The organism is Streptomyces sp. NPDC030245 (genome assembly GCF_055572995.1).
The window spans coordinates 221,985-447,815 of record NZ_JBVICF010000002.1; the positions used below are offsets into that span (position 1 = coordinate 221,985).

A 225,831-nucleotide genomic window follows, 5' to 3' on the forward strand; every position below is an offset into this window, starting at 1 on the left:
AAGGCCCCGTGTGGGCGGAGCACGGCCCACGGGCCAACGACACCATGGCCGACTCCGACGACGTCCTGCTGCTGCGCCCCTTGTCGGACGACGACGGTCCGACCGCCTCCGCCTCCGCCGCTGTCTCCGCCTCTGCCTCTGCCTCTGCTTCCGAGCGGGCTCCTTTCGGCGCTCCGGCCCCCGAGCGCTTCGTCTGCGCCACCGTGTGGTCCTTCGCGCCCGACCGGCCCGACGGCAACGCGCTGATACGGGACGGGCTCCTTCCCGTGCTGCGCGCGACGGGACCCGCGCCCTTCGCCGCCCTCACCACCGAGACGGCCCACAACACCTTCGCCCGGCTGCCCGTCCGCACCGGGGAGAACGTCGCCGCGGTCTTCACGTCGTACCCCGACGAGAGCGCGTACCGGCAGCACCTCGCCGACGTGCTCGCTCACCCGCTCGCCCGGGGCGAGATCCTGCCGGCCATCGAGCGTGAGCAGACGGCGGCCCCGAGGACCCTGCGGCTCGCGCCTACGGGCCGCTCGCTGTTCTGAGGCGGTCGGCCGTGGTCAGGCGGCGCCTTTGCCGCGGCGGCGGCCGGTGCCGGAGAGCGCGTCGACCAGCTCTTCCCGGCTCATTCTGGAGCGTCCCTCGATGCCCTGGTCCGTGGCCCGCCGGTACAGCTCGCTCTTGCTGAGCCGCTGGAGCTCGGTCTCTTCCCTCGGCTCGGCCTTCTTCCGCGACCCCGTCTTCCGCGCCTTGGACGGGCTCTTCGTCGCGTCCTTGCCCTTGTTCTTGCCCTTGCCCTTGGCGCCCCGGGCCCGGTCGAGGCTGCCCTGCAACACCTCCATCAGGTCGACGACGTTGGTGGCCTGCGGTGCCTCCTCCGCGGCCTCGATCTCCTGCCCCTCCGCCTTCGCGCGCACCAGCTCCCGCACCTTCTCCTGATACGTGTCGTGGTACTTGGCCGGCTCCCACGGCGCGTCCAGGGCGTCGATCAACTGGACCGCCATGTCCCGCTCCTTGCCCTTGCCCACCTGGCCGGAGGGCAGTTCGGGCAGCTCCTGGCCCGGGTCGCGCACCTCGTCCGCCCAGTGCAGGGTCTGGAGCACCAGCGCCTTGTCGTCGGCGCGCAGCGCGGTCAGGTACTGCTTGCCGCGCATCACGAACGTCGCGATCCCGGCCTTGCCCACCTCCGCCAGCGCCTCCCGCAGCAGCCCGTACACCTTGGCGTGGTCCTTGCCGCGCGGGGCGACGTAGTACGTACGGTCGAAGTAGACCGGCTCGATCTCGTCCAGGTCGACGAAGTCGCTGATGTCGATGGTGCGGGAGCGGCCCGGCGCGATCTCGTCCAGTTCGTCGGGCTCGACGACGACGTACTCGCCCTCGGCCGCCTCGTAACCCTTCACGATGTCCTCGGACCGGACTTCCTTTCCGGTCCGTTCGTTGACCCGCCGGTTGCGGATCCGGTCGGCGGTGCCGCGTTGCAGCTGGTGGAAGTGGACCGTGTGGTTCTCGACCGCGGTGTACAGGCCGACCGGCACGCTGACCAGCCCGAAGGTGATCACACCGGTCCAGATCGCGCGTGCCATGAGCGCCTGCTCCCCTCATGTGTCCGTGCTGCCCACGCTGACACCCCTGCGCGGGGAGCGCTCGCTGGGACAGGGCGAGTGGGCGAGCAGGCACGTGCGTGCGTGTGTGAGCGAGTGGGTCGCTTCTCTGCGCGCGAGGGCGCTTCCTAGCCGCGAGGGCCGCTCCTACGTGCGAGGGCGGCTCCTACGTGCGAGGGCCGCCGAGCAGGCGTTCCGCTTCCTGGGCGGCGTCCCGCGCCGCCTGTTCGGCCCCGGCGACGGCGTCGGCCGTCTCGCGGCTCCGTTCCTCGGCTTCCCGCTTCGCCCGGTCGGCCCGCTGGAGCTCCTCGCGGGCCCGACGCAGCTGTTCCTCGGCGGCGGTCACCTGCTGACGTGCCTCGTCGTGCCGGTCGCGGGCCTGCCGCAGTGCCGCGTCGGCGTCCTGCCGTTCGGCGTGCCGCTCGCGCAGCCGCTCGTCTGCCGCTTCGGCGGCCTCGCGGGCCTGGCGCGCGAGCCTTTCCTGCTTCTGGCGGCGCCGCTCGGCGAGTTCGTCCTCCGCCCCGGCACGCGGTTTCCCTGCCTTCGCGCCCGCGCCCGCGCGTGAGGGCTGCGAGGTGCCCTTGGACCGGGCGGCTGACTTCGGCCGCGCGCCTGCGGTGTCCGCGGTGCCGGAGGGCGGGAACTCCGCGGGCGGGGTGAGGGCGCTCTCCAGGCGTCCGGCCGCCCACTGGTCCGCCGCGTCCTGATCGGCGAGAACGGCGTGCAAGGTGGAGGCGACGTCCTGCTGCGCCGCGTCGGACAGCCGGTGCCCGGCATCCCCGGCGAGCGTGGCAGCCTGCCGGGACAGGCTCGCGACGACACTGCCGCGCTGTTTGGACAGCTCCTTGATCTCGGCGGCGTCCAGGGTCCGGTACGCCTCACGCAGCTCCTGTCCGAGCGCCAGGAAGCGTCGGCTCTCCTCCGGTTGTGAGCGCAGCAGCAGGTTCGCCGCCCATGCCGCGAGGGTGGGGCGGCGGGCGGCACGGATCCGTCGGGCGTCTTCCGCGCGCCCTTCCGTCCTGGCCCGCGCGGCCAACTCCTCGCGGCGGGAGACGAAGCGGGGCGGCGCGGTGGTGTAGAGCTCGTCGAGAACACTCTCCACGTCGCGCTCTTCGCCGTCCCTCGCACCCTTGCGCCGCATCCCCTTCAGCGTCCCCCGAGCCACGCCCGCGTGCACCTCGGGTCGCGCCTCAAGGGGCCAGGTCCGGACGGAGTCGGTGCCATACCGGGTGGCGCAGGAGCCCGGCCCTGGTACGGGTGGCGTAGCGGATCTCGGCGACCAGCCGGGGCAGGACCCATCTGGCGCCGGGGACCGCGGGCACCGGCGTGAACGGGCAGTCGTCGATGGCGGCGACGTCCAGGAGGCGGGCGAGCTCGACGCGTTCCCGCTCGCTCCACCCCGTGCCCACGCTCCCCCGGTAGACCAGGGCCCCGTCCTCGTACTCCCCGACCAGGACCGCGCCCGGCAGACCGCCGAGCCGCCCCTGCCCCGGCAGCCAGCCGCCGACGACCGCGTCCACGGTGCGCACGTTCCTGATCTTGAGCCAGGCCGGTGAGCGTCTGCCGGGTTCGTACACCGAGTCGAGCCGTTTCAGCACGATGCCCTCCAGGCCCTGCGCGTGGGCGAGTTCGAGGGCCTCACGGCTGTGGCCGGTGACGGCCGTGGGGACGGACCGGCCCGGCCCCGGCTCGACCAGCTGCGTCAGCGTGGCGCGGCGGTGGGTGTAGGGCATGCGGGTGAGGTTCTGGCCGTCCAGGAAGAGCACGTCGAACAGGACCAGGTGCGCGGGGGCCTGCGCGGCGAGGCGGGCGGCCTTCGCCGGGGAGCCGGCCAGGCCCATCCGGGGCTGGAGACGCGCGAAGCTCGACCGGCCCGCCTCGTCGAAGACGACGATCTCCCCGTCAAGCACCGCCGGCACGTCGCCCAGCGCGTCGGCCAGGGTGTGGAGTTCGGGATAGGCGGCGGTGATGTCCTCGCCGGAGCGCGAGCGGATCAGCACGGTGCGGTCGCCGGGCAGGTAGACGACCGCGCGCTGCCCGTCGTACTTCGTCTCCGTACTCCACAGGTGCTCGTTCTGCGGGGGCGGCAGCGAGCCCGGGGTGGCGAGCATGGGGGCGATGCGCGGCAGGGCAGTCATGCTTGTCAGCCCTCGCCCCATCCGCGGGCGTTCATGCACGCCGCCGGCCCATCTCGCCCGGTCGGCCCCGCCCCGCCGCCCCGGCACCGGCACGCCGCAGGGCGGCACCGGGCGCACAACCGGTGCGCGCAGTGCGCGACGGCAAAGCGACGATGAGCGCGACCGCACTTCCGGCCCATCCTCTCGATGGGTTTTGCGGCCGTCCACCCATCGCGTGCTCATACACCGGGAAGCACCAGGTGTACGCCGATGCAGGGAAGGAGGTGACGACGCGATGCGCAAGGTCTCGATGCGGGCCCGGGCGGTGGTGCGCGCCGACCGGCAGTTCCACGGCAGCGAACCGCACTGGCAGTGGCGCTGGCGCTGGGTGGCGAAGGCGACCGGCGACGACACCCGACGGTAGATCAGGACCTGACGGCAGATCCAGGGGCCGGCGCTCCCCCCACGGGCTCCGGCCCCGTTTCCCTCATCCGTCCGCACTGCCTCCGGGAGTCCTCTTGCGGCTGCGTCGTTCACGCTGTCTGACCTGCTACTGGCACGCAGGAATGTTTGTGGTGCACCCCTACCCTCACGGCACACCGACCACGCTGCACCCGGCGGTGTCCGAGATCCTGTCCGCCTTCGAAGAGTGGACGACGCCCCAGGAGGCCGCCAAGGCCCTGGACCACCTCACGCCCGACACAGTCGCCGACGCCGTCGCAGCCCTGACCGGGGCCGGGGTGCTGCTGGCCGAGGACGATCCCCGGGCCACGCGCGACGACGAGATCGCCCGGCACTGGGGCACCTGGTCGCCCGAGGCGGCGTTCTTCCACTACACCACCCAGGACGTCTACGACGACGCCGGGCCGACGGAGCGGACCGAAGGAGAAGAGCCGGAGGAGCGGGAGGCGTCCGCTGCCGTGGGGGTGTTCACCGGGTATCCCGACGCGCCCCGCATCCTCCTGCCCCGTACCCCGGCGGATCTGTCCGATCCGTACGATCAGGTGCTCTACGCCCGGCGCACGGTGCGGGACTTCACCGACGTGCCCGTTCCGCTGGAGACGCTGGCCGCGTTGCTGGCCGCGTCGTTCGGCCCGGTGCACTTCATCGACTGCGGGCTCGGCGCCCTGTATCTGCGCACCAGCCCGCAGGGCGGCGCGCGCCAGGAGCTCGACGCCTACCTCGGGGTGCGCAACGTCGCCGGCGTGACGCCCGGCTGGTACCACTACAACAGTTTGCAGCACTCCCTGGAGCTACTCACCGAAGGCCTCTCCCGCGACGAAGCGGCCCACCTGTGCGCGGACCAGGACTGGGCAGGCGCGGCCTCTTTCCTCGTGGTCCTCGCCGCCAGGCTGGAGCGGATGAGCGTCAAGTACCCGACGCCGCGCTGCTACCGCGTATCCCTGCTCAACGCCGGCCACCTCGGGCAGACGTTCGCGCTGACCGCCACCGCTCTGGGCCTGGGCCCCGCCCAGACCGGCGCCTTCCGCGACTCCGCGCTCGCCGAGCGCTGCACCCTGGACAACACCGGCCACACCCCGCTGTACGTCCTCGCCGCGGGGCCTCCGCACCCGGAACCCACGGAGGCACCGCCGACCGCCACCCTGGGGACTTTCGGCGCCACTCGTCTCGTCACGCCCGGTGGTCGGCGGCCGCCTGGGCGAGAGCCCACAGTTCGAGGTAGGCCCGCTGGATGAAGGTGCCGGTGCATGCGGGGCTCGTGTTGGTCAGGGCGGTGAGTGCCACGTTCGCCTGCGGGCTGAAGCCCGCGAACGTGGTGAAGCCGCGGGTGCCTCCGGAGTGGTGGTAGAGGTCGCGGCCGGGGCGCGGCCTGATGTTCCAGATCAGGGCGATGCGTCTGCCGGAGCGCGGCAGGGCGAGCCGGGGGCGGGTGACGTCGGCGAGTGCGGTGCGCAGCGTGCGCGGGAGGGTGGCGGGCGGCGCGGCGGGGTCGAGGAGCGCGTCGAGGGTCGTGAGGAGGTCGCGGGCGCTCGACCGGCCGGCGCCCGCCGCGGGCAGGGCGGGGATCAGCCAGGCGGGGCGGGTTCTGCCGTGCCAGTAGCCGGTGGCCTGCGGCTGGTCCGTGGCGCAGCTGGTGCGGGTCAGGCCGAGCGGTGCCAGGACGCGGTCGGCGAGCAGTGCGGCGAAGTCCGCGTCGGCGGGGCCGTGGGCGGCGCGGGTGAGCAGTTCCCCGAGGAGGCCGACGCCGAAGTTGGAGTAGCGCACGCGGGTGCCGGGGGCGGCGCGCGGGCGGGTGCGGGTCAGGGCGTGGCGCAGGGCGGCGGGGGAGAAATCGGCGTACGGGTTGCTGAACCAGGCGGGTGCCCCGCTCCGCAGGAAGCCGGGCGGCAGCCGGGGCAGGCCCGAGGTGTGGGTGGCCAGGTGGAGGAGGGTGATGCGGGTGCCCTGGAGGTGCGGGGCGGCGGTGCGGGGCAGAAAGCGGGCGATCGGATCCTCGTACGCGACCTCGCCGCGCGCCACCATCTCGGCCAGGAGGAGCGCGGTGAACGTCTTGGTGAGGGAGCCGATCTCGAAGCGCGTGTCGGCGTCCACGGGTACGCCGCCGTGGAACGCGGTGTCACCGGTGGCGAGCAGCGCGCGTTCGGGCCCGCGCCGCACGGCGAGGACGACCGCGCTCGCACCGGGGGCGGCGCGGCGCAGCCCGGCACGTATGCGCGCGGCCCAGGCGGGCACCTCAGCGCTCGCCGCTACGTCTGCGGGGCCGCCACCCTTGTCGTCCCCGCGCGTATCCCCACCGCGCCGAATCCCGTCGCGCCTCACCCCGTCCCCCCGCCCAGCGTCCGCGACACCGTCAGCGTTCCCGCGATCGCCGCGGCCACCGCGGTGTGCTGGTGGTCGGCGAAGCGTTGTTCGGGGTCGTCGGTGACCGGGGAGCCGTCGCGGGGCATCAGGCCGTCGGTGTGCTGGACGCCGGCGAGCCGCTCCCAGTCCGCGGGGTCGCAGTACGGCTCCTCGAGGCAGCAGCCGACGATCATGAGCTCGGCGACCAGGTCCCACTCCTCGATCTCGGCCCAGATGTCGATCCACACGGGCAGCCACGTGGTCACGTACGCGGCGAGGTCGTCGGGCAGGCCGGCGGGTGTGGCGCCCCAGTCGGTGAGGTGGAAGACCGTGTGCGTGACGCAGTAGCCGGTCATCCAGTCGATGAGCCAGGGCTCCGGTGTCGCGCCCAGCCAGGTGGCCCGGGTCAGCGCGTCCCAGTCGTACGCGGGCGCCCCTCGGTCGAGGCCCACGACACGGGCCGCGTTGGCCACGGCGAGCCTGCGGTTGGGCATGAGCTCGGCGCCGCGCACGGCACGCAGTGCGCTGGTGTGGCGGAGCAGCCGCTCCAGCGCCTCGTGGCGGACACCGCAGCGGGCGAACGGCAGGTACGTCTCCAGGGGGTCTGTCATGAGCGTGTACCGCAGCAGCCGTTCGTACAACATGTCGCCCTCGCCGAGCTGCCGCCAGCAGAAGTCCAGGAGCTCGCGGGCGAGTCGCTGCTCAGTGCCGCCCGCGACCGACTCGCGCAGCACGAGCGAGGCGACGAGCGCGCTCTCGCCCAGCGGTTTGTACACGCTGTCGGGGTCGCAGAGGTCGGCGGTGGTGTCGGCGGGCAGCGCGCCGCGCTCGCGGTGCGCGTGGAGCCAGGTCAGGGCCTGGGCGCTCACTTCGTGGGCCGTCCTCGTCACGTGCGCGGTCATGTGGTCTCCGGTCCGAGCAGCCGCCGGGCGATCGCGACGTCAAGGGCGAGCCGCGGGCCGCCGCCGTGCAGGCGCAGGTGGTCGACGAGGGGTGCGGGGTCGAGGGGCAGGGGCACGCCCTCGGAGGCCAGCAGGGCGAGCCAGCGTGCGATGCGCGCCGCCGTCGGGTAGTCGCGGCGCAGCATCGCGCGGGTGGCGCCGCGGGCGAGGGCCCGCGGGGCGGCGCGGGCCGCGGCGTGCACGGGCCCGTCGAGCTGCGGGAGCGCGAGCGGGGAGAGCTGGCCCATGCGGAGGGACCAGCGCTGCCAGTCCGTACCGACGGTGGCGGCAGCACCCTCGGGGTCGCTCGCGCGGGCGTGCGGGCCCGCGTCATGACCCGTGGGAGTGGCGGCGTCACGGAGCGGTGCCGCCAGCTCGGGCGCCTCCGCGGGGCGCGGCGCGCGGACCCCCTCCGCCGCGGGACCGGCGAATCGTTCCAGCAGGGCCGCCGTCGCCCAGTCGCGCCACGCGACGAGCCATGGTTCGGCGGCGCCCGAGGGCGGCGGGGCGGGCGGGATCAGCGAGGGCGGGAAGACCGCGAAGGACTGGGCGACGGCCGCCGCGTCCTCGGGGTGGAACACCGCGTCGGTGAGCAGGTACGGAGCGAATCCGTCGGCGCCGACGACGCGGAGGGCGGCGAGTGCCGCCTTGGGGTCTTCCGAGCGTTCGACATGTTCGGCGAACATCGCGGTGCCCCCGACGCCATGGAAAGCGTCGAGGGCGCGAAGAGCCAGGTCAGCCGCTGACGCGGCGTATGCGGTCTGCGACTGATCGGGACTCACTTACCCTTCGGCTCCTTCGGCTCCTTCGGCGAGATGAGCGCCAGAAGCAGGAGAGCTCCAGCTGCTTCCGGTGCGTACGTCGGCGCGTCGCTCAGAATCGTCTCCGGCTCCACCATGACCGTTTCGAGCGCCGTGGTGTCCGTTGAAGGAACAAGAAGTGGTACGTGTTGAGCAAGCATTAGAGCCTCCTCATAGTTGCGTCGTCACTATCTCCAGTGACGCCCACCCTCGGACAAGTCTAAGGGCAATAACCCGTAATGTCTGTTTAGTTCGAAATATTCGACAGTGATCCGTCAGCTCGTCCGTCCGCTTCTCCGCCGACCCCCAACAGGGCGAGAAAAGCGGCCGCCGCGGGCGACGGCGCGTACCGGCTCCAGACCAAGCGCTCCACTCGTACGGGCCCGTTGGTGACCGGCACGCTCCGCAGGCCGTGCAGTTCGACGGAGAACAGCGCCGGCAGCAGGGCGACACCCAGTCCGTGGCGGACCATCCGGGCCATGAGCTCCACGCCGGACACCTCGAAGGCGACCTCGCGTCGCAACCCCGCGGCCGCGAAGGCCTCGTCCGACTGGGCGCGCGCCGCGCTGCCTTCGGCGAAGTCGACGAACACCTCCTCGACGAGGCGGCGCAGATCCACCTCCTTCTCCGCGGCCAGCGGGTGATCCGGGGCGACCACGGCGACGTGCCGCCCGTGGGCGAGTTCGTGGTCCCGGACGCCGTGGGGGCGAAATCCCGGCTGTACGCCGAGAAATGCGGCGTCCAGCGTGCCTTCACGCACCTGCTCCACCAGCCGTTCGCTGGAGCCCGCCCGCAGCGTGATCCGCACCTCCGGATAGCGCAGGCGGTAGTCGCGCAGCACCGCAGGCAGGTCGACGGCCGCGACAGTGGGGATCGATCCGATGGTCAGCCTCCCCCGTATCTCCCCGGTGGCCGCCGCCACTTCGGCGCGGGCGCGCTCCGCCGCCTCCAATGCCTGCCGGGCGGCGGGCAGGAACGCCTCCCCGGCAGCGGTCAACCGCACCCGGCGGCTGGTGCGGTCGAACAGCCGCGCACCCAACTCCTTCTCCAGCTTGGCCACTTGGTGACTGAGTGCGGACTGGACGACATGGCACCGCTCGGCCGCGCGGGTGAAGCTCGCCGTCTCCGCCACGGCGAGCACGTAACGCATCTGCTGGAGATCCATCGATCCATCGTGAAACACGATGGATCGGATGACAAACATGCGTTGGACCGATGGATCGCCGCTCGGCGATGCTGAAGTCACCAACGGGCCACGACAGTCACCGGCCGGCCCACACCTCGCACCCCGGTGCCGACCACCCCGGTGGCCGAGCACCCCGGCGCCCCGACCTCACGGAGACCCTCATGCGCGTCATCGCCTTCGACCACCTCGTCCTCAACGTCGCCGACATCGAGCGCTCGCTCGCCTTCTACACGGGCCCGTTGGGCCTTGAGCCGGTGCGGGTGGAGGAGTGGCGTGCCGGCCAGGTGCCCTTCCCCTCCGTGCGGGTCAGCCCCACCACCATCATCGACCTCGTCGTGGGGCCCGACGGGGAGCCGAAGGGATCGAACGTCGACCACATCTGCCTCGTGGTGGAGCCGCTCGACTGGCAACAGGTCATCGACTCCGGCGTCTTCACCGTCGTCGACGGTCCCGGCAAGCGCTTCGGCGCCCGGGGCACCGCCATCTCCCTCTACGTCCAGGACCCGGACGGCAACACCGTGGAGCTGCGCTGGTACCCGGAGGAGGACTGACCGGGGGCGATCAGCCCGCGTGGGAGAGCGCGAAGGAGACCAGGAAGCCGCTCACGGTGATCAGCCCGATGGCCAGATGCGTGTCCTCGAACGCCTCGGGAATCATCGTGTCGGCGACCATGGCGAGGATCGCCCCGGCGGCCACCGCCGTCACCGCCGCGACGACGGAGGTCGAGAAGCCGCCGACCACGGCGTAACCCAGCACCGCGGAGACGGCGCACGCCGCGGCGATCGCTCCCCAGACACCCATGACGTACATGCGGCCGCGGCCGGCGCGTTTCATGCCGACCGCGCTCGACAGCCCTTCGGGGACGTTGCTGAGGAAGACCGCCGCCACGGTCACCAGGCTGACCGCGCCGCCGTCGAGCAGGCTCACCCCGATCACCGCGGACTCCGGCACTCCGTCCAGCAGGGCGCCGAACGCCAGAGCCGAGCCCGACCCGGCCTGCTGCGCCTCCGAGGGCTGTGACTGGGAACTGCGGTGGCCCGAGCGTTTGCGGTGCCGGGCGCCGCGCCGCGCCAGCCACGCGTTCCCCGCGGTGTAGGCCGCGGCGCCGCCCAGTGTGCCGATGACCGCGGGGGCGAGCCCCGCCTGCTCGTACGCCTCCCCGACCAGTTCGAAGGAGACAGCCGAGATCAGCACCCCCGCTCCGAAGGCCATGACCGTCGCGACGAGCTTCTGCGGCACCCGCAGCCCGTACCCCACGCCCGCCCCGATCAACAGCGCGGAGCCCGCCACGAGTCCCCACAGTCCAGCTTGTACGACGTCTGTCATGCGAACCCGTGTACCCGACACATAGGCCGCCACGCGCGTGCTCCGACGCCACACGCCCCCCATTCACCCGTGATGGTGAGATTCGCCCGCGGTGGTGCATCCATGGGGCGATCTCGTACGGAATGCTGTGCACAGCACGGTGAACATCGAGGTGACCGGCGAGGGGGCCCATGCTCGACACGCAGATCGCCATCGTCGGGGCCGGCGCGGCCGGGCTCTCGCTGGCGTACCACCTGGCAGGCGGCGGCGCCGGCGGCCGGACGCCCTCGGTGGTGCTGGTCGACGCCCCGGCGGGCCCCTTGCGGCCCGCCGAGCGCACCTGGTGCTTCTGGGAGGAGCCGGGCGGCGCGTTCGACTCCGCCCTGTCGGCCTCCTGGGACACCCTGCGGGTCAGGGCCCCGGACGGCGCCGCCGTCGCCGCTTCGCCCGCCCCGCTGCGCTACAAGATGCTGCGCTCCACGTCCTTCGAGTCCCTCGTCGCCGACCGCCTGGCCACCGCACCGGACGTGGTCCGGCTCGAAGGGGTGGTCGACGGCATCCGCGAACTCGACCGCGGCGCCGAGCTCCACCTGCGCCCCCCGGCCGGCCGGCCCCGCACGCTGCGGGCCCGCTGGGTGTTCGACTCCCGTCCCCTGCGCGTCCTGCCGCCGGGACGCACCACGTTGCTGCAACACTTCCGCGGCTGGTTCATCACGGCCGACCGCCCGGTCTTCGACCCGCGGGTCGCGGACCTCATGGACTTCCGCACCCCGCAGCCCGCACACGGGCTCTCCTTCGTCTACGCCCTGCCCATGAACGCCCGTCAGGCCCTGATCGAGTACACCGAGTTCTCCCGCCACGTCCTGGACGACCAGGCCTACGACACCGCCCTGCACCGCTACCTGGCACACGAACTGGCCCTGGAGCGTTACGAGATCACGCGGGTGGAGCACGGCGTCATCCCCATGACCGACGCGCGCTTCCCGCGCCGCACCGGCCCGTCCGTCTTCCGCATCGGCACCGCGGGCGGAGCCACGCGGCCCTCGACCGGCTACACCTTCGCCGCCGTCCAGCGGCAGACCCGCGCCATCGCCGCCGCCTGCCACCAGGGCCGGACCCCCCGGCCGCCCGCCGCCCACTCCCCCTGGTCACGGGCGATGGACGCCGTCCTGCTCCGGGCCCTGCACACCGGACGCGTCAGCGGGGCGGAGTTCTTCACCGGCCTGTTCCGCCAGGTGCCCATGGAACGGCTGCTCCGCTTCCTCGACGGACGCACCAGCACCCGCGAAGACCTCTCCATCGGACTGTGCACCCCCGTGCGCCCCATGCTGCGCACAGCCATCGAACTGCCTCTGCTGCCCAAGACCCGCACCACTTACGCCCGCTCCCCCGGCACGACGGGCCGCCCGGCCGACCGGAAAGAGAACTGAGATGACCGTGCTGCGCGACGACAGCCTGTCCGCCGCGTTCGACCACGCCGCCCGCACCTACGACCGGCTGGTCGCCGTCAACCCCGGCTACCACGCCCACCTGCGCCGCTCGGCCCGCCGCCTGCGGCTGCCCCGGGGCGGCGCCGGACTGCGACTGCTCGACCTCGGCTGCGGCACCGGCGCCTCCACCGCCGCCCTGCGCCATGTCGCCCCACTGGCCGAGATCGTCGCGGTCGACGCCTCACCGGGCATGCTGGCCCGCGCCGCGGCGAAGGCGTGGCCACCCACCGTCACCTTCGTGCACGCCCCCGCCGAACAGCTCGAACAGGCGGGCGTGCACGGGCCGTTCGACGCGGTCTTCGCCGCCTATCTGTTCCGCAACCTCGCCGACCCCGACGCCGTCCTCACGGCGGTCCGCGCCCTCATGGCACCGCACGGACGGCTGGCCGTGCACGACTACACCCTCAGCGGCCGCCCGGTCGACCGCCTGGTGTGGCGCGCCGTCTGCAAGGCGGTGGTGCAGCCCGCCGGCACCCTGACCGGCGACGGGCCCCTCTACCGGCACCTCTTCCACAGCGTGACCGGCTTCGACACGGCGGACGAGTTCGCCGCCCGTACGCGCCGGGCCGGCTTCTCCTCAGTCCGTGTCCTGCCGATGCCCGGCTGGCAGACCGGCATCGTGCACACCGTGCTGGCCTCCGCCGGTGAAACCCGCGAGGCCGTCCGGTGAAGCGGCGCACCACGTCACCGGGCGGGGCGGCCCGCCGCGGCCGCGACCGCCGTGCCCAGGTCTGGCAGGCGCCCGCCGGTCTGTCCCGCCCGGCGCAGGGACCGCCGCCCACCGCGGCCGTCGTGGGCGGCGGCCTCGCCGGTCTCGCCGCCGCCACGGCCCTGTCCGAACGAGGCGTCCAGGTCACCCTGTTCGAACGCGACGACCAACTGGGCGGCCGCCTGGCGGGCTGGCCGGTCGAGCTCGCCGACGGCTCCACGGCGACCATGACCCGCGGCTTCCACGCGTTCTTCCGCCAGTACTACAACCTGCGCGGCCTGCTGCGCCGCGTCGACCCCGGCCTCGACACGCTGACCCGGCTGCCCGACTACCCGCTGTGGCACAGCGCGGGACACCGGGACAGCTTCGCCAAGGTGCCGCGCACCCCGCCCTGGAGCGCCCTCGGCTTCGCCGCGCTGAGCCCCACCTTCGGCGGGCGCGACCTGGCCCGCATGAACCCGCGCGCCGCCCTGCCGCTGATGGACGTGCGCGTACCCGACGTCTACCGGCGGCTCGACCGGCTCAGCGCGCAGGAGCTGCTGGAGTGCATCCGCTTTCCCGAAGCGGCCCACCATCTGGCGTTCGAGGTGTTCTCCCGCAGCTTCTTCGCCGACCCGCGCCGGCTCTCGGCCGCCGAGCTCGCCCTGATGTTCCACATCTACTTCCTCGGCTCCAGCGAGGGCCTGCTGTTCGACGTGCCGCAGGAACCCTTCCCCGCGGCCCTGTGGGAGCCGCTGGCCGCCTACCTCACCGGCCACGGCACGGACATCCGCACCGGACACGCGGTGGAGCACGTGCGGCCCGCCCCCGACGGCGGCTTCCGCGTCACCACCCGGAGCGGCGAGACGCGGCACGACAGCGTGGTGCTCGCCCTGGACACGGCCGGTTTGCGGCACGTGGTCGCCCACTCCCCCGAGCTCGCCGACCGCGCCTGGCGGGAACGGATCATGCGGCTGCGGACCGCGCCGGCCTTCCTCGTCTCCCGCCTCTGGCTGGACCGGCCCGTCGCCCCCGACCGCCCGGGGTTCCTGGGAACCAGCGGATACGGCTCCCTGGACAACGTGAGCGTGCTGGAACGGTGGGACGGCGAAGCCCTGCGCCGGGTCGCGCGCACCGGCGGCTCGGTGGTGGAGCTGCACGCCTACGCCGTCCCGCCCGGCACCGACCGCATCGCGGAACAGAACCGGCTCCTGACCCAGCTCCACCGCGTCTACCCCGAGACACGCGACGCCAGGATCATCGACGAGCGCCACGAATGGCGCGCCGACTGCCCTCTGTTCGCGGTGGGCACCTACCAGGACCGGCCCACCGTCCGCACCACGGACCCGGCCCTGACCGTCGCGGGCGACCTGGTGCGCACCGATCTCCCGGTCGCGCTGATGGAGCGGGCCGTGACCTCGGGCTTCCTGGCCGCGAACGCGCTGCTCCAGCGCTGGGGCCTGCGCGGCCAGACCCTGTGGTCGGTCCCGACCCGCGGCAGGGTGGGCGCCCTGCGGGCCCTGAACCGGCTGGTCGGAACCTGAGCCGGACGTGCCCGCGCGCGGCCGTCGGCGGCGCGGGTCGCCTCAGCCGGGGAAGCGGCCCGTGCTGCGCAGCGCCCAGCGCCGCTCCGCGTAGGCGATGTCGTCGCGCCACAGGCGCGCGGCCGCCGCCCGCATCAGCGGTCGCAGCGCGGGTGCGGTGGCCCTGGCGACGAGGAAGCCCGGTCGGTCGGAGGTGGCGATCACCGCTTCGACGACGGCGGTCCGGGGCTGCCCGGCACCCGCCGCGGTCAGCGGGGTCGCGTGCGTCTCCACGACCGAGCCCGCGCCTTCGCCGTGGGTGATGTGCATGACGACGGTACGGGGCTCCGGCGCGGTGAAGACGGCCCGCACCGGTACGACCGCGCGCCCGCCCACTTTGAAGGACACGTCGACGGTGAACGCGTCGTGCTCGGCACCGTCATCGCCGTCACCTTCACCGCTCGCGGGGACCACGCTCAGATCGACGAAGGAATACGGGTGGAACCAGGCGCCGTGCCACGGGTCGAGGCGGTTGGCGACCACGTCCTCGGGTTCGCAGCGCCCACTCGTGGTGACCACGGTCGCCACACTCCGCGCGGGGTCCGGGCGCACGGGGAGCACGGGCCGGTCCAGGGCGGGTTCCCCGCCGACGTCGTCGAGCCGGACCCAGGTCAGGACACCGTCGTCGTACGTCGGGTACGGCTCCCAGGCCCCGAACGGCCCGCCGTCCAGGGCGAGTCCGTGCCAGTGGCAGATCAGCGTCCCGCAGCGCACCGGGCTGTCCTTGAGCGGGGCGCCCAGGTGCGGGCACGCGCCGGGGCCCGCCCGCAGCGCTCCGTCGGCGCCGCGCCACACCACGATCTCCAGGCCCGCGACGGTGCGGCCCAGGGGCCGGTCGTCCCCGATGTCCCGGGTGGCGCCGAACACGAACCAGTTTCCGGACGGCCGGCTCTGAGCGCGTTTCGACGCCGCGGCGATCACGGCGGGCCTCGCCTCGCGCCAGGTCGGGCGCTGGTCTTCCCAGGCCACGGGCCGACGGCGCAGCCGCAGCGGGAGGCGTCCGGTGCCACGTGGGCGTGAACCACCGGTCATACCGGCTCCTTCGGGGACGGTCGGCGACGCACGCCGTGGGTGAGGTGCGGTGGTGTGTGCAGAAACCTTTCGGGCACCGGCGGCGGCCCGTCGCCGGTCAGGCGGTGGCGCAGCCGGGCCGCGGCGAGCCGGCACAGGCCGTCGCAGGCGACGGCGGCGCGGCGCCTGCGAGGGACGACCGCCCTGCGGTGCAGGACCGCGTACCCGTCGTCGGCGACGGCGTCGAGGATGGCGCCGTACAGCACGAAAGCGGTGCGGATGCAGGGGCGTGAGACCGGATCGAGCATGGCGAGGCCGGGTGCCGCCAGGCGGTAGGTGTCGCGCGTGAGGGCGGCGGCGGCCATCAGCGCGGCGGTGATCCTGGTGTCCCGTCGGCCGGTGGCGCGGCTCCAGTGCAGCAGCGCGCGGTCGACGTCGTGCGCGGCGAGCAGTTCGCCGGGGAGGTAGACGCGGCCGCGGTCGAGGTCCTCGCCCACGTCCCTGAGGAAGTTGGTCAGCTGGAAGGCCGTGCCGAGTGCGGCGGCGTGCGGGGCGGCTTCCTCGCGGGGGACGACGGTTCCCAGGACCGGCAGCATTTGCAGGCCGATGACGGCGGCCGAGCCGTGCATGTACCGCTCCAGGTCCTCGTACGTGGGGTACTCACACACGTCGAGGTCCTGCCGCATGGACGCCATGAAGTCGGTGAAGTACTGGGGGTCGATGTCGTAGCGCCGGGCCGTGTCGGCCAGGGCCGCGGCGACGGGTTCGCTGCTCGTCCCCGTGCGCAGCGCGTGGTCCAGGTGGTTCTGGAGGCGTCGCAGTGCCGTGGCCCGCTCGGCCGTCGAGGCCGTGTCCGCCAGGTCGTCGACGATGTCGTCGGCCCAGCGTGCGAAGCCGTACAGGGCGTGGACGGCGGGCCGTCGTTCGATCGGCAGCAGCCGTGTGGCCAGGAAGTACGTCTTTCCGTGGCGGGCGTTCAGGCGGCGGCACCGGTCGTAGGCGGAGCGCAGCCGGGGGTCGGTGACGGCCGCGGCGTCCAGCTCACGGGTGTTCATCCGGCTCCTCCCCCGGCGACGACGCGGCCGGGTGGGGCGAGGTCCGGGGAGCGGCGGGGGCCCGCGATGCGTGCGGCGGCCAGCTTTCCGGAGAGGAGGACGGTCGGGACGCCGACTCCGGGGGTGGTGCCGCACCCCGCGAGGACCGCGTTCTCCGTGCCCCGCACCAGGTTCCGGGGCCGGAAGGGGCCGGTCTGCGCGAAGGTGTGGGCGGCGGAGAACGGGGTGCCCGCGGCGTGGCCCTGCGCCGTCCAGTCGGCGGGAGTCACCAGGCACTCCTCCTCGACGGCCGCGGCGATCCCGGTCAGCCCGCGCCGTTCCAGTGCGGCGAGAAGGCTGTCCCGGTAGCGGGGGGCCAGCTCCCGCCAGTCCTGGGCGCCGGGACCGATGTCGGTGTTGGGGCACGGGGCGAGCACGTAGTGCAGCTGGCGGCCGGGGGGCGCGAGGCCGGGGTCGGTGGCGGTGGGGCGGGTGATGAGCAGGGACGGGTCGGTCATCAGGCGGCCGGTGCGGGTCAGTTCGTGGAAGGTGCGCTGCCAGGCGGCCCCGAAGGAGATCGTGTGGTGGGCCAGGCCGGGCCAGGTGCGGGCGCTGCCGAAGTGCAGGACCACGGCGGACGGCGAGTGCCGCAGCGGTGCCGGGCGGTACGGGGTGCGGCCGAGGAGTTCGTAGGTGAGGGGCAGGTCGGGCGTCAGGACCACGGCGTCGCAGGGGATGCGCTCCTGGTCGGTGACGACGGCGGTGATCCGTTGGCCGGTCCGCTCCAGGCATTGGACGTCCTGCCCGTAGCGGATGTCGGCGCCCGCTTCGGTGGCGGTGTCGGCCATGGCCTGCGGCAGGGCGTGCATGCCGCCGCGCGGGAAGTAGACGCCGGCGACGGTGTCCATGTAGGCGATGACCGCGTACGCGGCCAGGGCGCGGGCCGGGGGCACGCCCGCGTACAGCGCCTGGAAGGAGAAGACGCGCTGGAGCCGCTCGTCGGAGATGAAGGAGGCGATGCGGGCGTCCAGGCGTCCGAAGCCGCCGAGGGCGGCGAGCCGCGCCAGGTCGGGGGTCAGGAGCTCCAGGGGCGAATCGAAGTTGGTGTCGATGAAGCGGCGCATCTGGAGCCGGTAGAGGCGCTCCAGCCAGGCCCGGAGCCGCCGGTATCCCAGGGCCTGCCGGGCGCCGGCGAAGCGTTCGATCTCCGCTTCCATCTCTTCGGGCCGGGTGTGGACGTCCAGTGAGCTGCCGTCGGCGAACCTGGCGCGGTAGGCCGGGTGCAGGGCGATGAGGTCCAGGCGGTCGCGCATGTTCCTGCCCACCGCGGCGAAGGCGTCCTCGACGATGTCGGGCATGGTCAGGACGGTGGGGCCGGTGTCGATCCGGTAGCCCGCCCGCCGCAGCAGTCCGGCCCTGCCGCCCGGGTGCCCGGCGCGTTCGACCACCGTCACCGCGCGTCCGGACCCCAGCAGGTGCAGGGCCGTGGACAGGCCGGCGAGTCCGGCGCCCACGACCACGACGTGGTCGGTCGGCCCTGGAACGGTCTTCATAGGCTCCCGCCTTCGGTACGGGGTTCGTCTGGGGCGGTCGGCGGGCCCGGCTCTCCGGCCGTGGTACCGGTCACGCGGTGGGGAGATCGTCCCGCAACCGGAGGGCGATTCCGGCACAACGACCCGCCGGGCGGGGTGTTCTGCCCCCTGCGCATTGCACGTCCTCTCAGCCATTTGATCGATACGGGACACAGAACACTTCGGCGCGGGAGCGCTGCCCGGATGCACGCGGATTTCCGAATGCGCGAGGAATCCGGAGGCGCGTGCTTCGGCGGCCCGGGGGTACCCGGAACTTTCACCCTCTCCCTCGGGATTCCGGCGCGGCGGGAAAGGCTGTCGAAAGGGGAACGCGATTTCGGCTCCGCACGAAAGTACGCAGTTGCGTACCGAGACGGTGCTGCTGGACAAGCAGTGCGTCGTCCTCCTCGCCGGCGAGCTCGACCTGAGCACCATCGGCACGCTCCATGAAGCGGTCCGCGCCTGCCTGGACACCGGTCCCACCCGCGTACTCATAGACCTGCAAGAGGTGCTCTTCTGCGACTGCGTGGGCCTCCGCGCCCTGCTCCAGGCCAAGGACGAGATCGTGCGTGCCGGTGTCGGCTTCGGCATACACGGCCCGCTGCGGCCCGTGGTGGCCCGCCTCATCGAGCGCACCCACACCGCCGACCGGCTCGGCCTGGCTCCCGCCTCCCCCGAGGAACCGGTGTGAGCGCGCAAGAACCGGTGTGAGCGCGCACCGCCCCGGGACAAGCCTGTTCCCTCCGGTGGTCCCGGAGGTAGCTTGGTAGTCAGGTCCCCCGAGGGAGGCTGATCCGATGCCGTGGCTCGCATGGCTGGTCGCCGCCGCCGCGCTGGGCGCCGCGGAGTTCTTCACCCTGACCCTGGCCTTCGGACTGCTGGCGGGTGCCGCGCTGGTCGCCGCCGTGGTCTCCGGTGTGGGCATCGGTCTCGCGGGCCAGCTCGTGGCCTTCGCCGCGGCGGCAGCGGGGGGCCTCCTCGTCGTCCGCCCGGTCGCGCTGCGTCACATGGCGCAGGCGCCCCTCACGCACGAGGGCAGCGACGCCCTGATCGGCAAGCGGGCCGAGGTCATGCGGGAGGTGACCGCGTCCCACGGTCTGATCAAACTCTGCGGCGAGGAATGGTCCGCACGAGCCCTCGACGAAAGCCATGTGATCCCGGCGGGAGCACTGGTGGATGTCATGGAGATCGAAGGCGCCACAGCCATCGTCTATCCCCGCGAGCTCCTTCCGTGAACGGCTGCGACTCGCGAGCTCCTTCCGTGAACAGCTGAAACTACGGCAATGGAGGAAGTGTGGAACCCGTTGTCATTCCGATTCTCGTGGCGGCGATCGTCGTCGTCTTCCTCGTGGCTTCCTCTGTGCGCATCGTCCCGCAGGCCCGCCGCTACAACATCGAGCGGTTCGGCAGATATCGCAGGACGCTTCAGCCGGGCCTGAATCTCGTCGTGCCGGTGGCGGACCGCGTCAACACGAAACTCGACGTGCGGGAGCAGGTGTATTCGTCGCAGCCCAAACCGGTGATCACCGAGGACAACCTCGTGGTGAACATCGACACCGTGCTCTATTACCAGATCACCGACCCGCGGGCGGCGGCGTACGAAGTCGCGGACTATCTACAGGCCATCGACCAGCTCACCGTGACCACGCTGCGCAACGTCATCGGCAGCATGGACCTGGAGGAGACGCTCACCTCGCGCGAGGAGATCAACACCCGGCTGCGCACCGTCCTCGACGACGCCACCGGCAAGTGGGGCATCCGCGTCAACCGCGTCGAGATCAAGGCCATTGATCCGCCGAACACCATCAAGGAAGCGATGGAGAAGCAGATGCGGGCCGAGCGCGACAAGCGCGCGGCCATCCTGCACGCCGAAGGGGAGCGGCAGGCCAAGATCCTCACCGCGGAGGGCACGAAGCAGAAGGACATCCTGGAGGCCCAGGGCACGCAGCAGGCCATGATCCTGCGGGCGGACGGCGAGGCCAAGGCGGTGGAGCGCGTCTTCCAGGCCGTCCACCGCAACAACGCCGACCCGAAGGTCCTCGCGTACAAGTACCTGGAGACGCTCCCCCACCTGGCGAACAGCGACAACAACACCTTCTGGGTGATCCCCGGCGAGCTGACGGAGGCCGTCCGCACCGTCACCACGGCCTTCGGCGATCACTCGTCGACGGGGCTGCCCGAGACCACGCGCCCCGCCGAGGCGGCCGCGGCCGGTGCCGACGGGACGCCCGCCGAAGGGAGCGCGGAGCTGGCCGCGGGCTCGCCGCTCTCGCTCGACGCCGCCGCGGCCGCCGACGAGGTGGCGAAGCAGGCCGCCGCGGCGGTGAACGACGCCAAGGCCGAGGCCGAGGCCGCGCGGTCGCCGCAGACGCCGGGCCGGGGACAGAAGGGGTAGCGGGCATCGGGTAGCGGGCATGGGGTAGCGGTTGCGGGTAGCGGTTTCGGATAGCAGTACGACCATTTCGCGCCGTTCTACGGCCCCAACAGGCTCTATTCGTACGGGAGTTCCCAGCCTGCGCACTTTCCAGAAGCGGCTTGGGCGGGCCGGCGCGTCGATGTGTGGCACCGCCGCCACGTCGCGTGACACGTACGGTCACCTCCAACCCCCGACCCACCACCGGAACCCCACATTCCGCCACAAGGCCCCACGCTTTCTTCACTGCTCCGCACTGGACTCCAGCCCCTCGCCTCGCATACCGGCAGGACATAGGCATATGCCAGAAGCACCACCGCATCGTGTGTTGCCAAATCCCTTACGGCCCACTCCCCGCTGTGCGAAAGTCGTTAGCGGTCCACCACCCGTCAAGTTGGTCGCACCGCACCTTCACCGGAGCACCTCATGCCGCCCCATGTCTTTGCGGACCACGCAGCCGCCCAGCCGCCCGAGCGCGGCATGGTCGACGCGCTGATCTCGCGGACACGCCGGCTCCGCGGCGACGTGGACGCCGTGCGGCGCGACGCCGTGGCCGACCACGGGGACCCGGCGGGACGCTGGCAGCGAGCCCTGTGCGACCTGGCGGTCCACCACCTCGACGACCTCGACGACCATCTGGCACAGCTGCGGGACGGCCCGCCGCGGGCGGGCGGGGAGCCCGCGGCACCGGCCGCTCCGACACCCACGGCGTCACACCGCGGCTCCCTCCTGAGCCGGGTGGGCAGCGCCGAGTGGAACCTCCTCACCGACGAGGCCAGTTGGTCCGGCGAGCTCTACGACATCCTCGGCCGCGACCCGGCCGCTCCCCCGCTCTCCCTCGACGAGTTCCCGTCGCTGGTGCACCCCGACGACCAGCCCCTGCTGACCGCGATGGTCACGGACTGCCTCGTCGACGGAAAGCCCATCGACGGCGAATTCCGCGTCCTGCGCCCCGACGGACGCTGGCGCCAGGTGCACATGATGGGCGAGCCCGTGCTCGCCACCGACGGCTCCACCGCCTCCATGTGGGCGGTCCTGCGGGACGTCAGCGAGCTGCGCCGCAGCCAGCGCGTGGTCCGCGAAAGCCGCGACTCACTGCAACGCCACCGCGACATCGCCCAGACCGAGCACCGCCTCGCACTCGAACTTCAGGAGGCGGTCCTCCCACCGTGGCGCGGCTCCCTGCGCCTGCCGCACGGCGGCCCCACCCGTCTCGACCTCGCCGGCCGGTACCTCCCCTCCTCGACCAGCGCGCTCATCGGCGGCGACTGGTACGACGCGATGGAGCTGCCCGAGGGCCACGCGCTGCTCAGCGTCGGCGACCTCACCGGGCACGGTGTCACCGTCACCTCCGGCATGGCGATGCTGCTCGGCGCACTGCGCGGCATGGCCGTCACCGGCGCACCGCCGGACCAGATCATGGGCTGGCTGAACCAGCTGCTGGACGCCACGGTCCAGCCCGCCCTGGGCAGCGCCGTCTACTGCCGCTACGACCCCGCCACACATCTGCTCACATGGGCGCAGGCGGGCCACCCCGCTCCGCTGCTGTTCCGCGACGGGACGGGACGCACGCTGACGCCACCGCACGGCGTGCTCCTCGGCACCACCTCCGGCGCGAAGTACGAACAGGCCGAAGAGCAACTGCTCCCCGGAGACCTGCTGTTGCTGCACACCGACGGCCTGGTGCCACGGCGCGACAGGGACACGGCGACAGGCCTGCTGCTCTCCCTCGCGTCCCGCTTGGCCGGGGCGCGTACGGCGGAGGACTGCGTGCGGACCGTCGTCGAGGAGTTCGGCGAGGAACCACGTGAGGACGACGCCTGCCTGCTGGCCGCGCGGATCTGACTGCCCGCTCCGAGCTACGCCCTGGCCGTCCTCCTGCCCCCCTTCGGCAGCGCCAGCTTGATCTCCTCGCGCAGGTCCTGGATCTTCGGATAACCGGCGTACTGCGCGGTCAGCCGGTACATCTCACGCAGCCGGTCCCAGGTGCGGTGCGAGGAGTTCGCCCGCATCGACACCAGCGCCAACCGGGCGTATCGGTCGGCCTGTTCCGGGTCGTCGGCGATGAAGCAGGCCGAGGCGAGCGAGATGTAGTCGAAGATCTGCGACCGGTCGCGGTTCTTGGCCCGCAGCTCGATCGCCTCCTTGGCGTGCCGCTGCGCGGCGCCCGCCGCGGACGCCTCGTGGTCCGCGAGGGTGCGGTAGGCCAGGGCCTGCATGCCGTGCAGATCCGCCTCGTCGAACATCTGCATCCAGCTCGGCGGCGGCACGTCCCCCTTGTCCGAGACGAAGAGGTCCTCGGCGAGGCCGAGGGTGCGCCGCATCGCCTGGCCGCGGCCCATCGACGCGTGCGCCCACGCCTCGATGGTGTACAGCATCGCCCGGGTGCGGGGCAGGGCCTCCTCGCCCGCACCCGACTTGGCGAGCTTCATCAGGTCCAGGGCGTCGTCCGGCTTGCCGAGGTGCACCATCTGGCGTGCGGCCCGGGACAACGCCTCGCCCGCGCGCGGGCGGTCGCCGCCCTCGCGGGCGGCGTGCGCCGCGATGACGAAGTACTTCTGCGCCGTGGGTTCGAGGCCGACGTCGTGCGACATCCAGCCGGCGAGCACGGCGAGGTTGGCGGCGACGCCCCACAGGCGCCGCTGGAGGTGGTCGGGGTGACGGTAGGCGAGCATGCCGCCCACTTCGTTGAGCTGACCCACCACGGCCTTGCGCTGCAACCCGCCGCCGCGGGCCGCGTCCCAGGCGCGGAACACTTCGACCGAGCGTTCCAGTTCCTCGATCTCCTGGGATCCGATGGGGGCGGCCTCGTAGCGGTCGAACCCGGCGGGGTCGGCGTGCAGAGGATCGTCTGTACGGGGGGCGTCGGCCTTGAGGGCCGGGTCGGTGTGCAGCCAGTCGTGCATGGCGCTGCTGAGTGCGGAGCCTGCGGCAAGCGCAGCGCCCGCGCCCACCAAGCCGCGTCGGTTGAGCATGAGGTCCATTCCCGTGAATTCGGTGAGGACCGCGGCCGTCCGCTCGGGCGCCCACGGCACGCCGTCGGGGTGCTCCACACTCCCGTCGCCACGCCGCTTCCCTGCGCGCCCGTGCCGGACCAGACCTAGATCCTCAGTGGTCACGACACGGCCGAGACGCTCGGTGAACAGAACAGCCAGCACCCGTGGCACCGGATCGCGCGGGATCTCCCCCATGTCGATCCACCGCCGCACCCGCGAGGTGTCGGTCGCCAGCTGCGGGTGGCCCATGGCCGCCGCCTGCCGGTTCACCAGTCTCGCGAGCTCCCCCTTCGACCAGCCGGCCAGGCCGAACAGGTCGGAGAGGCGGGTGTTGGGTTGTCCGTTCACGTCAAGCCCCCAGGTTCTCGGCTGAGTTGACAGTAACCGTCTGTCAGTTGCTGAGCGACTATTCGCCAGGGTTCGCCAGGGTGCGCCACATGGTGTGCCAGGGGACGCCGGGTGTCAGGTAGGAGTGCGCCACCCCGACCCGGTCGCCGCCAGGCATTCCCCAGGGTGCACCCGAAGCGATCGGGCCGGGAGGCGCACGCAACTCACAGGCACACGAAGGGATCTGTATCGCCCATGTACGCAGCATCGTCCTCCGTGTCCGCCCCGCCCCGGCCGCTCCGCCCGCGCCCCCCGGTCCACCGGAGCGGCCGCGAGGCGCCCCCGTCACCGGGGAGCGGCCCCTATCTGGAGCCGGTGCGCCCCGGCGCACTGCCGGGCGTCGGCCGCACGCCCCGCGTGCCGGGGCCCGGCACGCAACCGCTCAGCGGGAGACTCGACTTGTCCGGCCCCCAGGGGGCACAACTGCGCACCGCGATCGCCTCGGTGCACCGCATCTGCCCCGAGTTCAATCCGGTGCAGGTGCTGCGCAGAAGCGGCCGCACCGTGCTGCTCGTCGGCACGGCGGGGCGCAGTACCGCCGTCGCCAAGTGCCTGCTCGACCAGTCACCCGGCTGGGCCGAGCGGATCAGGCACGAAATAGCGGTCTACCGCTCGTTCGTCCGGCACCGCCCGCCGGTCCGAGCGCCGCGGCTCATCGCTGCCGACCCCGACGACTGCACGCTGGTGATCGAGCGGATGCCGGGACGGGTGGCGGCACTGCACCGGCATCCGGCCGAGGCCCCGCCGCGTGCGGACATCCGGGCGGCGCTCGGCTCCGTCTGCCGCCTCAATCAGTGGCGGCCGCCGGCGGAGATGTTCGGCAAGCCGATGGACTACCCCAGGCGGATCTCCCGCTTCCACGAGCTGGGGCTGCTGACCGACCGTGACATGGGTGACTTGCAGAAGCTGCTGCACGGCATCGCGCACTCGGTCGGGCACCAGGGCGGCGGACACCAGGCCATGTGGCAGTTCTGCCACGGCGACGCCCTCCTTTCCAACATCCTGCTCTCCCCCGCCGGCCCCGTCCTGGTCGACTGGGAGCACGCCGGCTGGTATCTGCCGGGGTACGACCTGGCGACACTGTGGACGGTTCTCGGTGACGCCCCCGTGGCGCGGCGCGAGATCAGCCAGCTGGCGCAGGCCGCGGGCCCCGCGGCGCGCGACGCGTTCCTGGTGAATCTGATGCTGGTCCTGACCCGCGAGATCCGTACGTACGAATCGGCCGTGCAGCGTTCGATGCACGACTCGACCCCGGTGGCCCCGGGCCCGGCCCATCCCGGTGCCGCGCCGACCGGCGAGGAACAGCGGCTGCTGCTGAGGCGGCTGCACGACGACTGCCAGCTGGCCCGCCGGGCCGTGCGCGCGGCGGTCGGTACCCGCTGACGGGGGGCGAGGGCCCGCGGTGCGCTGTGGACAGGGACGCACCGCGGGCCTTCGTATGCCTCTGACGGCTGCCGCGGGACCATGTCGTCGCGAGGGACCGTGCCGCGAGGGCGGCGCCCGGCCGCGCCGAGTCTCGTTCCGGAACGGGGGGCGGCAGTATCGGCCAGAGTGCCGAGTCGTGCTGACGGCCGGGGTCTTCCGCCCCTAGCGTCAGGGTATGTCCGCAACCGACGCAGAGCAGATCGACCGGGCCAATACCTCCGGTCGCACGCCCGCCGTGTTCGTGCACGGCCTGTGGATGCTGGCGAGCAGCTGGGACCACTGGCTCCCGCACTTCGAGGCGGCCGGGTTCGCTCCGGTCGCCCTGACCTGGCCGGGGGAACCGGCGACGACGACCGAGGCCAGGCAGCACCCCGAGGCCGTGGCGGGCACGACGGTCGGGCAGGTCGCCGACCATCTCGCCGGGCGCATCAGCACGTTGGAGCGCAAACCCGTGGTGATCGGCCACTCGGTCGGCGGGCTGCTGACGCAGATCCTCGCGGGCCGCGGTCTGTCGGCCGCCTCGGTGGCGATCGACCCGGCACCGTTCCGCGGCGTCCTCGCGATGCCGCTGTCGACGGTGCGTTCGCTGCTCCCCATGATCGCCAACCCGGCCAACCGGAAGCGCGCCAAGCCGCTGACCTTCCAGCAGTTCCGCTACGCCTACGCCAACGCCGTCAGCGAGGAGGAGGCCCGGTCCATCTACGAGCGGTACGCCGTGCCCGCGCCATGCGCCCCGCCCATGCAGGCGGCGCTCGCCAACCTCAATCCGCGCACGGAGGTCAAGGCCAACTGCCGCGATCCGCGGCGGGGTCCGCTCCTGATCATCTCGGGCGGCCGGGACAACGCCATTCCCTGGGCGCTCGCCAACAGCGCGTACAAACGGCAGAAGCGCAGCCCGTGCGTGACGGAGATCATCGAGCTGCACGGCCGGGACCACGCGCTGACGCTCGACAGCAGGTGGCAGGAGGTCGCCGATGTCGCGCTGTCCTTCGTACGCCGCTTCGTGTGACGGTGCCGTGCCGGGCGCCGCCGAACCGGGCAAAAGGTGTGTTCCAGATCACCCTGCATGGGGCACGTATCTGGAACAACAGGAGATGGTCCGCCGTTCATATAAGTGTGGCTGCGGAGGGGACAGTGTCCCCGGGCCTCACCTATAGCCCATGGGGAAGATCGTTCGGCTGAAGCCCCATGGAGCCTTTCGCCGAGAGGCGACCGCCCTCCGCTCGCCACGCTTTACGGCCCCGGCTGGTCTCCCCCGTCCAGTCGGGGCTCTTTCATGCCGTCGCCGGTGGTGCCGTCGATCTGCTCGCGGAGGATGTCCGCGTGGCCGGCGTGCCGGCCGGTCTCCTCGATCATGTGCACCAGGACCCGTCGCATCGAGGGCGCCGGGCCCCGGCGCGGGGGCCGCGGGGCGAGGAAGGCCAGGTCCGGGCAGGCCTCGATGACCTGGTTGGCCTGCTCGACGGCCCGCCGGTAGTCGGCGAGCACGCCGGCGACGGTGTCGTCCGGGGACGGCCGCATCGTCGCGCGCCAGTCGCCGGGTTCCTCGCCGAGGAAGTAGAACCGTTCGACGAACCCCAGGTGCTTGAGCAGCCCGAGGAGGCTGGTGCCCGAGGGCACTCCGCCCGTTCGGACCTGCGGCTCGGGCGCGCCCGCGACCTTGTCGGCGATCGAGGCGCGCAGCTGGTCGAGGAAGCTTCGCAGCATGGCTTTCTCGGCGGCGTCGGCCCCGAGGAGTCCGGTGTCCTTCATCGCGACACTCCGTTCCCTGTGAGTCCGCGCCGGACGAGCAGGACGTTGTCGATGACGGTGGCCGTCTCGCCGGTCGGTCCTGTGGCCCGGCGTTGAGGCATGTCGGCACGCAGGACGGACCAGTGCGCGGGGTCGAGGTCGAGTTCCGCAGCGGTCTCGGTGGGTGTGGGGTAGTGGGTGTCCGGGTCCTGGTTCCACGACCAGGGAGCGGTGGAGCCGTGGTCCACGATCAGCAGGAGACCACCGGGCCGCAGGGCCTGTGCCGCGGTACGCAGGACTCGGCCGCGGGGCAGGGCGAACGGTGTCTGGAAGTACTGCGCGGAGACCAGATCGAACCGGCCGCCGGGGAAGCTGTCGGCCAGGTCGTGCTGCTCGGTGGTGACCCGGTCCGCGACGCCGAGTTCCCGGGCGTGCTCCCGCACCCGTTCGACGACGGTCGTGGAGATGTCCACGGCGGTGACGTGCCAGCCCTGTCGGGCGAGCCAGAGGGTGTCGCCACCGGCACCGCAGCCCAGGTCCAGGGCCGCACCCGGGCGCAGCGGCGCGACGGTCTCGGCGAGCAGCGGGTTGACGCGCCCGCCCCAGGTGCGCCGGGCGCGGTAGTGCTGCTCCCAGAAGTGTTCGGCGTCCCTACCCCGAGTGGAATCCATGCGAGTCGCTCCTTCGTCGGCTGAAGCCGGTGATGTATCGACAGCGTCGGCGCCACCGTTGCGCCCCTGCAAGGAAAGTTGCGGATCCGCACTGCCGGGGCATCATCGGCCCATGGACAGCACGCGTAACAGCACAGGCAACAGCACGGACGGCAAAGAAGACCGCACCGGAGACGTGCTGGCCGGAGTCGGGCCGCGGTTGCGCGCCCTGCGCCGGGCGCGCGGCACCACCTTGGCGGCGCTGGCGACGGAGACCGGCCTCACGGCGAGCACCCTGTCCCGCCTTGAGAACGGCAAGCTCCGCCCCACGCTGGAACAACTCCTGCCGCTGGCCCGGGCGCACGACGTCCCGCTCGACGACCTCGTCGCGGCGCCGCCCACCGGGGACCCGCGCGTCCACCTGCGCCCCGTACGGCGATCCGGTCTCGTGCTGGTGCCGCTGACCAGGCGCCCCGGTGGCATCCAGGCGTACAAGGTGATCCATCCGCCCGCCGGCCGGGCACCCACGATGAAGCTTCAGACCCACGAGGGATACGAGTGGTTCTACGTCCTCGACGGACAGGTCAGATTCGTCCTCGGTGAACGGGAGTTCCGGCTCGGAGTCGGTGAGGCCGCGGAGTTCGACACCCGTGTCCCCCACTGGATCGGCAGCGCCGACAGCCGCCCCGCCGAGCTGCTCGCCCTCTTCGGGGCGCAGGGGGAACGCGCGCACCTGGCTCCGTCGTCCGGCCACTGACTGGGGCTTCGTTGTCAGTGGCGGCTGGGAGGCTGGTCCGTATGGACAGCGACGACGAGCAGCTGCTGCGCGGCCGGGTGTACGGCCAGGACCACGACCACCCGGGCCCACGACCGGGGCAAAGCTATGCCGAGTTGGTCGGCGGCCCACTGGACGGGCTGCTGCTCGACATCACCGGCTGGACGCAGGAGGAGATCGACGCCGGTGCCGCTCTCCAGACGGAGCTGGGGCGGTTCGGCGCCGACGGCCGGGCGACGTACCGCCCGCGTCCCGGCGCCCCGCGCCGCTTCGACTGGTCCGGCGACATCCGGTGACGGGGCGTCCGGCTCCCAGCCCTCCGCTCGGCGCCCGGCCCGGAAATTGCACAGGAGATCCGGAAACCGCGCTGCTAGCATGATGCGCATGGCACGAGGTATCTGGTCGCAGAAGGTCCGCTCCGCCCGCTGACGGCGGCGCCTTCTCCCTTTCTGAACGAGCGCTCGCCGTCCCGGTTCCCGCCGGGCGGCCGCTTTCCGCTGCCCGGCTCCACTGCGAGCTGCGGAGCACCCCGTGAACCACTTCCCTTCCCTTGAAGCCGAGGGCGACAGCGCCCACGTACGCGCGGAAGGTATCAGCCTCACCCTTGGAACCCGGCATGTCCTGAACGACGTCTCGGTCACCGTCTCCGCCCGGTCGCGGATCGCCGTGGTCGGCGAGAACGGCCGGGGCAAGACGACGCTGCTGCACGTCCTCGCCGGGCTGATCACCCCCGACGAGGGCACCGTGCACCGGGCCGGCACGATCGGCCTGGCCCGACAGGAGCTGTCCGCCCGGGACGGCGAGACCGTCGGCACCCTCACGTCCGAGGCCCTGGCCGCCTCGCTCGCGGCCCTCGCCGCGCTGGACGGGGCGACCCTCGCCATGGCCGAGGGCGACCCCACGGCCGACGACCGCTACACAGCCGCGCTCGACGCCGCCACCCGGCTCGACGCGTGGGACGCCGAACGCCGCGTCGACGTCGCCCTGGAAGCCCTCGGCGCCTGCACGGACCGTCAACGCCCGCTGTCCACGCTGTCGGTGGGGCAGCGCTGTCGGGTCCGGCTGGCGTGCCTGCTCGGCGCGCGGCACGACATCCTGCTGCTCGACGAGCCGACCAACCACCTCGACGCCGACGGCCTCGACTTCCTGACCCGCAGGCTCCGCGAGCACGACGGCGGCCTCGCCCTCGTCAGCCATGACCGGGCGCTGCTCCGCGACATCGCGGACCGGTTCCTCGACCTCGATCCCACCCGCGACGGCAGGACGCGCCTGTACGCCGGCGGCTACGCCGCGTGGCAGGACGCGCGGCGTCGCGAGCGTGCGCGCTGGGAGCAGGACCACGAGGAGCAGCAGGAAGAGCACCGGCGGCTGCGGGACGCGGCAGCGAAGGCCCGCGACCGGCTCTCCACCGGCTGGCGGCCGGACAAGGGCACCGGCAAGCACCAGCGCCAATCCCGTGCGCCGGGCGTCGTTCAGGCGCTGAAGCGGCAGCAGGACGCTCTGGAGGCGCATCGGATCGACGTGCCGGAGCCGCCGCCGGTGCTGCGGTGGCCCGACCCGGATGTCCGGCCCGGCGCGCCGCAGCTGCGGGCGCACGGCGTCACGGTGGACGGGCGGCTCGCCGGTCCGGTCGACCTCACTCTCGACGGCGGCGACCGGCTGCTGGTCACCGGGCCGAACGGTGCGGGGAAGTCCACGCTGCTCGCCGTGCTCGCCGGTGTGCTCGCGCCGACGGAGGGATACGTGCGTACGGCGGCGGGGGCGCGGGTCGTGCGGGTCGGGCAGGAGACCGCCGAGCAGCAGCCCGGCCTCACCGCCCGCGAGGTGCACGCCCGCCATGTGGGGCGGTTGGTGGCCCGCGGAGTGCTCCGCGACGCCGATGCCGTCCCGCTCGGCTCGGTCGGGCTGCTGGACCGCGACGCGCTGCGTACGCCGGTCGGGCGGATGTCGGAGGGTCAGCGGCGGCGCCTCGACCTGGCGTTGGCGCTGGCCGGGCGGCCCGGCCTGATCCTGCTCGACGAGCCGACCAACCATCTGTCGTCCGCCCTGGTCGACGAGTTGACCGACGCGATCCGTGCCACGAGCGCCGCGGTGGTGGTTGCGACGCACGACCGGCAGCTGCTGCGGGACCTGGCGGACTGGCCGCGTCTGGAGATCGGGGTGCGCGTCGGCGCTCGCGCACGCTGACGACCGGTCCGGCCCGGTCGGCGCACCCATCCGTCGGCCGGGTCGCGGTGTGGCGGTGTCAGGTGTCGAAGCGGTGGCGGGAGGTCTCGATCTGGCCCAGGTACCGGTGCGTCCAGGCGCACATGCCGTCGACGGTCTCCCGCAGCTGCCGGCCGGGCTCGGTGAGGGTGTACTCGACCTTCGGCGGGACGGTGGGGTGCACGGTCCGCTCGACCAGGCCGTTGCGCTCCATCATGCGCAGGTTCTGGGTGAGCATCTTGTGGCTGATGCCCTCGACCCGGCTCCGCACCTCGGTGAAGCGCAGGGTCCGCTCCCCCAGCGCCTCGATGATCAGGAGCGCCCACTTGTTGGCGATGTCAGAGAAGATCTCCCGCGCCAGTGAGTCCGCGCGCCGCAGGTCCGCGGCGTCGGGCGAGCCGTCGTACTGCTTGGTCACCATCAGGTTCCCCAGTCACTAAAAAGTGCGTTCTTCCACGTCAGGACTGACTCTCCTACGGTTTCCGAGTAACCACAAGAGACCAAGAACGCCTTGGTCGAGGAGGCGGACCATCACATGCCCATCACTCTGGTGAACCCCGAAGGACTTCCCGAGATCGACGTCTACCGGCAGGTGTCGATCGCTTCGGGGTCGAAGCTGGTCTTCGTCGCGGGACAGGTTTCCTGGGACGCGGACGGGGCCACGGTCGGCGAGGGCGATCTCGCCGCTCAGGTCGAACAGTGCTACCTCAACGTCGGCACCGCCCTGGCCGCAGTGGGCGGTTCCTTCGACGACGTGGCGAAGCTGAACGTCCACGTCGTCGACTGGACGCCCGACAAGATGCCGCTGCTCCTGGACGGGATCGCGCGGGCCGCCGCGAAACTGGGCGTCACGCCGGTGCCGCCCGCCACCCTGTTGGGCGTGGCGGCACTGGACGTACCCGCTCATCTCGTCGAGGTCGAGGCCACCGCGGTCCTCGACTGAGTCCGGCCGCCGCCGATCGGCCCACTCCCATTGGTCCACGCCAGTGACGCGCCGCAGGCGGTGGGGCCGCCCCCGGCGAAAACCCGCCACCGACCCGCCGTAACCGGCGCTGACATGCGGAATCCCTCCTCCTGGGCATGATTGACGGATCGTCGGTGAGCCGGTACCACTGACGCACGCCCGGCCCCGCACGCCCCGTCACGCTTCTTCGGCCCAGGAGGCTGCATTGCGAGGATCCGACACCGCCCGTACCTCGTCCGCCCGCAGACGCGCCGTCAGATCGGCGGGCGCCCTCGCGGCGGCCGGCCTGCTGCTGCCGCTGCTCGGCGCGGCCCCGTCGTCCGGCGCTCCCCAGCAGGCCCCCGCGCTGCGGCTCCAGGGGGCCTTCGCGTCCGCCGCCGCCGAGTACCGCGTGCCCCAGAGCGTGCTGCTCGGCGTCGCGTACCTCCAGTCGCGCTGGGACGCACACGGTGGCGCGGCCAGCGTCACTGGGGGCTACGGCCCCATGCACCTCACCGACGCTCGCACCGCCCTGGCCTCGGCCCCGCACCACAGCGAGGGCGACGAGGACCCGCGCGGCGACACCTCACGCCCCGCCCCGCCGCCGCGCGCCCAGTTGCCGGAGGAGGGCGAACTCCCGGCCCGGCTGCGCACGTTGCCCCGCGCGGCCGAGCTGACCGGCCGGTCCGCCGACGAACTGCGCACCGACCCCGCGGCGAACGTCGAGGGCGGCGCGGCCCTGCTCGCGGCGGCCCAGCGCAAGCTCGGCAAGCCGCTGAGCGACAACCCCGCCGACTGGTACGGCGCCGTCGCCCGCTTCTCCGGCGCGGACGACGAGGCCACCGCGGCCACGTACGCCAACGACGTGTTCGCGGTGATCCGGGACGGCGAGCGGCGCACCACCGACGCGGGCCAGCGCATCGCGCTGGCGCCCCGGCCGGGTCTGAGACCGGACTCCGCGCAGCTGAAGCGCATGGGTCTGCGCAAGGCGCCCACCGGTCAGACGGAGTGCCCGAGGACGGTGGCGTGCGAGTGGATTCCCGCGCCGTACGAGGAGTTCAAGGATCCCAACGGCAACCCGGACTACGGCAACCACGACAAGTCGAACCGGCCGAAGAGCCAGAGCATCGACTCGATCATCGTCCACGACACCGAAGGCAGGTGGGAGGGCGTCCTGAAGATGGTGCAGGACCCGACCTATGTGTCGTGGCAGTACACCCTGCGCTCCACCGACGGCCACATCGCCCAGCACGTGAAGGCCAAGGACGTCGCCTGGCACGCGGGCAACTGGTACGTGAACGCCAAGTCGATCGGCCTGGAGCACGAGGGCTTCCTCACCGCGCCCGACACCTGGTACACGGAGGCCATGTACCGCACGTCGGCCCGCCTGGTGAAGTACCTCGCGAAGAAGTACGACATCCCGCTGGACCGGCAGCACATCCTCGGTCACGACAACGTCCAGGGCACCGTGGCCTCCACCATCCCCGGCATGCACACGGACCCGGGGCCGTACTGGGACTGGCAGCACTACTTCACGCTGCTCGGCAAGCCGTTCCGGTCCACGGCGGGCCCGGGTGGCGGAGTGGTCACGGTGGCGCCGGAGTACGCGAAGAACCGGCCCGAGTACACGGGCTGCGTCAAGCCCGGCGAGAAGTGCGTGCCGCACGGCTCGGCGGCCGTGCGCGTGCACACCGAGCCCCGTGACGACGCGCCGCTGATCAAGGACATCGGCAAGCGGCCCGGCGGCCAGGACTCCACGATCGACGTGAACGACGTCGGCGCGCGGCTCTCCACCGGCCAGCAGTACGCGGTCGCCGAGCGCCGGGGCGATTGGACGGCCGTCTGGTACCTCGGCCAGAAGGCCTGGTTCAAGAACCCGGCGAAGCAGCCCACCGCGGTCGACGCGAAGGGCCTCGTGGTGACGCCGAAGGCCGGCGCGACCGAGGTCCCGGTGTACGGGCGCGCGTATCCGGAGAAGGAGGCCTACCCGGCGGGCGTTCCGGTGCAGGCGGTCTCCCCGCTGCCGTACAAGATCCTCGCGGGCCAGAAGTACGTGGTCGGCGACAAGGTGCCGGGCGAGTACTTCTACGCCCCGACGTTCGACACGGCGCGGCACACGGTGGTGCGCGGCAAGGACATGTACTACGTGATCCAGTACGGGCACCGGATCGGCTATGTGCGCGCGGCTGATGTGCGGGTGGAGCGGTCCGGTTCATGACGCGGACGCGGTAGTGGCGGCCGGGTCCGGGCCCGCGTGGAGGCGGGTCCGGGCCCGACGTACGATCTGGAGCGATCTCGAACCGCGCGGCGGGGAACTCCGGAGGTGCACAGTGGGGAATCAGGTGCGTTCACGCGTCTCGGCGTACGCCGTCGCCGCCACGCGGGAGGAACTGCTCCTCACGCGGCTCTCCGACGCCTCACCGGTGTTCGAGCCCGGGCTGTGGCATCTGCCGGGCGGCGGGATCGATCCGGGTGAGCAGCCCGAGGAGACGCTCGCCCGGGAGCTGCACGAGGAGACCGGCCTCGAAGTCGTCGGCGCGCGCCTCGTCGACGCACGCACCTACTCGGCCCGCCGGCTCGGGGTGAGCTGGCATCTGGTGGGGCTCTTCTACGTCGTCGAGCTGGCGCCGGGGCCCGCCAGGATCGTCAAGGCGGACGACTCCACGTCGGACGTGGCGTGGAAACCCCTGTCCGGCCTGGACGAGTCGACGCTGTCCCCTGCTGCGATCGACGGGCTCGGGATGATCGCCGTCCGGGCCTGACGGGACGTCACCGGCCAGTGGGGCGACGCGCGTGCCCCGGCTCAGCCGAAGACGTGACGCTGCCCCGCCCGCATCTTCACGGTCTTGGTGCCGCCGTCGAACAGGTCGCTGCGCACGGCGAGTTCACGGGTGCGGGTGGCGCTCAGGGCGATGCGGGCGGCCCGGCCCGACGCCCAGTCGATGTCGACGGTCGCGCCGCCGCGGGCGCGCAGGCCCCGTACGAACCCCGCGGACCAGGCCGCGGGCAGCGCGGGCAGGATCTCGATGGCGTCGTGCTGACTCTGGAGAAGCATCTCGACGATGCCCGACGTCGCGCCGAAGTTGCCGTCGATCTGGAACGGCGGGTGGGTGTAGGGCGTCCAGGGTCTTCTTCAGCTCGGCGTGGAAGGCCGGCGCGTCGCCGAGCACGCGGGCGGCTTCCAGGGTGTTGGTGAGCAGGTCGTGGACGATCTGCTGGGCCATCGCGCCGCCCGCGGTGAAGTCGCCGTGTTCGGGCGAGTAGCTGGGCGTGACGACGAGCGTGCCGTCGCGCGGGTCGGTGCGCAGGTTGTCGAGCCAGAACTCGGCGGCCTCCTTCATCTCACCGGGTACGCGGTGGTCCGCAGGTACTCCGTGGAGCCGCCGAAGCGGTAGTGCTCGTACAGCTGGGCGGTGAGCCAGGCGGCGGCCTCCGGGAACCAGAACGCGGTCGGCCAGGTCCTCCGCGTGCTCCCCAGAGTCATGACCGGTCACGTTGAAAGTCCGATGACTGGGCCGGCAAGAGGACCGATGAGGGCACGACAAAACTGCCCCGTTCCCTGACCGGAACGGGGCAGCGCGTGGACGGAAGTACGGGTGTGACAGGTGCCGCTGCGCGGCGGCGGGCCGTCAGCCCTGCTGGAAGAGCTCCGCGGGCAGCGGCTTCAGGAGCGCGTACAGGTCGTCGGTGATCGGCCGGTCCCAGGCGGCGATGGTCACCAGGACGTTGTCACTGCGGTCGAACTGCACGCAGGAGATCCGGCTCTCGGAGAGCTTGAGACGGCGCACGATGAGGAGGTTGTCGCCCTGCATCACCGGCACGTCCTCGGCGGAGACGACCGTGACGTCCTCGTCGTTCTCCAGCGCCAGGAGCAGCTGGGCCACCTCGAAGGGGATCTCGCCCTCGGCGGTCTCGCGCGCCGGCGAGCCCTCGGGGAGGTTGCCGATGATCATCGCGGGGCCGCGGCCGCCGAACAGGTCGTAGCGCAGGAAGACGCCCTGGCAGCTGCCGTCGGGGGCGGGCAGCAGGCCCGCGCCGAGATTGCCGGGCCAGTCACCGGGGTCCATGGCCAGGACATCGAAGTCCGGGCCCGCGGGGGTGGCGGAGCTGCGGCGGCGGAGGAAGGACATGCGCCTATGGTACGTGGCCTGCGGGGCGTACCGGCGCGGGGGCGGGCCCGCCTCGCGGGGGCGGCGGACGGCGCGACCAGCCACGCAGCACTCCGGGCCCCGGAAGCCGCGGCCCCTAACCGGAGGCACCCCATCACCCTGCGGCCCAGCGCCGCCCCGGAATCACCCCGCGCCCCGACGCCGCCCCGGAATCACCCTGCGGCCGGCGCCACCCCGGCGACCACCTCGGCCCCACCCCGGCGCACCCCCGGACACAATGGCTTCCCATGACCGACGACGAATCCGTACTGAACTACTGGCGCGGCGGCCTCGACGCCATACCGGACGAGGTGTGGCACCATCCCGGCCCGGAAAGCCTGCTCCTGCCCGACAACGCGCTCACGAGCCTGCCCGCCCGCATCGGCACGCTCGCCTCTCTGCACACCCTCGACCTCGGCCACAACAGGCTGCGCGCGGTCCCCGACGAGCTCGGCGACCTCACGGCCCTCAGCCGCTTCCTCTATCTCCACGACAACGCACTCACCGAGTTGCCCGCGACCCTCGGCCGCCTCACCCGGCTCGCGTATCTCAACGTCGGCGAGAACCGCCTGACCGCCCTCCCCGACACACTCGGCGGCCTCGCCGGACTCGTCGAACTGCGCGCCCAGCACAACGAGTTGTCCCGCCTGCCCGAGTCGATCGGCTCGCTCGGCGCCCTACGGGAGCTGTGGCTCCGCGGCAACCGCCTGACCGGGCTGCCGGCCGGCGTCGGCCGCCTCACCGAGCTGCGGGAACTGGAGTTGCGCGAGAACGCTTTCACCGAGGTCCCGGGCGCACTCCGCGGCCTGCCCCTGCTGCGCCGCGTCGACCTGCGCGCCAACCGGCTCACGGAGCTCCCCGACTGGATCGCCGAGCTGCCCGCACTGGAGAAACTGGACCTGCGCTGGAACGACGTACGCGTCGGCGGCCGGCTGCTGCGCGCCCTGGAGGCCCGGGGCTGCGTGGTGCTGCGCTGACCCGGGCCGCCGGTCCCCGTGCGTTACGTCAGGTCGAACTCGCCCGCCCGGGCGCCGTGGACGAAGGCGCCCCACTCCGCCGGGGTGAAGATCAGGGAAGGGCTCTCCGGGCGGCCGCTGTTGCGCATGGCGACGAAGCCCTCGACGAAGGCGATCTCCACGTCCCCACGCCCCTCGCTGCTCGATCGCCAGTCCGCCGTGCTGAGGTCGAGCTCCGGCTTGTCCCAGCCCGCGAGCGGATGCTGCTGAGTGGTGCTGTCGGCCACGTCCGTGCTCCTCCCGAATGCGTCGGTCGGGCGCCAGCCTAGCTTTCGCCCCCGGGCGCCGGACAGGCCGCGGGGGCAGGACCTCGATCCGTCCGGCGTCCGGCGGTCCGTCGTCAGGTGGTGGGCGGTTCGGCGCCGACGAGCCACATGGCGAAGAACTGCGAGCCGCCGCCGTAGGCGTGCCCAAGTGCCCTGCGCGCGCCGTCGACTTGGTGCTCGCCCGCCTGGCCGCGCACCTGAAGTGCCGCCTCGGCGAAGCGGATCATGCCGGACGCCCCGATGGGATTGGTCGACAGGACACCGCCGGACATGTTCACCGGGAGGTCGCCGTCCAGTTCCGTGACACCGGACTCGGTGAGCTTCCACCCCTCACCCTCCGCCGCGAAGCCCAGGTTCTCCAGCCACATCGGTTCGTACCAGGAGAACGGCACGTACATCTCGACGGCGTCGATCTCCCGGCGCGGCTCCGCGATGCCGGCCTGCCGGTAGACGTCGGCCGCGCAGTCCTTGCCGGCCTGCGGGGAGACGAAGTCCTTGCCCGCGAAGAGGGTCGGCTCGCTGCGCATGGCGCCACCGTGCACCCAGGCGGGCGGCCGGGGCGCGCGGGCCGCGCCCGCACGGTCGGTGAGGATCATCGCGCAGGCGCCGTCGGAGGACGGGCAGGTCTCCGAGTAGCGGATCGGGTCCCAGAGCATCGGCGACGCCTGCACCTTCTCCAGGGTGATGTCGTGCTCGTGGAGGTGCGCGTAAGGGTTCTTCAGGGCGTTGCGGCGGTCCTTGTACGCGACGAGGGAGCCGACCGTGTCGGGGGCGCCGGTACGCCGCATGTACGCGCGCACGTGCGGGGCGAAGAAACCGCCCGCGCCGGCGAGCAGCGGCTGCTGGAACGGGACGGGCAGCGACAGGCCCCACATCGCGTTGGATTCCGACTGTTTTTCGAAGGCAAGGGTGAGGACCGTGCCGTGGACGCGGCCCGCGACGAGGTTCGCGGCGACGAGCGCCGTGGAGCCGCCGACGGAGCCCGCGGTGTGGACGCGGAGCATGGGCTTGCCGACGGCGCCGAGCGCGTCCGCCAGGTACAGCTCCGGCATCATCACGCCCTCGAAGAAGTCGGGCGCCTTGCCGATGACGACGGCGTCGATGTCGGCCCACGTCAACTCGGCGTCGGCGAGCGCCCGTTGGGCGGCCTCCCGGACCAGGCCCGCGATCGACACGTCACGCCGCGCCGCCACGTGCCTGGTCTGGCCGACGCCGACGACCGCCACGGGTTCCTTGGACACGCGCGCCTCAGCCACGGGTCTCTCCTTCCAGGACGGCGACCAGGTTCTGTTGCAGACAGGGTCCGGACGTGGCGTGGGCGACGGCCCGGTCCGACGCGCCCCGGTGGATGCGGGCGGCGGCCTCACCGAGGCGGATGAGTCCGGCGGCCATCATGGGGTTGGCGGCGAGGGCGCCGCCGGAGGGGTTGACGGCGACGTCGTCGGTCAGCCGCAGAGCCTTGCGCAGGACGACCTCCTGCGAGGTGAAGGGGGCGTGCAGTTCGGCCGTGTCGACGGGACGTTCGAAGACTCCGGCCCGCTCGGCGGCCAGGCGCGTCGACGGTGAGTCGGTGAGGTCGCGCACGCCCAGACCGTGCGCCTCGATGCGGTGGTCGATGCCGCGGATCCACGCCGGCCGCCCGCACAGCTCCCGGGCCCGCTCTCCCGCGGCGAGGATCACGGCGGCCGCCCCGTCGCCGATGGGCGGGCAGTCCCCGGTGCGCAGGGGACGTACGAGATAGTCGCCCTGCCCGACCGAACCTGCCAGCTGCGCATGGGAGTTGGTGGCGGCGTCCGTGCGGCTGCGGTGTGCGATCCCGGCGAGAGCGGGCTCGTCGGTCTCCCCCGCGTCGATCAGCGCCTGTGCCTGGAGCGCGGCGAGCGCCACGGAGTCGGGCCAGAGCGGGGCCACGTAGTACGGGTCGAGCTGCCGGGTCAGCACGTCGCGCACGGAGCCGGGCGACGACTTGCCGTACGAGTAGACGAGCGCGGTGTCGGCCTCGCCGGTCTGTAGTTTCACCCACGCCTCGTAGAGGGCCCAGGCGCCGTCCATCTCGACGTGCGACTCGGAGATGGGCGGCCAGGCGCCCACCCCGTCGAGCGCCATGGTGAAGGAGAAGGCGCGGCCCGCGAGGTAGTCCGACGAGCCGGAGCAGGTGAACCCGATGTCGCTGGTCCTCATGCCGGTGGCGGCGAGGACCTCGTGCAGCACCGGCATGAGCATCTCGACCTCGGAGAGCTCGTCGGTGGTGCGCAGGTGGTCGCTCTGGCCGAACGCGACGATGGCGACGTCACGGGCGGGCCGCCGCACGGATGGCTTGCGGGGCGCCATCTACACCAGCTCCTTGTACGTGTCGTAGTCGGCGTCGGGTTCGCCGGTGGGCCGGTAGTGGTCGGGGAAGCGGCCGCCCTCGGTCCACACCGGTTCGACGCGCAGGCCCATGCGGACCTGGTCGTAGGGGATGCCCGCGATGCGTGCGTGCAGGGCGAGGTCCGCGCCGTCGAGGGCGATGTGCGCGTAGACGTAAGGGACTTCGATGTCGAGGTTCTTCGCCTTGATGTTGACGATGCAGTACGTCGTGACGGTGCCGCGCGGTCCGACCTCCACCCGTTCGGCCGTGGCGACGCCGCAGGTGGGGCAGGCGCCGCGGGGCGGGACGTACACCTTGCGGCAGGACGGGCAGCGCTCGCCGACGGTCTTCCGTGCGGAGAGCGCGTTGATGTACGCGGTCTGGGCGCGGCCCGGCGAGTAGGTGTAGTCGAGCCGTGCGGGTGCGACGATCCCGGTGACGGGGTCGGTGAACTCCCCGCTGTGGTGAGATGGTTGGGCAGGCCCGCGATCACCGCCCCCTTCGTACGGCTCGAAGCAGGCGATGTCCGTGATGGCGCCGACGCGTTCGGCGGCCCAGCGGATCCGGACGCGCATGCCGGTGCACACGGAGTCCGGGCCGGGGGCGTCGAGGGCGTGGAGCAGGGCGGTGTCGGCGCCGTCGAGCTCCACCAGGACCCAGGCGAAGGGGGTGTCGAGGGGTTGGCCGCGGCGCGGTTCGTGGTTCCAGGCCCAGGTGGTGACGGTGCCGGTCGGGGCGACCTCCACGAGCTCGCGCAGCTCTTCGGCGGTCACGGGGTCGTACTCGACGGGCGGCACGAGCGTGCGGCCGTCACCGGTCCTGACCCCGAGCACGGTGCGCTCGCGCAATCCGGTGAGGAAGGCGCTCTGCACGGGCCCGAGGGACCGGGTGAAGGGGAACTCGACGACGAGAGGTGCGCGAAGGACCTCGGGGGACGGGGCGGGTGTCATGGACGGACTCCCTCTACTAGGGGGAACGGGGTGGATTAAGGGGCGCCCCGGGAGGGGCGCGGGGGACTGCGCGGCCCGCCCCCACCGGCCCGCAGCCGACAAGAGAGCTACGCCCGCCGAAAGACAGGAGCCCGTTTCTCCGCGAAGGCCCTGGAACCCTCCTTCGCGTCGGCCGTGTCGAACACGGGCCACCCCCTCTTCAGCTCGGCCGCCAGGCCGTCCGCCTCCGTCAGCTCGGCCGCCTCGTACACGGACGCCTTGACCGCCTCCACGGCCAGCGGTCCGCACGCGTTGATCTGTTCGGCGATGACGAGGGCCTTGTCCAGCGCGGTGCCGTCCGGCACGACGTGTCCGATCAGGCCGATCGAGGCGGCCTCGGCCGCCGGGTAGGGGCGCCCGGTGAGCAGCATCTCCAGGGCGTGCGTACGGGGGATCTGCCGCGGCAGCCGCACGGTGGACCCTCCGATGGGAAAGAGTCCCCGCCGGACCTCGAAGAGCCCGAAGGTCGCCGACTCGCCCGCCACGCGGATGTCGGTGCCCTGCAAGATCTCCGTGCCGCCCGCCACGCAGTAGCCCTCCACCGCGGCGATCACGGGCTTGCGGGGGCGGTGGTGGCGCAGCATCGCCTTCCAGTGCAGATCGGGGTCGGCCTTGAGCCGGTCCCGGAACCGCTCGCCCGCCATGCCCTGGCCCGCGAGGGCCTTGAGGTCCATGCCCGCGCAGAACGAGCCGCCCGCGCCGGTGAGCACGATGGAGCGGACGTCGTCGTCCTCGTCGGCCTCGACCCATCCGTCGTACAGGCCGACGAGCATCGCGAGCGAGAGCGCGTTCTTCGCCTCGGGCCTGTTCAGCGTGAGTATCAGTGTGGCGCCTTCGCGCCGCACGGAGAGGTGTTCCGTCCCACCCATTGCCGTGCTCCCTCCATCGACGGCCACCGAGCGGCCGGCCTGTCGCCTCCGGACCTGGAACAGGTTGCAGTAGCCGGGGAGCCAGTTCAATACTTTTCTGACACCCAGTCAGTTTCTTTGCGCGGAGGCCCTTCCCAGTTGTGAGTGCCTCTGCTCTGATGACCGCCAAGCGGGACGTCAGTGAGGACGCCGGGGTCAGGAGGAGTGCGGTGGAGTACAACCTTGCCGACCTGTTCGAGTCGGTCGTCGACGTGGTCCCCGACCGCGAGGCGCTCGTCTACATCGACCACCCCGGCACCGGCGCGGAGCGCCGGCTCACCTATGCCGCGCTCGACGCGGCCGCCAACCGCATCGCCCACCACCTCGTCGACAGCGGCCTCGAACCGGGCGAGCACCTGGGCCTGCACCTGTACAACGGCGTCGAGTACCTCCAGACGGTCCTCGCCTGCCTCAAGGCGCGACTCGTACCCGTCAACGTCAACTACCGTTACGTCGAGGAGGAGTTGGTCTACCTCTACCGCGACGCGGACCTCGCGGCGCTCGTCTTCGACGCCGAGTTCACGGACCGGGTCGCGGCGGCGCTGCCGCGCACGGAGAGGCTGCGGCATCTGATACGGGTGGGGGCGCCGCCCGCGGACGCTCCCCCGCTCAACGTGGTGGCCTTCACCGACGCGGAGGCGGCGGGCTCGCCGGAGCGCGGGTTCGGGCCCCGCTCGGCCGACGACCTGTTCATCATCTACACGGGCGGCACGACCGGTATGCCCAAGGGCGTCATGTGGCGCCAGGAAGACCTGTTCTTCGCGGGCCTCTTCGGGGGCGAGCCGGCCGGTGAGCCGGTGAAGCGGCCCGAGGAGCTGGCCGAGCGCGTCGCGGCGGGCGGCCCGGGCCTCACGTTCTTCCCCGCTCCCCCGCTGATGCACGGCACCTCGACGCTGACGTCGTTCATCGCGTTCAACTACGGGCAGCGGGTCGCCCTGCACCGCAAGTACGTGCCCGAAGAAGTGCTGCGCACCATCGAGAAGGAGCGGGTGTCCAGCGTGTCGCTGGTCGGTGACGCGATGCTCAGGCCGCTCATCGACGCCCTGCGCGGCCCGCTCAAGGGCACCGACCTGTCCTCGCTGTTCAGCGTCTCCTCGTCCGGCGCGATCATGTCGGAGACGGTGCGCGCCCAGTTCCAGGAGCTCGTGCCGAACGTACTGCTCCTCAACAACTTCGGGTCGTCCGAGTCCGGCTCCAACGGCAAGGCCACGGACGACTCGGGCCCGGAGAAGGGCTTCCGCCTGGAGGTCAACGACCGTACGCGGGTGGTGGACCCGGCGACGCACGAACCGGTCCCGGTGGGCGAGATCGGCCGGATCGCCCAGCGCGGACACGTGCCGCTCGGCTACTACAACGACCCGGCGAAAACCGCCGAGACGTTCTTCCAGAAGGACGGCGAACGCTGGGTGCTGCTCGGCGACATGGCGACGGTCGACGAGGACGGCATCGTCACCGTGCTGGGCCGCGGCTCGCAGTGCATCAACACGGGCGGCGAGAAAGTGTACCCGGAGGAGGTCGAGCAGGCCCTCAAGTCACACCCCGACGTGTACGACGCGCTGGTCGCCGGGGTCCCCGACGAGCGGTGGGGCAGCCGGGTGGCCGCGGTCGTCCAACCCCGCGCCGAAGCCGCCCCCTTGACCCTGGAGGCCGTGCAGGCCCACTGCCGCACGCTGCTCGCCGGATACAAGATCCCCCGCTCCGTGGTCCTCACGGACCACATCCAGCGCTCACCCAGCGGCAAGGCGGACTACCGCTGGGCCAAGGCGGTCGCGGCGGAGGGCCAGGGATAGGGCTGTCGTGGGCGCTGTGTCGGCCGGTCGACGGCGGCTTTGGGTCACTGGTTCACCTGAACGTGCGCCGGTAGGTCTGCGGGCTGACGCCGACGGTGCGTTTGAAGCGCTCGCGGAAGGTGGTGGGCGAGCCGAAACCGACCTGGCTGCCGATGCGCTCCACTGAGTGCTCGGTGGTCTCCAGCAGGTGCTGTGCCTGGCGGATGCGGGCCCGGTGGAGCCACTGGAGCGGGGTGGTGCCCGTCTGGTCGCGGAAGCGCCGTATCAGGGTCCGGGTGCTGGTCCCGGCCCGCTCGGCGATGTCGGCGAGGGTGAGGTCGCGGGCCAGGTTCTCCCGCAGCCAGGTGAGCAGCGTCTCCAGCTCGGAGCCCTGCGGTGTGGGCGCGTGGTCGTGGACGATGAACTGCGCCTGGCCGCCCTCCCGTTCGAGAGGCATGACGGACAGGCGGGCGGCGTCGGCGGCGACGGCCGAGCCGTAGTCGCGGCGGATCATGTGCAGACACAGGTCCATGCCCGCCGCGGCGCCGGCCGAGGTGAGCAACTGGCCGTTGTCGACGTAGAGGACGTCCGGGTCGACGTCGATGTCCGGGTGGGTGGCGGCCAGCAGCCCGGCCGCGCGCCAGTGGGTCGTGGCGCGCAGCCCGTCGAGGAGCCCGGTGGCGGCCAGGGGGAAGGCGCCGACGCAGAGGGAGGCGATCCGGGTGCCGTCGGCAGCGGCCGACCGCAGCGCGTCGCGCACGGCGGGAGGCGGCGCGGCAGCGGGATCGGTGACGCCCGGCACGATGACCGTGTCCGCGTCCCGAAGGCCCTCAAGGCCCCAGGGGGCACGCAGGGTGAAGGCTCCGGCGTCGACCTCGTCGCGTTCGGCGCACACCCGGACCTGGTAGCCGGGCCGCCCGTCGGGCAGGCGCGTCCGGGAGAAGACCTCGATCGGGGTGGACAGGTCGAACGGGATCACCTGGTCCAGCGCGAGAACGGCAACCGTATGCATGGCGCGAACCTACCGCCCCACCAGCGCGAGGGACCCGGACCACCCTCCCCCAAGCTCCGCATCACCACAGCTCACACCCTTCGAGAGGGTGTTGGCACTATCCCGTCGAAAGCTGTCGACAGTGCCACTGGGCGAGCGTCCGGGAAGCCGGTTGACTTCGGGTCATGAACCTCGTGTCACCCGTGATCGTCGGCATCGTCTACTGCCTGCTGATGTCCCTGATCCAAGAACCGCACCGACGCCGCTTCAACGCGGTCATGGTGGGCGGAGCCGGCGCCGCCTACCTGAGCGGGGGCGGCTTCGGCCCGTGGGAGCTGCCGTTCGTCGCACTCACGGCCTACGTCGCCTACCGCGGCCTGGACTCCTGGACCTTCATCGGCGTCGGCTGGCTGCTCCACACCGCCTGGGACATGGCCCACCACCTCAAGGGCAATCCGATCCTGCCCTTCTACCACGACGCATCCCTGGCATGTGCCATCTGCGATCCGGTCATCGCCCTGTGGTGCTTCGCCGGAGGACCTTCCCCCCGCGTGGCCCTACGCCGTTCCCGTCTCGTCCGGAGCTGATGTGTACTCGACCTGCTGCCGGCCGCAGCCCTCCGCGAGTTCACGGAGCGCGGCGGCCTCGGCCCTGTCGACGCTCAGCGACCACCGCAGCTTCGTCGCCGTCCAGTCGGCCGCGTAGGTGCAGTAGGCGTCCGCGAGCGGCGGCAGCCACTCGGCCGGATCCCTGTCCGCCTTCGCACGGTGGCTCCTCGCCGTGACCGCGACCAAGGAAGCGTCGGCGGCGAGGTCGTTGGCGTAGTCCTCACGCCGTTCCGGACTCCACCGGGAGGCGCCCGAGTCCCAGGCCTCCGCCACCGGCACCGTGTGATCGATGTCCACGGCCCGCGGCTCGTCGACCGTCTTCCCGTCGTAGTACGAGTACCAGGTGCCCGCGGTGACCCGGCAGTCGCCCTCGATCACCGCTTTGGTGCGCGACTCCGCGATGAGGACCTCCGCACGGGTGGTGCAGTTGTCGTGGTCGTCGTCCACCCAGCGCTTGAACGCGCCGCGGACGTATCCGTCCCGGGACTCCGCGGCCACCGGCAGTCGGCCGATCGCGTCGGCCAGACTCAGGGGGCGCGGCTGCGGAAGGGCCGGTGCGGCGTGGGTGGTGGTGGCTGCCATGGGCAGCAGCGCGAAGACGGCGGCCGCGAGGGCGCGCGCGGGCATGTTCATCACGAAGGCAGTGATACCGGGCCCGGCCGCCGCCCGGCCGCTGCGCCGGCCTTGTCTCACCCGTCAGGAGGGAACAGTCGTACCGCAGAGCCGACCCGGCGCCTCCTGGAGAGCCGCCGCTTGCTCCTCGTGGTGTCCCCCACCGGTGCCGGCCGCGCCGGTCCGGTGAGGGCTACTGGTTCCGTCAGGTGCGGTACGCGAAGTAACGCGCGTCGGGGTAGGACGCGACGACACTCGCGAGAGACCTGCGGTACGTGTCGGTGGAGTGGTACGTCAGGTACGGCATGCCCCGCCTGTCGCGGTAGGTGACCATCATGGTGTGGTCCTTGGAGCCGTTCCTGTCGAAGTCCACCTGAAGGACGTCGCCGACGTCCATCTGGTAAGCGCTCGCCAGGTTCGGGGCCCGCCGGTTGGACAGCGTGAACCACGCCCATTCGTTCACGCCGACCCACGAGGTGCTCTGGCTCGCGCTCTCGTACCACCAGTTCCGGTAGTCGTAGGCGGAGCCCGGGACGGCCTTCCAGCCGCCCGCCTTCAGCGCCTGGCTGACGAAGTTGGTGCAGTCGCCGCCGGATCCGTTGAACTTCCGGTACGCCGGGTTGTAGCTGCGCCAGTACTTCTCCGCGTACCGCGCCATGGCGGCGTAGTCGTAGGCACCGGCCGTCTTGCCCGAGGGCATCGGCGTGGTGGGGTACTTGGTGGAGGCCGGCGTGCCGTCCGGGTACTGGTTCCCGTCGTCCTCGACGGTGTTCACGCGCGCCACCGACGGCTCGTCGACCGCGACGGGGCCGTTGTCCCGCGAGGTGATCGCGGTCAGCTTCCAGCCGCCGTCCTTCGTGCCGGCGAGCTTCAGCTCCTGCCGCGTGGTGGACACCGTGGTGTCCGGTTCGTCCCCGCGCAGCTTCTTGTAGGTGAGCGTCGACGACGAGGTGACCTGGACGGTCGCCATGGTGCCGGTGATCGTGGCCCGGTCCACGACAACGCGCGTGTCCGCCTTCGTGTAGGCCTCGCCGAGCTTCGCAAGGCGGGACTTGCGGGTGCGCAGCGACCGCAGCGCGGCGTCCTCGTCCTTCTTCAGCCGACCGGACATGCGCGCCGCCGACGCGCCGGAGCCGGAGCCGCCGCGCGCCGCGTGCTTCTCCACCAGTGCCTCGGTACGCCGGGAGAGGACGTCGTCGGCGATGCGGGCGAAGACGGCGACCGTCTCGCGGTCGGCCTTGTGGGGCCGGCCGTCGGCGGCGTCCGCGTGCGCGGGAGCCGCGAGCAGGGAGCCGCACGCCACGGCCGCGGTCACACCTGCCACGGCGGCGTATCTATATCTCTTGGATATCACTGTGTTTCCTTTTTTCTCCTGATCACCCCGACTGGGGCACGGAATCTTCGCACAACTACGCGCCTTTGCTGTGCCGTTGCTCCCGCTAAGCCCACAGGGCTCCCGGACCGGGGCCCCGACGGCCGTTCCCGGCGTACCTCTAAGGTGTGCGGCAAGCGCAGCAGAGGAGGCATACGGGGTGGGTGAGCGCAGGATGGCCGCAGGTCAGGGGTCCGGGGGGCGGCGGGCGGCGCAGGGGGGCCACCGTGCGGCGACGGGCCGGCGCAGGAAGGCCGGAGAGCGGCACAAGCGGGCCGGGGAGCGGCGCAGGGCGCGGTCGGAGGGTGGCATACCCGGCGCCCTCGCCCTGGCGCGCAGGCAACTGCGGCGGCTGCGTCCCGCGTACCCCCGGCCGGGGCGCAGCGGTTGGCGGCGGTGGGTGCCTTCGTGGCGTCAGTGGCTGGGCGCCTTCTTGTACCTGTTCGTCGGCTTGACCGGTTTCGTCGCGATCGCGTACGCCGCAACGGACATACCGGACGACCTCAACTCCTTCGCTACGCAGCAGGACAATGTGTACTACTGGTCCGACGGCACGGTCATGGCCCGCACCGGCTGGGTCATCCGGCAGGAGATACCGCTGGACAAGGTGCCGCCGAAGGTCCGAGGGGCCGTCCTGGCGGCCGAGAACGCGAGCTTCTACTCGGATTCCGGCGTCTCGCCGAGCGGTGTCCTGCGCGCCGCGACCGCCGCGGTCACCGGCGGGGAGACCCAGGGCGGGTCGACCATCACCCAGCAGTACGTGAAGAACGTCTACCTCAGCCAGGACCGCACCCTGTCCCGGAAGTTCACCGAGGCCCTGCTCGCCGTGAAGCTGGACAACCACACGAGCAAGGACAAGATCTTCCAGGACTACCTGAACACCAGCTGGTTCGGGCGCGGCACGTACGGCATCCAGCGCGCGTCGCACGCGTACTACGGCAAGGACGTCTCGCGGCTCAACGCGAGCGAAGGCGCCTTCCTGGCCTCTCTCCTCAAGGGCGCCGGACTGTACGACCCGGCCCTCGGCAAGGAGAACCGCGAGCGGGCCGTCGGGCGGTGGAACTGGATCCTGGACCGCATGGTCAAGACCGGCCATCTCACGCAGGCCGAGCGCGCCACGTACAAGAAGTTCCCGGAGCCCACGAAGCCGGGGTCGGGCGGCACCATCCCCGGCGCGCAGACCGGCTATCTGGTGGAGCTGGCCAAGCGGCACGCGATGAAGGCCGGGCACATCAGCACCGCTGACTACGACCTCGGCGGCTACCAGATCCGCACGACCTTCGACAAGAAGCGCACGAAGGCCCTGACCGCCGCCGTACGGAAGGCCGAGAAGGGCTTCGACGCCAAGCGGCGGCCCCGCACCGACAAGTACGCGAAGATCGGCGTCGCGAGCGTGGGCAAGGACGGCCGGCTGCTCGCCGTGTACGGCGGCCGCGACTTCCTCAAGCAGGGCTTCAACCAGTCGAACGCGACGACCATCCCGGCCGGTACGGCGTTCACCCCCTTCGTCTACGCCGCCGCGCTGGAGGACGGCGTGCAGCGCACCCGCGAGGGGGGCCGCACCCCCGTCTCCCCGGCCAGCGTCTACGACGGCGACGACCGGATCGCCGTACGGACGCCGGAGGGGCCGTACTGGGACCGCAGCGGCAAGGTGGTGAAGGGGCGCAACGAAGGCGGCAAGGACTGGGGCGAGGTGACCTTGCAGCGGGCCGTCGCCGACTCCGTCAACACGCCCATGCTCCAACTCGGCCTCGACGTCGGCCTGGACCGGGTGGAGAAGTACGCCCTGCGGGCGGGGCTGCTCGAATCGAGCCTCGGGGAGCGGATCCCCACGTTCGCGCTCGGGGAGAACTCGACGCCCAGCGCCATCCGGATGGCCGGCGCGTACCGGACCTTCGCCGCCGACGGCATGCACACCGACCCGTACTCGGTGCGCTCGATCACCCGGGCCGGGGACGCGGTGCCGATCGACAAGCCGAAGGCCTCCCGGGCGGTGTCGCAGAAGACCGCCCGGACGGTCACGGACGCCCTGCGGGCCACCATGACCGACGGATCGGCCGAGGCGGCGGGCGGGGCGCACGCCGGCGCCGTGGGCAAGACCGGGACGACGGCCTCGAACACGGCGGGCTGGTTCGTGGGCGGCACCCGGGACGAGACCACGGCCGTGGTCGTCTACCGCATGTCGCTGAAGGATCTGGTGCCACTGCCGCTCAAGGGGCTGGGCGGCGACGCCCCCGGAAGGCTCGGCAGCGAGCGGGCGGTGGGCCTGTGGGCGGACTACATCAAGGCGGTGGAATAGGGGGCGGGGCTACCCGGCAGCCGGGGCGGCCGCACACCCAAGGTGGGCGGCCCGCCACCCCCTACTTGACGATCGACTTCCAGTCCGGCGCCTGCGCGGGGTCGAGGAGCCGCATCCGGGCGAGCACCTTCGGGTCCTGGACGTCGAGCCAGTCCGCCAACTCCCGGAAGGAGACACAGCGGACGCCCTTGCGCGGGCACACGTCCCGCATGACGTCCTCGACGGCGTTCATGTAGATGCCGCCGTTCCAGTCCTCGAAGTGGTTGCCGATGAACATCGGCGCCCTGCTGCCGTTGTAGACGCGGTTGAAGCCGTTCATGTACGACTTCCGCACCTGCGCCTCCCACGCCGGGAACTTCGCCGGGTCGCCCTGGGTGCTGTCGCCGGACTGGTGGTAGAGGAAGTTGAAGTCCATGGAGAGGACTTGCACCTCTTTGCCCTCCATGGGCAGGAGTTGCAGGGGAAAGTTCCATATGCCGTCGATCTTGGACGGCCATATCTGGAAGTCCCCCGATGAGCTCGCGTCGTAACGCCAGCCGAACGGCTTGATCGCGGTCAGGAGGTTCTTCTGCCCCTCCAGGCAGGGCGCGCGGCCACCGACCACTTCCCGGTCCGGGTCGAAGGGCAGGGGCTGCTCCTGGGTGAAGCCGGTGTTGGTCTTCCACTTCTTGATGAACGAATACGTCTGCTCGATCTCGCTCTTCCACTCCGCCGGGCTCCAGTCCCCGCCGCCCTTGGGACCGCAGAAGTGCCCGTTGAAGTGCGACCCGATCTCGTTGCCGTCCTTCCAGGCGCCGCGCAGCTGCTCCAGCGTGGTCTGGATGTGCGGGACGGTCGGGTACGAGATGGCGGCGGAGCCCGGGTTGTGCTGCGGCGGGCGGTAGAGCGACTTCTTGCTCTCCGGCAGGAGGTAGATGCCGGTGAGGAAGAAGGTCATGTGGGCCTTGCTCTCCCGCGCGGCCTTGCGGAAGTGGGAGAAGCGGCGGTCGTCGCCCTCCAGTGCGCCGTCCCAGGAGAAGACCACGAACTGCGGCGGCTTCTCACCGGGCTTCAGCTTCTTGGGCTTGAGCTGTCCGCGCTGCGGCCCGGTGTACGAGGTGGAGCCGTCGCCCAGCACCCGGACCTTGCCGTCCCACTTCTCCTCGCCCTTCTTCGCGCGCTTCGCCGAGCGCGCCTTCTCCGCCGCGCTGCCCGACGAGGTCGACGCGGTGTGCCCGGCGGCGTCGCTGCCGCCCCCCGAGGAGTTCGCGAGGGCGAGCACGGCCGTGGTGGCCACCCCGCCCAGGCCGAGCACGGCCGCGACCACGGCCGTGCGCTTGCGCTTCCGGGCCTTCTCCCGTGCCTTACGGGCAGCGCGGGACTCGGCAGCCCGGGCGGGTCCAGTGCCGTCGGGTTCGATCACTGCGGTCCTACCCCGTGTTCATCGCAGCAGGGCCGCGCGTGAATTGTTTGTATGAATATAGGACCGACGGGGTGGGGTTCAGTACCCCGGGTTGCACACAACACACTGCGGCCTCGCGGCAATCGACTGCCTCGGGGCGCGTGCGGGGAGCTCGACTGGCTCTGCCAGGGCCGGGTGGGAGGGGTGGCCGGTCACTCCGGCCGGTCTTCGCGGCCGCCGAAGTCCGGGGAGGAGAAGTCGGGGGTCACGTACGTCGGGCGGGGTGGCTGAGGGGCGTCGGGGCCGGGGCCGAAGTGGGGGCGGGAGTAGCCGAGTCGGGGAACTCGGGAGTCGGTGCCGCGTCCGGCCGGTGGAGTGGCGTCCAGGTCCGCGAGCGCCTCTGCCAGGAAGGGCCGCAGACCGCGTTCCATTACGGCTCGCCGCCAGGCCGCTCTGGCCCGTTCCACTTCCTCCTGCAACTCGCTGGGCACGTCCGGCGGGGGCGTCCTCGCATCGTTGCGCAGCGCGGTCACCGTCAACCCGATCGCGGCGACGACAAGGCCGGCCGCCGTCAGAGCACCGAAGAACCACGCCCCCGTGATCACGGCCGGAGTGATTGCCGACCCGGCGCCCAACGCCTTGAGGAGGAGACCGACGGCCAGAAAGACCAGGGCGGCCGCCCCGGAGAGAACGGTGCCGAGCACGAGGAAGGTGGCGAACACACCCGCTCCGGCCTCTCGCCGAGGGGGCAGCCCCGAATACGCGGAGAGCGGGTCGTGGCCACGCTCGCCTGCCGGCGGAGTCTTCGCCGCGCCCGGCCTCCGCGCTGCTCCGACGGCTCCCGTCGCCCTCGGCCCCTCCGGGCGCACGCGCATGCCGAGCAGCGCCGCCAGTAGACGGCGGCCGTAGGACATCCCCGCCCACCGGGCCAGGGGGACTTCGCCGGTGGTGCGGCGGCTTCCTGGTCCTCCGGCCCCGAGGACGGCCGCGCGCAACCGCCGTGCCGGGCCTGCGGGGGCGGTGGCTTCGGGACCGGCCTGGGCGGCAGGCGTGGATGTGGAAGCCGGGGACGAGTACGCGGTGGACGGGTCGTGGAGCCGGTTTCGGACCTTCACGTAGTGGTCGTACTCGGCTGCCGCGGCCGCCGTGATGAGGGCGGTGGCGTTCAGTGCCATGGTGCGCAGCTGCTCACTGCTCAGCCGGTCGCCGACCAGGGCCATTTCCGGGCGCTCCGGCGCGGTGCGCAGCGCCTCGTCGAGGAGCCGCTCGTACTCGGCTCGATCCTCGACCAGGAGGTATGGAGCGCTGTTCACAGCCCCTCCTCCCCGGTCGCCGGCCTCTGCTGCCATCGTGGCGCGCCGCGTCCGTCAAAGCCAGGTTCGGGCGGCCTGACTGAAGGCGGGGGTACAGGTGGGGCTACGGGCGGGGGCGCGGGCGCAGGGTTGGGAGGGGTCGGCGCCGCGGAGGCTGCGGCGGCGTTCGGGACTGCGGTGTTCGCGGCGGCGGTACCCGGGGTTGCAGCATTGGGGACTGCGGCATCGGGGACTGCGACGCCCGGAGCCGCCGCTGCTGGCGTCGCCGCCGCCGGCGCCGCCGGTACCGGACCTGAGCCGCCCGCCGTGCCCGCGGCCGCGGCTGCCGCAGGCCCACCCGCCTCCGCGACCTCACCCGGGGCCGCGTCCGCCGACGCGGGCGCGGCCGCCGGCCGCTCGCCCGTCACCGCTTCGTTCACCGTCTGGATGCGCCCGAGTTGGGTGAGCAGCATGGGCGCCGACATGCCGACGACAAGGGCGGCGTACTCACCGTTGATCTGGTCCGTCGTGCCGAACAGCACGGCGGCCCCCGCGCCCATCACGCTGTGCACGACCGCCGCGGCGGCGTCGACAGCGGGGTCGAAGTACACCTGGAAGCGCGGGGCCTGGCCCTGCGCGGCCCCCGCCGCGACCCATTGCCGGTGGGTGCGCCGGTCGGCCTGCCAGGTCACGAAGCGGGTGTACACGTCCAGGACCCCCCGCAGCAGACCACCCGCGGCCCCCAACAAGATCAACGTCGGGACGTCCACGGTCTCTCCCGAGTGAGGGCGCTGACGCCTGGCTGCGGACTTGCGGACACCGGCCGAGCCTAGAGCCGCGCGCGGGGCGCGGGGAAGCCCCCGGGCGAAGCCGCCGGTCGGGCGAGCAGCGCCCGGAGTGAGGTTTGACCCTCACGTGGCGTCAGGCCCCATAGTCAGGGGCGTGGAGGATCACTGGACCGTGGGGCGTGTGGCCGGCTTGGCCGGTGTGAGCGTTCGCACGTTGCATCACTATGACGAGGTAGGGCTCGTTCGGCCGTCGGCGCGGACCGCGGCCGGGTACCGGGCGTATTCGGCGGGCGACGTGGAGCGGCTGCGGGAGGTGCTGGCCTACCGGCGGCTGGGCTTCGGTCTGCGGGAGATCGCGGAACTGGTCGGCGAGCCGTCCACCGACGCGGTCGCGCACCTGCGCCGGCTGCGCGGCCTGCTGCTGGAGCGGCGTGCTCACGCCGACGCCATGGTGGCGGCCATCGACAGGGAGCTCGAGGTGAGGGCGAAGGGACGGCGGGTGTCACCGGAGGAGCAGTTGGAGATGCTCGGCGCACGGCTGTACGACGCGATCGGCGGCGCCTACACCGCGACCCGGCGGACCGATCCTCGGATCGCCACGCAGATCTGGGACGCGCTCGGGGACGCGCGGACGGTGCTGAACGTCGGGGCGGGCACGGGTTCCTACGAGCCCGCCGACCGCGACGTGACCGCGGTGGAGCCGTCCGCGGTCATGCGGCGGCAGCGGCCCGCCGGTTCGGCGCCGTGCGTGGCCGCCGCCGCGGAGAGCCTGCCGTTCGACGACCGGTCCTTCGACGTCGCGATGGCCGTCTCCACGGTGCACCACTGGGCGGATCCCGTGGCGGGGCTGCGCGAGATGCGGCGTGTGGCCCGCCGCGTCGTGGTGCTGACGGTCGACACGGACGAGCCGGGGTGGCAGGACCGGTTCTGGCTCACCCGCGACTACCTGCCCGAGTTCGCCGCCGTCCTCGCGGAGTTTCCCCCGCTCGCCGGGATGGCCGACGCGATCGGCGCCCGCGCTGAGCCCGTGCCCATTCCGTGGGACTGCGCCGACGGGCTGTTCGAGGCCTACTGGCGCCGTCCGGGGGCGTATCTGGAGGATCGCGTGCGGCGTGCGATGTCGGTGTGGACGAGGGTCGGGCCAAAGGCCGAGCAGCGGGCGGTGCGCAGGCTCGGCGACGACCTCGACTCCGGGAGATGGGCCGAGCGCAACAGCGACCTCGCCGGCCTCGACGCGGCGGATCTGGGCCTCCGCCTGCTCATCGCCTGACCCGACATCCGGGGTTCGGCGTCAGGCTGCCGTCATCCGGTACGACGGTACGACGACAGAACGACGACAGACCCTGGCCGGGCGTTCAAGCCGAGCCAGGGCCTGTCGATTAGTCGATTACTCACTGCGGCAGCGACAGCTACGGCAGCAGCGATGCCCTGCGGAGCGGTCGGGCCGATCTCTTCGGGGTCACTCGGTGACCAGCAGGCCGGCCCGCAGCTTCGCCACGACGCGGGAGATCAGCCGGGAGACGTGCATCTGCGAGCAGCCGAGCTCGTCAGCGATCTGCTGCTGGGTCCGCTCCTCGACGAAGCGGAGATGGATGAGCGTGCGGTCCCGCTCGTCGAGGTCCGCGATCAGCGGTGCCAGGGAGTGGAAGTTCTCGACGAGCTCGAACGACTCCTCGTCGACGCCGATGAAGTCGGCCAGCATCGTGTCGGACTCGTCGTCCTGGCCGTTGACCGCCGCGTTCAGCGAGACGGCGCTGTAGCCGTTGGACGCCTTCTGGGCCTCCGCGACCTCCGCGGGCTCCAGCTGCATCAGCTCCGCGAGCTCGGCCGTGGACGGCATGCGGCCGAGCCGGGTCCGCAGCTCCTCCGTGGCCTTGGACAGTTCGATGCGGGCTTCCTGCAAGCGGCGCGGCACGTGCACGGCCCAGGACGTGTCACGGAAGAACCGCTTGATCTCACCGGTGATGTACGGGACGGCGAAGGAGGTGAACTCGACCTCGCGGGAGAGCTCGAACCGGTCGATCGCCTTGATCAGACCGATCGTGCCGACCTGGATGATGTCCTCCATCTCCTGCGGGCCACGGTGCCGGAACCGCGAAGCCGCGTACTGCACCAGTGAGAGGTTCATCTCAATCAGCGCGTTCCGCACGTACTGGTATTCGTGCGTGCCCTCTTCGAGTTCGGTGAGGCGCTCGAAGAATCGCTTACCCACCTCACGCGCGTCCTTTGGCGCGATCGAGGAGGGGTCCGTGTACGCGCGCTCGACGAGGTCCGCCCCGGCCGAGGTGGTGGCCGTGTCCTGCGTCTGCTCCTGCGTCACGGTGATCATGGCGTTCCGCTCCTTGTCGACTCGGCTGTTCCCCCGCAGCGCCACGCTTACCCCGAAGGTCGCCGCTCACGCGTGCTGACTTTCGAACAGTCGGATGCGGCTGCGGAAAACCCATCCAAAACGGCCGTAATGGTCTTTCCGCCCTGCCTGACCTCGACCGTGACGTTCGAACTGAGGCGGTGGACCATCGACCAGCCGAACCCGCCGGGCCGAGCCGGGTCCGCGGGCACATGGCACGGCACCACCTCGCTGCGGTCGCTCACGCTGATCAGCAGGAGACCGTCGGCGACCCGGACGCCGAGCCGGGTGAGGCCCCCGCCGTGCCGGATCGCGTTGGCCGTCAACTCACTGACCACCAGCAGCGCGTCCTCCTGAAGGCGCCGGGCCTCCCCCGGCGGCATCGCGGAGTGCAGCGGTCGCAGCACCGAGCGGACCTCGGCCCGAGCCTGGGAGCAGGTCGTCCGCTCCGCGTCCGGTGCCCCGGAAGCGCTCATCGAGCTGTGATCCTTTCCCTGCACACGTGCAAACACGACCGCGTCCCACCGTTCCTTCGCGCCATTCCCGGGTGCCGTTCCTCGTCTTCGCATGCCCGGCTGCACGGCCCGCACACCTCCGTCCGAACGGCAGGCGTCCGCCGTGTTCACAACAGTGAAAGATACGAGGTCAGGGCCGCGTCGGGCCACGTCACGCCGATATTTCTCCGTACGACGATGTTTGCCGAACGAATGAGCGGCCAGGCGAATCCCCAGCACATGATGTCGATGCCAAGGAGGTCGAGCGGAGCGATGACCGCCAACGAGAAGGCCAAGGCGAAGACCGAACAGGCCAAGGGCGCGGCGAAGGAAGCCGCCGGACGCACCGTCGGCAACGAGCGCCTCACCACCGAGGGCCGCGCCGACCGGATGAAGGGCGACGCGCGCCAGGCCAAGGAGAAGACCAAGGACATCGGCAAGCGCTGAACGTGGTCGCGGCACCGGCACAACGCCGTGTCGCGGCACCACGCAGCCAGGGGCGGTCCCTTCTCGGGGCCGCCCCTTTCCCTGGTCGGCCCCTGCCCCTGCCCCTGCCCCAGCCCCAGGTCAGCGGCGAGCGCCGGCTCGCCGGTGACCTTCCCCGACCTGTTGACACGGCATCTCAGTAGAACTGGTTTCATTGCGGTCATGGACATCATCCGCAGGAACAACGTCACGGTGACAGGAAACCCTCAGGGGTCGGCGGTGGTCCTGGCGCACGGCTTCGGGTGCGATCAGAACATGTGGCGGTTGACGGTTCCCGCACTGGAGCGGGACCACCGGGTGGTCCTGTTCGATTACGTGGGCGCGGGCCGTTCCGACCCGGCCGCGTTCTCGGCGGAGCGCTACGGCTCGCTGGAGGGCTACGCCCAGGACGTGGTGGAGGTGTGCGAGCGGCTCGACCTGCGGGACGCGGCGTTCGTGGGTCACTCGGTCAGCGGCGTGATCGGCGTGCTCGCGGCCCGGCAGGTGCCCGAGCGCATCGGGTCCCTCGTCATGGTCGCCCCGTCCCCGCGGTACATCGACGACGAGGGCTACCGCGGCGGGTTCAGCGAGGAGGACATCCAGGAACTCCTGGAGTCCCTGGAGGCGAACTACCTGGGCTGGTCCGCGGCGATGGCCCCGCTCATCATGGGCAACCCCGAGCGGCCCGAACTCGGCGAGGAGCTCAAGAACAGCTTCTGTGCGACGGACCCCGACATGGCTCGGGTCTTCGCCCGCACGACATTCCTGTCGGACGCCCGCGACGACCTCAAGAGCGTGCGGGTGCCGACGCTGATCCTGGAGTGCACCCAGGACGCCATCGCTCCCCCCGAGGTCGGCGCCTTCGTCCACCGGTCGGTGCCCGGTTCGACGCTGGTCACGCTCGACGCGACGGGGCACTGCCCGCACCTGTCCGCACCCGAGGCCACCAACGCCGCCATCCTCGACTTCCTGGCAGGTCTGCGGTGATGTGCCGGACGGGTTCCGATCCCGACGGGCCCGACGGCGAGACCACCTCGGACTCCGCCTTCGCCGCTCTCCTGGAGGACAGCGCGGAGGAACTGTACGAGAACGCACCCTGCGGCTACCTGTCCACGCTGATGGACGGCACCATCGTGAAGCTCAACGGCACACTGCTGGGCTGGCTGGGGCTGGAACGGCAGGACGTGGTGGGGCGGTTGCGGTTCACGGACCTGCTGCCCGTGGGCGGCAGGATGTACCACGAGACCCACTTCGCGCCGCTGCTGCGCATGCAGGGCGAGGTCAGCGGGGTGGCCCTGGAGCTCAAGGGGGCCGCCGGCGCCCGCACGCCGGTGCTGGTCTCCGCCTCCGTCAAGTACGGCAGCACCGGCACGCCCCTGCTGACCCGCATCACCGTCTCCGACGCCACCGACCGCCGCGCCTACGAGGCGGAGCTGCTGCGCAGCCGCAGAGCGGCCGAGGAGTCCGCGCGGCAGGCCAGGGCCGACCGTGCCCGGCTCCAGCAGGCCCTGGCCGTCCTGCAACAGTCGCTGCTGCCCGCCGCTCTGCCCGTGATCCCCGGGGTGGAGACGGCCTCGTACTACCACACGGCGTCCCCGGACCAGCTCGGCGGCGACTTCTACGACGTCTTCCCCCTGGACGGCAGACGCTTCGGCTTCTTCCTGGGTGACGTGTGCGGCAAGGGCCCGGAGGCCGCCGCCGTCACCTCGCTGACCCGGTACACCCTGCGCGCCGCCGCCCTGCACGACCCCGACCCCGTGGCCGCCCTGTCGACCCTCAACCAAGTCCTGCACGAGCGGTACTCCGGTGACGATCCGCGGTTCTGCACCGCCGTCTTCGGCGTCCTGGATCCCGACCCGGGCGACGGGCGCGTCACCGTCCGGCTCGCCTCCGGCGGCCATCCGCCGGCCCTCGTGCTGCGGGCCGGGGGCACGGCCGACTTCCTGCCCACCCCCGGTGGCCTGCTCGTCGGCATCCTGCCCGAGCCCCGCTTCACCGCCGCCACCGTCACCCTCGGTCCCGGCGACACGCTCCTGCTCTACACCGACGGTGTCGTCGAGGCGCGCACCGGACCCGGCCGTTCGGACCTCTTCGGGGACGAGGCGCTCCGCGCGTTCACCGCCGAGCACGCCGGCACGTCCGCGCAGGCCGTCGTCGCCGCGCTGACCGGCCTGCTGGCCGGCCTCGGCGAGGGCCTCGACGACGACACCGCCCTCCTCGCGCTGGGGCTGCCCGCGCCGGGAACCTCCTGAAGGCCGACGTCAGACGGCCTCCGTGCCAAGGACCGCGGCGGCCAGGTGGTCGCGGAACCAACGGTGGCCCGGATCGGCCGAGTTGCGGGGGTGCCACGCCATCCCGAGGTCGACCGGAGCCAGGTCGAGAGGTATGGGAAACGTACGGAGCCCGAGCGCGGCGGTGGCGTCGGGGAGCCAGTCGTCCAGGGTGAGGGCGACGAGGTCGGTGTCCCGGGCGAGCAGCATCGCACTCGTGTGGCTGGGTACGACGACCGCGGTGCGGCGCCGCAGCCCGAGTTCCGCGAGGGCGCTGTCGATGGGACCGTGGCGCTTGCCGAGCCGGGAGATGCCGATGTGGTCGGCCGCGGCGAAGCGGCGCGCGTCGATCCGCCCGGAGAAGAGGGGGTGACCGGCGCGTGCGACCGCGACGAGCGTCATCCGGGTGAGCGGCCGGGTCCTGATCTCCGGGTCCAGATGTGCGAGGACGCCCAGTTCGACGTCCACCCAGCCCTGTCGCAGCGCGGGGCCGCCCTCCACCGACTCCGGCAGGAAGACCACGTCGACGTGCGGGGCCTGTGCGTGGATGCGGTCGGTCAGCGTGCCGGCGAGTCCCGCCAGGAGCACGTCGGCGGCCTGCACGGTGAAGCTGCGCCGGAGATGGACGGCGTCGAAACCGGCTCCGGGCCGCAGGACGTTGTCGCAGTCGCGCAGCAACGCGCTCACCTCCCCCTGGAGTTCCAGGGCGCGCGGCGTGGGGACCATGCCCTGTCCCGCGCGGACCAGCAGCGGGTCGCCGACGGCGCGGCGGAGCCGGGCCAGCGTGCGGCTGACCGCGGCCGGTGACGTGCCGAGCCGCTCGGCGGCACGCGTCACGCTGTTCTCCTGAAGAAGAGCGTCCAACGCCCGCAGAAGGTTGAGGTCCATGGCCACCTGTGCGCTCCTGAACTGCGTTTTTGCGTCTGCGGCAAGGGTTGGATGCCGATCTTTGCATTGTTGCGCAACGCTGCGGTGTCGAGAGTGGAGGGGTCGACGCACCTACGCGTGACATCCCTTCACCTTGTCGAGGAGCGCTCCATGCAGCAGAACCCGCGTGCCGGTCGGGACGGCGACGTCCTGGCCGTGGTCAGTCAGAGCGGGCCGACCGTCTCGTTCTTCGACGCCGCGTCCGACCGGTGGCTCGGCGCGGTCGACGTACCCGCCGAGCCGCACGAGCTGTGCTTCGACGCCTCACAGCGTCTGCTGTGGTGCACCACGGCGTACCACTCGGGCTACTACCACGCGAACAGCGGCCGCCGCACCGAGGTGACCGTCATCGACCCGGACGCGCGCCGTGTCGTCGAAGTCGTCGATCTCGCCCCGGAGCACGGGCCGCACGGTCTCGCGCTCGACCCGGTCCGCCGGCGTCTCTACGTCAGCGTGGAGGGGGCGGCCGACCGGCCGGGCGGCGTCGTGGTGATCGACACGGAGTCCCGGCGGCCCGTGGGCCGGATCGACACGGACGCGCCCGGACCGCACTGGTTCGCCATCGACCCGGCGGGCCGGACGGGCTACGCCACGAACAAGGAGGCGCCGTTCGTGTCGGTCGTCGACCTCGAACGCGGCACGCTCACCGCGAAGGTCGAGGTGCCCGGGAGCGAGGGCCTCGCCGTCTCCGCCGACGGCGCGCACGTGTACGTCGCCTCGCCCTACGCCAGGTTCTCCCCCGCCCCCGCCGAGAAGCGGCCGGCTCCCGGTATCAGGGTGATCGAGGCCGGGACGGCGTCCGTCGTCGACCTGCTGTCCACGGACGACGTCGTACTGCCGGTGCACCTGACGTCGACGGGCAGGCTGCTCGCGGGCGAGTTGCGCATGGCGGCCGACCCGGCCTCCCAGCTCGGGCGTCAGGCCCCGGGCCGCCTGACCGTGTTCGCCACCGACACCCGCAAGCGGCTCGGCGAGGTGCGGGTCGGAAGCGGACCGCTGACCATCACGTCCTCGCCCGACGGCCGGATCGCCTACGTGGCCTGCGTCGCCTCGTCCACCGTCGATCTCGTCGACCTGGAGACGCTGCGGGGCCTGGCCCGCATCGACATCGCGAAGCGCGGCGAGCCCGGCGCCCACGGCTTGGCCTACATCCCGCGCCCCGCCTGACACCCGCCTCGGCCCGGGGCGCCGCGTCAGCCCGCGCAGACCGAGCGCAGCGCCCGGCCCAGGGCGAGGGAGTGCAGCGCGTCCAGCCGGTCCTCGTGCCGTACCCGCGCGGCCGCGGCGGTCAGCACGCCCCCGCAGTACGGTGCCGTGCGCGCCGCCGAGGACGCGGCGATGGCCCGTACCAGCTCGCCGTTGACGCGGTTGATCTCCTCGCGGACCTCGGCGAGGTCGGGGCGTTCGGCCGGGGCCTGCGACGGATCGGCGTCCCAGCGCCGGAACAGCCCTCGCTGCACGGCCTTGTTGGCCTCGATCTGATCGCGGAAGATCCGCACGGTCGCCTCCGGGTCGGCGCCGAGCTCCCGCGCCCGCCCGGCCGCGGCGTCCAGCACCTGCCGCTCGCGGGCGGGGTCGTCGATGGGGCTGCCGGTGCCGTACTTCGCGGCGGCGACGAGGTCGGCGGTGGCCAGGCGCCGCACGGACAGCTCGGCGAGGGGGCGGAGTTGGGCGTACGGGCCCGCAACAGAAGCGGAGGAGGAAGTGGCGGGTGCGGTGGTCGCGGCGGCCGGGCCGGCGCCCGCGAGCAGCGCGGCGGCCAGCGTTCCCGCGGTGAGCACGCTACGAGTGGTGGTGGCGAAACGCACGAGTCCCCCTGGGAGTCGGTGAGGGTGCTGCCGTCAGTCTTGCGCGAGGAATCCCGCGATCCGCCGCACGAACCACTCAGGGTCGTCCAGCCACGGGAAGTGCCCACCACGCGGCTGCACTTGGTGGACTCCTCGCGGGAAGTGCGCGGCGAACTCCTCGGCGCGCGCGGGGTTCGGGCCGCCGTCCCACTCCCCCGCGAGGACGAGGACGGGCGCGGCCAGGTCGGTCAGTGCGGCGCGGGTGGCGGGCGGGTCGAAGGCGCCGTCCTCATAAAAGGCGGCGGCCGCTTCCGCGTTCTTCTCCGTGGCGCTCGCCGCCCGGTGCGCCCGCGCCGCCGCGTCCCAGCGTCCGTAGGCGAGGGGCGCGAGAGCGTCGGCCACCTCGGCCGGGCCGCGGCCGGCCGCGAGCTCCCGCAGCGCGGCCTCGGCGGCCGGGTACCAGGGCTCGTCCGCGCGCAGCGCCGCCGCGTCGCGCAGGTCCTGGTCGGTGACCGTGCCGCCCAGGGAGTGCGTGGCCGGGGCGACCAGGACGAGCGTGCGGATCCGCTTCGGGTGGCGGGCCGCGTACAGCGTGGCGATGTTGCCCGCCGCCGAGTGGCCGAGCAGGTCGACCTGTTCGAGGCCCAGGTGCTCGCGCAGCGCCTCGACGTCGTCGACGAGCCGGTCGCAGCGGTACGTCGCCGGATCGTCCGGCACCGCGGAGTCGCCCGTGCCGCGCAGGTCGAGCAGGATCAGGCGGCGGTGGGCGGTGAGTCCGCCGAGGTCGCCCAGGTAGGCGGAGGCGCGCATGGGGCCGCCGGGCAGGCAGAGCAGCGGTTCGCCGCTCCCCCGCTCGTGGTAGGCGAGCTCCGTCCCGTCGTAGGCGCTGAATGTCGGCATGGGGGTGATCATCACATCCGGTGCCGCGCCCGGGCAACGCCGTCCCCGCCGTGGCCCATGACCGTGGCTCATGCCCTGGGACCTGTGCCGGAAGTCCCCGGCGCCGCAGCTCAAAGCCGCTGTGCGGGATCCCTTGACGCCCACGCCCGTGCCTGGATTACTGAGCTCCACAGAAGATCGACGACCGAATGATCGGTCGCCCGTTCAGGACGGGAGCATTCCTTATGACGCGTATGCCGCCACTGCTGGACGCGGCGGAACGGCTCGGCCCGCGGGAGCTCGGGGCCCTACAGCTGGAGCGCCTCCAGGACACCTTGCTGCACGCGTACGAGAACGTCCCGTTCTACCGTGCGGCGTTCGACAAGGCGGGGCTGCGGCCCGACGACTGCCGTTCGCTCGCCGACCTCTCCCGGTTCCCCTTCACCACCAAGGACGACCTGAGGGCGAACTATCCGTTCGGTATGTTCGCGGTGGAGCAGTCGGAGGTGCGCCGGCTGCACGCGTCGAGCGGTACGACGGGCCTTCCGACGGTCGTCGGGTACACGGAGCAGGACCTGTCCATGTGGGCGGACGTGGTGGCGCGCTCGATCCGCGCCGCGGGCGGCCGCCCCGGCGACAAGGTCCATGTGGCGTACGGATACGGCCTGTTCACCGGCGGCCTGGGCGCGCACTACGGCGCCGAGCGCCTGGGGTGCACGGTGATCCCCGCCTCCGGCGGCATGACGGCGCGCCAGGTCCGGCTGATCCAGGACTTCCACCCCGAGATCATCATGATCACCCCGTCGTACATGCTCACGCTCCTGGAGGAGTTCGAGCGGCAGGGCGTCGATCCCCGTACGACCTCGCTGCGGGTCGGCATCTTCGGCGCCGAGCCGTGGACCGAGGAGATGCGGCGCGAGATCGAGGAGCGCTTCGCGATCGACGCCGTGGACATCTACGGCCTCTCCGAAGTGATCGGCCCCGGTGTCGCGCAGGAGTGCGTGGAGACCAAGGACGGACTGCACATCTGGGAGGACCACTTCTACCCGGAGGTCGTGGACCCCCTCACCGGCGAGGTGCTGCCCGACGGCGAGCGCGGCGAGCTGGTCTTCACGGCGCTCACGAAGGAGGCCATGCCCGTGATCCGCTACCGGACGCGGGACTTGACGCGGCTGCTGCCCGGCACGGCGCGGGTCTTCCGGCGGATGGAGAAGGTGACGGGCCGCAGCGACGACATGGTGATCCTGCGCGGCGTCAATCTCTTCCCCACCCAGATCGAGGAGATCGTGCTGCGGACGGCGGGCATCGCCCCGCACTTCCAGCTGCGCCTGACGCGCGAGGGCAGGCTGGACGCGCTGACGGTGCGGGCGGAGGCGCGCGCGGAGACACCGCCGGAGCGGCGCGCGGCGGCGGCCCGGGAGATCGCGGTCGCGGTGAAGGACGGCATCGGTGTCTCGGTCGGCGTGGAGATCGTCGACCCGGAGACGCTGGAGCGGTCGGTGGGCAAGTTCAAGCGGATCGTGGATCTGCGGGACTGAGCCGCCGACCGCCCCACCGCCGGGACGGACCCCAGGACGGCCGCGACGCCCACTGCTTCCGTGCCGGGTCCGGCCGCGTCAAGGAAAAAGGTCCGTGGCAGGGCGGGCCTCGCCCCCGCGCACGGCGCCGTCGGGGCGCGGCACCCCCAGCGGCACCTCGGCCGCCGCCTTCACCTTGCCGACCGCGATCTCGACCTGCCTGCGCACGGCGGCCGGCAGGGCGGCTCCCTCGACGGTGCTCACCACGGCCTCCGCCAACAGGTGCAGTTTGATGTTGGTGTTCTGGGATGCGGTCACCAGCACGTCCCAGGCCTGTTCGGGGCTGAGGACGAAGGACGACATCAGGACGCCGCGGGCCAGGTCGATGGTCGGCCGGGTCGCCATGGCCCGGCGCAGTTGCGCCACGAGCAGGTGCAGATCCTGTTCGGCGCCCTCGGGCGGGACCGCCTCGTGGACGACGGGGCACAGCGCGTCCTCGTCCTCCTCGCGGCCGGGCGGCATGAACAGGTGGCGGGTGCCGGTCACGTCGAGCAGCCGCTCCACCGCGGGACTGGCGGAACGGATGACGACCGTCTTGTCCTCTTCCACGGCGTGCTGGCGCAGGCTCAGCAGGATGTTGAGCCCGGAGCAGTCGCAGAACTCCACTTCGGCCAGGTCCAGGTCGAGCCCGTCGGCCGCGTGGGCGAGGGCACGGAACAGGTCGGCGCGCAGCCACTGACCGGTGTCGAGATCGAGCTCGCCCCGCAGCGCCAGACTCCTCCTGGCGCCGGAGCCTGACAGGGCGGCGTCGAGCGGCGCACGCGGCGATGAGGCCGTTGACGTACTGCCGCCAGATGTACTGCCGCCCTGCTCGTGCTCGCCGCCCTGTTCCACGAAGGGCCGCTGAGAGTACGCGGGCTCCGGCATGGCCTCTCCTTCATCTCGCTGCCTACCGCCGTTCCTAGGCTGCCTCTCATTCCACACACACGTCAACTAATACCTGAAATCGTGTACGTGTTTTTGAAACCGTGAATGACAGACACTAGAGTTGACGCATGGATGGAGTGCCCGAGCCACACACCGGTTGGACCTTTCTCACCAATCACGCCCGCGTACTGGCGGCCATTGCCGACAACCACAACGCCCGCATCCGTGACATCGCCGCGCACTGCCGGCTCACGGAGCGTGCCGTACAGAAGATCATTGCCGACCTTGAGCAGGACGGTTATCTCTCTCACACCCGTGAGGGACGTACCAACACATATCGGATCGACCCGGGCAAGGTGCTGCGTCACCCCGCCGAGTCCGGACTCTCCGTCGCCTCCTTGCTCTCCCTGCTGGCCAGGGACGAAGCGGACCGGACCGGTTCCGATCAGGGCGACGAGCGGGAGCACGCCAGGGCCTGACCCACGGTCGGCGCCCCGGCTCAGCCGGCGCTGAAGCGGGAGCGCAGCTCCCGCTTGAGGATCTTCCCGCTGGCGTTGCGCGGCAGTTCGTCCACGAAGAGGACCCTCTTGGGGGCCTTGAAGTGGGCGAGCTTTTCGCGTGTGTGGGCCAGGAGCGCGGCTTCCGTGAGCTCCTTGTCGGCCCGTACGACGACAGCGGTGACGGCCTCGATCCAGCGCTCGTCCGGCAGTCCGATCACGGCGGCCTCGGCGACGCCCGCGTGCTCGTACAGCGCATCCTCCACCTGTCGCGACGCGACGAGAACTCCCCCGGAATTGATGACGTCCTTCACCCGGTCGACGACGGTGAAGTACCCCTCGGCGTCCCGCACCGCGAGATCCCCGGAGCGGAACCAGCCGTCGCGGAACGCCACGGCCGTCTCCTCCGGCTTCTCCCAGTAGCCCTCGCACAACTGCGGTGAGCGGTAGACCACTTCGCCCTGCGTGCCGTCCGGCACCTCCCTGCCCTGTTCGTCGACGACGCGCGCCTCGACGAACAGGACGGGCCGCCCGCAGGAGTCCAGCCGGCCTTCGTGCTCGTCGGGGCCGAGGACGGTGGCGAGCGGACCGATCTCGCTCTGCCCGAAGCAGTTGTAGAACCGCAGCCCCGGCAGCCGGGCGCGCAGCCGCTCCAGGACCGGCACCGGCATGATCGACGCCCCGTAGTAGGCCTTGCGCAGCGCCCCGAGATCGCGGCTCGCGAAGCCGGGGTGGCGCGAGAGGCCGATCCACACGGTCGGCGGCGCGAAGAGACTGTCGGCGCGGCCGGCCTCGACGAGGTCGAGGATCCGCCCGGCGTCCGGCCCGTCGAGGACGGTGTTCTCGGCGCCGACCGCGAGGTAGGGCATGAGGAAGACGTGCATCTGCGCCGAGTGGTAGAGCGGCAGCGCGTGGACGGGCCGGTCGGCCTCCTTGAGGTCCAGGGCGGTGATCGCGCTCACGTACTCGTGGACGAGGGCGCGGTGGGTGAGCATGGCCCCTTTTGGCAGGGCCGTGGTACCCGAGGTGTACAGCAGCTGCGCCAGGCCGTCGCCGCCGGGTCCTTCGCCCTCGTACGCCGGTGCCGCGGCGAGCCGCGTGAGCAGCGAGTCGGCCGCGTCCCGCAGGGGCAGGACGGGCACGTCGGCGGGGAGCCGTCCGGCGATGTCCGGGTCGGCGAGGACGAGGGAACTGCCGGACTGCCGGACGATGTACGCGAGGTCGTCGCCGGTCAGGTTCTGGTTGACGGGCACGTGGACCAGGCCCGCCCGCGCGCAGGCGAGGAAGCCGATCAGGTAGGCGTCGGAGTTGTGGGCGTAGGCCCCGACGCGGTCGCCGGGGGCCAGGCCGTGGGCGCGCAGCGCGGTGGCCGCCCGCGACACGGCGTCGTCGAGCTCCCCGTACGTCCACGACCGTTCGCCGTAGCGCAGAGCCGTGCGCCGGGGCGTGCGGCGCGCGCTGCGCCTGAGGACTCCGTCGACCGTGCTGTCGCGTACACCCGTCATGGCGGGATCCTGTGTCCCCCCGGCCGCCGGGGTCAAGAGGCGGGGGACGCGGCGGAACGCAAATGACCAACCGCTTGGTACGCTCAACCGCTCCTTCCCGAAACCCAGTTGGGAGGCACGATGCGCATCCGCACAAGACGCTCGGCGGCCGTGGGAATCACCCTGCTGACGGCGGTGGCCCTGCTGCCGGCGTCCGGCGCGGGGGCCGCGCCCGACGAGGCCCGCCCCTCCGGCGGCGGCCTGCACGCGACCATCCGCTACACCGAGTACGGCATTCCCCACATCCTCGCCGAGGACTACGAGAACCTCGGGTTCGGCACCGGCTGGGCGCAGGCCGCCGACCAGGTGTGCACGCTCGCCGACGGCTATCTGACCGTCCGCGGCGAGCGCTCCCGGCACTTCGGACCCGACGCCTCTCCCGGTTCCGCCCTGTCGTCGGCGTCCACGAACCTCAGCAGCGACCTGTACTTCCGGGGTGTACGGGAGGCCGGAACCGTGGAGCGGCTGCTCGACCGGCCCGCGCCCGCCGGTCCGAGCCGCCGGGCCAAGGACCTGATGCGCGGCTTCGCCGCGGGCTACAACGCCTGGCTGAAGCAGAACCGCATCACCGACCCGGCCTGCGCGAAGGCCGACTGGGTGCGCCCGATCACCGCGCTCGACGTGGCCAGGCAGGGCTTCGCCGTGCAGGTGCTCGGCGGGCAGGGGCGCGGGATCGACGGCATCACGGCCGCCGCCCCGCCGAGCGCCACGGCGGACACCGCCCCCGCGCCCGATCCGCGACGCACGGCGGACGCGGCCCGTGAGCTGTTCTCCGCGCAGGACGCCGACATGGGTTCCAACGCCGTCGCGTTCAGCGGGGAGACCACCGCGAACGGCAAGGGGCTGCTGCTCGGCAACCCGCACTACCCCTGGCAGGGCGGCCGCCGCTTCTGGCAGTCGCAGCAGACCATCCCCGGCGAACTCAACGTGTCCGGTGGTTCATTGCTCGGCACGAGCGTGGTCAACATCGGCTTCAACGGCGATGTCGCGTGGAGCCACACGGTCGCGACCGGCGTCACCCTGAACCTGCACCAGCTCACGCTCGACCCGGCGGATCCCACCACCTATCTGGTGGACGGCAAGCCGCACCGGATGACGAAGCGCACGGTCGCGGTGCCGGTCAAGGACGGCGGCCGGGTGACCCGCACCCAGTACTGGACCCGCTACGGCCCCGTCGTCACCGGTCTCGGCCCCCAGCTCCCGCTGCCCTGGTCCTCGACCACGGCGTACGCCCTCAACGACCCGAACGCCGTGAACCTGCGCGGCAGCGACACCAACCTCGGTTTCGGCAAGGCCCGCTCCACCGCCGGCATCCTCACGGCGCTGCGCGAGACGCAGGGGCTGCCCTGGGTCAACACCGTCGCCGCCGACCGCCACGGCCACTCGCTGCTCAGCCAGTCCCAGGTGCTCCCCCGCATCACCGACGACCTGGCGCGGCAGTGCAGCACACCGCTCGGCGCGGTCACCTACCCGGCGTCGGGCGTCGCCGTCCTCGACGGCTCACGCGGCGCGTGCGCGCTCGGCTCGGACAAGGACGCCGTGCAGCCCGGCATCTTCGGCCCGTCGCGGATGCCGACCCTCAAGGACGCCCCGTACGCGGAGAACTCCAACGACAGCGCCTGGCTGACCAACGCGGACCGGCCGATCACCGGCTACGAACGGATCTTCGGCACGATCGGCACGCAGCGCTCGATGCGTACCCGGGGCGCCATCGAGGACGTGGCGGCGATGGCGAAGAAGGGCGACCTCACGGTCCGGGATCTGCAACGCCAGCAGTTCGCGAACCGGGTGCCCGCGGCCGGTCTCGCGGCGGCCGACACGGCGAAGGCGTGCGCGGCCCTGCCGGGCGGCACCGCAACGGGCAGCGACGGCAAGGCGGTTGATGTACGAAAGGCCTGCACGGTCCTGGCCCGCTGGGACCGCACGATGGACACCGACAGCCGCGGCGCCCTGCTCTTCGACCGCTTCTGGCGCAAGCTGACGGCGACCGTACCGAACGCGCAGCTCTGGAAGGTGCCGTTCTCTGCGGCCGACCCGGTGCGCACCCCGAACACCCTCGACACCACCCGGCCCGGCTTCAGGACCGCACTGGCCGACGCGGTGACCGAGCTGACCGCGGCGGGCATCGCACTGGACGCGCGGCTGGGCGAGAACCAGTACGTCGTACGCGGCGGCAAGCGCATACCGGTTCCCGGCGGCACGGAGTCCCTCGGCGTGTGGAACAAGATCGAGGCCAACTGGGACGCGAAGAAGGGGTACACGGAGGTCGCACACGGGTCGAGCCACATCCAGGCGGTCGGCTGGCACAAGGACCGCTGCCCCGAGGCCCGCACCCTCCTGTCGTACTCCCAGTCCTCCAACACCGACTCCCCGCACTACAGCGACCAGACGCGGCTGTACGCGAAGGAGCGGTGGGTGACGTCACGCTTCTGCGAGAAGGACATCCTCGGCGACCCGGCCCTGAAGGTGGTGCGGGTGCGCGAGCGCCGCTGAAGCCTTTTTGCCGGACCGCTGTGCCGGGGCCGGGCCACCGCGCGATCAGCGCCGGCCCGGCCCCGGCCCCGTCACATCGTGCGTGCGCGGCCCTCCCAGTACGGCTCGCGCAGACGGCGTTTGTACAGCTTGCCGTTGGGGTCGCGCGGCATCGTCTTGATGAAGTCGACGCTCTTCGGGCGCTTGTAGCCGGCGAGGCGACGTTCGCAGTGGGCGAGGATCTCGGCGGCGAGCGCGTCGTCGGCGGTCCGGCCCTCGGCCACCTCGACGACGGCCTTGACCTCCTCCCCCCAGTCGTCGTGCGGAATGCCGAAGGCGGCGGCGTCCGCGACCGCGGGGTGGGTGAGCAGCGCCGACTCGATCTCGGCGGGGTAGATGTTGACCCCGCCCGAGATGATCATGTCGATCTTCCGGTCGCGCAGGAAGAGATAGCCGTCCTCGTCGAGGAGACCGAGGTCGCCGACGGTGAAGAAGTCGCCGATGCGGTTCTTCTTCGTCTTCGACTCGTCCTTGTGGTACGAGAAGCCGCCGGTGGACATCTTCATGTAGACGGTGCCGAGTTCGCCGGGGCCGAGGATGTTCCCGTCGTCGTCGAAGACCGCCAACTCGCTGATGGGCCACGCCTTTCCGACCGTCCCCGGCTTCTTCAGCCAGTCCTGCGCGGTGGCGAAGGCGCCGCCGCCCTCGCTCGCGGCGTAGTACTCCTCGACGCACTCGCCCCACCAGTCGATCATGGCGCGCTTCACGTGGTCGGGGCAGGGCGCGGCCCCGTGGATGGCGTGCCGCATCGAGGACACGTCGTACGCGGCGCGGGTCGCCTCGGGCAGGGCGAGCAGCCGGTGGAACTGGGTCGGCACCATGTGCGTGTGCGTGCACTTGTGCACGTCGATGAGGCGGAGCATCTCCTCGGGCGTCCACTTGTCCATCAGGACCAGCGGGTGGCCGATGTGCAGGGCGGCGCCCGCGAACTGGAGGACCGCCGTGTGGTAGAGCGGTGAGCAGACCAGGTGGACGTTGCCGTCGAAGGGCTTGAGGCCGAAGATGCCGAGGAAACCGCCGAGGTAGGACTCCTCGGGGAGCTTGCCGGACAGGGGACGGCGGATGCCGCGGGGGCGGCCGGTCGTGCCCGAGGTGTAGTTCATGACCCAGCCGAGCGTGCGGTCGGCGGGCGGCGACTCGGGCTGTCCGTCCAGGAGTTGGGCGTAGGGGCGGAAGCCGGGCATGTCTCCGACCGCGTAGCGGTGGCTCGCCGGGAGGGCCGCCTCGTCGGCCGCCGCGACCGCGGCGGCCCCGTACCGCTCGTGCGCGATCAGCACCTTGGCACCGGAGTCGGCGACGATCCACGCGATCTCGGGGCCGACCAGGTGGTGGTTGACAGGGACGAGGTAGAAACCTGCTTGGGAGGCGGCGAGGTACGCGGTGAAGAACTCCACGCCGTTGGGCAGCACGACGGCGAACGCGTCACCGCGCTCCAGGCCCGCGGCCCGCAGTCCGTGGACCAACTGGTTGACGGCGCCGTGCAGTCGGCCCGCCGTCCACTCCTCGCCGTCCGGCGCGGTGAGGACGGTGCGGCCGGGGTCGGCGGTGGCCTGGGCCCAGAAACCGTTCGGCGGGGCGCTGTTGGGCGGAGTGTGATGGGTCGGGGTGTTGTTGGGCGGGGTGCTCACGACGTGCCTTCCCTTCCCGCGATGCGGATGACGCGGTCGACGGCCCGCTCGAAGCCGCGCGTCAGATCGTCGAAGACGGCTTGTACGCTGCGTTCGCTGTTCATCCGGCCGACGATCTGCCCGACCGGCGTGCCGAGCAGGTCCTGCACCTCGTACTTCTGGATGCGCGAGACGGCGTCGGCGACCAGCAGCCCCTGCAACGGCATCGGCAGCGCCCCGGGCCCCTGCGGGTCGTCCCAGGCGTCGGTCCACCGCGTCCGCAACTGCCGTGCGGGCTTCCCGGTCAGGGCACGGGAGCGGACCGTGTCACCGGAGCCGGCCGCGAGCAGCTTCCGGGTGAGGGCGGGCGAATGCAGGTCGGCCTCCGTGGTGGTGAGCCACAGGGAGCCGAGCCAGACGCCCTGCGCGCCGAGTGCGAGCGCGGCCGCGATCTGCTGTCCGCTGCCGATGCCCCCGGCGGCGAGCACCGGCAGCGGCGCCACCGCCTCGACGGCCTCGGGGGTGAGCACCATGGAGGCGATCTCCCCGGTGTGGCCGCCCGCCTCGTACCCCTGGGCGACGACGATGTCGATGCCCGCGTCCGCGTGCTTGCGTGCGTGCCGGGCGCTGCCCGCGAGGGCGGCGACGAGGATGTCGTGGTCGTGGGCGCGCCGGATGACGTCGGCCGGTGGTGACCCGAGCGCGTTGGCGAGCAGTCTGATCGGGTAGTCGAAGGCGACGTCCAGTTGGCTGCGGGCGACCTGCTCCATCCAGCCGGTGATCCGCCAGCCGGACGCCTCGCCCTCGGCGAGCTCGGGCACCCCGTGCTTGGCGAGGGTGTCCCTGACGAACTGCCGGTGCCCCTCGGGAATCATCGCCTCTACGTCGGCCTCGGTCAGTGCCCGGCCGTCCTCGGCCTCGACCTTCTTGGCGGGCATGACGACGTCGAGACCGTACGGCCGCCCGTCGACGTGCTCCTCGATCCAGTCGAGGTCCTTGGCCAGCTCGTCCGGCGCCGTGTAGCGGACCGCGCCGAGCACCCCGAACCCGCCCGCCCTGCTGATGGCGGCGGCCACCGCGGGGAAGGGTGTGAAGCCGAAGACGGCGTGCTCGATCCCCAGTTTCTTGCTCAACTCCGTCTGCATGGGCGCAGGATGCCGCAGCCACCCGGCCGAGGGAAGAGGTTTTCTGATGCAGTGTCAGATCCCAGGTCCCATCCCGGACCTCAGATCTCAGATCGGGTCGGACCGGTCCGCCATCGGGCTCCGGTGGTGGCCGAGGCCGACGACCGCCGCCAGGACGGCCGCCGCCGGCACGAACAGGAGCGCCGTCCCGCTGCCCGCCACGCCCGCCAGCTGTGCCACGGCCGCGGCGCCCACCGCCGCGCCCACCGTGTCGGCGCTCGCGAGCCAGGACATCGTCTCGGTCACCCTTCCCGGAGGCGCGAGATCTCCCCCGAGCGTCCGCAGGGCGCCGAAGGTCACGCCGATGACCAGCCCCGCCACCGGGCAGACCGCGAGGACCGCCGTCGGGGAGAACCGGGCGGCCAGGGCCAGGGCGCCGCCGCCCACCGCGAAGGCGCAGAGCAGCCCGGAGAGCCCGGGTCCGCGGCCGCGGGGCAGCAGCGAGGGAGCGGCTCCGAGAACCAGGCTGCCCAGGACGCTGCCGACGGAGAGTGCCGCCAGGTACAGGCCGGTGTACGGGGCCGCGCCGTGCTCCTTCGCGTAGCTCGGCAGGACGACGTCGGCGGCGGTGACCGCGGCGACGAAGAGACCGTTGGCGGCCAGGAGGCGCCGCAGGGGTGCGGAGGTGAGGGGAGCGGGGTGGCTTTCCGATGCCCGGGGCGGGGCGGGCTCGCACTCTGCCCCCTCCGGTCACACGGCTCGCTCAGGTGGCCCGGCGGCAGAGCCGGTCAGCAGCACGACCACACACGTCGTGACCGCGCCGATGACGGCGAACGGCGCGGCTGCCGAGACGGAGAGGCTGAGCCAACCGGCGAGTACCGGGCCGGTGACGAGGGCGGCGCCCATCATGGCCGTGTCCAGGGCCATCGCGGTGGCGAGCGTCCGGCTGTCGGTCAGCGGGTGCCAGACCGTGCGCATCATGACGGCGACCGGAGGAGCCGTGGCGCCGGCGCAGGCGGCGAGGACCAGGATCCCGGCGGTCGGGCCGCGCCCGTACACCGTGAGGATGAGGAGGGCGAGGGTCGTCAGATACCCGGTGAGGCAGCAGAGCAGGACCACGTGGGGCGCCCACCGGTCGACGAGCCGCCCGCGCAGCGGCCCGGTCGTGCCCTGCCCGATCGCGAGACTGCTGACGGCCAGCCCCGCCGTGCCGTACGAATGGTCCCGTCCCACCAGGAGCAGCAGGCTGAGGGCGGTCATGCCGGCCGGGAGTTTCGACGCCATGCCGAGCGCCGCGATCCGCCAGAAGCCGGCCGTCTCCGCCAACTCACGGTAGCCGCCGAACAGTCGGAGTGCCGAGGGGGACGTGTTCGTCACGCCCCGCTCCGGGTGCGCAGGGCGCGGACGGCCCAGTCGAGTGCCGGGGCCAGGCTGCCCGGTGCGGGCCAGCCGTTGACGACCGCGAGGAGCCGCAGGTAGCGGTCCCTGCGGGGGTCGTTCATGCCGTCGAGGTGGCTCGCAAGACACGTTCGGAGGGCGTCGCCGTCGGGGCTGCCGACGGTGCGGGCGTAGTGGGCGCAGAGCGCCGCGACGATCGGGGTGGCGTGCGGCCCTTCGGGGTCGATGCCGTCGCTCAGCGCCGGTTCGACCAGCGCGCGGACGGCTTCGGCCAGGATGCGGGGCAGACCCGTGGCGTCGTCCGGCGCGCGGTCGGCCGCCAGGTCCCGCGCCATCCCCCGCACGCTGGTGCGGAAGTCGGGATCCTGGAGCAGTCCGGCGAGCTCCACCCATGCCTCGACCTGCTCCACATCGGGTTCGTCGGGCAGTTCCGGCGTCATGGAGCGGGCCACCGCCGTGAAGGCGGGGTGGCCGTGCAGGCCGTCGAGGACGGTGCCGAGGAAGTCGTCGATCAGACGGTGCCGTTCGTCTTCGGAGAGGCGTGCGAGGCGGTGCATGAGGTCCGTGAGCTCCGTTTCGTCGGTCGTGGAGCCGCGGTCGGCCACCACGGTCAGGACCGCCCTTCGCAGGCGCAGGGTCCGTATCTGTACGTCCAGCGCGTCGGCGTGCGCGGCGGCGACTTCCTGGAGCGGCACCTCCCGGTCCACGACCTTGCGGATCGTGGGCAGGTCGAGCCCCAGTTCGCGCAGGGTCCGTACGAGATCGAGGCGGGCGACGGCGTCGATGCCGTACAGCCGGTAGCCGGCCGGGCTGCGGTCCGTCGGCGTCACGATGCCGGAGTCCGAGTAGAACCGGATGGTCTTGACGGTGAGCCCGGTCCGCCGGGCCAGCTCGCCGATCGAGTAGAGGGTGTCGCCGTTCATGCGCTCACTCTGGCGTCTCCCCCTACTGGAGACTCAAGCGCCATCGCGCGACGCGGGACTGTGGGGCGGGGGCCGTGTGCGCGGGCCGCCGTTCGTTCGGCACGCGGTGAGAGGGACGGGTTCCTACGATGGCGGCATGGGCATCGAACTGTTCTCAGGCATCCCGGTCAGCGACTACGCGGCAGCGCTGCACTGGTACGAACGCCTGCTCGGCGGGCCTCCCACCTTCTGCCCGAACGATGTCGAGGCCGTCTGGGAGCTCGCGGAACACCGGTATCTGTACATCGAGCACCTGCCCGAGCACGCCGGCCATGCCCGCCACACCGTCTTCGCAGGCGACTTCGACACGCGTGTCGAGCAGATCGCCGACCGGGGGCTGCGGCCCGCCATCCGGGAGACGTACGCGAACGGCGTCCGCAAGGCCACGTACCGCGACCCCGACGGGAACGAGATCGGCTTCGGCGGCGCGCCGCTCCCCTCGGCCCCCTAGCTGTGTAGCCGTGCGTCCAGCCCGCGCAGGCGTCAGTCCAAGGTTTCCAGGACCGCCATCGCGGCGTTGTGCCCGGGGATGCCACTGACACCTCCGCCGCGCACCGCGCCCGCGCCGCACAGCACGACGTTCGGGTGCCGGGTCTCCACCCCCCAGCGCCCGGCGCCCTCCGCGGCGGCGTTCTCCTCGGCGTAGGGGAAGGCGAGGTCGCGGTGGAAGATGTTGCCGCCGGGCAGCCGCAGGTCCCGCTCCAGGTCGAGCGGGGTCTTCGCCTCGACGCAAGGGCGGCCTTCGGCGTCGAGGGCCAGGCAGTCGGCGATCGGCTCGGCGAGGTGTGCGTCCAGTTGCGCGAGGGTCGAGTCCAGGAGCTCGGCGCGGAGGGCGTCGTTGTCCCGGGCGAAGAGCCGCGCCGGTGTGTGCAGCCCGAAGAGGGTGAGGGTCTGGTGGCCGCTCTCGGCGAGGTCGGGGGCGAGGATCGTCGGGTCGGTGAGGGAGTGGCAGTAGATCTCGGAGGGCGGCGCGGCCGGTGGCGTGCCTGCGGCCGCCTGGGCGTACGCGGCCGCCAACTCCTCGTACCCCTCCGCGATGTGGAAGGTGCCGGCGAACGCCTCGCGCGGGTCGACGGACGTGTCACGCAGCCGCGGCAGCCGCCCGAGCACCATGTTGACCTTGAACTGGGCGCCTTCGGCGGGCGGCGGCGGCTCCTCGCCGAGGAGGTCGGCGAGGGCCTGCGGCGACGCGTTGACGAGGACGTGGCCGGCGCCCACCGTCCGCTCCCCCTCCTCCGTCGCGTACGTCACCTCGGCGCGCCGCCCGTCGGTGGCGATCCGTGTCACCTCGCACCCGGTCCGCAGCCGGGCGCCCGCCACGCGCGCCGAGTCGGCGATGGCCGAGGTGAGGGCGCCCATGCCGCCGACGGGCACGTTCCAGTCGCCGGTGCCGCCGCCGATGACGTGGTAGAGGAAGCAGCGGTTCTGGCGCAGGGACGGGTCGTGGGCGTCGGCGAACGTGCCGATGAGGGCGTCGGTGAGGACGACGCCGCGCACCAGGTCGTCGGCGAAGCGCTCCTCGATCGCGGTGCCGATGGGCTCCTCGAAGAGGGTGCGCCACGCGGTGTCGTCGTCGATGCGGGCGCGCAGTTCGGCGCGGGTCGGCAGGGGTTCGGTGAGGGTGGGGAAGACGCGGCGGGCGACCTCCCCGGTCATCGCGTAGAAGCCGCGCCAGGCGTCGTACTCGCGCTGCCCGCCGGTGAGCCGCGCGAACGCCTCCCGGGTGCGGGCCTCGCCGCCGCCGACGAGCAGGCCGGTGGGGCGGCCGTCGCGCTCGGTCGGCGTGTAGGAGGACACGGTGCGGGTGCGCACCCTGAAGTCGAGGTCGAGGTCCCGGACGATCTTCTTGGGGAGGAGGCTGACCAGGTACGAGTAGCGGGAGAGCCGCGCGTCGACTCCGGGGAAGGGCCGGCTGGAGACGGCGGCGCCACCGGTCGCGGGGAGCCGCTCCAGGAGCAGCACGGACCGCCCGGCGCGGGCGAGGTAGGCGGCGGCGACGAGACCGTTGTGGCCACCGCCGACGATGACGGCGTCGTACGCATCACGATCAGGCATGGCTCTTCCTAACACGGCCCCCGGCGCCGGGGGCCGTGTTACGCACCATGGCTCGGGGACCGTGTACGCCCAGGGCTCCGGGGCGTCCGGAGCGGCCTACCAGTTGTCCGGCCGCACCTCGTAGGTGAGGGTGTAGTGGGCGCCGTTGTTGCGGAACACGGCGACCTGCTCGCCGCGGCCCGAGACGGCGGTGCTGATGTGGAAGTCGCCCAGGTGGTCGTCCGGGTCGAAGTCGTCCTTGTCCCACATGGAGACGACGTCGGCCCCGCTGTTGACCATCGTGAACGGCCCGTTGTTGACGTTGATGACCGCGCCGTTGTTGATGTCGCCGCGGCCCCAGACGCGCTGGCCGCGGAAGTCCACCCACAGCTCGTCCTCGCCGTTGTCCTCGGTCTCGATGCACCGCAGTTGGTAGAACTTGACCTGGTATCCCATGATCGTCTCCCGGGTCCTTCTCCTCGTCGGACGTGTTTCCGACATCCACGAGAATGCGCGCATCGGGGCTGCCCTCGCGTCCACTGTGGAGTGGATTCGTGGTGTACGACCCAGGGGGTACGTTTCTGCGTGGAGAAGAGAAAGTTTCATGGGTCCATGAGTGACTGGACCGACCCCATGGACGAGGCAACCGTGCTGGTCACGGCCGCTGACGTCACCCTCGAACCGATCGGCGCCCGGGCGCTCCTCGTCGACAGGGACGCGCTCCTCGTCCCCGATCCGCCGCCGCTCCTCACCCGGCCGCCCGCGGCTCTGGTCGCCGTGATCGCGCCGGTGCCCGCCGGTTGCGGGCCGGTGGAGCGGATCGCCGTGTCCGACGTGGCGCACCTCGGCTCCGGCGGTCCCGCGCCGGGCGTGCGGGCGAGCGTGGTCCGGCTGGCGGGGCGGTCGCGGTACGTGGTGCGTGCCGAGCCCTCCACCCAGCGCCGGCTGGCTGAGGCACTGCTCGCCGAGGGCGGCGACCTGTGGGCGGCGATGCGTACGCTCGGCTACGACGCGCCGGTGCCCGGGCGGCCCGGGAGGGCGCGTCCGGCCGGGGGCAGGGGCAGCAAGGAAGGCCCGGCGACGTCCGATGCCGCTGCGGTGTCCGATGCCTCCGCCGCTTCCGAGGCCTCTGCCACTTCTGATGCCTCCGCCGCGTCCGATGCCTCTGCCACTTCTGATGCCTCCGCCGCGTCCGATGCCTCCGCGGCGTCCGATGCCGTCACGGAGTCCGACGCGCTCGCGGCCTTCGACACCTTCGCGGCCGGTCCCTGCCGGGTCATCCGCACGTGCCTGCCCCACCCGCCCCACCCCGACGAACCGAAGCCGCCGCACGGCGACGACCCACGCCCGCCGACCGGCGACAGCCCGAACCCGCCGACCGGCGACGACCCGCGCCCGCCGACCGGACCGTGATGGCCGCCGGGCCCGGAACCGCCCACGGCGGGCTGTATCTGTACCGCGCGGCGCCCGCCGTCCAGGACTCGGTGCTGGCCGCCGCCCTGCTGCTGCCCGACCTGTTCCTCTTCTCGGACTTCGCGCTGCCGAACGTCGGCCCGGCCGACCGGCTGATCACGGTCGGGTACGCCGTCCTCGGCTATGCGGCGCTCGCGGCGCGGCGGCGCGCTCCCCGTGCGGTGTTCCTCTGTGTGTGGGCCCATGCCCTCGGCGGTGAACTGCTCACGGTGGCCGCGGTGTTCGACTACAGCCCGACCCTGGGACTGCTCGCCGCGCTGTACACCGTCGCCGCTTCGCAGAGTGCCCGGTCGGCGGTGCTGGCGCTGGCCTGCGTGACGGTTCCGGTCGCGCTGTCGGTGCGGGCCGCGCTCGCCGACGTACCCGCCGCGGAGCGGCTGACCTCCCTGCTCGGGGTGGCCTGCTTCTACGGACTGCTCAACCTGGAGGTGTGGGGCGTCGGCCGGTGGGTGCGGGCGGGGCGGGCGGCGGCCGCCAGGGACGCGCTCGCGCTGGCCCGTGCCCAGGAGTCGATCCTGACCGAACGGGCGCGTACGGCACGGGAGTTGCACGACATCGTCGCCAACGCGGTCACCGTCATGGTGTTGCAGGCGGGCGGTGCCCGCCATGTGCTGCGGGCCGACCCGGACCGGGTCGAGCGCGCGCTGGACCAGATCGAGTCGAGCGGCAAGACGGCCGTCGCCGAGCTGCGGCACATGCTGTTGGTGCTGCGCACCGACGGTGAGCGGCTCGCCGCCGAGGGGACGGGATTCGGGCTCGCCGACCTGGACCCGCTCCTGAACGGGGTGCGCCAGGCGGGTCTCGACGCCCGCCTGGAGGTGACGGGTGTCCCCACCGCGCTCACGAGGAGCGTCGACCTGACCGCGTACCGGTTGGTGCAGGAGGCGCTCACCAACGCGGCCAAGCACGCGGGCCCCGGAGCGGCCACGGTCGTGCGCCTCGACTGGCGGAGCGCCGACGGGCGGCTGAGCGTCGAGGTCGGCGACGACGGCCGGGGCACTCCGGCGGCGGTCCGCTCCGAGCTCTCCACCGGGCACGGCCTGGAGGGGTTGCGCGAGCGGGTGGCCGTCTGCGGCGGCACGTTCGCCGCCGGGCCCACCGAGGAGGGTGGCTTCCGTGTCGCCGCCACCCTGCCGACAGAGGAACACTTCCGGCGGGAGGCCGCGTCATGATCCGGGTACTGATCGTGGACGACCAGGCGATGGTCCGTTCCGCGCTCGCCCTGCTGCTCACCGGCGAGGAGGGCATCGAGGTGGTGGGCGAGGCCGCCGACGGCGACGAGGCCGTGGCCCTCGCGGCCGAGCTGCGCCCCGAGGTCGTCGTCATGGACGTGCGGATGCCCGGCACGGACGGCGTCGCGGCGACCCGGCGGATCACCGCCGACGCCTTCCCCGGCGAGGTCCGCGTGCTCGTCCTGACGACGTACAACGTCAGCGAGGCCGTCTACCAGGCGCTGCGGGCCGGGGCCTCCGGCTTCCTGCTCAAGGACGCGGCCCCCGACGAACTGGTCGGCGCGGTCCGGGCGCTCGCCGCCGGGGACGGCTGGCTGGACCCCGCGGTCACCTCCGACCTGCTGGCCGAGTTCGCCGCCCGGCCGGAGCGGATCCGGCCCGCGCCCGAGGAGCTGGCCGCGCTCACCGGACGCGAGCGCGAGGTGCTCGTCCTGGTCGCGCACGGATTCTCCAACGCCGAGGTCGCCGCCCACCTCTTCATCGGCGAGGCGACGGTCAAGACCCACCTAGGCCGGATCCTCCTGAAGCTGGGCGTGCGCGACCGCGCCCAGGCGGTCGCCGCGGCCTACCAGTGCGGCCTGGTCGCACCGGGCTCGTCCCCGCCGCTGCCCTGACGCCGGCCGGGACCAGGGTGCGTGGGCCCGGACGGAGCCCGGTTCACACCGTCAGGGGCACCGGATGGACCTCGTCGGCCCGGTGGCCGGCGCGTTCGTGGATGCGTTGGACCGCTTCGGCCGAAGGTGCTTCGGAGAGGCAGTAGACCGTGCCGGACTGCGGGTCCGCCCATGCCTTCTCGAAGTGGACGCCTTCTTCCTTCTCGATGGCGAGATCCGCCTGGTGGGCCTTCTTCAGGTCCTCTGCCGTGATGCCGTTCATCCCGTGGTGGACGTCCATGAACTTCGACATGACGCCGCACCTCCTTCTGTCTCCGCTTACTCCATCGTGCGCCCGTACGGAGGTGCGGTCGACTCAGGTCGACTCGGTCAGTGGCTGCCCGCGGCCCGTCGCTGCCGGAGCGCGGCCACCCGGCGGTAGAGCTCGACGGCCTCCGCGCCGCGGCCCAGCTGTTCCAGGCAGTGCGCCTCGTCGTTGCGGCTGGCGAGTGCGTCGGGGTGGTCGGCGCCGAGGACCTGCTCGCGGGCGGCGGCGACCCTGCGGTATTCGGTGAGCGCGTCGGCCCAGCGGCCGAGCCAGCCGAGGCCCACGGCGACCTCGCGGCGGCTCACCAGCGTGTCGGGGTGGTCGGCGCCGAGGACCCGCTCGCGGATGGCGCACACGTCACGGGCCTCCGCGAGTGCTTCCTCCCAGCGGCCCTGGCGTCCCAGGTTCACCCCGAGCCCGTGCCGGGCGCGCAGCGTCTCGGGGTCGGCCGGGCCGTTGACGCGCGTACGGTCCTCGATCAGTTCGCGGTACAGCTCCAGCGCCTCGGCGCTGCGGCCGAGCCTGCCGAGGCTTATCCCCACCTCGTAGCGCGCGGCGAGCGTGTCGGGGTGGTCGGCGCCGAGGGCCCGCGCACGCGCTTCGGCGACTTCGCGGTAGGTCTGGAGGGCCTCCGGCCAGTGCCCCAACTGGCCGAGTGCGTACGCCACTTCGTAGCGGGTGACGAGGGTGTCGGGGTGGGTCGGTCCGAGCACCCGGGCGCGGGCCGCCGCGACCTCCTCGGCCAGTTGGTAGGAGTCCTCCAGGCGGCCGAGGCGGCTCAGGTTGTACGCGAGGTTGTGGCGGCAGCGCAGGGTGTCCGGGTGGTCGGGCCCGGCCGTGCGCTCACGGGCGGCGAGCACCGAGGTGTACGTCTGGTGGGCCTCGAAGTGCCGCCCGAGCTGGCCGAGGACGTATGCCATCTCCTGGCGTGCGGCGAGCGTGTCCGGATGCTCGGGGCCGAGCGTCCGCTCCCGCCCCCGCGCCACCCGGCCGTACTCGCGCAGCGCGTCGGCGGCGCGGCCGGTGCGGCTGAGCGTGAAGCCGACCTCGTAGCGGCTGGCGAGCGTGTCGGGGTGGTCGGGGCCGAGGGCGTGCTCGCGTTCGGCGGCGACCGCGCGGTGCACCTCGCCCGCCTCCGCCCAGCGGCCGAGCCGGCCCAGGCTGAGGCCCGCGTTGTGCCGGCTGGTGAGGGTGGCGACCAGCTCGGGGGAGGGCGTGGGCCGCTCGGGCTGCCGGGGGGCCGCGGCGCGGCGGGCGTCGACGCGCGGAATCCACTCGCCGGTCAGGCCGGCGGCCGCGTCGGGCGGGGTGGTGCGCAGCACGGACGCGCCGCTCGCCTTGTGTCCGGTGGTCATGCCGCGCGTCCAGGAGGGCAGCCGCGGTTCGTGCGGCGGCAGGTGGTCGTGGCGGTGGCGCACGGGGGGCGTGGCGACGGTCGGGACGTACGTGAGCGAGGTGCGGCCCGCGGCGATGCGGCGGCCGAGCTCCCGCGCGTCGGGCGGCCGGTCGCCGGGCTCCTTGGCGAGCAGGTCGAGGACGATCCGGTCGAAGTACTCGGGCAGTTCGCCGCGGTGCCTGCGGGGTGGTTCGGGCGGGGTGTCGCGGTGTCCGACGAGGACGGCCCAGGCGTCCTCCAGGTCGAACGGCGGGGCGCCGGTGGCTATCTCGTAGAGCACGCAGCCGAAGGAGTAGAGGTCGCTGCGCTGGTCGACGGGGTCGCCGCCGATCTGCTCGGGCGACATGTAGTGCGGGGTGCCCATCGCGATGCCGGTGCCGGTCAGGCGGGAGGTGAAGCCGATGTCTGCGCCGAGGCGTGCGATGCCGAAGTCGCAGATCTTCACCGTGCCGTCGGCGAGCCGCATGATGTTCGCGGGCTTCAGGTCCCGGTGCACGATGCCCTGCTCATGCGTGTACGCGAGGGCCGCGGCGACCTGGTCGGCTATCTCCACCACGTCGGCGACCGGCAGGGGGTGCTGTCCGTTGTCCTCCAGGAGCTGGCTGAGGTTGCGCCCTTCGAGGAGTTCCATGACGAGGTACAGCACGCCGTCGGACTCGCCGAAGTCGTGGACGACGGTGACGCCGCGGTGCTGGAGCGCCGCCGCGACGCGCGCCTCGCGCCGGAAGCGCTCGCGCAGCACGCGCGCGAAGGACTGATCGTGCTGGTGCCCCATCGGTTTGAGGCATTTGACGGCGACCTGGCGGCCGAGCGACTCGTCGCGCGCCCGCCACACCTCGCCCATACCGCCGCGCCCGATCAGATCCAGGAGCCGGTACCGGCCCTGGATCAGCCTGGTGTCCGCCATCTCGTGCTGTCGCCCCCGTTGCCTCGCTGCGCCCTCCCCGGCCCGTCCAGTATGGCGTTCCGGCCGGCGAGTTTGTACGGGGCGGGGCGGCTGCCGGGGCCGAGTCGGGCCATGGCGCGCAGGATGTGCTTGGGCGGGAGTTGCCAGCGCACACGCGCGGGGATGCGGCGCAGGACGGTGCCGGTGAGGACGAGGCGGCGGGTGACCGCGGCGGGTGGTGGGGCGGCCCTGCCGTACAGCGTGTGGGCGTACGGCGGCAGGGAGGCGTACGCGAGGTTCGCCACACGCCGCCACAGCAGGTCGCGCGCCGGGACGAGCAGGGGGTGCGTCGGCGGGCGCTGAAGGAAGTCGTCGACGGCGCGGGCGTCGGGCCCGGCGGCCAGCCGGGGCCTCATCTCTTCGAAGTACGCGGTGAGTTCGGCCGTCGACGCGGGTACGTCGGCGGGGTCGAGGCCGACCAGGCGCGCGCTCTGCCGGTGTTCGTCGACGTAGCGGTCGGCCAGCGCGTCGGTGAGGCGGAGGCCTGAGCGGCGTACGACGTGGAGGTAGGAGTCGATCTCCGCACAGTGCACCCAGAGCAGCAGTTCGGGCTCGTCGACGCCGTAGCGCTCCCCCGTCTCGGGGTCGGTGGCCTTGAGCATCGTGTGGATCTTGCGCACGCGGGCGCCCGCCTTCTCGGCGACCTCGGTGGTGCCGTAGGTCGTGGTGCCGACGAAGTCGGCGGTGCGCATGAGGCGGCCCCAGGCGTCCTTGCGGAAGTCGGAGTTCTCCATGACGCCGCGGACGGCGCGCGGGTGCAGGGCCTGAAGGTAGAGGGCCCGGATCCCGGCGATCCACATCATGGGGTCGGAGTGCGCCTGCCAGGTCACGGAGGCGGGGCCGAAGAGCCCGGGGTCGGGCTGGGGCGTGAGCCTGTGCTCCGGCCGGGACTCGGACCTCGGCTCCGGTCCCGACTCGGGTGTGTCCGGGGATATGTGCTCGGGCATGGTGCGACCATCTCCTGACGGGTGACGCCGGACGTCGGCGACCAGTATCGCGGCTCTCCGCCTCCCCGCGTCAGCCGCTGCCGGCGCCGCCCTTTACAGCCCGTACGTCCTGCCGATGATGTCGCGCTGGATTTCGCTCGTCCCGCCGTAGACGGTGGAGACGACGGTCGAGCGCAGCAGGGCCTCCATGCCGTACTCGGTGGCGTATCCATAGCCGCCCATCATCTGCATGCCCTCCAGGGTCACGTGTTTGGCGAGCTCGGTGCATTTCAGCTTGGCCATGGAGGCCTCGCGGGCGAAGACGCGGCCGGGTTCGGCGTCGATGGCCACCGCGACGTCGTCGACCAGGAGCCGGGCGCATTCGAGCTCGGTGGCCATGTCGGCGATGCGGTGCTTGAGCGCCTGGAAGGAGCCGACCGGCCGGCCGAACTGCTCGCGCTGCCGCACGTACCGCAGGGTGTCGTCGAAGGCGCGGCGGGCGGTGCCCAGCATCAGCGCGGCGAGGATCATCCGCTCCAGGTTGAGCCCTGCCATCAGCTGCGGCCAGGCCTGGTCCGGGGTGCCGACGACGGCCGAGTCCGGGACGAAGCAGTCGGTGAAGTACAGGTCGTTGACCTCCCGGCCGCCCATCGTGTCGATTCCCCTGACCTCCAGGCCCTCGGCGTCGCCCGGCACCATGAACTGGGTGAGCCCGTCGTGCTTCGACGCGCCGTGGGACGTACGGGCGATGAGCAGGATGTGGTCCGCGAGGTGTGCGTTGGAGCACCAGGTCTTCTGCCCGGTGATCACATAGCCGCCGTCGGCGCGGTCCGCGCGGCAGGTGAGCGCGCCCACGTCGGAGCCCGCGCCCGGCTCGGACATCGAGACGGCCTCGACCCGGCCGGCCGCCACGCCTTCGAGCACCACGCGCTTCTGCTCCTCGGTGCCGAACTTGTCGTAGGCCGCGGCGGCGATGACCGTGGTGCCGAAACCGCTGATCGGCGCGAGGCCGTACGCGGTCTCCTTCAGGAACAGGCACAGGTCCACCATGCCGCGGCCCGCGCCGCCGTACTCCTCCGGGACGACGATGCCCAGCCAGCCGAGCTCCGCCATCTTCTCGTAGAGCTTCTGGTTGTGCGGCTGTCGGCCGCCCTCGGTCAGCTCGTCCCGCTGCTCCTTGGTGCCGCACTCGCGGCGGCAGAAGTCGCCGACCGCCTTGACCAGATCGCGTCGCTCGTCCGTCAGGACTCGGGGCATGGTGCGCGTTCCTCCTCGAACAGACTCGACAGAACACAGGGTGCAGAACGTGGCGCGTTCACTGTGCGGCGGGTGGCGGCCCCAGCATCGGTACGAGGAACCGGCGGGCCACAGCCCGTACCTGCTCCTCGTCGTCGAGGTCGACCACCTGGCTGGGAATGACGAGGAAGGACGCCGAGACCCGGACCATCAGCTCGGCGACGACGTCGACGTCCACGTCGCGCGCGACGTTGCCCGCCTGCTGTTCGCGGCGCAGTCTGCCCGCGACGAACTGCCGCACGACGGCCAGCGTGCGGCCCCCGTCGGTGGTCATGGACGGCACGACCACGTCCGGCTCCGCGTCCATCAGGCCGCCGATGAGCGGGTTGCGGCGGATGGCCCGCAGCGAGCTCGCGAAGCCGAGGACGACGCGGTCGGCGACGGTCTCCGCGCCCCGGACGTCGATGATGAACCGGTCGAAGTACCGCCGGAACTCGCGGCGGACGACCTGCTCGACGAGCGCGTCCTTGGAGGCGAACCGGCGGTAGACCGTGATCCGGGAGACCCCGGCACGGCGGGCCACGTCCTCCATCGTGGACCGCCGGATGCCCACGCGGCAGAACTGCTCGAAGGCCGCGTCGAGCACGCGCCCGGTGACCTCGTCGCCGTCGTCGGCGCCGGCGGCCTGCTCGGCGGCCTCGGCGAACGCACGGTCCAGCACGGAGTCCGAGTCCTGTGGCGCGGCGAGAAAGGGAAATGCGGGTTCCACAGTCTGGTGCTCCGATCCGGGTTGTGCTTCTCTCGATGAAACACAGCTACAGACTCTGTATCAGAGTATCAGGCAGGGTATCAGCCAGCGCTGAGGCGACTCAAGGAGGAGTTCCGGGGATGGACGAACTCAGCAGGCGCAAAATGCTGCTCACCGGCGGCGCGTTGGGCGCGCTCGGCGTGCTCGGCATGGCGTGGCCGGCGAGCGCGCGGTCCACGTGGTCGTGGGCCGCGAGCGGCTCGGTGGCCGGGGCAGGCGCGGGCACGGACCCGCAGTGGGTGTGGGACGACGAGGCCGACGAACTCCTGGGAGCCGTCCTCGCACGGGGCGATGTGCCGAGGGTCAACGCGCTCCTGCGGACCTGGACCCGCAACGACCAGCCCCTGCCCGCCGAACTCCCCCGCGACCTGCGGCTGTTCATGGAGAAGGCGCGCAGGCTGCCCGCCTGGGCGGACCGGGCCAAGCTCGAGACCGCCGCGAGGTTCAACGAGGGCAGGGGCCTCTACCTCAACATCCTCAACGGCATCGGCGGCGGCATGCTGAGCACCGCCCTTCCCCGTGAGGCGCGGGCCGTCTACTACTCCAAGGGCGGCGCCGACATGGAGGACCGGGTCGCCAAGACCAGCAAGCTCGGTTTCGCCGTCGGCGCCCTCGACGCATACCGGCCCGGGGGCACCTGTGTCGTGGAAGCGGTGAAGACCCGCCTGGTGCACGCGGCGGTACGCAACCTGCTGCCGAAGTCGCCGGGCTGGACGGGCACCGGGGACGGCCAGAAGATCCCCATCAGCCTCGCGGACATGCTGGTCACCTGGCACACCCTGCCCACTTACGCGATGCGCAAAATGCGGGAGTGGAAGGTCCCGATCACCTCCGCCGAGTCCGACGCCCATCTGCACGTGTGGCAGGTGACCGCGCACATGCTCGGCATTCTCGACGAGTACATCCCGGCGACCTGGGAGGCGGCCGAGGCACAGTCCGAGCAGCTCCTCGACCCGGTCCTCGGCCCCACGCCGGAAGGCGTCGAGCTGACCGACATCCTCCTGGGGCAGCTCGCCGAGCAGACGAGCCCCGGAAGCATCGACCGGCCCCTCGTCAATGCCTTCGCCCGCTATCTCGTCGGCAACCGGATCGCCGACTGGGACGGCATACCCCGCGAGCCGTTCTGGGAAGCGGCGGTCAAGGCCGCCTGGCCGCCGCTGGTGGCCTACCGCGAGGGCCTCATGAAGCTGCCCCTGGTGCCGCAGATCGCCTGGACGATCGACGAAGCGGCCCGGAAGTACATCTTGTTCTATCTCTCCAAGGGGCGTGAGATTCACATAGACATCCCCGACACCAACCGCCCCGCCTGACCAACGAGCCCTAACCGAGGAGGAGTTCCCTCATGGACGAACTCAGCAGACGCAAGATGCTGCTCACGGGCGGCGCGCTGGGCGCGCTCGGTGTGCTCGGCGCGGCGTCGCCCGCGAGCGCGCGGCCCCTGTGGTCGTGGGCCGCGAGCGGCTCGGTGGCCGGGGCGGGCGCGGGCACCGACCCGCAGTGGATGTGGGACGACGAGGCCGACCGGCTGCTCGGCTCACTGCTCGACCGCGGTGACATTCCGCAGGTCAACCGGCTGCTGCGGAACTGGACCCGCAACGACCAGCCACTCCCCGCCGAACTCCCGCGCGACTTGCGGGAGTTCATGGAGAAGGCGCGCAGGCTGCCCGCCTGGGCGGACCGGGCCAAGCTCGAGACCGCCGCGAGGTTCAACAAGACCAAGGGGATCTACGTCGGTGCGCTGTACGGCCTCGGCAGCGGGCTGATGAGTACGGCGATCCCCAGGGAGGCGCGGGCCGTCTACTACTCCAAGGGCGGCGCGGACATGAAGGACCGCATCGCCAAGACCGCGAAGTTCGGGTACGACGTCGGCGATCTGGACGCCTATCAGCCGCAGGGTTCGATGATCGCGACGGCGGTGCGGACCCGCCTCGTCCACGCGGCCGTACGCAATCTGCTGCCCAGGTCGCCGGGGTGGACGGGCACGGGGGACGGCCAGAAGATACCCATCAGCCAGGCGGACGTGCTGGTCACCTGGCACAGCCTGGCCACCTTCGTCATGCGCAAGCTGCTCGCCTGGGAGGTGCCGGTCTCCCGCGCCGAGTCCGAGGCGTATCTGCACGTGTGGCAGGTGACCGCGCACATGCTCGGCGTCCACGACGAGTACATCCCGGCCACCTGGGAGGCGGCCAACGCCCAGTCCAGGCAGCTCCTCGACCCGGTCCTCGCCCGCACGGACGAGGGGGTCAAGCTGACCGAGGTGCTGCTCGACATCGTCGCCGAGCTCGACGCCGGTGTGACGCGGCCCCTGGTCAGCGCGTTCTCCCGGTACACGCTCGGCGACCGGATCGGCGACATGATCGGACTGTCCAGGGAACCGTTCTGGCAGCCGCTGATCTCGAAGGCCTGGCCCCTCCTGGTGGCCTTCCGGGAGAAGCTGATTCCACTGCCCCTGGTCCCGGAGGCCGCCTGGGCCATGGAGGAGGCCATCCGCAGGTTCGTCCTGCTCTTCCTCTCCGAGGGCAGACCCATCCACCTGGAGATCCCCGACGCGAACCGGCCCGCCTGAGATGACGGAGACGCAGTCGGGCACGCCCGGTATCGGGCGACGCCGCTTCCTCGGATACGTACTCGCCGCCCCGACCCTGGTGGCCGCGGCCCCGCTCGTGCCCGAGGCAGAGGCCGCCGCAGCGGTGCCGTCGCCGGACGTCACCGAACTGCTCGACCTGAACGACGTGATGACCGCGGCGGCCCTGCCGACCTCGCACCTGATCAGGGTCGAGGTCGGCGGGGACGGCACCGTGTCGTTCGCGCTGCCCCGGGCCGAGGTCGGGCAGGGCATCACGACGTCGACGGCCATGCTGATCGCCGAGGAGCTGGACGTACCGCTGGACCGGGTCCGGGTCACCCTGGCCGACGCCCGTCCCGAGCTGGTGTTCAACCAGCTCACCGGCGCGTCCAACACGACCGTCTCGACGTACACCCCGGTCCGGGTGGCGGCGGCCGTCGCCCGGCGCCGGCTCCTGGACGCCGCGGCGGTCGAGCTCGGCGCGGCCGTCGGCGACCTCACCCTGAAGGCAGGTGTCATCACCGACCGCGCGGGCGGGCTGATCGGCATCGGCGCGCTGGCCGGGAAGGCCGCGAGCCGCAGCGCGCGGCAGGTGTCCGTGGAGCTCAAGGAGCGCGAGCGGTTCACCGTCATCGGGCGGCCGCACAACCGCGTCGACGCGCTCGCCGCGGTCACCGGACGCAAGAAGTTCACGCTGGACCTCGACGTTCCGGATGCCCTGCCGACCATGGTGTGCCGCCCACCGACCCTCAACGGCAAGGTCGGCTCGGTGGCCAACCTCCAGGAGGTCCGGGCCATGCCGGGCGTCACCCACGCCGCGGTGATCTCCACCGGGGTCGCGGTGCGCGCGCGGACCTTCGGCCAGTGCATCGACGCCGTACGGGCGCTGCGCGTGTCGTGGAGGCCCGGCACGGCGGAGGGGAAGTCCGACGAGGCGGTGCTCAAGGAGTTGCGGGCGGCCGAGCTGCCGCTCGGGCTGCCCCCTGTGACGCCGTCGGTCGAGGCCTCGTTCACCTTCCACTTCCGCAGCAACAGCGCGCTCGAACCGAACTGCGCGATAGCCGACGTGCGTCCGGGCCGGGCCGAGATCTGGTCCGCCCTCAAAGCGCCGATCGTCGCCAAGCAGGCCATCGCCGCCCGGCTCGGGCTGCCGCAGAGCGCCGTCACCGTGCACGTGACCGAGGGCGGTGGCTCCTTCGGGCGGAAGCTGTTCTTCGACGCCGCGCTGGAGGCCGCCGAGATCTCCAAGGAATTCGGCAGACCCGTCAAGCTGATGTGGCACCGCGCCGACGACTCCCGCCAGGGCCGCACCCACCCCATGGCCACCTCACGTGTCCGTGTCGCCTACGCGGGCGACACCGTGCTCGGCTACAAGCAGCGGCACACCAGCGTCTCCACCGACCTCGGGCACGGCCTCGGCGAGCTCTTCACCGCCATGGCGGCGAAGCTGCCGGTGGGCGACATCGGTTTCTCCCAGACGTTCTTCCACCTCTCCCAGTCGATGCCCTACGACTTCGGCGTGCACAGCCGGCTGCTCAGCGAGACCGACAAGGGCTTCAACACCGGCAGCATGCGCAACGTCTACTCCCCCGACGTCACCTGCGCCCGGGAGCTCGTCGTCGACCGGCTCGCCGCGAAGATGGGCAAGGACCCCTTCACGTTCCGCCGTGACGTCCTCCGCGACGACCGCACGCGGGCGGTGCTCGAGAAGGCCGCCGAGGTGGGGAAATGGGGCCGGCCGATGCCCGCAGGCACGGCGCAGGGCATCGCCGTGCACTCCGAGTACCACTCCACGAGCGCGGTGCTCGTGGAGATCGACTGCCGGCCGGAGACCGTCAGCCGGCCCATTCGCGACGGGGTGACAGGGCCGCGCGTCACGAAGGCCGTCATCGCCGTGGACGTCGGACTCGCCGTCAACCCACGCGGCCTTGAGGCCCAGATGATGGGCTGCCTCATGGACGGCATCGCCCTGACCCTGACGTCGAGCCTGCACCTGCGCGACGGCTACTTCCTGGAGGCCAGCTGGGACAACTACTTCTACACCCGGCAGTGGAACACCCCGCCCGAACTGGAGATCATCGTGATGCCGGCCACGACCGGGAGACCCGGCGGCGCCGGTGAACTCGGTGTCGCGGCGTCGACGGCCGCGGTCGCCTGCGCCTACGGCCGGGCGACGGGCACGATGCCGACGACCTTCCCGATCAACCACGGCACGCTCTCCTTCGTACCCAAACCGACCGTGCCACCCGTCCCCCAGTCCCCCACCGACGGCCTCGACCACGTCCGCTGACAGCCAGGAGCTTCCGTGCCCGAGCACACCTTCCGACTCAACGGCGAGCAGGTCACGGTCGACGTCGCCGACGACGTACGGCTGCTGTGGGTGCTGCGCGACGTGCTGGGCGTCACCGGGCCCAAGTACGGCTGCGGCATCAACGTCTGCAAGGCCTGCACCAGCCACCTCAACGGCAAGGCCGCCAACCCCTGCGCCATCCCCGTCAAGGACCTGCGCCCGACCGACGAGGTCACGACGATCGAAGGGCTCGCGGCCACGGTCGACGCGGAGCTGCACCCGATGCAGCAGGCGTGGCTCGACCAGGACGTGGCCCAGTGCGGCTACTGCCAGCCCGGCCAGATCATGGCCGCCGTCGCCCTGGTCAACCGCGTCGCGGAGGAAGGCCGCCGGATCACGGACGCGGACCTCGACGGCATCCGCAACATCTGCCGCTGCGGCACGTACTTCCGCATCCGCGAAGCGGTCAGGGAGGGCGCCCGGAACATGTGAGCCGCGGGAGCCGGCAGGCGCGGGACCGGACCGGGCCGCTGACGAAGCGCGTCACCCGCGCGACGCGGCCGGCGGCCGTACCGTGCTGCGCACCACCGCCTCCTTGTAGGCTGCCGCGGCGCGACCCGTCAGGACGAAGCGGCGTGGGCGGTCGTCGGCGCGGGTGAACTGGACGATGCCGTCGCGTCTGCCGAGGCTGATGTTGGTGAAGGCGAAGCCGATGCGGACGGGTCCCGGTTCCCTGCCCGCCAGTCTCACCGTGACGGCGTCGGCCGCACCCCTGCCCATGGGCAGGGCCGCCTGGCAGGACATGCGGCTCGTGGCCCCGCCCACCGACAGCCCGGCCGCCGCGTCGCCGACGGCGTAGACCTCGGGGTGCGAGACCGAGCGCAGGGTCGCGTCGACGAGCATCCGTCCGCTCCCGTCCGTCGCGAACCCCGCCGCGCGCGCGAGCTCCGGCGCACGGAAGCCGGTGGTCCACACCACGGCGTCAGCGGCGAACGGCCCGCCGTCGCGAAGGTCCAAGCCGTCCTCCCGCACCGCGGCGACGACGCTCTTCGCATGCACCGAGACGTCCAGTCGCCGCAGAGCGCGCCGCAGGTGGGCGCGGGCTCGTGGCGTGAGCCCGGACCCGACGTCGTCGGCACCGGTGAAGAGCCGTACGCGCAGCCCCGGGTGGCTCTCGGCGAGCTCGGAGGCGGTCTCCAGGCCGGTCAGCCCGCCGCCGACCACCGCGACAGTGCCGCCTGAAGCGATCTCGGCGACCCTGTGCCGCAACCGCGTCGCCTGTGCGTGAGTGGTTACGGCGTAGGCGTGCTCAGCCGCCCCCGGGGCGTCGTCGAGCCGGGCCTCGCTGCCCACCGCGTACACCAGGGTGTCGTAACCGATCGCTTCGGGCGCGCGGTCGACGATCAGGGTCCGACCCGTGGCGTCGATCGACGTCACACGGCCGACGACCAACTGCACAGGCACATCGCCGAGTTGCCGCCGCACCGACGGCTCCACCCACCGCTGCCCGGCCGCGAGCTGATGGAGCCGGACCCGCTCCACGAACCGGTCCGAGGCATTGACCAGCGTGATGGTGACATCGCTGCGGCGCAGCGTGCGGGCGAGGCGCCGGGTGGCCGCCAGACCGGCGTATCCGGCACCCACGATGACCAGGCGATGGCTCATGGCATGACTTCCTCTGGGAGTACGGGCGGCTCGGATGCCGCCTCGGGCGATCGGCGGCACGCCGGTGCCACGCTGCCAGGCCCCGGCCGGCCGGCTGCGCGGCAGCGGTAGCGTGCATGGCACGATGATCCATTCACCTCGTGCCTGGGCACTTGAACAAAACGATCGCCGCGTCGTCTTCGCCTCCGTCGACGAAGCGGCCATGTTCGCGGAGTCCCGTCCGTTCCACGTCGCCCGGCACCGGTTGCCCGCCTGGAAAGCCGTGCTGCCGATCGGCGGCCATGTCGAACTTCGCTCGCCGGGGCGCCACCTGGTGGCGGCGTCCGGGCTGCTCGTCCCGCCCGACCTGGTCCACAGCTGTATGTCGTCCTCGCCCTACATCGCCCTGTTCATCGACTCCTGGCTGCTGCCCTCGTGCCCGGAGCCGGTACGGCTCGATGCCGGCGAGGTGCGTCGCCTGCTCGCCGCCCTCGGCACCACCACAGGGCCCGACGGGTGCGCGCCGGGAGCGGATGTGGCCGCCGGATACGCCGAGTTGCGGGCGCTCGTCGGGCACCCGGTTCCGCGCACACCCCTCTCACCCCTCTCACCACTCTCACCACTCGATCCGAGGGTCGCTCACGCCGTCCGCCTGTGCACATCAGGTGATCCGGACATGCCCCTCGCGGCCGTCGCCGACGAGGTCGGGGTGTCGGCGCCGCGGCTGCGCGCCCTGGTCCGGCGGGACGTGGGCATCGCGCTCGCCCGCCTGCGTCGATGGGGCCGACTCCGCACGGCCATCGCCGAGCTGCCGCGTTCGACCGCCGCTCTGGCCGCGGCCACCGCGGGCTTCGCCGACCAAGCGCATCTCACCCGTACGGCAAGGGAGTTCACAGGACGTACGCCTGCCTCGATACGACGTACCGGAGTGTGAAACGGACCCTCTTAGCCGTCCCGCAGCCGGATCGCCGCGCGGCCGGTGGCCGGGGCGTGCTCCAGCACCACGTAACGGCTGAGGGCGGCGAGGGCGACGAGGCAGCCACTCATCTCCAAGCCCTCCTCCACGAGGGTCCCCAGCATGAGGACGGTGCTGTGGCCGCCGTCGAGCGCCCACCCGTTGAACGCCTCGGTCACCAACGCCCCGCCCAGATAGACCGCGAGCGCGCCCAGCAGCCCGTACCGCAGGTCACGCGGGAGTTTCCGCGCCCACAGCACCGCACACACGGTGCCCACCACCGCGAGGACCGCGCCGGGCAACACCCAGGCGTGCGTGGGCAGCGAGCCCCCCGCCCACTCCTTCCACGACCGGCCGACCTCGCCGAGGCGCTCGTGCCACGACACCGTCTCGTCGATGCTGAGCAGTGCCGTCGCGGCGGCGAGACCCAGCCAGGACAGCCGCCCGGGGCGCGCGCCGCGCCCGCTGAGCAGCGCGGCGGTCAGCGCCACGCCCGCGACGGCCAGCAGCAGCGCGCTGTTCCACCAGGTGGCGAGGTTGGCCTCGACGTCCACGTTCACCAGTCTGCGGACGGTCGGGATGGGGTCGTAGTGGTTGTAGGCGCGCGTGACGAGATCGGCGAGGAGCAGGGACGCGGTGGCGCCTGCGGCGAGCCATAAGACGCGGCGGGGGCGGGACGAGGGTCTCGCGATGTCGGTCGCGATCCGCCCGCGGGTCTGGGAATCGGTCATGCGTACGAAGATTAGCCGCTCGGCACGAGCCCGCAGCGGCTGCGGCACTCCGTGCGCGGCAGCCTCCAGCGGCGCACTAGCGGAGCGACATCAGGGACACAGCACCATGACTCCGGTATGACGGCCGGGGCCCCTGACAGTGACGGGTGGTGCGAGCCCGTCGGCGTGCGGGGTTCTTCATGAGAATCTCTCCTGGCCGGGCCCGGTCCGGCGAGAAGGCACCCACCTGGAGAAACCGCACCCCTTTGCCGGAGACGTGCACCGCCACGCACGCAAGGAAGCGCAATCCGGGCAGAGTTGGGCCACATTGGCCAGCCCCGCGGTGGCCTGCCCGCTGCCTGGCATGATCGACGTGTGACCAGTGAACCCGGGCGGCAGGGCCGCATGAGGTACGTGCTGTTCGACGTCGACGGCACGCTGATCGACGCGGTGAGCAACCAGCGTCGGGTCTGGGGAACCTGGGCGGAGCGGTACGGACTGGATGCTGACGAGGTCTATCAAGTCGCCCTGCGGACGCGGCCGATGGAGACGTTCGCCCAGGTCGCCGCGGACCACGATCCGCGTGAGTGCCTGGCCGTCCTGCACGAGCTGGAGGACGACGACGTCCGCTCCGGCGTCTATGCGGCTTTCGACGGCGCGTCGGAACTGCTGCACGGCCTGGCACTGACGTCCTGGGCGCTGGTGACCTCGAACTACGAGCACCGGGTGCGCGGCCGTTTCCTGAGAACGGGGCTGCCGGTGCCGGGCGTGGTCGTGGACGCGGCCGCGGTCGAGGAGGGCAAGCCCTCTCCCGTTCCCTATCTGCGAGCGGCTGAGCAGCTCGGTGCCAGTCCGGAGGACTGCCTGGTCGTCGAGGACGCTCCGTCCGGAGTGCGGTCCGGGCTGCGCGCCGGGATGACGGTGTGGGGTGTGAACGCCGCCGTCCCGGTGGAGGGCGTGCATCGCCACTTCATCAGTCTTCGCGATGCGGTCCCGCACATCCTGGCCTTCGCGTCCGGCCATGACGGAAGCGCCGCGGCCTGAGCCCATGGCAGTTCAGTGTCACAGCAGACGCAGGAGTCACAGCAGTTGCAGGAGTGGCAGGAGTCGCAGGAGTCGCAGGAGTACTAGCGACGCACTCGTGGCATCCCCAGGCCGATCCAGGAGATGATCTCGCGCTGGATCTCGTTGTTGCCGCCGCCGAACGTGAAGATGACCGCCGAGCGGTAGCCGCGTTCCAGCTCGCCGTGGAGGACCGCGCCCGCCGAACCCTCCTTCAGGGCGCCGGCCGCGCCGACGACCTCCATGAGCCAGGCGTACGCGTCGCGGCGTGCCTCGGAGCCGTAGACCTTGACGGCCGAGGCGTCCTGCGGGGTGAGGGTGCCTTCCTGGACGGCGTTCACCATCTGCCAGTTGAGGAGCTTCATCGCGTCAAGCTTGGTGTGGGTGATGGCGAGCCGCCTGCGGACCCAGGCGAGGTCGATGACGCGGCGGCCGTCCGCCAGCTTGGTGTCCATGGCCCAGCGCTGCACGTCGTGGAGGGCGCGGATCGCCATGGTGCCGTGGGCGGCGAGGGTGACGCGTTCGTGGTTGAGCTGGTTGGTGATCAGGCGCCAGCCCTTGTTCTCCTCGCCGACGCGGCGCGAGACGGGGACGCGGACGTTCTCGTAGTAGCTGGCGGTGGTGTCGTGCGAGGCGAGTGTGTTGATGAGGGTGCAGGAGTAGCCCGGGGCGCTGGTCGGGACCAGGAGCATGGTGATGCCCTTGTGCGGCGGGACACCCTCTTCGGGGGTGGCGGTGCGGACGGCGAGCCAGACCCAGTCAGCGGTGTCGCCGTTGGTGGTCCAGATCTTCTGCCCGTTGACCGTGTAGTGGCCGGTGGTCTCGTCACCCTCCCTGACCGCCTTGGTCTTCAGCGAGGCGAGGTCCGTGCCGGCGTCGGGTTCGCTGTAGCCGATGGCGAAGTCGAGCTCGCCGGAGAGGATCCGGGGCAGGAAGTACGCCTTCTGCTCGTCCGTGCCGAACTGCATGATGGTCGGGCCGACGGTGTTGAGGGCCATGAGGGGCAGCGGTACGCCCGCCTGCGCCGCCTCGTCGAAGAAGATGAACTGCTCCATGGGTGAGAGCCCGCGGCCGCCGTACTCCTCCGGCCAGCCGACCCCGAGCCACCCGTCGGCCCCGAGGCGGCGGATGGTCTCCCGGTAGAACCGTTTCTGAGCGGCGGGTTCGCCGTAGCGCGCAGCGGAATGGTCCGGCACCAGTTCGGCGAAGTAGGCGCGCAGCTCGGTGCGCAACTGCTGCTGTTCGGGCGTGTATTCGAGGTGCACGGCCCCTCCAGGCTCTGCCGGCTCACTGCTCGGATCGATCGAACGGCTCGGAGCGCGCGGTCGTCCCGACCTGACGGCGCACACAGTAGAACCCGTTGCAGAAATAGGGAATGGGGCGGAGGCGGCGCAGGGTTCGGATCAGCAGTGGGGGCAGCAGCACGCACTGTGCCGCGACCGCCAGCCAGAAGAGGCTCGCATGGCCGGCGCGTTCGGCCCACGCGTAGCCCTCGCCGCCCGCGATGCCGCTGGCGAACGCGCCGATTCCGGCCGCCATGCGCTGGCGGCCGAAGACGACGGCGGGGGAACGGGCGGACCCGGCCAGCGCTTCGAGGTCGTTCTTGAGGAAGAGGACGACCTCGCCGAGGCAGATGAGCAGGGACCCGGCCAGGATGGCGGCGGGGTGGCCGAGGGCGAGAGCGGCCATGCCGGTGGCCAGCGCCGTGAAGCCGACGTGCAGGGCGCGGAGGTAGGGCAGGTGGGCGATCCAGTCCGACAGGAGGGGCTGGGCGACGACGAGCAGCAGGGCGTAGAGGGCGAGGACGAGGCCGTAGAAGAGCGTCGAGGTCCGGCCGACCACGTAGATGGCGAGGTAGTGCTGGTAGAACATGAAGACGTACACGCTCAGTACGGTGATCGCGAAGGGGAGCGAGGGAGCCAGCGACCGCAGCCGCCCGCCACCGTCCCGTCCCACCTCCGCCCGCTCCGCCGCTGCTTGCTCCCCGCCCGCCCGCTCCGCCGCTGCTTGCTCTAGGCCTGTCTGCTCTGGGCCTGTCTGCTCTGGGCCTGCCCGCCCCGGGCCTATCTGCTCCGCCCAGGCTCGCTCCGCGCCTGCCTGCGCCGCCGCCCGCTCCGCACCGACCTGCTCCGCCTCCGCCCGCTCCGCTGCTGCTTGCTCTGGGCCTGTCGGCTCCGCCCGCGCCCCCTCCGCACCCGCCCCCTCCGCCCCGGCCCGCTCCCCCGCTTCCCGCCCGTCCCCGCCGGGGGTCTCCACCGGCAGCAGCGCGTGCCCCGCCGTGATCAGTGCGAACAAGAACGTCACGGCGGTGAAGAGCCCCGCCGAGGCCGTGAGTATGAACGGGGCCGCGGCGAGGGGACCCAGCGCGACCCCCGCGTTGAGGGCGGAACTGCTCGCGGACAGGAGCAGCGGGCGTCGGTCCTCCCCCGCGCCGTGCACCAAGTACGCCTTGTTGGCGGGGAGATAGAGCGCGGCCCCGCAGGAGACGAGGAACAGCGCGGTGATCGCCGCCGTCGGCCGGCCCAGTCCGGGCAGGAAGGCGGCGAACCCGGCGGTGCGGACCAGCAGCGCGAGCAGCATGGTGCGCTGCAAGCCGATGCGTTCGGCGACGGCGGCACCGACGACACCGCCGGAGAACTGCACGAACGACGCTACGGCGAGCACCGCGCCGACGGTGCCGAGCCCCATGCCGAGCCGTTCGTGCAGCAGGACCGACATGAAGGGCAGTACGGCGAAGCTGCCGAGGGGTATGAGGAACGAACCGGCCAGCAGGAAGTACTGCGGGCCGGTGAGCTCCGCGAACCGTGCGAGGCGGGAGTCCGGGGGCCGCCCGAGCGGCCACCGCGACGGCGTCTTCGTCATTCCCGGTCGTCGGCCGCGACGACCGGCCGTATGCTCCCGGCAGCGCTGAGCGCCCGGTGCAGGGCCAGCTCGGCGGTGTCGCCCTCGGCCAACAGAATGCCGGTGCAGCCGCGTTGGTCGCTCAGGTGCTCCACGCGTCGGCCCGGGACCGCGGTGGGATACCACTCGGGTGAGCCGGGGAAGTCGGACAGGCCGTCGAGCCCGGTCCAGCCGGTGAGGGTGCCGGGGCGGTCCGGATAGACGAGCACGAACGCCGTGGCCCGGCCAGGACGAGAGCCAGGGCCAGTACCAGTACCAGGACCGCGACCAGGACCAGGAGTGCAGCCCCCGGCACCCGGAGCATTCAGCGCCTCCGCAGCACCCCGCCCCGCCCCCGCGTCCAGCAGCGCGGGCCGCCGCCCCAGCGCCACGTCGACCATCGCGTCGTAGACATTCGTGCCCAGGGCGCGGCACAGGGCCTCGCCGACGAGCGCGCCGCCGATGCGGCGGTTGATCTCCACCAGCTCCGGGCCGTCCGCGGTGAGGACGAACTCCACATGCGCGAAGCCGTTGTCGTGGCCCGCGGCGGCCAGCACACGCCCCACCCACCCCTCGATCAGGTCGAGTTCGGGGCGCGGGAAGGCGACGGGGAAGGCCGCTGCCTCCTCGCGGACGGAGGGCTCGGGTGACATCTGGCGGCTGAGGACGCCGAGCAGCCTGGTCTCACCCTCCCAGCCGAGGGTTTCCGCGCTGTAGACCGGGCCGAGGAAGAAGCGCTCGGCGAACAGCCGCCCGCTGAAGGCGCGTTGGGACGCCTCGGCGAGTGCCGTACGGAGCTGCCGCTCGTCGCGTACGGGCCAGACGTTGCGGGAGGAGGTGCCCGCGGAGTCCTTCAGGACGGCGGGCAGGCCGACCGTGCGGAGGATGTCGGCGGCCGCGGAGACATCCGCGGGAACGTCGACGGCACCGCTGCGGCTCAGGCCCCGCTCATGGAGGAGGGCCCGCACCCGGCTCTTGTCCCGCAGCAGCCGGACCGCGCTCGGGTCGGGGCCCGGCAGGCCGAACTTGGCCGCGAGGTCGGCGCCCGGGACGCCCCATGTGTCGGTCGAGTTGATGAGCCCCTTCAGGTCGGGCAGGGCAGTCAGGGCGGCGGCGCAGGCCGCGGTGTCGTCGGTGTCGATGTCGACGATGTGGAGCGCCCCGGGGTCGAGGTGGGCGAGTTCGTGGCGGTAGACGTCACGGTCGCCGGTGAGCAGGCACAGGCGGTGTCCGGCGTTCCCCGCCGCCTCGACGAGGCGTCCCAGGCCGAAGGTGAGTGCTTCGAGTGCGGCGATGGTCACGGTGCCTGGTCCTCCTGGGGCGGCACGCCGATCGGGGCCGCTGCCGTCTGTTCGGGTACGGATGGATGCGTAAGTACGGGGGTGTGCGTGCGTACAGGGGTGTGCGTGAGCACGGGGGTGTGCGCGGATACGGGGTCATGCGCGGATGCGGACGGGAGGCGTACGTCGTACCGCCTCCGGTTCCACTCCATCGCCGACCAGGGCGGTGCCAGATCGCTGAGGTCGGCGATCTGGTGCGGCTTCAGGGTGCGCGGGTCGAGGGCCTCGCGGTGCCGGGCGAAGACGCGGTCGGTGTAGCGGTGTCCGGTGTCGGCGCCGATGACCAGGTGCGTGCGCTCGGGGTCACGCGCCGCCTCCCAGCCCGCGACCAGATGCGCCGCACCGGTCGACAGACCGGCGAAGACGGCGTGCTCGCGCAGCAGCCCCACCGCGCCCGCCATGGCGTGCCGGAAGTCGAGCCAGTGGAGGGTGTCGTACAGATCGTGGTGGACGTTGTCGAAGGGGATGGAGCTGCCGATCCCGGCGATGATCGCCTCGGGGTCGCTGAACCCCTCGCTGCCGAAGGTGACGCTGCCGAAGGGCTGCACGCCCAGCAGGCGTACGTCGCGGTCGCGGCCGCGCAGCGCCTGGACGAGGCCGCCGCTGGAGGAGCCGGTGCCGACGGCGCCGACCACGGTCAGCGGCACGTCGGGCAGCGCGCGGTCGATGAGGGCGGCGAACTCCCGGTAGCCGGTGTAGTGGACGGCGTCGTGGTACTGGCGCATCCAGTGCATGCCGGGCCGCTCCGCCAGCAGCCCGCGCACCCGCCTGACCCGGCCCTCCTGGTCGAGCCGCAGGTCCTTCGAGGGCGGCATCTGGTCCACGGTGGCGCCGAGGACTTCGAGTTGGGCGCGCATCGTGGCGTCGACGGTGGTGGAGGCGACGATGTGGCAGTTGAGTCCGTAGCGGTGGCAGGCCATGGCCAGGGCCAGGGCGTAGATGCCGCTCGAACTGTCGACGAGGGTCTGGCCGGGTTTCACGGTGCCGCGCTCCAGCAGCGTGCGGACCGCGCCGAGGGCGGCGTAGACCTTGAGGGTCTCGAAGCGGGCGAGCACGACGTTGTCGCCGAGCCGCACCAGGTCGGGCGCTTTGATCGCGTCGGTGATGTGCTCGTGGACCGGGGCGGGCGCGGTGCCGCGGTCGGGGTGGGTCACGGTCACGTCGCCGTCACCGCCCGACCGAGCGCAGGTAGCGGCCGAGGTCCTCGGCGCCCGTGACGTTGCGGGGGCCGCTGACGACGTCGCCGTACGACATGACGTGGAAGCGGTTGTTCTTCACCGCGGGGACGGATTTCAGGGCGGGCAGCGACTTGAGGTAGGCGATCTTCTCCTTCGCGGGCTGGTCCGCGTAGTCGACGATCACGATGACGTCGGGCCTGGCCTCGATGACCGGCTCCCAGCCCACCGTCGTCCACCCCTTGTCGAGGTCTCCGAAGACGTTGGTGCCGCCGGCGGCGGTGATGATGCCGTCCGGTGCGGCGTGCCGGCCTGCGGTGAACGGCTGGTCGGTGCCCGAGTCGTAGACGAACACCTTGGCCGGGTCGCCCTTGTCGGGCCACGTCTTCTTCACCGCGGCGACCCGCTTCTCGAGGTCACCGACGAGCTTGTCGGCCCGCTTCTCGACCCCGAAGATCCTGCCGAGGTTGTCCAGGTCCGTGTAGAGCGCCTGGAGCGGCGGCACATCGCCGGCACGGGCCTTCTTCTTGCCGTAGTCCCAGCAGGTCTCGGTGTGCAGGTAGCTGGCGACGCCGACCTTGTCGAGGAGGGCGGGGGTGATGCCGCGCTCCTCGCTGAAGCCGGAGTTCCAGCCGGCGAGCACCCAGTCGGCGTTCGCGTCGACGACGATCTCCCGGGTGATGCGCTCGGTGCCGAGCCGCTCGACCTCGGAGTACTTCTCGCGCCACGGCGAGCCCTTGATGGAGGGGTCGCCGAGCTTGTTCATGACGTATCCGCGCATTCGGCCGGCCAGGCCCAGGGCGAACATCTTCTCCGCGCCGCTCACGTCGTAGGCGATCGCCCTCTTAGGGCGGGTGTACGTGACGTCCTTGCCGCAGTTGGAGACGGTGACGGTGTCGGGTTTGCCGTCCGCCGCCTGCTGTTCGACCTCGGCGCCGCAGCCGGCGGTCAGCACGAGCCCGGTGGCCAGCAGCCCGGCGGCGAGGGCTCGGGGAATCGGTGGTCTGGTCACGCGTGTGGTCCTTCCGGGAAAGCGTCGGCGGAGGCCGGTGGTTCAGCGGGAGCGTGGGGATCGGTGGGGTCTTGGACGGCCGTGGGGGCCGGGACGGCGGTGCCGGCGGCGGGGACGAGGTCGTAGAGCAGTTGGGGGATTCCGGTGCGCGGGTGGGGCACGACGTCCGCGTCGACGCCGAACACCTTGCGCACCAGCTCCGGCGTCAGGACCTCGGCGGGGGCGCCCGATGCGACCAGGCAGCCGCCGCCGAGCACGGCGATGCGGTCGCAGACCTGCGCCGCAAGGTTGAGGTCGTGCAGAGCGGTCAGCACGGTGAGCCCGGAGCCGCGCAGGAAGGACAGCAGCTCCACCTGGTGCCGTACGTCGAGGTGGTTGGTGGGTTCGTCGAGGACCAGGAGGCGGGGTTCCTGGGCGAGGGCACGCGCGACGAGCACCCGCTGCCGCTCCCCGCCGGAGAGGCTCAGCACACTGCGGTCCGCGAGGTGGGCGACGTCCAGCCGGTCCATCGCCTGCCGACACAGCTCCCGCTCGCGGCCGGTCAGCGGATGGTTGCCCTGTGCATGCGGGGCGCGGCCCAGGGCGACCACCTCCTCGACGGTGAAGTCGAGTTCGGTGTGGCTCTCCTGGGTCAGGGCGGCGATCGAGCGGGCGCTGTCGCGCAGTTTCAGCGTCGTCAGGTCGGTCCCGTCGAGCAGGACGGCTCCGGACGTCGGCTTCAGCGCCCGGTAGACGCAGCGCAGAGCGGTCGACTTGCCGCTGCCGTTGGGGCCGACGAGCCCGACGACCGAACCGGCGGCGACATCGAGGCACAACCGGTCGACGAGGGCGCGTCCGGCCGCCTCGACCGTCAGGTCGTGCAGGGAGAGGACCATGTCACCGGCCTCCGAACAGATAGCCGCGGCGGCGCATCAGGACGACGAACACCGGCACTCCGATCAGCGCGGTGATCACGCCGAGCGGCAGTTCCTCGGGCGCGAACGCGGTCCGTGCCACCAGGTCGACCCAGACCATGAAGCAGGCCCCGGCCAGCGGCGCGACGGCGAGCACCCGCCGGTGCGTGGAGCCGACCCAGATCCGCACCACGTGGGGCAGGACGAGGCCGACGAAGCCGATGGCGCCGCTGACCGCGACGATCAGCCCGGTGACGGCCGCGGTGAGCACGAAGAGCCCGCGCCGCAGCGCGTCCGCGTCCACGCCGAGGCTGGCCGCGGTCTCGTCGCCGAGCGAAAGGACGTCCAGGGACCTGCTGTGTCGCAGCAGCACCACGACGGCGGTCACCACGGCCGCGGTGACCAGCGGCAGGGACTCCCAGGTCGCCGATCCGAGGCTGCCGAGGAGCCAGAACAGCACGGTCCGGGCGGCATGTCCGTTGGGCGCGAGGAACACCAGGACGCTCATGAGCGCCTGGAAGCCGTACGCCAGCGCCACCCCGGTCAGCACAAGGCGCAGCGGTGTCAGCCCCAGCGGGCCGCGCGCGGCCAGATACACGAGGACCGTCGCGCCGAGGGCCCCGAGGAACGCGGCGGCCGACAGGGCGTAGACGCCGAGCCCGCCGAAGATCCCGAACACGACGACCCCGGTCGCCCCCACCGAGGCCCCCGACGAGATGCCCAGCACGAACGGGTCCGCGAGGGCGTTGCGCACCAGCGCCTGGATGGCGACGCCCACGACGGAGAGCCCGGCCCCCACGACCGCGGCGAGCAGCACCCGCGGGGTGCGCACGTGCCAGACGATGGAGTACCCCGTCACCTCGTCCGCCCCGATGCCGCCTCCGGTGAGGGCTGCGGTCAGGAAGCGCACGACGTCGCCGAGCGGTACGACGGTCGGTCCCAGGGCGATGCCGGCCAGGACGGAGACCACGAGCGTCACGGAGAGCGCCACGAGCGTGGTCAGCAGCCGGCCGCGCCCCGCGGGCCGGTCCTCCGCGGCACGGTGCTCGGGGCCCTGGTGTGGTGCGCCGCGCGAGCGGGCGGTACGGCCCGGACGCGGCGTCGCGGATGCGGCCTCGGTCATGAAGTCCCCTCGTTCACGTGCGGGTCGGCGGACGCGTCGGGTCCGGCTCCGTCCACCGACCAGTAGTCGGCCGCGACCGCTTCAGAGTTCCCGGGTGTTCGCGGGCGTTTGGGGGCGGGTGCCGCTCACCACGAGGCGCTTCGAGTGGTTGTCGTAGGGGCCGCCGTCGAAGTCGCCGTAGCACCGCACGTCGGTGAAGCCGGCCGCCTCGAAGAGCGCGCGCAGCTCGGCCGCGCTGTAGAGGAAGGAGGTGAGGGACGACTCGCGCGCCTGGCCGTCCCGCACGAGCGTCCAGTCGGTGCGCAGCCGGGTCCAGCTGTCCAGGATGGTGTCGCGCTGCACGACGTAGGCGCCGCCGTCGAGTTCGACGAGCTGCGGGCGGCCGATCCAGCCCGCGATGACCTCCTTGCCCATCACGTCGACGAGCAGCCGTCCGCCCGGGACGAGGGAGTCGTGGGCGTTGCGCAGGACGCGCGCGTTGTCGAGCGGGTCGTCGAAGTAACCGAACGAGGTGAAGAGGTTGAGCACCACGTCGTACGTCTGTGGCTCGACGTGGGTCAGCATGTCCGCCCGTACGAGCCTGACGTCGACGTCGGCTTCCGCGCACGCCGCCTCGGCCTGCTTCAGCATGGCGGCGCTGAGGTCGACGCCGGTCACCGCGTGGCCGCGGCGGGCCAGCGGCACCAGGTAGAGGCCGGGCCCGCAGCACAGGTCGAGCACCCGGCTGCCGGCCGGGAAGTCGAGCAGCGGAGCCCCGGTGACCAGGGCCTCGACCTCCGCGCGCCTGCGCTCGGAGAACATGGTCTCGGAGAAGTCCGACCAGAATCCGTCGTCCTCGTACCAGTGCATACAGCTGCTACCTCGTTCCACTGCGTGGTGCGCGCAAAGTGCGCGGGCTCTGGTGCAGTGGTCGGACGGTGCCGTGTTCTGGTTCCCGAGGAGTTGGCCGTCGTGTGTTCCGGGCGGTCGCTGCGGTCCGGCTAGCGGCCCAGTGTCGTCAGGAAGTCGTCGCACGCCTTCGCGCAGCGGCGGCAGGCGTCGGCGCAGCGGGCCGCCGCGGGGTCGCGGTCGCAGAGGGAGGCGCACCGGAGGCAGATCGCGCGGCACCACTCGACCTGGACGCGGATCCGTTCCTCGTCCTGGTCGGCCTGTTCGGCGAGGATGCGGGACGTCGCGTCGCACACGTCCGCGCAGGCGGTGTTGAGCCGGCGCCCGTCCCCGCACTCGGCCGGGCCCTGGCGCATGGCGCAGGCGCGTACGCACTCCTCGCAGGCCTGCGCGCAGGCGAAGCGGTCCTCCAGATACCGGACGAGGTCCTGGTGGCTCGGCTCCTCCCGCTTCCTCGTCGACGGGGCTGCGGGCACGGTCGTGACTGTCACGGGGACCCCCTCCCTTCGGTCCCGCACGGGTAGCCGCCGCGTGGTGGTTGAAACCGGCCGCGACGGACGGCGCGAAGACAGGGGAAGGCCCCGCCGCGACGGGGGAGACACGGCGGGGCCCAACAGTCGAGTGCCCGCTGAGGAGGCGCTCACACCCACGCGTCGCAATGCGTTCCGAATTCCTCGGTCCGGGCTTGGCGCACGAGCCGCCGTCCGGTCACTGACCTTCCTTCAGTTCGATGATCTTTCCGTTCTTGTCGAGCGTGCGGTCGCTCCAGTACTCGTCCCACTTGTCCCCGACGTGCTCGGGGACCTTCCCCTCCGGATAGCGGGCATAGCCCTTCGGCGGATCCTCCCCGTCGGGCTGGCACGCGGACCCGCTGCCGCCGACCCGCAGGACCGGGTACTCCCCGCCGCCGCACACCGCGTCCTCCATGGAGCAGCCGGTCAGCAGGGCGGCGGCCGTCGCGCCCGCCAGCGCGAGCCCCATGAGGGACCGCGCCGACCGGCCACCCCCCGCCGCTCGCGACACCCGACGCATTCCGGACCCCGGACGAACTCGGCTGCTGCCACCCACGGCTGCTCCCTCTCCTCGATCAGATCACTTCGGCCTGTACGCCCAGCTTGTGCGAGCCGCGAGTGGGGTTCATGAGTACGCGTACTCAGACCGGAGCGTGCAGCCGATGCGCCACCGGGAGCCATAGTGGCTCGAATTGGCGTCACTCATGTGCCATTCAATGTGCCATTCTGACGTCACAGCGCTTCGCACCGAAGGGGAACACCCATGCAGAACCATCTGTCGACCGATCCCGTCAGCAGCCCGCACGAGCCCGTCAGCGGCTTGCCGACGTCCCGCACCGCGGGCTGCCCCTTCGATCCACCCGCCGAACTGACGCGGCTGTGCGAGGAGCGGCCGGTCACGCGGATGCGGTACCCCGACGGGCACATGGGCTGGCTGGTCACCGGCCACTCCGCCGCCCGTGCGGTCTTGAGCGACGCACGCTTCAGCTCCCGCTACGAACTGCTGCACATGCCCGTCGCCATGGGAGTCACCGGCGAGCTGCCGCCCGCCCCGACGGGAGACCTCACGGGCCTCGACGCGCCCGAGCACACCCGTTACCGGCGGCTGCTCGCGGGCAAGTTCACGGTGCGCCGCATGCGGCTGCTCACGGAACGGGTCGAGCGGATCACCGCCGACCACCTCGACGCCATGGAGCGACAGGGTCCCGTCCTCGACCTTCTCCAGGCGTACGCGCGGCCCATCCCTGCGCTCATGATCTGCGAGCTGCTCGGAGTGCCCTACGCCGACCAGGACCTGTTCCAGCGGCACACCGAGACGGCCATGACACTGAGCTCCACCGAGGAGGAGCGCTACGCGGCCATGACCGCCATCGAGGAGTACGTGCGGGAACTCGTCCTGCACAAGCGCGCCGCCCCCACCGACGACCTGCTCAGCGATCTGACCGACAGCGACCTCACCGACGACGAACTGACCGGCATCGGCGGCTTCCTGCTGGGCGCCGGCCTCGACACCACCGCCAACATGATCGCGTTCGGCACGTTCGCCCTGCTGACCCATCCGGACCAGCTCGCCGCCCTGCGCGCCGAACCCGAGCTCGCCGACGGGGCCGTCGAGGAGCTGATGCGGTACGCGACCATCGCCCAGACCGCGGTGCGTGCCGCGCTGGAGGACGTCGAGGTGGAGGGCGGGCTGATCAGGAAGGGCGAGTCCGTCGCCGTGTCGATGGAGGCCGCCAACCGCGACCCGGCGAAGTTCCCCGACCCCGACGTGCTCGACCTGCGCCGCAAGGCCATCGGCCACCTGGGCTTCGGCCACGGCGCCCACCAGTGCCTGGGCCAGCAGCTGGCCCGCGTCGAGATGCGGGTGGCCTTCCCCGCCCTCGTCACCCGCTTCCCGACACTGCGCCTCGCGGTCGCACCCGATGACGTACGGCTGCGCGAGGGCATGAACATCTTCGGAGTCCGCGAACTCCCCGTCACCTGGGGCGAGGCGTAGGCAGCGGCCCGGCACCCGGGGGCGTGCGTCAGGAGAGCGTGCGCACCACGTCGCGCACCTGGCCGGCGACGGACTCCGGCAGCGGCGCGTAGTTCAGCCGGGACAGGTCCTTCTGACCCGCCTTGCTCGCGGTGTAGGCCAGGAAGGACTTCAGGGCGGGCAGGGTCTCCTTGTGGTTCCCCTTGTCACAGACGATCTCGTAGGTGACCTGCACGATCGGGTACGCGCCGGGAGTCCGCGCCCCGTAACGGAACTTGAGCTTCATGTCCTTGCCCTCGCCCGCGACCCGGGCGGCCGCCGCGATGCCTGCCGAGGCCGTCCCGGGCGTCGGCGCGACGGGCGCGGGCGCGCCCGTGTCGATGCTCACGGTCTTTATGTGGCGGGCCCGCGCGAAGGACAGCTCGAAGTAGCCGATCGCGCCGAAGCCGGAGGTCACTTCGGAGGCGACGCCGCTGGACCCGCTCGCGGACGCGCCGCCCGTGCCCTGCCAGGCCTTGCTCACCGGGTGGGACCAGGCAGCGGGGGCCGCGCCCGCGAGGTAGGCCTGGAAGTTCTGCGTGGTGCCCGAGTCGTCGGACCGGTGCACGGGGCGGATGGGCATGGCGGGCAGCTCGGCGCCGGGGTTGAGGCGCTGGATCGCCGGGTCGTCCCACGTGGTGATCTTCCGGTCGAAGATCCTGGCGAGGGTCGGGGCGTCGAGGACGAGGTCGTCCACGCCGGGCACGTCGTAGCCGATCGCGATGGGGCCGCCGACCATGGGCAGGTCGATGGCCCGCCCGCCCCGGCAGACGTCCTTGGAGCGTTCGACCTCGTCGGGCTTCAACGCGCTGTCGGAGCCGCCGAACGCGGTCGCGCCCCGCAGGAACTGCGCGCCGCCCGCGCCGGATCCGATCGGGTTGTACGCGATCCGCACGCCGGGGCACGCGGCCTGGTAGTGCTTGATCCAGTACTTCATCGCGTTCTGCTGGGCGCTCGACCCGGTCCCCTGGACCTTGCCCGCGGCGGCACAGTCGATCCCCGCGACGGCGGCGGCACCGGCGGCCGACGCCCCGCCCCCGTCGTCATCGCCGTCCCCGAGGACACCGCATCCCGTCAGTGACAGCGACAGCAGAGCCGTCAGGGAGACCGCGGTGCGCGCTCCCGCTCCTTGGTACGTACGTCCTGGACGTGGGCGTTGCAACGTTGTCCCCTCGGGGTACCGCGAAATGGATCTCGACCGGACCTCAGATGCTCGCCGATCAACGGCGCCGCCGGGTGAATCCGGAGCGAACATCGGGCGACACGCCGCGGTACACGGGCCGATCGGTAGGCGGAGCATGACACAGGGTGAGCGATAATGCCTCCATGAACTTACCTGACCGGCTCACTCCGGTGCCCGGCACCGATGGGCTCTTCCTGTGGGCTCCCGAGGGCGCGGGCCGCTGGGGTTACGCCAACTGCTTATGGATCGTCTCCGGCTCCGACGCGGCAGTCGTCGACACCCCGTACGACGGGCCGTTGACCGAGGCGATGATCGCCGCGGCCCGGCCCCGGCTCGGCGACCGGACCGTGCGGACCGTGGTCAACACCCACGCGAACGGAGACCACACCTTCGGCAACCACCTGTTCCCCGGAGCGGAGATCATCGCCACCCGCGCGGGCAGCGACCACCTGCACCACGAGCCGACCCCGGAACAGATGCACGCACTCGTGCGCCAGACACCGGCCGACACTCCCCTGGGCCGTTACCTGCGCGACCACTTCGGTGTCTTCGACTTCGCGTCGGCCCGGCTGACCGAGCCCACCCTGACCTTCTCCGGCCGGTACACGTTCACCGTCGGAGACAAGGAGGTGGAGCTGTACGACGTGGGGCCCGCGCACCACGTCGGCGACCTCGTGGTCCGCATCGGGGACGTCGTCTGCACCGGCGACGTCTTCTTCCACGGCGACCACCCCCCGCACTGGGCCGGACCGCTCCAGAACATCATCGACGCCTGTGAGCTCGTCCTCGGCTTCGACCCGCGGGTCGTCATCCCCGGCCACGGGCCGCGGACCGACCGCGCCGGTCTCGAGGAGCACCTCGTCTACCTCCGCACCGTGCAGCGCGAAGTCCGGCTGCGCTTCGAGGCCGGGATGTCCGCCGAGAAGGCGATGGACGACCTCGCCCAGCGGAATCTCTTCCCTCACCTGGGACTGCCCGAGCGCCTCATGATCGTGACCGCCCTCGAATACAGCCACCTTCGGGGCGACCCCTCTCCTCCCCACGTTCTCGAACTCGCCGGCCGGGCCGCGGCCTGGGCCTACCAGTAGTCCGCCGTCCGTCACACCGTCGGAAGCCCCGCCTCCGTTGTTGGCCGGCGCTGGCTAGGCTTGTCCGGACGAGCTGTGATCGCACGAAGACCGGGACGATGTGACGCGAGGAGAACGGACAAGTGCAGCCGGACGAGCAGGACTTACGAAGGTGGGCGCCGATGCATGGGGTCTGGCGGACGGTCGTCGAGTCGGTCACGGGCTCGATGGCCTACATAGCCGACCGGCACTGGAACGTCGTGGCGTGCAACGCCGAGTTCGAAGGACTCTTCCCGGACGGCCGCGCGCCGGCCAACATCATGCGGTGGATGCTGCTCGACGACCGGGCCCGTGAGGGCACGCTGCTGAACTGGGCCGACGACTGGGCGCGGGGGGCCTGCCCGGCGCTCAGGCAGGCCGTCGCCGACCACCCGGCCGACCCCGAACTCGTCGAGCTGGCCAGCGACGTACGGTTCGACCCCGTCGCCGGGCCCATCTACCTGGCGACCGCGGCCTCGCGGGCCGTCCACCCCGACGGAGCCGTGCGCCAGGTCGACCACGCCGCGCACGGGCCGGGATGGGTGATCGTGACCGCCGCGAACCCCCTCCCGGACATCGACGCGCGGTTCGTGATGATGCGGTTCCGGCCCGGCACGGTCCGCCCGCAGCAGCCCCCGCCCCTGAGAGCCGCACACGCGTCGTCACATCCGGACGTACACACCAACACGCCCGCTGCCATGAGGCGTTGAGCCGCACGGGCACGCGCTCGTCACGGGTGGCTCACAGCGGCCCGCCCCCGAGGAGCTGCCCGCCGTCCACGACGAGCGTCTCGCCCGTGATCCAGCGCGCGCCGTCCCCCGCGAGGAACGCCACGGCCTCCCCCAGGTCCTCCGGTTCGCCGATGCGGCCGAGCGGGGTGGCCGCGGCGACCCGCGCCTCGTTCTCCTGCCAGAGCGCCTCGGCCAGTCGTGTGCGGACGACGCCGGGCGCGATGGCGTTCACCCGGACCTTCGGGCCGAGTTCGAGGGCGAGCTGCTTGGTGAGGTGGATGAGCGCGGCTTTGGAGACGTGGTAGATCCCGACGTCCCGGGCGACCGAGAGCCCGCCGATGGAGGCGGTGTTGACGACGGACCCGCCGTGCTCCCCCATCCACGCCTTCACGGCGAGCGACGTCCACAGGATCGGCGCCCACAGGTTGACGTCCATCGTCTTGGCGAAGCGCCCGTGGTCCTGGTCGACGACCGGGCCGTACGCCGGGTTCGTACCGGCGTTGTTGACCAGGATGTCGAGGCTGCCGTACGTCGCGACGGTGTGCTCGACGCAGGCGCGCGCGGCGGCCTCGTCGGTGGCGTGGGCCCCGAACCCCGCGACGCCGCCGCCCAGTCGGCCGGCCGCCTCCTCGGCGCGTTCCTCGCTGCGCGAGGTGATCACGACCTGCGCCCCGCGGTCGCGCAGGGCGGCGGCCGCCGCGAGTCCGATGCCGCGTGACGCGCCGGTGACGACGGCGACCCGGCCGTCCAGCGGGCCGCTCACCGCGCGCTCCGCCCGGTCTCGCGGCGCCGCAGCTCGCGCAGCGCGATGGTGCGCTTGTGCACCTCGTCGGGGCCGTCGGCGAGACGCAGGGTGCGCAGATGGGCGTACATGCTCGCGAGCGGGAAGTCGTCGCTGACGCCACCGCCGCCGTGCACCTGGATCGCCCGGTCGACGACCTTGAGCGCGACCTGCGGCGCGGCGATCTTGATGGCGGCGATCTCCGTGCGGGCCTCCTTGTTGCCGACGGTGTCCATCAGGTGCGCGGCCTTCAGGGTCAGCAGCCGTGCCATGTCGATCTCGACGCGGGATTCGGCGATCCAGTCCTGGATGTTGGCCCGGTCGGCGAGCGGCGCGCCGAACGTCGTGCGCGAGCGGGCGCGGTCGATCATCAGGTCGAGGGCGCGCTCGGCCATGCCGATGGTGCGCATGCAGTGATGGATGCGGCCGGGCCCGAGCCGCGCCTGGCTGATCATGAACCCGTCGCCCTCGCCGGCGAGCAGGGCGGTGCTGGGCACGCGTACGTCCTCGAAGAGCACTTCGGCGTGGCCCTCGCGGTCCTGGTAGCCGAAGACCGGCAGGTTGCGCAGGACCGTGACGCCGGGGGTGTCGAGCGGGACGACCATCATGCTCTGCTGGCGGTGGCTCGGCCCGTCGGGGTCGGTCTTGCCCATGACGATGAGCACCCGGCAGTTCTTGTGCAGGGCGTTGGAGGTCCACCACTTGCGGCCGTTGAGGACGTACTCGTCGCCGTCGCGGACCATCCGCAGCTCGATGTTGCGGGCGTCCGAGCTGGCGACGGCGGGCTCGGTCATCGCGAACGCGGACGCGATCTCGCCGGCGAGCAGCGGCTTCAGCCACTTCTCCTTGTGCTCCTCGGTGCCGAAGAGCGTGAGGACCTCCATGTTGCCGGTGTCCGGCGCGTTGCAGTTGGTGGCCTCGGGGGCGAGGTGCGCGCTGCGGCCCATGATCTCGGCCAGCGTCGCGTACTCCAGGTTGGTCAGGCCCGGACCCCACTCCGGATGCGGGTGGAAGAGGTTCCACAGGCCCTGCCGCCGCGCCTCGGCCTTGAGCTCCTCCAGGACCGGCGGGTGGAAGTGCGGGTCGCCCGACTCCGCCATCTGCGCCTCGTACACCGCCTCGGCGGGGTGGACGTGCTCGTCCATGAAGGCGAGCAGCCGCTCCTGGTACTCCTTGGCCCTGTCGGTCACGTCGAACACGCGTCGTCCTCCCACGGTCTTGACCTTCGCTCGCCCGGACGCCGTCAACGTATTTGAATCCGGGTTCAACTTCAAGGGTCTCGGCGGCACCGGCCTGCGGGCACCCTGTATGTTTGAATCCAGCGTCAAGTTCAGTGTGGGCGACGGAGGTTACGCACATGCCGGCACACATCCCGATCGCCGAGTGGGAGCGCGTCGCGACGCGCGAGGTCGCCTCCGGCGACGTCACCCTCCGCGTCTTCGATCACGGCGACGCACGACCGGGCAGGCCCCCGGTGGTGCTCTGCCACGGCTTTCCCGAGCTGGCGTTCTCCTGGCGGCACCAGATCTTCGCGCTGGCGAAGGCGGGATACCGCGTCCTCGCCCCGGACATGCGGGGCTACGGCGGGAGCTCACGCCCCGCCGACGTCGACGCGTACGACGTCCTGTCGCTCTGCGGCGACCTGACCGCGGTCCTCGACGACGTGGGCGCGGACGACGCCGTCTTCGTGGGGCACGACTGGGGCGCCATGGTCGTGTGGCAGCTGGCCCTGGCCCACCCGGAGCGGGTGCGCGCGGTGGCCGGGATGAGCGTGCCGGTGACGCGGCGGGCCCCGGCGCCGCCGCTGCCGATCCTGCGCAAGCGCCTCGGCGACGACTTCTACATGGTGTGGTTCCAGGAGCGCGGCGTCGCGGACGAGGCCCTGCGCCGGAACGTCCGCAGGACGCTCACCGCGAGGGAGATCTACTCCGCCCGCTGGGCCGAGCGGGCGGACGAGCAGTCGCCGCCCCCGCCGTGGCTCGACGAGGGCGAACTCGCCTACTACGTCGACACGTTCGAGCGGACCGGGTTCACCGGCGGCCTCAACTACTACCGCAACCTCGACCGCAACTGGGAACTCACCGAGTACCTCGCCGACCGGCGCGTCACCCAGCCCTCGCTGTTCGTCACGGGTTCGAAGGACCCTGTCGGGCAGTTCATGTCCGCCAAGGACCTCGACCTGATGCTCACCGATCAGCGCGGCCACATCGTGCTCGACGGCGCGGGCCACTGGATCCAGCAGCAGCGCCCCGACGAGGTCAACGCCGCTCTCCTCGACTTCCTCCGGACAGTCGGCTGATAACATCCGCTGCCACCGATACGGACAGGTTCGACCGAGAGTGAATGGATCGCAGTGACTGCCCGGGCCCCGGCCGCAGACGGCGGTCAGAAGCAACCGATCACGCCCCGCAGCGCCCGCGGCGTCAGGACGCGCAACGCCCTGATCGCCGCCGCGCGCGAGGTCTTCGAGCGCGACGGCTACCTGGACGCCCGCATCACCGACATCGCCAAGGCGGCACACGTCGCCTCCGGGTCGTTCTACACGTACTTCAACAGCAAGGAAGAGATCTTCCAGGCGCTCGTCGAGCAGGTGCAGGAGGAGATGCTCCACCCGCACCTGCGCGAGCGCACCGGCATCACCGATCCCCGTGAGCTGATCGACGCCTCGAACCGCGAATACCTGCGCGCGTACAAGAAGAACGCCCGCCTCATGGCCCTGTTCGAGCAGGTCGCCCAGGTCGACGAGCAGTTCATGGCGTTGCGCGTCGAGCGGGGCAACGCCTTCGCCCGGCGCAACGCCAAGCTGATCCGGACCCTCCAGGAGAACGGCCAGGCCGACACCGAGCTGGATCCGCTGATCACCGCGCACGCCCTGTCCGTGATGGTGAGCCGCATGGCCTACACGGTCTTCGTGCTCAAGCAGCGCATCCCGTACGAGCGGCTCGTCACGACGCTCAACACCATCTGGGTGAACGGCCTGCGGCTGCGGGACCCGGTGCCGCCGGGGACCTGACCGACGACGGCCTGCCCGCGCCTCGTCACCAGCCGCGCGCGGACTCCAGCAGGTGGTCCCTGACCAGGGCGACGTGCGGGTTGTCCGCGGAGCCGGGCCGCTGGACCAGATAGCCGGTGTTGATGGGCGGGTCGTCCGGGTCGTTCAGCAGGACCAGGGCCCCCGACGCGAGTTCGTCGAGGCACAGATAGCGCGGCAGCACGCTGAAGCCGACACCGCCGACGACGGCGTCCCTGACCGCGCGCAGGTCGGGCATGGTGACGGCGGGCTTGCAGACCAGACGCTTGCCGAAGACGTGCCGCCAGTAACGGCGGACGATGGGCAGATCCTCGGCGTACGCCACCAGGGGGACGCCGTGCAGCGCCGCGGGCCCGTCGGCGGCGATGCGCGCGGACCCGCCGATCCGCTCCGCCCAGACCGCCGACGTGACCAGGACGAACTCCTCGTCGGCCAGCGGGACGGCGGCCAACGCGCGGCCGCGGGGCCGGGCCGTGGCGATCAGCAGATCGTGCCGGCCCGCCCGCATCTCCTCCAAGAGCTCTTCCGTCAGACCGGTCGCGATCCGCAGCAGCACACCCTTCTCCACCAGCGGGGCGAGACGGGGCAGCACACAGTGCGACAGGAGCTCCGCCGGGCCCGCCACGTGGACCGGCTCGGCGGAGCCGCCCCCGCCGTGGCCCGCGACCTCCGCGAGGGCGTCCAGGGGGTCGACGATCCGGGACGCCAGCTCGTCGGCGAAGGGGGCGGGGGCGGCGCCACGCGGCAGCCGCTCGAACAGCTCCCGGTCGAGCTGCCGCTCCAGGGAGCGGATCTGCGCGGTGACCGTGGGCTGCGACAGGCCCAGGAGACGTGCGGCCGCGGTGAAGGAGCCGGAGCGGTACACCGCCAGGAACGTGCGCAGCTGGTTCAGGTCCAGCGGCACGGCACCCGGCGCACCGCCCGGGTTCTCCTCCGCGGGCTCTCCGTCGGCATTCCTCTTTCCCATGCTCAGGAGGTTAAGGGGTGATCGGCCTGTCAAAGGGATACCGGGCGCCGCCGCTGCGCAGCATCATGTGAGGGAGGCGAAACGGGGGTGTCGCCATGGCTGTCCGCTCCGGTCCGGGCGCCGTTCAGGTGCCTGTCTGGGCCTTTGCCGTCATCGGGTTCGTCCTGGTGGTGGGGTTGTTCTTCGGGATACGGGGAGTCGCGTCGCCCGATGGCGGGGCGCGCGGAGGCGGCGGGGGTTCCGCGGGCGGGAGCACCAGCACGGAGACGGGTACGGGCACGGGCACCGTCGGCGGTGGCACGGGCACTCCGGGCGGGGGCGACACGGGCGGGGGAACGGACGGGGCGTCGGGCGGTACGACCGACGGGTCGACGGACGGGTCCTGGCAGACCGGCGGCAAGGACGGGGACCGAGACGGGGATCGGAGCGGAGACGGCGGCCGGGACGGCGGCGGAAACCGTGGGGGCGGAAAGCCGCCCGGCTGGCTGCCGTGGGGACCCAAGTCGCCCAACACGGACGAACAACCCGAGCCGGACAGCTTGTACGACGCGTTGCAGAGGGGCGAGTGCCAACTGGCCTACGAGAGCGCGACCGCCGCGCAGAAGGGGTCCGGCAACTCGGCCTCCGCCGAGTCCTGGAAAGTCATCGAGGGACTCGCCGGGATCTGCAAGGCCGCCTACGGCGAGAAGGAAGGACTGAACATCGCCACCCGCGCCGAAGCGGGGCTCAGCGCGGCCGGCTACCGGCCGGGAACCGACCGATACCTGTGCAAGGACGGCGAGGCCTTCGCGGTCCTGCGACGCTTCGTCGCCTACTACAAGCGGCACCCCGGCGAGCGGGTCGTGCTGCGGTCCGCCCCGGCGGGCTCCGTCGCCTGTGAGAACAGGATCGCCGCCACGGACGCCGCCGTCGCGCCGGGTGCGTCGATCGGCTTCTACGGAACCTGGCCGGACGCGCCGGACACCGTGGAACTGCGCGCCGCGGAGCTGACGGATCCGATCGTCCTGAAACCCTTCGGCGACGAGGACGACAAGGCGAGGTGCTGCAAGGACGGAACGGTCACGGTGGACCTGCCGGGCCCCGACGGCTTCGGCGGTCTGCGCCCGAAGAGCATCGACGTGACGCTCGTGACGAAGAGCGGAGTCAAGGTGACGAAGCAGGCGGCGTTCACGCTCGACTGGAGCGGCATCCAGGAGTCGCCCTCGGCCTCTTCCGCGTCACCCTCCTCCGCGTCACCGATGTCCGCCTCACCGACGTCCGCGTCGCCCGCGTCCTCCTCGCCCGCGTCCGACTCACCGTCCCGATGAGTGAGCCTCCGGAACCGCCACCGCCACCGTCACCCGAACCAGAACCAGAACCAGAACCAGAACCGGAACCGCCCGCCGACCCCGACCCAGCGCCCCACCCCGCCCCCGCCCCGGACCCGGTCCCAGATCCGGCCCCGTCCCCTCCCCCGCCCCCCTCCGAACCCGCCATCGGCTGGTTGGAGCTCGTCGGCGCCATCGGCTCCCTCGTCACCCTCCTGACCGCGGTCCTCTTCTACTTCGGCTGGGCGAGCACCGACGCCGAGACCAAGGCCCTCGGCCTGCGTGACACCGTCTTCCACTTCTCCACCAGCGACTACCTGTTGCGCAGCGTCGGAGCCCTCTACCTGCCCGCCTGGTTCGCGGCGGGCATCGCGCTCGGCGCGCTCGGACTGCTCCGCTGGGCGGCGGGCGCACCGGAACGGCTCGACCGCGCCGTGCGCGTGCTGCGGTTCGCGTGGGCGGTGCCCCTCGTCCTCGTACCGCTGTATCCGCTCAACCCCTGGCTGTTCGACCTGCTGCTGCCGCTCACCGCGATCGGCGGCTTCGCGCTCAACGCGTACGCCCGTACCCGTGACCGCCGGGACCTGCGGCTCTGGGGGCTCACTCTCTTCGTCTGCGTCCTGTCGCTGTTCTGGGCCGTGTCGACGTACGCGGCGATCGCGGGGCGCGGCCGGGCGGAGCTGACCGTGCGGACCCTGCGCAGCGACGACTTCCCCGCCGTCGTCGTCTTCAGCGAGAAGGATCTGATGATCCGCGGCGGCGGCAGCTGCTTCCGTCGCGTCACCGGCAAGGGCAGCCAGTACGCGTACGAGTACGGCGGGCTGCGGCTGTTCCACGTCTCCGGGGACCGCGTCTTCCTGGTCCCCCGCTACTGGACGCCCGAGGACGGCACCCTCTACGTCCTCAAGGAGGGCGCGGGACAACGCGTCGACCTGCTCAGCGGGACCGGCCGCCGGGCACGGGAGTGTCAGGGCTAGCCGATCGACGGGGCGCCGCGTGGCGCCGCCGCGTGGCGCAGCTCACCTTTCGGATCCGGCCATGTCCCGGCCGGCCGGTGGGCGCCGTCGTAAGGTGATCAGTGCAGCTGGTTCGCCCCGTCCGCCAGGCGGGAGCGTCGCAAGAGGGAACCCGGTGGGAATCCGGGACTGCCCCGCAGCGGTGAGCGGGAACGACCGCCGTCACACGCACTGGGACCGCAAGACCGGTCCTGGGAAGCGACGGCCAGTAGGCGTCCTCCCCGGAGGATGTGCCCGCGAGTCCGAAGACCTGCCCGCTGTCCGCGCGCGAACCGTTTCGGGCGCGGATATCCCGGTGACCTCGAGGGCGGGTCGGCGCACACATCGGACGGACGGCCGCGCCACCCGCGCGATCCCTCTCCCGTCCGGTCGTTCGCCCCTTCGCGCTCTCGTCCCGTCCCCGGGATCTCAGGGATTCATCTCGCGAAGGAGATCTCCGTGACCACCAAGCCCGCAGCCGCGGCAGCACGGGCCACCGTGTACGGCTACCCCCGCCAGGGCCAGGGCCGCGAACTGAAGAAGGCCGTCGAGGGCTACTGGAAGGGCCGCGTCACCGCCGACGCCCTCCGTACCGCCGCCGCCGAACTCCGCCGCGCGAACTGGCGGGAACTCGCCGACGCCGGCATCGGCGAAGTCCCGACCGGCGACTTCTCGTACTACGACCACGTCCTGGACACCACCGTCATGGTCGGCGCCGTCCCCGAACGGCACCGCGCCGCGGTCGAGAAGGACACGCTCGACGGCTACTTCGCGATGGCGCGCGGCACGCAGGACGTGGCGCCGCTGGAGATGACGAAGTGGTTCGACACCAACTACCACTACCTGGTACCGGAGCTGGGTCCGGGCACGGTGTTCGGCGCCGACTCCACCAAGCAGGTCACCGAGTTCAACGAGGCCCGGGGGCTGGGACTTTCGGCGCGGCCCGTCCTCGTCGGCCCCGTCACCTACCTGCTGCTGGCCAAGCCGGCGCCGGGAGTGCCCGCCGACTTCGAACCGCTGACCCTCCTCGACCGCCTCCTGCCGGTGTACGCCGAGGTCCTCGCGGACCTGCGCGCGGCGGGCGCCGAATGGGTGCAGCTCGACGAGCCCGCCCTCGTCCAGGACCGCACGCCGGCCGAACTGAACGCGGCCGAGCGCGCCTACCGCGACCTGGGCGCCCTCACCGACCGCCCCAAGCTGCTCGTCGCCACGTACTTCGACCGGCTCGGCGACGCCCTGCCGGTGCTCGCCAAGGCCCCGGTCGACGGCCTCGCCCTCGACTTCACCGGGGCGGCCGCCGCCAATCTCGACGGGCTCGCGGCCGTGGGCGGCCTGCCCGGCAAGCGCCTCGTCGCCGGTGTCGTCGACGGCCGCAACATCTGGGTCAACGACCTGGAGCACTCCCTGGCCACGCTCGGCACCCTGCTCGGGCTCGCCGACCGGGTCGACGTGGCCGCCTCCTGTTCGCTCCTCCACGTCCCCGTCGACACCGCCCTTGAACGCGACATCGAGCCGCAGATCCTGCGCTGGCTGGCCTTCGCCCGCCAGAAGACCACCGAGATCGTGACCCTCGCCAGGGGCCTGGCCCGGGGTACGCACACGATCTCCACCCAACTCGCCGCGAACCGCGCCGACCTGGCGTCGCGAGCGGGCTCCCCCATCACCCACGACCCGGCCGTCCGCGCCCGCACCGAAGCCGTCACCGACGCCGACGCACGGCGCTCCCAGCCGTACGCGGAGCGGGCGGCGGCCCAGCGCGCCGCCCTCCGCCTCCCGCTCCTGCCGACGACGACCATCGGCTCCTTCCCGCAGACCGGTGAACTGCGGGCCGCCCGCGCCGATCTGCGGGCCGGCCGGATCGACGGCTCCAAGTACGAGGAGCGCATCAGGGCCGAGATCCAGGAGGTCGTCTCCTTCCAGGAGAAGGCGGGCATCGACGTCCTGGTGCACGGTGAGCCCGAGCGCAACGACATGGTGCAGTACTTCGCCGAACAGCTCACCGGCTACCTCGCCACGCAGCACGGCTGGGTCCAGTCGTACGGCACCCGCTATGTGCGTCCGCCGATCCTCGCGGGCGACATCTCGCGGCCCGAGCCGATGACGGTGCGCTGGACGACGTACGCCCAGTCCCTGACCGGCCGTCCCGTCAAAGGGATGCTCACCGGGCCCGTCACCATGCTCGCCTGGTCCTTCGTCCGCGACGACCAGCCGCTCGGCGACACCGCCCGCCAGGTGGCGCTCGCCCTGCGCGACGAGGTGAACGACCTGGAGGCGGCCGGGACCTCCGTCATCCAGGTCGACGAGCCCGCGCTGCGCGAGACGCTGCCGCTGCGCGCCGCCGACCACCCCGCCTACCTGGCCTGGGCCACGGAGGCGTTCCGCCTCACCACCGGCGGGGTGCGCCCGGACACGCAGATCCACACGCACATGTGCTACGCCGAGTTCGGGGACGTCGTCCAGGCGATCGACGACCTCGACGCCGACGTCATCAGCCTGGAGGCGGCCCGTTCCCACATGCAGGTCGCGCGTGAACTCGCCGCCCACGGATATCCGCGCGAGGCGGGCCCCGGCGTGTACGACATCCACTCCCCGCGCGTGCCGAGCGCCGAGGAGGCGGCGGCGCTGCTCCGCAAGGGACTCGACGCCATCCCGGCCGAACGGCTCTGGGTCAACCCCGACTGCGGTCTGAAGACGCGCGGCTGGCCCGAGACCAGGTCCTCGCTGGAGAACCTGGTCGCGGCGGCCAGGACGGTCCGTGCGGAGCTGACCGGCTCCTGACGGCCTGACGCGGTGTGACGGACCCGGGCGGGAGCGGCGTGCTCCCGCCCGGCAGGACACGTCCGCGCAGGTGTGTTTCTTCGCGCTCGGTGGCGCGTTGCGTTGTGCGAGGATGCGTTCAGTCGGAGAGCACTCCTCGCCTCACCTCCAAGGCCGGACGCCATGAGACAAATTCCCTCACTCCTGTTCGTCCTGTACGTGGCCTGCGCCGTGTGCAAAGCACGCGTCGCGCACCTGGAGTTCACCCCTCCCCACATGGATCCCGTGAGCATGCCGCGCTGGACCGCGTTGAGCCGCGCCGCCTACGCCGCGTCGAGAAGCCCCTCGCTCTGGTGGTTCACCGTGGAGAGCGAGGCGTACACGAACGGCACCGGGGAGAACGTCACCGCCGACGACGCGAGCCGCTACCGCGACGCCTTCCGCTACCCGCGCACCTTCGCCCGCGTCCACACGGCGGGGCTCAAGGGGGACGCGGGCTTCTGCGCGGGATGCGACGTCCCCTACTGCGCCCGGCACTGGCATCTGCAAGAGGCGGACGGCGGCGAAAGGGCTCTGTGTCCGCTGGGCCACCGGCGCTGACGGCTAGTTCACCGTCAGCTGGTTCACCGTCAGCTCGGCGATCCCGGGGTGCTTCTTCGCGTCCGCGTCGCCGCGCACCGTCACCCGGACGTACCGCGCGAGTCGCGTGGTGTCGGCCTCCGCGCGGTGCCAGTGCCGGCCGTCGAGGGAGAGCTCGACGGTGTGGGCGACGGGTTCGGTTTCGGTCCAGGTCGGGGTGACCTCGCCGACGCGGACGGGTTTGGCGAGGTCCGTCGTCAGCCGGCCGCGTGCGCCGTCCGGGACCCAGGCCGTGGCCGAGTTCCCGTCGACGGCGGCTCCCGCGTACATGCCGGGCTGCTCGGACGAGGCCTCGGCGGTGGTGCAGCGGGCCGCGTTGGTGGTGGGTGTCAGGTCGGGGCGGCGGGTCTTGAGGACGGCCGGGGCGCCCTTGCTGACGATCTGCTCGCCCTGCGGGGTGTCGAGCGTCATCGGCTCACCGCCCGTGAGGCGCACGGTGGTGCGGTGGGCGCCGAGCTCGATGTCGTACGTACGTCCCTGCCAGGTCAGTCCGCGCAGGGTGACGCCGCGGTCGAACTGCGGAGGGAGCATCGGGTCGAGGTGGAGGCGGTTCTCCCGCATCCGCAGGCCGGTCAGGCCGTTGGTGAAGGTCTGGAGGAAACCGCCCTTGCCGGTGAGGAAGTCGTGCGCGGGCGAGCCCGACAGCGGGTCCTCCGCGCCCGCCTTGTCGCCGCGGGCCTCCGAGAACTGGGCGAACGGGCCGCGCACGAACGGCCTGATGGAACGCTCCAGATAGGTGTACGTGGAGCAGCCCGGCTCACCGATCCCGGCGGCGTCGACGGCGTGCACCGAGTCCGTCATGGCGGGGCCGTCCGGGTCGGTGCGCTGCGCGTAGTAGTCGAGGGTGGCGGCCGCCGACCCCTCGGGCATCCGCCACTCCAGCGGGTACATCAGGAGGACCGTGTCGGCCTGCTTGATGGTGCCGCCGTCGTAGCCGTCGTACTGCTGGAAGACCTTGCGGCGCTCGTCGTACGGGATCCGGATGCGGTCGGCGACGGTCTTCCACTCGGCGGGTGCCCGCTTGCCGAGCAGTTCGGCGGCGCGGGTGGCGTGGCGCAGGGCGGTCACGGCACCCGCGTTGGTGAAGACCGCGTCATCGACGCCGTTGCTGTACTCGTCGGGCCCCGCGGTGTCCTTGATGGAGTAGCTGCCGTCCGTGTTGCGGCTGACGCGGCCCGCCCAGAACTCGGCGATGCCCTTCATCACCGGCCAGCCGCGCTCGCGCAGCCAGCGGGTGTCCTTGGTGGCCAGGTAGTACTGCCAGGTGGCCAGGGAGATGTCGGACTGGAGGTGGATCTGGGTGCGGCAGTGCGGCGGGTCGACGCTGTGGCACTCCTTGGCGAGGTCACCGGAACTGCCGCTGTTCCAGGGGTAGAAGAGCCCTTGGTAGCCGAGTTCGCGGGCGTTCTCGCGAGCCTTCGCGCGGGTCCGGTAGCGGTAGTCGACGACGGACCTGGCGAGTTCGGGGCGGGTGGCGAGCAGGGCGGGGTACATCCATGTCTCGGCGTCCCAGAAAACGAGGCCCGCGTAGTTGTCGCTGGTCAGGCCTGCCGGAGCGATGCTGTTGGCGGCACCCTCGCGGGTGTTGGAGAGCAGCCCGTACTGCGCGGACCGCACCCATGCCTGCATGTCGCGCCGCCCGCGCACCTCGATGTCGGCGCGCCAGAGCCGCGACCAGGCGGCGGTGTGGGAGCGGAGCAGCGTCCGCCAGCCGCGGTCGGCGGCGCGCCGCGAGGTGGCGGTGGCGTCCCGGCGCGGCGCGCGTGAGGTGAGGGACGTGTCGACGCCCACGTACTTGGTGAAGTCGTACGACTGCCCGCGCCGGACCGGCAGGGCCAGCGCCTGACGTGCTGTCAGCCTTTGCGCTGGTGACGCCTTTCGCGCCCTGGCCCCGTGCAGACCGCGTCCGGCGCGGAGGGTGGAGGCGACGGCGCCGTCGACCTTCGTGCCGTCCGTGCGGAAGGTGACGTCCATGGTCGGTGCGGTCCGGCGCCCGCCACGGTGCTCGGCGGTGCGGTCGCCGCCGCCGGTCTGCTGGATGCGCCGTGCGCCGCGCCCGTCCAGCATGTCGGTGACGGTCGCCTCGCCGCTCCAGTGCGGGGTCATGCGCATGCGTACGGCGCCCACGTGCGGGTCGGCGCGGTCGGCGAGCACCTCGTACACGAGGTCGGTGCGGCGCCCGTCCGTGGCGGTCCACGTCAGCGAGGTGCGGACGAGACCGCAGTCGAGGTGGAGCGACTGGCGATAGTCGGAAATGCGTCCGGACGGCGTCGAAGAGTTGAAGGTGTCGGCGCGGGCCCCGCCGGTGCTGAGGGTCAGCGCGGTCCAGGTGGGCAGCGCGGCGACGGCCTGTCGGTCCTCGGCGGTCTTCTTGTTGTGGGCGTACAGGCCGGACACGAAGGAGCCGTCGTAGCGCGGGGTGAACAGCGGCCAGCCGGTCTTGGCCTCGCTGTCCGTGTAACCGGACCCGTTCGGCGGCACGCGTTGCCCCAGATAGCCGTTGCCGACGAAGGCGTGGTGGGAGTCCGACGCGTCGGCGCGGGTGGTGGAGGTGAGCGTCCAGCCGTCACGGGTTCCGCCCCCGGCCCGGTCGACGTCACCCTTCCGGCAGTCCGGGGCCGCGGCGTTGTCGCCGCTCCGTACCGGCTGGGAGGCGGCCGGCGGCACCGAGGCGACGAGGGCTCCGGCCAGCAGCACCGCGGTCAGTCGGGCGGCACGCGGCAGCGCACCGGGGGAGTACGTCATTGTTCTCCGTCACTCTGGTTCACCTGCGAGGTCCAGGGACCATAAATTTTCTGAACAAGTGACGTCAATAGATGAGCGTTATCGGTCAAGTGTCGAAGACATGAGGTCGTACGTACTGGGTGTGTCGGGTCGGCAGGGTCGGGGGGCGCCCGGGTCAGCGCCGCGTGCCGTCGAGCCCGCACAGGGAGAGCTCGTCCGGCGTGAAGGGCGCGCTCCGCTGGGCGTCACGGCCGGGGCCCCGGGCGACGCCGAGCAGCACCGCGGGCCTGAGCAGGCAGGTCAGGCCCGCGGAGAGTGTCATGAGATCGGCCAGCGCCCGGAGGACCGCCGGGTCGCCGGTGGCGGCCCGCATCATCCGCTGGGTGTAGCCGCGCAACAGCCGGGCGGTCGGCGGTGGGCGTTTGCCGCTGGTCCCCGGATAGTTGAGGTCCTCGCCGGTGGCCAGATCCCAGGGGCTGCCTGTCGTGCGGGCCACCGCTCGCTGCACGTGCCGGGCGAAGCCCGCGGAACGGATGTCGCGCTCGCGCAGGGCCCGGCCCAGCGCCTCCGCGCTGTGCGCGACGACCGACAGGCCCTGGCCGTAGACGGGGTTGAAGGTGGCGAGGGCGTCACCGAGAACGACGTACCCCTCCGGTGCGGAGGGGAGCCTTTCGAAACGGCGGCGCCGGTTGACCGTGCTGCGGGTGAGGCGGACGTCGGTCAGGGGTTCGGCGCGGGAGATCACGTCGGCGAGGACGGGGTCGCGCAGGCTCCGGGCGAACGGCTCGAAGTCGGCGCACTCCCTGGTGGGTTCGGCGCCGCGGGTGCCCGCGACGGTGACCAGCCAGCGGCCGCCCTCGACGGGCAGCAAGGTGGCGGCCCGGCCGGGGCCTCCGGAGTGGGGGTCGGGCTGGATGCTGACCATGGGGAAGTCCTCCGCGCCCGGCGGCGCGCGGAAGAGCCGGGTGGCGTAGACCTGACCGGCGTCGACCGTCTCCTCGCGGACGGCGGGCAGCCCGAGGCGGGCGAGGTGGCGCGGCGCCTGCGAGCCGCGGCCCGAGGCGTCGACCACGAGGTCCGCCGGCAGGTTCTCGACCGCTCCCCCGTCGGTCCCGCGGACGGCCACGCCGACCACACGGCGTCGGTCACCGAGCAGTTCCACCGCCTCGGTGCCGTCCCGCAGCACCACCCGCGGCAGGGACAGGACGCGCTCGCGCACCACCGCGTCGAGCAGGTCCCGGGTGCAGGAGACGAAGAACGTCGTGCCGGGCCTGCGCGGGAACCAGCCTCCCGGCCCGAGCACGGCCATCCCCTCCGTCACCATCACCCGCCGCGCACCCGCGGCCACCCATGCGTCGACCATGCCCGGAAGGAGGGAGTCGATGACGTGCGCGCCACCGGACATCATCAGGTGCGCGTGGCGCGCCTGTGGCAGTCCCCGGCGCGGTCCGGGCCCGGCCGGCATGCGGTCCCGGTCGACGAGCACCACCTCGCCCACCCGGTCGGCCAGCACCGCCGCGGCCAGCATCCCGGCCATTCCCGCGCCCACCACCACCGCGCGGCCGCTCCCGCCCGAGGTGCTGCCCTGTGCCTTCATGACCACGACCTTCCGGACGTACGGGCCCGTTCTGTAAGGGAGTTCATTCCAAACTGCGGGTCGCGGACCCTCGGCGCAAGCAGCGAACCGGCCGCCCCTGACGCCCCGGGAGCGGGGCGGGCGATTGCGGTTCAGAGGGCGTTGTCAGTGCCTCCCCATAGAGTGAGGACATCACTCAGGGAGCTTTGGAGGGGGAGCAAAAACATGTCCGCAAACAAGATCCAGCACAAGGTGAATCACGTCGCTCTGGTCGTGGACTGTTCGGGTTCCATGCGTCCGCACGAGAGCCAACTCATTCGCGTCGTGGACGAGTTCGTCGCGGGCCTGAAGGCCGAATCGGACAGCCTCGGTCACGAAACGCGAATCAGTCTCTACTCCTTCGACCACAGGGTGGAGAATCTGGTCTGGGACATGGATGTGAAGCATCTCCCGTCCATGCGGGGCCTGTACCGCGTCAACAATGGAGCGACGGCTCTCATCGAGGCTTCCCTCAAGTCCCTGGACGACCTGGGCCACATCTGGGAGGAGTACGGCGAGCACAGCTTCCTCCAGATCGTCGTGACGGACGGCGAGGAGAACGCCTCCGGGGGCGACCGGCGGCACGACGGCGACATGAGCATCCTCGGCCCCTGGCTCGACAGGATCACGGCGAAGATGGGCGGCCTCCCCGGCCACTGGACCTCCGCGATCCTCGTGCCGAACTCCCTGGCCAAGCGCACCGCCCAGAACTACGGCTTCCCCGCGGGGAACATCGCCATCTGGGACGCGGACTCCCAGAAGGGCGTCGAGGAGGCGATCGGCACCGTGCGCGCCGCCGCCACCAGCTTCCTCCGCGGCCGGGAGCAGGGCCTGCGCGGCACGAAGAACCTGTTCGCCGTCGGCCAGGACATATCGGTGGACGAGGTGCGGGCGAACCTCGAACCGATTCCGGCCGACAAATACCGGCTCCTGAAGGTCGACCAGGAGGTCGAGATCCGCCCCTTCGTGAATTCGCACCCGGGCGTGACGTACGAACGCGGCGCGTGCTACTACCAATTGGGCGCCCGCGCCCAGGTCCAGCCGAACAAGGAAGTCATCGTGGTCGAGAAGGACACCGACCGCGCCTATACGGGCGACGCGGCGCGCAGCCTCTTGTTCGGTACGGGAATTCAGGGAACCGTCTCCGTGAAGGCGGGAAACAACCCCAAGTTGGAGGTGTACGTGCAGAGCCGTTCGGTGAACAGGAAACTCAAGCCGAATACGCGGCTGCTCATCATGCTCTGAATGCCCTCAACACCCTGAAGGCGCCTAGGGTGTTCACCACCGAAGTCCACTGGTCGACCCGGAGGTGCCATGTCCCCGCAGATGAAGTTGGCCGCGATAACGCTCGACTGCCCCGACCCGCCGGCGTTGGCGGCGTTCTACCGGCAGGCCACCGGCTTCGCGCCACATCCGAAGTCGGACGCCGACTTCGCGGGGCTCACCCGCGACGACGGACTCTTCATCGGCTTCCAACGGGTCGACGACTACCGCGCCCCGCACTGGCCCGGCCAGACCGTGCCCCAGCAACTGCATCTCTGCTTCGATGTCGCGGACCTCGACGAGGCCGAGGCCTGGCTGCTGGGGCTGGGGGCGGGTAAACCGGACCACCAGCCGCATGAGGTCACCAGGGCACGGGTGCTCACCGACCCGGCGGGACACCCCTTCTGCATCTGCCGAGCGAGCGCATCGAGCTGAGCGTTGGTTCCTCGTCGAGCTGAGCGATGATTCCTCGACGCGCTAGGCGAGGATTCCCTCGACGATCCTCAGCAGGCGCTCCCCCGCCCGGTCGATGCTCCCGTTCTGCGTGCTGACCTGAGCTCCTTCGAGTACGAAGGTGATCGTGGCCGCGGCCTGTTCGGGATCGGCCAGTCCCGCCGCGGCGCACATGCCGACGAGTCTGCGGGTCTGGCGGGCCTTGTGTTCCTCGATCACTCGCCGTGCGGGGTGGGCGCGGTCGGGCAGTTCGGCGATGGAGTTGATGAACGGGCAGCCCCGGTGCGAGACCGAGGGCAGCCCCTCGGCGATGAAGCGGGCCAGGCCCAGGATCTGCTCTCTGGGCCTGCCCGGGTGTTCCGCCTCGACCCGGTCGAAGGCCGCCTGGTAGTCGGCGGCGACGATCCGCAGCCACTCCGCGACCAGCGCGTCCTTGGTCTCGAAGTGCCGGTAGATCGCCATCTTGGTGGTCTCGGCCCGCTCGGCGATCGCCTGGACGCCCACCCGGCGGATTCCCTCGCTCTGGAAGAGCTCTTCCGCCGCGTCGAGGATGCGCTCACGAGGGGGCAGCTTCGCCACCCTGCTCGGCCTTCTGTCGGTCGCTGCCATGTCTGCTACGGTACCAATCCGTCCCACGCGATACCGATCGGTATCATCCAGTACTCATCGGTATCGCTCGCTGCGCTGGGGAGAACACAGTGAGAGTTGCCGAGTACGTGAAGTTCGACGCGGTCGGACTCGCCGGTCTGGTGGCCAAGGGCGAGGTGACCCCCGCCGAAGTGGAGGCGGCCGCCCGCGAGGCCGTCCGGACGGTCGACCCGCGGCTCAACGCCGTCGTCGAGACATGGCCGACCGACGACGCACCACGGTCCACCACCAGCAACCGCAGGGGCGGCGCGCCCTCGGGGCCGCTCGCCGGAGTCCCCTTCCTCATCAAGGACATCGGCGTCTCCATGGCCGGGAGGCGGATGGAGTTGGGCAGTCGGCTCGCGGCCGGCCTCGTCGCCCGCGCCGACTCGTCGCTGATGCTGCGTCTGCGCCGGGCCGGCCTCGTGACGTTCGGGCGCACCGCGACGCCGGAGATGGCGTACAGCATCACGACGGAACCGGAGCTGTACGGCCCGACCCGGAACCCGTGGGACGTGGAGCGGAGTGCGGGCGGCTCCAGCGGGGGCGCGGGCGCGGCCGTCGCCGCCGGGGTGGTCCCGATCGCGCACGCCACCGACGCCGCGGGTTCGCTCCGCATCCCGGCCTCGTACAACGGCCTCTTCGGTTTGAAACCCACCCGCGGCCGGGTCTCCATGGGGCCGGGCGCCGACGAGGTCTTCAGTGGCCTGGCCGTGCAGGGCAGTGTCAGCCGCACGGTGCGCGACAGCGCGGTCCTGCTGGACCAGATCCGCGGTCCGGAACCGGGCGACCCCTACTTCGCCCAGGAGCCACCGCGGCCGTACGCGGAGGAAGTCACCCGGCACCCGGGATCACTGCGGATCGGTGTGCTCGCCGAGGCGTGGGGTGGACGCCGTACCGGGCGGCCGGTGGCCGACGCGCTCTCGCGCACCGTGCGGCTGCTCGAATCCCTCGGGCATCAGGTGGCGGAGGCGCCGGTCGATCTCGGGGTCGGCTGGGAGGAGTTCGTCCTGGCCAACGCCCGGCTGATGACGGCGAATCTCGCGGCCTCGGTCGACGAGCTGGCCGCCGCCCTCGACCGGCCCGTCGACTCCTCGACGCTGGAACCGTCGACCCTGGCCGGCTACCGCTACGGGCAGCAGGTCAGCGGCACCCAGTTCGTCGCCGCTCTCGCGGTCCGCAACCGGGTCGCACGCAGCCTGGCGCGGTACTTCGACACGTACGACGTACTGCTCACCCCGACCGTGCCGGAGCTCCCCATGCACCTCGGCGCCTACGCCGAGGGCGCGGAGGCGCTGGACGGCCTCGGCTGGATCGACCGCCTCAACGACCGTTCGCCGTTCACCATGGCGTTCAACGTGTCGGGCACGCCCGCCATGTCCGTCCCGGTGACGGCCGACGCCAGGACCGGGCTTCCGACAGGCATGCAGTTCGCCGCGGGCCACGGGCGCGAGGGCCTCCTCTTCCGCCTCGCCGGACAGCTCGAAGAGGCGAGCCCGTGGTCTGGCCGGACCCCCGCGGTGTGGGCGGGCGACGCCGCAGGTCGCTAGGGCCTGCCGCTACTGCTTGCCCGGCGGGTGCTTGTGTGCGGTGTCCAGCCGGTAGTCGGGGCATTCGCGGTTCTGGCAGACCCCGGGGACCCAGGAGGGCACGTACACCCCGAGGCTCTTGTGCCGGTGGATCGTCAGCGGCACGGTCTTCTTGCAGGTCGGGCACGTGTGCGCCTCGACCTCACGTTTCACTTTGACCATATCTTTACGATATGCCCGAAACGTCCCATCGGAAAGTGGTCCGCTCCCCTCGGGCGCTGCCGGCCGTCTCAGGCTGAGCACCACCGAAGCCGTGAGCACGACGACGATGACGGCGAGGCTCACCGGCGAGGGGATCTCCGGGATGCCCGGAGTGATCATCTTGTGCGAGGCCTGGAAGATGAGCTTGACGCCGATGAAGGCGAGGATGATCGCCAGGCCCTTGCTCAGAAGATGAAAGCGGTCCAGCAACCCCGCGAGCAGGAAGTACAGCGCCCGCAGGCCGAGGATCGCGAAGACGTTGCTGGTGTAGACGATGAAGGCGTCGTCGCTGACCGCGAGGACGGCGGGGACGCTGTCGACGGCGAAGATCAGGTCGGCGGCCTCGATCGCCGCGACCACCGCGAGCAGCGGCGTCGCCATCCGCTTGCCCGCCTCCTTGACGAAGAACCTCGCCCCGGCGTACTCGTCCCGGACCGGGACGGCCTTGCGCAGCATCCGCACCGCGAAGCTCTTGCCCGGGTCGAAGCTCTCCTCGTCGCCCTTGAGGAGCTTGTAGGTGCTGTAGAACAGGACCGCCGCGAAGACGAACAGCACCGCCGTGAACCGGCTGACCACGGCCACCCCGAGGGACAGGAAGACGCCGCGGAAGACGAGCGCGCCGATGACGCCGTAGAACAGCACCCGGTGCTGGTAGGCCCGGTTCACCTTGAAGTAGGCGAAGATCACGGCGAAGACGAAGAGGTTGTCGACGGACAGGCTCTTCTCCAGCAGCCACGCCGTCGTGTACTCGGTCCCCGCCGTCGTACCGAGCACGATGAACACGACCGCGCCGAAGACGAGAGCGAGGCCCACCCACATCACGCTCCAGGCGGCGGCCTCCTTGAAGCCGATGACGTGCGCACTGCGGTGGGCCAGCAAGTCCACCGCCAGCGACACCACCACGGTCGCGGCGAAAGCCCCCCACAGCCACAGCGGGACCTCAAGCACACCGAACACCCTCGTCACGGCCGGCACGACAGCGGCCTCTGCTAAAAGTGTGCGCCCCCGACCAGAACCGGACCACCGGCGGACCACTCCCCCACCCACCGCCCCCGGGTAGGTTCTCCCGATGACCTTGAGGGAGACGCGGGGCCTCGCATCGACGACCGACGGGGCGCAGTTGAGCTGGACGGCGCTGGGGGACACGAGGCGGCGGCCGGCCGTGGTCCTGCTACATGGCGGCCCTGGGTTGCCGGACTACCTCGGCGATGTCGCACCCATGATCGCGGACCTCGCACCCGTGTACCGCTACGACCAGCGTGGCACGGGCAGCTCCCACTGGCGCGGCCGCCACTCCCTCGGCCGCCATGTCGACGATCTCGCCGAGCTGCTCGACGTGTGGGGTGTGCCGAGAGCCGTGCTGGTCGGGCACTCCTACGGCACCGATCTGGCGAGCCGGTTCTGCCTGCGGCACGCCGACCGGGTCGCCGCCATGCTGCTGATGTGCGGGCCGTTCGTCGGTACCTGGCGCGCCGGAGAACGGGCCGAGCGCGGTCGGCGCATGTCTGCGGCACAGCGGGAACGGCTGCGCGCGTTGGAGGCGTTGCCGCATCGCACGGAGGAGCAGGAGGTCGAGCTGCTCACGCTGGCGTGGTTCCCCAACCACGCCGACCCCGGCCGCCGGTGGAGCTGGGCCGCGCGAGCCGCCCGGCGGCGCCGCCCGGTCAACTGGGCCATGAACGCCGAACTCGGCGCGGAAGGGCGCGCGGATCCGCTGGACGGGCACCTGGCCGAGCTGCGCACGTGCCTGCCCGCGCGGACGGAGCTGCTCGGCGGGGCCGGAGATCCTCGCCCCGTGTCGGCGCTGGAGTCACTGGCGCTCCGGCTCTCGCTTCCGCTGACGCGGATCGAGGGCGCCGGGCACGAGCCCTGGCTGGAGCGGCCCGACGTCGTGCGGGCACACTTGAGGCGATTCGTGCGCGGCGCCACGGATGCTGCCTAGGCCCGCGTCGTAGAGCCGACTCGACGGCGCCGATCAGAAAGCGACAGAAGCCCGGACCTCTTGACCTCCGTGCGATCGCCAAGGGTGCCGATTGGGGCGACGGGTGTCGATTGTCGGCTCGGGTCGCCTGAGTGCGGGTCAGATCACTACCGTGGGCACCTGTTCCGCAGATTGTGTTACTCGGCGGTCCGTTCGGTGTCTTGGGGGTGAACGATGGCCGCTGCTGATGCGGCATCTGCCGGCACCATGCCGGTGCAGCAGCTTCGGGCGGGAGACCACGCCTTTGTCAGCTACGAGGACGACGACGCGGGCCGCGACGTGGTCACCACGTTCGCGTGGACCGGGCTCGCCAAGCGCGAGAAGGTGATGGTCTTCGCCGCCCCGCAGCTGGCCGACAGCGAGGTGTGGAACCTGCTGGAAGTCCCCGGCCCGCTCCTCGGCGCCGCCCGTGAGCGGGGGCAGCTGGTGGTCAGCAGCATGCGGGCACTGATCCACCCCTCCCCGCACTTCACCCCCGAGCGGCAGTGGCAACGCATCGAGGAGGAGACCGACCGTGCCCTGGAGGAGGGTTTCCGCGGTCTGCGCACCTATATCGACATGCACTGGGTGGGCGACCTGAACGCCGACGTCGCGGTGATGATGCACCGCGAGTCCCACGCCCAGCACCTGTTCACCGATCGCCCGTACACCGAGATCTGCGCCTACGACAGTCGGTGGTTCACCCCCGAGGTTCTGAAAGCCATGCACAGGGCGCACCCGTGTCGGCTGCTCTCCCGCCTCGGAGCGCTGCACGCGGAACAGTCGGACGGCACGGTGCGGCTGGCCGGAGAGGCGGACCTCGCCACCCGGGAGGAGTTCGTCGCCGCCGTGCGCGAAGGTCTGGTGCGCACCGCGGACACGGGGCGGCTGACGGTGGACATGTCGCAGCTGGTCTTCCTCAGCGCGGCCTGCGCCGTGGACCTGCTGCGGCTGGTCGCGGCCTCCACCCACGACGGGATCCAGGTCCTCTGCCATCCGGCGGGGGCCCGCATACTGCGCCGGGCAGGCGCCGACAACATGCCCGGCCTGATGCTCAGCGAGGTGAGCCGCTGATGTCGTCACCCGGCTCCCGCGACCTGCCCACGGCACCCCTCCTCGAATTGCCCCTCACGCAGGAGGACCTGCCCCGGCTGCGCATGCTCATCGACCGGTACGCCGACCGCGAGGGGCTGCCCGAACCGCGGCGCGGCGACTTCATCGTGGCCATCGACGCGGTGGCCACCGACGCCATCGCGCACGAGGGCGGCGGCGGCACGCTGACCCTCCAGCGCGCCGACGGGCATCTGGAGTGCCGTATCCACGACCGCGCGCAGGGCCTCACCTCGGACGGCGTCCCCGGGGCGGACCCCGGGAGCGACGGGCACGCGGCGGGGAGCGGACTGTGGCTCGCCGGTCGCATCACCGACCACCTCTCGGTCTCCGCGGCCGCCATCGGAGCCGTCGTCACGCTCGTGATGCGGCTGCCCCGCTGACGACCGCCTCGTCGTCCTCGACGCGCATCTCGGGGCGGCCGGTGACGAGGAGCCAGACGGGCAGCGCCGCGACGCAGAGCATCGGCAGCAGGTCGAGGTCCATGAGGACGACGGCCGCGGTGAAGAGGCTGAGCCAGCCCTGCCGGGTGGTGGCGAGCAGGATGCCCAGTACGGCGCAGGTGATGGCCAAGGAGGCGGGCACCGGGTCGACGAGGGCGTGCGCGAGCATGCCGAGCGCGACGCCCACGAAGACGGCGGGGAAGATCCGCCCGCCCCGGAAGCCGCAGGACCCGGCGACGACCAGCGCGGCGAGCTTCACCACGGCCAGGAGCAGGAGGTTCGCGGCGCCGTGGGCGTCGGCTTCCGCGGTCAGCTCCTTCATCTCGCTCAGCCCCTTGAAGAGCGTGAGGTGGCCGCCCAACGCACCGAGCGCGCCGAGGACGAGCCCACCGACGGTGAGCATCAGGACGGGGTGGCCCAGTTGGCGGAAGGCCCGGTGGACCAGCGGGAAGGCATGAACGGCGGCGAGCCCGACGAGCGCGGCGCACGAGCTGATCACCATGGCGGAGACCACGTCGACCAGGCGCGCGCCCGGATAGGGCGCGACGTCGACCCGGAACGCCGGATGCGCGACGAGCACCGTGGTCAGGGCCCCCGCGCCGGCCGCGACGAGCGGCGCGAAGAGCCGGTCCCACAGGGGCCGCGGGTCGGCTTCGGAGCTGATCTCGGAGAGGATCAGGGCCGCCGCGACGGGCGTGCCGAACAGCGCGCCGACGGTCCCCGCGGCCGCGAGGGAGACCCAGGCGGTGCCCGGCGTGCGCGGCATGGCCTTCATGCCGAGCGCGTACGCGAGGGCGATGTTGATGGCGGTGATCGGATTCTCCGGGCCGAGACTGACACCGCCCGCGAGGCCGACGACCACGGCGAGCGCGAGGCCGGGCAGGACCCGCAGCGGCAGCGGCGGGTCGACGAGACCTGTCGTCGCGGGGTCGGGCCCGGCGTGCCCCGGCACCTTCCACACCACGAGGCCCACGACGAGGCCGACCACGGTGAGCGTGCCGAGGATCCAGCCCGCCGAGGTCCCGGAGACCCCGAGCGCGTCCGGCAGCCCGTCCCACAGCACCTCCTGGAGCCGGTCGGCCACCCCGCTCAGCGCGAGGAGCAGCAGGCTCGACCCCACACCGACGAGCAGCGCGGGAACAACCGCCGGGGTGAGCGCGCGGGCCTGCGGCGGCAACGTCATGGCGTCACCACGCCTCCGACTCCGAGGACGGCCCGCCGCCCGAGGCGGTGGTCTCCTTGCCCTTCCCCGCCTTGGCCCGCACGCGCAGCGCCAGCAGCGGGAAGACGAGGACGGAGACCATGGCGGCGCCCACCAGGGCCGCCGCCTCCCCCTTCGCCAGGACTCCCTCGTCGAGGCCGATGGTGGTGATGGCGACGACGAGCGGCAGACACGTCGAGGAGTACAGGGTCAGGGCCCTGCGGTCGGCCGGGGCCAGGTCGCGCGGTGCCAGGGCGTAGGCCGGGATGCCTCGTACGACGAGGAACAGGAGCAGGAAGACCGGGAGCAGCAGGAGCGCCCGGCCGCCGTCGAGCAGGGACGCGAGGTCGAAGTTGATGCCGGTGACGATGAAGAACAGCGGGACGAGGAAGCCGAAACCCATCGCTTCCACCTTGCCCAGGACCTCCTCGCCGCTCTCGGGGGCCGCTCCCTGGAACACGAGCCGGGTCAGCAGCCCCGCCGCGAAGGCGCCGAGCAGCACATCGAGGCCGAACGCGTACGACAGGGCGAGCATCGCGACGAGCAGCAGCATCACGAAGCGGACGGCGAACTGACCGCTGGTGTGCAGCGTCGTACGGATGATCTGGGCGAACCACGGCGGGTGGGGGCGCAGCGCCCAGTAAACCGCCGCCGCGGTGATGACCGCGAAGGCGGCGAGCACCACCGTGGCCGCGCCCGGGTCGCGGCCGCTGAGCAGCACCGCCATGGCGATGATCGGTGCGAACTCGCCGACGGCGCCGAAGGCCATCATCACGGTGCCGAAGCGGCCGCGCAGGTCGCCGCTGTCGCGCAGGATCGGCAGCACCGTGCCGAGTGCGGTGCTGGTCAGCGCGGTGCCGATGACGACGCTCCGGGAGAGGTCGAGGCCGGTCAGCGCCAGCGCGATGCCGAGGCCGAGGACGAGGGAGACGAGCCAGGCCCAGGCGGAGCGGCGCAGGGTGTCGCCGCGGACGGCCGCGAACTCGATCTCGTAACCGGCGAGGAAGATGAGCATGGACAGGCCGAGCTCGGAGAGGGTGTCGATCACCTCGTCGTGGTGCGCCCAGCCGAGCACGTCGGGGCCGATGAGGATGCCGAGCACGATCTCGAAGATGACCAGGGGGACGCGCACCCGGCGGCCTGCGGCGTGCGCCAGCAGGGGTGCGAGCACGGCGACCGCCATGATCAGGATGAGGGTTCCCGGATGTGTCACGCCGCGGCCCGCTCCCGTCCGCCGGCCCCCGGCCTCCCGTGGTGCACGGCCGGTCAGTCCTTGGCGGAGGCGGCCGCGGCCTGGGCGTCGACGATGCCGAGGCCCAGCTTGGGCAGCTTGTCCGGGTTCTTCGCCGTGCTGCGGATGGCCGCCATGATCTGGTCCGGGGTGCGGTCCTGCTGGTGGAGCAGGGCCGCGACGGCGGAGACGTAGGGGGCGGCCATGGAGGTGCCGTCCAGCTTCCCGTAGCCGCTGTCGTTCTTGAGCGTCTCCTTCGTGCGGTACGTCGGCAGAGTGGACAGGATGCCGACACCGGGCGCCGAAACCGCCTGCTGTGCGCCGAAGTTGGAGAACTCGGCGGGCTTGGCGTCCTGGTCGCTCGCGCCGACGACCAGGACCGGCGTGTCGGGCTTGTAGGGCTGGAGCGCGGTGCCTTCGTTGCCCGCCGCGGCGACCACGACCGCGCCCTTGTCGTGGGCGTGCGCGATGGCGTCGTTGAGGGTGCCGCCCTTGAGGAGGCGGGCAGCTTCAGCGAGTCGAGCGCCCACTGCTTGTCCCGCATCGGGTCGGGCTTGCTGTCGGGCTCGCGCTCGCTGTCCTTTCCGCCGCATGCGGTGGCCAGCAGCAGTGTGGCGGAGAGGGCGACGGTGAGGCGTGTACGGGTGCGCATGGTCCGAGCGTCGGGGCGGTGGAGGCGTACCGCATGCAGGGGCGGACCGAGCGGGCGATCCGTGCGGGAGGAGGGCGCTCCGGCTGGCCGGGGCGGAGGTGTCGTGCTGGGCGGCGGACCGGCGGACGACGCCGTGAAGAATTCGCGACTTACATACCTTTTTTCTGTTACATCGCTTACGGATGGGCTTGATGTGAGGTGCGTAACTTCGTAGATGTCGCCGCAACGGGGCGGCCCCCACGAGAAAACGAGACCCAGAAGGGCACTCTTTCCCATGCGTATGACCCCCCGCGCCCTGCGCACCAGCATCATCACCGCGACGGCCACCACGGCGATCACCCTCGGTGCCGCCTCCGGTGCCCTCGCGGCCACGCAGCAGACTCCGGCCTCCGCTCCTTTCGCCACGGTGACGGCCGGGGCGCACACCTTCACCAAGCCACACAAGTCGCACAAGTCGCACAAGTCGCACAAGTCGCACACCAAGCGTGTCTACGTGAAGACCGTGCGGCTGGCCTCGAAGGGGCACACGGCCAAGGTGTACAAGCTCGGCAAGAACAAGTACCAGGCCGACATCCTCTTCCACGGCAAGAAGGTCGGCGGCCTGAACGCGTTCGGCAGGACCGCCCTGGGCAATCTGAACGGTCTGCACGTCAAGCTCACCGCGCGCGGCGCGGTCACGTCCTGGGTGGACCGGGCCAAGCCCGCCCCCAAGCCGAAGCCGAAGCCCGCGCCGGGCAAGCGCGAGCTGATTCGCATCGACACCCTGGTGGACGGCTCCAGGGCCAAGGTCTACAAGCTCTCGACCAACCACTGGCAGGCCGACATATACGCCGGCAGCGCGGGCATCGGCACGCTCGACGCCAACGGCCGCTCCGCCTCGGGCGAGAACAACGGGCTGCACGTCGTGCTCTCCCCCGACGGCAGGCTCAGCTCGTGGTCCGACGACCAGGCCAAGAAGGACCCCACCCCCAAGCCGGACCCCACTCCCGAGCCGGATCCGACGCCGACTCCGGACCCGACCCCCGCCCCGGACCCCACGCCCACCCCGGACCCCGACCCTGAGCCCACCCCGGCGCCGACCCCGGACCCGGACCAGACCCCGGACCACGATCGGACACCCGCCCCCGACAAGGCGAGGCCCGTGCCCGCGCCGATCGCCCCGAGCACGGACCCGGGCAAGATCGAGCCGGCGCCCGCCGCCTGACCTGCCGCTCCCCCGGCAGCGAGGCCCGTACCGGACAGGGTGGAACCCACCGGTACGGGCCTCACCCCTCTCCGCCCTCCCTTCCCCCTCGACCAGCCGGAAGGACTGTCCCCGTGCCCGCGCGCCCGCAAGCCCTCCTCATCGTTCTCGGTGCCCTTGCCGCGACAGCACTGCCGACCGTCGCCACTTTCGCCGCCCAGCCGCACGTGTCGCCCACGGTGCCCCACAGCACGCCGCGCGAGGAGATCCAACCCGCCACCAACATCGTCGGTCAGCTCGCCTCCAAGACGGCCGCACGCTCCTCCCGCAAACCGCTGGGCATGGTCCCCGAACGGCCCACACACCCGATCACTCCGAGCACTCTCAAGGTCAAACTGATCTGATCGAGGGGAGGCGGTGAGGAGAGGCGGGAGCGTGCGTGTTCTGGTGTGTGCCCAGCGGGATCTCGTGGTGTGTGTGGCGTTGAACCGCCTGCTGCCGGGGCTCGGCCACCACACCGTGGTGGTCGCGTTGAACAGGCCACCGCAGCGGGAGCCCCGGCCGGACGACCCGTTGGGCCGTCAGCGGTGGTTCGAACGGCAGCTCACCGACCGAGTCGTCTTCACGCCCCTGGACCGCCTGCCACACGCCGAAGGGGAGTTGCTGACCTTCCAGCACCTCTCCCGCACGCACGGCGTCGAGTTCCGTCCCGTGGAGCGCATCAACAGCGGTGACGGTTACGCGCTGGTCCGGGAGTTCCAGCCCGACTTGATCCTGTCCCTGCGCTTCGACCTCATCTTCAAGGAACCGGTTCTCGCCATTCCTCCTCTGGGCATCCTCAACATCCATCCCGGAGCCCTCCCGGAGCACGCGGGTCTGGCGGCCCCCATGCATACCTTGCTCTCCGGCCGGTCCGTCCTCACCGGCACCCTGCACGAGATCGACCGCGGCATCGACACCGGCGCGGTCATCGACAGCGCGGACCTCCCGTACGACCGCAGACACTCGCTGTTCTGGCACCTCCCACAGCTCTACGTACTGGGTGTCGACCTGTTCCTACGGGTCCTCCCCGACTTGGCACGGGGGAACCGGCCCGTCCGGCGCTTCGGCGCCACGTGGCCGTGCTAGCCGTACCTCGGCGAAGGCGCGGACTTGATAAACGTGCGGAACAGACCGTCGCGGGTGAGGCCTTGCGGTTGGAACCCGCACTGTTTCAGCAGGCGATCCGCCTGCTCCGGTGAGTGGAGGCGGAACTGGCAGCGTTGGTGGGCCAGGACCTCGTCCGGTTCGGGCCGGCCGCTGGCCCCTCTTCGCTTCACGAAGTAGTCCTTCACGATCCGGTCGCTCCGGTCGTCGCCGACCGGATGGATCTCCTGGGCGTAGACGAGGCCACCGGGCAGCGCGCGCTCACTGTTCTGATGCGGGCCCTGGGTCGCCAGCGCCAGGACACCGCCGGGCCGCAGCGCCGCGTGCACGGTGGCGAGCGCCTGGAGGTTCTCGTCGTCTTCCAGGAGGTGGCTGGAGAACGCGACGTCGTCGGTGCGCCGGTCGTGGGTGTAGCACCAGACGCCACCGACCGAGTACGCCACCTCGAAAGTCGGTGCGACCGTGAGGTCGCGGATGTCCGCGCGCACGAGATGAACGCGCGCCCTTAACCGCTCGCGGGCCTGGGCGAGCATGCTCTCGGAGTCGTCCACACCCGTGATCTGGAGCCCTTCGGCGCCCAGTTCCAGCAGTTTGGCGCAGACGAGTCCGGTGCCGACACCTACCTCCAGGAGCTCTCGGCGATTCCCCATGAGGTCGAGGAGGGAGTGAGCGTAGGCGTCGTAGTCGTAGTAGCCCGACGTCATGATCAGGTCGTAGTGACGTGCGAGCCCGGCGTAGGAATCGCTCATGGCCGAGACTGTAGGCACAGCCGTCCCACCGCCGACAGGGCCCGTTCGCGCCACGGGGCGGGCACGGGAGCGGCCGCTGTTCGCGTCGGCCGTACGGGCGCGGGTGTCGTGCATGGTGAGTGGTGCGGTCGGCTCTAGTCGGTGTCCGTCGCCGCCAGCACGGCGAGCCTGCGGCGGTCCGGGGCGAGGGCGGCGATGCCGTAGTCGGCGCCGATCTCGTTGTGGAACCAGTCCCCGTCGGCCTCGAAGTGGAACCACGTGCTCTGCCGGGCGAGGCGCTCCACCTCCTCCGCGCTCGCACCCGCCGGTGCGCCACAGAGTCCCGCGATCGAACGCCACGCCCACAGCCGGCCATAGGCGCCCTGGACGCCCGAGCTGCCCATGCCGCCCATTGAGGCGGTGGCGAAGAGGAGGCGCCAGATGTCCGCCAAGGGGCGGACGGCGGCTTCGAAGCGGCCGGTGGCGCCGAGCCCGTCGACGCAGGACATGGGCAGTGCCGGGAGCAGCGCGGGAACCTGTTCGGGTGCGACGGGCTCGTCCGGCGTGAAGACCCAGGCGTCGCAGGCACCCCAGTCGCCCGCCTCCACTGCGGCCACGATGCTCTCGTGGACGTCCGTGGTGGCGACGTCCCGAAGGGGCGCCCGCGCGGACGTGCGGGGCGTCGGCGGATCCATCCGGCCTTCGGTGGGCAGCCCGCCCGGCACCCCGGACGCGGAGCCGTGCAGCGAACGGCTCGGGAAGGCGGCGTCGGCCTCGAAGTCGCGGCGGCGCACCGGGAGCCAGACGAGCGGGTGCCAACCGGGCCGCACCAGCGGCCAGGAGCGCAGGGGCGGGAAGGCGTCGGCGTCCACGCCCCGGAGCAGCAACTCGTGGAAGAGGCAGGCGCGGAGCTCGTCGAGGCGTGACCACTCGGAGCGGTCGAAGACGGTCTCCGCCAGGTCCGTGGCCTGTTGGTGCTCCGCGAGCAGGGAGGCGACGAAGCGTGGCTGTGCGCCCTGGCCGGGCGGCTGTTTCTCGTCGAGGAGCCGGAGCAGCTGGATCAGGCTGTCCCGGCCGGGGGTGAGGGCGAGCACCCGTACCAGGTGGGCGAGTTGGCTCTCGTGATCCCGCACCTGCGAGACGGCGGCGGCGTACCGGTCGGCCAGGAGCGAACCCAGTTCGCCGAGGTACGCGGCGTCGCCTCGCGCGGCGCGGTGTTCGGCCTGGCTCCAGACGAGGTGGCCGAGGTCGTCTTCGGTGTGTTCCATGATCCATCACCCTATTGGCCGGAGGGGGTGCCGATGGCCGACGGGGATGCCGGTGCCGCGGCTTCGGGTGAGCCCCCGGGCAAAGACCTCGGATCGGCCACGGAAACGGTGAGCACGGCAGCGGTGCCCCGCACGCTCCCCCGGGCTTCCGTGTCATCGGCCGCTCCGAGCAGGCGCCCGTGGAGTTCCTCCGCTCCGACGACGGCCGGCTCGTCGGCTCCCGGGCACACCTGGAATTCCGGGCCGACGGACGGGACGTACTGCGAGGATTCACCCGGTTCTCCGCATAGGCGGTCGGATGGGAGGACCTGTCCGACTGGATTTCTATTAACCCCAACGAGTGGCTCGGATTCTGATTGTCGGGAGCGGCCCACAAGAATGACGGGCCTCACGGCTGTTGGAGGTCTCGTGTCCCGCTCCGCCTCGCCCCCGTCGAACATGACCACCCTGGGGTGTGCCCTCTTCGCGACCCGTTGGCTCCAAGCGCCCCTGTACTTCGGGCTGGTGGCCGCGCAGGGCGTGTACGTCTACAAGTTCTTCAACGAGCTGTGGCACCTCATCCATCACGTCATCAGCGGGCACGCGGACGAGACGCACGTCATGCTCGCCGTCCTCAAACTCGTCGACGTGGTGATGATCGCCAATCTGCTGATCATGGTGATCGTCGGGGGGTACGAGACCTTCGTCTCGCGGATCGGTCTCCAGGGCCATCGGGACCAGCCCGAGTGGCTGTCGCACGTCAATTCCAACGTGCTGAAGGTGAAACTGGCCACGGCGATCGTCGGGATCTCGTCGGTGCACCTGCTCCAGATGTTCGTCGACGTGCACCACACGCCTCGGCACGATCTGCTGTGGGGGACGGTCATCCACATGGCGTTCATCGCCTCCGCGGCCATCCTCGCGTACATGTCCGGGCCCATGGCGGCGCACGAGACGAGGGCGCGCACCGTGAAGGAGTGCCCCCAAGCGGTGGTCATTCCCGCTCAGCGGGACGGCGGCGCCGCGGAGGACGGCGACGCGGTGGTGGAGCAGGGAGCCGGTGCCGAGGAGCGCATCGAGGCCGCCGGATTTCCGGCCAGGAAGGTCCTGGAGATGTTCGACGAGGGTCACCTGCGGGCGCCCGAGCCGCAGGTGATCACCCGGCTGGGGAAGGTCGACTTCGTCACCCGCAAGGCGAACGTGGTGCTGCTCGGCGGCCCCGGCACGGGCAAGACGCACCTGGCGGTCGCCCTGGGCGTGCGGGCCTGCCAGGCCGGCCACCAGGTGCTGTTCGCGACCGCCGCCGAGTGGGGCACCCGGCTCGCGGACGCCAAGGCCGCGGGGCGGCTGCGCAAGGAGCTGGCCCGGCTCGACGCGTACGCGGTCCTCGTCGTGGACGAGGTCGGCTACGTGCCCTTCGACTCCGAAGTCGCCCACCTCCTCTTCCAGTTGGTCTCGCACCGCTACGAACGTGCCTCACTGATCGTCACCAGCAACCGGCCGCTCGGCCGCTGGGACGAGGTGTTCGGCGACAGCGCCATGGCCTCCGCGACGGTGGACCGCCTCGCCCATCACGCGGAGGTCGTCGCACTCGACGCCGACAGCTACCGCACACGCCGCCTGGAGGGCACCCCGGCCGCGGGCCGGGAGAGCTTCGGGCCGGCCTTCTGACCTTGGGCGGCAGCCCCGGCCGGGCCGGACTTTCGGGCGGCTATTCCCCGGGCGGACACCCGTTCGTTGAACCGGCATCAAACCTCGAGCACAAATTCCACACATCCCCTCTCCATAGCCGTCGCGATGGTCTAGATTGACCGTGCTTCAGCTGTTCGCACCTGAAGCAACGAGTAATGATCTATGGGTTCGACGCCACAACCAGCAAGAAAGCGCGTTCCACGCCCGGCGTGGTGATCAGTTTTCAGTGCCCCGAGAGCGGGCCCCGGATGCGGGGAGCATCCGGGGCTTCGACGGCGGGCCGACCGAATAGCGCTTGAGTGGCCGGAATTGCACGCGCGGGAGGCGGGGGCCTTCCGTGGGGGAGAACGGTGCGGCGCGGGGGACGGTCGTCTCCCGGGGGGAGTGTGGGCGCGAGCATGCCCAACCACTGGGGACCTGGGGGGTTCTGTGCGGCAGGGGGGATTAGTCAGCCCGATTCCGTCGGCGCGCGGGCGTCTGGCGGACGGGACGATCGACCGGCCCGCGAGCGACTGGGAGCAGCGGTACAGACGTACCGTGATCACCAGCGATACGGTTGCCACCGCCTTCGTGGTGGGGGCGATCGGTATCTTCTTCGGGGCACGGGACGCGGCCAACTGGCACGAGAAGTGGGGAATTCTCGCATTCGGCACCGAGCTGCTTGTGCTTGGGTCGCTTGCGGTGAACAGGGCGTGGGCTCCGGCTGTTCTCGGCCAAGGAGCCGAGGAATTCCGCCGACTCGGACGTTCATTGTTTGCGGCGGTCGTCGTGCTCGCGCTCGGCGGAATAGCCCTCACCTCGCGCAATATCAAACTCTGGATCTTCGTCGCGATCCCCGCGATCGCACTCGTCACCATGACCGCGCGGTATCTGCTCCGCCTTCGGCTGCACAGGCAGCGGAAAGAGGGGCGGTGCCTGATACCGGTGCTCGCCGCCGGGAGTCCGGCCACCGTGCGCGACCTGATCACCCGGTCCCGCAAGCTTCCGCACCTGGGCTGGCGGGTGGACGCGGTGTGCACGACGGACGGTGTGGGGATCGACGGCGACCACCTGGACGGAGTGCCGGTCGTCGGTGAGCTGTCGGACGTCGCGGGGCATGTCCGCCGCGACGGCTACCGTGTCGTCGCCGTCACGCCGGACCCGCACTGGTCACCGGACCGGCTCCAGCGGCTCGCCTGGAACCTGGAGGGCAGCGACGCCGAGATGGTCGTGGCGCCCGTGCTGATGGAGGTGGCGGGGCCGCGGCTGCACGTCGACGCGGTGCTCGGGATCCCGCTGCTGCGGGTCAGCATGCCGGCCTTCACCGGGGGCCGGCGGGCGGTCAAGGCAGTCGTCGACCGGCTGGGCGCGGCGGTCCTGTTGCTGTTGTTCGCGCCGCTGATGGTGCTCGTGGGGCTGTTGGTCCTTGCGGACAGCCGGGGTGGGGCCTTCTACCGCCAGCGCAGAGTCGGCAAGGGCGGCCGCGAGTTCACCATCCTCAAGTTCCGCACCATGGTCTCCGGGGCCGACCGGGCCCGTGCCGCGCTGGCCGACCGGAACGAGGGCGCGGGCCTGTTGTTCAAGCTCCGCCGGGACCCGCGGGTGACCCGGGTGGGAGCGGTGCTGCGGCGGTACTCGCTCGACGAGCTCCCGCAGCTGTTCAACGTACTCACCGGATCGATGTCGCTCGTCGGCCCGCGGCCTCCGCTGCCGGAGGAGTCCGCCGCGTACGGCCCGGACATCCGGCGGCGGCTGCTCGTCAAGCCCGGCCTCACCGGCCTGTGGCAGATCAGCGGACGCAGCGACCTGCCGTGGGAGGAGGCGGTCCGGCTCGACCTGCGCTATGTGGAGGACTGGTCGCTCGCCCTGGACGCGGTGATCTTGTGGAAGACCCTGCGTGCGGTGCTCTCCGGGCACGGGGCCTACTGATGCGCGGCGGGTGGCGGTTCGGCCGTCCGGCCGACGCGGGGACCGCAGGCCGCGAGGGCCTGCCTGGGGGGAGGGAGAAGTCATGAAGGTCAGCGTTTTCGGGCTCGGCTACGTGGGCTGCGTCTCGGCCGCGTGCCTGGCCAGCATGGGCCACGAGGTCGTCGGGGTGGACGTGAACCAGGTGAAGGTCGACCTGGTCAACGACGGCAAGGCGCCCGTGGTCGAGGAGCGGATCGGCGAGCTCATCGCCGAGGTGGTGCACAGTGGGGCGTTACGCGCCACGGGCGACGTCCGCGAGGCGATCATGGAGAGCGAGGTGTCGCTGGTCTGCGTGGGCACGCCCTCGGAGCCCAACGGCAGCCTGTGCACCACGTACTTGGAGCGCGTCACCGAGCAGATCGGCGCCGTGGTGGCCGAGCGGGGCGGCCGCCAGACCGTCGTGTTCCGCAGCACCATGCTGCCGGGCACCTGCCTGAACCTGCTCGTGCCGATCCTGGAGAAGTACGTCGGCGGCACGGCCGGGGTGGACTTCGGGGTCGCGGTCAACCCGGAGTTCCTGCGCGAGGGCACGAGCGTGCGGGACTTCTTCGACCCGCCCAAGACCGTCATCGGCGAGCTCGACCCGGCGAGCGGTGACGTGGTGGCGGCGCTGTACGACGGGCTGCCCGGTGAGGTGTTCCGGGTGCCGGTCCCGACGGCCGAGGCGATCAAGTACGCGGACAACGCGTTCCACGGCCTCAAGATCGGTTTCGCCAACGAGCTGGGCGCGGTGTGCCAGGCGCTCGGTGTGGACTCGCACCAGGTGATGGACGTGTTCCTGGCCGACCGCAAGCTGAACATCAGCCCCGCCTATCTGCGGCCCGGCTTCGCCTTCGGCGGCTCCTGCCTGCCCAAGGACCTGCGCAGCCTGGTCCACGCGGCGCGGCGGGCCGACGTCTCGGTCCCCATCCTGTCCCACGTGCTGCCCTCCAACTCCGACCATCTTCAGCGCGCGGTGGACCTGGTCGAGCGGACCGGCAAGCGCCGGGTGGGCGTGTTCGGGCTCTCCTTCAAACCCGGCACCGACGACCTCCGCGAGAGCCCGCTGGTCGAGCTGGCGGAGCGGCTCTTCGGCAAGGGGTACGACCTGAAGATCTACGACGCCAACGTGAGCCTCTCCCGGCTGCTCGGCGCCAACCGCGAGTACATCGAGACCCGCCTTCCGCACCTCGCGCAGCTGCTCGCGGGCTCCGTCGACGAGGTGCTGGAGCACGCCGAGGTGTGCCTGGTCGGGACGAAGGACCCGGCCGTGCTCTCCGCGTTGCCGCACGGCGCCGAGGGACCGGTCCTGATCGACCTCATCCGCCTTCCCGACGCCGACACGCGCCGGACCGAATCGGGGTACGTGGGCCTTGCTTGGTGACACATCGTTCGGTGACGCGGCCGGCGGCGACCGGCCGGACCGGCGCGCACTGATCCTCGTGGAGAACCTGTCGGTGCCGTTCGACCGGCGGGTGTGGCAGGAATGCACGACGCTGCGCGACGCGGGCTGGCGGGTGGACGTCATCTGCCCGCAGGGCAGCAAGCGGGACACGGAGCCGGAGGCGGAGATCGACGGGGTGCGGATCCACCGCTACCCGCTGCGCGCCGCCACCGGAGGCCCGGCCGGCTATCTGCGGGAGTACGGCTCCGCGCTCTGGCACACGGCCCGGCTGATCCGCAAGGTCGGCCCGGTCCACGTGGTCCACGCCTGCAACCCGCCGGACCTGCTGTTCCTGCCGGCCCGGTGGCTGACGCGGCGCGGCGCACGGTTCGTCTTCGACCAGCACGACCTGGTGCCCGAGCTGTACCTGTCCCGCTTCGACCGCGGCAAGGACCTGCTCTACCGCGGGGTGTGCGCCCTGGAACGGCTGACGTACCGGGCCGCCGACATCGTCATCGCCACGAACGAGAGCTACCGTGACGTCGCGGTGAGCCGGGGCGGCAAGCGGCCGGAGGACGTCTTCGTGGTGCGCAGCGCGCCCGCCGTCGACCGGTTCCGACCCGTGCCTCCCGAGCCGGAGTTGAAGCGTGGCAAGCCCCATCTGCTGTGCTACCTCGGCGTCATGGGCCCGCAGGACGGGGTCGACTACGCGCTGCGGGCGCTCGCGAAGCTGCGCGACGAGCTCGGCAGGACCGACTGGCACGCCGTGTTCGTCGGCTCCGGCGACGCCCACGACGCGATGGTGGAGCTGGCCCGGCGGCTCGGGCTCTCGGACCAGGTGCAGTTCACCGGGCGCATTCCGGACGCCGACCTCGTGCGCTACCTCTCCACCGCGGACGTGTGCCTCTCCCCCGACCCGTGCAATCCGCTCAACGACGTGTCGACGATGAACAAGGTCCTGGAGTACATGGCGATGGGCCGGCCGATCGTCTCCTTCGACCTGCGGGAGGCGCGCGTCTCCGCCGGTGACGCCGCCGTGTACGCGCCCGCCGACGACGAGGCCGAGTTCGCCAAGCTCATCACGGTGCTCCTCGACGACCCGGAGAAGCGGGCCCGGATGGGCGAGATCGGCCAGGAGCGGATCAGCGGGCAGCTTTCCTGGCGGAACTCGCAGACGGCGCTGCTCGCCGCCTACGCCGCCGCCTGCCGCGCTCGCACTCCGGCGCAGGCAGGCGGCCCCCGCAGGAAGCGGAGGAGGCCCCGCCGTTGAGCGAAGAACCGATACGCCTGGTCACGGTCGGGCGGATCCTCCGACGGCGCTGGCGGCTCCTCGCCGTCCTCGCCGTGGTGGGTGCGCTCGTCGGCTACGGCACCTCCCTGGTGTTCCCGCCCCGGTACACGGCGTCCGCGTCCGTGCTGCTGCCGGGGCAGTGGGAGGAGCGCGAGCTGCTCACGCAGGCGGAGATCGCGACCAGTTCCGCGGTGGTCGACCGGGCGGCCGCCTCGCTCGACTGGCAGGGCGTCAGCGGCGGCGACCTGCGGGACCGGGTGAGCGCCAAGGCCACCGACGGCAACATCATCAAGATCTCGGGTACGGCCGGCTCCCCGGAGCGCGCGCAGCGGCTCTCCGACCGGATCGCCAAGGAGTTCGTCGCGTTCTCCGCGCGGATCGTGGGCGGCAGCGGCGATTCCGAAGCGGCCACGGGCCCCGAGGAGCTGCGGCAGAAGGTGGTGGAGACCAACCGCCGCATCAGCGACCTGGCCGACGCGGCCGATCCGGGACGGACCGTGGAGAGCGTGCAGGCCCGCACCTCCCTGGAGAAGCTGCGCACCTCGCTGGAGGAGGCCATGAAGAAGCTGGACGAGGCCGACCCGGCGTCCGACACGGCCGGCATGGTCGTGATGGGTCCGGCGCCCCGGCCCACCGGCGAGGCTCCGCCGACGAGGACGCAGCTCATCGCCGCCGGGGCACTGCTCGCCTTCCTGCTCGCGGTCGTCGGCCATCTCGCCGCCGCACGGATGAACCGTCGGGTGCGCACGGAAGCGGAGCTCGCCGCGGCGCTGGGCTCGCCGCTGCTCGGCACCGTCGACGTGCCCGAGGAACGGGCCGCGCGCCGGCCGACGGGACACGGCATGTGGGCCACGGCCCGCCGGTTCCTCGGCCTCGACATCCGGTGGGACGTGCCGACCCCGCAGGCCTCCGGCGACGAGGCCGGCAGACGGATCCGTTACCGGCGGGTGTGCGCCCGCCTGCGGACCCGGCTGCCGGCCCCGCGGCGGCTGCTGGTCGTCGTACCGGACGGGGACGAGACCGCCCGCCGGGCCGCCGGTCAGCTCGTCGCGGAGGCCAAGAGCGATCCGCTGCTGCGGATGGTGGACGTGCCGGTGGACCGGCCGATGGTGCCGGACCGCGACACCGAGTCCGGTGCGCTGGTCGTGGTCAGCGCGGGCAGCTGGACCGCGGGTGAGCTCGCCGGCCTCGCCGAGGCCTGCGCGGAAGCCGGACACGAGGTCGTCGGCACCGTGGTCGCCGGCCCGGTCCGGGTCCGTCCGTCGCGGTCCGCCGACCACCCCGCCGAGGGCGCCACGCCGGCGCTCGCGGCGCGCGGCAACGCGACGGGAGGTGCCCGGTGACGGCAAGCACGACGTCGGAGTCGTCCGCGGCCACTCCGCTGCTCGACCTGCACGCGCTGGTCGTCGCGGTGCGCAGGCGCCGCCGCCTCTGGTCCGTGCTGGCGCTGCTGGGACTGGTGGCCGGGGTGGCGGTGGCCGTCCTGCTGCCGCCCGCGCCGACCGCCGTGACCAAGGTGCTGGTCGTGCACCAGGACGACCAGCCCAACGACACGGGAACGCTGATACGCACCGACGTCGAGCTGCTCGGGACCACACGGATCGCCGGAAAGGCCCTGGAAGCCCTCAAGTCCCCCGAGAAACCGGAGGACTTCATGCAGGACTACCGGGGCACCGGCCTGACCAACAACCTAATGCAGATCGAAGTGACGGCCGACAGCGACGCGGCAGCGGTGGCCAGGGCCAAGGCCCTCGCCGACGCGTTCGTCGCGGACCATGTGCGGCGGATGCGGGAAACCGCGAAGGCCGAGGCCAAGGCCCTGCTCGACCAGCGCGACCGCATGCGGGACGAGCTGGAGCAGGTCAACAAGGCGATCGGCGGCCGGTCGCCGGACAGTGACCCGGCGGACGCGGCGAGCATCGAGTCGCTCTTCGCCCGCCGGGCCGAACTCAACTCGCGAATCGCCGACTTCGACGAGCGCGCCGCCGAGGCGCGCACCGGCACGCCCAAGCTCATCGCCGGCACGCAGATCGTGGACGCCCCGCGCGCGGTACAGCACTCCCTGCCGAAGACCGCGGCCACCAACGCCACGATCGGGCTCGTCCTCGGGCTCGTCCTCGGGCTGGTGCTGGCCGCGGTCGGCACGGTGGTCGCGGACCGGCCGGTGCTGCGCCGGGAGATAGCGGCGAACCTCGGGGCCTCGGTCATCGCCGAGCTGCGCCGCACGCCCCGTCGGCCGGCCTGGATGTGGCAGCGCCGACGGACCCGGGCGGCGCGCGAACGGCTCACGACGACGCTCGCCCGCACCGTGCGCGGCTCCTCGGAACCGGTGTCGCTGCTGGAACTGGGCTGTGCGCGCACCACGAGCGTGCTCGCCCTGGACGTCGCCAGGGCCCTCGCGGCGCAGGAGCCGGTGGTCGTCATCGACGGTCTGCCCGGCTCGGAGCTGGCCGACAGCCGCCGCGAACCCGGGGATCCGAGCGTGGTCAGCGGTGACCGTGCCGCGGCCGTGCCGCACCGGACGCGCCGGATCGGCGTCGGCTCGGTCGCGCCCGGCACCGCGTGGACCGACCTTCAGTACCTCGGCGGTCAGACCGTGCTCGTCGTACGGGCCGGGCACGGCAGCGCCGCCTGGTTGCACACCGTGGCGCGGCAACTCGCCGACCAGCTCATTCCGGTGATCGGTGTGGTGCTGGTCGACCCCGACCCGCGCGACCGGACCGACGGCACGCTGTGGGACGGGCTGCACACCGCGCTGCGCGGACATCAGGAGCGGCCGGCCCGGCAGAACGGGACCGATCAGCCGCGGACGGAACGGCCGCGGACGGAACGGCCGTCGAGGCCGGCCGCACGGGTCCCGTACAGCGACCAGGAGGCGCGCTAGATCATGTGTGGCATCGCAGGAACCTACCGCTGGCCGGACGGGAAGGCGGTGACCGACCGGCTCACCGATGTCCTGGCCCACCGCGGCCCGGACGGGGCGGGCCGGTACGGCCACTCCGTCGGCGACGGCGAAGTGCAGCTCGGGCACCGCCGCCTCGCCATCATCGACCTGTCCGAGACCGGCGCCCAGCCGATGGTCTCCGACGGCCTCGCCCTGACGTACAACGGCGAGCTGTACAACTCCCCGGAGCTGCGGGCCGAGTTGACGGCCGCCGGGGTGCGCTTCCGCGGCACCTCCGACACCGAGGTGGTCCTGGAGGCCTGGCGGCGCTGGGGCACGGAGTGCCTGCCGCGGCTGCGCGGCATGTTCGCGTTCGCGGTCTTCGACGAGCGGACCGGTGACCTGGTGCTCGCCCGCGACCAGCTCGGCATCAAGCCGCTGTTCCTGCTCCGGCGCGGCGGTGGCCTGATGTTCGCCTCCGAGCTCAAGGCGCTCGCCGCCGTGAGCGGCGGGTCGCTGGAGGTGGACCACGCCGCGCTGGTGGCCTCGCTGCTCTACTACTGGGTGCCGGACACGCGCTGCGCGTTCAGCGAGGCGGAGAAGCTGCCGCCGGGGAGCTGGCTGCGGTGCCGGCCCGACGGGCGGATCGAGCGCGGCCGGTACTGGAACCTCAAGGACGTCGCCCGTGAGGCCCAGGAGCGGGCCCGCGGCGGGGAGCGGCCGGACGTGGCCGCGGTCGTCGAGGAGTCGACCCGGCGGCACCTGCTCTCCGACGTGCCGGTGGCGACCTTCCTCTCCGGCGGTCTCGACTCCAGCTATCTGACGGCGCTCGCGGCCCGCGACCGGCCCGGGATATCCGCCTACACGATCGGGTTCCGCGCCGCGGACGCCAGGTTCGAGGCGATGCCGGACGACCTGCGCTACGCCCGGCAGGTGGCCGCGCGGTTCGGGGTCGACCTGCACGAGATCGAGATCGCCCCGGACGTGCTCGAACTGCTGCCCCGGATGACGCACCACCTGGACGAGCCGATCGGCGACCCCGCCGCGATCAACACGTTCCTGATCTGCTCGGCCGCCCGGGAGGCCGGCGTCAAGGTGATGCTCTCGGGCATGGGCGCCGACGAGCTGTTCGCCGGGTACCGCAAGCACCTGGCCAACCTGCTCGCGCTGCGCTACCAGCGGGTGCCGCGGCCCCTGCGGCGCGGGGTGTCCGCGGCCGTCGACCGGCTGCCGGTCGCCACGGCCCGCCGCGGGTACCGGTCGGTGCGCTTCGCGAAGCGGTTCCTGTCCTTCGCGGAGCTGCCGGAGGAGACCGCGTTCCGGCGCAGCTACACCATGTACGACCAGGACGAACTGCTCGCCCTTGTCAACCCGGACCTGGCCGGGACGGTCGACGACGTACTGACGGAGCACGCGGACGTCTACGAGGACAACGACCTCGACGACTTCGTCAACCGCATGTGCCTGGGCGACTCCCGGATGTTCCTGCCGGGCCTGAACCTCGCCTACACGGACCGCTCCAGCATGGCCGCGTCGACCGAGGTGCGGGTGCCGTACGTGGATGTCGAGGTGGTCAAGGCGGCGTTCACCGTGCCGGGCGAGCGCAAGATCGCCGGACGGCAGGGCAAGGCCGTCCTGAAGGAGGCGGCCACCTCGATCCTGCCCAAGGAGATCGTGTACCGGCCCAAGGGCCTGTTCAGCGCCCCGCTGCGCGCGTGGATGAGCCGGGACCTGGCGCCGCTGGTGCGCGAGGTGGTGCACGACGGCGTGCTCGTCAACTCCGGGATCCTGCGCCGCGACGCGCTGGCGCGGATGGTCGCCGAGGACGCCGCGGGGCAGCGGGACTTCTCCAAACATCTGTGGCACGTGCTGACCCTGGAGTACTGGTACCGCGGCGCGACCTCCGGCTCCGGCCGGCAGGCGGCTTGACAGTGTGGAAACAAGAGGAGCTCGGGTGAAACAGGTCGTACAGAACTACAAGAGCGGCGAGTTGGCGCTGCTCGACGTGCCGGCGCCGGGGTGCAAGCCGGACGGCGTGCTGGTGCGCAGCGCCTACTCGCTGATCTCCACGGGGACCGAGCTCATGAAGGTGTCCGAGGCCGGCATGTCGATGGTGGGCAAGGCCCGCTCCCGGCCCGACCAGGTGGCCAAGGTCATGCAGAGCGTGGCCACCAACGGCGTGCCCGCCACGTACCGCAAGGTGATGGGCAAGCTGGACTCCTACACGCCGCTCGGCTATTCGCTGTGCGGGGTGGTCGAGCAGGTCGGCGCCGGGATCGACGACGTGGCGGTCGGTGACCTCGTGGCCTGCGCGGGCAACGAGCACGCGCTGCACGCCGAGCTGAACTGGGTGCCGAAGAACCTCTACACCCCGGTGCCGGACGGTCTCGCGCCGCGGCACGCGGCCTTCGGCACCGTCGGGTCGATCGCGTTGCAGGGCGTCCGGCAGGGCGAGCCGCAGCTCGGCGAGGTGGCGCTGGTCATCGGCCTCGGGCTGATCGGGCAGCTGGTGGTGCAGCTCCTCACCGCGTCGGGGGTCCGCGTCGTGGGGGCCGACCCCGACCCGGCGCGCTGCGAGCTCGCCGAGCGGCTCGGCGCGGCGGCCGCCGGTGACCCCGCGTCCGCCGCCGTGGCAGCCGCCGTCGCCGAACTCACCGGCGGCCACGGCGTCGACCAGGTGTATCTGGCCGCGGGCGGCGGCAGCAACCAGCCCGTCGAGCTCGCCGCCCACCTGAGCCGGGACCGCGGCCGGGTCGTCGACATCGGCAAGTGCCGCCTGGACCTGCCGTGGAACGCGTACTACGAGAAGGAGCTGGACGTCCGGTTCTCCCGCTCGTACGGCCCCGGGCGCTACGACCCGGCGTACGAGCTGGAAGGACGGGACTACCCGATCGGCTATGTGCGCTGGACCGAGCGCCGCAACCTGGCGTGCTTCCTCGACCTCGTCGCCCGGGGCCGCGTCGACGTGGAGCCCCTGGTCTCCCACATCGCCGACTTCGACGACGCGGTCGAGACGTACGGGCGGCTGAAGGACGGCGGCCTCAAGGCCGTGGCCGTCCTGTTCCGGTACCCCGGCCGCGCCGAGGAGCCAGCGGAGGCGGCGGCCCCGACGGTGGCCGTGCCCGCGGTGAAACGACGCGGCGGCGGCATACCCGCCCCGTCCCGGACCGCCGGGACACCGGTGCGCCTCGCGTTCGTCGGCGCCGGGAACTACGCGACGTCGATGCTGCTGCCGCACCTGGTGGGGCGGGACGGCGTCACGCTGTCGACCGTCGTCACCACGACGGCGCTCTCCGCGGCCAACGCCCGGCGGAAGTTCGGCTTCGCCGAGGCGACCACCGATCTCGACGCCGTGCTCGGCGACAAGTCCATCGACGCGGTGTTCGTGGTCACCCGGCACAGTTCGCACGCCGACCTGACCCGGCGGGCGCTCCTCGCCGGCAAGGCGGTGTTCGTGGAGAAGCCACTGGCCCTCTCCGAGGACGAGCTGGCCGGCGTGGTCGCGGCCGTGGAGGAGTCCGGCAACGACCGGTTGCAGGTGGGCTTCAACCGCCGGTTCGCGCCGCTGCTCCAGGAGGCCAGGAAGCGGTTCGGCGCCCGGACCGGTCCGGCGAGCCTGCGCTACCTGGTCAACGCGGGCCGGCTCCAGCACGGCAGCTGGTACCTCCAGCAGGGCACCGAGGGCTCCCGGTTCGCCGGTGAGGGCGGGCACTTCATCGACACGGCGAGCTGGCTGCTCGGGGCCGACCCGGTATCGGTGTACGCGCTCGCCCCGGCCGGGGGCGAAGACCTCCAGGTCGTCCTGCGCTACCCGGACGGCTCCACCGCCACCATCAGCTACGTCACCACAGGACCGGCCGGCTTCCCCAAGGAGACGCTGGACCTGGTCGCGGACGGCAAGGCGCTGCGGCTCGACGACTTCGTCCGCGCCTCGGTGTACGACAGCGGCCGCAAGCGGTGGGTCAGCTCGCGGCTGCCCAAGGCCAGGGACAAGGGCCAGAACGCCGAGCTGGCCGCGTTCGTCAGGGCCGTGCGGACCGGCGGGCCGATGCCGGTGCCGCTGGAGTCGCTGGTCGCCACCACGGCGGCCACCCTCGCCGTGCCCGCCGGTCTCGCCGGTGGCGCGCCGGTGACGTTGGCGGGCGCGCGATGACGATGAGCGTGGGCTGGTACCTGCGGCGGCTGTCCCGGATGGGGCCGCGGGAGGCCGCGGGGCGCGTCGGTGACACGGTGCGCAGGCGGCGTTGGCGGTCGGCGCCGCCGGACTGCCCGAGTGTGACCGGTGCCCGGTTCACCGCGGCGCTGCCCGCCGGGGCGATCGTCGCGGTGCCGCAGGACGCCGCGAAGCGTCTCGTCGCCGAGGCGGACCGGCTGATGGCCGGGCACGCCGAGTTCTTCGGGGTGGTCCGCGACGACCTGGTCGCCCCGGACTGGTGGTACGACCCGAAGACCGGGCGGCGGGCCCCGTGGGGCTACGCCTTCGGCCTGCCGTACCGGGACGAGGACGCGGTCGGGGACATCAAGCAGATCTGGGAGCCGTCCCGGCACCAGTACCTCACCGTGCTCGCCGCCGCCTACGCCGTCACCGGGAACGAGCGGTATGCCGAGCGCGTTGCCGAGCACCTTCGCTCGTGGTGGTCGGCCAACGCGCCGCTGCACGGCGTGCACTGGATCAGCGGTATCGAGCTGGGGATCCGGCTGCTGTCCTGGGTGTGGATCCGCCGACTGCTGGACGGCTGGCCGGGCGCGGCCGCCCTCTTCGAGGACAACCCGGTGGCGCACCAGCAGATCTGGCACCACCAGCGGTGGCTGGCCGCCTTCCCCAGCCGGGGGTCGTCGGCGAACAACCACGTCATCGCGGAGACCGCCGGACAGGCCGCCGCGGCCTGCGCGTTCGCCTGGTTCCCGGCCTCGGCGCGCTGGCGGACCGACGCGCTGCGCTCCCTCGACCGGCAGCTGCGCGCCAACACCTTCCCCTCCGGCCTCAACCGTGAGCTGGCCACCGAGTACCACGGACTCGTCCTGGAGCTCGGCCTGGCCGCGGTGGCCGAGGCGGACGCCGCCGGCGTGCCGGTCCCCCCGACCGTCCGTCTCGTACTGCTGCGCATGACCGACGCGCTGGCGGCCGTCGTGGACAACCGGTCGCGGCCGCCGCGCCAGGGGGACGCGGACGACGGGCACGGTCTGGTCGTGGACGGCGCGGGCACCGACCGCTGGGCCTCGCTCCTCGCCACCGGGGACGCCGTGTTCGGACGGCTCGACTGGTGGCCCGCGGTGACCGGCACCGATGTGCGCACCCCGCTCCTGGCCTCGCTCATCCGGCCGTACGCGAAGGACGGCACCGCACCGCGCGTGACCCGCCCCGCCCACCGGCCGCCCCACTTCCCCGACGCGGGCATGACCATTCTGCGCGGCCCGGACGACATCTGGTGCCGCTGCGACGGCGGTCCGCACGGCTTCCTGTCCATCGCCGCGCACGCCCACGCGGACGCGCTGTCCGTGGAGGTCCGGCACGACGGGGTGGACGTGCTCGCCGACCCGGGGACGTACTGCTACCACGGGCAGCCCGAGTGGCGGCAGTACTTCCGCTCGACGCTCGGCCACAACACCCTCCAACTGGACGGTACGGACCAGTCCGTCTCCGGCGGGCCGTTCCTGTGGACCCGGCACGCCCGCACCCGCGTCCTGGTCGCGGACACCTCCGACCCGGCCGTGGCCCGCTGGTGCGCCGAACACGACGGGTACCCGCGGGCCGTGCACCGCCGCCGCGTGGAGCTGACCGCCGCGCGCCGGGAGCTGCGGGTGCTCGACGAGGTGCGCGGCGGCCCGCGCCGGGCGGCGCGCCTTGCCTTCCACCTCGGTCCCGCGATCACCGCGGAGCTGACGGGGAACCGGGCCGTGCTCACCTGGACCCGGGACGGCGAGGACCGCTCCGCGGAGCTGGACCTGCCCGGTCAGCTGACCTGGCGGGCACACCGCGGCGAGACCGACCCGTCCCCGCTGGGCTGGTACTCCGCGGGGTTCGGCCGCAAGGAGCCCGCCACCACACTGATCGGCACCGGCTCCGCCGACGGCGCGCAGCAGTTCACCACCGTGCTCAGGTTCCGGGGCTAGGGGGACGCGTGGGGATCAGGTGGCGGAACTGGGCGGTGCCCGCGGCGGCGCTCGCCCTGCTGGCGACCGGCTGCGAGAGCACGCCGGGCGCCCGTGCGGAGCCGACCGTCGCGCCGACCACGTCCGCGGCCCGGCCGGTGGCCCGGGTGTGCGCCAAGCCGGCGACCGGTCCTGCGAAGGCGCCGGCGGGCGCGGTGACGGTCGACCCCGCGGTGGTCGGCGACCTGGCCGCGAAGACCAGGAGCAACCCGGCGGGCACCACGTTCTGGCTCCGCCCCGGCAGGCACAGGCTCGAACCGGACCGGCACGCCCAGGTCATCCCCAAGAAGGGGAACCGCTACCTGGGCGCGCCGGGCGCGGTGTTCGACGGCAGGAAGACCAACCAGTACGCGTTCGGGGGCGCCGCCCGCGACGTCACCATCCGCCATCTGACGGTGCAGGGTTTCGTCGCGCCGCACGACGAGGGCGTGGTCAACCACGACTCGGCCGACGGCTGGGTGATCGAACACGCCAAGATCCAGTACAACTCGGGCGCCGGGCTGATGGCCGGTGCCCGGCAGCGGGTCCGCGCCAGCTGCCTGCGCGGCAACGGCCAGTACGGCATGAACGCGTACAAGGGCACCGGCCCGCTGCGCGGCCTGGTGGTCGAGGGCAACGAGATCGTCGGCAACAACACCGGCGACTGGGAGCGGCGTCGCAAGGGCTGCGGCTGCACGGGAGGCGTCAAGTTCTGGGCCGTCGACGGCGCCGACATACGCGGCAACTGGGTGCACGACAACCGCGGAGTCGGCCTGTGGGCGGACACCAACAACAACGACTTCCGCATCGAGGACAACGTCCTTGAGGCGAACGACGGGGCCGCGCTCATCTATGAGACCAGCTACAACGCGGTCATCCGACGGAACACGTTCCGTCGGAACAACTGGGTCGAGGGCCGCAAGTACGCCGACCGCGGCGACAGCTTCCCGTTCGCGACCGTCTACCTGTCGGAATCCGGCGGCGAGCCGCGGGTCAAGGCCCGCACGGACAAGATCGAGGTCTATCGGAATGTACTGGAGAACAACTGGTCCGGTATCACCCTGTGGGAGAACGCCGACCGGTTCTGCAACAGCCCGGCCAACACCTCCTCCGGCGACTGCACGTTGCTCGTGCCGGACACCGACCGCTGCGCGCGGCCGGCGATCGCCACCGCGCCGCTGTACGCCGACTGCCGGTGGCGGACCCAGCGGGTGGACATCCACGCCAACCGCTTCGTCCTCGACAAGTCCGTCGTCAAGTGCACGGTGAAGTGCGACCGGATGGCAGTCCTCGCCAACTACGGCACATATCCGAAGTGGTCGCCGTACAAGGGCGAGCGGGTGGCCGAGGCGATCACCCACAAGCAGCAGAACCGCTGGCACGACAACGTCTACCGCGGCCCGTGGAAGTTCGTCGCCCACGACCCGAGCCGGGTGCTCGACTTCGGGCAGTGGCAGAGCACGCCCTACGAGCAGGACGCGGGCAGCACCCTCGACCTGCGGGCCGGTGGTTGAGATGGCCCAGGAGCCGCCGCGCCCCGTCGGCACACCGAACGCAGAACCGCCGCGTCCCGCCGGCACACCGAGACTCGTCGGGGTCGTCTGGGGCCTGCTGATCCTCAACACGCTCGGCTCCGCCGGGGCGAAGACCATCGTCCCGCTGCCCCGCTCCCTCATCCAGCTCGTCACCATGGGCGCGCTGGTCGTCGCGTTCACGCTGGCGCTCGCGCTCAATCTGCGGCTGCGCGTGCGGGCCAGCGCCTTCGTGCTCCTGCTCACCCTGCTCCTGGTGCCGAGCCTCATCTCCAGCCTGCAACTGGAGTCCGGGTTCGGCGCGCTGTTCCGCTGCGCCCGGCTGGCTCTCTTCGTCGGCACGCTGTGGCTGCTCAGCCGGTGGTGGGACGGTGGTGTGACGTTCGTGCGGCACCACATCCGGATGTACTTCGCGGTGCTCGGGTCGGTCGCCGCGGGCGCGCTCATCTCACCGGGCGCGGCCATGCCCGACCTGTACGGCGGGCGCCTCGTCGGCGCGCTGTGGCCGCTCACCCCACCGCAGATCGGACAGTACGCGGCGGTGATCATCGGGCTCACGGTGCTGCTGGTCCTCGGCCGCAGGACCGACAGGGCGAGCGCGGCCGTCATCGTCGTGCCCTCACTCGTCCTGCTCGCGCTGACCCATACGCGGACGGCCACGCTCGGCCTGCTCATCGGTCTCGCGCTGGCGATCGGCTCGCTCGTCCTGACCAGCGCCGCCGCCCGCCGGTTCTTCACCTGGGCGGTGCTGTGCGCCGCGGTGGCCGCGGTCGGCTTCGCCTCCGCGCTGCGGGCGTGGTTCCTGCGCGGGCAGAGCCAGGAGAACCTCACCAGCCTCACCGGCCGCGCCAAGGTCTGGGACGCCCTCCTCGCCGCGCCCCGTACGACGTCGGAGAAGTTGTTCGGCACGGGCCTCGGCGACAAGTCGTTCGGCGGTCTGCCGATCGACAACAGCTGGCTGGCCGTCTACCACGAACAGGGCTGGACCGGCATCACGTTGGTGGCGGCGATCGTCGTCGTCCTCGCAGGCGTCGCGCTGCTGCGGCCGCCGTCGCTCGCGAGGGCCTGCGCGATCTTCCTCATCAGTTACTGCGCGATCGCGTCGTACACCGAGGCCGGGCTCGGCGACGCCTCGCCGTACCTGCTGCATCTGGCCGTGGCCGCCTCGCTCCTCGCGACGCCCGCCGCGGCCCCGCCCCTCGCGGCGCCCGCACTCCCCCGGCGGCGTGTCCCGCGCTGGGCCCAGGAAAGGAGGTGACCCCCACCATGCGTGTTCTCGTACTGCACAACCGCTACTCCTCGGCACAGCCGAGCGGGGAGAACAAGGTCGTCGACCAGGAGGTGGCGCTGCTGCGCGCGGGCGGCCACCGGGTCGAGGTGTTCGAGCGGCGCAGCGACGACATCGCCGCCCGGTCCCTCGCGGGCAAGGCCGGGGTGCCGCTGCTCGTGCCGTGGAACCCCGCGGTGCGCAGGGAACTCACCGCCCGGCTCCGCGCCGAGCGGCCGGACGTGGTGCACGTCCACAACGTCTTCCCGCTCCTGTCGCCCGCGGTCCTCGCCGCCTGCGCCGACGCCGGTGTGCCCGCCGTCGCGACGCTGCACAACTACAGCCAGGTCTGCCCGCCGGGCACGTTGCAGCGGGACGGCAGGCCGTGCACCGAGTGCGTCGGCGCCGGGCCGCTGCCCGCCGTGCGGCACGGCTGCTACCGCGGTTCCCGCCTCGCGACGGTGCCGCTCGCGGTCAGCCTGTCGGTCAACCGGCGGCGGTGGTGGTCCGGCGTGGAGCGGTTCTTCTGCATTTCGGCGGCGCAGCGCGACGTCCTGGTGCGGGCCGGCCTGCCGGCCGGGCGGCTGGCGGTCAAGCACAACTTCGTGCCGGATCCGGGCGCCCGCCGGTCGGGCGCCGGGGAGCACCTGCTCTACCTCGGCCGGCTCGCCGAGGCCAAGGGCCTGCGGCTGCTGATGACCGCGTGGGACGCGCTCGCCGCGGAGGGCGGGGTGGGCGTGCCGCTGGTGATCGCCGGTACGGGTCCGCTGGAGGGGGAGGTGGCCGCCTGGGCGGCGGGCCGGGAGGACGTGAAGTACGTCGGCCTGTACGACCAGGAGCAGTGCCGGCGGGCCGTCGCCCGGTCGGTCGCCGTGGTGGCTCCCTCGACGTGGCTGGAGACGTTCGGCCTGGTGGTCGCGGAGGCGATGGCCGCCGGGGTGCCGGCTGTCGCCGCCGCTCACGGCGCCTTCGTGGAGCTCGTCGAGGACGGCGTGACCGGGCTGCTGCACCGGCCGGGCGAGGCCGCCTCGCTCGCGTCCTGCCTGCGCCGGATCACGGCCGACGCGACCCGCAACCGGGAGATGGGACAGGCGGCCCGGCGCCGGTACGACCAGGACTTCAGCCCGGCCGTCGGGCTGGAGCGCCTGCTGGACGGGTACCGCACCGCGATCGCCGGGCGGACCGAATCAATGGGGGGCAACACACCTATGGGGGGCACCACATGACACGATGCCGACTCTGCGGCTCGGAGGCGATGGCGAGCGTCGTCGACCTCGGGGCGACTCCGCCGTGCGAGAGCTTTCTCGCCGCGGACCAACTGGACGCGCCGGAACCCGCGTACCCACTGCACCTGCGGGTCTGCACCGACTGCTGGCTGGCGCAGATTCCGCCGCTGATCACGCCGGAGGAGACGTTCAAGGAGTACGCGTACTTCTCCTCCTTCTCGACCTCCTGGGTGGAGCACGCGCGCACGTTCGTCGCCGACGCCGTACAGCGGGTGGGTCTCGACGGCGAGGGCTCCGACGCCTTCGTCGTCGAGGTCGCGAGCAACGACGGGTACTTGCTGAAACACGTGGTGGAGCGCGGCATCCGCTGCCTGGGCATCGAGCCGTCGGTGAACGTCGGCGCCGCGGCACGGGACGCGGGCGTGCCCACGCTCACGGAGTTCCTGTCCCCGGAGACCGGCGCGGCCGTCCGCGCCGAGCACGGCCCGGCGGACCTGGTCGTGGCCAACAACGTGTACGCGCACATCCCCGACGTGGTCGGTTTCACCGAGGGGCTGCGCGCCCTGGTCGCCGACGACGGCTGGGTCTCCATCGAGGTGCAGCACCTGCTGACCCTGATCGAGGAGAACCAGTACGACACGATCTACCACGAGCACTTCCAGTACTACACGGTCGCCTCCGCCATCCGCGCCCTCGCGAGCGGCGGACTGGCGCTCGTGGACGTCGAGTTGCTGCCCACGCACGGCGGGTCCATCCGCCTGTGGGCCCGGCCCGCCGAGGTGGCCGGTGAGCCCTCCCGCCGCGTGGCCGACGTACTGGCCCGCGAGAAGGCCGCCGGGCTTCAGGAGCTGTCCGGGTACACCGAGTTCTCCGCCCGGGTGGCCAAGGTGCGCAGGGACCTCCTCAAGTTCCTCATCACGGCGGCCGAGCGCGGCGAGACGGTCGTCGGCTACGGCGCTCCCGGCAAGGGCAACACCCTGCTGAACCACTGCGGCATCCGGCCCGACCTGCTGGCGTACACGGTCGACCGCAACCCCTACAAGCACGGCAGGTTCACCCCGGGCACCCGCGTCCCGATCCTGCCGCCCGAGCGGATCGCCGAGGACCGGCCGGAGTACGTCCTCGTGCTGCCGTGGAACCTGCGGGCCGAGCTGGTCGAGCAGCTGTCCTTCGTGGGCGACTGGGGCGGCCGCCTCGTCTTTCCCATCCCGGAACTGAGCATTGTCGAGGTCACATCATGAAGGTCGTTCTCTTCTGCGGCGGTTACGGGATGCGGATGCGCAGCGGCGCCGCGGACGACGTGCCGAAGCCGATGGCGATGGTGGGCCCGCGACCGCTGATCTGGCATGTCATGCGCTACTACGCGCACTTCGGGCACACCGAGTTCATCCTGTGCCTGGGCTACGGGGCCCACCACATCAAGAACTTCTTCCTCAACTACGAGGAGACGACGTCCAACGACTTCGTGCTGCGGGGCGGCCGGACCGAGCTCCTCTCCACCGACATAGCCGACTGGACGATCACGTTCGCGCAGACCGGCATCGAGTCACCGATCGGGGAGCGCCTCCGCCGGGTGCGGCACCACCTGGACGGCGACGACATGTTCCTCGCCAACTACGCCGACGTGCTCACCGACGCCCCGCTGCCCGAGATGATCGAGAACTTCGCCCGGCGCGACGCGGGCGCGTCGATGATGGTAGTGCCGCCGCAGTCCTCCTTCCACTGCGTGGACCTGGGCGAGGACGGCCTGGTCGGAGGCATCACCGCGGTGAGCGACCTGCCGCTGTGGGAGAACGGCGGGTACTTCGTGCTCCGCCAGGAGGTCTTCGACCACATACCGGAGAACGGGGACCTGGTCGCCGACGGCTGCACCCAACTCGCCAAGCAGGGGCGGCTGGTGGCGCACCAGCACCGCGGTTTCTGGAAGCCGACCGACACGGTGAAGGAGCGGGCCGCGCTCGACGACGCGTACGCGCGGGGTGAGCGCCCGTGGGCCGTGTGGGAGCGGGACGGCGCGGGGGTGGGCGCGTGATCCGGCTCGGTGCCGGGCGCCCGGAGCGGATCGCCGCGGTGGGCGCGCACTGCGACGACATCGCCATCGGCGCGGGCGGCACGCTGCTCACGCTGTGCCTCGCGCACCCGGGCATCCGCGTCGACGCCCTGGTGCTCTCCGGTGGCGGCACCGAGCGGGAGCAGGAGGAGCAGGCCGCGCTCGCCGCCTTCTGCCCCGGCGCCGACCTGCGCCTCACCGTCCTCAAGCTGCCGGACGGCCGGCTGCCCGTGCACTGGGACGAGGCCAAGGCCGCGGTCGAGGAGCTGCGCGCGCGGACGGAGCCGGACCTGATCCTGGCCCCCCGCACCGACGACGCGCACCAGGACCACCGGGGCCTCGCCCGGCTGATCCCCACCGCGTTCCGCGACCACCTCGTCCTCGGCTACGAGATCGTCAAGTGGGACGGCGACCTCGGCCGCATGCCGGCCTACCAGCCGCTCTCACCGGAGATCGCCGAACAAAAGGTGCGGCTCCTCCAGGAGCACTACCCCTCGCAGCGCCACCGGCCCTGGTACGACCGGGAGGCCTTCCTCGGCCTCGCGCGGATCCGCGGCATCGAATGCCACGCGCGGTACGCCGAGGCGTTCGCCGTCACCAAACTCACGCTCGATCTCGGCACTTCCACTCTGGGGGATTGAACCTTGCGCGTACTGCTCACCGGACACCAGGGGTACCTGGGCACCGTGATGGCCCCGGTCCTCGCGGCCGCCGGACACGAGGTCGTCGGTCTCGACTCCGGCCTGTTCGCCGACTGCGTCCTCGGTCCGCCGCCCGCGGACCCGCCGGGCCACCGCGTGGACCTGCGCGACGTCACGGCCGAACACCTCGCCGGGGTGGACGCCGTGATCCACCTGGCCGCGCTCTCCAACGACCCGCTCGGGTCGCTGGCGCCGGAGCTCACCTACGACATCAACCACCACGCGTCCGTGCGCCTCGCCCGGCTGGCCCGCGACGCCGGCGTGCGGCGCTTCCTGTACGCGTCGACCTGCTCCGTGTACGGCGCCGCCGGCGGCGCTGACCTGGTGGGCGAGGACGCCCCGCTGCGCCCGGTGACGCCGTACGCGGAGTCCAAGGTGCGGGTCGAGGACGACCTGCACGCCCTGGCCGACGACGACTTCAGCCCCGTGTACATGCGCAACGCCACCGCCTTCGGCTACTCGCCCCGGCTCCGTGCCGACATCGTGCTGAACAACCTGGTGGGTCACGCGCTGCTGTCCGGCGAGGTCCTCGTGATGTCCGACGGCACCCCCTGGCGCCCGCTGGTGCACGCCGTCGACATCGCGCGGGCCTTCACGGCGGCGCTCGCCGCGCCGCGGGACGCGGTGCACGACCGGGCCTTCAACATCGGCAGCGAGACGAACAACGTCACGGTCGCCGAGATCGCCGGGCAGGTCGCCGAGGCGGTGTCCGGCTCGAAGGTCGTGATCACCGGCGAGACGGGCGCCGACCCGCGCTCGTACCGGGTGGACTTCTCCCGGTTCCGCGCCGCGATCCCCGGCTTCGACTGCGAGTGGACGGTGAAGCGGGGCGCGCTCGAACTCGCCGACGCCTACCGCAAGCACGGGCTGACCCGGGAGGACTTCGAGCAGCGCTTCACCCGCCTCGCCGTGCTGCGCGCGGCGTCCGGGTCCGGCGCCGTCGACGACACCCTGCGGTGGCGCCCGTGACCGCGCTCGGCGAGGAGATGCACGACCTGGTGGAGCGGCTCTACCCGCTCTGCCGGAGCATCACGGGCGACGGTGTCCGCGCCACCCTGCGCATCGTCGACGAGTACATCCCGCTCCAGGTGCACGAGGTGCCGACGGGGACGCAGGTGCTCGACTGGACGGTGCCGCAGGAGTGGAACATCCGGGACGCCTACGTCGCCGACGCCGACGGCAACCGGGTCGTCGACTTCGCCGCGTCCAGCCTGCACGTGCTCGGCTACAGCGTGCCGGTGTCGACGACCATGCCGCTGGCCGAGCTGCGCCCCCACCTGCACACCTTGCCGGACCACCCGGCCTGGGTGCCGTACCGCACCAGCTACTACAAGCCGGAGTGGGGGTTCTGTCTGGCCCAGGAGACCCTGGACGCGCTGCCGGACGGCGACTACGAGGTGTGCGTCGACTCCACGCTCGCCGACGGGCACCTCACCTACGCCGAGCACGTCGTCCCCGGCCAGGTCCCGGACGAGGTGATCGTCTCCTGCCACGTCTGCCACCCGTCGCTGGCCAACGACAACCTGGCCGGCATCGCGGTGGCGGCGTTCCTGGCCCGGGAGTTGGCGGAGCGGAACCCGTACTACACCTACCGGTTCATCTTCGCGCCCGGCACCATCGGCGCGATCACCTGGCTGGCCCGCAACCAGGAGCGCATCGACCAGGTGAAGCACGGGGTGGTGCTCGCCTGCGCGGGCGACCGGGGGCACCTCACGTACAAGAAGAGCAGGCGCGGCGACGCGGAGATCGACCGGGTGCTGCGGCACGTCCTCACCGCCTCCGAACGCCCGCACGAGATAAGGGAGTTCTCGCCGTACGGCTATGACGAGCGGCAGTACTGCTCGCCCGGCTTCGACCTCGGGGTGGGCTCGCTCACCCGCACCCCGTACGCGGGCTACCCCGAGTACCACACCTCGGCGGACGACCTGGACTTCGTCTCCTCGGAGGCGATGGCGGACACGCTCGCCGTCTGCCGCGAGGCGTTCGCCGTGCTCGACCGCAACCGGCGGTACGTCAACCTCAGCCCCTACGGCGAACCGCAGCTGGGCCGCCGCGGGTTGTACGACGCGCTCGGCGGCCGCAGCGACACCAAGCAGGCCCAGATGGCCATGCTGTGGGTGCTCAACCTCTCCGACGGCGAGCACACTCTGCTGGACGTCGCCGAGCGGTCCGGGCTGTCGTTCGACACCGTCGCCGCCGCGGCCGACGCCCTGCGGGGCGCCGGGTTGATCAAGGCATGACGCCGATGGCCACCGAGGGGAAGGATCCGGGTCCGCCGACGCCGCCGGCCGGATCCACCCGGCGGGCCCTCGCCGGGCGACTGTCCTGGGGCCTTGCCGACCAGGCGGCGTCCAGCATGAGCAACTTCGTGGTGGGGGTCTATGTGGCCCGCTCGCTCGGGGTGACCGCGTTCGGCGTGTTCAGCCTGGCCTGGGTGACCTACGGCGTGGTGCTCAACGTCTCCCGCGGTGTCGCCACCGACCCGCTCATGGTGCGCTTCAGCGGCGTGCCGGAGGCCTCCTGGCGCGGGGCGGTGGCCCGCGCGTCGGGCGCCGCGCTCGGCGTCGGTGCCGTCCTCGGCGCGGCGTCCCTGGTGGCGGGGCTCGCCTTCGGCGGCCGCGTGGGGACCGCGTTCGCCTGCCTCGGCGTCGTCCTGCCGGGGCTGCTGCTCCAGGACGCGTGGCGGTTCGCGTTCTTCGCCGCCGGGGCCGGGCGCAAGGCGTTCGTCAACGACCTCGTGTGGGGCGTCGCGCTCGTCCCCGCCCTGGTGGTGGCCGCGCGTGTGGGCAACGTGGCCGCCTTCGTGCTGGCCTGGGGCGGATCCGCCGCCGTGGCCGCGGTGTACGGCTGCGTCCAGTCCACCATCCGGCCCCGGCCGACCGGCGCGCGCGAGTGGCTGCGCGACCACCGCGACCTCGGCTACCGCTACCTGGTCGAGAACGTCAGCAACAGCGGCGCCAGCCAACTGCGGGCATACGGGCTCGGCGTGATCGTCGGGGTCGGCGCGGTCGGCGTCATCCGGGGCGCCGAACTCCTGCTCGGCCCCTTCCTCGCCGTACTGATGGGCCTCTCCCTGGTCACCGTGGCCGAGGCGGCCCGGGTGCTGCGGCGGGCCCCGCACCGCCTCGGCCCGTTCTGCCTCGTACTCGGCGGCGGACAGGCCATCGCCGCACTCCTGTGGGGCGGGGCGCTGCTCCTCGTACCGGACCGGGCCGGGGAGCTCGTGCTCGGCGGCGTCTGGGGCGCCGCATCGGAACTCATCGTGCCCGTCACGCTCGGTGTCGCGGGCGCCGGGCTCGGCACCGGCGCGGCGGCCGGGCTGCGGGCGCTCGGGGCGGCCCGGCGCAGCCTGCGCAGCCAGCTGTTCGCGTCCGTCTGCTACGTGGGCGGCGGACTCGGCGGGGCGGCCGTGGGCGGCACGGCCGGCTCGGCCTGGGGCGTCGCCGCCGCCACCGTCACCGGTTCGGCCGTGTGGTGGCTCCAGCTGCGGACCGCCCTGCGTGAGCACCACCGCAACTCCCTTCCCGAAGTGAGGACCTCATGACCGCGCAACCCAGGCTGAGCATCGGCCTGCCCGTCTACAACGGCGAGGAGTACCTCGCGGAGTCGCTCGACGCCCTGCTCGGCCAGACCTACGAGGACTTCGAGCTGGTCATCTCCGACAACGCCTCGACCGACGGGACCGAGGACATCTGCCGCGAGTACGCCGCGCGGGACTCCCGCATCCGCTACATCCGGCTGACCCGGAACATCGGCGCCGCGCCGAACCACAACTACGTCTTCACCCAGTGCCGCGGCGAGCTGTTCAAGTGGGCATCGCACGACGACCTGTACGCCCGGGACCTGCTGCGGCGCTGCGTGGAGGCCCTCGACGAGCGGCCGCACGTGGTCCTCGCCCACGCCGACCAGGCGGTCATCGACGGCGATGGGAAGGTGAAGGTCCCGTACGCGTACACGCTCGCCACCGCGTCGCCGCGCGCGCCCGAGCGCTTCCGCAGCATGCTGTTCGAGCCCGGCGGCGACGACTTCTACGGCGTGCTGCGGGCCGACGTGCTGCGCCGGGTGAAGCCGCACGACAGCTACCACCACGCGGACCGCACGTTCGTCGCCGAGATCGCCCTGCACGGGCCCTTCCACCAGGTGCCCGAGCTGCTGTACTTCCGCCGCGACCACCCCACTCGCGCCGAGCGGGCGAACCCGTCCAAGCGCTCCCGGTGCGTCAACCTCGATCCGCGCCGGGCGGGCGTGCTGCACCCGACGCCGCGGCTGCTCGCCGAGTACGTCTGGGGCTTCGTCGCCGCGATCCGGCGGGCGCCGCTCTCCGCGGCCGACCGGCGCGCCTGCTACGGCCACCTGGCCGCCTGGATGACCAGCCGCACCCGGCCCGGCGTGGGCGAGCGGGTCGAGGACCGCGCCCCGGTCGACCCGGCCGAGCTCACCGTCTCCGTCGACGCCCTCGTCGCCGGGCGTGAGGGGAGGCAGGCGTGACACCGGTGCGGGTGGGGGTGTTCGGCCTGCTCGGCTCCGGCAACCTCGGCAACGACGGCTCGCTCGAAGCCGTGCTCCAGTACCTCCGCACCGAGCACCCGGAGGCGGCCGTGGACGCGCTGTGCGGCGGGCCCGAGACCGTCACGGCCCGGTACCGCATCCCCGCGACGCGGCTGCACTGGTACCGCGGGGAGTACCGGACCGCGTCGCGTGCGGGCGCGATCGCGGGAAAGGGGCTCGGCAAGCTCGTCGACGTCTTCCGCACCGCCGCCTGGGTGCGCGGGCACGACGTGGTGATCGTGCCGGGCATGGGCGTCCTCGAAGCCACGCTGCCGCTGCGGCCGTGGGGCTTCCCGTACTCGCTGTTCCTGCTCTGCGCGAGCGGCCGGCTGTTCGGCACCCGGGTCGCGCTGGTCGGCGTCGGCGCCGCCCCGATCGGCGACCGGGCGACCCGGGCCCTGGTGCGCCGGTCGGCGCGGCTCGCCGCGTACCGGTCGTACCGCGACGACTTGTCCCGCGACGCGATGCGGGCCATGGGCGTGGACACCACGCGCGACGAGGTCTACCCGGACCTCGCGTTCGCCCTCCCGACACCGCCCGCGGGCGCCCCTTCCGGCACGGTCTGCGTCGGTGTCATGGACTTCCACGGCGGCAACGACGACCGGGCGGCGGCCGAGGAGATCCACCGGCGCTACCTCGAAGGGACGACCGCGTTCGTCCGCGCACTGGTCGCGGACGGCAGGCCGGTGCGGCTGGTCACCGGCGACGCGTGCGACGCGCCGGTGGTCGCCGCGATCATCGAAGCGGTGGATTCACCGCTGGTCACCGCCGCGGAGGCGGCCTCGCTCGCCGACCTGATGAAGGAGATGGCGGCGGCCGACACCGTGGTGGCCACCCGCTACCACAACCTGGTCTGCGCGCTGAAGGTCGGCACGCCCACGCTCGCGCTCAGTTACGCGGCGAAGAGCGACGCGCTCATGGCGAGCATGGGCCTCGGCGCGTACTGCCATCCGGCCCGGCAGGTCGACGCCGACCGGCTCCTCGAACAGTTCCGGGAGCTGGAGAAGCACTCGGCGGAACTGCGCCGGACCCTCACCGGGCAGAACAAGGAAGCCGCGCGGCGACTCGCCCACCAGTTCACCGCCTTGACCAGGACCCTGTTCCAGGCCACCGCACGGCAGGAGACACCATGAAAGCCACCGAAGTCCCGGCCATCGCCGGGGCCCACCTCTTCGAGCCGACACCGTACGCCGACGAACGCGGCTTCTTCTGCCGGACCTTCGACGCCGACGTGCTCCGCTCGGTGGGCCTCGACCCGCACGCCTTCGTCCAGGACAGCCTGTCCCGCTCGGCCCGGGGCGTGCTGCGCGGCCTGCACCTGCGCTCCGGGGCGGGCGAGGCCAAGCTGGTGCGGTGTTCGTACGGGAAGGTCTTCGACGTCGTCGTGGACCTGCGGGCGGATTCGCCGACGTACCGCAACGTGGCCTCCTTCGAGCTGTCCGGTGACACGCAGACGACCCTGTACATTCCGGCGGGCTGCGCGCACGGCTTCCAGGCGCTGACCGAGACGGCCGACACCTCGTACCGGATCGACCGCCCGCACGATCCGGCCGAGGACGTGACGATCGCCTTCGACGACCCGGAGCTGGCCATTCCGTGGCCGCTGCCGGTCACTTCGATGTCGCAGCGGGACCGGGAAGCGCCGAGCCTCGCCGAGGTCCTGAAGCGGAAAGAGAGCTGAACCCACCGTGGAAGAGGAAGAGTTCACCCTGCCCCGGTCGCGGGCGGCCAACGAACGGCTGCACGCCATGGTCCCCGGCGGGGCGCACACCTACGCCAAGGGCGACGACCAGTACCCCGAGGACCTGGCCCCCGTCATCAGCCACGGCCGCGGCGCCCACGTGTGGGACATCGACGGCAACCGCTACATCGAGTACGGCTCCGGCCTGCGGTCGGTGAGCCTCGGCCACGCCCACCCGCGTGTGCTCGAAGCGGTGCGGCGGGAGATCGACCGCGGCGGCAACTTCGTCCGGCCGTCCATCGTGGAGGTGGAGGCGGCGGAGCGTTTCCTGGCCACCGTGCCGACCGCCGAGATGGTGAAGTTCGCGAAGAACGGCTCCGACGTCACCACCGCCGCGGTGCGCCTGGCCCGTGCCGTCACCGGACGCCCGCGGGTGGCGATCTGCGGCGACCATCCGTTCTTCTCCGTCGACGACTGGTTCATCGGCACCACGCCGATGTCCGCCGGCATCCCGGCGGCGACCACCGAACTCACGGTGTCGTTCCCCTACGGCGACCTGGCCGCCACGGAGGAACTGCTCACCCGCCACCAGGACGACATCGCCTGCCTGATCCTCGAACCCGCGGGGCACACCGAGCCCCCGCCCGGCTACCTCGCCGGTCTGCGTGAGCTGGCCGACCGGCACGGCTGCGTGCTCGTCTTCGACGAGATGATCACCGGTCTGCGCTGGTCCGAGGCGGGCGCTCAGGGCCTGTACGGCGTCGTGCCCGATCTCTCCACGTTCGGCAAGGCGCTCGGCAACGGGTTCGCCGTCTCCGCGCTCGCCGGGCGCCGCGAACTGATGGAGCGGGGCGGTCTCCGCCACTCCGGCGACCGGGTGTTCCTGCTGTCCACCACGCACGGCGCCGAGACGCACTCGCTGGCCGCCGCGATGGCCGTACAGACCACGTACGTCGAAGAGGGCATCACCGCGCGGCTGCACGCCCTCGGCGAGCGCCTCGCCGCCGGTGTCCGCGAGGCCGCCGCCGGCATGGGCGTCGGCGACCACGTCGTCGTCCGGGGCCGGGCCAGCAACCTGGTCTTCGCCACCCTCGACGAGCAGCACCGGCCGTCGCAGGAGTACCGCACCCTGTTCCTGCGCCGGCTCCTCGCGGGCGGGGTGCTCGCCCCGTCGTTCGTGGTGAGCAGCGCGCTCGACGACGCCGACATCGACCGCACCGTCGAGGTGGTGGCCGAGGCGTGTGCGGTGTACCGGAAGGCGCTCGACGTCGCCGACCCCACGCCCTGGCTGGGCGGACGCCCGGTGAAGCCGGTGTTCCGCCGTCGCGCCTGACGCTACGTCAGTGGCGCTCGTGTCGCCGGGAGTCGGCTACCCGATCGACCAGCCACGCGGTCGCCGGAACCACCGCCAGCGCGGTGCACCAGCCGCCGAGCACATCGGTCGGGTAGTGCGCGCCGAGGGCGACCTGCGCCCAGCCCATGGCGGCCCCGGCGACCAGCGCCGCGACGAGCACGAGCGCCAGGCCGGCCGGCCTGGCGAGGCCGAGCCGACCGGCCGCGAGCAGCGCCACGACGAGGGCGAGTGCGGTGAGGAAGGCGGTGTGCCCACTCGGGTAGGACAGGTTGCCGTCACCGTGAATGGTGCGTCCCACCACGGGCTTGAGCAGCGTCGTCGCCCCCACCGGCAAGGCCGTGCCGGCGACGACGAGCACAACCGCGCGACCCCACCGAAACAACAGACAGCCCACCACGGCGGCCACCACCAGCGTGGCCGCTCCCCCGGGCTCCCCCAGGAAGTCCGTGGCCAGGGCGACGCCCCGCCACGGCGGCCGCACACTGTCAGCCGTCGGATCGATGACCCACCTGTCCACCCTGCCGGGCTCGCCGTGGCCCGCGTACAGAACCCCCAGCACGACAACCACCAGCGCGGCGAGGGCCGCGACCGCACCCAGCCACGCGCGCAGCGCCGAAGGCACCACAGCGGACGCGGGCCGCTCCCCCGCCCCCCGCCCCGGACTTCCCGCGACAAGGGAATCCCGCGCCTCCTCGTCCGACCGGTGGACAGTCATGAACCAGCGCCTCCCTGGCGGCCCGGGTTCACGCCGCGCGTTTCGCGTTCCGAGCACACCCTAACGAACAACGCGGGTGCGGAACACGGGCGTTGGGGTGCTGACGACTCCCTACGCCGGCGACCACCAGTTGACCCACAGGTCGGAGTCATCGGTGACGACGAAGGCGTACGGGCGCTGCCCGGCGTTCGGGGCGTCCTGCACGGTGAGCGCCTCGCCGGGGCGTTCGATCACGCGTCCGGGCGGGGTGTTCTGGGCGGACCAGTGCCACGCCTTGCCGTCCCACCAGTTGACGTACAGCTTCGCGTCGTCGGCGACGACGAAGACGTAGGGGCGGGTGAAGGCGTTCGGGTCGTCCTGCATCGTGACCACGCCGACGGAGTCGAGGACGAGGCGGCCGCTGGGCGCGCCCTGCGCGGTCCAGTTCCACTTGGAACCGTCCCACCAGTTCACGTACAGCTTCGAGTCGTATCCCTGGACGAAGGCGTAGGGGCGCTGCTGCGTGTTCGGGCCGTCCTGGACTTTGATGACGCCGACGCCCTTCCTGACCGGTTGCCCGGACGGCGCTCCCTGGTCGCTCCAGTTCCACTTCGCGCCGTCCCACCAGTTCACCCAGACCCGGGAGTCCTCGGTGATGACGAACGCGTACGGACGCGTGAAGGCGTTCGGGTCGTTCTTCATCGTGGTGGCGCCGAGGGGGCGGGAGATGGTGTGGTTCGGCGGCGTCCCCTGGTCGCTCCAGTGCCACTTGGAGCCGTCCCACCAGTTCACCCAGAGCCGGAAGTCGTCGGTGAGGACGAAGACGTAGGGGCGCTGCTTCGCGTTCGGGCTGTCCTGGGCGGAGACGACCCCGACCCCCTCACGGACCAGCCGCCCGCTCGGTGCGCCCTGGTCGCTCCAGTGCCATTTGCTGCCGTCCCACCAGTTGACGTGCAGCTTCGAGTCGTCGGTGATGACGAAGGCGTACGGCCGCTGCTGCGCGTCGGGACCGTCCTGGACCGTGACGGCGCCGACCTTCTCGATGACCGTGCGTCCGGCCGGCGTGCCCTGGTCGCTCCAGTGCCACGCCTTGCCGTCCCACCAGTTGACGTGCAGGCGCGAGTCGTAGCCGCGCACGAAGACGTACGGCCGCTGGGCGGCCCGCGCGTCGTCCCGCACCGTGACGGCGCCCATCGTGGCGCGGACACCGACGGTGGTGGTGGGTTGTTCCTGGTCGCTCCAGTGCCATGAACCCATCGCGTTCCCTCCCGGCCCGCACCCGGCCGTGCGGGTGGGGCATGCGGTCCGCTGTCTGCTCCTGCGTCGCAGAACGTAGTTGCCGTGTCTCGCGGCGTGAAGGGCGGACCGAGGAATTGGCGTGTTTCGTGGCGTACGCCCGCTTCGCCGCGTCCGACGTGACGTCGGTCGGTGCCGCTCGGGGGCGTGAAAGAGGGCCGGGCCACGGGAAGTGTTCCCGTGGCCCGGCCTCATGACGTGGCCGACGGGCCCGTCATGGCTGTGGACGCCGTCGACGCCGTGGACGTCGCGTCACGGGGCCAGCCGGTACGCGTTCGTGATCGTCTCGGTCACGGTGTTGCCCGCCGTGTCCTTCAGGTACACGCGGTACGACACGGCCTTGGCCGACGCCGGGTGCTTGACGCTCGCCGTGCGCGACCCCGTGGCGTCGGTCGTGACGGGGGCCGACTTCCAGGTGCTGCCGCCGTCGTAGGAGACCTTGACGGTCAGGGAGGCGATCCGGTCGGCGCCCGCCGCCGCGCCGGCCACCTTCAGCGGCACCTTGAGCGTGCTGCCCGCAGGCGCCGTGCCGTCCAGCGCCAGTTTCGGCGCGAGGCGGACGGTGGACAGCGGCAGCTTGGTGGGCGGGTCGTTGGGCGTCTTCGCCGACTTGAACGTCCAGACCGAGGACACCTTGGTGCTGGTCGTGGCGACCTTGGCCGCCCGGGTGGCCTCCATGGTCAGGCGGTAGGAGGCGGCGGCGGCCGGGAGGTCGGCGCTCAGCGCGCCGGGGTCGCCCTCGGCGAGGACGCGGCCGCCCGACTCCAGCCGGCTGAAGCCGCCGGTCGTCACGGAGCTGCCCGCGTGCCCGGCGCCGTCGCTGAAGAGCTGGACGTACGCGTCCATGGAGTTGCCCGCGCGGCGCGCGCCCTGCCCGTCATCGGCGTTGAGGTCGGGGCCGACGACCCCGGTGTTGAAGTTCAGCGTGTAGCGCTTGCCCGCCTTGTACGCGACCGCGTCGGCGCCGTAGTCGATGGTGGAATCGCCCGCGTCGTCGAGCTGCGCCATGGACCAGGCCCAGCGGATGTCCTTGGTGTTGACATAGCTCGTGCCGGAGGCCGGGAGCTTGAGCGCCGTCACCTGCTGAAGAGGCGGGTAGTAGTCGTTCTTGCCGATCGGCATGGCGGACAGCCTGCCCTTGCGCCCGGTGGCGGAGGAGCCCACGCCGTACTTCACCTCGGCGAGTTCGGCCTTGGTGGTGGCGTGCTTCAGACCGGAGAACCAGCTGCCGCTGCGGCTGAAGCCCAGTCGGTAGTCGGCCTTGTTCGCCCCGGTGCCCGAGCCCTTCCAGACGCCGTTGTACTGCGCGTTCAGCGTGGGCGAGGCGGGGCCGATGCCCAGGGTGCGGATGACGGTGCCGGTGCCGAGGCTCCAGCTGTTGGCGATGCCGAGGGCCGGGTCGTCGTAGCTGATGTGCGACGAGGTGAGCCGCGCGCCGGCGTCCGGCGTGGTGACGGCGACCGGCTTGGCCTTGCGGGAGTCCAGCGTGACCGTCGTCTTCGCGCCGAGCTTCAGCTTCGGCTGGACGAAGACCGCGAAGCTCTTGCTCGTGCTGGTGACGGAGCTCTCCAGCGCGTACGTGTCCTTCGGCAGCCGCAGGGTGACCGGCCCCTCCTGGACGGGCACCTCGATCTTCCGCTGCGCGCTGTCGGTGAGCGTGGTGGTGTAGTCGAACGTGCCCTTGCCGTTGAGGTCGAGGTGGCTCAGCGTGAGGTCGTACGACTCGACCTCGCGGTCGACGACGAGCCCGGTGCGCACTTCCTGGCCGTCACCGGCGGCCAGCAGTGTCCCGCCGTAGACGCCGTCGGCGGTGCCGAGCCTGGTGTCGGCGGTGACGGTGGTCTTCGCGGTGCCGCCCGCCGGGACGGTGAGCTTGGCGTCCTTGACGGTGAACATGCCCGCCGGGCCGGGGCGGCCCTTGGGGTCCAGGGCGTCGGCGGAGAGCGTGAGGGTGACGGGCTCGGTGCCGAGGTTGCGGTAGGTGACGGTCTTGGCGACCGGCTTGTCGTCGGTGTGCGGCCAGGCCTGCTTGCCGAAGCCGACCGTGCCGGGCTCGGGGACGACGGACGCGGTGACGGCGCGCGTCAGGTCGACGCGGCCCGCTCCCTGCTCATAGGCGTTGAGCTTGGGGTGGGGCTTGGCGGAGCCGGTCAGCGCGGCCTTGAGCTGCGGTCCCGTCCACTTCGGGTGCTGCTGGAGGAGCAGGGCGGCGGAGCCGGCCACGTGCGGGGTGGCCATCGAGGTGCCCGACAGCGCGACATAGGGTTCGTTGTCGGAGCCGTCGGGGGTCTGCGTGGAGCGCGCGGCCGTGATGTCGTCGCCGGGCGCGGTGAGGTCGGGCTTGGTGACCCCGTCGGCCTGCGGGCCCCTGCTGGAGGTCTCCGCGATGTTGTCCTGCTTGTCGACGGAGCCGACGGTCAGGGCCTCGGGGGCGCTGCCCGGCGAGTTCAACGTGCCGGGCTCGGGGCCGTCGTTGCCCGCCGCGATGACGAAGAGGGCCTTGCCGGAGAGGCGTGCGACGGCCTCCTCCAGCGGGTCGACCCCGGGCGAGTCGAGGCTGCCCAGGCTCATGTTGACGATCTTCGCCTTGCTGTCGACCGCCCACTGCATGCCGGCGGCGATGCTCGACTCGGTGCCGGTGCCCTCCACCTCGGAGATGACCTTGCCGTCCAGGACCTGCACGTCGGGCGCCACGCCCTTGTACGTGCCGCCCGACTTGGCCCCGGAGCCCGCGAGGGTCGAGGCGACGTGCGTGCCGTGGCCCATGCGGTCCTTGGCGTCGGGCGAGGACTCGGTGAAGTTCTTCTCGGTGACCTCGACGTTCTTGAGGTCCGGGTGCGTCTGGTCGACCCCCGTGTCCAGGACGGCGACCTTGACGCCCTTGCCGGTGTACCCGGCCTGCCACATGGTGGGGGCGCCGATCTGCGGCACGCTCTTGTCGAGGGCGGGGCGGACCTTGGCGTCCAGCCAGACGTGCGCGATGGACGGGGCGACGGTGGTGCGCGCGTTCGTACGACCGCCGGTTCCGCTCCCCGTGCCGCCGGTGAGCTCCGCCCAGACGTCCGCCGTGCCGGACTTGGGCGCGTCGAACGCCTCGCCGCCGATGGCGGGCAGCGCGCGGCGGTCGTGGGCCGGGCCGCGGAAGGTGTCGCCGGAGCGGCTGTTGGCGCGGCCCGGCCGGTACTTGACGATCAGCGGCAGCGATGTGCGGTGCGCGTCGTCGTACTTGTCCCTGACGAGCCGTGTGACGTCGAAGAGACGCCTGTCGAGCTTGCCCGCGCTGATCAGCGCCTGGGCGTCCTGCGGCACGACGTACGTGTGCCCGGCCTCGCGCCGCACCGCAATCGAGACCTCTTCGCGGCCCTTGCCGCGGATCAGCCGGACGACCTGCTTGCCCCCGGCCCGGACGACCACGCGGTCGCCGGTCACCAGTGTGACGGTCTTCGTCTTCCCGCCCTGCGCTGTCCGACCGGTCTTGGTCTCCCCCGCGGTCCGTGTGTCCGCGGTACGGTCCGGCCCCGTCCCGGAGTCGGCCGAGGCCACCCCCGCGACCAGTGCGCCGGACACCACGGCGGCCATCGCCGCCGTCCCCACCCTTGATATGCCTGCCACCCGATATTGCCTGTCTTTTGAGCGTGCCTGATGTGGTCGCCCGTAACACGTGATCTTGCGTACGTTTGGTTCTCGGGGGGCGGAGGATTCCTGGGATTTTTTTGGGGACGGCGGTCGACGGGCCGTCGGGGTGCGGCGTCAGAGGTTCATCGGCGCAGTGTCAGCAGGCCCGGGCGGTAGGGCAGCAGGCCGTAGTCGCCACCGGAGCTGGGGCTGCGTCCCTGGTAGAGCAGCTGGAGGTTGCAGGGGTCGACGGTCATGGTCTGGTCGGCGCCGGTGCGGATCAGTTCGCCGTGGCTGATGTCGTTGGTCCACGTGGCGCCGCTGTTGGCCTTGCCGGCGAAGGGGTTGCTCTCGGTCGCCGCCTGGGGGGTCCATGAGCCGTTGAGACTGGTGGCCGTGAACGAGCGGAAGTAGCGGCCCTGTGAGCCGATCGCCTCGACGATCATGAGGTAGCGGTTCTGGCCCTGGAGCTTGTAGACCTGAGGGGCCTCGAAGAGGTTGTTCGTCGTGTCGCTCATGACCACGGTCGAGTTCGTGCCGAAGCTGCCGGGGAAGTTCCCGATCGGCATACTGGCCCGGTAGATCTTGCCGTTGTCACCGGCGAAGAACAGGTACATGTTCGTGCCGTCGGCGATGAGCGTCTGGTCGATGGGTCCGGTGCCGGAGCCGGGGATGCTTCCGGAGAAGAGCTCCTTCGGGGCCGACCAGCCGTTGGGGTTGGTGGGGTCGCTCGACGTCCGGTAGGAGAAGGCGGTCCCGCCCCACTGGTAGGCGAGCACCCAGATGTTCTTCGGCGCGAAGTAGAAGAGCGTGGGCGCGACGGTGGACGTCGACATCGTGTTCTGGCTGGCGGAGCTCATCTCCGACCAGTTGGTGAACAGGCCGAAGTTCATCGAACCCCAACTCGTCCCGGTGTCGTGCGTCGTCGCGTAGACGAGTTGCTTGCCGTTGTACGGGACGACGGTGAAGTCCTTGAGCGAGACCCATCCCGGTTTGGGCTGCGCCAGCGCGCCCGTCGAGCTCCAGCGGTACGTGGACGGGAGATCGCACTGGCCGGGGTCGCCGCTGCCGACCTTGACGAGCTGCCACTGCTGGTTGGTGCCGCCCCAGTCGTCGTACTGGACGACGTTCGCGTTGTCGGCGGTGGAGCCGCCCTGGACTTCGAGGGCCTTGTTGCTGTGGCGCGCGATGAGCCGCACGTGGCCGTCGGAGCTGTCGGCGAGCCGCCACTGCTGGTTGGTGCCGTTCGAGTCGGCCCACTGGACGATCGAGGCGCCGTTGGCGGTGGACCGGCCGGAGACGTCGAGGACCTTGCCGGAGTGGCGGGACTTGATGCGGTAGTTGCCGTCACCGGAGTCGACGAACTGCCACTGCTGCTGGTTCTGGTCGTTCCTGGTCCACTGGGTGATGCGGGCGCCGTCGTGGGTCGCCAGGTTGTGGACGTCCAGGACCTTGCCGCTGTTGCGGTTGACCAGCACGTACCAGGCGTTGGTGTCGACGGTCGCCGTGGCGGCGGGCGGGGTGTCGGGCGCCGCCGCGGTGGGCGGGGCGCTCAGGAACGTGGCCGCGAGCAGCAAGGGCGCCAGGACGGCGAGCCAGCGTCTCGGGCGGGTCGAGGGCGGATGGCGTAACCACATCGGAAGACCTCCCGAAAACTTTCGGAAAACTCTCGAATACTCTGGCGCCACAAGCTAGGGAGACGGGGGCTCGCGGTCAAGACTTGTCGCGGACCTGCCCACAAACAACGGCTCTTCGTCGGGGGTCCGACCCGACCGGCACGCCTGGGCGACCGGGAAGCCTTCGAAAGTTTACGGACGGGGAGTGTCCGGCCCGGCCGTCACATCGTCAACTCCCCACTCTGTCCGCACCTGTTGACGACTCCCCTCCGCCTCACTACTGTCCGCCTCGAATCTTCGACGCACCGACCGTTGTTCGGTATTTCGACTGGGAGCGCTCCCAGATCTCTCAGACAGCGCGCTCAGCCGTCGCTTCAGTCCTTCCCTGATGTCCGCCTTGGAGGCACAGTCATGTCTGCGCATGCCCTTCCCCCACTACCCCCGCCTTCCCCACCCGCCGTCCGCCGCAGGCTCGGCGGTCTCGGCCTCCTGACGGCGCTGGTCGTCGGCGTCCTCGGCGCGGTCGCCCCACCGGTCGCGCCGCCGGCCGCACACGCCGCCGAGAGTGCGGCCGAGAGCACCCTCGGCGCCGCGGCGGCGCAGAGCGGCCGCTACTTCGGCACCGCCATCGCCTCGGGCAGACTGGGCGACTCGACGTACACGACGATCGCGAACCGCGAGTTCAACTCGGTGACGGCCGAGAACGAGATGAAGATCGACGCCACCGAGCCCCAGCGGGGCCGGTTCGACTTCACCGCCGCTGACCGCGTCTACAACTGGGCGGTGCAGAACGGCAAGCAGGTACGCGGCCACACCCTGGCCTGGCACTCCCAGCAGCCCGGCTGGATGCAGAGCCTCAGCGGCAGCACGCTGCGCCAGGCGATGATCGGCCACATCAACGGCGTGATGTCCCACTACAAGGGCAAGATCGCCCAGTGGGACGTCGTCAACGAGGCCTTCGCCGACGGCAGTTCGGGCGCCCGGCGCGACTCCAACCTCCAGCGCACCGGCAACGACTGGATCGAGGTCGCCTTCCGCACCGCGCGCGCCGCCGACCCGGCGGCCAAGCTCTGCTACAACGACTACAACGTCGAGAACTGGACCTGGGCCAAGACGCAGGCCATGTACGCCATGGTCAAGGACTTCAAGCAGCGCGGCGTGCCGATCGACTGCGTCGGCTTCCAGTCGCACTTCAACAGCGGCAGCCCCTACAACAGCAACTTCCGCACCACCCTTCAGCAGTTCGCCGCCCTCGGCGTCGACGTGGCCATCACCGAACTCGACATCCAGGGCGCCCCGGCCTCGACCTACGCGGACGTGACCAAGGACTGTCTGGCCGTCCCGCGCTGCCTCGGCATCACCGTCTGGGGTGTGCGCGACTCCGACTCCTGGCGACCGGAGCACTCACCGTTGCTGTTCAACGGCGACGGCAGCAAGAAGCCCGCCTACACCGCCGTGCTCAACGCGCTCAACGGCGGCTCCACCACGCCTCCCGGGGATGCCGGGCAGATCAAGGGCGTCGCTTCGGGCCGCTGCCTGGACGTGCCCGGCAACGGCACCGCCGGCGGCACCCAACTCCAGCTGTGGGACTGCCACAGCGGCGCCAACCAGCAGTGGACCCGGACCGCCGCGGGCGAGCTCAGGGTCAACGGCGACAAGTGCCTGGACGCCGCCGGCACCGGCAACGGAACCAAGGTCCAGATCTACGGCTGCTGGGGTGGCGACAACCAGAAATGGCGCGTCAACTCCGACGGCTCCATCGTCGGCGTCCAGTCCGGCCTCTGCCTCGACGCCACCGGGGCCGGCACCGCCAACGGCACCCTGATCCAGCTCTACTCCTGCTCGAACGGCGGCAACCAACGCTGGACCCTTACCTGAGCAATCCCGTGCCACCTCGGTCGGGCCACGCCACTGCCGGTGGCGTGGCCCGCCCCGCTGTTCATTGCGCCCAACTGCGGGACTACTTCCCCTCATTCTCGAAAGTCCGCAACAGGTCCGCCGCCACACTCACCGCGATCGTCGCGGGCTCCTTGCCGGTGATGTCGGACAAGCCGATCGGGGTCTTGATCCGGTCGATCGCGGCGTCGTCGTGGCCGCCCTCGGTGGCGAGGCGCTTGCGGAAGCGCGCCCATTTGGCCGCGGACCCGATCAGCCCCACGGAGCCGAGGTGCGTGGTGCGCAGGGCCGCGTCGCAGAGGGCCGCGTCCTCGGCGTGGTCGTGGGTCATGATCAGGACGTGGGTGCCGTGCGGCAGCTCCTCCAGGACTTCCTCGGGCAGCAGGGGCGTGTGATGCACGTGCAGCTGTGCCACCGCGTCCGACAGCGTGCCGAGCCGGGTGTCCGTGAGCATGTCCGCGCGGCTGTCGATCAGATGCAGGTCCAGGTCCTGGCGGGCGAGGATGCGCGCCAGTTCCAGGCCGACGTGCCCCATACCGAAGATCGCCACCGCCCGTACCACCGGCAGCGGTTCGAGCAGGACCGAGACCGTGCCGCCACAGCACTGCACGCCGTGCTGGTTGGTCACCTTGTCGTTCAGGGCGAAATCCATCAGTTCAGGCTCCGCCTCGGCCGCGGTGAGCATCTCCCGTGCGCGGTCGATCGCGACGGCCTCCACGTTGCCGCCGCCGATCGAGCCCCACGTCTCGTCGCGCCCGACGACGAGTTTGGCGCCGGCCTCGCGCGGGGCGTGACCGCGCACGGTCGCGACGGTCACCAGCACGCCGGGCTCCCGGCGCGACCGCAACCGCGCGACCGCGGCGATCCATGTCATGTCAGGCACCGTTGAGCGCGGAGGCGTCGGCCCTCGACGAGGACGGTGCGGTGGCGGTGGTCCGGGTGGGCTCAGTGAAGCCGGCAGTCACCGGCGCGTGGCCGTTCCGGGACGCGGCCGTGGCCCGCCGCGCCTCCTCGATCGCCCAGTACACCGCCTCCGGCGTCGCCGGGGAGGCCAACTCGACGCTGTGGCCGTCCGGTCCGAACTCCGCGGCGGCCTGCCGCAGTGCCTCACGTACCGAGAACGCCAGCATCAGCGGCGGCTCGCCGACCGCCTTGGAGCCGTAGACCGCGCCCTCCTCGGTGGCGCGTTCGAGCAGCGTGACGTTCAGCTCCTCCGGCATCTCGGAGAAGCTCGGCAGCTTGTACGTGCTCGCCGCCTGCGTCTGGAGCCGGCCGCGGTTCGGGCCGTCACTGGTGTCCCAGCGCAGGTCCTCCAACGTCAGCCAGCCCGCGCCCTGCACGAAGCCACCCTCCACCTGACCGATGTCGATCAACGGGGACAGGCTGTCACCGACGTCGTGCACGATGTCCACGCGCCGGATCCGGTACGCGCCGGTGAAACCGTCGACCTCCACCTCGGTCGCGGCGGCGCCATGGGCGAAGTACTTGAACGGCGAGCCGCGGAACGCCTTCGCGTCCCAGTGCAGCCCCTCGGTGCGGTAGAAGCCGGCCGCCGACAGCTGGACGCGCTGGAAGTACGCGGTGCGCACCAGGTCGTCCCAGGCCACCTCCTTGTCGCTGCCCAACGCGCGTGCGACGCCCTCGACGATGCGTACGTCCGACGCGTTCGTGCCCAGCTGGGTCGCGGCCACCTGGAGCAGGCGTTCGCGCAGCTGCTCGCACGCGTTCTTGATCGCCCCGCCGTTGAGGTCGGCTCCGGCGCTGGCGGCGGTGGCGGAGGTGTTGGGCACCTTGTCGGTGCGCGTCGGGGCGAGCCGTACCTTGTGCAGCGGGATGCCGAGCGTGGTCGCGGCCACCTGCATCATCTTGGTGTGCAGGCCCTGGCCCATCTCGGTGCCGCCGTGGTTGATCAGGACGGAGCCGTCCTTGTAGATCAGCACGAGCGCGCCGCCCTGGTTGAAGGCGGTGAGGTTGAAGGAGATGCCGAACTTGATGCCGGTGAGCGCGACGGCGCGCTTGGTGTGCGGGTGCGCGGCGTTGAACGCGGCGATCTCGCGCCGGCGGTCGGCGATGGCGGCGTCCTGCTGCACCTGCCGCCAGACGGTGGTGATCCGCTCGGCCTGCGTGACGGGCTGGCCGTAGGGCGTGGTCTGCCCCTGGCCGGGCCGGTAGAAGTTGCGCTCGCGCAGCTCCATGGGGTCCAGACCGAGCAGCGGCGCGCAGCGCCCCAGGATGTCCTCGACGACGAGCATGCCCTGGGGGCCGCCGAAGCCGCGGAAGGCGGTGTTGGAGACGGTGTTGGTCCTGGCGATACGTCCCGCGACGCGCGCGTTGGGGATCCAGTACGTGTTGTCGATGTGGCACAGCGCGCGGGCGAGGACGGGCTCGGAGAGGTCGAGGCTCCAGCCGCCGTCGGCGACGAGGGTGGCGTCGAGGGCCTGGATACGTCCTTCCGCGTCGAAGCCGACCTTCCACGTGGCGTGGAATCCGTGCCGCTTGCCCGACATGGTCAGGTCCTGGGTCCGGTTGAGCCGGAAGCGGACCGGGCGGCCGGTGAGCTTGGCGCCGAGCGCGGCGACGGCGGCGAACCCGTGCGGCTGCATCTCCTTGCCGCCGAAGCCGCCGCCCATGCGCAGGCACTGCACGGTCACTTCGTGGGCCGGGACGCCGAGCACGTGCGAGACGATGTCCTGCGTCTCGGACGGGTGTTGAGTGCTGCTCTGGATGAACACCTGCCCGTTCTCGTCGATCTGCGCGAGCGCCGCGTGCGTCTCCAGGTAGAAGTGCTCCTGTCCGGCGAACTGGAACTCTCCACTCAGCACATGCGCGGAGTCGGCGAAGCCCGCGTCGATGTCACCGGTCTCCATCAGGGGCCGGGCCCCGTGATAGCTTCCGGCCGCGATCGCCTCCTGGAGCGTGACCAGGGAGGGCAGCTCCTCCAACTCCACCTCGACGGCCGCGGCACCGAGTCGGGCCGCTTCCAGCGTCTCACCGAGCACCCAGGCGACCGCGTGTCCGTGGAACATGACCTCATCGGGGAAGAGCGGCTCGTCGTGCTTCATGCCCGCGTCGTTGACGCCGGGCACGTCGGCGCCGGTCAGCACGCGGACCACGCCGGGCACGGCGAGCGCGGGCGCGGTGCGCAGCGCGGTGATCCTGCCGCGGGCCTTCATGACCTGCACCGGGTAGGCGTGCAGGACGTCCTTGGTGCGCTGGACCAGGTCGTCGGTGTAGAGAGCGGCGCCGGTGACGTGCTGGACGGCGCTCTCGTGCGGCATGGAGACGCCGACCACGGGCTTCTCGGGACGCTCGGACAGGTGACTCATGAGGTGACCGCCTCGGTGGTTTGTGCGTGCAGCTTGAGCAGGCTCTGGCCGAGCATCGCGGAACGGTAGAGGGCGCTGGCGCGGTGATCGCTCATCGGGGTGCCCTCCCCGCGCAGCACCCGGGCCGCGGCCTCGACGGTCTGTGCCGACCACGGCTTGCCTTCGAGGGCGGCCTCGGTGGCGAGGGAACGTATGGGGGTCGCGGCGACGCCTCCCAGACCGATACGCGCCTTGCGTACGACCCCACCCTCGATGTCCAGCGCGAAGGCGACGGCGACACTGGAGATGTCGTCGAAACGCCGCTTGGCGATCTTGTGGAAGGCCGTGACGGGCGACAGAGGCAGCGGAATACGGACGGCCCGTATCAACTCGTCCGGGCGTCGCACGCTCTGCCGGTACCCGGTGAAGTACTCCGCGAGCGGCACGACGCGCTCGCCGTCCGCGTCGGCGAGCACCAGCGTCGCGTCGAGTGCGAGCAGTACCGGCGGGCTGTCGCCGATGGGCGAGCCGGTGCCCAGGTTGCCGCCGAGGGTGGCGCCGTTGCGGATGAGCCGGGAGGCGAACTGCGGAAAGAGCTCGGCGAGCAGCGGGACGTCCGGCACGTCTCCGGCACCCAGCCGTCGCTCGATCTCCGTGAGCGTCAGCGCCGCCCCGATCTCGATGTACCCGGACGCGACGCGCAGCTCCCGCAGCTCCGCCAGCCGGTCGATGGCGATGACGCAATCGGCCCTGCGGGCACGGATGTTGACCTCGACGCCCCAGTCGGTGGACCCGGCGACGACGACGGCGTCGGGCCGCTCACGCACCAGCCGCAGCGTCGCGTCCAGGGTGTCCTTCCGCAGGAACGTGGCGCCGTCCCGGGTGTACTCGGTGGCGACCGGTACGGGGGGCTCCTGCTCGCGGCGCCGGGCCAGCGGATCGTCCTCGGTGGGCGCGCCGACGGCGAACGCGGCGTCGCGGATGGGGCGGTAGCCGGTGCAGCGGCACAGGTTTCCGCTCAGGGCGTGCAGGTCGAAGCCGTTGGGCCCGTGCTCGGGGTCGGCGCCTTCGGAAGTTGTCGGTCCCTGGTCTGCTGCGGAGCTCCGATCGGCGTGCTCGCAACGGCCGGGACGGTAGTACTCGGCGGCCATGCTGCACACGAACCCCGGTGTGCAGTACCCGCATTGGGACCCGCCGCGGACCGCCATCTCCTCCTGCACGGGGTGCAGGGAGGGCATCGTGCCGGGCTCCCCGGCCGTGGCGAGCCCCTCGGCGGTGATGACCTCCTGCCCGTCGAGTGCGGCGGCCGGGACCAGGCACGCGTTGACCGCGACCCAGTCGGTGGGCTTGTCCACGCCGGGCCTGGCCACCATCACGGAACAGGCCCCGCACTCGCCCTCGGCGCAGCCCTCCTTGGTACCGGTGAGGCCGCGCTCGCGCAGGAAGTCCAGCGCGGTGGTGTGGGGTGAGGCCGGCGAGAGCGGTGTCTCATTCCCGTTGACCGTGATCCGCGCCTCTGTCACGTCGCCGGGCAGCCGTTCCGGCGCGTGATCGGTCGATGTCGTGTTCGCCAATTTCAGGCAGCTTTCTGTGATCAGACGCGCCTCGCGGGAGCGGCGGGCGCGGGAAGGCACGGGACAGCGACGTGCCGAGACATGGTGAGGAGATGGTGCCGAGAGGGAGGAAAACCGGAACGTGCCGCGAAGGGGCACATCAGGACGGCCTGCTCAGCAGCCGTGCGCGATCCGGCCCGGGACCCAGGCGGTGCACTGAGCGAGGCGACCGAGATCAGAGCTCGTGCACATCTGCTGGTCCCCTCCTCTTGGTGCTGTGGGTCGACGCTGCGCCCGCGGGTCGGTGCCGCGGCGCAGATCAGTGTCCTCGCAAAGTAGTGACTCGCTTCACGCAGGTCAAGGGAGTGCTCGCGAGGGCGGGGCGAGTGCAGCGCCTGTTCCTGCGCGGACAGCTTTCCCTCGGAGGCCAGCCCCTCTGGCTCTCGCGCTGTGCAAGAGTAGGGCGATGGACCGGCTGACGATCTGTGAGACCGCCTCCGGCGGCGGCACGACGTTTCTCACGCTGAAGCTCCTCGGAGAACTGGACGTCGTCAACGTCGGCAAGCTCAGCGACATGGTCGTACGCGAACTGGAGTCGGGGCACCGTCATCTCCTGCTCGACCTGACCGGGATCACGTACTGCGACAACGGCAGCCTCTACGCCCTGCTCGGGATGCGTCACGCCGCCGGCCACGTGGGAGGCAGTCTCGCGCTCACAGCGGCGAGCCCATGCGTCTGCGAAGCCCTCGACCATTCCGGGCTCCGCGACCTCCTGCCCTTCGCACCAGACACATAACCCCCAGGTCAGCGCAGTCGACCCCGCGGCTTCAGCGCCACCGGCGGCAGTTCCGGGGCGGGCAGTGGCGCGCCCTCGTAGCCCTTCACCTCGCCGAAGCGGGTGCCCGTCATCCAGTCGCCCCGCGCCTGCTCGATCTCCTCATGGCTGCGGCCCACGAAGTTCCACCACATCACCAGCTCCTCCTCGAACGGCTCGGACGCGTCCGAATGCGCGCGCAGGGGGAGTTCGGTGCGGCCGCAGCCGAGGTAGAGCATCGAGCCGGGGAGGACGGGTACGCCGTCGACGTGTGCCTCGCCGGACATGGAGAGGACCGCGTACTCGAAGTCCGGCTCCAGAGGGAGGCGTACGTCCGTGGCGTCGGACAGGGCGAGGTCCGCGCCGACGATGGGCGTGTACGTCGTGCCGGGTGAGGCCGTTCCGTCCAGCGTGCCGAGGATCAGTGTCCCGGCCAGGCCCGGCGCCGTGATCTGCGGCAGCTCCGCGTGGTGCTCGAAGTGGGGGGCCGTGTGCCGGTCGCTGTCGGGCAGGGCGACCCACAGCTGCGCGCCGTGGAGGAAGCGGGCGTGGGACCTGGGGCTCTCCTCGGAGTGGGAGATGGCCCGGCCGGAGGTCATGAGGCCCAGTTCGCGGGGGCGGATGGTCCGCAGGCTGCCGGTGGAGTCGCGGTGCAGCACCTCCCCGTCGTGCAGCCAGCTGACGGTTTGCAGGCCCATGTGCGGGTGCGGCGGCACCTGCATGCCGGGTTCGTCGGCGATGTCGTCGGGGCCGTAGTGATCGACGAAGCACCAGGCTCCGACCATGCGGCGGCCGAGGTTCGGCAGCAGGCGGCGGACCTCGGTGGACTCGCCGAGCTTGACCCGGCGCGGGCCGAGGAGCTCCCGTACCGGTTCCGCGACGACGAAGCCGCGTCCGCCGCACAAGGAAGGAACCGCCTCACGATCAAGATTGCTCATGTCGCACAACCTAGCCCTGCCGGGGGCCGGACGGCAGCCGCCTGCCCGCCACAGAGACAGTGGTGGAATATTCAACTACGTCGGGTCGTTGCAGCCCCCGAAGGAGGCAGACAGTGGACATGACCTATTACGACCACGGGACCGCGGCGGAGCGCTGGGAGCGCGCGCGGCAGTTCTTCGACGCCAAGGAGTACGCGACGGCGGCGCGCATCCTCGACGCCCTGGCCGACGAGGTGCCCGAGCAGGTCGCCCCGCGTCTGCTGCTCGCCCGTGCCTACTACCACTCGGCGCAACTCACCCGCGCCGAGGCCGAGTTGCGCAAGGTGCTCGACCTCGATCCGGTCGAGAGCTACGCCCGGCTCATGCTGGGCCGCACGCTGGAGCGGCAGAACCGTCCGGACGACGCGGCGCCCCACCTGCGCATGGCCGCCGCGCTGAACGGGGACTTCGCCCAGGCCGCCCAGGTCTGAGCAGGTGGGGAGCACCGGTGGGGAGCGAAGCAACAGCGCTTCCCACCGGTGGCTCACAGCCACAGTGCCTCGGCGGCCGCCACCCCCGCACAGGCCGCGCCGACACCCGCCACCACGCTCACCAGCACATTCGCCACCGCGCGGCGCCGCGCACCGCTCTCCGCGAGCCGCAGTGTCTCGTACGAGAAAGTCGAGTACGTCGTGAGCGCGCCGCACAGCCCCGTGCCGAGGAAGAGCTGGACGTGCGACGACGCGGCGCCCGCTGTGACGGCGCCGGTGAGCACTCCCAGGATCAGGCAGCCCATGATGTTGACGGTGAGGGTGCCCCAGGGGAAGGCGGTGCCGTGGCGGGCCTGCACGGCGCGGTCGGTCAGGTAGCGCAGCGGGGCGCCGATCATCCCGCCGGCGATGACGAGCAGCCAGGTCATGCCCGCCTCCCCGGCACCGCGCGGCGCGTCAGCACACGGCGCGTCGCCCACGTCGCGCTCCAGACGGCCGCGAGCGCCACGAGTGGCGTCAGGGCGAGGTAGAGCAGGGCCGTGCGGACGTGGTCGCCGCTCAGGAGCCGCTCGATGTCCACCGCGTACGTCGAGAACGTGGTGAAGCCGCCGAGGACTCCCGTACCGAAGAAGGGCCGCACCAGGGGATGGACGGGCCGCGCCTGCGTGACCAGCACCATCAGGACGCCGATCGCCGCGCATCCCACGGCGTTCACCGCGAGGGTCGTCCAGGGGAATCCGCCGGGAGGCACCGGCCACCACAGCGACGCCGCGTACCGCGCCACCGCGCCGATGCCGCCGCCGACCGCGACCGCCGCGACGACCTGCCATTCGTGCCGCGTCGCCACGTCACCGCTCACCGCTCCTCCTACTCGCCGTCGCCCGTCCTCGGGCGCACTCGTGCGCAAGTAGGGACCGTTGGCAGCATCGTTCACCGCGGTTCGGGTACGGCGAGCCCCACCGCCGCGCGGCGCCGGGAACCCTCAGCTGCCTTCAGCCACCGGCATCCCCGGAAAAGATCACCGCTGACTCCACATTAACCCGTCGGGCCCCGGCGTCGCGGATCGCGCCCACCAGACCCGTGACGAGCCGTGCCCGCTCGGCCATCGCGTCGACCAGCACGTACTCGTGGTCGGCGTGCGCGCCGCCCCCGACCGCGCCGAGGCCGTCGAGCGTCGGTACGCCGAGCGCGGCCGTGAAGTTGCCGTCGCTGCCGCCGCCCACCGCCGCGCCCCCGACCCCGGGGAGCAGCCGCTCCGCCATCGCGAAGAGTCCGGCAGCCGCCGACTCGGGCATCGGGGGGCGGCCGACGGAGCCGCGGACCGTGAGCTCCGCCCCGTCCAGGTGCGGAGTCAGCGCCGCGAACGCGGCCTCGACGCGGTCCTTCTCCTCGGCCGACTCGACCCGGACGTCGACGACGACCGTGGCCTCCGCGGGAACCACGTTGTCCGAAGTGCCCGCGGACGCGATGGTCGGGGTGACGGTCGTGCCGATGTCGGGGCGGCCGAGCGCCGCGATGTGCAGGACCTGGTGTGCCGCTTCGACCAGGGCGTTGACGCCGGCTTCGGGTTCGAGGCCCGCGAGTGACGCGCGGCCCGCGACCACGACCTCGAACGTGCCGCAGCCCTTGCGGCCGGTCTTCAGGGCGCCGCCGTCAGCGGCGCCCTCGAACACCAGGACGGCGCCGCAGGCGCGGGCGCGCTCCTCGATGAGGGTGCGGGAGGAGCGGGAGCCGACCTCCTCGTCGGCGGTGACCAGGATCTCGACGCCCGACCGGTCGTCGAGCGCCGCCAGGCCGTGCACGGCCTGCCCGCCGAGCCGGCTCTCGATCACTTCGGCGACGGCTCTCGCCGACTTCGTCAGGGCGTCGAGGTCGCGCGAGGGCGACTCGACTTCGACGAGGGTTCTGAGGTCGTCGATCATCGCGTCGACACTCACGTCACTAGCGACACTCACGTCGGCCGCCTTGCGCATGGTCACGCCGCAAGGGTACGTGGGCGTGTTCAGGAGCCCACCGAGAGAGTCGGGGGCGCTCAGGGTCCGCTCGCTGCCGTGCCGCCCCGGCGTCCGGCCGGGCCCGCCACCTGCGGCGGCCACGCCTCGGGGTCCAGAAGCCCGAGTACGTACGCCCGCGCCACCAGCGCCGTCCGGTTCTGGACCCGCAGCCGGCGGCAGAGCCGTGTCAGGTGGTAGTTGACGCCGTCGACGCCGATTCCCACCGCGCGTGCCACGACCGATGTGGTGGCGCCGCCCGCGACCAGCCGCAGGATGCGGGCCTCCTGCGCGCTCAGGGCCGGGTGGGTGAGCTCCTCCCCCGCGTCGGCAGTACGGGCTGACGTGTCGTTTCCCGCAGTCTCCGCCCGCTCCGCCGCGACGCGCAGCGTCACCAGCAAGGGCGGTGTGTCCGCGAGCGGGTCGGTGACGGGTTCGACGGTGACCTGCCCGTGGCGGGCCGTTCCGCGTGCCGTCCAGCTCGCTTCGACGGGGTAGCGGGACCTGCGGCCGGAGCGCATGGCCTCGTCGAGTTTGCGGAGCTGTTGTCTGTTGGTGGGGGTGAGCAGGTCGAGCAGGAGCTGGTTCGCCACCCGGCCCGGCTGGAGGCCCAGGGCCGTCGCGAAGGCGGGGTTGGCGACGGAGACGAGTCCGCCCGTGCTGGCGATGGCGGTCGGCACGGGGGAACGGTCGAGCAGGGTGAGGAAACGACCGCGCCACACCGCCGCATCCGCCTCTTGGGCCCCTTGAGTCCCTTGAGTCCCTTGAGTCCCTTGAGTCCCTTGAGCCCCTTGAGTCCCTTGGGCCTTTTGGGTCCCCTTCGCCCCTTTAGCCACCTTCACATCCATCGCCTCCTTCACACCCTTAACACCCTTGACCCCCTTCGCCTCCCTGCTCCCCTCCCCCTGACACCTCGTCACTCGCCGCGCAACCGGCGACGCGCAAAAGACCCCTACAAGATTATGTAGTTCTCGCGCGGGGCCGCCGCCCCGGGGAGGCCACCGTGGATGTGGCGCCCCGCGTTCCGGGCGCTCAACTCCCCGCATCCATGGGAAGAGGCACTGCCCGATGAGCGAAGAACACCCCGTCGAGGTCTGCGGTCTCCGGGACTACCCGGACCTCGTACTGCCCACCGTCGATGTGACGGCGGCCGGGCCGACCAGTACGCCGGTCCAGCAGTCCGTGGAGCTCGCGCGGCGGCACGGCCCTTTCTACGTCCGCCGGTACCACGGCCGTGAGACCGTCTGGGTCAGCTCGCTGGAGCTGGTCGAGGAAGTGTCCGACGAGACACGCTTCTCCAAGGGTGTCGGGCCGGCCCTCCAGAACGTCCGCGGCATCGCCGGTGACGGCCTGTTCACGGCGTACGACGAGGAACCCAACTGGGCCAAGGCGCACGACATCCTGCTCCCCGCGTTCGCCATGAACTCGATGCGGACGTACCACCCGCACATGCTGCGCGTGGCCCGGCGCCTCATCGCCTCCTGGGACGGCCGGTTCACGCCGGGCGCGGCCGAGTCCGCGCCGGTGCAGGTCTCGGAGGACATGACCAGGATGACGCTGGACACCATCGGCCTGTCCGGCTTCGGCTACGACTTCGAGTCGTTCGGCCGCACCGATCCGCACCCCTTCGTCCAGGCGCTCGTACGAGGCCTGGCGCACAGTCAGGCGAAGCTGGCGCGGGACCCCGCCGGTGACTACGCCGCCGACGACGCGGCCTTCGAGGCCGACGCCGCCTTCCTCGCCCGGGTCGTCGACGAGGTGATCGAGGCGCGCAAGGCGTCGGGCGACACCTCCGCCGACGACCTGCTCGGCCTGATGCTCAACTCCCCGCACCCCGACAGCGGGGAGACCCTGGACGAGGCGAACATCCGCAACCAGGTCATCACGTTCCTCATCGCCGGGCACGAGACGACCTCCGGCACGCTGGCCTTCGCCCTTCACCACCTGGTGAAGAACCCCGCGGTCCTGCACCTGGCGCAGGCCGAGGTGGACGCGCTGTGGGGCGACGATCCCGACCCCGAGCCGACGTACGAGGACGTGGGCAGGTTGCGTTACGTACGCCAAGTGCTCAACGAGGCGCTCCGGCTGTGGCCCACCGCTCCCGCGTTCCAGCGCCGGGCCCGCGTCGACACCGTCATCGGCGGGCAGTATCCGATCAAGGCGGGGCAGTACGTGGTGGTGCTCACGCCGATGCTGCACCGGGACCCGGTCTGGGGCGACAACGTCGAGGAGTTCGACCCCGAGCGCTTCGCCCCCGAGGTGGAGGCGGCCCGCTCCCCGCACGCGTACAAGCCGTTCGGAACGGGTGAACGTGCCTGCATCGGGCGGCAGTTCGCGCTGCACGAGGCGACGATGCTGCTCGGCATGCTGGTGCACCGTTACCGGTTCATCGACCACGCCGACTACCGCCTGAAGGTGAAGGAGACCCTCACTCTCAAGCCCGACGGTTTCACCATGACGCTGGCCGCGCGCACCCCCGCGGACCGGGAGCGCAGCCGGTCCTCCCTCACCGCGCTGACCGCGCTCGGTGGGGCGTCCGGGGTCGGTACCGCGGGCTCGGGGGCCGGTTCCGCGAGTGCGCGGGGCGACGGCGACCGGGCGGAGAGCGACCTGCCCACCCGGGCCCTGCCGGGCACCGCCCTGACGCTGCTGCACGGCTCCAACTTCGGCACCTGCCGCGCATACGCCGAGCAACTCGGCGAGCTCGGCGCCGACTTGGGTTTCGACGTGCGCGTCGCCCCGCTCGACGAGGCCGCCGACGCGCTGCCCACCGGCTCCCCCGTGGTGATCGTCGCCGCCTCCTACAACGGCAGGCCCACCGACGACGCGGGCGCGTTCGTGTCCTGGCTGACCGGAGCCGCGCCGGACGCCGCCGACGGCGTGCGGTTCGCGGTCCTCGGCGTCGGCGACCGCAACTGGGCGGCGACCTACCAGCAGGTACCGACCCTCATCGACGACGGCCTCGCGGCCTCGGGCGCGACCCGCCTCATGGAGCGCGCCGAGGCCGACGCCTCCGGGGACCTCGCCGGATCGGTGCACCGCTTCACCTCGGCGCTGCGCCAGATCCTGCTGCGCCAGTACGGGGACCCGGAGAGCGCGGGAGCCGCCGCCGACACCGCGCCGCCCGCCAGGGCCTACGACGTCGTGGAGGTCCGCGGCGGGCCGCTGGACGCGCTGGACGCCCGGCACGGCACGGTACCGATGACCGTGACGGAGACCGCCGACCTCGTCGACCTCACGCATCCGCTCGCCCGCCCGAAGCGGTTCCTGCGCGTGGCACTTCCCGCCGGGGTGACCTACCGCACCGCCGACCACCTGTCCGTGCTGCCGGTCAACGACCCGGGCCTGGTGGAGCGCGCGGCGGCGCTGTTCGGCGTCGACCCGGACGCGGTGCTCAACATCCGCGCGCACCGGCCCGGACGGTCCACCCTGCCGCTCGACCGGCCCGTCACCGCCCGCGAACTCCTCAGCCGGTACGTGGAGTTGCGCGACGCCCCGACCGCCGCGCAGGCCGCCCTGCTCGCCGAGCACAACCCGTGCCCGCCCGAGCGCGCCGCCCTGCGACAACTGGCCGCGGACCCGGTGGCGTCGGCGGCACGGCAGGGTGGCATCCTCGGCCTGTTCGAGGATTACCCGGCGCTGCGCGGTCAGCTCCCTTGGCCCGCCCTGCTCGAACTGCTGCCGGCGGTCCGCCCCCGGCACTACTCGATCTCGTCCTCGCCCGCCGCCTCGCCGGGCCACGCCGATCTGATGGTCTCGCTCCTGTCGGCGCCGGACCGCTCCGGTCGCGGGACGTTCCGCGGCACCGGTTCGGCGTACCTGCACGGCCTGCGGCCCGGCGACACGCTCCACGCGCGCGTGCAGCCCTGCCGCGACGTCTTCCGGATCCCCGCCGACGCCGCGACGCCTGTCATCATGATCGGCGCGGGCACGGGGCTCGCCCCGTTCCGGGGAGCGATCGCCGACCGCCTGGACCTACTGCGTGGCGGCACGCAACTCGCGCCTGCCCTCTGCTACTTCGGCTGCGACCACCCCGACGTCGACTACCTCCACCGCGCGGAACTGGAGGCCGCGGAGCACGCGGGAGCGGTCTCCATGCGCCCGACGTACTCCAAGGCCCCCGAGGGTGAACTCCTCTACGTACAGCACCGGATCGCGGCCGAGGCCGAGGAGATCTGGCGCCTCATGGAGGCCGGGGCCCGGGTCTACGTCTGCGGCGACGGCGCCCGCATGGCCCCCGGCGTCCGCGAGGCCTTCCAGCACCTCCGCATGAAGCACGCGGGCGGCGACGCCGCTGAGGCGGAGGCGTGGTGGCGGGACCTGGTCGCCGAGGGGCGGTATGTGGAGGATGTCTATGTGAGCGCCTGAACGAGGATGTCCGTCTGGACGCCTGAGAGGCCACAGACGCCCGCCCGCCCCGCCCGGATGCTCACCGAGTGACGCTCCCGAGCCAGAGGAAGTCACGCGCCCGCGTCATCGCCACGAAAAGCTGGCTGCGCAGGAGTTCTCCGTGCTCCCGTGCCGTTTCGGGCGGGGCCGGGGCCCCGGGGCCGCCGCCCGGGGTCTCGTGCCGCAGTGCGTCGTCGTGCCGGGGCAGGTACACGCGCTTGAACTCCAGGCCCTTGGCCCTGCGGTACGTGCCCAGCTTGACCGCTGCCACGGGGTGGCCGTCGTAGTGCTCCAGCGGACAGACCGGGATGTCGGCGCGGGTGAGCAGGCGCTGGTAGTGGTCGATGGCCCGCACCGAGGGGCACAGCACCGCGGCGTCGCCCCGCTCGGCGGCGGACAGGGCGCGCAGGGCGTGCAGGAGGGCCTCGTCGTGGTCGGCCACGGCAGGTTTCGTGACGCGGACGACCTGCCCGTCGTGGTACGTGAGATCCACGTCCCTGCGGCCCGGTGTGCGCAGGCCGTCGATGTCTTCGAAGGCGTCGTCGGCGACGACCGCGAGGGCGGTGTCGAGGATCTGCTTGCTGTTGCGGTAGTTGGTGCGCAGCACCTGCCCGCGGTCGCCGCGGATGTCGATGCCCGCGTCGGTGAGACGGAAACCCCCCGGATAGACGGCCTGCTGGCCGTCGCCCACCAGCAGCAGTCCGTTGGCGGCGTCGCCGACCAGCGCGTGCAGCAGCCGCACTCCGACGAGGGTGAGGTCCTGCACCTCGTCCACGATCACGGCCGCGTACCGGCGCGAGCTCTGCTGCCGTGTCACCTCTGCCAGGGCGAGGGAGAGGATGTCGTTGAAGTCGTGCACGCCCCGCTCGACACGCAACGACTCGTACGCCTCGTACAGCTCCCACATCGCCTGCCGGTGCGGCCGGCGCAGGACGGTCCTGCGCCGGCGCCGGGGCACGACGGCGTACTCCTCGAACGTGGTGATGCCGCGCCCCTTGATGACGTGGTGGATCTCCTCGCGCCAGTAGGCCGGTGCCGGGTCGATCTGCGCCAGCCGGCTGTCGCGTCCGACGTGCTTCCAGGCGAGACTGAAGGCGGTCTCCGCCTTGTCCTTGTGCAGCCGGACCGGCACGCCGCGCTCCTGGAGGAACTCCTGCGCCCAGGAGTGCAGGCTGCGGAAGTCCACCCGCTCCGCGACCGCCGGGGACATGGTCCTGAGGAAGGTGGCTTGCACCCGGGGCAGGTTGTTGGCGAACGTGACGTACAGGATCCGGCCGCCGGTGCGCCGGGCGAGATGGGCCGCACGGTGCAGGCCGACGACCGTCTTGCCCGTGCCGGCCGGACCACTGATGCGGGCCGGGCCCGACCAGTTGCGGCGGACCAGGGCGACCTGGTCGGGGTGGAGGAAGGTCATCCACTGCTCGATCGGGGCGCGCAACGCGTCTTGCAGTGCCGCGTCCCGCAGCCCTTCGAGGTCGAACAGCCCGTCCGGCTCGGTCTTTCCGGCCGGAGCCGGAGCCGGGGCCGGGGCGGCGGGAGGCGGCCGGTCGACCGTCGATCCCTCGTAATCGGGGAAGACGCGTTCCAGGTGGTCGGCGACCGCGCGGACCGACTCCGCCCGCAGCCGGTGGCGCTCCGCCAGGAGCGCGGGCCCCACCTCGTGTTCGCCGAGGAGCCGTATCCTGCCGAGCCCGGCGTCGAGCCGCCGTCCCGCGAAGACCATGAGCGGCTGCACCGCCACGGGGGACATGCCGAGGGCAGCCACCGCGCCCTCGGCCGCCTTCGTGACGGCCAGGAGCTTGGCGGCGTGTTCGTCGCACGGCCGCCCTCCGGCACTCAGCTTCCCGCCCGACGTCTCGGGGGCGGCTCGCCAGTTCTTGACGTCGATGACGAAGACACCGCCTGGCCCCACGAGCAGCATGTCCACGTTGGCGGCCCGCGTGCCGGGCCACCGCCGGTCCACCAGCAGCCGCCACCCGCGCTCCGTCAGCACCAGCAGCTGGGCGGCGACCCGGCGTTCCCCCTCGCTCGCCGCCTCCCACCGGTGCGCCTGGCGGCGGGCGGCCCGCCACTGTTCCCGCAGCAGCCGCTCCTGGCTCCGCGCCTCCTGCGCCCGTCGCGACGCCGACCAGCCTGCCGCCATACTCGGCCCCCTGTACGCTCCCGGCCCCCTCGTACGCTGAGTGACGATCATAGGACCGCCCGCTACCGGAGCGGCAGGGTGCCGACCAAGGCGTCGGGGCCTCAGCCCCGGTACGTCTCAAGCAGCCGCAGCCACACCTCGCTGATCGTCGGGTACGCGGGGACCGCGTGCCACAGGCGGTCCAGGGGGATCTCGCCCGCGACCGCCATCGTCGCCGAGTGGATGAGCTCGCCGACTCCGGGGCCGACGAACGTGACGCCGAGCAGGACCTCGCGGTCCAGGTCGACGATCATGCGGGCGCGGCCGCGGTAGCCGTCGGCGTAGAGGCCGGCGCCCGCGACGCCGGACATGTCGTAGTCGACGGCGCGGACGCGGTGGCCGGCGGCTTCCGCCTCGGCGAGGGTGAGGCCGGCGGAGGCCGCCTCGGGGTCGGTGAAGACGACCTGCGGGACGGCGGCGTGGTCGGCGGTGGCGGAGTGGGCGCCCCAGCGGTCGGTCTCCAGGAGCGGGACGCCCTGGGCGCGGGCGGCGATGGCGGCGCCCGCGATGCGGGCCTGGTACTTGCCCTGGTGGGTGAGGAGCGCGCGGTGGTTCGCGTCGCCGACCGCGTACAGCCAGTCGCTGCCCTCCACGCGCAGGCTCTCGTCGACCGGCAGCCAGGAGCCGGGTTCCAGGCCGACGGTCTCCAGGCCGATGTCGTCCGTGCGCGGCGCGCGGCCCGTGGCGAAGAGGATCTCGTCCGCCTGAAGGGTGGAGCCGTCGTTCAGGGTCGCCGTCACTGTGCCGTTCTCGCGTGTCACCGCGGTGACCGACACGCCGGAGCGGACCTCGGCGCCCGCCTCCGTGAGTGCCTCTTGCACCAGCTCGCCCGCGAACGGCTCCATGCGGGGCAGCAGGCCGCCGCCGCGCACCAGGACCGTCACGTGCGACCCGAGCGCCTGCCAGGCGGTGGCCATCTCGACGGCGACGACGCCGCCGCCGACGACCAGGAGGCGACCGGGCACATGGTCGGCGGCCGTGGCCTCGCGGCTCGTCCACGGCTCGACATCGGCGAGGCCCGGCAGGTCGGGCAGGGCCGCGCGGGTGCCCGTGCAGACGGCCACGGCGTGGCGGGCCTCAAGGGTGCGCTCCGTGCCGTCCGTGCCGGTGACCGTGACCTTGCGGGGGCCCGCGAGGCGGCCGTGTCCGCGGTGGAGGTCGACACCGATGCCGTCCAGCCAGCCGACCTGGCCGTCGTCCTTCCAGTGCGAGGTGTAGTAGTCGCGGTGGGCGAGCACGGCCTGGGCGTCGAGGGGGCCCTGCACGGACTGGCGCAGGCCGGGGACACGGCGGGCGTCGGCGCGGGCGATCACGGGGCGCAGCAGGGCCTTGCTGGGCATGCACGCCCAGTAGGAGCACTCGCCCCCGACCAGTTCGCTCTCCACGATCGCGGCGCTGAGCCCCGCGGCGCGGGCCCGGTCCGCGACGTTCTCCCCCACGGGACCTGCTCCGATGACTACTACGTCGTACGTGATGGCATCCGTCATGAGGACAGTCTGTCGGCAGGTGTGCGCCGTGGCCACACGGGTACGCGCGCGGAACACGCTCGTGCGGGCGCGGCACTGTTCCGTGCCCGCGGCAGGCGGAATACGTTCGCACCATCGGCCGTTGTGCACAGCGGCTACGCCCGACAGCAGGAAGTAGGGAACACCATGAGCAGCGCGACAGTGGAGCTCACCAAGGAGAACTTCGACCAGACGGTCACGGACAACGGATTCGTTCTGATCGATTTCTGGGCCGACTGGTGCGGGCCGTGCAAGCAGTTCGCTCCCGTCTACGAGCGGGCCGCCGAGGCCAATCCCGACCTGGTCTTCGCCAAGGTCGACACGGAGGCGCAGCCCGAGCTGGCCCAGGCCTTCGACATCCAGTCCATCCCCACGCTGATGATCGTCCGCGACCAGGTGGCGGTGTTCGCCCAGCCGGGCGCGCTGCCGGAGGCCGCCCTGACGGACGTCATCGGGCAGGCGAGGAACCTGGACATGGACGACGTGCGCCGGCAGGTCGCCGAGGAGCAGGCCAAGCAGCAGGGGCAGTGAGCGCCGGGCGGGAGACGCGGCAGGAAGGGCCGTAGCCGTCAGCTGGACTCACGGTGCACGACGTCGGCCCCGAGCACGTCGTGCACCTCGGGTTCCGCGCCGGGGTCGCGCACCACTCGGTCGACGAGTTCGGCGAGGCCGCGGCCCGAGGGCAGCTCGATGCGGACGGTGCTGAGCCGGGGCCGCAGGAGCCTGCCGAGCATCAGGTCGTCCGAGCCGAGCACGGCGACCTCGTCGGGCACGGCGATGCCCTCGTCCTGGAGGGCTCGCATCACGAGCATCGCGTACTCGTCGTTGTAGGCGAAGACGGCGTCGATCCCCTGGGTGCGGCAGCGGGTCGCGAGCCGGGCGGCGGACTCCTCGTCGTACGCGAGGGGCAGCTCGGTGACGGAGGCGTCGGTGGTCCGGGCGCGCTCCACGGCCTGGCGGACCCCTTCGAGGCGGGGTCGCGAGAAGTGTTCGAGGCCGTCTTCCGCGGGGACGACGACGCCGATGCCGCGCCGTCCGCGGGCGAGGAAGTGCAGGGCGGCGGCCTCGCCGACCCTGCGGCCGTCCATCAGCAGGGCGTGCGCGCCCTCGACGCGGTGGGGTCCGAGCGTGAAGACGGCCTTGGCGCCGGACCGCTTGAGGACCTCGACGCCGCGCGGGTTGAGCGCGGAGGCGTCGGGCGCGAGGACCGCCACGGGGCGCAGCTCGGCCCAGGCGCGGGCGGCGTCCTCGCCGGTCAGGCCGAGGCTGGCGTACTGCACGACGGTGTAGTCGAACCGGCTGAGCGCCCACTGCAATTCGTTGAAGAACCGGCTGAAGAGCGGGCCCATCGGGATCTCCGACGTGGGCATGAGGACCATGCGGCTGTGTCCGGCACGGAGGCTGCGGGCGGCGGCGTGCGGGACGTAGCCGAGCTCTCTGGCCGCCGCGTGGACGCGGCGCCGGGTCGGCTCGCTTATGCGGACGGCGCTGGTGTTGTTGAGGACGTACGAGACGGTCGCGCGGGAGACCCCCGCCAGGCGGGCGACGTCGGCGCTCGTCGGCACGGAGCGCTGCGTGGGCTGCTGCTTCGGTATCTGCACCATGACAGGGGCATCCTCGCAGACCGGTGTCGGGAGCCCGGAGGCGGGCGGAGCGACATCGGTCGGGGCAACCTCCCCCGACGCGTTCCGTGTTGGGCTACTCGCCGGTTAACGTTCGGGCATCCGTTCGTCGAGCGAAGGTGCCCCCACATGACTGCCGACCGTGCTGAGGGGTTGGCGCGCACCGCCCGCGCGCTGGCCGAGGGAGACGTGTCCTCGCGCGCGCTGACCGAGCGGACGCTGGCCAGGATCGAGGCGTCGCAGCCCGTGCTCAACGCCTTCAAGCGGGTGCGGACCGAGGCCGCGCTGGCCGAGGCGGACGCCGCCGACCGGGAGTTGGCGGCGGGCGGTGCCTCTTCGGAGCGGCCGCTGCTGGGGGTGCCGCTGGCCGTGAAGGACGACATGGACGTGGCGGGCGAGCCGACCGCGTTCGGGTGCCGGGGTGAATTCCCGCCGAGCGCGGCGGATGCGGAGGCCGTACGCCGGCTGCGCGCTGCCGGAGCCGTGATCGTGGGCAAGACCAACACGTGCGAGCTGGGGCAGTGGCCGTTCACGGAGGGCCCCGGTTTCGGGGACACCCGCAATCCGTGGAACACCGCTCACACGCCCGGGGGCTCGTCGGGCGGCTCGGCGGCCGCGGTCGCGGCGGGGCTCGTCCCCGCGGCGCTGGGCTCGGACGGCGCGGGCTCGGTGCGGATCCCCGCCGCCTGGACGCATCTGGTCGGCATCAAGCCGCAGCGCGGACGCATATCGACGTGGCCGTGGCCGGAGGCCTTCCACGGCATCACCGTCAACGGACCGCTGGCCAGGACGGTCGCGGACGCCGCGCTGCTGCTCGACGCGGCGAGCGGCAGCCACGCGGGCGATCTGCACCGGCCGCCCGCCGTGCGGGCCGCCGAGGCGGCGACGCGCGATCCGGGGCGGCTGCGGATCGCCCTGTCGCTGCGGATGCCGTTCACGGCGACGCCCAAGCAACTGCACCCCGTGGTGCGGGACCGGGTGGTGGCGCTCGCGGAGCGGCTCGCCGCGCTCGGGCACGACGTGGCGGAGGCGGATCCGCGGTACGGGCAGATCGGCCTGGCGTTCGTGCCGCGGGCCACGGCGGGCATCGCGGAGTGGGCGCGCCGGGTGCCGGACGTCTCCCTCCTCGACCGGCGCACGCGGGAAGCTGCCCGTATGGGGCGGCTGTTGCAGGGCGCTCCGCTGCGTCTCGCGCGCCGCTCGGAGGCGGCGCTGCACCGGCGGGTGGGCGCCGTCTTCTCGACGTACGACGTGGTGCTCGCGCCGACGACGGCCACTCCCCCGCCGCGCGTCGGCACGCTGGCGGCGATGAGCGGCTGGCGCACCGACCGGGCGATGATCGCCGCGTGCCCCTACGCGTGGCCGTGGAACGTGCTCGGCTGGCCGGGCGTCAACGTCCCCGCGGGCCGCACCCCGGGCGGCCTCCCCGTCGGCGCCCAGCTCCTCGGCCCGGCGGGCAGCGAGCCGCTGCTGATCTCCCTGGCGGCGCAGCTGGAGGCGGACCGACGGTGGTACACGGAGTGGCCGACTCCTGTCACGGACGACGCGGCAGCGGCCGCCGACAGGCTTTGACGCCTTCTCAGAGAGCCGGCGTCAGGGGGCCGGCACTGACCTCCTGTGCGAAGGTCTGCTCGAAAGCGCCGCGGGTCGTCGCGCCCTTCGTGCGGTCGAGTACGGCGAACACGATGTGCGGGAATTGTCCGGCGAACCGGCCGCCCGCGCCGAGCAGGGTCCGGAAGACGCCGGCGACCTGCGCGGGGTCGTTCATGAAGACCCCGCAGCCCCAGGCGCCGAGCACCAGGCGGCCGTAGCCTCGGGCGGCCGCGGTCTCCAGGACGCGCTCGGCGCGGGTGGCCAGGGCGTGGGGGAGGTGCTGGGTGCGGTCGGGGGTGCGGCGGCGGATCACCCCGGCGTTCGGCGCCGCGGCGGTGAGGAAGCCGACGGTGTATGCCTCGTCGAGGAACCGTCCGCGGTCGTCGCGGAAGACGGGGACGCCCGGCGAGCAGATGACGCGGTCGCTGTAGAAGGGGTCGCGGTCGGCGCGGTGGTGGGCGTAGAACCCGGGCGCTTCGAGCAGGCAGGTGTACAGCGCGGAGGCGCGGCAGAGCGCCTCCTCCTGTGCCTGGGCGCCGTTCAGATATCCGCCGCCGGGATTGCGCGCCGACGAGAAGTTGAGCACCGCCACCGGGGAGTCGCCCGCGGCCGTGAGCCTGCGGGCCGCCTCCAGGCTGCTCTCCCCCGTGACCTCGAAGAAGGTGTCCCCAGGCGCGCGGGGCACCACGTCCACCGGCTCCGGTCCGAACATGCGCGTGCCGGCGCGGGCCGCCGCCACCGCCTCGGCGATGCCCACCTCGCGGCCGCCCGGCGTGACGTACCCGCCCGCCGCGACGATCCGCTCCGTCTCCTGCGCCTGTCCGCGCAGCCGGGCGCTCATGCCCGTACCCCCGTGTCGTCCATGAACGCATCGTGAGCCGCGCGCGTCGGGCGGCGCAACAGAAATTCCCGGTACGGGAACGGCCTGAGGGGCACTCTTGTGCGGACGCCCGCGAAGGTTTTCAGTGTGACGAGCAGCATCGAACGGAAGGATCCCGGCATGCCCGAGGGAGACTGTACGCAACACCGCACCGCGCGCCGCACGACGGCGCGTGACACGGTGTCGGAAGCCGAAGTGGAGGCGCTGGTCCGCGGCATCTGCTTCAAGACCGGACCACCCCGCACCACCGGTGTCGAGCTGGAGTGGCTCGTCCACGCGCCAGGAGCGCCCCACCTGCCCGTGCCCGCCGCCCGCCGAGAAGCGGCCTACGCCGCACTGCGGGCCCTGCCCCTGCACTCGTCCGTCACCGTCGAACCCGGCGGCCAGCTGGAGCTCAGCTCGCTGCCCGCCGCCTCGCTGACGGAGTGCATATCGGCCATGCGGGCCGATCTCACCGTCGTACGCGACGTGTTACGTTCCCACCGCCTCACCCTCAGCGGGGTCGGCGCCGATCCGTGGCGGCCGCCGTCGCGGGTGCTGCGCGAACCCCGCTACGACGCGCTGGAGGCCAGCCTCGACCGCGGGGGCCCGGCCGGCCGCCGCATGATGTGCTCGACGGCGTCCGTACAGGTCTGTCTCGACGCGGGACACGAGGAGCCGGGCCCGCTCGGCTACGCGCGACGCTGGCGTCTGGCGCATCTGCTGGGGCCCGTCCTGGTCGCCGCGTTCGCCAACTCGCCGTTGCAGGACGGCCGTCCCACCGGCTGGCGGTCGACCCGGCAGGCCGTGTGGGCGGGCATCGAGCCGGGCAGATCCGGTGCCCCGCCGCTCGACGTGGAGCCGCGGGAGGCCTGGACCCGGCACGCCCTGGACGCACCGGTCATGTGCGTGAGAAGAGAGCCCGGCGAGGGGCCCTGGAGCGTCCCCGAAGGGATGAGTTTCCGTGCCTGGGCCCGTACCGGCGCGCCGCGCAGACCCACCCGCGAGGATCTCGCCTACCACCTGACCACGCTCTTCCCGCCGGTCCGCCCGCGCGGCCACCTGGAGCTGCGGATGATCGACGCGCAGCCCGGCGAGGACGGCTGGATCGTGCCGCTCGCCGTGACGAGCGCGCTGTTCGACGACCCGGAGGCGGCCGAGACCGCCTACCGCGCCGTGAAGCCGCTGGCCGAGCGGTCCGGGCCGCCGGGTTCGCCGCCCGCGCCGCACAGCCCGGTCTGGCTCGACGCGGCGCGCCACGGCCCCGCCGACCCCGAACTGCGCGAGGCCGCCGTCGTCTGCTTCGCCACCGCCGTCGACGCGCTGCCCCGGCTCGGCGCGCCCGCGTCCGTGCGGGACGCCGTGGCGGAGTACACCGCGCGGTACGTCGCTCGGGGCCGCTGCCCGGCCGACGACCTGCTGGACGGCCTGCGTGACGGCCGCCGCCCCCTCGACACACCTGGGAAGGACTCCCGCCGATGACAGGCCCCACCGCCGACCCGGAGGCCCTGCGGGAGCGCGCACTGGCCGCGCTCCTGGCCGCCCGGGACCGCACGACCCTCCTCACCAGCTGTGTGGAGGACACCGAACTCACCGCCCAGCACTCGCCGTTGATGTCTCCGCTGGTCTGGGACCTCGCCCACATAGGCAACCAGGAGGAGCAGTGGCTGCTGCGCGCGGTCGCGGGCCGCGACGCCATGCGGCCCGAGATCGATCCGCTGTACGACGCCTTCGAGCATCCCCGCGCCGAGCGCCCGAGCCTGCCGCTCCTCGCGCCCGCCGAGGCCCGCGGCTACGCGGCCGAGGTGCGGGGCCGCGCGCTCGACGTGCTGGAGAGGACGCCGTTCCGCGGCACACCGCTCACCGACGCGGGCTTCGCCTTCGGGATGATCGCGCAGCACGAACAGCAGCACGACGAGACGATGCTGATCACCCATCAGCTGCGGTCGGGCCCGACCGCTCTCACCGCGCCGGAACCGCCCGCCGGGGAGCCCTTCGCCGGGCCCGCCGAAGTCCTCGTGCCGGGCGGCCCGTTCACGATGGGCACCTCGACCGAGCCGTGGGCCCTGGACAACGAACGCCCCGCGCACCGCCGCCTCGTCCCGCCGTTCTTCATCGACACGACTCCGGTGACGAACGCCGCGTACCAGCGTTTCATCGAGGACGGTGGCTACGCGCGCATGCGGTGGTGGGACCCGGCCGGCTGGGCGATGGTCCAGCGGCACGAGCTGACGGCACCGCTGTTCTGGCGGCGCGAGGGCGGCCAGTGGCTGCGGCGGCACTTCGGCACGGTCGAGCCGGTGCCCGCCGACGAGCCGGTGCTGCACGTCAGCTGGTACGAGGCGGACGCCTACGCGCGCTGGGCGGGCCGGCGCCTGCCCAGCGAGGCGGAGTGGGAGAAGGCGGCCCGGCACGACCCCGTGACCGACCGGTCCATGCGCTACCCGTGGGGCGACGCGGACCCCACGCCCGAGCGGGCCAATCTGGGGCAGCGGCATCTGCGCCCCGCCCCCGCGGGCAGTTATCCGGCCGGTGAATCGACCCATGGCGTACGGCAGTTGATCGGCGACGTGTGGGAGTGGACGGCGAGCGACTTCCTGCCCTACCCGGGCTTCTCCGCCTTCCCCTACCGTGAGTACTCGGACGTCTTCTTCGGCGGCGACTACAAGGTGCTGCGCGGCGGCGCCTTCTCCGTCGACGCGGTGGCCTGCCGCGGCACGTTCCGCAACTGGGACCACCCGGTGCGGCGGCAGATATTCGCCGGTTTCCGCACGGCACGGGACGCCGGGCCCGCCGACGCGCCGGAACCGGAGACCGCCTGATGTGCCGTCACCTCGCTTATCTCGGCCCGCCGGAGCCGCTGGGCAGTGTCCTTGTGACGCCCGCCCACAGCCTGTTCCGGCAGTCGTGGGCGCCCCGCAGACAGCGCTACGGCACCGTCAACGCCGACGGTTTCGGGGTGGGCTGGTACGCCGAAGGGGACCCGGTCCCCGGACGGTACCGCCGCTCCGGGCCCATCTGGGGCGACGCGTCGTTCGCCGATCTGGCCCGGGTCGTGCGCTCCGGGGCGCTGCTCGGCGCGGTGCGCGACGCGACTCTGGCGGGCGCGGACGGGGAGGCGGCGGCGGCGCCGTTCGCCTCCGGGCCGTGGCTGTTCAGCCACAACGGCGCGGTCACCGGCTGGCCCCGCTCCCTCGCCCCGCTCACCGCGACCCTGCCGCCCGCCGAGCTGCTCTCGATGGAGGCGCGCTGCGACTCCGCGCTGGTGTGGGCGCTCGTCCTGCACCGGCTGCGCCGCGGCGACGAGGAGGCGCAGGCCCTCGCGGACACCGTCCTGGAGGTCGCCGAGGCGGCCCCCGGGTCACGCCTCAACCTCCTGCTGACCAACGGCGACTCGATCACCGCGACCGCCTGGGGCGACACCCTCTGGTATCTCGCGGAGCCCGGCCGCCGCACCGTCGTGGCCTCCGAGCCCTACGACGACGACCCGCACTGGCGCGAGGTGCCCGACCGCACCCTGCTCGCCGCCAGCCGCACCGACGTACTGCTGACCCCGCTCAAGGAGCCCCCTGCGTGAGCCCGTTCCTGCTGACCCGCACCCTGCCCGAGGACGCCACCGACGCCGCGCTGCGCGCCGATGTCCTGCACGGCCTCACCCGCACCCCGAAGACCCTGCCGCCCAAGTGGTTCTACGACGCGCGCGGCAGCGCCCTCTTCGAGGAGATCACCACCCTGCCCGAGTACTACCCCACCCGCGCCGAGCGCGAGATCCTGGTCGCCCGCTCGGCGCTGATCGCCGACATCACGAAGGCCCGCACGCTGATCGAGCTGGGTTCGGGGTCGTCGGAGAAGACCCGCCACCTGATCGACGCCCTGGCGGACCTGCACACCTACGTCCCCGTGGACGTGAGCGAGAGCGCCCTGACGGGTGCCGCGAACACCCTGCTCGCGCAGCGGCCCCGGCTCGAAGTGCACGCCCTGATCGCCGACTTCACCCGCGGTCTCGCGCTGCCGGGCACGCCGGGACCGCGCCTGGTCGCGTTCCTCGGCGGCACGATCGGCAACCTGCTGCCCGCCGAACGCGCCATGTTCCTCTCCTCGGTACGCGACCTCCTCGCCCCCGGCGACGCGCTGCTCCTCGGCACGGACCTCGTCAAGGACGAGTCGGTGCTCGTCTCGGCGTACGACGACGCGACGGGCGTGACGGGCGCGTTCAACAAGAACGTCCTCGCGGTGATCAACCGCGAGCTGGCCGGGGACTTCGACCCGGACGCCTTCGAGCACGTCGCCGTCTGGGACCGCGAGCGCGAGTGGATCGAGATGCGGCTGCGCTCCACGGCCGACCAGACGGTGAAGATCCACGCGCTCGACCTGGCGGTCGACTTCGCCGCGGGCGAGGAGGTCCGCACGGAGATCTCCGCCAAGTTCCGCGCGGACGGCGTACGCGCCGAACTGGCCGCTTCAGGACTCGAACTGACGCACTGGTGGACGGACGAGAGGGCGCGCTTCGCGCTGTCGCTGAGCACGGTGGCGTAGCGCCGTGCCGACGGGTGCCCGGCCCCGCCCCCCTGCGGCGGGGCCGGGCACCCGTCACAGGCCGCCGACGTCCAGCGTCTCGGTGATCCGGCGCGACGCCTCGCGGGCCGCGGTCGCCGGTTCGCCGCCCGTCAGGACCTTCGTCATGTAGCCCTTAATGGGATTGTCCGCCTCGACGGCCGCCCAGCGCGGCGAGTTGGGCGTCGCCCGGCCGTTGGCCGCGCCGGCGGCCATGGCCGCGACGCCCTCCTCGCCGGTGACCGCGGTGGCCAGTTTCGCCTTGTTCGGGACGTAGTTCATGGTCCGCGCCAGCTCGATCTGCCACTTCTTGCCCGCCAGCGCCTCGATCACCTCGACCGCGCCCTTGTGGTCGTCGCTGTGCTCGGGCACGACGAGGTCGGAGCCGCCGGTGAAGACCGCGCCGGGCTTGCCCGCCTTCTTGCCGGGGATGGGGAAGTAGCCGAGCTTGCCCTTCAGTTCGGGGTTCTTCTCCTCGATGGCGCGGGCCGCGCCGGGCACCGCGACGATCTGGGCGACGTCGCCGTCGGCGAACACGCCGGTCTGCGGCGGGTGCTCCTCGTCGGCGTCGCGCGGGCCCTCGCCGAGTGCCTGGAGCCGCTGGTAGAACTCCATGCCGCGCAGCGCCGCGGGCGTGTGCAGGGCGCCGCGCCAGTCGCCGGACGACTCCTTGGTCTCCTTGGCGAGCTCGCCGCCCTCGTCCCAGACGAACCCGGCGAGGGTGTACCAGTCCTGCCCCGCGAGGTAGATGCCCTGCTTGCCACCGGTGTTGAGCTTCTCGGTGACCGTGATCCACTCCTCGCGGGTGCTTGGCGGCTCGGCGATGCCCGCCTGCGCGAAGAGGTCCTTGTTGTAGATGACGACGCGGTTCGCGGCGTACCAGGGGATGCCGTACTGGGCGCCGCGGTAACGGCCCGGCTCGGCGAGGCCGGGCAGCCAGTCGTCCATGCCGAAGTCGCGTGCGGACTCCAGGGTGAGGTCGTACAGGCCGCCCTCGTCGACGTACTGCGCCACCTGGGTGTTGCCGACCTCGATCACCTCGGGTCCGTCGCCGCCCTCCTCCTTCAGCGCCTTCTTCACCTTGGCGCCGATGCCGGTCCATTCCTGGACGCGGATGTCCAGCTCGATGCCGTCGTGCTCCTTCTCGAACTCCGACGTGAAGCGCTCGACGAACTCCGGCGACGCGCTGTCCTTCATCAGCCAGACCGTGACGGTCCTGGAGTCGTCACCGCCCGGCAGCACGCCGCACCCGGCGACCAGGACGGTGGAGGAGAGGACGAGCGCCAGGGACACGGCGGCGCGGCGGTGCGGTTTCACGTGGGTCGCTTTCTGCCTGCGGACAGGGGAAGGTCAGCCCGACGCGGGGGGATGAGCACGTGGCCGCGTGCCCGCATGACTGCGTGGGCGCGCGGCCGCGTGACTCGAACGGGTCACTGGCTGGAGTTTGGTCCGTACCAATCCGCTGGTCAAGAGGCGGGAGTCATCTTCCGTGCCATCTCGCGCTGCCGAGCGGGTTGGGGCACGGTGGAGTGACGGTACTGCACGGAGTCGTACGACATCGGTCGTACGACCTCATCCGACGGCCCGGAGGAAACAGCCTCATGTCGAACCACACCTACCGTGTCACCGAGATCGTCGGCACGTCCCACGAGGGCGTCGACCAGGCGATCCGCAACGGCGTCGCGCGGGCGGCGCAGACGCTGCGCTCGCTGGACTGGTTCGAGGTCACGCAGGTGCGCGGCCACATCGAGGACGGCGAGATCAAGCACCATCAGGTGGGGCTCAAGGTCGGGTTCCGCCTTGAGGACGGGGACGAGGCGTAGGCGTTTCGCCTGCGGGTGCGTTCGTGGTTTTTCGCGCAGTTCCCCGCGCCCCTGATGGGGCGCTCAGGTGCGGCCCTCTCGTTCCTGGGCGTCCTTCAGGGGGGTCGACTGGAGTGCCCAGTCGGCTCTGTGGACGGGGAAGCCCGCTCGTTTCGCCTCTTCGCAGACCAGTTCGTCGTCGTCCACCAGGATGCGGATCTCGCGCTTGCGGGCCATGCCGCGGAGGATCTCCAGTTTGGTGCGGCGGGCGGGGCGGCGGTCGTCGTTGCGGCGCATCCAGATGCGGCCGTCCGGCAGGCCGTGGCGGGCCAGCCACTCCTCCGTGTCGGCGCGGCAGCGCTCGGGGCGTCCCGTGAGGTAGACGACCTCGCACTCCTCCGCGCTCGCCAGGGCCAGTTCGACGCCGCGGGCCAGCGGCGGATCCTGCGGCGCCGCCGCGAAGAACGCGTCCCAGTCGCGGGGCTTGCGCTCCAGGTACCGCTGCCGGTGCGCGGTGTCCGCGAGGGTGTTGTCCACGTCGAACACGGCGAGGGGTCTGTTGTCTTCGGTCACGTGGACAGCGTAGAAGGCATCCCGGGGCGTGACGCGCGTGGCGTGGGGGTAGAGCGCAGGGGAACCGCGTGCGTGGGGGAAGGGTGGGTGGTCGCCGTATGGGCGGGTCTGTTCTCAAGGGGCTCGGGCGGGTGGGTCTCGCGTTGAGCGTGGCGCTGGTGCCGGTCGCGCTCGGCGGCCCGGCGCGTGCGGCGGCGCCGACGTGTCCCATCGTGTACTTCGACCTGGGCGAGACCCTTGTGCACACCGCCGACGACGGCGGCATCACCTATCGCCCCGGTGCGGCCTCCTACCTGCGTGACCTGCGCGAAAGGCACATCCGGGTCGGCCTGATCACCAATGTGCCGTCCGCTTGGGGAGCGACCGACGCCGAGCGTGCGGCCAGGCTGAAGCGGGAGGTCGACGCCGCATGGCAGGAGCCCGCGCCGTTCGCCTGGCAGGACTTCGGCGACCGGATCCTCACCCCGCGCACCGAGGCGGAGCGCAAACCGGCCCCCACCCTCTGGCAGCGGGCGAAGGCCGGTTCGGGCGGTTGCCGAGTCGTCCATCAGGCGGAGACGGCCGAGGAGGTCAGGGCCGCTTCCGCGGTCGGCTTCGTGCCGTACCAGGTCGGCCGGCCGCACCGGCCCGCGTTTCTTCCGGTCCGGCTGGTGGAACTGCTCGGGGCCCGGCACTCCCCTGCTTGACCGCCCCGCTGCGCAGCAGCAGTTGGAAGACGCCGAGCAGCACCGCCGTCGCGAGCGCGCTGTGCCACAGCAGCGCGTCCAGGCGCCCGGCGGCGAGGTAGGCGCCCACGGCGATCGCGGCCAGCGCGCACACCGCGCGGTCCACGATGCTCTCGACGGAGAGCAGGGTGGCGCGCGGTGCGTGCGCGGGCACCGCGTCGTTCACCAGCTTGCGCTGGATGGGGTACGCGAAGCCGGTCGCGGCGGCGAACAGGCAGAGCAGCGCCACGACGGCCCACGGCCCGCCGAACGTCATGGCCGCCAGGCTGCCCGCGAGGGCGAGGCTGAGGACGGAGACCCAGGCGACCGGCGGCAGGCGGCGGCTCAGCCACTGCGGGCGGGCCGAGGCCACCGCCTCCGCCACCGTCATCGCCGCCATCACACTGCCGTGCGAGGCCTCCGCGATGCCGTGGTCGAGGAGGATCGGCTGGAAGAGGTTGACCTGGCAGATCCGCGAGAGCGTGAAGACGGCCACGCCCTGCACCATCAGCAGGGCCAGCCAGCGCGAGGCGGCGACGCAGCGGAGCGCGGTGCCCGCGTCCCGCAGGAACGCGCCTCCTCCGCCCTCCCTCCGCCCCGTGCCGCTGCCCGTCCCCGCGAGGCGCGGCAGCGCGACCGCGCAGGCGAGGGAGCCCGCCGCGCTCGCGGCGCTGAGCACGTACGGGGTCGGGTGCGCCACGGCCATCAGGGGGCCGACCAGCGGCCAGCACACGACCTTCGCCACCAGCCCCAGCGCCCGTGCGGTGCCCTCCGCCCGCAGGTAATGCTCGTCGCACTGCTCGGCGCGCAGCCCGTCGTACAGGTAGGCGCTGGCCGCCCCCGAGGTGAGGGAGCGGCCCGCGGCGATGGCCAGGAAGTGGACGAGGAAGCCGGTGTAGGAGGCGCTGAACACCGGGGCCAGGTTCGCCGCCGTCATGACCACCGCGCCGGCCCGCAGGCAGTTGCGGGTGCCGATCCGGTCCGCGATCAGGCCTGTCGGGATCTCGAACAGGCAGAAGGCCACGTAGTAGATGCTCTGGATGCCGAAGATCTGCCCGTCCGAGAGCCCGGCCTCCTTCTGGTAGGCGTAGAAGACGGGCATCCACCACAGCAGGTTGAACAGCAGCTGGAAGCCGTAGTTGAGCCGGATGATCCGGTGGGCGGTGGGCGTCGGCGCGGAGCGTGCCCCGGTCCGGTCGGTGTGCGGCCTCACAGTGCGTACGGGCGGATCTGGACCAGCCGGAAGTCGCCCCGGTCGGTCATCAGCCACTCGATGTCGAGGGGCCTGTCCACGTCGGACGCGCTGAAGTGGGACTGAAGGAGCCGCCCGGTCAGGGACAGGTCGGCGAGCCGGGCGCGGGTGGCGGCGGAGAGCGCGTCGCCCCAGGAGCCCAGGGCGACGGTGCGGCCGCCGCCCTCCACGGTGTTGTACAGGTACTGCTGCGGCAGGACCGAGCCCTCGACCACCTGCTCGGGCGAGCCGGGCGAACAGTTGAGGTAGACGTTGCGGAAGTCCTCGCGGCGGGTGGGGTTGCAGGTCACCAGGACGCCGCCGAGGGAGGCGGGCACGTACTCCTGGATGATGACGCCCATGTAGGTGTCGTCCAGGGAGATGCCGACCTGGTGGCGCAGGCGCACGCTGCGGGGCGAGAGGAGCGAGGCCCACACCTGGCGCACGGCGTCCAGGAGTTCGCCGGTGCCGTGGACGGTGGTGACGGAGTCGTAGACGCCCGCCGCGGAGAAGCCCGGCAGGTCCTCGGCGTTGGACGAGGAGCGCACCACGAGGCGGCCGCGCTCTCCGGCGGGGGCGGGGAAGGCCTGGCCGATCTGCCGGGTGACCGACTCGGGGACGGGGGTCTGCCGGATCAGGTGCTGGAGTTGCAGGCAGAGCGAGTCCAGGACGTCGGCCGCGTCGAGTTCGAGTGCCATCTTCAGCTTGCCGATGCCCTGTTGGAGGGCGGGCGAGGAGGCGAGGAAGTGCTGCTGGAGCGCGAAGGGCAGCGCGACGCCGTCCGGGGCGCTCACCGTCCCGGACACGAACTCGGCTGCCCGCGCGCGGAGTTCACCTTCGGCCGGCGCGGTCAGGCCGAGGCGGGCCGCGAGGTGTCCGTAAAGGTGCTCGCGCGGTGGGCGGGGCCGTCCGTAGAAGGCGGTCAGGTCGGCCGTGCGGCTGTCGAGCACGTGGTGCAGCTCGCCGAGGTTGGCCGCCTTGGTGCCGTAGCGGTCGCGGTCGGCGGCGCGCAGCCGGTGCAGGGCAAGCACGGGCGTGTCGTCGAGCAGGGGCGGTGCGAGGCGGATGCGCTGCTGGTGCCAGGCCGGGGCCCGCAGGGCGGGGTCGTGGTCGAGCCGCTCCAGGGATATCTCGTCCTCGCGGACCCGGTAGCGGACCCACGCGCCGTCCAGGCCGTCCGCCTCGACGAGCTGTTCCAGGTCGCGCACGATCGCGTTGGGTATGCCCCAGCCGGAGGCGAGGACGTTGGTGTGCGAAAGCGGGGTGATCGGCGCGGTGTTGAGGAATCCGGCCACCCGGGGCACGTCGTCCGGCAGGCACGGCATGGCCACGATGTCCGCCCAGCCGAGCTGGGCCTCCGCCGCCTCGTACTCCTCGTGCGTGCGGAAGAACCGCAGCCGTCCGGTGGCCTCGCCGGGGTTGAGGGGCGTCCGGGCCCGGGAGCCGAAGAGTTCGTGGCTCAGGATGCGCGGCACGCGCTGCTCGCTGACCGCCGACAGCTCCTCCTCCTGCCCGTGGTTCGCGGGTTTGAGGAGCAGCGGCAGCCTGCCGTCCACCCGGGCGCGCACGAACTCGTAGAAGAAGACGAGCAGTTCGCCGTGCATGGTGTCGGCCTCGGTCGTCTCCAGGACGAGGAAGGTGCGTTCGCGGCCGTCGGCCTCCTCGTCGGTGTGCAGGGAGAGCACACCGAGCAGGAAGCGGCGCTCGGGGTCCATGTAGACGGAGGCGTTGAAGGCGTCGAGGTCCGCGTCGAGGGCGGTGAGGTCCATGCCCAGGACGCGTGTGGCGATGTAGTCGACGTGGAAGGGGTGCGCCGCGGTGTCGAGCAGGTGCCAGGTGTTCTCGGCGCGGTCGACGACGACTTTGAGGTACGGGTGGCCCGCGAGGACCCCGGAGAGGGTGCGGAAGAGCGGCAGGGAGAGGTTCTCGCCGACGACCGTGCGGTCCGTGGCCGGTTCGGCGGCGTCGGTGAGCAGGTGGGTGGTCATGCCGAGACCTCCTCGGACTCTGCGGCTGAGGGCTGGGCGGCGGAGGGCTGGGCGGCAGAGGCGCGTACGGCAGAGGGGCCGGCGGCGGGCAGGACCCGGGGCAGCGCGTCCACCAGGGTCTCGAAGTCACGGAGCACGGTCCCCGCGTCGGTGGCGGAGAGCAGGCACAGGGCCGCCATGGTGTTGGCGCCGGCGGCCGGTTCGTACACCGGCACGACACTCCCGTCGGGGAGCGAGCTCTCCGCGACGACCGACAGGCGGCTGCCTCGGCCGAGCGGGATGTCGGCCGAGACGGCGGGGAAGTCCCAGATCCTGCGGTCCGGCCAGGCGCGGCCGCGCCCGTCGACGGCGAGGACGACGAGGGAGCCCGCCGCGCCGCGCGCCCGCGCGGGGGTGAGGGCCTGCTCGGGCCACGCCACCGGGCGTCCGAGGAGGTGGTCGACGAGCATGCCGACGAGGTCGAGTCCGAAGACCTCCTCGATCTGCGGCACGGTCATCGCGCCGCCGAACCGCGCGGCCGTCTCGATCAGCCACATCGTGCCGTCGGCGCCGAGCTTGATCTCGGTGTGGGTCCCGCAGTCGCGCAGACCGAGGGCGTCGACCGCGCGCCGGGCCAGCTCCACGATCCGGTCCTGGGCGTCCTGTGCCAGCGGGGCGGGGGTGATGCTCGCGCGTTCGGTGAACGGCTCGACCGTCGGCATCCGGCCGCTGACGCAGACCGGGTGGAAGGTGCCGTCCGTGACGACCCCTTCGACGCTGACGTAGTCGCCCCAGCCGGGCTCGTCGAACCAGTCGGAGGCGGTGCCGGTGACGATCTGCTCGACCACGTAGTCCGCCTCGGCCTCGGCCACGTGCAGTTCCGCGTAGCCCAGCTGGGCCGATTCGGCCATCACGGCGCGGGAGCGGGCCCAGGCGGCCGACGCCTCGTGCGGGGAGCGGATGATCTGGTGAGCGGTGGACCCGGCGCTCCAGGCCGCCTTCAGCAGCAGCGGTCCCGGCAGGGTGCGGGCCGCCGCGTACAGCTCCGCCTCGGTGCCGACGGGGCGGAACTCGGGCTGCGGCAGGCCGTGTTGCCGCCAGGTGTGCCGCATCAGCCGCTTGTCGCGGGCGAGCGCGGCCGCGTCGCCCGCCCCCGCGAGTCCGAGCGCCTCGCACGCCTCGGCGACGGCCACGACCGCGTACTCGGAGAAGGTGAGCACCGCGTCCGCGCCCACGGCGTCGGCCCGCGACACGATCAGGGACACGAGGTCGGGCTGGTGTGCGTCGCCGTCGGGGCGGTGCGCGTCGTCGGGTGTCACGACCGAGGCGCACAGTCTGCCGGCGGAGCCTGCCACGGCGGGCGGAAGAGCGCTGAGCGCCAGCAGGTGCACTTCCGCCTTCGCGGCCGTCCGGGAGAGGACGTGACCGAGGGGCGGACCACCCTTGGCATGCACTAACAGCACCTTGCTCACGGAAGTTCGTCTCCATTCGTGTTGGCTGCCACGGATCGCCGTATCCGTGCGCGACATGGGACAAGGCCGCAGGAATCAGCCGGTCCACATGGCGGGGCGTGTTCACCCGCTCACTCAAGGGGACCAGGCCACAGACGCCCGTGACGCCTCGATGGGCGCCCACGACTCAGGCAAATGCCTGAGTGACCGCGCGTCGCAGAGTCATCGACGGACGGAGACCGCTGTGGACGATACGAGCCTCAAGGCACTGCCCCCGAGCGGGAGCCGGGCCCACAGCTTCGCGGACCTGGTGGATCTCGCCCCGGCCGCCGCCTTCATACGGGACAGCGAGGGGCGCTACCTGTGGGCCAACCACGCCTACGCGCACCTCTACGGCACGGTCCCGGAGGACATCGTCGGCAAGTACATCGAAGACCTCGACGCGCCCGCCGAAGCCGGCCGGTTCCGCGCCCTCGACCAGGAGGTCCTCAGCAGGGGCGCGCCGGTGCGGCACACGCTCGGCTACCGGCGCAGGGACGGCAGCGCGGGCCGCGCGGTGGGGCACCGCTTCCCCGTCCGGGAGAACGCGCGGACCTGCGTCGCCGGGATCTACGTGGACGTCACGGACCACTTGCGCGTCACCGTGCGGTGGCAGGAGGCGGAGGAGAACCTCCAGGCACTGCGCGACCACAGCGGGCTGCCCTGCGCGCTGCTCTCGGCGAACGGGCGCGTGGTCGAGGCGAGCGCGGCGGCCGCGGAGCTGCTCCGGCTCGAACCGCACGACCTGGTCGGCCGCCGCGCGCACACGCTGCTCGCCCCGGAGCCGGGTCTCGATGTGCTGCACCGCCGCTGGCGGTGTCTGCTGTCGCGCCGCACCAGACGGGTGGAGACGTCGGCGGTGCTCGTGGACGCCCAGGGGCTGCGGCGCCGCGCGCGGCTCCATCTGACGACGATCGGTCACTCCGCCGTACGGGCCAGGTACGTCTGGGCCGTCGTGACCCACCAGAGCCTCGCGCACGAGGCGCACGCGTCGCTCACCGCCGCGCAGATCCGCATCCTCTCCCTTCTGGCGGAGGGCAGCAGCAACGGGGACATCGCCACGTCGCTGAAGCTGTCCCGGCAGACGGTCGACTACCACCTCAGCCGGTTGCGGCAGCTCCTGGGCGCAGGTACCCGCCCGGCTCTCGTGGCCCGCGCCTATGTCCTCGGCATCCTGGCCCCGTGCGCCTGGCCGCCGCGCTCCGCCACGGCGGCCCATCCGCTCAGCTCCGTATGACGGGGCTCCGGTCAGCGGATGTTGACGTCGATGCAGGCGTAGAAGGCGTTGGCGGTGTCGCCGATGTTCCACACCGCGAGGACCTTGTGCCTGCCGGTGAAGTTACCGAGGTTGACCTGGTGCGAGACGGTCTGCGGCGGCTGCTGGTTGTGGCCGTCGATGGTGGCGACCTTGGTGCCGTCGACGAAGTACTCGTAGTTCGCGGTCCGGTGGCGAGCGGTGAACGTCCAGGTGAAGGTCTGCGTCCTGCTGACGTCGCTGACCTTCCAGCCCTTGCTGTCGTTGTCCAGCTCGGCGAACCGGGCGTTGCCGCCGCTGCAACTGCGCAGGCCCTTGGGCCCCTCGACGCTCTGCGGCTCGTACTTGATGTCGCCGCAGGGGACGGTGCGCGCGGCGCACTGGGCCTGACGGCTCGCGGGGGCGTTGACGTATCCGTGCGCGCTGGCCGAACCGGTCGGCAGGGTGAGGGCGAGGACGGGTGCCATGGCGGCGCCGATGGCCGCGGCGATCTTCCGCTTCTTGTCCATGCGTACTCCTTCACGGGGCAAGGGCTTCATGGGGGGGGTGCGGCGTGAAGTGCTCTCGTGGGGCGAGTGAGGGGGTGGGGGACGGTCGGGAATGGTGGGGGTGGTGAGGGCGTTGCGGTCGAGCAGGACCGGGGGTTCACGGCTGCCGATTAGTCCAGACCATAGACTTTGGCCAGACGCGGTCAAGGTTGGATTCCGGCCACGCGCGGGAGCCGTGGCCCGTCCCGGCCCCGCGCCACGAAGTGGCACGTTCCGCCCAGCTGAAGGGGTCTCGTGTGGAAGCAGTCCGGTTCTCCGTCCTCGACCGTTCGCGCACCCGTGAGGGGCACGACGGCCCGGAGGCCCTGCGCGACACCGTGCGCCTCGCCCAGGACGTGGAAGCCCTCGGCTACCACAGGTTCTGGGTTTCGGAACATCACGGTGTGCCGGGTGTCGCCGGGTCGGCGCCCACCGTCCTCGCGGCCGCCGTCGCGGCGGCCACCCGCACCATCCGGGTCGGCACCGGCGGCGTGATGCTGCCGAACCACCGGTCGCTCGTCGTGGCCGAGCAGTTCGGGGTGCTCGAATCGCTCTTCCCCGGCCGGATCGACATGGGGCTCGGCCGCTCGGTCGGCTTCACCGACGGGGTGCGCAAGGCGCTGGGCCGCGACAAGCACGACGCCGAGGACTTCGCCGCCCAACTGGCCGAGCTGCTCGACTGGTTCCGCGGCACGTCCGGCACGGGGGTGCGGGCCCGCCCCGCCGAGGGCCTGCGCGTCCCGCCGTACGTCCTGGCCGTGGGCGAGGGCGCGGCGATCGCCGCCGAGGCGGGTCTGCCCCTGGTCATCGGCGACATCCGGGGCCGCGACAGGATGCTGCGCGGCATCGAGCGGTACCGCGCCGGGTTCCGGCCCTCGGCGTGGCTGGCCGAGCCGTACGTCATGATCTCGGGCACCGTCGCGGTGGCGGAGAGCGAGGAGGCCGCCCGTCGCCTGCTGCTGCCGGAGGCCTGGTCGATGGCGTACTCCCGCACGCACGGCACGTTCCCGCCGCTCCCGCCGGCCGAGCGCGTGGAGGCGCTGGCCATGACGGAGAAGGAGCGCGGCTTCTACGAGGAGGGGCTGGCCGGCCAGGTGCACGGCACGGAGGAGCAGGTGGCGGACGCCCTGCGGCGGGTGATCGAGGAGAGCGGCGCGCAGGAGGTGCTGGTGACGACCAGCACGTACGACCGCGCGGGCCTGCTGGACTCCTTCCGGCGGCTGGCCCGCGTGGCGGGCCTGACTCCGGCCGGGAACGCGTAGGGCGGGTCCCGCTGCTCGGGTCCCGCCCGCGTCGCGGTCCGGGATCGGCCCGGAGGCGGCGCGGACGGGCGCGGTGCCCCCGTGGCACGGGGGACGGTTCCAGCGGAAGCACCGCGGTCCCAGTGGCCCTTGCGCTTGCTTCCCCAGGGCCCTCGGGGTCGGTCTCGTGCGAAGGACCGGTCGTGAGCGGCAGGCCGGTCTCGGCCGACGGCGCTCACGTCGTCGCCAGTGCCTCCGTCGGGGGCAGCCTGGCGGCGCGTACGGCCGGGTAGAACCCGGCGAGGCCGCCGATGACCAGCGTGGCGCCGATGCCGCCCGCCATCGCCCAGACCGGGACGACGGACGGCCAGCCCTGGTAGGCGGAGTAGCCGCCGGTGACGGCGATGCCGAGCAGGACGCCGCCGAGGCCGCCGAGGGCGGACAGGAGCAGCGCCTCGGCCAGGAACTGGGTGCGGATCTGGCCCCGGGTGGCGCCGAGCGAGCGGCGCAGGCCGATCTCGGAGCGGCGTTCCAGGACGGAGATGACCATCGTGTTGGCCACCCCGACGCCGCCCACGAGCAGGGCCACTCCGCCGAGGCCGAGCAGCAGTCCGCTGAGGGTGTCGTCGGTGGCTTCCTTGGCGGCCAGCGCGTCCGAGGGGCGCGAGACGTTGGCCTCGTTGGGGCTCTCGGGGTTGGTGGTGGCGCCGAGGACGGCCTGTACGTCGTTGACGGCCGACTCCTCGGCCCGCGTGAAGATGGTGGTCGGGGAGCCGTCGAAGCCCAGTTCGCGCTCCGCCGCGGTCCAGCCCACGAGGGCCGACGAGTCGAGCGAGGGCACGAGTTCGTTGGGGGCGAGCAGGCCGACGACGGTGAACCAGCGGCCGCCGAGCCAGACCTTCACGTCCTCCCCCGCCCGGTGGACGCCGAGCTGCTCGGCGGCCTTGGGCCCGAGGACGACGGAGGGATAGCGGCTGTTGGCGGCGTTGAGCCAGCGGCCGTCGACGATCTCGGCGCCGACCGACTTCGGCAGGTCCGTCCGGGCGGCCGAGACGTTGAGGCCGCCGGTCTCCTCCTCGGGCGTGTGGTCGCTGCGGTAGACCTTGGCGTCGGTCTTGCCGATGGCGGAGACCGACTCCACGTCGTCCATGTTGGCGATCATGTCGACCGATTCCTCGGGCAGATGGGCCTGTCCGCCGCTGAAGTTCTGCCCGGGGGTGACGGTCAGGAGATTGGTGCCCAGGGCTTGCAGCCTGCGGTTGAGGTCTTCGGTGGACGAGGTGGAGATGCCGACCACGCCGACCATCGCGGCGATGCCGATGGCGATGCCGAGCGCCGAGAGGAAGACCCGCATAGGACGGGAGCGCAGGCCGGAGCCGCCCACCCGCAGCACGTCGGCCGGGTTCATCCGGGCCGGCCTCGGCCGCCGCACGGGTTCGGGAGCGGCGGCCCGCTCCAGCTCCTTGATCTCGCTCATACCGGCTCCTTGGTCTCGGTCATCGCACGGCCTCCCGGGGCACGAGGGACGAGGCGCCCCCGCCGGCGACCGAGTCGTGCTCGATCCGGCCGTCCTTGAGGCGCACCTCGCGGGGCAGGGTCGCGGCGATGTCCCGGTCGTGGGTGATGACCACCACGGTCGTCCCGGCCTCGTGCAGCTCGTGGAGGAGCTCGATGACGACCGCTCCGGACCGCGAGTCCAGTGCGCCGGTCGGCTCGTCGGCGAGCAGCAGGGGCGGGTCGCCGAGCACCGCGCGGGCGATGGCCACACGCTGCTTCTCGCCGCCGGACAGCTGGTGCGGCTCGTGATAGAGCCGGTGGCCGAGACCGACCCTGCGCAGGGCGCGCTCGGCCAGGCGGCGGCGCTCGCCGCGCGGCCTGCCGCTGTACAGCAGTCCGTCCGCCACGCTGTCCAGCGCCGGTACGCCGTACGCCAGGTGGAACTGCTGGAAGACGAAGCCGATGGTGTCGGCCCGCAGCGCTGACAGTTCGCGGTCGGAGAGGTCGGCCACGTCGTGTCCGTCGATGCGGACCCGCCCGGACGAGGGGCGGTCCAGGGTGCCCATGATGTTGAGCATCGTGGACTTGCCCGACCCCGAGGGGCCGACGATGGCGAGGAGTTCACCGCGCCGGATGACGAGGTCGGCGCCGCGCAGCGCGGCGACGTCCTCGTACGTCTTGGAGACCCCGGTCAGCTCGACCACGGGACGGTCCTGCCGGTCCGTGGCGGACGCGGGGATCTCGCGGAGGGGCAGGCTCACTTGGGAACCCCCACGACGGTGCCTTCCTCGATGCCCTTGCCGGACACCTCGACCCTGCTGTCGGCGAACATGCCGAGCTTGACGGGGCGGTACTCGGTGCCGTCGGCGGTGACGACCTCCACGGCGTACCCTCCGCCGCGCTGTGCCACCAGGGCGGCCACGGGGACGACGAGGACGTCCTTGCGGGACTCGGCCTTCAGCGTGACCTCGACGGCCGCGGCCTGGTAGCGTCCGAGGCCCTTCTGGTCCTTCACCGTCAGCTCGACGGGCAGGGTGGCCTTGTCGTCGGAGTCCCCGGAGCCGGAGTCGCCGGAGCCGCCCGCGGAGTCGTCGCTCTGCGCGGTGGACGGTGTTCCGATGTCCGTCACCTCGGCCTCGACCGTGGTGTTGTCGGGGAGTTGGACGGTGGCCTTGGTGCCCTTCTCGACGAGGTCCTCGAACTGCACGTCGAGGTCGACGCTGACGATCCGCTCGGTGTCGGTCCAGGAGAGCACGTCGCCGCTGAGGGCGGCACCCGGTGAGGTCTTCACGTCCGCGACGCGCCGGGCGTCGGGGGCGACCACGGCGTCGCCGGCCCGTACGGTGCCGGTCTCCTCGCGGTTCAGGTCGTCCTGCCAGTCCTTCACGGCCTCGGCCGTGGCGGAGTTGTACGTGTCGTCGACGGTGAAGCCCTTGTAGCCGAGGGCGCGGAGGTTCTTCTCCAGCATCTCGACGTCGTCCCCCTCGCTGCCCGACTGCAAGGTGCGGTAGAGGGGGAAGGAGCCGTACAGCAGCGGGACGCGCTGCTGGTCGACGCGGTAGACGGTCTCGCCGCGCTCGACGACGGTGCCCTCCTCGGGGACCCAGGTGACGACGCCGTCGCCCGAGCCGCCACCGGCAGCCCCTTCCTGACCCGACTGGCCGGACTGCCCCGACTGCCCCGACTGACCGGACTGGCCCGACTGTGCGGACTGCCCGTCGCCCGAGCCGGACGACGAGGCCGGGGCCTGCACGGTGGTCGCGTCGCCGTAGCCGAGGTTGCCGTCGACGCTCTCGGTGTCGGTCAGCGTCGTGCGCTCCACCTTCGCCGTGGCCGGCGGTCCGGCGGGCGCGGAGCCCCCCGAGTCGCCTCCGTCGCCGCCGATGGTGCCGGTGGCGGCGACGCCGGCCGCCGCGGTCACGGTGATCGCGGCGAGCGCGACCAGCGAGGTGCGCAGCGGGCGGCGCCTGCGGCCGCTGCCCGACGGCGGCTCCTCCTCGTCCGCACCCGCCGCGGAGACGGACTTCTCCGTGGAGACGGTCTCCAGCTCGGCGGCGGTGTCCGGCGCCGCGGTCGTGTCGAGCGCGGCGCCACCGGTCCGGTCCGCCGCCACCTCGCCGGACCCGTGGCGTTCCAGCGCGCCGGACGGCTCGCCGGACAGGTGCGGTGCTTCGGTCTCGTCGCGGCTGGTCACTGCGGGACGCCTCCCCCTTGACCGTTGTTCATCATCATGCCGCCGCCGGGGTACTTGCTCTGGCAGGCGGCCATGGCCTTGGTGAACTCCGCGCCGCCCGGGGTGATGCCGGTGCCGTTGATGTCGATCTTCATGTTGCTGCCCTCGATCTCCGGGTCGGGGAACTTGGCCAGCCCGTTCTCGCGCAGGCACTTGGCCCACGCCGCGACCTTCTTCGAGTCGAGGGCCTTGCCCCCGCCCCCGCCGCCGCCCAGACCTTGCGGGGCCTTGTCCCGGCAGGCCTCCGCGGCCTTCTTGTACGACTCCGAGTTCACGTCGACCCCGTCTCCGGGGGTGAGCCTGACGCCGCCGGTGTCCTGCTGCGGGTCGGGGTAGTCGGGCGCCCCGTTCTCGCGCATGCACTTCGAGTACGCGAGGCCCTGGTCGAACGGGCTGGTCGGGGAGGCGGACGGGTCCTTGTCCGACGAGGCTGCGGAGGAGTCCCCCGAGCAGCCCGTGAGGAGCGACCCGGTGACGAGAGCGGATGCGGCGACGAGTACGGGCGCGATGGCTCGCTTGCGGGCGAATGCTCGCTTCTGTGTGAAGAACATGGATCCAACTTCTACGCGGCGGGCGGTCACACGGCGGGCACAAAGCCGGGCGTCCGCACAGTGCCGGCATGGGTGGCTCACCGTGTGCCGGGGCAGGCCGGAACGGCCGCGTGCCGAGGGCGCGCGGCCGTTCCGGTTCCGCCCCGGTGCGCGGGGGCGGCGGGCGTGGGGAGCCGGTCAGGGTCCGGTGCGCTCCGGGCTGCCCCTGACCTGCTCCGGGCTGCCCCTGGCCTGTGGTGCCCCGCGCCACGCCGTGAGCCTGCGCTCCTCCTCCTGCGTGCAGTCGATCCGCTTCATGGCCGCCTTGAGCAGCGGCGGCGCCATGACGGAGGTGACCACCGCGACCAGCACGATGATCGTGTACGTCCTGGTGTCCAGGATGCCGAGCCGCAGTCCGACCATCGCGACGATCACCTCGATGACGCCGCGCGCGTTCATCCCGGCGCCGAGCGCGAGCGCCTCCCAGCGGCTCAGTCTGCTCAGCCGCGCCCCGATGTAGGCCCCGGCGAACTTTCCGAGGATCGCGATGGCGAGGACGGTCAGCGCGGCCGCGAGCACCGGCGGGTGACGCAGTGCCCGCAGGTCGATGCGGAGTCCGGCGGCCGCGAAGAAGACGGGGGCGAGGACGGCGAGGACGACCATGCGCAGCGACGCCGTGCGGGCCCGGTCGAACTCCCCGCTCGAACCGATGAGCATGCCGCAGAGGTAGGCCCCGAAAACCGCTTCGAGGCCGAGCGCCTGGGTACCGGCCGAGGCGAGCAGGATCATCGCGGCGGCCGCCGAGACGGTCCGCTCGTCCGACCCCCGGCACAGCCGCAGGGCTCTGCGGACGACCGGGCGGCCGATCAGCAGCGCGAGCAGGAGGACCAGCAGGAGCGAGCCGATGGCCTCGGCGAAGACACCCGCGGTCAGTCCGCCCACGGTCATGGCGGAGACCACGGAGAGCATGAACCAGCCGAAGGTGTCGTCGATCATCCCCGCGGCCAGGGTCAGCTGGCCCACGTCGCGGTGGATGAGGTCCATGTCCATCAGCGTCTTGGCGATGACCGGGATGGCGCTGACGCACATCGCCACGCCCAGGAAGAGCGCGAACATCTGTCGGTCGGCGGCGCCGATGCCGAGCATCCGCGCGAGCGGGTAGCCGAGGCCGACCCCGAGGGCGAGGGGCACGAGGAGCCCCGCGAGGCTGACGCGCAGCGCCGTGGCGCCCCGGCGCCGGATCATCCGCAGGTCCATCTCGATGCCGGTGAGCCCGACGAGGAGGAGCACGGCGAGCTGTCCCACCGCGTCGAGGAGGTGCACCTGCCCGGGGTCGGCGGGCAGCAGCCACGCCGCGGCGTCCGGCGCCACCCAGCCGAAGAGCGTGGGGCCGAGGACGACGCCCGCGCTCAACTCCCCCACGATCGCGGGGAGTCCGCAGCGGGCCGCCAGCCTGCCGAGCATGATGGCGAGCAGCAGCAGCACGCCGACCTGAAGCAGGAAGATCAGCAGGGCGTGCGCCGCGATCGGCGGCACGGGCGCGGCCCACACCAGGTCGGCGGCGATGGGCGACCCGCTGTGCACCGTGTTCACCTCCCGGGCCGGGCGCCGGCGCCCCGTTCACCGGCCACGGCCGGTACGCCCGGAGAGAGTTCGCTGTACCGGCGGAAGCCGTAGAGCAGGGCGCTCTCGTGGCGGAAGCGTTCGACGGAACGCACCGCCCCGACGACGATCACGTGGTCGCCGGAGGGGTGGGTGCGCTCGACGGCGCAGTCCGCGACGGCGTGCGCGGCCTCGATCAGGGCGGGGCTGCGGGTGCGGCCGGACGGCCGCCAGGCGACGCGCTCGAACCGGTCGGGCGCGCCGGAGGCGAAGAGCGCGGCGACCCAGTCGGCCTCGCCGTGCAGCAGGTTGACCGCGAACGCGCCGCTGGCGAGCACCGCGGCCAGTGTCGGGCTGCCGCTGCGCAGGCACGTCAGGAGCGTCGGCGGGTTCACGCTGAGGCTGCACAGCGACGAGCACGTCATGCCGCGGGGCTCCGCGCTCGCGTCCCGGGCCGTCACGACCGAAACGCCGGTCGGGAACGACGCCATCATGTCGCGGAACTCGGTGTCCATGTGCCTCGCTCACACCCCGTCGCGCATGCGTTTGAAGTACTCGTTCTGCGTCGGCAGGGTGCGCACCAGCGACCGTGCCTTGTCCTTGATCGTCTGGAACTCGGCGAGTGCCTCCTTCTCGTCGACCAGGTCGAGGGCGGGCGACGGCTTCACGGGGATGCCGCCGGTGCCGAGCAGGATGCAGTTGTACGAGTAGGGCGGCAGGCCGTGGTAGCGCGGGTAGACCGTGCCGGTGTCGGGGACCTTGCTCTCCCACAGTTCGAGGCGTTCGGCCAGCGCGTCGGGCACGGCCCGGGTCTTGGTGTCCCGCCAGTACTGGTTGTCGGCCCGCTTCGCGCCCCGGTAGTGCAGGACGAGGAACTCGCGTACGCCGTCCATCACATGGGCCTGGGCGCTGTTGTACTGCTCGCGCAGCGAACGGTCCCAGTCGGCCGCGGGGTAGTACTTGACCAGCTGCTCGATCGCGTAGTGGATGAAGAAGATCCCGGTGGACTCCAGTGGCTCCACGAAGCCGCTGGACAGGCCGATGGCCACGCAGTTGTTGACCCACGAGCGGCGGCTGCGGCCGATCCGCATCCGGATGTGGTTGGCGGGCACGTCGGCCGCGGCGGGCCCGACGAACTCGCGCAGGGTCCGCTCGGCCTCGTCGGGGTCGAGGTAGTCGCGCGCGTAGACGTATCCGGTGCCGATCCGGCTGATCAGCGGGATGGTCCAGATCCAGCCCGCGTCCTGGGCGGTGGCCGTCGTGCAGGGGCGGATCGGGTCCTTGTCCATGTCCATGGGGACCTGGAGGGCGACCGCGCTGTCGTTGGGCAGGGTGTCCTGGTACGGCACGAACGGTTCCTCCAGCGCCTTGTTCAGGAGGAGGCCGCGGAAACCGGTGCAGTCGACGAAGAGGTCGCCCTCCAGCAGGCCGTGCTCGGCGGTCCGCACGTGGGAGAGCCAGCCGCGCTCGTCGAGGCCGACGTCCACCACGTTGTCGACGACGTGCCGCACGCCCCGCTGGGTGGCGTACTTCGTGAGGTACTTGGCCAGCAGGTGCGCCTCGAAGTGGTAGGCGTACGGGAACTGCGCGCCCTGGTACTCGGCGATCGTGTTCGGCAGCGCCTCGCCCTCGACGAAGTCCTGTTCCAGGAGCCGGTTGTCGAGGTAGCGGGGGCTGCGGTTGGCGTCGATCACCGAGGCCATCACGAAGCAGTCCACGTCGAACCGCGCGGTGGTGGGGTGGCGCAGCCACCAGTCGGTGAGGGGGAAGCCCTTGACCGACCTGAGCTGCTCGAAGGGGTGGTAGAAGTGGTGCCCGGGCTCGCGCCAGTCCTCGAAGCGGACGGCGAGTTTGTACGTGGCGTTGCAGGCGGGCATCCAGTCCCGCTCGGCGAGGCCGAGGAACTCGAAGAAGTGCCTGATGTCGCTGAACGTGGCCTCGCCGACGCCGATGGTACCGACGTCCGCCGACTCCACCAGCGTGATCTTGATCCGGTCGCCGAAGGCCGCCGTCAGGTACGCGGCGGTCATCCAGCCCGCCGTGCCCCCGCCGACGATGACGACGTTGCGTACAGGAGCATGCGTCATTTCCCCCACCCCACTTTTGATGATTGAGCACCTGTGCGCGGTCGCGTCGACGCACCGACGCGCCCGCCGCGGCCTACCGGCCGCGTTCGTCCCGACCGCTCAGCGTGATCGCGCCGGCCGGGCACCTCGCGGCCGCGCCGCGTACCGCGGCGGCCGCACCGGGCCCGGGCCGTGCCGCCTTGAGCAGCACCTTCCCGTCGTCCTCCGACTGGTCGAACACAGCGGGTACGTAGCTCATGCACAGGCCGGAGCCCGCGCACCTGCCGCGGTCGACGCGTACCTCCATCTCTCGTCCCCTCTCGCCGGGCCGCCGTGGGCTCACCAGGTGACCGGCAGCCGCTCCACGCCGTACGCGGTCGACCGGATGCGGAACTCGACGTCCCGCGTGGGCACCGCGAGCCGCAGGCCGGGGAAGCGCCGCAGCAGCGCCGCGTAGGCGATGCGCAGCTCCATCCGGGCCAGCGCGGCGCCGATGCAGTGGTGGATGCCGTGCCCGAACGCGACGTGCGGCACGGGTTCCCTGGTCACGTCGAGCCGGTCGGGCTCGGGGGTCAGCGCCGGGTCGCGGTTGGCCAGCGGGATCGAGCAGACGACGGTGTCGCCGGCCCTGATCAGCCTGGAGCCGAGCGTGACGTCCTCGACGGCGGTGCGGGGCGTCGGCGCGTGCGGCACGGACAGGTAGCGGAGCAGCTCCTCGACGGCACGGTCGAGGGCCGCGGGGTCGTCGCGCACCAGGGCGAGCTGGCCGGGGTTCTCCAGGAGCGCGAGGGCGCCGAGGCCCAGCATGCCGGAGATGTTGTCGAGTCCCGCGAGCATCAGCAGGATGCAGATGCCCCGCAGTTCCTTGTCGGTGAACTCGGCTCCGTGGTCGCGCACCAGCATGCCGAGGAAGCCCTCGTCGGGGTCCTTGCGCTGCCGGGCCACCAGTGCGGCGAGGTAGCGGGTGAACGCCGATCCCGCGGCGGTGCGCTCCTGCCGTCCGCTGCCGGTGGCCAGGTGGGCGTGGCAGCGGCGCAGGAAGTCGTCGCGGTCGTCGCGGGGCACGCCGATCAGTTCGCACAGCACCGGTCCCGGGATCGCCGCCGCGAACAGCTCGGCGAGGTCGGCGGGGCGTCCGGCGCGCTCCATGGCGTCGAGGCGCTCGGTGACGATGTCCTCGATGCGCGGCTGGAGTCTGCGCATCCGCCGGACCGTGAACTCCGGTGTCAGCATCTTCCGCAGCCGGGTGTGCTCGGGCGGGTCGTAGTCCATCAGGAGCCCGACGCCCTCGTCGGGCCGGTCGTCGTGGCCGGCCGGCTCGCGGGAGCCGAAGCGGCGGCGGGTGGAGAACCGTACGTGGTCGCCGAGGACCTTGCGCACCTCTTCGTGGCCCGTGACCAGCCAGAGGGGCTCGCCGCCCGCGCCGGGGGCCAGACTGACGCGGGTGACGGGCCCGTCGGCGGCGAGGCGGCGCAGGTCGTCGGCCGGGTCGAAGCGGGTACGGCGGGTGTGCAGCGGTACGGCTGCGGTCTCGTGCGGCATGTCGCCCCTTACCAGGCCACCGGCAGCGTCTCCACGGCCTTCGACGTGAAGCGGAGTTGGTCGCGCGGCACGGCGAGCCGCACCTCGGGGAACCTGCGCAGCAGTTCCCCTATGGCGATGCGCAGCTCCATCCTGGTCAGCGGGGCGCCGAGGCAGTAGTGGATGCCGTGCCCGAACGCCATGTGCCGGCTGTTGTCGCGGGTGATGTCGATGGGCTCCTGCGGCTCCCCCGGCGAGGCGGTGTTGTTGGCGCCGAGCAGCGAACAGGCGATGGACTCCCCCGCCTTGACCGTCTTGCCCGCGAGGGTGACGTCCTCCAGGGCGGTGCGGGGCGAGGCGTGCGAGATGATCGACACGCTCCGGATCAGCTCCTCCACCGCGTGGTCGATGAGCTCGGGCCGCTTCTTGAGCAGCGCGAGCTGGTCGGGGTTCTCCAGGAGGGCGAGGATGCCGAGGCCCAGTGTGCCGCCCACGTTCTGGATGAAGGAGGCGAGGAGCGTCGCGGCGGTGCCCGTCAGTTCGGCGGGGCTGAGGTCGGCGCCGTGCCGCTGGATGAGCCGGCCGAGCATGTCCTCGCCGGGGTCTCGGCGCTTTCGCGCGGTGAACTTGCTCAGGTAGATCAGGTACGAGTTGCCCGCCGCGTCCCGCTGCTCCCTGTCGGGGTTGTCGATGCGGTTGGTGTCGAGGTGGCGGGCGAGTTCGGCCTGGTCGTCCCGGGGTATGCCGAGCAGGGTGCAGCCGATCAGGCTGGTGGTGGGCCACACGAAGTGCGGTACGAGGTCGATCGGCTGCTCGGCGCCCTCCATGGCGTCCAGGCGCTCGGTCACGACCTTCTCGACGAGGGGTTCCAGGGTGCGCACCCGCCGCAGGGTGAACTCGCCGGTGAGCATCTTCCGCAGCCGGGTGTGCTCGGGCGGGTCGTAGTGCAGCAGGTTGCCGGGCTGGACGAGGCGTCGGGAGTCCTCGATGGAGTCGGCGGGCGGCAGCGTGGTGAACCGCTCCGTGTCGCCCAGTACCGCCCGCACCTCGTCGTAGCCGGTGGCGAGCCAGGCGCGTTCCATGGTTCCCGGCGGGGTCATCTCGACGAGCGGCGACTGTTCGGTTTCGTCCAATGGCTTGGGCATTCTCGGAATCCTTTCGCCCTTTCCTACGAGTCTGAATTTCGTTCCGCACACCCGTCAAGGATGTCCAACGCTCACCAGCAGACGAGGAGTTCGTCTATTCCATAGTTCGGTGTCCAGGTGCGGAAGCGGATTTCCTCCGCGGGTACCGCGACGCTCAATGTGGGGAACCGCTGGAACAGGGCCGCGATCGCGATGCGCAGCTCGACGCGGGCCAGTACGGCGCCCAGGCAGTGGTGGACGCCGTGCCCGAAGGCGAGGTGTCCGGAGTTGTCGCGGGTGATGTCGAGGGTGTCCTGCGGCACGCCGTCCACCGGGCTGCGGCTCACCGCGAGCAGGGAGCAGATCACGGACTCGCCGGCCCGGATCAGGTGCCCGCCGACGGTCACGTCCACCAGGGCGGTGCGGGGTGTGGCGTTCTGCACGGACGAGACGTAGCGGATGAGCTCCTCCACCGCCGAGGTGATCAGCTCCGGCCGCTCCTGGAGCAGGGCCAGCTGGTCGGGGTGGTCGAGCAGGGCCAGCGGGCCGAGGCCGAGCATGCCGCCGATGTCCTCGAGGCCGGAGCCCATGATGGCGGCGGCCATGCCCGTCAGCTCCTCGTCGGTGAGCTCCGCGCCGTGCCGGCCGATCACCATGCCCAGCAGGTCGTCGCCGGGGTCGCGGCGCTTCTGCCGGACGAGCCTGCGCATGTAGACCATGTAGGCGTTCACGGCCGCCCGCTGCCGCTCGCGCTGCTCGCGGCTGGTGTGCCGGCCGAAGCCGGTGCCCGTCCTGCTGATGTTCAGGTTGCGGGCCAGTTCGGCCGCGTCGTCGCGGGGCACGCCGAGCAGTGCGCTGCCCACCAGGCCCGGGATGGGCCAGGCGAAGTGGCGCACGAGGTCGGCGGGTTGTCCCGCGCCCTCCAGCGCGTCGAGGCAGTGCGCCACGGTCTCCTCGATGAAGGGTTCCAGCCTGCGGATGCGCCGGAGGGTGAACTCGGGGGTGAGCATCCTGCGCAGCCGGGTGTGCTCGGGCGGGTCGTACTGGCGCAGGTTGCCGACCTCGATCTGCGGTTTCCCGCCGCCCCTGCCGTCGTCGGGCGGCAGCATGCTGAACCGGTCGTCGCCGAGGATCGCCCGCACCTCGTCGTAGCCGGTGGCGAGCCAGTGGCGGGCCGGGGCGCGCCCGCCGGTGTCCAGTTCGACGAGCGGTGTGCGGGCGCCGAGTTCCGTCAGTTCGGGCACGGGTTCTATCCCGTTCCTGCGGGTGTGCGCGGAGGTGCTCACTGCCTTCG

Annotated in this window: 197 protein-coding genes, 3 pseudogenes and 1 riboswitch (2 of these 201 running past the window's edge); of the genes and pseudogenes, 95 read left to right on the plus strand and 105 right to left on the minus strand. The window is 72.1% G+C overall.

Features of this window, described 5'->3' with window-relative positions; translation table 11 throughout:
* A protein-coding gene (locus ACZ4Z4_RS05655) for an NIPSNAP family protein (protein WP_468322639.1) crosses the window boundary here: on the plus strand, positions 1-533 show its 3' portion. It extends 241 nt beyond the left edge of the window; 533 of the gene's 774 nt are visible here — the last part of the coding sequence; the start codon falls outside the window, past its left edge; its stop codon occupies positions 531-533.
* 15 nt (positions 534-548) lie between these two features.
* Here ACZ4Z4_RS05655 and ku read toward each other — a convergent pair whose 3' ends face one another.
* From ku to ligD, 3 genes are all read right to left on the minus strand, one after another.
* Entirely contained in the window at positions 549-1,571 is a 1,023-nt protein-coding gene (gene ku, locus ACZ4Z4_RS05660) for a non-homologous end joining protein Ku (protein ID WP_468322642.1), read from the minus strand.
* A gap of 184 nt (positions 1,572-1,755) precedes the next feature.
* On the minus strand, positions 1,756-2,730 hold the full coding sequence (locus ACZ4Z4_RS05665) for a hypothetical protein (RefSeq protein WP_468324133.1): 975 nt from the start codon (positions 2,728-2,730) through the stop codon (positions 1,756-1,758).
* 49 nt (positions 2,731-2,779) lie between these two features.
* Positions 2,780-3,727: a non-homologous end-joining DNA ligase gene (ligD, locus tag ACZ4Z4_RS05670; RefSeq protein WP_468322645.1), complete on the minus strand. Its 948-nt coding sequence runs from the start codon at positions 3,725-3,727 to the stop codon at positions 2,780-2,782.
* Positions 3,728-4,001: 274 nt separating this feature from the next.
* Here ligD and ACZ4Z4_RS05675 point away from each other — a divergent pair, with 274 nt between their 5' ends.
* On the plus strand, positions 4,002-4,130 hold the full coding sequence (locus ACZ4Z4_RS05675; RefSeq protein ID WP_468322648.1) for a hypothetical protein: 129 nt from the start codon (positions 4,002-4,004) through the stop codon (positions 4,128-4,130).
* Between the two features lie 151 nt (positions 4,131-4,281).
* Positions 4,282-5,403 carry a SagB/ThcOx family dehydrogenase gene (locus tag ACZ4Z4_RS05680; protein ID WP_468322650.1) on the plus strand — a complete coding sequence of 374 codons (1,122 nt, stop codon included), beginning with the start codon at positions 4,282-4,284 and terminating at the stop codon, positions 5,401-5,403.
* Here ACZ4Z4_RS05680 and ACZ4Z4_RS05685 read toward each other — a convergent pair.
* The 5 genes from ACZ4Z4_RS05685 to ACZ4Z4_RS05705 all read right to left on the minus strand — a co-directional run bounded on the left by ACZ4Z4_RS05685 (position 5,339) and on the right by ACZ4Z4_RS05705 (position 9,414).
* The gene (locus ACZ4Z4_RS05685; RefSeq protein WP_468322652.1) at positions 5,339-6,400 is read right to left on the minus strand and encodes a serine hydrolase domain-containing protein; all 1,062 of its coding nucleotides are present in this window, start codon (positions 6,398-6,400) and stop codon (positions 5,339-5,341) included. The two genes, ACZ4Z4_RS05680 and ACZ4Z4_RS05685, sit on opposite strands and share 65 nt — an antisense overlap.
* Before the next feature lie 83 nt (positions 6,401-6,483).
* Positions 6,484-7,410 carry a DUF6895 family protein gene (locus tag ACZ4Z4_RS05690; RefSeq protein ID WP_468322654.1) on the minus strand — a complete coding sequence of 309 codons (927 nt, stop codon included), beginning with the start codon at positions 7,408-7,410 and terminating at the stop codon, positions 6,484-6,486.
* Positions 7,407-8,231: a hypothetical protein gene (locus ACZ4Z4_RS05695; RefSeq protein WP_468322656.1), complete on the minus strand. Its 825-nt coding sequence runs from the start codon at positions 8,229-8,231 to the stop codon at positions 7,407-7,409. The genes ACZ4Z4_RS05690 and ACZ4Z4_RS05695 overlap by 4 nt, the downstream gene beginning before the upstream one ends.
* Positions 8,228-8,410: a hypothetical protein gene (locus ACZ4Z4_RS05700; protein ID WP_468322658.1), complete on the minus strand. Its 183-nt coding sequence runs from the start codon at positions 8,408-8,410 to the stop codon at positions 8,228-8,230. Before ACZ4Z4_RS05700 ends, ACZ4Z4_RS05695 begins: the two co-directional genes overlap by 4 nt.
* Before the next feature lie 86 nt (positions 8,411-8,496).
* Positions 8,497-9,414, minus strand: coding sequence for a LysR family transcriptional regulator (locus ACZ4Z4_RS05705; RefSeq protein ID WP_468322660.1), 918 nt, complete (start codon positions 9,412-9,414; stop codon positions 8,497-8,499).
* Positions 9,415-9,596: 182 nt separating this feature from the next.
* Here ACZ4Z4_RS05705 and ACZ4Z4_RS05710 point away from each other — a divergent pair, with 182 nt between their 5' ends.
* Positions 9,597-9,986 (plus strand): VOC family protein, encoded by a 390-nt coding sequence (locus tag ACZ4Z4_RS05710; RefSeq protein ID WP_468322662.1) that lies wholly within the window; start codon positions 9,597-9,599, stop codon positions 9,984-9,986.
* 10 nt (positions 9,987-9,996) lie between these two features.
* Here the strand turns inward: ACZ4Z4_RS05710 and ACZ4Z4_RS05715 are convergent, their stop codons facing one another.
* Complete coding sequence (locus ACZ4Z4_RS05715; protein WP_468322664.1) at positions 9,997-10,761, minus strand: ZIP family metal transporter; 765 nt, start codon at positions 10,759-10,761, stop codon at positions 9,997-9,999.
* Between the two features lie 170 nt (positions 10,762-10,931).
* Between ACZ4Z4_RS05715 and ACZ4Z4_RS05720 the strand changes: the two genes are divergently transcribed.
* From ACZ4Z4_RS05720 to ACZ4Z4_RS05730, 3 genes are read left to right on the plus strand one after another with little or no spacing between them, the layout of a single operon-like run.
* Positions 10,932-12,170 (plus strand): lycopene cyclase family protein, encoded by a 1,239-nt coding sequence (locus ACZ4Z4_RS05720; RefSeq protein ID WP_468322667.1) that lies wholly within the window; start codon positions 10,932-10,934, stop codon positions 12,168-12,170.
* Position 12,171: 1 nt separating this feature from the next.
* Positions 12,172-12,900 (plus strand): class I SAM-dependent methyltransferase, encoded by a 729-nt coding sequence (locus tag ACZ4Z4_RS05725; protein WP_468322668.1) that lies wholly within the window; start codon positions 12,172-12,174, stop codon positions 12,898-12,900.
* Positions 12,897-14,462: an FAD-dependent oxidoreductase gene (locus ACZ4Z4_RS05730; protein WP_468322670.1), complete on the plus strand. Its 1,566-nt coding sequence runs from the start codon at positions 12,897-12,899 to the stop codon at positions 14,460-14,462. Before ACZ4Z4_RS05725 ends, ACZ4Z4_RS05730 begins: the two co-directional genes overlap by 4 nt.
* A gap of 42 nt (positions 14,463-14,504) precedes the next feature.
* Here ACZ4Z4_RS05730 and ACZ4Z4_RS05735 read toward each other — a convergent pair whose 3' ends face one another.
* Genes ACZ4Z4_RS05735 through ACZ4Z4_RS05745 form a run of 3 tightly spaced genes read right to left on the minus strand, consistent with a single transcriptional unit; the run spans position 14,505 to position 18,099 of the window.
* The gene (locus ACZ4Z4_RS05735; RefSeq protein ID WP_468322672.1) at positions 14,505-15,533 is read right to left on the minus strand and encodes a DUF5914 domain-containing protein; all 1,029 of its coding nucleotides are present in this window, start codon (positions 15,531-15,533) and stop codon (positions 14,505-14,507) included.
* The gene (locus tag ACZ4Z4_RS05740; RefSeq protein WP_468322675.1) at positions 15,530-16,567 is read right to left on the minus strand and encodes a phytoene/squalene synthase family protein; all 1,038 of its coding nucleotides are present in this window, start codon (positions 16,565-16,567) and stop codon (positions 15,530-15,532) included. Before ACZ4Z4_RS05740 ends, ACZ4Z4_RS05735 begins: the two co-directional genes overlap by 4 nt.
* The gene (locus tag ACZ4Z4_RS05745; RefSeq protein ID WP_468322678.1) at positions 16,564-18,099 is read right to left on the minus strand and encodes a phytoene desaturase; all 1,536 of its coding nucleotides are present in this window, start codon (positions 18,097-18,099) and stop codon (positions 16,564-16,566) included. Before ACZ4Z4_RS05745 ends, ACZ4Z4_RS05740 begins: the two co-directional genes overlap by 4 nt.
* 379 nt (positions 18,100-18,478) lie before the next feature.
* Between ACZ4Z4_RS05745 and ACZ4Z4_RS05750 the strand changes: the two genes are divergently transcribed.
* The 4 genes from ACZ4Z4_RS05750 (at position 18,479) to ACZ4Z4_RS05765 (ending at position 22,375) form a co-directional block, all read left to right on the plus strand.
* Complete coding sequence (locus tag ACZ4Z4_RS05750; RefSeq protein WP_468322680.1) at positions 18,479-18,808, plus strand: STAS domain-containing protein; 330 nt, start codon at positions 18,479-18,481, stop codon at positions 18,806-18,808.
* 106 nt (positions 18,809-18,914) lie between these two features.
* Positions 18,915-19,352, plus strand: a complete 438-nt coding sequence (locus ACZ4Z4_RS05755) for an NfeD family protein (protein WP_468322683.1) — start codon at positions 18,915-18,917, stop codon at positions 19,350-19,352.
* 59 nt (positions 19,353-19,411) lie between these two features.
* Entirely contained in the window at positions 19,412-20,512 is a 1,101-nt protein-coding gene (locus ACZ4Z4_RS05760; protein ID WP_468322686.1) for an SPFH domain-containing protein, read from the plus strand.
* 444 nt (positions 20,513-20,956) lie between these two features.
* Positions 20,957-22,375, plus strand: a complete 1,419-nt coding sequence (locus ACZ4Z4_RS05765) for a PP2C family protein-serine/threonine phosphatase (protein ID WP_468322689.1) — start codon at positions 20,957-20,959, stop codon at positions 22,373-22,375.
* A 14-nt stretch (positions 22,376-22,389) separates the two neighbouring features.
* On the opposite strand, the gene ACZ4Z4_RS05770 is transcribed toward ACZ4Z4_RS05765, so the two are convergent.
* A complete protein-coding gene (locus ACZ4Z4_RS05770; protein WP_468322692.1) occupies positions 22,390-23,874 on the minus strand; it encodes a DNA-binding protein NsdB in 1,485 nt (494 codons plus the stop codon).
* A gap of 234 nt (positions 23,875-24,108) precedes the next feature.
* Here ACZ4Z4_RS05770 and ACZ4Z4_RS05775 point away from each other — a divergent pair, with 234 nt between their 5' ends.
* A complete protein-coding gene (locus ACZ4Z4_RS05775) occupies positions 24,109-25,296 on the plus strand; it encodes an aminoglycoside phosphotransferase family protein (RefSeq protein WP_468322695.1) in 1,188 nt (395 codons plus the stop codon).
* 217 nt (positions 25,297-25,513) lie between these two features.
* Entirely contained in the window at positions 25,514-26,347 is an 834-nt protein-coding gene (locus ACZ4Z4_RS05780) for an alpha/beta hydrolase (RefSeq protein ID WP_468322698.1), read from the plus strand.
* 224 nt (positions 26,348-26,571) lie between these two features.
* On the opposite strand, the gene ACZ4Z4_RS05785 is transcribed toward ACZ4Z4_RS05780, so the two are convergent.
* Positions 26,572-27,090 (minus strand): DinB family protein, encoded by a 519-nt coding sequence (locus ACZ4Z4_RS05785; RefSeq protein ID WP_468322700.1) that lies wholly within the window; start codon positions 27,088-27,090, stop codon positions 26,572-26,574.
* The gene (locus ACZ4Z4_RS05790; protein WP_468322703.1) at positions 27,087-27,740 is read right to left on the minus strand and encodes a class I SAM-dependent methyltransferase; all 654 of its coding nucleotides are present in this window, start codon (positions 27,738-27,740) and stop codon (positions 27,087-27,089) included. Before ACZ4Z4_RS05790 ends, ACZ4Z4_RS05785 begins: the two co-directional genes overlap by 4 nt.
* A 112-nt stretch (positions 27,741-27,852) precedes the next feature.
* Between ACZ4Z4_RS05790 and ACZ4Z4_RS05795 the strand changes: the two genes are divergently transcribed.
* The 3 genes from ACZ4Z4_RS05795 (at position 27,853) to ACZ4Z4_RS05805 (ending at position 30,681) form a co-directional block, all read left to right on the plus strand.
* Positions 27,853-28,476, plus strand: coding sequence for a helix-turn-helix domain-containing protein (locus ACZ4Z4_RS05795; RefSeq protein ID WP_468322705.1), 624 nt, complete (start codon positions 27,853-27,855; stop codon positions 28,474-28,476).
* Between the two features lie 41 nt (positions 28,477-28,517).
* On the plus strand, positions 28,518-28,790 hold the full coding sequence (locus ACZ4Z4_RS05800) for a hypothetical protein (RefSeq protein WP_468322706.1): 273 nt from the start codon (positions 28,518-28,520) through the stop codon (positions 28,788-28,790).
* A gap of 235 nt (positions 28,791-29,025) precedes the next feature.
* A complete protein-coding gene (locus ACZ4Z4_RS05805) occupies positions 29,026-30,681 on the plus strand; it encodes an ABC-F family ATP-binding cassette domain-containing protein (protein ID WP_468322708.1) in 1,656 nt (551 codons plus the stop codon).
* Positions 30,682-30,739: 58 nt separating this feature from the next.
* Here ACZ4Z4_RS05805 and ACZ4Z4_RS05810 read toward each other — a convergent pair whose 3' ends face one another.
* Positions 30,740-31,120, minus strand: a complete 381-nt coding sequence (locus ACZ4Z4_RS05810; RefSeq protein WP_468322710.1) for a winged helix-turn-helix transcriptional regulator — start codon at positions 31,118-31,120, stop codon at positions 30,740-30,742.
* Between the two features lie 114 nt (positions 31,121-31,234).
* Between ACZ4Z4_RS05810 and ACZ4Z4_RS05815 the strand changes: the two genes are divergently transcribed.
* The 3 genes from ACZ4Z4_RS05815 (at position 31,235) to ACZ4Z4_RS05825 (ending at position 34,404) form a co-directional block, all read left to right on the plus strand.
* Positions 31,235-31,642: a RidA family protein gene (locus ACZ4Z4_RS05815; protein ID WP_468322713.1), complete on the plus strand. Its 408-nt coding sequence runs from the start codon at positions 31,235-31,237 to the stop codon at positions 31,640-31,642.
* Between the two features lie 226 nt (positions 31,643-31,868).
* Entirely contained in the window at positions 31,869-33,860 is a 1,992-nt protein-coding gene (locus ACZ4Z4_RS05820; RefSeq protein ID WP_468322714.1) for an N-acetylmuramoyl-L-alanine amidase, read from the plus strand.
* Between the two features lie 124 nt (positions 33,861-33,984).
* A complete protein-coding gene (locus ACZ4Z4_RS05825; protein WP_468322716.1) occupies positions 33,985-34,404 on the plus strand; it encodes an NUDIX hydrolase in 420 nt (139 codons plus the stop codon).
* Between the two features lie 41 nt (positions 34,405-34,445).
* On the opposite strand, the pseudogene ACZ4Z4_RS05830 reads toward ACZ4Z4_RS05825, so the two are convergent.
* Positions 34,446-35,099 (minus strand): annotated as a pseudogene (locus ACZ4Z4_RS05830) (glycosyl hydrolase family 95 catalytic domain-containing protein); the annotation flags it as partial.
* A 172-nt stretch (positions 35,100-35,271) separates the two neighbouring features.
* Positions 35,272-35,772: a hypothetical protein gene (locus ACZ4Z4_RS05835; protein ID WP_398304189.1), complete on the minus strand. Its 501-nt coding sequence runs from the start codon at positions 35,770-35,772 to the stop codon at positions 35,272-35,274.
* Positions 35,773-36,038: 266 nt separating this feature from the next.
* Between ACZ4Z4_RS05835 and ACZ4Z4_RS05840 the strand changes: the two genes are divergently transcribed.
* Entirely contained in the window at positions 36,039-36,767 is a 729-nt protein-coding gene (locus ACZ4Z4_RS05840) for a leucine-rich repeat domain-containing protein (RefSeq protein WP_468322719.1), read from the plus strand.
* 23 nt (positions 36,768-36,790) lie between these two features.
* On the opposite strand, the gene ACZ4Z4_RS05845 is transcribed toward ACZ4Z4_RS05840, so the two are convergent.
* The 5 genes from ACZ4Z4_RS05845 to ACZ4Z4_RS05865 all read right to left on the minus strand — a co-directional run bounded on the left by ACZ4Z4_RS05845 (position 36,791) and on the right by ACZ4Z4_RS05865 (position 41,280).
* A complete protein-coding gene (locus ACZ4Z4_RS05845) occupies positions 36,791-37,033 on the minus strand; it encodes a DUF397 domain-containing protein (protein WP_398304185.1) in 243 nt (80 codons plus the stop codon).
* 113 nt (positions 37,034-37,146) lie between these two features.
* Positions 37,147-38,313, minus strand: a complete 1,167-nt coding sequence (locus ACZ4Z4_RS05850; RefSeq protein ID WP_468324135.1) for a thiolase domain-containing protein — start codon at positions 38,311-38,313, stop codon at positions 37,147-37,149.
* 7 nt (positions 38,314-38,320) lie between these two features.
* Positions 38,321-39,403, minus strand: a complete 1,083-nt coding sequence (locus ACZ4Z4_RS05855) for a thiolase domain-containing protein (protein WP_468322722.1) — start codon at positions 39,401-39,403, stop codon at positions 38,321-38,323.
* Positions 39,404-40,372: a Zn-ribbon domain-containing OB-fold protein gene (locus ACZ4Z4_RS05860; protein WP_468322725.1), complete on the minus strand. Its 969-nt coding sequence runs from the start codon at positions 40,370-40,372 to the stop codon at positions 39,404-39,406.
* A 107-nt stretch (positions 40,373-40,479) separates the two neighbouring features.
* Complete coding sequence (locus ACZ4Z4_RS05865) at positions 40,480-41,280, minus strand: crotonase/enoyl-CoA hydratase family protein (RefSeq protein ID WP_468322728.1); 801 nt, start codon at positions 41,278-41,280, stop codon at positions 40,480-40,482.
* Between the two features lie 209 nt (positions 41,281-41,489).
* Here ACZ4Z4_RS05865 and ACZ4Z4_RS05870 point away from each other — a divergent pair, with 209 nt between their 5' ends.
* On the plus strand, positions 41,490-43,109 hold the full coding sequence (locus ACZ4Z4_RS05870; RefSeq protein ID WP_468322731.1) for an acyl-CoA synthetase: 1,620 nt from the start codon (positions 41,490-41,492) through the stop codon (positions 43,107-43,109).
* Between the two features lie 52 nt (positions 43,110-43,161).
* Here ACZ4Z4_RS05870 and ACZ4Z4_RS05875 read toward each other — a convergent pair whose 3' ends face one another.
* On the minus strand, positions 43,162-44,100 hold the full coding sequence (locus ACZ4Z4_RS05875; RefSeq protein ID WP_468322734.1) for a GlxA family transcriptional regulator: 939 nt from the start codon (positions 44,098-44,100) through the stop codon (positions 43,162-43,164).
* A 164-nt stretch (positions 44,101-44,264) separates the two neighbouring features.
* Here ACZ4Z4_RS05875 and ACZ4Z4_RS05880 point away from each other — a divergent pair, with 164 nt between their 5' ends.
* Positions 44,265-44,666, plus strand: coding sequence for a DUF6010 family protein (locus ACZ4Z4_RS05880; RefSeq protein WP_468322737.1), 402 nt, complete (start codon positions 44,265-44,267; stop codon positions 44,664-44,666).
* Here ACZ4Z4_RS05880 and ACZ4Z4_RS05885 read toward each other — a convergent pair.
* Both ACZ4Z4_RS05885 and ACZ4Z4_RS05890 read right to left on the minus strand, forming a co-directional pair.
* Entirely contained in the window at positions 44,637-45,320 is a 684-nt protein-coding gene (locus ACZ4Z4_RS05885) for a GmrSD restriction endonuclease domain-containing protein (protein ID WP_468324138.1), read from the minus strand. The two genes, ACZ4Z4_RS05880 and ACZ4Z4_RS05885, sit on opposite strands and share 30 nt — an antisense overlap.
* A gap of 184 nt (positions 45,321-45,504) precedes the next feature.
* Entirely contained in the window at positions 45,505-46,623 is a 1,119-nt protein-coding gene (locus tag ACZ4Z4_RS05890) for an amidase domain-containing protein (protein ID WP_468322740.1), read from the minus strand.
* A 223-nt stretch (positions 46,624-46,846) separates the two neighbouring features.
* Here ACZ4Z4_RS05890 and ACZ4Z4_RS05895 point away from each other — a divergent pair, with 223 nt between their 5' ends.
* On the plus strand, positions 46,847-48,970 hold the full coding sequence (locus ACZ4Z4_RS05895) for a transglycosylase domain-containing protein (RefSeq protein WP_468324140.1): 2,124 nt from the start codon (positions 46,847-46,849) through the stop codon (positions 48,968-48,970).
* Positions 48,971-49,031: 61 nt separating this feature from the next.
* Here ACZ4Z4_RS05895 and ACZ4Z4_RS05900 read toward each other — a convergent pair whose 3' ends face one another.
* The 3 genes from ACZ4Z4_RS05900 to ACZ4Z4_RS05910 all read right to left on the minus strand — a co-directional run bounded on the left by ACZ4Z4_RS05900 (position 49,032) and on the right by ACZ4Z4_RS05910 (position 52,413).
* A complete protein-coding gene (locus ACZ4Z4_RS05900) occupies positions 49,032-50,372 on the minus strand; it encodes a polysaccharide deacetylase family protein (protein ID WP_468322742.1) in 1,341 nt (446 codons plus the stop codon).
* A 191-nt stretch (positions 50,373-50,563) separates the two neighbouring features.
* A complete protein-coding gene (locus ACZ4Z4_RS05905) occupies positions 50,564-51,664 on the minus strand; it encodes a hypothetical protein (RefSeq protein WP_468322744.1) in 1,101 nt (366 codons plus the stop codon).
* Complete coding sequence (locus ACZ4Z4_RS05910) at positions 51,661-52,413, minus strand: hypothetical protein (RefSeq protein WP_468322746.1); 753 nt, start codon at positions 52,411-52,413, stop codon at positions 51,661-51,663. Before ACZ4Z4_RS05910 ends, ACZ4Z4_RS05905 begins: the two co-directional genes overlap by 4 nt.
* A 190-nt stretch (positions 52,414-52,603) precedes the next feature.
* On the opposite strand from ACZ4Z4_RS05910, the gene ACZ4Z4_RS05915 reads away from it, so the two are divergent.
* Positions 52,604-53,701: a MerR family transcriptional regulator gene (locus tag ACZ4Z4_RS05915; protein WP_468324143.1), complete on the plus strand. Its 1,098-nt coding sequence runs from the start codon at positions 52,604-52,606 to the stop codon at positions 53,699-53,701.
* A 189-nt stretch (positions 53,702-53,890) separates the two neighbouring features.
* Here ACZ4Z4_RS05915 and ACZ4Z4_RS05920 read toward each other — a convergent pair whose 3' ends face one another.
* Positions 53,891-54,760, minus strand: a complete 870-nt coding sequence (locus ACZ4Z4_RS05920; RefSeq protein ID WP_468322749.1) for a SigB/SigF/SigG family RNA polymerase sigma factor — start codon at positions 54,758-54,760, stop codon at positions 53,891-53,893.
* A gap of 47 nt (positions 54,761-54,807) precedes the next feature.
* Positions 54,808-55,254 (minus strand): ATP-binding protein, encoded by a 447-nt coding sequence (locus ACZ4Z4_RS05925; protein WP_468322752.1) that lies wholly within the window; start codon positions 55,252-55,254, stop codon positions 54,808-54,810.
* A gap of 291 nt (positions 55,255-55,545) precedes the next feature.
* Here ACZ4Z4_RS05925 and ACZ4Z4_RS05930 point away from each other — a divergent pair, with 291 nt between their 5' ends.
* The 3 genes from ACZ4Z4_RS05930 to ACZ4Z4_RS05940 all read left to right on the plus strand — a co-directional run bounded on the left by ACZ4Z4_RS05930 (position 55,546) and on the right by ACZ4Z4_RS05940 (position 57,989).
* Positions 55,546-55,719, plus strand: a complete 174-nt coding sequence (locus ACZ4Z4_RS05930; RefSeq protein WP_468322754.1) for a CsbD family protein — start codon at positions 55,546-55,548, stop codon at positions 55,717-55,719.
* Between the two features lie 201 nt (positions 55,720-55,920).
* Positions 55,921-56,724 (plus strand): alpha/beta fold hydrolase, encoded by an 804-nt coding sequence (locus ACZ4Z4_RS05935; RefSeq protein ID WP_468322757.1) that lies wholly within the window; start codon positions 55,921-55,923, stop codon positions 56,722-56,724.
* Positions 56,724-57,989, plus strand: coding sequence for a PP2C family protein-serine/threonine phosphatase (locus ACZ4Z4_RS05940; protein WP_468322758.1), 1,266 nt, complete (start codon positions 56,724-56,726; stop codon positions 57,987-57,989). Before ACZ4Z4_RS05935 ends, ACZ4Z4_RS05940 begins: the two co-directional genes overlap by 1 nt.
* A 9-nt stretch (positions 57,990-57,998) precedes the next feature.
* Here the strand turns inward: ACZ4Z4_RS05940 and ACZ4Z4_RS05945 are convergent, their stop codons facing one another.
* Entirely contained in the window at positions 57,999-58,895 is an 897-nt protein-coding gene (locus tag ACZ4Z4_RS05945; protein WP_468322760.1) for a LysR family transcriptional regulator, read from the minus strand.
* Between the two features lie 150 nt (positions 58,896-59,045).
* Between ACZ4Z4_RS05945 and ACZ4Z4_RS05950 the strand changes: the two genes are divergently transcribed.
* Complete coding sequence (locus ACZ4Z4_RS05950) at positions 59,046-60,101, plus strand: YncE family protein (protein WP_468322763.1); 1,056 nt, start codon at positions 59,046-59,048, stop codon at positions 60,099-60,101.
* A 26-nt stretch (positions 60,102-60,127) separates the two neighbouring features.
* On the opposite strand, the gene ACZ4Z4_RS05955 is transcribed toward ACZ4Z4_RS05950, so the two are convergent.
* Both ACZ4Z4_RS05955 and ACZ4Z4_RS05960 read right to left on the minus strand, forming a co-directional pair.
* Positions 60,128-60,742, minus strand: coding sequence for a chorismate mutase (locus ACZ4Z4_RS05955; protein WP_468322765.1), 615 nt, complete (start codon positions 60,740-60,742; stop codon positions 60,128-60,130).
* 33 nt (positions 60,743-60,775) lie between these two features.
* Complete coding sequence (locus tag ACZ4Z4_RS05960; RefSeq protein ID WP_468322768.1) at positions 60,776-61,621, minus strand: alpha/beta fold hydrolase; 846 nt, start codon at positions 61,619-61,621, stop codon at positions 60,776-60,778.
* A gap of 233 nt (positions 61,622-61,854) precedes the next feature.
* Between ACZ4Z4_RS05960 and paaK the strand changes: the two genes are divergently transcribed.
* Positions 61,855-63,138, plus strand: coding sequence for a phenylacetate--CoA ligase PaaK (paaK, locus tag ACZ4Z4_RS05965; RefSeq protein ID WP_468324145.1), 1,284 nt, complete (start codon positions 61,855-61,857; stop codon positions 63,136-63,138).
* Positions 63,139-63,216: 78 nt separating this feature from the next.
* On the opposite strand, the gene ACZ4Z4_RS05970 is transcribed toward paaK, so the two are convergent.
* A complete protein-coding gene (locus ACZ4Z4_RS05970; protein ID WP_468322771.1) occupies positions 63,217-64,044 on the minus strand; it encodes an ANTAR domain-containing protein in 828 nt (275 codons plus the stop codon).
* 128 nt (positions 64,045-64,172) lie between these two features.
* Here ACZ4Z4_RS05970 and ACZ4Z4_RS05975 point away from each other — a divergent pair, with 128 nt between their 5' ends.
* Entirely contained in the window at positions 64,173-64,523 is a 351-nt protein-coding gene (locus ACZ4Z4_RS05975; RefSeq protein ID WP_468322773.1) for a helix-turn-helix transcriptional regulator, read from the plus strand.
* Between the two features lie 20 nt (positions 64,524-64,543).
* On the opposite strand, the gene ACZ4Z4_RS05980 is transcribed toward ACZ4Z4_RS05975, so the two are convergent.
* Positions 64,544-66,046: a fatty acyl-CoA synthetase gene (locus tag ACZ4Z4_RS05980; RefSeq protein WP_468322775.1), complete on the minus strand. Its 1,503-nt coding sequence runs from the start codon at positions 66,044-66,046 to the stop codon at positions 64,544-64,546.
* Positions 66,047-66,166: 120 nt separating this feature from the next.
* On the opposite strand from ACZ4Z4_RS05980, the gene ACZ4Z4_RS05985 reads away from it, so the two are divergent.
* Positions 66,167-68,578, plus strand: coding sequence for a penicillin acylase family protein (locus ACZ4Z4_RS05985; protein ID WP_468322777.1), 2,412 nt, complete (start codon positions 66,167-66,169; stop codon positions 68,576-68,578).
* A 71-nt stretch (positions 68,579-68,649) separates the two neighbouring features.
* Here ACZ4Z4_RS05985 and ACZ4Z4_RS05990 read toward each other — a convergent pair whose 3' ends face one another.
* The 4 genes and pseudogenes from ACZ4Z4_RS05990 to ACZ4Z4_RS06005 form a co-directional block, all read right to left on the minus strand.
* A complete protein-coding gene (locus ACZ4Z4_RS05990) occupies positions 68,650-70,245 on the minus strand; it encodes an acyl-CoA synthetase (protein WP_468322780.1) in 1,596 nt (531 codons plus the stop codon).
* Entirely contained in the window at positions 70,242-71,369 is a 1,128-nt protein-coding gene (locus tag ACZ4Z4_RS05995; protein WP_468322783.1) for an NAD(P)H-dependent flavin oxidoreductase, read from the minus strand. Before ACZ4Z4_RS05995 ends, ACZ4Z4_RS05990 begins: the two co-directional genes overlap by 4 nt.
* An 87-nt stretch (positions 71,370-71,456) precedes the next feature.
* Positions 71,457-72,632 (minus strand): annotated as a pseudogene (locus tag ACZ4Z4_RS06000) (MFS transporter).
* Positions 72,633-72,721: 89 nt separating this feature from the next.
* Positions 72,722-73,669: a MerR family transcriptional regulator gene (locus ACZ4Z4_RS06005; RefSeq protein WP_468322786.1), complete on the minus strand. Its 948-nt coding sequence runs from the start codon at positions 73,667-73,669 to the stop codon at positions 72,722-72,724.
* A 136-nt stretch (positions 73,670-73,805) separates the two neighbouring features.
* Here ACZ4Z4_RS06005 and ACZ4Z4_RS06010 point away from each other — a divergent pair, with 136 nt between their 5' ends.
* Positions 73,806-74,159 carry a VOC family protein gene (locus ACZ4Z4_RS06010; RefSeq protein ID WP_468322789.1) on the plus strand — a complete coding sequence of 118 codons (354 nt, stop codon included), beginning with the start codon at positions 73,806-73,808 and terminating at the stop codon, positions 74,157-74,159.
* A gap of 32 nt (positions 74,160-74,191) precedes the next feature.
* Here ACZ4Z4_RS06010 and ACZ4Z4_RS06015 read toward each other — a convergent pair whose 3' ends face one another.
* Positions 74,192-75,763, minus strand: coding sequence for a phytoene desaturase family protein (locus tag ACZ4Z4_RS06015; protein WP_468322792.1), 1,572 nt, complete (start codon positions 75,761-75,763; stop codon positions 74,192-74,194).
* Positions 75,764-75,859: 96 nt separating this feature from the next.
* The gene (locus tag ACZ4Z4_RS06020; protein WP_468322795.1) at positions 75,860-76,198 is read right to left on the minus strand and encodes a hypothetical protein; all 339 of its coding nucleotides are present in this window, start codon (positions 76,196-76,198) and stop codon (positions 75,860-75,862) included.
* 156 nt (positions 76,199-76,354) lie between these two features.
* Here ACZ4Z4_RS06020 and ACZ4Z4_RS06025 point away from each other — a divergent pair, with 156 nt between their 5' ends.
* Genes ACZ4Z4_RS06025 through ACZ4Z4_RS06035 form a run of 3 tightly spaced genes read left to right on the plus strand, consistent with a single transcriptional unit; the run spans position 76,355 to position 79,061 of the window.
* A complete protein-coding gene (locus ACZ4Z4_RS06025; RefSeq protein WP_468322797.1) occupies positions 76,355-77,155 on the plus strand; it encodes a hypothetical protein in 801 nt (266 codons plus the stop codon).
* Positions 77,155-78,387, plus strand: a complete 1,233-nt coding sequence (locus ACZ4Z4_RS06030) for a sensor histidine kinase (RefSeq protein ID WP_468322800.1) — start codon at positions 77,155-77,157, stop codon at positions 78,385-78,387. The genes ACZ4Z4_RS06025 and ACZ4Z4_RS06030 overlap by 1 nt, the downstream gene beginning before the upstream one ends.
* Complete coding sequence (locus tag ACZ4Z4_RS06035) at positions 78,384-79,061, plus strand: response regulator (protein WP_468322803.1); 678 nt, start codon at positions 78,384-78,386, stop codon at positions 79,059-79,061. The genes ACZ4Z4_RS06030 and ACZ4Z4_RS06035 overlap by 4 nt, the downstream gene beginning before the upstream one ends.
* 43 nt (positions 79,062-79,104) lie before the next feature.
* Here the strand turns inward: ACZ4Z4_RS06035 and ACZ4Z4_RS06040 are convergent, their stop codons facing one another.
* The 5 genes from ACZ4Z4_RS06040 to ACZ4Z4_RS06060 form a co-directional block, all read right to left on the minus strand.
* Entirely contained in the window at positions 79,105-79,353 is a 249-nt protein-coding gene (locus ACZ4Z4_RS06040) for an SCO4226 family nickel-binding protein (RefSeq protein WP_398304105.1), read from the minus strand.
* Positions 79,354-79,430: 77 nt separating this feature from the next.
* Positions 79,431-81,671, minus strand: a complete 2,241-nt coding sequence (locus ACZ4Z4_RS06045; protein WP_468322806.1) for a serine/threonine-protein kinase — start codon at positions 81,669-81,671, stop codon at positions 79,431-79,433.
* Positions 81,653-82,657 carry an oxygenase MpaB family protein gene (locus ACZ4Z4_RS06050; RefSeq protein WP_468322808.1) on the minus strand — a complete coding sequence of 335 codons (1,005 nt, stop codon included), beginning with the start codon at positions 82,655-82,657 and terminating at the stop codon, positions 81,653-81,655. Before ACZ4Z4_RS06050 ends, ACZ4Z4_RS06045 begins: the two co-directional genes overlap by 19 nt.
* Positions 82,658-82,750: 93 nt before the next feature.
* The gene (locus ACZ4Z4_RS06055; RefSeq protein WP_468322811.1) at positions 82,751-83,893 is read right to left on the minus strand and encodes an acyl-CoA dehydrogenase family protein; all 1,143 of its coding nucleotides are present in this window, start codon (positions 83,891-83,893) and stop codon (positions 82,751-82,753) included.
* A gap of 58 nt (positions 83,894-83,951) precedes the next feature.
* The gene (locus ACZ4Z4_RS06060; protein ID WP_468322813.1) at positions 83,952-84,593 is read right to left on the minus strand and encodes a TetR/AcrR family transcriptional regulator; all 642 of its coding nucleotides are present in this window, start codon (positions 84,591-84,593) and stop codon (positions 83,952-83,954) included.
* Between the two features lie 167 nt (positions 84,594-84,760).
* On the opposite strand from ACZ4Z4_RS06060, the gene ACZ4Z4_RS06065 reads away from it, so the two are divergent.
* The 4 genes from ACZ4Z4_RS06065 to ACZ4Z4_RS06080 are packed head-to-tail and all read left to right on the plus strand — an operon-like array spanning position 84,761 to position 90,028.
* A complete protein-coding gene (locus ACZ4Z4_RS06065; RefSeq protein WP_468322815.1) occupies positions 84,761-85,990 on the plus strand; it encodes an oxygenase MpaB family protein in 1,230 nt (409 codons plus the stop codon).
* A gap of 32 nt (positions 85,991-86,022) precedes the next feature.
* Entirely contained in the window at positions 86,023-87,246 is a 1,224-nt protein-coding gene (locus tag ACZ4Z4_RS06070; RefSeq protein ID WP_468322817.1) for an oxygenase MpaB family protein, read from the plus strand.
* A 1-nt stretch (position 87,247) separates the two neighbouring features.
* Positions 87,248-89,536: a molybdopterin cofactor-binding domain-containing protein gene (locus ACZ4Z4_RS06075; protein ID WP_468322820.1), complete on the plus strand. Its 2,289-nt coding sequence runs from the start codon at positions 87,248-87,250 to the stop codon at positions 89,534-89,536.
* Positions 89,537-89,551: 15 nt separating this feature from the next.
* Positions 89,552-90,028, plus strand: coding sequence for a (2Fe-2S)-binding protein (locus ACZ4Z4_RS06080; protein WP_468322823.1), 477 nt, complete (start codon positions 89,552-89,554; stop codon positions 90,026-90,028).
* 51 nt (positions 90,029-90,079) lie between these two features.
* On the opposite strand, the gene ACZ4Z4_RS06085 is transcribed toward ACZ4Z4_RS06080, so the two are convergent.
* Positions 90,080-91,201, minus strand: coding sequence for an NAD(P)/FAD-dependent oxidoreductase (locus ACZ4Z4_RS06085; RefSeq protein WP_468322826.1), 1,122 nt, complete (start codon positions 91,199-91,201; stop codon positions 90,080-90,082).
* Positions 91,202-91,325: 124 nt separating this feature from the next.
* On the opposite strand from ACZ4Z4_RS06085, the gene ACZ4Z4_RS06090 reads away from it, so the two are divergent.
* Entirely contained in the window at positions 91,326-92,114 is a 789-nt protein-coding gene (locus ACZ4Z4_RS06090; RefSeq protein WP_468322829.1) for a helix-turn-helix domain-containing protein, read from the plus strand.
* Between the two features lie 11 nt (positions 92,115-92,125).
* Here the strand turns inward: ACZ4Z4_RS06090 and ACZ4Z4_RS06095 are convergent, their stop codons facing one another.
* Positions 92,126-92,866, minus strand: a complete 741-nt coding sequence (locus ACZ4Z4_RS06095) for a hypothetical protein (RefSeq protein WP_468322832.1) — start codon at positions 92,864-92,866, stop codon at positions 92,126-92,128.
* 354 nt (positions 92,867-93,220) lie between these two features.
* Here ACZ4Z4_RS06095 and ACZ4Z4_RS06100 point away from each other — a divergent pair, with 354 nt between their 5' ends.
* A complete protein-coding gene (locus ACZ4Z4_RS06100; RefSeq protein WP_468322835.1) occupies positions 93,221-93,889 on the plus strand; it encodes an HAD family hydrolase in 669 nt (222 codons plus the stop codon).
* An 83-nt stretch (positions 93,890-93,972) separates the two neighbouring features.
* Here ACZ4Z4_RS06100 and ACZ4Z4_RS06105 read toward each other — a convergent pair whose 3' ends face one another.
* The 10 genes from ACZ4Z4_RS06105 to ACZ4Z4_RS06150 form a co-directional block, all read right to left on the minus strand.
* Positions 93,973-95,172, minus strand: coding sequence for an acyl-CoA dehydrogenase family protein (locus ACZ4Z4_RS06105; RefSeq protein ID WP_468322838.1), 1,200 nt, complete (start codon positions 95,170-95,172; stop codon positions 93,973-93,975).
* 22 nt (positions 95,173-95,194) lie between these two features.
* Positions 95,195-96,769: an MFS transporter gene (locus ACZ4Z4_RS06110; RefSeq protein ID WP_468322840.1), complete on the minus strand. Its 1,575-nt coding sequence runs from the start codon at positions 96,767-96,769 to the stop codon at positions 95,195-95,197.
* The gene (locus tag ACZ4Z4_RS06115) at positions 96,766-98,088 is read right to left on the minus strand and encodes an ATP-grasp domain-containing protein (RefSeq protein ID WP_468322843.1); all 1,323 of its coding nucleotides are present in this window, start codon (positions 98,086-98,088) and stop codon (positions 96,766-96,768) included. Before ACZ4Z4_RS06115 ends, ACZ4Z4_RS06110 begins: the two co-directional genes overlap by 4 nt.
* Positions 98,085-99,287 (minus strand): pyridoxal-phosphate dependent enzyme, encoded by a 1,203-nt coding sequence (locus tag ACZ4Z4_RS06120; RefSeq protein ID WP_468322845.1) that lies wholly within the window; start codon positions 99,285-99,287, stop codon positions 98,085-98,087. Before ACZ4Z4_RS06120 ends, ACZ4Z4_RS06115 begins: the two co-directional genes overlap by 4 nt.
* 7 nt (positions 99,288-99,294) lie before the next feature.
* Positions 99,295-100,314 (minus strand): ABC transporter substrate-binding protein, encoded by a 1,020-nt coding sequence (locus ACZ4Z4_RS06125; RefSeq protein WP_468322846.1) that lies wholly within the window; start codon positions 100,312-100,314, stop codon positions 99,295-99,297.
* Complete coding sequence (locus ACZ4Z4_RS06130) at positions 100,311-101,189, minus strand: ABC transporter ATP-binding protein (RefSeq protein ID WP_468322849.1); 879 nt, start codon at positions 101,187-101,189, stop codon at positions 100,311-100,313. Before ACZ4Z4_RS06130 ends, ACZ4Z4_RS06125 begins: the two co-directional genes overlap by 4 nt.
* A gap of 1 nt (position 101,190) precedes the next feature.
* The gene (locus ACZ4Z4_RS06135; protein WP_468324147.1) at positions 101,191-102,210 is read right to left on the minus strand and encodes a FecCD family ABC transporter permease; all 1,020 of its coding nucleotides are present in this window, start codon (positions 102,208-102,210) and stop codon (positions 101,191-101,193) included.
* A gap of 201 nt (positions 102,211-102,411) precedes the next feature.
* Positions 102,412-103,179, minus strand: coding sequence for a class I SAM-dependent methyltransferase (locus ACZ4Z4_RS06140; protein WP_468322851.1), 768 nt, complete (start codon positions 103,177-103,179; stop codon positions 102,412-102,414).
* A 131-nt stretch (positions 103,180-103,310) separates the two neighbouring features.
* The gene (locus tag ACZ4Z4_RS06145; RefSeq protein ID WP_468322853.1) at positions 103,311-103,709 is read right to left on the minus strand and encodes a four-helix bundle copper-binding protein; all 399 of its coding nucleotides are present in this window, start codon (positions 103,707-103,709) and stop codon (positions 103,311-103,313) included.
* 217 nt (positions 103,710-103,926) lie between these two features.
* Positions 103,927-104,199 (minus strand): SCO0607 family lipoprotein, encoded by a 273-nt coding sequence (locus ACZ4Z4_RS06150; protein WP_468322857.1) that lies wholly within the window; start codon positions 104,197-104,199, stop codon positions 103,927-103,929.
* A 294-nt stretch (positions 104,200-104,493) separates the two neighbouring features.
* Between ACZ4Z4_RS06150 and ACZ4Z4_RS06155 the strand changes: the two genes are divergently transcribed.
* Entirely contained in the window at positions 104,494-105,726 is a 1,233-nt protein-coding gene (locus ACZ4Z4_RS06155) for a cytochrome P450 (protein ID WP_468322860.1), read from the plus strand.
* A 28-nt stretch (positions 105,727-105,754) separates the two neighbouring features.
* Here ACZ4Z4_RS06155 and pstS read toward each other — a convergent pair whose 3' ends face one another.
* The gene (pstS, locus tag ACZ4Z4_RS06160; protein WP_468322862.1) at positions 105,755-106,906 is read right to left on the minus strand and encodes a phosphate ABC transporter substrate-binding protein PstS; all 1,152 of its coding nucleotides are present in this window, start codon (positions 106,904-106,906) and stop codon (positions 105,755-105,757) included.
* 164 nt (positions 106,907-107,070) lie between these two features.
* Here pstS and ACZ4Z4_RS06165 point away from each other — a divergent pair, with 164 nt between their 5' ends.
* Positions 107,071-108,015, plus strand: coding sequence for an MBL fold metallo-hydrolase (locus tag ACZ4Z4_RS06165; RefSeq protein WP_468322865.1), 945 nt, complete (start codon positions 107,071-107,073; stop codon positions 108,013-108,015).
* Positions 108,016-108,176: 161 nt separating this feature from the next.
* The gene (locus tag ACZ4Z4_RS06170) at positions 108,177-108,743 is read left to right on the plus strand and encodes an MmyB family transcriptional regulator (protein WP_468322868.1); all 567 of its coding nucleotides are present in this window, start codon (positions 108,177-108,179) and stop codon (positions 108,741-108,743) included.
* A gap of 31 nt (positions 108,744-108,774) precedes the next feature.
* On the opposite strand, the gene ACZ4Z4_RS06175 is transcribed toward ACZ4Z4_RS06170, so the two are convergent.
* Positions 108,775-109,527 carry an SDR family oxidoreductase gene (locus ACZ4Z4_RS06175; protein ID WP_468322870.1) on the minus strand — a complete coding sequence of 251 codons (753 nt, stop codon included), beginning with the start codon at positions 109,525-109,527 and terminating at the stop codon, positions 108,775-108,777.
* On the minus strand, positions 109,524-110,690 hold the full coding sequence (locus ACZ4Z4_RS06180; protein WP_468324150.1) for an acyl-CoA dehydrogenase family protein: 1,167 nt from the start codon (positions 110,688-110,690) through the stop codon (positions 109,524-109,526). Before ACZ4Z4_RS06180 ends, ACZ4Z4_RS06175 begins: the two co-directional genes overlap by 4 nt.
* 212 nt (positions 110,691-110,902) lie before the next feature.
* Between ACZ4Z4_RS06180 and ACZ4Z4_RS06185 the strand changes: the two genes are divergently transcribed.
* Both ACZ4Z4_RS06185 and ACZ4Z4_RS06190 read left to right on the plus strand, forming a co-directional pair.
* On the plus strand, positions 110,903-111,844 hold the full coding sequence (locus tag ACZ4Z4_RS06185; protein ID WP_468322873.1) for an alpha/beta fold hydrolase: 942 nt from the start codon (positions 110,903-110,905) through the stop codon (positions 111,842-111,844).
* Positions 111,845-111,898: 54 nt separating this feature from the next.
* Complete coding sequence (locus tag ACZ4Z4_RS06190) at positions 111,899-112,558, plus strand: TetR/AcrR family transcriptional regulator (RefSeq protein ID WP_468322876.1); 660 nt, start codon at positions 111,899-111,901, stop codon at positions 112,556-112,558.
* A 25-nt stretch (positions 112,559-112,583) separates the two neighbouring features.
* On the opposite strand, the gene ACZ4Z4_RS06195 is transcribed toward ACZ4Z4_RS06190, so the two are convergent.
* Positions 112,584-113,543: a LysR family transcriptional regulator gene (locus ACZ4Z4_RS06195; RefSeq protein ID WP_468322879.1), complete on the minus strand. Its 960-nt coding sequence runs from the start codon at positions 113,541-113,543 to the stop codon at positions 112,584-112,586.
* Between the two features lie 95 nt (positions 113,544-113,638).
* On the opposite strand from ACZ4Z4_RS06195, the gene ACZ4Z4_RS06200 reads away from it, so the two are divergent.
* The 4 genes from ACZ4Z4_RS06200 (at position 113,639) to ACZ4Z4_RS06215 (ending at position 119,202) form a co-directional block, all read left to right on the plus strand.
* Complete coding sequence (locus ACZ4Z4_RS06200; RefSeq protein ID WP_468322882.1) at positions 113,639-114,850, plus strand: hypothetical protein; 1,212 nt, start codon at positions 113,639-113,641, stop codon at positions 114,848-114,850.
* A 176-nt stretch (positions 114,851-115,026) separates the two neighbouring features.
* Entirely contained in the window at positions 115,027-115,827 is an 801-nt protein-coding gene (locus tag ACZ4Z4_RS06205; RefSeq protein WP_468322885.1) for a hypothetical protein, read from the plus strand.
* A 91-nt stretch (positions 115,828-115,918) separates the two neighbouring features.
* Positions 115,919-116,138: riboswitch (cobalamin riboswitch) on the plus strand.
* Between the two features lie 166 nt (positions 116,139-116,304).
* Entirely contained in the window at positions 116,305-118,623 is a 2,319-nt protein-coding gene (gene metE / locus ACZ4Z4_RS06210; protein WP_468322888.1) for a 5-methyltetrahydropteroyltriglutamate--homocysteine S-methyltransferase, read from the plus strand.
* A gap of 162 nt (positions 118,624-118,785) precedes the next feature.
* Positions 118,786-119,202 carry a hypothetical protein gene (locus ACZ4Z4_RS06215; RefSeq protein ID WP_468322891.1) on the plus strand — a complete coding sequence of 139 codons (417 nt, stop codon included), beginning with the start codon at positions 118,786-118,788 and terminating at the stop codon, positions 119,200-119,202.
* Positions 119,203-119,205: 3 nt separating this feature from the next.
* Here the strand turns inward: ACZ4Z4_RS06215 and ACZ4Z4_RS06220 are convergent, their stop codons facing one another.
* Both ACZ4Z4_RS06220 and ACZ4Z4_RS06225 read right to left on the minus strand, forming a co-directional pair.
* A complete protein-coding gene (locus tag ACZ4Z4_RS06220) occupies positions 119,206-121,986 on the minus strand; it encodes a glycosyl hydrolase family 65 domain-containing protein (RefSeq protein ID WP_468322894.1) in 2,781 nt (926 codons plus the stop codon).
* Between the two features lie 154 nt (positions 121,987-122,140).
* A complete protein-coding gene (locus tag ACZ4Z4_RS06225; protein ID WP_468322896.1) occupies positions 122,141-123,562 on the minus strand; it encodes an NAD(P)/FAD-dependent oxidoreductase in 1,422 nt (473 codons plus the stop codon).
* Positions 123,563-123,766: 204 nt separating this feature from the next.
* Here ACZ4Z4_RS06225 and ACZ4Z4_RS06230 point away from each other — a divergent pair, with 204 nt between their 5' ends.
* Together ACZ4Z4_RS06230 and ACZ4Z4_RS06235 are read left to right on the plus strand one after the other, a co-directional pair.
* Entirely contained in the window at positions 123,767-124,825 is a 1,059-nt protein-coding gene (locus tag ACZ4Z4_RS06230) for a vWA domain-containing protein (protein ID WP_468322899.1), read from the plus strand.
* Between the two features lie 69 nt (positions 124,826-124,894).
* Complete coding sequence (locus ACZ4Z4_RS06235; protein ID WP_468322901.1) at positions 124,895-125,278, plus strand: VOC family protein; 384 nt, start codon at positions 124,895-124,897, stop codon at positions 125,276-125,278.
* A gap of 42 nt (positions 125,279-125,320) precedes the next feature.
* Here the strand turns inward: ACZ4Z4_RS06235 and ACZ4Z4_RS06240 are convergent, their stop codons facing one another.
* Complete coding sequence (locus tag ACZ4Z4_RS06240; RefSeq protein ID WP_468322904.1) at positions 125,321-125,905, minus strand: TetR/AcrR family transcriptional regulator; 585 nt, start codon at positions 125,903-125,905, stop codon at positions 125,321-125,323.
* Positions 125,906-125,994: 89 nt separating this feature from the next.
* Here ACZ4Z4_RS06240 and ACZ4Z4_RS06245 point away from each other — a divergent pair, with 89 nt between their 5' ends.
* The gene (locus tag ACZ4Z4_RS06245; protein ID WP_468322907.1) at positions 125,995-127,473 is read left to right on the plus strand and encodes an amidase; all 1,479 of its coding nucleotides are present in this window, start codon (positions 125,995-125,997) and stop codon (positions 127,471-127,473) included.
* Positions 127,474-127,713: 240 nt separating this feature from the next.
* Here ACZ4Z4_RS06245 and ACZ4Z4_RS06250 read toward each other — a convergent pair.
* Positions 127,714-128,661 (minus strand): annotated as a pseudogene (locus tag ACZ4Z4_RS06250) (TerC family protein); the annotation flags it as partial.
* Positions 128,662-128,782: 121 nt separating this feature from the next.
* On the opposite strand from ACZ4Z4_RS06250, the gene ACZ4Z4_RS06255 reads away from it, so the two are divergent.
* The 3 genes from ACZ4Z4_RS06255 (at position 128,783) to ACZ4Z4_RS06265 (ending at position 131,166) form a co-directional block, all read left to right on the plus strand.
* Positions 128,783-129,655 carry an alpha/beta fold hydrolase gene (locus tag ACZ4Z4_RS06255; RefSeq protein ID WP_468322910.1) on the plus strand — a complete coding sequence of 291 codons (873 nt, stop codon included), beginning with the start codon at positions 128,783-128,785 and terminating at the stop codon, positions 129,653-129,655.
* Positions 129,656-129,868: 213 nt separating this feature from the next.
* Positions 129,869-130,747: an MEDS domain-containing protein gene (locus ACZ4Z4_RS06260; protein WP_468322913.1), complete on the plus strand. Its 879-nt coding sequence runs from the start codon at positions 129,869-129,871 to the stop codon at positions 130,745-130,747.
* On the plus strand, positions 130,747-131,166 hold the full coding sequence (locus ACZ4Z4_RS06265) for an ATP-binding protein (protein WP_468322916.1): 420 nt from the start codon (positions 130,747-130,749) through the stop codon (positions 131,164-131,166). Before ACZ4Z4_RS06260 ends, ACZ4Z4_RS06265 begins: the two co-directional genes overlap by 1 nt.
* Here ACZ4Z4_RS06265 and ACZ4Z4_RS06270 read toward each other — a convergent pair.
* The 3 genes from ACZ4Z4_RS06270 to ACZ4Z4_RS06280 are packed head-to-tail and all read right to left on the minus strand — an operon-like array spanning position 131,138 to position 134,188.
* A complete protein-coding gene (locus ACZ4Z4_RS06270; RefSeq protein ID WP_468322919.1) occupies positions 131,138-132,409 on the minus strand; it encodes an ion channel protein in 1,272 nt (423 codons plus the stop codon). The genes ACZ4Z4_RS06265 and ACZ4Z4_RS06270 overlap by 29 nt on opposite strands.
* A 4-nt stretch (positions 132,410-132,413) precedes the next feature.
* A complete protein-coding gene (locus tag ACZ4Z4_RS06275; RefSeq protein WP_468322922.1) occupies positions 132,414-133,640 on the minus strand; it encodes a cation:proton antiporter in 1,227 nt (408 codons plus the stop codon).
* 53 nt (positions 133,641-133,693) lie between these two features.
* Positions 133,694-134,188 (minus strand): S8 family serine peptidase, encoded by a 495-nt coding sequence (locus tag ACZ4Z4_RS06280; RefSeq protein ID WP_468322925.1) that lies wholly within the window; start codon positions 134,186-134,188, stop codon positions 133,694-133,696.
* Between the two features lie 396 nt (positions 134,189-134,584).
* On the opposite strand from ACZ4Z4_RS06280, the gene ACZ4Z4_RS06285 reads away from it, so the two are divergent.
* The 3 genes from ACZ4Z4_RS06285 (at position 134,585) to ACZ4Z4_RS06295 (ending at position 136,621) form a co-directional block, all read left to right on the plus strand.
* A complete protein-coding gene (locus tag ACZ4Z4_RS06285) occupies positions 134,585-135,514 on the plus strand; it encodes a hypothetical protein (protein ID WP_468322928.1) in 930 nt (309 codons plus the stop codon).
* A gap of 113 nt (positions 135,515-135,627) precedes the next feature.
* Positions 135,628-135,897, plus strand: coding sequence for a hypothetical protein (locus ACZ4Z4_RS06290; protein ID WP_468322931.1), 270 nt, complete (start codon positions 135,628-135,630; stop codon positions 135,895-135,897).
* A 31-nt stretch (positions 135,898-135,928) separates the two neighbouring features.
* Positions 135,929-136,621, plus strand: a complete 693-nt coding sequence (locus ACZ4Z4_RS06295) for a formyltransferase family protein (protein ID WP_468322934.1) — start codon at positions 135,929-135,931, stop codon at positions 136,619-136,621.
* Here the strand turns inward: ACZ4Z4_RS06295 and ACZ4Z4_RS06300 are convergent.
* Positions 136,618-137,388 (minus strand): class I SAM-dependent methyltransferase, encoded by a 771-nt coding sequence (locus tag ACZ4Z4_RS06300; RefSeq protein ID WP_468322936.1) that lies wholly within the window; start codon positions 137,386-137,388, stop codon positions 136,618-136,620. The genes ACZ4Z4_RS06295 and ACZ4Z4_RS06300 overlap by 4 nt on opposite strands.
* Positions 137,389-137,522: 134 nt before the next feature.
* Positions 137,523-138,635: a DUF6183 family protein gene (locus ACZ4Z4_RS06305; RefSeq protein WP_468322939.1), complete on the minus strand. Its 1,113-nt coding sequence runs from the start codon at positions 138,633-138,635 to the stop codon at positions 137,523-137,525.
* A gap of 438 nt (positions 138,636-139,073) precedes the next feature.
* Between ACZ4Z4_RS06305 and istB the strand changes: the two genes are divergently transcribed.
* The 22 genes from istB (at position 139,074) to ACZ4Z4_RS06415 (ending at position 168,261) form a co-directional block, all read left to right on the plus strand.
* Complete coding sequence (gene istB, locus ACZ4Z4_RS06310; protein WP_468324152.1) at positions 139,074-140,285, plus strand: IS21-like element helper ATPase IstB; 1,212 nt, start codon at positions 139,074-139,076, stop codon at positions 140,283-140,285.
* 450 nt (positions 140,286-140,735) lie between these two features.
* The gene (locus tag ACZ4Z4_RS06315) at positions 140,736-142,214 is read left to right on the plus strand and encodes a sugar transferase (protein ID WP_468322942.1); all 1,479 of its coding nucleotides are present in this window, start codon (positions 140,736-140,738) and stop codon (positions 142,212-142,214) included.
* An 82-nt stretch (positions 142,215-142,296) separates the two neighbouring features.
* Positions 142,297-143,616, plus strand: a complete 1,320-nt coding sequence (locus ACZ4Z4_RS06320; RefSeq protein WP_468322945.1) for a nucleotide sugar dehydrogenase — start codon at positions 142,297-142,299, stop codon at positions 143,614-143,616.
* Entirely contained in the window at positions 143,606-144,886 is a 1,281-nt protein-coding gene (locus ACZ4Z4_RS06325) for a glycosyltransferase family 4 protein (protein WP_468322947.1), read from the plus strand. The genes ACZ4Z4_RS06320 and ACZ4Z4_RS06325 overlap by 11 nt, the downstream gene beginning before the upstream one ends.
* Positions 144,883-146,250, plus strand: a complete 1,368-nt coding sequence (locus ACZ4Z4_RS06330) for a Wzz/FepE/Etk N-terminal domain-containing protein (RefSeq protein ID WP_468322950.1) — start codon at positions 144,883-144,885, stop codon at positions 146,248-146,250. The genes ACZ4Z4_RS06325 and ACZ4Z4_RS06330 overlap by 4 nt, the downstream gene beginning before the upstream one ends.
* Entirely contained in the window at positions 146,247-147,791 is a 1,545-nt protein-coding gene (locus ACZ4Z4_RS06335; protein ID WP_468322952.1) for a Wzz/FepE/Etk N-terminal domain-containing protein, read from the plus strand. Before ACZ4Z4_RS06330 ends, ACZ4Z4_RS06335 begins: the two co-directional genes overlap by 4 nt.
* Positions 147,792-147,794: 3 nt before the next feature.
* On the plus strand, positions 147,795-149,720 hold the full coding sequence (gene asnB, locus ACZ4Z4_RS06340; protein WP_468322955.1) for an asparagine synthase (glutamine-hydrolyzing): 1,926 nt from the start codon (positions 147,795-147,797) through the stop codon (positions 149,718-149,720).
* Positions 149,721-149,745: 25 nt separating this feature from the next.
* Positions 149,746-151,944, plus strand: a complete 2,199-nt coding sequence (locus ACZ4Z4_RS06345) for a bi-domain-containing oxidoreductase (RefSeq protein WP_468322957.1) — start codon at positions 149,746-149,748, stop codon at positions 151,942-151,944.
* Positions 151,941-153,905 (plus strand): heparinase II/III family protein, encoded by a 1,965-nt coding sequence (locus ACZ4Z4_RS06350; RefSeq protein ID WP_468322960.1) that lies wholly within the window; start codon positions 151,941-151,943, stop codon positions 153,903-153,905. The genes ACZ4Z4_RS06345 and ACZ4Z4_RS06350 overlap by 4 nt, the downstream gene beginning before the upstream one ends.
* Positions 153,906-153,913: 8 nt before the next feature.
* The gene (locus tag ACZ4Z4_RS06355) at positions 153,914-155,437 is read left to right on the plus strand and encodes a right-handed parallel beta-helix repeat-containing protein (RefSeq protein ID WP_468322963.1); all 1,524 of its coding nucleotides are present in this window, start codon (positions 153,914-153,916) and stop codon (positions 155,435-155,437) included.
* Position 155,438: 1 nt separating this feature from the next.
* Entirely contained in the window at positions 155,439-156,713 is a 1,275-nt protein-coding gene (locus ACZ4Z4_RS06360; protein ID WP_468322966.1) for an O-antigen ligase domain-containing protein, read from the plus strand.
* A gap of 8 nt (positions 156,714-156,721) precedes the next feature.
* Positions 156,722-157,948, plus strand: coding sequence for a glycosyltransferase (locus ACZ4Z4_RS06365; protein ID WP_468322969.1), 1,227 nt, complete (start codon positions 156,722-156,724; stop codon positions 157,946-157,948).
* On the plus strand, positions 157,945-159,189 hold the full coding sequence (locus ACZ4Z4_RS06370) for a class I SAM-dependent methyltransferase (RefSeq protein ID WP_468322972.1): 1,245 nt from the start codon (positions 157,945-157,947) through the stop codon (positions 159,187-159,189). The genes ACZ4Z4_RS06365 and ACZ4Z4_RS06370 overlap by 4 nt, the downstream gene beginning before the upstream one ends.
* Complete coding sequence (locus tag ACZ4Z4_RS06375; protein ID WP_468322975.1) at positions 159,186-159,980, plus strand: glycosyltransferase family protein; 795 nt, start codon at positions 159,186-159,188, stop codon at positions 159,978-159,980. Before ACZ4Z4_RS06370 ends, ACZ4Z4_RS06375 begins: the two co-directional genes overlap by 4 nt.
* Positions 159,977-160,639 (plus strand): PIG-L deacetylase family protein, encoded by a 663-nt coding sequence (locus ACZ4Z4_RS06380; protein ID WP_468322977.1) that lies wholly within the window; start codon positions 159,977-159,979, stop codon positions 160,637-160,639. The genes ACZ4Z4_RS06375 and ACZ4Z4_RS06380 overlap by 4 nt, the downstream gene beginning before the upstream one ends.
* Before the next feature lie 3 nt (positions 160,640-160,642).
* Positions 160,643-161,668 (plus strand): NAD-dependent epimerase/dehydratase family protein, encoded by a 1,026-nt coding sequence (locus tag ACZ4Z4_RS06385; RefSeq protein ID WP_468322980.1) that lies wholly within the window; start codon positions 160,643-160,645, stop codon positions 161,666-161,668.
* Positions 161,656-162,939 (plus strand): DUF4910 domain-containing protein, encoded by a 1,284-nt coding sequence (locus ACZ4Z4_RS06390; RefSeq protein ID WP_468322983.1) that lies wholly within the window; start codon positions 161,656-161,658, stop codon positions 162,937-162,939. The genes ACZ4Z4_RS06385 and ACZ4Z4_RS06390 overlap by 13 nt, the downstream gene beginning before the upstream one ends.
* The gene (locus ACZ4Z4_RS06395; protein ID WP_468322986.1) at positions 162,936-164,243 is read left to right on the plus strand and encodes a hypothetical protein; all 1,308 of its coding nucleotides are present in this window, start codon (positions 162,936-162,938) and stop codon (positions 164,241-164,243) included. Before ACZ4Z4_RS06390 ends, ACZ4Z4_RS06395 begins: the two co-directional genes overlap by 4 nt.
* Positions 164,240-165,187, plus strand: a complete 948-nt coding sequence (locus tag ACZ4Z4_RS06400) for a glycosyltransferase family 2 protein (protein WP_468322989.1) — start codon at positions 164,240-164,242, stop codon at positions 165,185-165,187. Before ACZ4Z4_RS06395 ends, ACZ4Z4_RS06400 begins: the two co-directional genes overlap by 4 nt.
* Entirely contained in the window at positions 165,184-166,380 is a 1,197-nt protein-coding gene (locus ACZ4Z4_RS06405; RefSeq protein ID WP_468322992.1) for a polysaccharide pyruvyl transferase family protein, read from the plus strand. The genes ACZ4Z4_RS06400 and ACZ4Z4_RS06405 overlap by 4 nt, the downstream gene beginning before the upstream one ends.
* Positions 166,377-166,928: a dTDP-4-dehydrorhamnose 3,5-epimerase gene (gene rfbC / locus ACZ4Z4_RS06410; protein ID WP_468322995.1), complete on the plus strand. Its 552-nt coding sequence runs from the start codon at positions 166,377-166,379 to the stop codon at positions 166,926-166,928. Before ACZ4Z4_RS06405 ends, rfbC begins: the two co-directional genes overlap by 4 nt.
* A 7-nt stretch (positions 166,929-166,935) precedes the next feature.
* Positions 166,936-168,261 carry a glutamate-1-semialdehyde 2,1-aminomutase gene (locus ACZ4Z4_RS06415; protein WP_468322998.1) on the plus strand — a complete coding sequence of 442 codons (1,326 nt, stop codon included), beginning with the start codon at positions 166,936-166,938 and terminating at the stop codon, positions 168,259-168,261.
* 7 nt (positions 168,262-168,268) lie between these two features.
* On the opposite strand, the gene ACZ4Z4_RS06420 is transcribed toward ACZ4Z4_RS06415, so the two are convergent.
* From ACZ4Z4_RS06420 to ACZ4Z4_RS06435, 4 genes are all read right to left on the minus strand, one after another.
* Complete coding sequence (locus ACZ4Z4_RS06420) at positions 168,269-168,997, minus strand: phosphatase PAP2 family protein (protein ID WP_468323001.1); 729 nt, start codon at positions 168,995-168,997, stop codon at positions 168,269-168,271.
* 111 nt (positions 168,998-169,108) lie between these two features.
* Entirely contained in the window at positions 169,109-170,233 is a 1,125-nt protein-coding gene (locus ACZ4Z4_RS06425) for a PLL family lectin (protein WP_468323003.1), read from the minus strand.
* Between the two features lie 291 nt (positions 170,234-170,524).
* A complete protein-coding gene (locus ACZ4Z4_RS06430; RefSeq protein ID WP_468323005.1) occupies positions 170,525-173,851 on the minus strand; it encodes a S8 family peptidase in 3,327 nt (1,108 codons plus the stop codon).
* Between the two features lie 179 nt (positions 173,852-174,030).
* Positions 174,031-175,524, minus strand: a complete 1,494-nt coding sequence (locus ACZ4Z4_RS06435; protein ID WP_468323008.1) for a non-reducing end alpha-L-arabinofuranosidase family hydrolase — start codon at positions 175,522-175,524, stop codon at positions 174,031-174,033.
* Positions 175,525-175,914: 390 nt separating this feature from the next.
* Here ACZ4Z4_RS06435 and ACZ4Z4_RS06440 point away from each other — a divergent pair, with 390 nt between their 5' ends.
* Positions 175,915-177,381, plus strand: coding sequence for an endo-1,4-beta-xylanase (locus ACZ4Z4_RS06440; protein WP_468323011.1), 1,467 nt, complete (start codon positions 175,915-175,917; stop codon positions 177,379-177,381).
* An 82-nt stretch (positions 177,382-177,463) separates the two neighbouring features.
* Here ACZ4Z4_RS06440 and xdhC read toward each other — a convergent pair whose 3' ends face one another.
* From xdhC to ACZ4Z4_RS06455, 3 genes are read right to left on the minus strand one after another with little or no spacing between them, the layout of a single operon-like run.
* Positions 177,464-178,273, minus strand: a complete 810-nt coding sequence (xdhC, locus tag ACZ4Z4_RS06445) for a xanthine dehydrogenase accessory protein XdhC (protein ID WP_468323013.1) — start codon at positions 178,271-178,273, stop codon at positions 177,464-177,466.
* 1 nt (position 178,274) lies between these two features.
* The gene (xdhB, locus tag ACZ4Z4_RS06450; RefSeq protein ID WP_468323016.1) at positions 178,275-180,725 is read right to left on the minus strand and encodes a xanthine dehydrogenase molybdopterin binding subunit; all 2,451 of its coding nucleotides are present in this window, start codon (positions 180,723-180,725) and stop codon (positions 178,275-178,277) included.
* Positions 180,722-182,227, minus strand: a complete 1,506-nt coding sequence (locus tag ACZ4Z4_RS06455) for a xanthine dehydrogenase small subunit (RefSeq protein WP_468324155.1) — start codon at positions 182,225-182,227, stop codon at positions 180,722-180,724. The genes xdhB and ACZ4Z4_RS06455 overlap by 4 nt, the downstream gene beginning before the upstream one ends.
* A gap of 496 nt (positions 182,228-182,723) precedes the next feature.
* On the opposite strand from ACZ4Z4_RS06455, the gene ACZ4Z4_RS06460 reads away from it, so the two are divergent.
* Entirely contained in the window at positions 182,724-183,053 is a 330-nt protein-coding gene (locus ACZ4Z4_RS06460) for an STAS domain-containing protein (RefSeq protein WP_468323018.1), read from the plus strand.
* 8 nt (positions 183,054-183,061) lie between these two features.
* Here ACZ4Z4_RS06460 and ACZ4Z4_RS06465 read toward each other — a convergent pair whose 3' ends face one another.
* Positions 183,062-184,009: a pirin family protein gene (locus ACZ4Z4_RS06465; RefSeq protein ID WP_468323021.1), complete on the minus strand. Its 948-nt coding sequence runs from the start codon at positions 184,007-184,009 to the stop codon at positions 183,062-183,064.
* A 113-nt stretch (positions 184,010-184,122) separates the two neighbouring features.
* Between ACZ4Z4_RS06465 and ACZ4Z4_RS06470 the strand changes: the two genes are divergently transcribed.
* Positions 184,123-184,479 carry a tetratricopeptide repeat protein gene (locus ACZ4Z4_RS06470; protein ID WP_468323024.1) on the plus strand — a complete coding sequence of 119 codons (357 nt, stop codon included), beginning with the start codon at positions 184,123-184,125 and terminating at the stop codon, positions 184,477-184,479.
* 53 nt (positions 184,480-184,532) lie between these two features.
* Here the strand turns inward: ACZ4Z4_RS06470 and crcB (ACZ4Z4_RS06475) are convergent, their stop codons facing one another.
* From crcB (ACZ4Z4_RS06475) to ACZ4Z4_RS06490, 4 genes are all read right to left on the minus strand, one after another.
* Positions 184,533-184,907 carry a fluoride efflux transporter CrcB gene (gene crcB / locus ACZ4Z4_RS06475; RefSeq protein WP_468323027.1) on the minus strand — a complete coding sequence of 125 codons (375 nt, stop codon included), beginning with the start codon at positions 184,905-184,907 and terminating at the stop codon, positions 184,533-184,535.
* On the minus strand, positions 184,904-185,338 hold the full coding sequence (gene crcB, locus ACZ4Z4_RS06480) for a fluoride efflux transporter CrcB (protein ID WP_468323030.1): 435 nt from the start codon (positions 185,336-185,338) through the stop codon (positions 184,904-184,906). Before crcB (ACZ4Z4_RS06480) ends, crcB (ACZ4Z4_RS06475) begins: the two co-directional genes overlap by 4 nt.
* A 133-nt stretch (positions 185,339-185,471) precedes the next feature.
* Positions 185,472-186,452, minus strand: a complete 981-nt coding sequence (locus ACZ4Z4_RS06485; protein ID WP_468324157.1) for a M20/M25/M40 family metallo-hydrolase — start codon at positions 186,450-186,452, stop codon at positions 185,472-185,474.
* A 59-nt stretch (positions 186,453-186,511) separates the two neighbouring features.
* A complete protein-coding gene (locus tag ACZ4Z4_RS06490) occupies positions 186,512-187,150 on the minus strand; it encodes a helix-turn-helix transcriptional regulator (protein ID WP_468323033.1) in 639 nt (212 codons plus the stop codon).
* 388 nt (positions 187,151-187,538) lie between these two features.
* On the opposite strand from ACZ4Z4_RS06490, the gene ACZ4Z4_RS06495 reads away from it, so the two are divergent.
* The gene (locus ACZ4Z4_RS06495; protein WP_468323036.1) at positions 187,539-190,838 is read left to right on the plus strand and encodes a bifunctional cytochrome P450/NADPH--P450 reductase; all 3,300 of its coding nucleotides are present in this window, start codon (positions 187,539-187,541) and stop codon (positions 190,836-190,838) included.
* Positions 190,839-190,899: 61 nt separating this feature from the next.
* On the opposite strand, the gene ACZ4Z4_RS06500 is transcribed toward ACZ4Z4_RS06495, so the two are convergent.
* The gene (locus ACZ4Z4_RS06500; protein WP_468323039.1) at positions 190,900-193,002 is read right to left on the minus strand and encodes a nuclease-related domain-containing DEAD/DEAH box helicase; all 2,103 of its coding nucleotides are present in this window, start codon (positions 193,000-193,002) and stop codon (positions 190,900-190,902) included.
* Between the two features lie 101 nt (positions 193,003-193,103).
* Entirely contained in the window at positions 193,104-194,528 is a 1,425-nt protein-coding gene (locus ACZ4Z4_RS06505; protein ID WP_468323042.1) for a dihydrolipoyl dehydrogenase family protein, read from the minus strand.
* 123 nt (positions 194,529-194,651) lie between these two features.
* Between ACZ4Z4_RS06505 and trxA the strand changes: the two genes are divergently transcribed.
* Entirely contained in the window at positions 194,652-195,077 is a 426-nt protein-coding gene (gene trxA, locus ACZ4Z4_RS06510; protein WP_468323045.1) for a thioredoxin, read from the plus strand.
* 38 nt (positions 195,078-195,115) lie between these two features.
* Here trxA and ACZ4Z4_RS06515 read toward each other — a convergent pair whose 3' ends face one another.
* Positions 195,116-196,150 (minus strand): LacI family DNA-binding transcriptional regulator, encoded by a 1,035-nt coding sequence (locus ACZ4Z4_RS06515; protein WP_468323047.1) that lies wholly within the window; start codon positions 196,148-196,150, stop codon positions 195,116-195,118.
* Positions 196,151-196,297: 147 nt separating this feature from the next.
* Between ACZ4Z4_RS06515 and ACZ4Z4_RS06520 the strand changes: the two genes are divergently transcribed.
* Positions 196,298-197,740 carry an amidase gene (locus tag ACZ4Z4_RS06520; protein ID WP_468323050.1) on the plus strand — a complete coding sequence of 481 codons (1,443 nt, stop codon included), beginning with the start codon at positions 196,298-196,300 and terminating at the stop codon, positions 197,738-197,740.
* A 7-nt stretch (positions 197,741-197,747) separates the two neighbouring features.
* On the opposite strand, the gene ACZ4Z4_RS06525 is transcribed toward ACZ4Z4_RS06520, so the two are convergent.
* On the minus strand, positions 197,748-198,602 hold the full coding sequence (locus ACZ4Z4_RS06525; RefSeq protein ID WP_468323053.1) for a TIGR02452 family protein: 855 nt from the start codon (positions 198,600-198,602) through the stop codon (positions 197,748-197,750).
* Between the two features lie 159 nt (positions 198,603-198,761).
* On the opposite strand from ACZ4Z4_RS06525, the gene egtA reads away from it, so the two are divergent.
* The 4 genes from egtA to egtD are packed head-to-tail and all read left to right on the plus strand — an operon-like array spanning position 198,762 to position 203,156.
* A complete protein-coding gene (egtA, locus tag ACZ4Z4_RS06530; RefSeq protein WP_468323056.1) occupies positions 198,762-200,102 on the plus strand; it encodes an ergothioneine biosynthesis glutamate--cysteine ligase EgtA in 1,341 nt (446 codons plus the stop codon).
* Entirely contained in the window at positions 200,099-201,442 is a 1,344-nt protein-coding gene (gene egtB / locus ACZ4Z4_RS06535) for an ergothioneine biosynthesis protein EgtB (RefSeq protein ID WP_468323059.1), read from the plus strand. Before egtA ends, egtB begins: the two co-directional genes overlap by 4 nt.
* Positions 201,442-202,197, plus strand: coding sequence for an ergothioneine biosynthesis protein EgtC (gene egtC, locus ACZ4Z4_RS06540; protein ID WP_468323061.1), 756 nt, complete (start codon positions 201,442-201,444; stop codon positions 202,195-202,197). Before egtB ends, egtC begins: the two co-directional genes overlap by 1 nt.
* Complete coding sequence (egtD, locus tag ACZ4Z4_RS06545; protein WP_468323063.1) at positions 202,194-203,156, plus strand: L-histidine N(alpha)-methyltransferase; 963 nt, start codon at positions 202,194-202,196, stop codon at positions 203,154-203,156. Before egtC ends, egtD begins: the two co-directional genes overlap by 4 nt.
* Positions 203,157-203,210: 54 nt before the next feature.
* Here egtD and ACZ4Z4_RS06550 read toward each other — a convergent pair whose 3' ends face one another.
* Complete coding sequence (locus ACZ4Z4_RS06550) at positions 203,211-204,491, minus strand: extracellular solute-binding protein (RefSeq protein ID WP_468323066.1); 1,281 nt, start codon at positions 204,489-204,491, stop codon at positions 203,211-203,213.
* 284 nt (positions 204,492-204,775) lie between these two features.
* Here ACZ4Z4_RS06550 and ACZ4Z4_RS06555 point away from each other — a divergent pair, with 284 nt between their 5' ends.
* A complete protein-coding gene (locus tag ACZ4Z4_RS06555) occupies positions 204,776-204,997 on the plus strand; it encodes a dodecin (protein ID WP_468323068.1) in 222 nt (73 codons plus the stop codon).
* A gap of 63 nt (positions 204,998-205,060) precedes the next feature.
* Here the strand turns inward: ACZ4Z4_RS06555 and ACZ4Z4_RS06560 are convergent, their stop codons facing one another.
* Positions 205,061-205,549: a phosphatase domain-containing protein gene (locus tag ACZ4Z4_RS06560; RefSeq protein WP_468323071.1), complete on the minus strand. Its 489-nt coding sequence runs from the start codon at positions 205,547-205,549 to the stop codon at positions 205,061-205,063.
* Between the two features lie 98 nt (positions 205,550-205,647).
* On the opposite strand from ACZ4Z4_RS06560, the gene ACZ4Z4_RS06565 reads away from it, so the two are divergent.
* The gene (locus ACZ4Z4_RS06565) at positions 205,648-206,235 is read left to right on the plus strand and encodes an HAD family hydrolase (protein WP_468323074.1); all 588 of its coding nucleotides are present in this window, start codon (positions 205,648-205,650) and stop codon (positions 206,233-206,235) included.
* Here ACZ4Z4_RS06565 and ACZ4Z4_RS06570 read toward each other — a convergent pair.
* Genes ACZ4Z4_RS06570 through ACZ4Z4_RS06580 form a run of 3 tightly spaced genes read right to left on the minus strand, consistent with a single transcriptional unit; the run spans position 206,120 to position 210,923 of the window.
* Positions 206,120-207,466: an MFS transporter gene (locus ACZ4Z4_RS06570; protein WP_468323078.1), complete on the minus strand. Its 1,347-nt coding sequence runs from the start codon at positions 207,464-207,466 to the stop codon at positions 206,120-206,122. The two genes, ACZ4Z4_RS06565 and ACZ4Z4_RS06570, sit on opposite strands and share 116 nt — an antisense overlap.
* Positions 207,463-209,472 carry a PEP/pyruvate-binding domain-containing protein gene (locus ACZ4Z4_RS06575; protein WP_468323081.1) on the minus strand — a complete coding sequence of 670 codons (2,010 nt, stop codon included), beginning with the start codon at positions 209,470-209,472 and terminating at the stop codon, positions 207,463-207,465. Before ACZ4Z4_RS06575 ends, ACZ4Z4_RS06570 begins: the two co-directional genes overlap by 4 nt.
* Entirely contained in the window at positions 209,469-210,923 is a 1,455-nt protein-coding gene (locus tag ACZ4Z4_RS06580; RefSeq protein ID WP_468323084.1) for an ATP-grasp domain-containing protein, read from the minus strand. Before ACZ4Z4_RS06580 ends, ACZ4Z4_RS06575 begins: the two co-directional genes overlap by 4 nt.
* 223 nt (positions 210,924-211,146) lie before the next feature.
* Between ACZ4Z4_RS06580 and ACZ4Z4_RS06585 the strand changes: the two genes are divergently transcribed.
* The gene (locus ACZ4Z4_RS06585; protein ID WP_468323087.1) at positions 211,147-212,178 is read left to right on the plus strand and encodes a PAS domain S-box protein; all 1,032 of its coding nucleotides are present in this window, start codon (positions 211,147-211,149) and stop codon (positions 212,176-212,178) included.
* 11 nt (positions 212,179-212,189) lie between these two features.
* Here the strand turns inward: ACZ4Z4_RS06585 and ACZ4Z4_RS06590 are convergent, their stop codons facing one another.
* Positions 212,190-212,705 carry a lytic polysaccharide monooxygenase auxiliary activity family 9 protein gene (locus tag ACZ4Z4_RS06590; RefSeq protein ID WP_468323090.1) on the minus strand — a complete coding sequence of 172 codons (516 nt, stop codon included), beginning with the start codon at positions 212,703-212,705 and terminating at the stop codon, positions 212,190-212,192.
* A 275-nt stretch (positions 212,706-212,980) separates the two neighbouring features.
* Here ACZ4Z4_RS06590 and ACZ4Z4_RS06595 point away from each other — a divergent pair, with 275 nt between their 5' ends.
* Entirely contained in the window at positions 212,981-213,985 is a 1,005-nt protein-coding gene (locus ACZ4Z4_RS06595) for an MsnO8 family LLM class oxidoreductase (RefSeq protein ID WP_468323093.1), read from the plus strand.
* 214 nt (positions 213,986-214,199) lie between these two features.
* Here the strand turns inward: ACZ4Z4_RS06595 and ACZ4Z4_RS06600 are convergent, their stop codons facing one another.
* The 11 genes from ACZ4Z4_RS06600 to ACZ4Z4_RS06650 form a co-directional block, all read right to left on the minus strand.
* A complete protein-coding gene (locus tag ACZ4Z4_RS06600) occupies positions 214,200-215,441 on the minus strand; it encodes an ABC transporter permease (protein ID WP_468323097.1) in 1,242 nt (413 codons plus the stop codon).
* 19 nt (positions 215,442-215,460) lie between these two features.
* On the minus strand, positions 215,461-216,222 hold the full coding sequence (locus ACZ4Z4_RS06605) for an ABC transporter ATP-binding protein (RefSeq protein ID WP_468323100.1): 762 nt from the start codon (positions 216,220-216,222) through the stop codon (positions 215,461-215,463).
* Positions 216,219-217,655 carry a peptidoglycan-binding protein gene (locus tag ACZ4Z4_RS06610; protein WP_468323103.1) on the minus strand — a complete coding sequence of 479 codons (1,437 nt, stop codon included), beginning with the start codon at positions 217,653-217,655 and terminating at the stop codon, positions 216,219-216,221. Before ACZ4Z4_RS06610 ends, ACZ4Z4_RS06605 begins: the two co-directional genes overlap by 4 nt.
* Entirely contained in the window at positions 217,652-218,245 is a 594-nt protein-coding gene (locus ACZ4Z4_RS06615; protein ID WP_468323106.1) for a hypothetical protein, read from the minus strand. The genes ACZ4Z4_RS06610 and ACZ4Z4_RS06615 overlap by 4 nt, the downstream gene beginning before the upstream one ends.
* 177 nt (positions 218,246-218,422) lie before the next feature.
* A complete protein-coding gene (locus ACZ4Z4_RS06620) occupies positions 218,423-219,808 on the minus strand; it encodes a cation:proton antiporter (protein ID WP_468323109.1) in 1,386 nt (461 codons plus the stop codon).
* A gap of 5 nt (positions 219,809-219,813) precedes the next feature.
* Positions 219,814-220,341, minus strand: coding sequence for a flavin reductase family protein (locus ACZ4Z4_RS06625; protein ID WP_468323112.1), 528 nt, complete (start codon positions 220,339-220,341; stop codon positions 219,814-219,816).
* Positions 220,342-220,350: 9 nt separating this feature from the next.
* Positions 220,351-221,913, minus strand: coding sequence for a tryptophan halogenase family protein (locus tag ACZ4Z4_RS06630; RefSeq protein WP_468323114.1), 1,563 nt, complete (start codon positions 221,911-221,913; stop codon positions 220,351-220,353).
* A gap of 73 nt (positions 221,914-221,986) precedes the next feature.
* On the minus strand, positions 221,987-222,199 hold the full coding sequence (locus ACZ4Z4_RS06635; protein ID WP_468323117.1) for a ferredoxin: 213 nt from the start codon (positions 222,197-222,199) through the stop codon (positions 221,987-221,989).
* A gap of 32 nt (positions 222,200-222,231) precedes the next feature.
* Positions 222,232-223,434, minus strand: coding sequence for a cytochrome P450 (locus ACZ4Z4_RS06640; RefSeq protein WP_468323120.1), 1,203 nt, complete (start codon positions 223,432-223,434; stop codon positions 222,232-222,234).
* Between the two features lie 8 nt (positions 223,435-223,442).
* On the minus strand, positions 223,443-224,558 hold the full coding sequence (locus ACZ4Z4_RS06645) for a cytochrome P450 (protein ID WP_468323123.1): 1,116 nt from the start codon (positions 224,556-224,558) through the stop codon (positions 223,443-223,445).
* Positions 224,559-224,629: 71 nt separating this feature from the next.
* A protein-coding gene (locus ACZ4Z4_RS06650; protein ID WP_468323126.1) for a cytochrome P450 crosses the window boundary here: on the minus strand, positions 224,630-225,831 show its 3' portion. The gene runs 4 nt beyond the window's last position; 1,202 of the gene's 1,206 nt are visible here — the last part of the coding sequence; its start codon lies off the right edge, out of view — the gene reads right to left on this strand; it ends in the stop codon at positions 224,630-224,632.

What these genes read in the sequence shown, in the direction of transcription:
- ku (WP_468322642.1), bottom strand. Translation starts at nt 1,571, where the DNA reads ATGGCACGCGCGATCTGGACCGGTGTGATCACCTTCGGGCTGGTCAGC.
- ACZ4Z4_RS05665 (WP_468324133.1), bottom strand. Translation starts at nt 2,730, where the DNA reads ATGCGGCGCAAGGGTGCGAGGGACGGCGAAGAGCGCGACGTGGAGAGT.
- ligD (WP_468322645.1), bottom strand. Translation starts at nt 3,727, where the DNA reads ATGACTGCCCTGCCGCGCATCGCCCCCATGCTCGCCACCCCGGGCTCG.
- ACZ4Z4_RS05675 (WP_468322648.1), top strand. Translation starts at nt 4,002, where the DNA reads ATGCGCAAGGTCTCGATGCGGGCCCGGGCGGTGGTGCGCGCCGACCGG.
- ACZ4Z4_RS05690 (WP_468322654.1), bottom strand. Translation starts at nt 7,410, where the DNA reads ATGACCGCGCACGTGACGAGGACGGCCCACGAAGTGAGCGCCCAGGCC.
- ACZ4Z4_RS05700 (WP_468322658.1), bottom strand. Translation starts at nt 8,410, where the DNA reads ATGCTTGCTCAACACGTACCACTTCTTGTTCCTTCAACGGACACCACG.
- ACZ4Z4_RS05705 (WP_468322660.1), bottom strand. Translation starts at nt 9,414, where the DNA reads ATGGATCTCCAGCAGATGCGTTACGTGCTCGCCGTGGCGGAGACGGCG.
- ACZ4Z4_RS05710 (WP_468322662.1), top strand. Translation starts at nt 9,597, where the DNA reads ATGCGCGTCATCGCCTTCGACCACCTCGTCCTCAACGTCGCCGACATC.
- ACZ4Z4_RS05715 (WP_468322664.1), bottom strand. Translation starts at nt 10,761, where the DNA reads ATGACAGACGTCGTACAAGCTGGACTGTGGGGACTCGTGGCGGGCTCC.
- ACZ4Z4_RS05720 (WP_468322667.1), top strand. Translation starts at nt 10,932, where the DNA reads ATGCTCGACACGCAGATCGCCATCGTCGGGGCCGGCGCGGCCGGGCTC.
- ACZ4Z4_RS05725 (WP_468322668.1), top strand. Translation starts at nt 12,172, where the DNA reads ATGACCGTGCTGCGCGACGACAGCCTGTCCGCCGCGTTCGACCACGCC.
- ACZ4Z4_RS05735 (WP_468322672.1), bottom strand. Translation starts at nt 15,533, where the DNA reads ATGACCGGTGGTTCACGCCCACGTGGCACCGGACGCCTCCCGCTGCGG.
- ACZ4Z4_RS05740 (WP_468322675.1), bottom strand. Translation starts at nt 16,567, where the DNA reads ATGAACACCCGTGAGCTGGACGCCGCGGCCGTCACCGACCCCCGGCTG.
- ACZ4Z4_RS05745 (WP_468322678.1), bottom strand. Translation starts at nt 18,099, where the DNA reads ATGAAGACCGTTCCAGGGCCGACCGACCACGTCGTGGTCGTGGGCGCC.
- ACZ4Z4_RS05755 (WP_468322683.1), top strand. Translation starts at nt 18,915, where the DNA reads ATGCCGTGGCTCGCATGGCTGGTCGCCGCCGCCGCGCTGGGCGCCGCG.
- ACZ4Z4_RS05765 (WP_468322689.1), top strand. Translation starts at nt 20,957, where the DNA reads ATGCCGCCCCATGTCTTTGCGGACCACGCAGCCGCCCAGCCGCCCGAG.
- ACZ4Z4_RS05775 (WP_468322695.1), top strand. Translation starts at nt 24,109, where the DNA reads ATGTACGCAGCATCGTCCTCCGTGTCCGCCCCGCCCCGGCCGCTCCGC.
- ACZ4Z4_RS05780 (WP_468322698.1), top strand. Translation starts at nt 25,514, where the DNA reads ATGTCCGCAACCGACGCAGAGCAGATCGACCGGGCCAATACCTCCGGT.
- ACZ4Z4_RS05785 (WP_468322700.1), bottom strand. Translation starts at nt 27,090, where the DNA reads ATGAAGGACACCGGACTCCTCGGGGCCGACGCCGCCGAGAAAGCCATG.
- ACZ4Z4_RS05790 (WP_468322703.1), bottom strand. Translation starts at nt 27,740, where the DNA reads ATGGATTCCACTCGGGGTAGGGACGCCGAACACTTCTGGGAGCAGCAC.
- ACZ4Z4_RS05795 (WP_468322705.1), top strand. Translation starts at nt 27,853, where the DNA reads ATGGACAGCACGCGTAACAGCACAGGCAACAGCACGGACGGCAAAGAA.
- ACZ4Z4_RS05800 (WP_468322706.1), top strand. Translation starts at nt 28,518, where the DNA reads ATGGACAGCGACGACGAGCAGCTGCTGCGCGGCCGGGTGTACGGCCAG.
- ACZ4Z4_RS05810 (WP_468322710.1), bottom strand. Translation starts at nt 31,120, where the DNA reads ATGGTGACCAAGCAGTACGACGGCTCGCCCGACGCCGCGGACCTGCGG.
- ACZ4Z4_RS05815 (WP_468322713.1), top strand. Translation starts at nt 31,235, where the DNA reads ATGCCCATCACTCTGGTGAACCCCGAAGGACTTCCCGAGATCGACGTC.
- ACZ4Z4_RS05835 (WP_398304189.1), bottom strand. Translation starts at nt 35,772, where the DNA reads ATGTCCTTCCTCCGCCGCCGCAGCTCCGCCACCCCCGCGGGCCCGGAC.
- ACZ4Z4_RS05840 (WP_468322719.1), top strand. Translation starts at nt 36,039, where the DNA reads ATGACCGACGACGAATCCGTACTGAACTACTGGCGCGGCGGCCTCGAC.
- ACZ4Z4_RS05855 (WP_468322722.1), bottom strand. Translation starts at nt 39,403, where the DNA reads ATGGCGCCCCGCAAGCCATCCGTGCGGCGGCCCGCCCGTGACGTCGCC.
- ACZ4Z4_RS05860 (WP_468322725.1), bottom strand. Translation starts at nt 40,372, where the DNA reads ATGACACCCGCCCCGTCCCCCGAGGTCCTTCGCGCACCTCTCGTCGTC.
- ACZ4Z4_RS05865 (WP_468322728.1), bottom strand. Translation starts at nt 41,280, where the DNA reads ATGGGTGGGACGGAACACCTCTCCGTGCGGCGCGAAGGCGCCACACTG.
- ACZ4Z4_RS05875 (WP_468322734.1), bottom strand. Translation starts at nt 44,100, where the DNA reads ATGCATACGGTTGCCGTTCTCGCGCTGGACCAGGTGATCCCGTTCGAC.
- ACZ4Z4_RS05880 (WP_468322737.1), top strand. Translation starts at nt 44,265, where the DNA reads ATGAACCTCGTGTCACCCGTGATCGTCGGCATCGTCTACTGCCTGCTG.
- ACZ4Z4_RS05885 (WP_468324138.1), bottom strand. Translation starts at nt 45,320, where the DNA reads ATGAACATGCCCGCGCGCGCCCTCGCGGCCGCCGTCTTCGCGCTGCTG.
- ACZ4Z4_RS05895 (WP_468324140.1), top strand. Translation starts at nt 46,847, where the DNA reads ATGGCCGCAGGTCAGGGGTCCGGGGGGCGGCGGGCGGCGCAGGGGGGC.
- ACZ4Z4_RS05920 (WP_468322749.1), bottom strand. Translation starts at nt 54,760, where the DNA reads ATGATCACCGTGACGCAGGAGCAGACGCAGGACACGGCCACCACCTCG.
- ACZ4Z4_RS05925 (WP_468322752.1), bottom strand. Translation starts at nt 55,254, where the DNA reads ATGAGCGCTTCCGGGGCACCGGACGCGGAGCGGACGACCTGCTCCCAG.
- ACZ4Z4_RS05930 (WP_468322754.1), top strand. Translation starts at nt 55,546, where the DNA reads ATGACCGCCAACGAGAAGGCCAAGGCGAAGACCGAACAGGCCAAGGGC.
- ACZ4Z4_RS05935 (WP_468322757.1), top strand. Translation starts at nt 55,921, where the DNA reads ATGGACATCATCCGCAGGAACAACGTCACGGTGACAGGAAACCCTCAG.
- ACZ4Z4_RS05940 (WP_468322758.1), top strand. Translation starts at nt 56,724, where the DNA reads ATGTGCCGGACGGGTTCCGATCCCGACGGGCCCGACGGCGAGACCACC.
- ACZ4Z4_RS05945 (WP_468322760.1), bottom strand. Translation starts at nt 58,895, where the DNA reads ATGGACCTCAACCTTCTGCGGGCGTTGGACGCTCTTCTTCAGGAGAAC.
- ACZ4Z4_RS05950 (WP_468322763.1), top strand. Translation starts at nt 59,046, where the DNA reads ATGCAGCAGAACCCGCGTGCCGGTCGGGACGGCGACGTCCTGGCCGTG.
- ACZ4Z4_RS05960 (WP_468322768.1), bottom strand. Translation starts at nt 61,621, where the DNA reads ATGCCGACATTCAGCGCCTACGACGGGACGGAGCTCGCCTACCACGAG.
- paaK (WP_468324145.1), top strand. Translation starts at nt 61,855, where the DNA reads ATGCCGCCACTGCTGGACGCGGCGGAACGGCTCGGCCCGCGGGAGCTC.
- ACZ4Z4_RS05970 (WP_468322771.1), bottom strand. Translation starts at nt 64,044, where the DNA reads ATGCCGGAGCCCGCGTACTCTCAGCGGCCCTTCGTGGAACAGGGCGGC.
- ACZ4Z4_RS05975 (WP_468322773.1), top strand. Translation starts at nt 64,173, where the DNA reads ATGGATGGAGTGCCCGAGCCACACACCGGTTGGACCTTTCTCACCAAT.
- ACZ4Z4_RS05980 (WP_468322775.1), bottom strand. Translation starts at nt 66,046, where the DNA reads ATGACGGGTGTACGCGACAGCACGGTCGACGGAGTCCTCAGGCGCAGC.
- ACZ4Z4_RS05985 (WP_468322777.1), top strand. Translation starts at nt 66,167, where the DNA reads ATGCGCATCCGCACAAGACGCTCGGCGGCCGTGGGAATCACCCTGCTG.
- ACZ4Z4_RS05995 (WP_468322783.1), bottom strand. Translation starts at nt 71,369, where the DNA reads ATGCAGACGGAGTTGAGCAAGAAACTGGGGATCGAGCACGCCGTCTTC.
- ACZ4Z4_RS06005 (WP_468322786.1), bottom strand. Translation starts at nt 73,669, where the DNA reads ATGAACGGCGACACCCTCTACTCGATCGGCGAGCTGGCCCGGCGGACC.
- ACZ4Z4_RS06010 (WP_468322789.1), top strand. Translation starts at nt 73,806, where the DNA reads ATGGGCATCGAACTGTTCTCAGGCATCCCGGTCAGCGACTACGCGGCA.
- ACZ4Z4_RS06015 (WP_468322792.1), bottom strand. Translation starts at nt 75,763, where the DNA reads ATGCCTGATCGTGATGCGTACGACGCCGTCATCGTCGGCGGTGGCCAC.
- ACZ4Z4_RS06020 (WP_468322795.1), bottom strand. Translation starts at nt 76,198, where the DNA reads ATGGGATACCAGGTCAAGTTCTACCAACTGCGGTGCATCGAGACCGAG.
- ACZ4Z4_RS06025 (WP_468322797.1), top strand. Translation starts at nt 76,355, where the DNA reads ATGAGTGACTGGACCGACCCCATGGACGAGGCAACCGTGCTGGTCACG.
- ACZ4Z4_RS06030 (WP_468322800.1), top strand. Translation starts at nt 77,155, where the DNA reads ATGGCCGCCGGGCCCGGAACCGCCCACGGCGGGCTGTATCTGTACCGC.
- ACZ4Z4_RS06035 (WP_468322803.1), top strand. Translation starts at nt 78,384, where the DNA reads ATGATCCGGGTACTGATCGTGGACGACCAGGCGATGGTCCGTTCCGCG.
- ACZ4Z4_RS06040 (WP_398304105.1), bottom strand. Translation starts at nt 79,353, where the DNA reads ATGTCGAAGTTCATGGACGTCCACCACGGGATGAACGGCATCACGGCA.
- ACZ4Z4_RS06045 (WP_468322806.1), bottom strand. Translation starts at nt 81,671, where the DNA reads ATGGCGGACACCAGGCTGATCCAGGGCCGGTACCGGCTCCTGGATCTG.
- ACZ4Z4_RS06050 (WP_468322808.1), bottom strand. Translation starts at nt 82,657, where the DNA reads ATGCCCGAGCACATATCCCCGGACACACCCGAGTCGGGACCGGAGCCG.
- ACZ4Z4_RS06055 (WP_468322811.1), bottom strand. Translation starts at nt 83,893, where the DNA reads ATGCCCCGAGTCCTGACGGACGAGCGACGCGATCTGGTCAAGGCGGTC.
- ACZ4Z4_RS06065 (WP_468322815.1), top strand. Translation starts at nt 84,761, where the DNA reads ATGGACGAACTCAGCAGGCGCAAAATGCTGCTCACCGGCGGCGCGTTG.
- ACZ4Z4_RS06070 (WP_468322817.1), top strand. Translation starts at nt 86,023, where the DNA reads ATGGACGAACTCAGCAGACGCAAGATGCTGCTCACGGGCGGCGCGCTG.
- ACZ4Z4_RS06075 (WP_468322820.1), top strand. Translation starts at nt 87,248, where the DNA reads ATGACGGAGACGCAGTCGGGCACGCCCGGTATCGGGCGACGCCGCTTC.
- ACZ4Z4_RS06085 (WP_468322826.1), bottom strand. Translation starts at nt 91,201, where the DNA reads ATGAGCCATCGCCTGGTCATCGTGGGTGCCGGATACGCCGGTCTGGCG.
- ACZ4Z4_RS06090 (WP_468322829.1), top strand. Translation starts at nt 91,326, where the DNA reads ATGATCCATTCACCTCGTGCCTGGGCACTTGAACAAAACGATCGCCGC.
- ACZ4Z4_RS06095 (WP_468322832.1), bottom strand. Translation starts at nt 92,866, where the DNA reads ATGACCGATTCCCAGACCCGCGGGCGGATCGCGACCGACATCGCGAGA.
- ACZ4Z4_RS06110 (WP_468322840.1), bottom strand. Translation starts at nt 96,769, where the DNA reads ATGACGAAGACGCCGTCGCGGTGGCCGCTCGGGCGGCCCCCGGACTCC.
- ACZ4Z4_RS06130 (WP_468322849.1), bottom strand. Translation starts at nt 101,189, where the DNA reads ATGGTCCTCTCCCTGCACGACCTGACGGTCGAGGCGGCCGGACGCGCC.
- ACZ4Z4_RS06140 (WP_468322851.1), bottom strand. Translation starts at nt 103,179, where the DNA reads ATGCACTGGTACGAGGACGACGGATTCTGGTCGGACTTCTCCGAGACC.
- ACZ4Z4_RS06150 (WP_468322857.1), bottom strand. Translation starts at nt 104,199, where the DNA reads ATGGGGCTCGCGCTGGCGGGCGCGACGGCCGCCGCCCTGCTGACCGGC.
- ACZ4Z4_RS06155 (WP_468322860.1), top strand. Translation starts at nt 104,494, where the DNA reads ATGCAGAACCATCTGTCGACCGATCCCGTCAGCAGCCCGCACGAGCCC.
- ACZ4Z4_RS06165 (WP_468322865.1), top strand. Translation starts at nt 107,071, where the DNA reads ATGAACTTACCTGACCGGCTCACTCCGGTGCCCGGCACCGATGGGCTC.
- ACZ4Z4_RS06170 (WP_468322868.1), top strand. Translation starts at nt 108,177, where the DNA reads ATGCATGGGGTCTGGCGGACGGTCGTCGAGTCGGTCACGGGCTCGATG.
- ACZ4Z4_RS06180 (WP_468324150.1), bottom strand. Translation starts at nt 110,690, where the DNA reads ATGGACGAGCACGTCCACCCCGCCGAGGCGGTGTACGAGGCGCAGATG.
- ACZ4Z4_RS06185 (WP_468322873.1), top strand. Translation starts at nt 110,903, where the DNA reads ATGCCGGCACACATCCCGATCGCCGAGTGGGAGCGCGTCGCGACGCGC.
- ACZ4Z4_RS06195 (WP_468322879.1), bottom strand. Translation starts at nt 113,543, where the DNA reads ATGGGAAAGAGGAATGCCGACGGAGAGCCCGCGGAGGAGAACCCGGGC.
- ACZ4Z4_RS06200 (WP_468322882.1), top strand. Translation starts at nt 113,639, where the DNA reads ATGGCTGTCCGCTCCGGTCCGGGCGCCGTTCAGGTGCCTGTCTGGGCC.
- ACZ4Z4_RS06215 (WP_468322891.1), top strand. Translation starts at nt 118,786, where the DNA reads ATGAGACAAATTCCCTCACTCCTGTTCGTCCTGTACGTGGCCTGCGCC.
- ACZ4Z4_RS06220 (WP_468322894.1), bottom strand. Translation starts at nt 121,986, where the DNA reads ATGACGTACTCCCCCGGTGCGCTGCCGCGTGCCGCCCGACTGACCGCG.
- ACZ4Z4_RS06225 (WP_468322896.1), bottom strand. Translation starts at nt 123,562, where the DNA reads ATGAAGGCACAGGGCAGCACCTCGGGCGGGAGCGGCCGCGCGGTGGTG.
- ACZ4Z4_RS06230 (WP_468322899.1), top strand. Translation starts at nt 123,767, where the DNA reads ATGTCCGCAAACAAGATCCAGCACAAGGTGAATCACGTCGCTCTGGTC.
- ACZ4Z4_RS06235 (WP_468322901.1), top strand. Translation starts at nt 124,895, where the DNA reads ATGTCCCCGCAGATGAAGTTGGCCGCGATAACGCTCGACTGCCCCGAC.
- ACZ4Z4_RS06240 (WP_468322904.1), bottom strand. Translation starts at nt 125,905, where the DNA reads ATGGCAGCGACCGACAGAAGGCCGAGCAGGGTGGCGAAGCTGCCCCCT.
- ACZ4Z4_RS06255 (WP_468322910.1), top strand. Translation starts at nt 128,783, where the DNA reads ATGACCTTGAGGGAGACGCGGGGCCTCGCATCGACGACCGACGGGGCG.
- ACZ4Z4_RS06260 (WP_468322913.1), top strand. Translation starts at nt 129,869, where the DNA reads ATGGCCGCTGCTGATGCGGCATCTGCCGGCACCATGCCGGTGCAGCAG.
- ACZ4Z4_RS06265 (WP_468322916.1), top strand. Translation starts at nt 130,747, where the DNA reads ATGTCGTCACCCGGCTCCCGCGACCTGCCCACGGCACCCCTCCTCGAA.
- ACZ4Z4_RS06270 (WP_468322919.1), bottom strand. Translation starts at nt 132,409, where the DNA reads ATGACGTTGCCGCCGCAGGCCCGCGCGCTCACCCCGGCGGTTGTTCCC.
- ACZ4Z4_RS06285 (WP_468322928.1), top strand. Translation starts at nt 134,585, where the DNA reads ATGCGTATGACCCCCCGCGCCCTGCGCACCAGCATCATCACCGCGACG.
- ACZ4Z4_RS06300 (WP_468322936.1), bottom strand. Translation starts at nt 137,388, where the DNA reads ATGAGCGATTCCTACGCCGGGCTCGCACGTCACTACGACCTGATCATG.
- ACZ4Z4_RS06305 (WP_468322939.1), bottom strand. Translation starts at nt 138,635, where the DNA reads ATGGAACACACCGAAGACGACCTCGGCCACCTCGTCTGGAGCCAGGCC.
- istB (WP_468324152.1), top strand. Translation starts at nt 139,074, where the DNA reads ATGACCACCCTGGGGTGTGCCCTCTTCGCGACCCGTTGGCTCCAAGCG.
- ACZ4Z4_RS06320 (WP_468322945.1), top strand. Translation starts at nt 142,297, where the DNA reads ATGAAGGTCAGCGTTTTCGGGCTCGGCTACGTGGGCTGCGTCTCGGCC.
- asnB (WP_468322955.1), top strand. Translation starts at nt 147,795, where the DNA reads ATGTGTGGCATCGCAGGAACCTACCGCTGGCCGGACGGGAAGGCGGTG.
- ACZ4Z4_RS06350 (WP_468322960.1), top strand. Translation starts at nt 151,941, where the DNA reads ATGACGATGAGCGTGGGCTGGTACCTGCGGCGGCTGTCCCGGATGGGG.
- ACZ4Z4_RS06360 (WP_468322966.1), top strand. Translation starts at nt 155,439, where the DNA reads ATGGCCCAGGAGCCGCCGCGCCCCGTCGGCACACCGAACGCAGAACCG.
- ACZ4Z4_RS06365 (WP_468322969.1), top strand. Translation starts at nt 156,722, where the DNA reads ATGCGTGTTCTCGTACTGCACAACCGCTACTCCTCGGCACAGCCGAGC.
- ACZ4Z4_RS06370 (WP_468322972.1), top strand. Translation starts at nt 157,945, where the DNA reads ATGACACGATGCCGACTCTGCGGCTCGGAGGCGATGGCGAGCGTCGTC.
- ACZ4Z4_RS06375 (WP_468322975.1), top strand. Translation starts at nt 159,186, where the DNA reads ATGAAGGTCGTTCTCTTCTGCGGCGGTTACGGGATGCGGATGCGCAGC.
- ACZ4Z4_RS06395 (WP_468322986.1), top strand. Translation starts at nt 162,936, where the DNA reads ATGACGCCGATGGCCACCGAGGGGAAGGATCCGGGTCCGCCGACGCCG.
- ACZ4Z4_RS06400 (WP_468322989.1), top strand. Translation starts at nt 164,240, where the DNA reads ATGACCGCGCAACCCAGGCTGAGCATCGGCCTGCCCGTCTACAACGGC.
- rfbC (WP_468322995.1), top strand. Translation starts at nt 166,377, where the DNA reads ATGAAAGCCACCGAAGTCCCGGCCATCGCCGGGGCCCACCTCTTCGAG.
- ACZ4Z4_RS06420 (WP_468323001.1), bottom strand. Translation starts at nt 168,997, where the DNA reads ATGACTGTCCACCGGTCGGACGAGGAGGCGCGGGATTCCCTTGTCGCG.
- ACZ4Z4_RS06425 (WP_468323003.1), bottom strand. Translation starts at nt 170,233, where the DNA reads ATGGGTTCATGGCACTGGAGCGACCAGGAACAACCCACCACCACCGTC.
- ACZ4Z4_RS06430 (WP_468323005.1), bottom strand. Translation starts at nt 173,851, where the DNA reads ATGGCCGCCGTGGTGTCCGGCGCACTGGTCGCGGGGGTGGCCTCGGCC.
- ACZ4Z4_RS06435 (WP_468323008.1), bottom strand. Translation starts at nt 175,524, where the DNA reads ATGTGGTTACGCCATCCGCCCTCGACCCGCCCGAGACGCTGGCTCGCC.
- ACZ4Z4_RS06440 (WP_468323011.1), top strand. Translation starts at nt 175,915, where the DNA reads ATGTCTGCGCATGCCCTTCCCCCACTACCCCCGCCTTCCCCACCCGCC.
- xdhC (WP_468323013.1), bottom strand. Translation starts at nt 178,273, where the DNA reads ATGACATGGATCGCCGCGGTCGCGCGGTTGCGGTCGCGCCGGGAGCCC.
- xdhB (WP_468323016.1), bottom strand. Translation starts at nt 180,725, where the DNA reads ATGAGTCACCTGTCCGAGCGTCCCGAGAAGCCCGTGGTCGGCGTCTCC.
- ACZ4Z4_RS06460 (WP_468323018.1), top strand. Translation starts at nt 182,724, where the DNA reads ATGGACCGGCTGACGATCTGTGAGACCGCCTCCGGCGGCGGCACGACG.
- ACZ4Z4_RS06465 (WP_468323021.1), bottom strand. Translation starts at nt 184,009, where the DNA reads ATGAGCAATCTTGATCGTGAGGCGGTTCCTTCCTTGTGCGGCGGACGC.
- crcB (WP_468323027.1), bottom strand. Translation starts at nt 184,907, where the DNA reads ATGACCTGGCTGCTCGTCATCGCCGGCGGGATGATCGGCGCCCCGCTG.
- ACZ4Z4_RS06485 (WP_468324157.1), bottom strand. Translation starts at nt 186,452, where the DNA reads ATGCGCAAGGCGGCCGACGTGAGTGTCGCTAGTGACGTGAGTGTCGAC.
- ACZ4Z4_RS06495 (WP_468323036.1), top strand. Translation starts at nt 187,539, where the DNA reads ATGAGCGAAGAACACCCCGTCGAGGTCTGCGGTCTCCGGGACTACCCG.
- ACZ4Z4_RS06500 (WP_468323039.1), bottom strand. Translation starts at nt 193,002, where the DNA reads ATGGCGGCAGGCTGGTCGGCGTCGCGACGGGCGCAGGAGGCGCGGAGC.
- ACZ4Z4_RS06505 (WP_468323042.1), bottom strand. Translation starts at nt 194,528, where the DNA reads ATGACGGATGCCATCACGTACGACGTAGTAGTCATCGGAGCAGGTCCC.
- ACZ4Z4_RS06515 (WP_468323047.1), bottom strand. Translation starts at nt 196,150, where the DNA reads ATGGTGCAGATACCGAAGCAGCAGCCCACGCAGCGCTCCGTGCCGACG.
- ACZ4Z4_RS06520 (WP_468323050.1), top strand. Translation starts at nt 196,298, where the DNA reads ATGACTGCCGACCGTGCTGAGGGGTTGGCGCGCACCGCCCGCGCGCTG.
- ACZ4Z4_RS06525 (WP_468323053.1), bottom strand. Translation starts at nt 198,602, where the DNA reads ATGAGCGCCCGGCTGCGCGGACAGGCGCAGGAGACGGAGCGGATCGTC.
- egtA (WP_468323056.1), top strand. Translation starts at nt 198,762, where the DNA reads ATGCCCGAGGGAGACTGTACGCAACACCGCACCGCGCGCCGCACGACG.
- egtB (WP_468323059.1), top strand. Translation starts at nt 200,099, where the DNA reads ATGACAGGCCCCACCGCCGACCCGGAGGCCCTGCGGGAGCGCGCACTG.
- egtC (WP_468323061.1), top strand. Translation starts at nt 201,442, where the DNA reads ATGTGCCGTCACCTCGCTTATCTCGGCCCGCCGGAGCCGCTGGGCAGT.
- ACZ4Z4_RS06555 (WP_468323068.1), top strand. Translation starts at nt 204,776, where the DNA reads ATGTCGAACCACACCTACCGTGTCACCGAGATCGTCGGCACGTCCCAC.
- ACZ4Z4_RS06565 (WP_468323074.1), top strand. Translation starts at nt 205,648, where the DNA reads ATGGGCGGGTCTGTTCTCAAGGGGCTCGGGCGGGTGGGTCTCGCGTTG.
- ACZ4Z4_RS06575 (WP_468323081.1), bottom strand. Translation starts at nt 209,472, where the DNA reads ATGACCACCCACCTGCTCACCGACGCCGCCGAACCGGCCACGGACCGC.
- ACZ4Z4_RS06590 (WP_468323090.1), bottom strand. Translation starts at nt 212,705, where the DNA reads ATGGACAAGAAGCGGAAGATCGCCGCGGCCATCGGCGCCGCCATGGCA.
- ACZ4Z4_RS06600 (WP_468323097.1), bottom strand. Translation starts at nt 215,441, where the DNA reads ATGAGCGAGATCAAGGAGCTGGAGCGGGCCGCCGCTCCCGAACCCGTG.
- ACZ4Z4_RS06615 (WP_468323106.1), bottom strand. Translation starts at nt 218,245, where the DNA reads ATGTTCTTCACACAGAAGCGAGCATTCGCCCGCAAGCGAGCCATCGCG.
- ACZ4Z4_RS06625 (WP_468323112.1), bottom strand. Translation starts at nt 220,341, where the DNA reads ATGGACACCGAGTTCCGCGACATGATGGCGTCGTTCCCGACCGGCGTT.
- ACZ4Z4_RS06630 (WP_468323114.1), bottom strand. Translation starts at nt 221,913, where the DNA reads ATGACGCATGCTCCTGTACGCAACGTCGTCATCGTCGGCGGGGGCACG.
- ACZ4Z4_RS06635 (WP_468323117.1), bottom strand. Translation starts at nt 222,199, where the DNA reads ATGGAGGTACGCGTCGACCGCGGCAGGTGCGCGGGCTCCGGCCTGTGC.
- ACZ4Z4_RS06640 (WP_468323120.1), bottom strand. Translation starts at nt 223,434, where the DNA reads ATGCCGCACGAGACCGCAGCCGTACCGCTGCACACCCGCCGTACCCGC.
- ACZ4Z4_RS06645 (WP_468323123.1), bottom strand. Translation starts at nt 224,558, where the DNA reads ATGCCCAAGCCATTGGACGAAACCGAACAGTCGCCGCTCGTCGAGATG.